Genomic DNA, 230,686 nt, shown 5'->3' with positions numbered 1-230,686 from the left:
TATTTAGCAAAAAGACTATTAGAAAAAATTGAGATTTATCCTGATAAATAATGAGCAAACAACGCATCGGATCCATCGTGGTTTTGGATAAGCTAAACGTCTTTTCCTTATCTTGATTTTATGGTTTCAGAATGTACTTTCTCCAATTGCCGCTACGCCTTATTAACCATTGACGCACCTATAAAACAAAACCTATGACACCAATAGAAAACGGTCTTTTTGAAAACAATGAAGAAATAACAAACTGGACCTATCCGGGAGCCACATTATACTATAAAGACTGCGATTTAAAACCTTCTGTCGCTGAAAAATTCACGAAAGACCAACTCATCAGAAATGGATTTTTTCTTGACGTAAGTGTCAGAGGCGGTGGAATAAAATTTAATACCCGATTTTTAATTGCTTCTGCAAAAGCAGCAAAACTCTATGAAGTAAATCCGGACAATGAAAGGTTTGGTCATTGCTGTTTAAATCTTGACAGCTATTTCAAAGTTCTTGACATCTATAAACTCGGAGATAAAACTCAGATTTTCCTGCTGCACATCCCTGCAAAAAGCTTAAAATATTTTGAGCGCGTCACCTCAAACTGGGATGAAGACTTTATCAAAAAAGCAAGAAAAAGTTTTGATGATAAAATACACATGGAGCCTATAAGTGATTTGCTGGAACCTTTTTGGTTAAAAAGAACAAACTTCCCGGTTGGAATGGATGCCTCTGAAAGATTTTATCCTCTGACCTCAGTATCCACCATTACAAAAAATGAACATCCTTTGTATAATGGAATTAAAAATCTGACAAAAGATACCGGTGACATCAATATTCCGACACCATTTTTCAGTGAACAATATAGTAAATCCAAAGAAGGAGGTTTCTGGAAAAAATTATTTGGTAAATAAATAACTTTTCCTAAAAACATCTCCCCCATTAAAAAACATAATAACCAACAATATCTATGGGATTTTTCAGCAGAAATAAAACACTTAAGATTAGAAATATAGAATTTCAATCTGATCATCACTATCATTACTCCAAAGGATTAAAATCCTCTATTCACAAAGAAATAAAAATTGCAAAAAACAATCTGTCATTAGAGGACTTACAACCAATTCTGCTATATCTTGTGGAATTTATTCAGGACGAAAAACCAGACATTAAAAACGGAGAAAAAATAACATGCTTCTCCTGGAGTATTTTATTCCATGAAGTTTCAGACTTTTTTGAAATTCTGGAAGTAATCCCGGAACAGCAAGGCTTTGGCGAAGGTCTAAACCGTACACTTCATATATTGAAACAGCAAATTTCCGTTTGCAACCAATTAAAAGTAGAACCGGATTTTCCTCACTTCGACCAAATGGTTACCGTAGATCCGCTGATAAAAACAGGATTACAGGCCAATTTATTTCGTTGGAACGGAGATGATCCAGATTCCGGATGGGTTGCCATGACAGAAAAATTTAATGAAGAAACAATGTCCTTCGAAGGAATGACAGTAGGACAACTAATGACGCTGAGACCGGAAACCGCACAATTTATGGCTCTCCCAATTGGATTTAAAGTAATTTGGCAGGGAAATAATGCAAACATAGGATTTGATAAAAATATGATAGAAAATTAAATGGCCCATCACATAATACCACGGTGATGATGCAGAGAATAGTATACAAAAGCCGCCAAACCATGAGCACCAATAAAAAATGAAAAAATGAGTGAATTTTCAGGGTATGAAAAGAGATGCCCAACACCTTAAAAAAACTAGGCCTGAGCGAGAATGATTTTTCCCAAATGGAAAAATTGAAATGGGTGGTTACAGAAAAAGTCCATGGCGCTAACTTTAGTTTCATCTATGAAAAGGGGAACTTGAAATTTGCCAAAAGGAAAGAATATCTAAAATGGACAGACGATTTTTTTGGTTTCCAATTAATTGTCAACAAGCTTGAAGACGACCTTCTGCGCCTTTTTGAAACTCTAAGCAATGAAATACCTGGGAAGAAATATATTGTTTATGGCGAATTGTTCGGAGGTAAATACCCCCATCCGGAAGTGGAGCCTGTAAAGGACCTGCATGCCATTCAAACCGGAGTATATTATACCCCTGCCATCGAATTTTGTGCTTTCGATATTGCTGTGGAGACCGATGGTTCAGACTCTAAATACTATCTGGATTATGAGACCTCACTGGCTTATTTTAAGCAGTTTGAAATATTTCATGCGCAACCCTTACTGATTGGAAAATTTAATGAGGCCATGAATTTCAATATTAGAATTAATTCAGCTATTCCTAAAGAATTTAAACTTCCGGAGCTCAAAGACAATTTAATTGAAGGGGTGGTGATAAAGCCTTTTAATCTGATCGATAAGAACAGTCTTTTTTCCAGATCCATTATTAAATTAAAAAATCCTGAATTTGACGAAGAAGAAAAATTTCATGAAGCTGAAAAATGGTCTTTCATTCCCAACATTTCTTCTAAAACAGAAGATTTATCCTTTATCGTAGATGAATTGAGAAACTATATTACTCAAAACAGATTAAAAAGTGCAATTTCCAAAATAGGAAAGCCGGATAGAAGCAACCCACTTCGAATGGCCGAAATTAAAACAGAATTTTCAGAAGATGTCATAACAGATTTCAATGAAAACAACAATAATCTTTTAAACGATCTATCTCCTGACGAAAAAGAATGGATTATGAAAAGAGTTGATTCTGAAATTAATAGAATAATGATTTTAAATTTTGAAGAGTCGTAATCAGCAATTTCCAAATCCAAATACATCAACAATCTACCAAACAATCAATTATATGAAAGAATACACACTCCCCCACTTCGGGCAATTGTCAACAGAAAATCTGGAAGAATACTACACAACCAATATGGACTTCAATGGCAATGAAGTTCAGGTAGATCTTAATTTTGAAAACAAAAATACAGATCCGTCACAATTGGAAAAGGTCAAAAACTATCTTGAAAACATCGGAAAATTTGACAAGCTGAATAAAACATACCTACACGATGACTACAACGACGAAGAGGGAGAAACCGTAAAATTTTATGTAGAACATCATCTGGAAGAAGTTGAAAAAGAGGAACTTTCAACACTGATCAACTTTGATGACTCTGCCACTGAACCGGAGCAGCAACTTTTAAAAAAACTTGAATTGGTGAGGGTAGGACTTTATCCGGACAGTGAAGATCAATTTGCTATTTTAGACTATTCAATCGGACGGGACATCACTGATTATCTGGTGGTCATCAATACAGACGAAAACGGACAATTGGATTATATGGCAATGGAAAGTTAAAATCCCTTTGATAGCGCGAGCCTTCATTGATTTTAAACACAATTTACTATATTAGCCGTTCTGTTTTCCAGAACGGTTTCTTTATTTTTACACCGTTATCATTTTAGACTTAACTCCAGTTAAAGTATAAAAATCAGGACTTATTTTTAAATTGAGATCAAAAGTTTAAATAACTCTGGCAAAAAAAACTTCTCCTATATTGAAGAACTAAAAAAGACGTTAAGATAAACAACACAAAAAACATGGATAAAAAATCATTTTCAAAGATTATTGCCGGCACCATGACTTGGGGCGTTTGGGGTAAAAACTGCAGCACGCAACAGATGATCGAACTGATGAACTGCTGCCTGGAAAATAACATCACTACTTTTGATCACGCAGATATTTACGGAGATTATACAACGGAAGCTGAGTTTGGAAAAGCTTTTAACGAAAGCAAAATAGACCGAAGTACAATACAGCTGATCTCCAAATGCGGTATTCAGATGGAATCCGATAAAAGAAATAATTTCGTAAAACATTACGATTATGCTACCTCATACATCATTGGGTCTGTAGAACAGTCATTGAGAAACCTGCAAACGGATTATTTAGACTTACTGTTACTGCATCGTCCCAGCCCCTTAATGAGAGCTGATGACATTGCAGAAGCCATCGCAAAACTCAAACAGGACGGAAAAATTCTGGACTTTGGGGTATCCAATTTTACCCCCTTACAAACGGATCTGATTGAGACCAAAATCAAAATCAATTATAACCAGATCAGTTTTTCTATTACCGATTTTGAAGCGATGACAAACGGAAGTTTAGATCATATGCAGACTCGAAATATTACGCCGATGTGCTGGTCACCCCTGGGAACTGTTTTCAGACAGGACGACGATCAGACCCGACGATTAAAAAAGATACTGGCCAATTTCTCCGACAAATATGAAGTTCCCGCAGATATTATCCTTCTCGCATGGATATTAAAACATCCTGCCGGGATTCTGCCGGTTTGCGGTACCGCAGATCCGTCAAGACTGGCCATTCTGATGAGAGCCACGACCGTTAATATGGAATTGCAGGATTGGTTTGCGCTTTGGTCGGAAAGTACGGGAGTTCCGGTTCCGTGATTTTTGTAATGTTAACTATAAAGAACTAAGCACAAAGAAATGAAATTAAACAAATTTATTTGGAATAATTATATTCAAACTGATGAAGCTAAAGAAATTATTAGAATTTTTCAGGATGGAGAAATTGATGAAATTTCATCAAGATATATAGATAATATTGATTTTAACAATGAAGAAGCTGCAAATTTCATTAATAACCTTTACGAATTAACTAGTAGCCCAGAATTAAAATCAATTGATAATTATCAGGAAGCATTTCTATTTTTAGAAGATATTTATAATAATGGCGTTGAATTAACTTTTGAAGATGGTGAGAAAGAAATCCCACTTTTAGAAGATGATTTTACTCATTTAATTTCTTTAGTATCAACATGGCTATTTTATGAGTATCCTAAAATATTCAAACCCTACTTTTTTAAAAATAATTATGATCTATTAACCAAGATAGCAGATACTTTTCATTTGGAACTTCCAAATGTTCCTTTAAAAAGGTATAAAAAAGAAAGATTTTTACATTATTTAGATTTATGCAAATGTTTCAATAAATTCCAAGAAAAAAATGAGTTAACTGATTTTGAATTTTGTGCTTTTCTAAACGATTTTGCACCGAAGTTTGTACAGGAAAATGAAGAAAAAGAATTGCCTGAACCTACACAAGTATGGTGGATTGGGGGAGACAAATATGGTCAGGATTTTGAGTTTTTAGACACCAATCTGAATTCAGATATTTCATCTTTTTGGCAAGGAAATATTGATACTAGAAAAGGAGATATTTTAGTTGTTTATTGCTTATCACCCCGAAGTTACATTCATTCTGTTTGGAGAGCAAAAAGAGATGGAATTGCAGATCCTTTTTTTCACTATTATAGCAATATCTATATTACAAATAGTCAAAAAGTTCCACCTGTTACAATTCATGAATTAAAAAATGATGAACACTTTAGTAAAAATCCATTGGTAAGAAAAAACCTTCAAGGAATTAACGGCTATCCCTTATCATCTGAAGACTATTTGCGCTTACAACAAATGTTTAATGAGAAAGGATTCGACTCTTCAATCCTTCCACAATTATATAATTACACGTATTCTCAAAACATAGAACTCAAAAATGAAAGAGAAGTTGAAATAAATTTAATAGAACCATTTCTGAAAAAAATTGGATATGTTGAAAAAGATTGGGTTCGTCAATTACCTGTTAGTATGGGACGCGGTGAAAGAAATTTTCCAGATTATGTGTTTCTAGCTGACAAAACAGTAGGTTTTGAAAAAGCATCTACACTTATAGAAAGTAAGTATCATATTAAAAACAATAAAGAGCTTGAAGAAACATTTAAGCAAATATGGTCTTACGGCCAGAGATTAAGTGCCAAAACATTAATCATTGCAGATAAAGATTCCATATGGATCTATTTACAAAATAATAATTCATTCGATAGAACAAAGTACAAAAAGTATTTTTGGAAAGAATTAGAGAATTCAGATAAGTATAACGAAATAAAAAAACTAATTGGAAAATAAATTAATCCTCGAACTAAATTGAATGAAAAAAATAATTGTAGTAAGTTGTATAATTTTAGTGTTGACTTTTCTTAACTATCCCATTTTTGACAGCGAAGGTATATCTTATCTTACTATCTTTACTTGCTTCGTTGTGATTTGTTTTTCAGGTGCAAAAATATATTTCCCCAATGATGAGGATTATGATTCCGTGGAAAAAGAAGCCAATCAATTAGAGAAATATGATGGCGATTTCCAATATACAAATGAAGGATTTTACAATAAGCAGAAGACCCCATTGGAATTTATAAAATGGGATGAAATCATTTCAGTACATTCATTTAGTATTCCAATTTCAAAACATACAAAAGAAGAAGGTCTGGAAATAATTACGGACAAAGGCAGTTATGAACTTGGCAGACACACACCTGGAATCGAAAAGTTAACCAATGAGCTGTATAATCATCTTCCAGATTGGCAATTCAATTCCCCTACTATAAGAATCAACAATTACAGACTAAAAAAAACAAAATTGTACGAACGAAATGATGACAGAATTAAAAAATTGTGAATAAGTTCTTTAACATCCTATGAATAGACCAAGACACTTTTAAGTTTAAAAATATACGCCAATTATAATACTTTTTTAGAGAACAAATAATTAAAGTTGCAAACAAATTATATTTTATTTGAGGTTTCCTGTTCAGAAAAAAACCACTGTTTCACTTCCTCATATTTTTTGTAGCTTCGTTTCTTTAAGCCTGATGAAGCATAGTATTTCATTACACCAATCTAAAAACACCATCCATGAAAAACATCCAGCGCGAAGATCTCCATATCATCAGCCGCCACAGCAATGTGACGGAACAAACCATAGAAAGGGCCCCGAAAGAAAACATTTACCACGATAAAGCGATGTGGCAGAAATTCCTGCGCCTGTTCTTCATCACCCTCGGAATCGGTTTTACCACGGCGGGCATTATTTTCTTTTTTGCCTATAATTGGGCAGATCTGAATAAATTTGCCAAACTGGGACTGACCGAAATCCTCGTTATTGCAGCCACTCTCATTGTTTTTCTTCCTAAAATAAATAACACCACCAGAAATATTGTCCTTACGGGATCGTCATTTCTTGTTGGAGTTCTGTTTGCCGTTTTCGGGCAGATTTATCAGACGGGCGCTAATTCCTATGACTTCTTTTTGGCCTGGACTCTTTTCATCACCCTTTGGGTGGTAGTTTCGAACTTTGCTCCGTTGTGGCTGCTGTATATTGTCTTACTCAACACCACATTTTTTCTATACACGGAACAGGTTGCCAAAGACTGGCCGGCATTATTGGTCATTGCATTGCTTTTTCTGTTCAACACGGTCCTGTTTCTTATCTTGCTCTTTTTGGATAAGGATAAAAAAATTGAAACTGTCCCCAAGTGGTTGACCTATATTTTAGCTTTGGGTTCCATAACCTTCGCGACTGCAGGAATGATTTATGGGATTCTTGACGGTTACCATCCTGTTTTTCCGGTTTTAGCTCCCATCGTTTTACTGGTTTTTGGACTGGGAATCTGGCACGGTATCCAAACGAAAAACGGGTTTTATCTTTCGGTGATTCCATTGAGCATCATTATCATTATTTCAGCTCTGCTCCTTAAAATATCGGAAGGTGGAAGCATGTTTTTACTAGTCAGTCTTTTTATCATTGTAAGTGTTACGCTGGTCATTATGAACCTGATCAACCTTCAAAAAAAATGGAACCATGAGAAATAGAGAAGAAATCAAAGAACTCCTGGATTATTTTCGGACCCAGGAAAATAAAGAACTGAAATTTGATGAAGAGGCTATTTTTACCGCTTATGAAAAAAGAGATGATCATCAATCTTTAGCAGTAAAAATATTGTCTGTCTTTGGGGGCATTTTAGCAAGTCTAGCTTTTTTGGGATTCCTGTTCATTACCGGAATATATGATTCTACGTCAGGGTTACTGATCTCCGGAATCCTGTTGATGACAGGAGGAATGTTCATTAATAGAATGTACAGAACCATCATCTTTGATACGGTAAGTATTTCATCATACCTCATTGGATTGGTCCTTTTCGCACTCGGTTTATTTAAGATGGAAATGACTGAAAATACGGTCAGTCTTATTTGTATTCTGATTGCAGCGGGATCGCTGGTGGTTGTCCGGAGTTATATCATTGCCTTTATTTCTGTATTAATCATCACTGGAGGCTCTATAACACTGATAGTATCCAACCACAATTATGATTTGATACACCTGTATATTTCTCTCCTGGCGATCATGGTTACGGCCGTGTTCCTGAAAGAAGCCAAAATAATTTCTCTGCATCCCGCCTTTTCAAAATTATACGATCCCGTTCGCATCGGGCTTATTTTTTCATTCCTTGCAGGATTGGTTTTTCTTGGAAATGATTTTATTGAAGTATCCCGGGATTACATTTGGGTATCCTCTGTGGTTATTATACTTAACATTATGTTTGTTCTTTCCCGTCTTTTTGAAGTTTTGAGCATTTCCCAAACCACCCAAAAGGCAGGAATTTATATTGTAACAATGGCTCTTCTCTTACCTACACTTCTATCTCCTGCAATATCCGGAGCTATTTTAATTATTCTTGTAAGCTTTTTAGTGAATTATAAAACCAGTCTGGCTATTGGCATGATGGCATTTATTTATTTTGTGTCACGATATTATTACGACCTGCATTTTACCCTGCTGACCAAATCCATTCTCTTATTTTCTTCTGGTATTTTATTCCTGGGGCTTTATTTATTAACCCGTAAAAAACTGACATCGAATGAAAAAATATAAATGGATGATTATCGCAGCCAACCTTGTTATTTTGCTGGTATACTTCAATTATACCGTTGTCAAAAAGGAAGCCCTTTTAAAAGAGGGGCAACTGGTTCTTTTGCAGCTGGCCCCGGTTGATCCCCGTTCTTTGATGCAGGGCGACTACATGAACTTGCGGTATAGCTTATCAGAAAATATAAATACAAAATACCTTCCTAAAAGAGGCTATTGCGTAGTCCGTATCGACAGCAAAGGTATCGCAGAAAGAGTGAGATTCCAACAGGAAACAACCCCTTTGAATAAAGGTGAATACCTGATTAAATATACGGCTCCCAATGAATGGAATATCAATATCGGAGCAGAATCTTTCTTCTTTCAGGAAGGACAGGCTCAGAAATATGAAAAGGCAAAATACGGCGGCGTAAAAATCGATAAAAACGGAAACAGTCTGTTGGTAGGCCTTTATAATGATCAGCTCAACAATATACAATAAGAACCTCATTGCCAGCGTATACAGACTTTAACTACTCTACAAAATGAAAAAAGCACTTGAATTCCTTAAACAACTGGAAAAAAATAACAATCGGGAATGGTTTGCCCGGCATAAACCGGAATATGACTTAATTGTCAAAGAAAACAAAGTTTTTTTTGATCAGATCTATACCGAACTTCAGGAACACGACAATTTAAAAGGAATCCATATCTATCGGATTTACAGAGACGTGCGGTTTTCGAAAGATCAGACACCTTATAAAAATAATTTCGGGGTTGGCTATTCCCGTTCAAAACCGATGTTAAGAGGAGGATATTATATACAGATAGAGCCTAATAACAGTTTTGTGGGAGGCGGATTCTGGGGTCCGGAAGCCAAAGATTTACTCCGTATCCGTAAAGAATTAGAACTTAATACAGCAGCCATAGAAAAGATTACTTCTGACAAAACTTTCTTACAATACTTTGGAAACATTGAAGGTGATGCTGTAAAAACGGCGCCAAGAGGTTTTGATAAAAATCATCCGGCCATTGATCTCATCCGAAAAAAACAATATGTCGTTATGAGGAAATTTACCGATAAGGAAGTTTTATCATCCAATTTTCAGAAAGAAGCCATACTCACCTTGTTAGCCATGCGTCCATTTTTTGATTATATGAGTGAGGTGCTGACGACGGATCTTAATGGAGAACCTTTATTTTAAAAATACTACTGGAACAACTTTTCTTATCTTTACTTTTATTAAAACCCATCCATGAAGGCAACTCTTGACACCATCATTTTGTACGTTAAAAACGTTGAATTGCTTAAAAATTTCTATGTCGAAAACTTTCGTTTAGAAGTAATGGAAGAAGATCCGGTCTGGGCTCTTCTGAATGCAGGAGCACTACAGATTGGATTGCATACAATAGGCGATCCTTATCTTGAAAATATAAAAAACGGACATCTGTTTGATAACAATACCAAACTCGTTTTTGAAATTGATACAGATATAGAATCGGCAAGGAAGGAATTTGTATCCAGAAACATTCAGATGCGAGACATTAAAACATTTGAGAATTATGATTTTTGGCTGTGTGACGGAACAGATCCTGAAGGCAATGTCTTTCAGTTAAAAAGTAAAAAAACAATCCGTTAATGATCAGTCACCAAAGATTAAGAGAAAGAAACTTCAATCATTCAAAAATACCTTAGCATTCCTTTAATCTTTGGTAACCCAAAATTCACTGAGAAAACAATTTCTTCCCTCAACCATAAATTATTGACAATGTATAGTCCCACACGAAGAAATAGAAATATAGGAACCGAAAATCAAGGCTATAGTCAAAATAATAAATTGACGATCTCTTCGCCCTATGGAAATTTAAAACCTTTTTATGAAAGGCTTACTCATTATCAAAAGGAAATAAGATTAATAAATAATCATGAATTCATATTTGTGATCGAAGAAACCCGAGAGCATTCAATGCATTCTTGTTCATTGAATGATATTCAGAAAATAATTGAACAGATTCCATCTAAAGATTATGGAGATTTAAAGTTCATTATTTTGAGACAGCCAAAAAGAAAAGAAGAAATCCTTTCGCCAGTATGGGGAAGGTTAATTTACAGTTTTGAGTTTGAAAATGAATACTTTCCTGCTGTTATTTTGGATGCCATTGATACCGATAAAAAATTATTATGGCCTAAAAAACAGACCATTGAGGATCAAAAAGAATTTGAAAGATTAAAAGCTGACGGACATATATTTACCACTTTAAAAAGAAACTTTATCGCTGAATTTAAACCTGAATTTACAAGAAATACTCAACTTTACAGAACCTTACTACATGAATTCGGACATTACGCTCATTACTTAGAAGTCATTAAAAGTCCGGGAAACGATCCAGAAGAGGAAGAGAATTATGATGAAAAAGAGAAAAGAATAGATCTCTATTTCTGCATACCCAAAAGTGAAAAAGAAAATTTTGCTCATACCTATGCTGATGCATTAAAAGCAAAACTTATTGATGAAAATAAAATACCTTTTGAACCTGCATAAAACAAACTTCTCCAATGAAACTTAAAATAGTCATCCTCCTTTTTACTTTTTCACTTATAAAAATTTTTGCTACCGGCCAGGAACCTGACAAAATCATCATCAACAACAAAGAGTATGATCTCATGAATAATCCTTTGGAGGGATATTTGGAGAAGCATCCTGATGATCATCCGGTCTATGGATCTCAACTCACCGAATTTCATCAATATAAGAACGGAGAAAGAATGCTTTCATTTTCCTCATCAAATGACCGCGAGTATATAGCAACATTTAAAATTGAAAATAATATTTTAAGTTTAATTGATATTAAAATTCAGGATCTGAATTCAGACAGTGAAGATTATATTTCCGTTTTCCAAAAACTTTTCGGAAATCGAAAAATAGTTCTTAATTATTCGGGAATACTCGTGATACCAACCGGAAAACTTATTAAAGCTGCCAGTTTCGGCTATTCATCTTTGCATGAGCGGTACAAATTAATGACCATCGACAATGATACGGTGGTCAGGGAAAAAGATCTGGACAAAGATGAGTTTATAAAATTCAAGTTTCGCCAGTTTGCCCAATACAAAAAAACGGAAGAGTATAAAACCGGGTTAAAAAAATATAGGGAAGAATGGGAATATCGCAAAAAATCGGAACTGTCTAAAGAAAATACGAAAGGCATGTCAAAAAAAGAAATCACCGCATTAAAAAAGGAATATGACCAACCTCCTACGGAAGATGATATCAATGGTTACTTTTTCGCGACCGGAAATCCGGATTTCGTCATTGTAGATTATTAATTTCAAAATAGACAAACCGTTCAGAAATCTGGAACGGTTTTTTTTATTCTCATACAGTGAAGATAAAATTTTAAAAATGTAATAATTACGGTCTTGAAGTTGTTTTTAAATAAAAACCTATCATGAAAAGTCTATCTTATACCCTTCTCTTTATTACGATCGCCATTTGCTGTCAGGCGCAGAGAAAACAGTCAAGGGAATTTATCAAAATCCAAAATGAATTAACCCATAAACTAACGGCAATCAGCAGGAATGCAAGCTTTAATGGATTTGGAGTGGCGTTGGTGAATGATCGGGATATTCTGTACCAAAACGGATTCGGCATTGCGAACACAAAGACGCTTCAAAAATATGATGAAAATACAGTTCAAAATATAGCTTCCATTTCAAAAACATTGATCGGTCTTGCGATTCTTAAAGCTCAGGAACTGGGAAAGCTCAAACTGGATGATCCTGTCAACCAATATCTACCATTCAAAGTCACGAATCCTTATCATCCTGAAGTCGCTGTAACGATCCGGCAGCTCACCACACACACCTCCTCCATCAATGACAACAACGGCTATTTATTGAATACTGTTGTGTTAAAAGATACGGTAAACCTTTCATCCAATGTAAATATTGATATCTCACCCACCCAATTCAATCCTCCTTCCTCTAAAATTTCCATTGAAGATTTTTTAACCCATGTTCTCAGCGAAAGCGGAAAATGGTATTCCAAAGATGTATTTACAGAAAACAAGCCTGGCGAAATCTTTAATTATTCCAATATTGGAGCAACGCTGGCAGCATTGGTTCTGGAAAAGGCAACAGGAATTCCTTATGATGTATTCACTACAAAATATATTCTTAAGCCATTAAAAATGAATCATTCCGGCTGGAACTTTAATGCGATCGATTTTTCAAAATATACCCATACATTCATCAACAAGCAAACGCCCTATCCTTACTATTCCCTTAATACCTATCCTGACGGAGGGCTGCTTACAACTTCAAGTGATATGAGCAAATACCTTCTGGAATTGATGAAAGGTTACTTCGGCAAAGGAACGATTCTTTCCAAAGAAAGCTACAAAGAATATTTTACGCCTCAGCTCAACGCCGGGAATTTTCAGGACAGGAGCAACAGCGAATACAGTGATGAATACAATATGGGCATCACTATGGGCTTTGGCTCTACCGGAAATTTCGGTCATACCGGCGGCGATCCTGGAATGAATTCTGTCATCTGGTTTTTTAAGGATAAAAAGATCGGCAGGTTCCTTATAGTAAATACCGACTGGGACAACAAAATTTCGGGAAAAGACCAAAAGGCTATTTATGATCTGCTGGATGAATATTGTATCAAACTGAATGCATTGAGCGGGTCTGAAAAATAACAAGAAATTACTGCTGAAAATAAGAATACAGACAGCTTCTAACCCTCAACAATGGTAATAATCTCCTGTTCCTGCTCGAAATCCTGATTTCGTCATTGTTGATTATTAGTATATTTCTCTAAAAGTACATCTCTCATTTCTATTTTTTTTAACATTACTTTTCTTCGTATGGATTAAAATATATAGATTTGCATTTATAATTAAATGAATATTCATTTAATTATATTAATCTGATAATAAGATAAATATGAGAAAAAGAGATCTCAACAAAGAAAACAGTATTAAACAGAAAGCTATTGAAATTATTGTTAAAGAAGGGCTGGACGGCTTTACGATGAGTAAACTGGCGAAGGCATGCTATATCTCTGTAGGAACTCCTTACGTATATTATAAGGACAAAGATGATCTAATTATTAAACTGGTTATTGAGGAAGGCAATACAATGGAAATCGAAATCAATAAAGGATTCGATCCCGATTCTTCTCTTGAAGAAGGCCTGCGGGTGCAATGGACCAACAGATATAATTATGCCCTCAAAAATCCTCTCCTGCTTCCATTCTTTGAACAGATCAACAATTCTCATTACAGTCATCAATTTAATGAAATGTTTAACGAGAAGCCGGGAATGTTTATGAGTGAGTTCAAAAACAATCTTTTAAACTTCATTTCCAATACAGTGCAGAGAGGAGAAATGGCTGAAATTCCCTTTGAAATTTACTGGTCCATCGCTTTCTCTCCCTTGTATACCTTATTGCGTTTTCATCAGCAGGGAAAAAGCATCAGCGGATTACCTTTTACTTTAACAGACGAAATGGTATGGATTACCTTTGAAAAGGTTTGCAGATCACTAAAAGAATAAGGAACAGAACAATACATAAACAGATACAATGACACATTCATTTCTAATGATTGGCCAGTCTAATATGGCAGGTCGTGGTTTTTTAAAGGAAGTCCCTCCTATTGATGATGAAAAGATCAAAATGTTGAGAAACGGAAGATGGCAAATGATGGCAGAGCCTGTTAATCCTGACCGTTCCACTTCCGGAGTCGGTCTGGCAGCTACTTTTGCTTCTTCATGGCGTTTATTTCATAATCAACAGGATGATATTGCATTAATTCCATGTGCTGACGGCGGTACCAGTCTGGATGACTGGTCGGTAGAAGCTCCATTGTTTCAAAATGCAGTTTTTCAGGCAAAAGCGGCACAAAAAATAAGCACCTTGCAGGGAATTCTGTGGCATCAGGGAGAAAATGACAGCAACGGAAAGAAATACAGGCTCTATGGAGAAAAATTAGCCCTGATTATGAAAACCCTGAGAGAAGAACTTAATGTTCCGGACCTTCCGCTCATTATTGGAGGACTGGGTGATTTTTTACAAGACGGTAGGTATGGTCAATATTTTAATGAATACAACGAAGTCAATAAAGCACTCATCCAATTTGCAGAAGATCATGAGCACTGTTACTTTGTATCTGCTGAAGGTTTGACAGCCAATCCTGACAATATTCATTTTAATGCCATTTCCCAGAGGAAATTCGGGATCAGATATTTTAAAGCATTCCAACAAAAAACACATATACTGGGATCATTACCGGACGAGGATCAGATTATAGAAGCTATTCATAACAGACCGCTGACTAAAAACGAAAAAATTGAACGGCTTCAATATCAATTTGCTATGGGGACTGTCACTTCTGATGAATTTCAGGAGCAATTGGTTCAACTTCAATGATCATTAGAATTTTGCCCATCGTCTGAATAACAAAATCAAATGATTATTTTATTTATTTTTATACACCATATCACAAAAACACCTCTATGAACACAACATCCACAGAAGCTCCCGTCTACTACCACGGTACCAAAGCAGATCTTAAAACCGGAGACCTCATCGAAATTGGTTTCACCTCCAACTATGGCACCAAGAGAAAAGCAAAATACATCTATCTTTCTGCGACTTTGGAAGCGGCAACATGGGGCGCCGAACTGGCTTTCGGAGAGGGGAAAGAACGAATTTATACGGTAGAACCTACAGGCCTGATTGAAGATGATCCCAATCTAACAGACAAAAAATTTCCGGGCAATCCTACAAAATCTTACCGTTCGCAGCATCCTTTTAAAGTAACGGGAGAAGTTACAGAATGGCAGGCGCATTCGCCGGAGCAGCTGAAAACGATGAGAGATCACCTTGAAAAGCTGAAACAGCAAGGCATTGAAGCTATTGAGGACTGAAAAAAAAAATATAACAAAATGATAGATTTTGAACTTTGGGAGGCAGAATTAAAAACAATATGGGATCAACTGGGACTTATTTCCAATGCTGATTTCATCGAAAAAATAAAAGTACATACAGAAACCTTATGTGCTCACCAACGCCATGCTATTGCAGATTTTGAAAGAGCATGCGTCTATGATTCTACGGGTTCTGAGAAAGATGCGGAGCCTCTTTACAGATCAGCTTTACACTTAGGTCTTACGGGATTACGCAGAAGAAGAGCAAGAATTCAACTGGCCAGTACCCTTAGAAATAATGGGAAAACAGACGAAAGTATTGAGATCCTGAGAGAAGAAAAGGAAAACTATTCTGATGAACTGGATGATGCGGTGAATGCTTTTCTGGCGTTGTCACTTTCCTCCATCAATAATGATAAGGAAGCGTTATCAGTAGTTCTTGAATCACTATCTAAACATTTACCCAGATATAATAAGTCCGTATATCATTATTCAAAGAAACTTCTTAAATAAAAAAATACTTTATTCACGCTATAAAAAAAGAATTTTGAAAGCACCCAAACTAACTATAGAAAGACTTACTACAGAAAGATTAATTCTTATTCCATTTACCACAAAAATTTGCAGGGATATTTTGAAAGATGATTTCAGTGATCTTGCAGCGATGGGACTAAAAAAGGGAAAAGGCTGGCCCTACTCCGATGTAATAGAAACGCTTCCCAGAATTATTGATAATCTCTCAAAAGTTGAAGAACCTACCGGATTTGAATCCTGGATGATTATAAAAAATGATACTTTCGAAATCATTGGGGATGCAGGATTTAAAGGATATAATGGTGAAGAAAAAAATATAGACATCGGATACGGAATTTCTAAGGAGGAAAGGCGAAAAGGTTATGCGGAAGAGGCGGTAACAGCATTAATCCAATGGGCTTTCTCAACGGGCATTGTATCTGAAATTACAGCAAGATGTCTCCCGGACAATGTCAACTCCATTAATTTTCTGCAAAAATTAAGCTTTACAAAAATAAAGCAGGATACTGAAATGATGTATTGGTCGTTAAGAAAAATCTAGTCAGACATTTATTTTATTTCGACACAAAATACACTGCTAATTTCCTTATAAATAAGCTATATAAGGGTTTCCGTAAGGCAAGCAATTTAATTCATTTTACTTTTGATCATTAATTTTTTTGATAACTAAAAATAAAACAATGAAAAAAGTATTCGTGATTTTTACACTTCTGTTCTTCGGGATTTATTATTCCCAAAATACTCCAAAATTTCAAAATGATACTCTCACTACCTCAATAGGTTTTAAAGTGTATGAAGGGCTGGATTTAAAAATTGGAACAGGCTCTATGAATGATGGTGATTTCAAATTTATCCGGACCAATGCCTCTTCTCTCTTTAATTATTATTCTACCACAGGCTATCAGGGTCTTGCCAATCAGGCTAATTCTTTTAAAAGAAATAATTCAGGACTTACTTTCAAGGTTAAGAAAATAATGCCGAGAGGAAACAAAAGAAATGGATTTGTTTATTATGCGAAAATCGGCAGCGGTATGATCAACTATGAATTAGATATAGAAAACGCCATCAAATATGGAGAGCTTGTCCTTCCTGAAGAATTTATGCCTACAGAAAAATTACAAAATAAAGGTTCAGAAACAAAGTATGATCAACTGAAAAAAATAAAAGAGCTGAAAGATTCTGGAGTTTTATCTGAGGAAGAATTCCAGAAAGAAAAGAATAAAATTATGTTGCAGGAATAATTATTTCAAATTAGCATTTACCTTTTCATTAAAAAAAGATATAATATACCATAAAATAAATCTTTTAATAAAATGAAGAATGAAAGAAATAATTAAAATTTATAATTGTGAGTATATTATGGGACTAGGAATCCCTACGGTAATACTTATTGGGCAAGAGCACGAAAACAGATTAATTTGTCAAAAATTTATTGTGATTGAAAATCCTGTCTCCGAAAATTTATCATACTATATAAGAACCACAAAAATTAAAAAAAATGATATTGAAAACTTAAGCTTGGAAAATTTTATAAACGATTATGGACTTCAATATGCTGAAAACGATCTTTATCATCGAGCAATTCAAATTAATAACTACAAAAACATAAATTCATTTCGACTGGTAGAATATTCCACAACTAATCTATTCTATACTCAAACTAAGCCTATTGGAAAAAATAAATATTGTAATAAATGAATCCATTTCCACCTACCTTTCAAAAATTGCAGAGTTATATAAAAATTCATATTCTATGGGCATATAGATAAAAAATGTTGGTAAATATACCGTTCGACAAACTCGAACGGTTTTTTTTAATATCTGTACAAATTAATACCTCATCACTAATCCCTATTCTATTTCTTTTCGTAATTTAACACAGCAGAAAATAATTCCGCCACACCAAACAATATCTTATGAAAAAAGACAGCTCTGTACTTGTGAAGCTTTCTATCTTTCTCTGCTGCCTCTATTTCCTGTTCAATTCCTGTTCAGAACCTATTCCGGCATCCAAGGTCACAGATATTTCTGATATCAAAGCGGTGGTTGATATCTACCAAACTTTAACGGATGAAAATGACAACAGTATTTCCGTAAGTTTATATGACCGAAAAGGTAAAATGTTTGGCAACGATTCGGTAAATATCACCTTGAACGGCAAAAAAATAGAGTACAAAATTATACAGGGGTTATATTATACCAAAACGTATCTATACCACACAGAGAAAATAGCACCGGAAAATAATCAGTATGAGTTTCAGATTCAATTGGCCAATGGGAAAAAGTTTTTTCTGGGCAGCGTTCCTTCTTTGAAACTAAGCAGTTCAAGAAACATTATCTATGACGAAGAAGCATCATTAAACAATGATTTTTCCATCCAATGGTCCGGCCTTCAGGATGTCAACGTACTGTATCTGTCTAAAACCGTTAAGGTAAACACCAGAGAGAAAAGCAATGTGGAGACCTTTATGGAACAGCCCGGAGATACTATAAAAATAGGTCCTGCCGGAACGTACACCTTAAAAAAAGAAAAGTTTTCCAAACCTGGCGAAACCTTAGACATCCTGGGGTTTGAATTCACAGCAGAGAAAACCGGAACCGTGAATCCACAACTGCTGAATGGAAGCAGTATTACGATCAATGGCAACCATGACGAACAGGCTAACTTCAAATAATACATTAAATTTAATTTTTCAGACAGGATGTTTCGATAAGGAATATCTCAAACTTTATGTAATCATCAATTATGCAAAACACTAAAATCCAGGAAGAATGGTTCTCAAAAGGAGAACAGTATGCTAAAGAAATTAATGAAATGGTTGATTTCGGTGAAAAGAACGGTTGGGAAAACTGGAAAGGAAAAGAACCAGAAGATACCAGATCCAATCTTGCTGAAGCGGTCTTCAATCTGCTTAAAACAGCCAACCAAAATGGCGATACGGAAACCTTCAGAGCGGAATTTCCGCCGGCTCACACGCCGATCATTCCTTTGATGGAAAACAGATCACAAAGTATTGAACAGCTGCACTTTATTTCTGATGAAAAGATCGTTTTTATGACCGGTACTTCTTATGAAAAAAGACAGGCTTATCTGCTGGATCATGATCAGGTGACCCCACTGGACGAAAATATTCAGGCCATAGGAAAATCAAAACAAGATCATGTTTTTGCGGTCGCAACTGCGGGTAAAATCTCCATGTATAAAGGCTGGGACGGAGAACTTATCAACGAATTTCTGCTCGATAAAACAATAGAATTGGGAATTACAGAACTCATCCCATTCAACGATGGAAGCAAAGTCATCTTGGTTACTTCATTCGGAATTTATCTGATTTCTACAAGTGAAGAAAAACTCATCCATCCTATCAATGAAGACAATGAGGAAGACTGGACACCGGATATCGATATGGAAAACGCTGCGCTTTCCAACGACAATTCTTATATCGTGGTGGGAGATCAAAGTTATGACCACCGAATTTTAGATCCGGAAGGCAATACCCTAGGTGCTGTAGGAGCACAATCTTCATATCCCCATTTTTGTCTGTTTGCTAAAGATGACAGCCAGATGATCACCAATTCCTGCCATTTTTACAATGGAATGACCATCGGAATCAATGCCGATCAATATGTAGGGGCTGATATCGAAGCCTACACTGAAAGCGATGATTACACCATTATTGATGAAGAAATGAGAGTGTATGCGGGTACAGCCACGGAAAATTACTATATTTTAGGGGATGCTTACGGATATATCAAAGCATTTGATAAAAAAGGAAATCGACTGTGGAGACACTTTTTAGGTTCCACCATCTCAGGAATGACCCTTTCTGACGACGGGAAAACACTTTGGGTAGGTGCCCATTCCGGTATTTTGCACCAACTTAAATTAGATCAGGACCGAAGAGACCCACAAAGTATCGGCAACGCCAATCTTTATGAAGAGTTCAGACTGCTGATCTGGAAAGAGGAACCACAGATCTGGAAGTGGTAAAATCATAAAATAATTTTCAAACGTTCTGTTTTCAGAGCGTTTTTTATTAGGTAGAAAGAAGAAAATACAAGAGTATTCACTCTAGTTTTTGTATTTTTAGTTTCACAAAAAGCACCAGTATAAACCGGAATAAAAATAACTCATGGAAAAATACGCACAATCGTCAGACGGACAGAATATTCACTACAAAGAAAGCGGAGAAGGAAATCCGTCGATCCTGTTTGTACACGGATGGCTCGGCAATGCAGAATGGTGGAACAGTCAGCAGGAATACTTCAAAGACCAATATCATATCGTACAGATGAGTCTTGCAGGCCACGGAAAATCTGACACTTCCAGAAAAACATGGTCAAGCGAATCCTATTCAGATGATATCAAAGCCGTTGCAGATCAGCTTGATTCAAAAGAGATCATTCTTGTAGGACACTCGATGTCGGGAGCCTATGTTCTTGAAGCCGCTTTAAAAATCCCTCAGGTAAAGGCTCTTATTTTAATAGATACGGTGAAAGATCTTGATGAAACCTTTACAGATGAACAGGCCGAAGATTATTTATTCGTGCATTATCGCAATGATTTTAAAAATGCGGTTGAAAATATTCTTCCCCAATATCTTTTTTCAGAAAAAACACCACCTGAAGTAAAAGAAAAACTACAGAATGAATTCCTTCACAATACATCAGAAACAGCCATTGAACTGTTGAGACCCTTATACAAAACAGATTTCAGAGAAACCGCTTCAAACGTTCAGGTGCCTGTAAGAGCTATTAATTCAGATAATTCGCCTACCAACGCAGACAATAACAGGAAATATTTAAAAGATTACGAATACGTTGAAATAGCCGGAACAGGACATTATCCGATGCTGGAAAACCCTGAGAAATTTAATCAGTTACTTGAACAGACCATCAAAGAACTTATCTAAATATTCATCTTTATTATGGCCGATATTTCCACTAAAAAAGAAGAGCGCTCGCGAAAAGAAAGAAGTGAGGAAATTCTCAAAAAAGAAGAAATAAAAATTAATGTTAACCTCCCCTATATAGAAACAGAAGACGAAACGACCCTTAGAACCCCAGAAGAAATAGCCAGAAGAGTCACCGTTCTTGCGGTTACCAATCTTGTTGCTTTTGATTCCATTGATCCGGAAGAAGCCATTGATTATCTCAAAGACTGCAATCTGTGGGACGATGTAACTCCCAAAGAAAAAGATTTCCTAAATGATCCTACAGAACAAAAAAAGGCACAGGAAAGCTGGAAATGTGAATGTATCTGGGTTTTACTATGGGCATTGAAAAAAGTAAACACCCTGCCTTTCCCTGATGAATTCTGTGATCTGAATGATATTCCGGCCGAAAACTATCCCGTTGGCGGTGACATTGATCCAATTGATTTCATTCATGCCCCTCATGAGCTCCGTTCAAAATCTGAAATACTTGATGCTGCTGATTTGTATTACAGATATGACTGGGCCTGTGTGGATGCCCGGATCCAAAATATAGAAATGGAAACAATAGATCCAGGTATCGTTTATGAAAGACACTATGCCTTAAACTGGCTCATCACGTATATGGATCAGGAGTGGGATGATGTTTCATGTGATACCTAAAATTATATTTTCACCCATCATAACTCAATCCTGAAATTCCTTTATTCAACGGATTTTTTCCCGGCATCATTATTTTTGTATTGATGACAGATCAACATCTGAATAGCTTTGTCCTATATATGATAACCCTACTATGAATAAAGAATTAATTTTTCTAAGAACGTTTGCATGGGCAGCAGCTATCGGAATTGTTTTCCTCACAGCATCGGCATTTAAGAAAAACGGCAATCAAAAGTTCACCGAAATTGATGTTGAAAGAATCAACATCGTAGAAAAAGACGGAACCGTAAAAATGATTATTACGAATGTCGCCCAATTTCCCAACGGAAAGGACAAAGTCAATAACCGCACAACCAATGAAACCCGGAAAAAGCGTTCAGGAATGCTGTTTTACAATGAAGACGGCATTGAGTGTGGCGGCTTTATCTATGACGGAGAAAAAAAGGAAAACGGACATAGCTCCGGGTTATCCTTAACCTATGATCAATATGACGGAGATCAGGTGATGCAACTTTTAACGCAGGATTATTCAAAAGATGGCAAACGGTTTGTGACCAGCAGCCTTGCTTTTAATGACAGGCCTTCAGAAGAATCACAGCTTCAAACATTTAAAATTATTAAAGAGCTAGAAGAACTCCGCAAAAAAGATCCCAAAGCCATGCAGCAAAAATATGATGAATATTTAAAAAAGAATTTAATAGGGGGCGCACCAAGAATTATGCTCGGAAAATCCAGAAATGAAAACAACGGACTGTTTTTATTTGATGATAAAGGAATGCCTAGAGCGATGTTCTATATTGATAAAGAAAACAATGCGAAACTTGATTTCTATAATGACAAAGGAGAAGTTACAGCATCATTCCCTGATCATAAGACAAAATAATCTCAATAATTTAATAGCCCTCCATCTCCTGTAGGGCTATTTTGTATTCTATGAATATGCTCTTTATGAAAAATATTTTGAATGAAGCCAGGCAAAGCAAATACTTTTTACTGTTTGTTTTTCTGTTCGGCTATGCACAATCCATACAGATCAGACTGCTGGTGAGGAAAAAACTGGACTGGTATATTTTTACGCCAGAGGCGGCCGTCATGTCTTTTGTTAGTGCCGGAATTCTGTTCTTCGTCATGTATATTTTTATCAGGCACTGGCAGAAGTCCGAAACATTTAGCACGAGAGAAGCATTAAAAATATTCAGTATTTCAATGCTGGTCTATTTAATGGTCATGAAAATATTGGGGGTATTCATTTCCCTTGTATTTGATACTTTTGAAAGAAACTTTAATCAGCAGTCACTGGCTTTATCGACCCTCTCTGAAATAATGAATACCTTTATCTATGGGAGCTTCTTCCTTGCATTTTACTATTACCAAAAAAATAAAAAAAAACAAAAGCAAATCGAAAGGTACAATCAGGCATTTTCTGAAACTAAGATCAACCAGCTCAAATCACAGCTCAATCCTCATTTTCTGTTTAATAACCTGAATGTTTTGGACCAGTTAATTGAAGAAGATCAATATAAAGCGTCTGATTTTCTTAACGAATTTGCTGATCTATATCGCTATGTGCTCCAGGTTTCCGACAAAAGTCTGATCTCCATCGATGAAGAAATCTCCTTTGCAAAAAAGTACTTTGGACTGATGCAGCACAAATATGGCCATGCTTATCTCCTTGAAATCCAGGATACCGGAATAAAGGGAACGATTGTTCCCCTCACCCTGCAGTTGCTGCTGGAAAATGCTATTCAACATAATGTAGGAACAGAAAAAAATCCTGTTGTGATAAAGATCTTTATCAATAATAACCTTGTGGTATCGAACAATATTGTTGAAAAAAGAAATACAAAAATAACTTCCGGAAGAGCGTTGCGGAATCTGAAAGAACAATACACTCTTTTAGCCAATCAGCAGTTTGAAATCCTCCATACTCAAAATGAGTTTTCAGTAACTTTACCTATAATTCCATTACAAGAAAAATGATAAAAATTCTTATCGTTGAAGATGAAATCCCGGCCAGAAAAAAGCTCAGAAGATTTCTGGATCAAGTAAAAGAAACCGTTTCTGTGGAAGCAGAAATAGATACTGTACTTGAAGCTGTAAGTTTTCTAAAAAAAACAAAATCTATTGATCTGATCCTTTCTGACATTGAACTTTTAGATGGAAATGCATTTGATATTTATCATGAAGTACAGGTTTCTTGCCCCATTATTTTTACAACGGCCTATGATCAGTTCCTGATGAATGCATTCGAGAGCAATGGAATTGAGTATCTTTTAAAACCTTTTTCATTTGAAAGATTCCGGAAGGCATGGGATAAATTCCTGTTGTTAAGAAACCATGAATCTACAGATGATGCTCTGTTTTTAAAATTGAATCAAATCATCGGAAATCGTTTGGAAAAATATAAAACGAGGTTTTCTGCTAATACCAGTCTGGGAATTTACTTTTTTGAGACCATAGACATCCTGTTTTTTGAGGCAGATGAAGGAGTTGTTTTTGCCATTGATAAAACCGGAAAAAAACATCTGTTAAACAGATCTACTTTAAAAGAACTGGAAACCCAGCTTGATCCGCTCGATTTTTTCAGGATCAACCGCAGCGAGTTGGTGAATAAAAAATTCATCGAAAGAATTGAACGCTATTCTAAAAATTCATTAGCTTTAAAGATTGCCGGGTATGAAAAACATCTGGTCACCAGTCAAAGCAATACCCCTCTCTTCCGGGAGTGGATAGAAAAATAGATTTTATCAGAATACAAAGGATATGATGCTACAGGACCTTATTGAAAAATTCATCAGCCTCACAGAAGGAAAACTCACGCCTCAGGAATGGGTGGCCTGGTTCACAGCTCATAAAGGCACCATAGAAAAAATATGTGGGAGAACGGCTTTTCTTAAAATAAAAAACAAAGAAAGTTTCAGTGAGAGCCGGAACGCCTACATCGGGCAGCTGGGCGCTTTTGAATGGTTGAATTCCATGAATGTTAACACGACTCTTTCTGATCGCTATAAAAAAGGCTGGGAAAAAGAATTTGATGATTTCTGCAAAGTTGAAAAACAAAAAGAAAAACAGCTTCAGGAAGAGGTTGAAAACAAATTCGGCTATTTAAAAGACCGCTATCCAAAATTCTTCAGACAATTAACCTACTCATATAGCATCTCTGACATCATCGAAGCGGGCGTACAACAGGAATTTATTCTAAATAAAGAAAAAGAACTTTCTATCCAATTGTCCGAAGACCTGATAACATGGTACCGAAATGTATCCATCCTAAAGCTGGAAGGTATAGAAATCGATTTTCAGGAATTAAGTACGGAAACAATTCAAAAAAAACAATACTTAGTCTTAGGTGAATTTTGGTTGTATGGTGATGGAGATCAGCTGCTGTACAGTTTGGAAAATCAAAATATTTATAGCTTTGCCCACGAACATAGCCTTCCAAAAATCATAAAAATAGCGAACTCATTATCTGATTTCATAGAGAAAAAACTCGTGACTTATTTAAAAGAATACGAATCATAAAAATCAAAGTTACAAAACACGTAAAGGCTCTACAAGATACAATAATTCTAATCTGACCTATGGATAAAATACTCCTTATCTTATTTCTAATCATTTTTGTAAATAAGAATTTATACTCCCAAAATGTAAACTTAGACGAATATGAAGTTTATCTTGGAAATACCTTGATTGCTAAGCAAGACTTCATAAAAAATGGCCAGAATTTAAATGAAAATCAAGCAAAAACAATTGAATTTAAGCCAATAACCAATGGATTTAAAAAAGTTTATTATTTAAACGGAACATTATACTCAAGCGGTAAAATTGAAAATTTAAAAGAAAATGGGGTTTGGGAATACTGGCATACAAATGGTCAAAAAGCCCGGAAAGGAGAATTTATAAATGGAAAACCTAACGGAACTCATGAATACTGGTATGAAAACGGAAATCTTCGGGGCATAGGAAATTGGAAAAATGGAGTATATAATGGAAGATGGGAAATGTACAATGAAGATGGAAAGGAAAAAACAATCCAAAACTATAAGGAGGGAAAACAAATTCTCTAGATTAATTTTTTCAAAGAAAAAGCTTATCAAAAACTTCACAAAAAAATCATTTCAGTTCAGAATGATTTTTTTTTGTAATTTATAATGGCAATCTATAAATACCATCAAAAATCTCTTCTCCAATTCAAAAAACTTTACGAAATTTGTGGTCTGTGCGTTAAATAGAATCAATGAAATAAAATTTTAAATCAGAACATACAGTAAAACTTAGTATAAGTTTTCTTCGGGGCAGGGTGCAATTCCCTACCGGCGGTTACAGTCCGCGACTCCTTTCTTTTGAAAGGACTGATTTGGTGAAATTCCAAAACCGACAGTTACAGTCTGGATGGGAGAAGAAAATGAAACGGTCAGTAAGATTCCTTACGGGCTTATTGTGCCGTATTTCATTTCCATGTACCGAAGACTATTTTAACTTTTAAAAGTAAAATAACATGGAAAAATTATTAGAACAATTTGGAGCAACCTCCACAGAACGTGTAGAAAATGCACTTCTAAAACTACAACAGGGAAAAGGTATTCTTTTAGTAGATGATGAAAACCGTGAAAACGAAGGCGACATCATCTTTCCCGCCTCCACCATTACAGAAAAAGACATGGCACTCCTGATCCGTGAATGCAGCGGCATTGTTTGTCTGTGCATTTCGGAAGAGAAAAGCAAACACTTAAATCTGCGTCCGATGGTGGAAACCAACAATTCAAAAAACCAGACCGCATTCACCATTTCTATTGAAGCTAAAGAAGGCGTAGAATCCGGTGTTTCTGCAAAAGACAGAGTTACAACCATCAAAACTGCCGTAGCCGAAAATGCTCAGGCGGCTCATATCGCAAGTCCCGGACACGTGTTCCCACTGATTGCAAATGAAGGTGGTGTTTTCGAAAGACGCGGCCATACAGAAGGCAGTGTAGATCTTGTGAAAATGGCCAATCTCGGTGATGATGCCGTACTCTGCGAACTGACGAATGAAGACGGCTCCATGGCGAGGCTTCCGGAGATTGTGAAATTTGCATCTCTCAAAGAAATGAGTGTAGTGACGATTGAAGATATTTACACCTATCGTAAAATCATGAGCAACTAAAAAAAAGAGATAACGCACAGAACTGCCACCCGATTGTACCGGGTGGTTTTTTCTTTTAAACAAGTTATTAAAAATAAGTTAATATCAAAACTATACCCTTTTGTATCCTCCTTTCAATGATTTTGCATCATCCATTCATCACTTTACTCAGCGAATGATTTTTTCACTAACACTATTTTATTTTGCCCATCACAATAACACAAATACCAACCATATCATTATTTTTAAGTTAAAAATCAATCCATATTGAAATATTATTAATTTTTTGCCTACTTTTTGCTGATACTTTTTTACACTACAAAATATAACATCATGAAAAAGCTTCTCATCTTAATACCCTGTTTTCTGATTTCAGAGGCAGGCGCGCAGGAAATTCAGACTGTCCAGACTGTTCCCGTTGATAAAATGAATATCATTAAGACCAACGTAACAGCTTACGCATTCAGAAATATCAACCTGTCCTACGAAAGAGCCATCACTCAATGGTTCTCTCTTAATGTAGGTTTTGGAGCTATGACCCAGGGAAAAGTCCCTTTTATTAATGCATTTTTGAAGGATGAAGATGAGAAAAGATTCCAGAACCTGAGAGTAAAAGCTACGAATTTCACCATTGAACCTAGATTCTACATCGGTAAAGGTTATGGAAAAGGATTTTATTTTGCCCCCTATTACCGATATTCCGATGTTTCTTCCAACAGTTTTGATTTCTATTATGACTATAATGCCATCGACGGAAATACCTATCAAATTCCTCTTAAAGGACAGGGAAGTACCAGTGGAAACAGTGGCGGTCTGATGGTTGGAGTACAGTTTTTCCTCACCAGAAGCCAAAATCTGGTCCTTGATTTCTGGATTGCAGGCGCTCATTACGGAAGCGGAAAAGGCGACTTTACCATGACCAGCGATTTTATTCTGACTCCTGAAATGCAGGCTCAGCTGAAGAAAGAAATTGAAAATCTGGATATTCCTTTTGTAGATTATACCGTAGAAACCAATGCCAATGGCGCTAAAGTAAAGGTAGACGGTCCCTGGGCCGGCTTCAGAAGCGGTCTCTCCATTGGATACAGGTTTTAAAAATATTATTAAAAAATTCCGTTCTTGATTTTCTGAACGGTTTTTTTATATCTTTAAACCGGATATTAATGTATCCGGTTTAATCCTTTCGCATGAAAATTCTCATCATAGAAGACCATAAAGATCTTGCAGCCAATATCACAGATTATCTTAAAAAGGAAGATTACGTCTGTGAAGTAGCCTGTGATGCGACGGAAGCTTTAGAAAAAATTGAGCTTTTTGAGTACGACTGTATTCTTCTGGATCTGATGCTTCCCGATGGAAACGGCCTGGATATTCTGAAGCACATTAAAAACTATACTCCCGGATCAAGTGTCATTATTGTTTCGGCAAAAAATTCTTTAGATACAAAACTAACCGGATTAGATGACGGAGCCGATGATTATATTACCAAACCATTTTCCTTACCCGAGCTTCACTCAAGAATAAAAGCTGTCCTGAGAAGAAAAACACCGGAGGCCAACCGCATTCTAAGTTTCAATGAAATCAAAATCGATCTGGAATCTAAGGAATGTAAAATCAATGATCAACTGATCAATCTTACCAAAAAAGAACTGAACCTGCTGATCTATTTTATCAACAATCAGAACAGGATGCTTTCCAAACAGGCCATTGCAAGTCATCTTTGGGGTGATTACACGTACAGCATTGACAATGTAGACTTCGTCTATCAGCATTTAAAAAATTTAAGAAAAAAATTGATTGATGCGGGTGGAAAAGATTATCTGCAGACCGTTTACGGATTAGGTTATAAATGGATTGATAAATGAATTTAAGTTTCCGTTTTGCCAGAGCATTCACGGTATTGGTATTTTTCGTGCTGATCACAGGGTTTGCCATTCTCTATTTTGCTTTTGAAAGGGCAACGATGCGTTCCGCTATTCTTAAACTTGAAGATTTAAATACCTATGTAGCCCATAGATTGGAAAAGGATTCCACCTATGATTATTTAAAGTTTCATCACCGGCAAACCCAGATCAATATTCTTCCTTTGAACTCTAAAAATATCAAGGAAAAAATTATTGAAGAAAAATACATCTGGAACAAAAGTATACAGTCCCACATGAACAGGATCACCGTGACCACCTACCCTGTCATTCACCATAAAAGATATGCCATCACCAGTGTAAGATACATTACGATTATTGAAAATAATTTTCTGATGAGCATCATCATGGTGATTGCATGGATTATGGTATTTCTTATTATTCTGACCATTATCGTGAGCATTCTGGTGTCTAAAAAAATTCTTGATCCTTTCTATCATGCGATAGATGAAATAAAAAAATTCAGTCTGAGAGATAACCGCTCGATGGATCTGATGAAAACAGAAACCGAAGAATTTAAATCACTCAATACATTTTTACTGAAAATGACTGAAAGCTCCAAAAAAGACTACAATCTCCTGGAAGAACTTTCTGAAAATACTTCTCATGAATTACAAACACCGCTAGCTTCCATTAAAGGGAAAATAGAACTGTTGATGGACAGTGAGCTTTCGGAAAATCAACTCATCACTCTTTCTTCCATGAATGATGAACTGGACAGGCTTTCATCGATCAATCAATCCCTTATTCTTCTTGCCAAGCTGGAACATTTTGAAAAGAACGATTCCCAGCTTATCAATTTTTCTGACTTACTTCAGGAAAGGCTTTATTATTTTGAAGATATTTTTGAAATTCAGAATCTTACGGTGACAAAAGATATTCATGAGGATGTTTATCTTAATTTTGATAAAAACCTGGCAACAATTGTCGTCAACAACCTCATCAATAACTCCAAAAGACACAATATAGAAAACGGAAAAATCTCTGTCCTGCTTACAGAAAAGTATTTCCAAATTTCCAATACGGGAAATCCTCCCACCATTCCTACTGCAGAATTGTTCAAAAGATTCAAGCGCGGAAATCCCAATCAGAACTCCATTGGGATCGGTTTAGCCCTCGTGAAGAAAATTTTGGAGATTTATGACGCTGAAATATTCTATCAATTTGAAAACGACCTGCATACAATAAGGATCAATTTCATAAAATAAAATACTGAAATTCAAAAACATAGCATCAAATGTTTAAATTTTATGAAAACTTCAGAATTTCTTCAGAATTTATGTATTGTTTAGGTGCAAACAAAAGCGCCAATGAAAAAATTAATTATTATTTTCAGTTTAACTGTTATGCAAAGTATGTATGGTCAGGATACCGTGAGTGTAAAAAAAACTACAGAAGAAGTTTCTTCTGAAAAAAATCCTTTAGATGTAGGAGAACTTAAAATAAATCTCAACTCCAAAGGGGATAAATGGTTAAAATTCGGTATTTCAAGCCAGATTTGGTTACGCAGTATCGATAATAACCCCGGGACATTGGTGAACGGAGTTCCTCAGGAGCAGACCTATGATGCAGGAATACGGAGAATGAGATTAACGGTTCAGAGTCAGGTTACGCCTTTTTATTCTGTGTTTTTGCAGATGGGAATCAATAATCAGAGTTTCATCTCAGGCGGTGGAACAGGTACGGGAAACAGTGGGGCCGGAAAAAAAGCGCCTTTCTTTTTTCATGATGCTTATAATGAATTCGCCATTATTCCAAGAAATGATTTTCAGACAGGAAAGCCGAATAAAAACAACCTCTATTTAGGAGCTGGACTTCATTCATGGAATGGAGTAAGCAGGCTCACCAATGCAAGTACCACGAAAATGCTTGCAGGTGATATTCCGGTTTTTAATTTCCCGACCATAGAAATTGCTGACCAGTTTTCAAGACAATTGGGTATTTTTGTTCATGGGGAGTTCGATCGGATTAATTATCGTTTCAGTGTCAACAAACCTTTTGCTACCAATTTAAAACCTGCTGTGGGAGGTGCAGCCGTAGACAATAATCAAAGCGGGAAATTGTCTTATTCCGGATATGCCTTTTATCAGTTTTTTACCAAGGAAACGACCGTAACGTCTTTTCTGCCCGGAAATAATTTAGCCACCAAAAAAATTCTGAACCTGGGAGCCGGTTTTTATACCAATAAAGAAGGAACCCAGTCTCAACCTTCAGAAAATATTTTTGAATCCCACAATGTCAATATTTTTGGAGCAGATGTTTATACTGAACTTTCCCTAGGCGACAAAAGTAAAGAAATGGGACTTACTTTGTATTCGGTTTACTATAATTATAACTATGGACCTGATTATTTAAGAGTAAGTGGTCTTTTGAATCCCGGTACTTCCAATTCAGCCTTTACAGGACAGAAAGCACTGGAAGGAGCCGGAAACAACAGAATTCTGATGGGAACAGGAAATATCTGGTTTTCACAAATAGGCTTTGTGATTCCGAAATTCAGTAAAATTCTAAAGGTGCAGCCCTTCTTCAATTATGCCCTTAAAGACATGAAAGCGCTTAACCAGAATGGAAGTTATTATGACGTGGGAGCCAGTCTTTATCTGTATGGTCAAAATGCAAGAATCGTCGCTCAATACAGCAGCAGACCACTCTATGATATCACCTCCAAAACAATTTTTGACAGAAAAGGTGAATTTCTACTGTCTTTTCAAATCGTACTTTAAAAAATTTAATATCTTACTTATATGAATACTACTCAAATTACAACTGCTCAAAGGATCAAAGCCATTGTGGGTGGCTCCGTAGGAAACCTTGTGGAATGGTACGACTGGTATGCCTACGCAGCTTTTGCCATTTACTTTTCCAATTCTTTTTTCCCGGATTCTGACCTGAATGCACAGCTGATGAATACTGCAGGAATTTTTGCCGTTGGATTTCTGATGAGACCCATTGGTGGATGGATATTCGGAAGTATTGCAGATAAGATCGGAAGAAAAAAAGCGATGACGCTTTCTGTACTTTTAATGTCTTTCGGCTCCCTTCTTATTGCCCTTACTCCTACCTATAAGACTATCGGAATCCTTGCTCCTGCATTATTATTAATTGCAAGATTACTTCAGGGACTAAGCGTTGGCGGGGAATACGGTGTTTCCGCAACCTACCTGAGCGAAATGGCATCGGAAAACCGCAGAGGTTTTTACTCAAGCTTCCAGTATGTAACCCTTATAGGCGGCCAGTTGATCGCATTAGGAATTCAGTTGATTTTACAGAAACTGCTTTTAACGGAGACTCAGCTTGAAGAATGGGGATGGAGAATTCCTTTCGTAATTGGGGCACTACTCTCTGTGATTGCTTTATATTTAAGAGCCAATCTTCATGAAACTGAAGCTTTTGAAAATAAAAAAGAGGTGAGCGACAAGAAAAAAGGAACTGTGACAGAACTCCTTAAGCATCCTAAAGCGTTGCTTACCGTGATCGGTCTGACTTTGGGAGGGACTCTGGCTTTTTACACCTACACAACGTACATGCAGAAGTTTTTGGTCAATACGGTTCATCTTACTAAAGAGCAATCAACCCTGATCTCCTTTATTTCACTGTTTATATTTGCCTGTCTGCAGCCTGTATTCGGAGCGTTGTCTGATAAGATAGGAAGAAGGCCTTTGCTTTTAGGTTTTGGAATTCTTGGCACCCTTTGTACAGTTCCGCTTTTAACGGCTTTAAGTACTACCACTTCGATGTGGACAGCATTTTTCCTGATTATGGCAGCCCTGATCATTGTGAGCGGCTACACTTCCATTAATGCTGTTGTAAAAGCAGAACTCTTTCCTTCTGAAATCCGGGCGCTGGGAGTAGGACTTCCCTATGCTCTTACGGTAGCTATTTTCGGTGGAACGGCAGAATATGTGGCTCTATGGTTCAAACAGGCAGGAACAGAGCAATATTTTTACTGGTACATCACCGGATGTATTTTATTCTCTCTCATCGTCTATGCAGGGATGAAAGATACCAAGGACAACTCATCACTGGATAAAGATTAATAAATCAAGTATAAAAACGGGCGCCGCAGATTCTCTGCGGCGCCCGTTTTATTTTTAGTGGTAAGCTTTTTTAAATTTCTCCACCATACTATCCAGATTATGGCGCTGGACATATACACTCTTCACGTCGTGGTATCTTGGTGATTTGTAAAAAACCTCATGGAAATCCATGCTTCCGTTTCCTACTTTCACTACTTTCTGTACATCGATATTCAGTTTTTTCAGTTCGTCTTTAAAGACTTCAAATTCATCTTGTATATTGCTCATTTATATTTTTGGATTTTAGTTAAAAATTTCAATTTTTCACTTTATCCCCCTTCATTTAACCGGGGCATCTTCTAAATTCGTAATAAAATTAGTGAATTTTCTAATATAATCATCATGTAAATGCTATTTTTTTATTTAATTTTCGATTTTTATACCAATTTTACATTTTTTGAAACTTTTCAGATAAAATACAGCCCATCGCCCGGAATGAAAAATCTATTTGAAAAGCCCATTAATTCAGGAAAAACTATCAGAAAAACAAATCTTCTTTTAAACGAGATAAAGCATTGGAATGTGCAGCTTTACCCCCCTGTTATATAGAAAATTCATGTAAATTTTGTGAGAACGGTACCTTCACACAGTGTTTTTTTCTTCCAAAGTATTTTAAAGCATAAAAATTTGAAAATTTTCAGCAGGAAAAAGAAAATATTGATAATGATTTTTTGATTTAAAATTGATCGTTGTGAGATCGCTGCGCTCCTCACCATGACAGCGGATGATTAACATTTTTAAATTACCCAAACCCTGATATCATTCCATTGTACCAAAAAATTTAAAATAACTTAAAACATATTGTAACATTTTAAATAAGTCTCTCTCTAAAAGACAGATTCATCTTAAAATTTTATACAATGAAAAAATACAAAGTCTTCTTCATTCTGATATTGTTTTTTGCAGCCGTATGCAATATATTCGGACAGACAAAGACCTATCCTTTTGAAGTAAAAAAAACCGGAAAAGGTAACCAGTCTATCATTTTTATTCCGGGATTTGCCTCTTCCGGAGAGGTATGGAATGAAACTGTAACTAAATTTGACAAGAACTTTTCTTGCTACGTATTGTCCATGAAAGGATTTGCCGGAGTACAACCATTGGCAGATGCCAGTTTTAAAGACTGGGAAAAAGGAATTGCTGATTATCTAAAAGATCTGAAGATTGGAAAAGTTATTATTATCGGACATAGTATGGGCGGCGGTATGGCACTGGCAATCGCCGCAGATTACCCTGAACTGGTTTCCAAAATAGTTGTTGTGGATGCTCTTCCCTGTTTAGCCGCACTATCAGATCCCCATTTTAAATCTAAAGAAAACAATGACTGTAGCGCCACCATCAATGGATTGAAAGCAATGAATGAGGAACAATTTAAACAAATGCAAACCGGCACGATCCCCCGTCTTGTAGCCGATTCTTCCATGCAGGAAACGGTAATTGGCTGGAGTATGAAATCTGACAGAACAACGTTTGCAAAGATGTACTGCGATTTTACCAATACCGATCTTCGTGAAAAAATAAAAACGATTCAGTGTCCTTCACTCATCCTGCTGGAATCTTATTTTGTAAATTTCAAACCAGCTATTGAAGCTCAATATAAAAATTTAAAGAATGCAGATATGAGATATGCTACCAAAGGACTTCATTTTATCATGTATGACGACAAAGAATGGTACTTTGAACAGTTAAATAACTTTTTATCATCTCACTAATGGTATTTGAAGAGATATATGAATTATACTGGCAGAAGATATTCCGTTTATGCATGGGGTATGTCAATGATTCTGAACTGGCACAGGATCTTGCACAGGAAACCTTCATTATTGTTTGGCAACAGCTTCCAAAATTCAGGAATGAGTCCAGTATCGGGACATGGATCTTTAGAATTGCATCGAATACGTGTTTAAAACAGATCGAAAGGGAGAAAAGATTTGCGAAAGCTGATCTTCCCATTCATCTTGAGGAAAAAAAACAGGAATCCGTTGAACCCCAGATACAGCGTCTTTATCAGTTTATTTCAGAGCTGCCGGAAACAGATCGTATTATTATTTCTCTGGAACTCGAGGAAGTAAAGCAGGCAGAAATTGCCGGCATCGTTGGACTCTCTGAATCCAATATCCGGGTAAGAATTCACAGGATAAAAGAAAAATTAACAAAAAGATTCAAAGAAAATGGCTACTAATATTGACTTTAAAAATCTGTGGAAACAACAGACCACTGAGAAACCCAGCATAGAAGAACTGCTTGGCAGACTGAAAAAATTTAAAAACGAGAATATCCGAAAACTTGCCGTTACCAACATTCTTTTAATCGTAACGAGTGTAGGGATAGGCTTGATCTGGTACCATTACCAACCTCAACTGATGACAAGCAAAATAGGGATTATTTTAATTATTCTGGCTATGGTCATTTTTCTGTCTGCCTATAATCAATTGTTTACGAATTTCTATAAACTGGACAATACCCAAACCAATACGGAATATCTGAACAGCTTGTACTCTCTGAAAAGCAAACAGAAATTTATACAGACCACCATGATGAACATCTATTTTATAATGTTGTTCATGGGGATCTGTCTGTATATGTATGAGTACACTTCGAGAATGACTGTCTTTTACGGAATAACCGTTTATGCTGTTACTTTTTTATGGATTGCTTTCAATTGGTTTTATTTGAGACCTAAGACGATAAAAAAACAGCAGGCTAAACTGAACGGACTTATTGATAAGTTTGAAGAAATTAATAATCAGTTAAAACAATAATATTGATTAGTGCTTTCAAAAATGGCAAATAAAAAATTCACACTTTTCACATAACCATGTAATAAAACAATATTTTCATCATAAATATAAAAAATTTTACTTATAATCAGAATATTTAATGAATTTTTTCGCGATTTCCGCATTTATATAATTTTTTATTATTTTTATTTAACGAAATCATGACTATAAGAATTATGAAAAAACTACTACTTTTAATTATCTCAGGAACCTTATGTTCCAACTTGTACTCCCAAAAGCAGGAATTCCAGGAATGCGGAACTGATGAATTAATGCGGAAACATTATGAAAGATATCCCGAACAGAAAGCTCAGGATGATGCCTTTAATCTGGAATTATCCAAACTGATCAAAAGCGGGAAGTTTTCCAAAACGATCAATAAAAAGCTGGTCTATGAAATCCCTGTCGTTGTTCATGTAGTAGGCGACGGAAGTGCCATCGGAACTGTGAATAACAAATCTGATGCGGATATTATCGCATGGGTAAATTATACCAATGGGGTATTTTCCGGAAGTGTTTCCAGCGGAATGTCCGGAACCAGCGCGGTACTGCCTGTAAAATTTGTTTTTGCCAAAGTAGACCCAAATTGTAATACAACCAACGGAATCAATAGAATTAATGCATCTAATTTACCTAAATATGTAAGCGGCGGAGTCAATAATGACAATACAACCAATGCTGTAACCGCTTCCGAAATTACCGCTTTGGGGATGTGGGATACGAGCAAGTATTACAATATCTATGTCGTTAAAAAACTAACCTCTAACTCAGGAGGATTAAACGGATTTGCTTATTATCCGGGCGGCAGTAATGACTATTCTTTCATGTCTACTAACGCATCTTCCGTGAATGCACAGACTTTAGCCCATGAATTCGGACACGCTCTGGGCCTGCGTCACACTCATGAAGGGTACAATGAATCTACAGGAGCCTGCCCTACGAATACAGACTGTACGCTGCAGGGAGATCTGGTGTGTGATACGGAACCTATGAAAAGTCTTTACCACTCGTCTGTTCCAAGCAGCTGCCAAACGGGACAGATCAATCCTTGTACGACCCAAATCTATGCAGGAGGTGAGAAAAACGTCATGGCCTATACCTACTGTTTCAGAAACTTATTTACAACGGGACAGGCAGACAGAGCCACCGCGCAGCTATTGCAGTACAGACAGTCTTTGATCAACTCTCCGGTTGCATCTACCACGACTCCTAACAACAGTTCTGTTTTAACCGCAGCTTGTACTCCTACTTCCATGACGAATCCAGGAAACTTCAACATTGGTGTTACTTCTGTGAAATTTGCCAACATCAATAATTATTCTGCCAACTACAAGCAGGCTTCTAATAATTTCTACGAAAACTTTACCGGAAACTATTGTGCCGGGGTTTCAAAAACGACCATTCCAGCCAATACCGCAACAACGCTTACGGTTGCACCGGGAACAAGCAATCCCCATATTATAAAGGCATATATCGATTATAATAATGACGGACAATTCAATGAGACCTCGGAACTAGTCCTTAATCAAAGCGGGATCAGCAACGGTTCTGTAGCGAGCATATCGGTAACTCCACCAGCAAATGCTGTTGCTAATACTCCTTTAAGAATGAGAGTAATCGGAGAATTTAACGGAACAGCCGTTACCGCTTGCTCTACTCCAAAATACGGACAGGTTGAAGATTATTCCGTAATCATCGAACGTCAGACTGTACTCTCTGTAGGAAATACTGTCAAGACAAGCACTGCCGACATTACAAAAGATGCGAATGCTGTGCTGATCAAAAGTGATCTGAAAATTTCATCATTACATATCTATGATGCTTCGGGAAGACTCCTTACCACCAGAACAGATATAAAATCATCCGAATTCAGATTCCCTGTCAACGAAAAGAATACGATCTTAACCGTAACTGCGGTTCTGGAAAACGGAAAAGTACTCACCAAAAAATTAAAATTCTAAGAAATTCATTCCAAATAGAAAAGAGAGCTCCAGGGCTCTCTTTTTACTTTTATACCAGTCAATGGACTATGATTGCTTCTCTTCTTCAAGTTCTACCTCATGTCTGAGCTGAGCTTTGTAAAGGGTTGAGTAGTATCCGTTCTGATCAAGTAGCTCCAAGTGTTTTCCTTCCTCTACTATTTTTCCATGTTCCATCACAATTATTTTATCTGCTTTCTCAATGGTGGAAAGCCTGTGGGCAATGATAATTGAGGTTCTGTTTTTAGTAATCTTTTCCGTGGCTCTCTGAATCAGTTTTTCACTTTCATGATCAATAGAAGAAGTGGCTTCATCCAGAATCAGAATTTTAGGATCTGATAAATAGGCTCTAAGGAAAGATAACAACTGTCTTTGCCCTAAAGAAATAGAGGAACCTCTTTCGCTGACCACAAAATCATAACCACCGGGAAGCTGTTCGATAAACTGGTCAACTTCAATTTCTTTGGCTCCAGCTTTTATTTTTTCCAAGGTAACGCTTTCATCACCAAAGGCAAGGTTTTCAAAGATACTTCCGTGGAAAAGGAATACATCCTGCAGCACCACACCGATATGACTTCTCAGGTTATAGAGTTCATAATCTTTTACCTCAACATCATCAATCACGATTCTTCCGGAATTAATATCATAAAGTCTTGTGATAAGACTGATGATCGTAGATTTACCAGCACCTGTAGCCCCCACAATAGCAACTGTTTCTCCTGGATTTACTTTAAAATCGATTCCCTTCAGCACTTCCTGTTTATCATCATAAGCAAAACGAACATTTTCAAATTCAATTTTACCATCGAAATGATCTTTTTTCACGATTCCTGTATTCGGCATGGCATAATCTTCATCCATCACACCCAATACTCTTTCAGCCCCTACAAGACCTCTCTGGATATTATTGAAGCGGTCTGCAATCTGTCTTAACGGACGGATCAGCATTGAAATATATTGAATAAATGCGATAACAACACCAGCACTGATCGTAATGTATCCTCCATAAAACAGGATAAATCCAATGAATAATGAGGATATCAATTCTACAACCGGAAAGAACAAAGAGAAGATAAAAACCGTTCTCAGTAAAGCGCTTTTCAGAGTAATATTAATATCATCAAATTTTTTGAACTCAGCATCCTGTCTGTTGAACACCTGAATAATGGACATCCCTGCCAGTCTTTCCTGAACGAAAGAGTTTTGATTGGCCGTCCACGTTCTTTCATCTCCGAAAGCTTTTTTAAGTCTCTTCTGAAAAAACCTGGTAATCATCACCATTAAGGGAAGGATCGCCAAAGTAATATAACTCAGATGAACATTGGTGCTGAACATCATCACCAAAACGAATACAATTCTCAGAATATCTCCGAAAACCATCAGAAAACCATCAGTATACACTGTAGAAATCGTCTCCACATCACCCACGGCACGGGTAACCAACTGGCCGATGGGAGTTTTATCAAAAAATGATGTCCTGAAATAAATCAATTTGGCATACAGTCTCTCGCGAATATCACGGATAACATTCTGCGAAATATAATTTGAAAAGTAAACTAAGAAAAAGTTTAAAATAGTTTCTGCAAAAACCAAACCTACCAGAATGTAGATATGCTGCATCATCAACGCTTTATCCTTCAGCTTGGTAATATCATTGTCTACCACCTGCATGGTAAGATAAGGTCGATAGGTAGAAACCACGGACAGTATGACGGAAATTATTAAAGTTAGGATGAACCATGAACGGAATTTCATTCCAATAAAGAATAGCCTCTTAACAATCCCCCAGGTATCTTGTTTTTTCATTGTACGAGTTGAAGAAAGAATTTAAAATTCTATGCAAAAATAAGACTTTATAATTTGACAGCCTTTACAAGTTGATCAAATCGTCATAGAAAATTTCAGATAAGTGTCATTTACAATATGAATATATTTTGGTGGATTTGTGTTAACAGGTAAGTTACAATGATCGTGGCGAAGGCAACCGAAGCCAGCATAAAGGTGACTTTCGAAACCTAACCTACCTAATTTTACAGATCCTGATCTCCAATTTTTTCAATTTCCAGAGAAGGTTTACTGATATTTTCCTTTAAAAATTTTCTTTCAAGAAGCTTATACACTCCATATACCGCTGCAATGGAAATGACCCAGCTGATCATATTGATTAAAGAAAATCCTGTGTAGTCTACTCCGTCAAGGGAATCGGGATCTGTGACACCTTTATAAATTCCGTAAGAGAAACCAAAGAACAGCTGAGTTCCCAGGTATACTCCAATCGCTAAAAGTCCATAGTGCCATTTTGTTTTGCCAAACCTTTCAGCAAGCTGTGCGTAATACCGGTAGGCCCCGATAAGAATAAAAATTGATAACATAATTCGTGTTTTATAGATTAAAAATTCAGGTCTGTCCTGATTTCATTATTCAGTACTTCATCTATTTCCAATAAACACCTGCATTACAAAAGAGAATCAAATAAGTTTTACATGGAAATAGTCGTTACCTGCTAAAATAACATTTTTTTTCATAATGCAAACAAACAGAAAGTGACAGGGAAAATCCTTTGAATTTCTTGTCTTATACAATTACGCCTCTGCCTGTTTTGTCTTTAAAAAACCATTAAACAAGCCAATATTCAATTATTTATCGTGCTGATATGAAGATGAGAGCGTGTTCTTATGGAAATTCATATCCCACGTCCACCAGAAACAATCCGTGACCCGGAGCTGAGGTTCCGGCAGCGTTCCGATGTTTATCTTCAATGATTTTACGAAGATCTTCAGGCTTTATTTTGCCACTTCCAATTTCTACCATGGTTCCTACGATAGCACGGACCATATTTCTGAGGAAACGGTTGGCGGAAACCGTAAACTTAAGTTCTGTTCCATCCTGCTCCCATTCTGCTTTGTACATTTTGCAGATATTGGTTTTGTTGTCCGTTTTTAATTTGGCAAAACTCGTAAAATCCTCATATTCAAACAGAATTTTACAGGCTTCATTCATTTTATTGATATCCAGCGGTCTTTTCCAGTGCTGCCATGCAGATTCCTGGGTAAAAGGATTTTTTGCCAGAGAAATATAATATTCATACGTTCTGTACGTCGCATCGAAACGGGCGTGAAAATCATCTTTTACCTGAAACATTTTTTTTATGGCAATATCAGGCGGAAGAAAACTGTTCAGTTTATAGGGAAGATTCATCACATCCAACTCTTTCTCCGTATCAAAATGGGCAAATATTTTTTTAGCATGAACACCGGTATCCGTTCTTCCGGCACCCGTAGTTTTAATTTCTTCCCTTAAAATAGTGGAAAGTGCTTTTTCCAGCTCTTCCTGTACAGAAATAGCGTCCGGCTGTATCTGATAACCGAAATAATTTTTCCCGTTGTAAGAAAATTCTATAAAGTATCTCAATGTATTAAAATAACTCCACAAAAATACTTTAATTTAATGAAAAGTCTTTCAGAATATTGCTTAAAATCCTTATGAAAATTCCTATTTTTGCAAACGTATGAAAAGATGGTACCTTTATCCTTTTTCCCTTGGTTATCATTTGGTAACGGGTATCCGAAACACAATGTATGATCTGGGAGTTTTTAAAACGACAAAGTTCAAGACTCCGATAATCAATGTCGGAAACCTTTCTGTGGGCGGAAGCGGAAAATCGCCTATGGTGATGTATCTTGCCCAATACCTGTCCAAACATTACAGGACAGGCGTGCTTTCGCGTGGATACGGAAGGTTGAGCAAAGGCTACGAAGTCACGAATTACGACAGCAATTATAAAGTAGTGGGCGATGAAGCCATGCAGCTTTTTGAGCGCTTCAAAAACCGCTTCGTCATTGCCGTGTCAGAAGAAAGGGTTCCAGGAGCCAAAAAGGTGATCGCTGATATGGATCTTGATGTTCTTGTTCTTGATGATGCTTTACAACACAGAGCCATCAAAGCTGGTTTCAACATTCTGATGACTGATTTTAATGACCCTTATTTTAAAGATCATCTTCTTCCGGCCGGAGATTTAAGAGAATCCAGAAACGGGTCAAAAAGGGCAGATATCATTATGGTCAGCAAATGTCCTGATGAACTTACCGAAGAAACCAAACGCTATTATATTTCAAGAATAAAACCGTCATACAATCAGAAGGTCTTCTTTTCATCCATCGGATATGACGAAAATGTGTACGGAAAAGACAAAATGCTTCCGGACAATAACCTGAATTATTATGATATCCTTCTTATCACAGGAATTGCCAATCCAAAACCTCTTCTTGAGCACCTTGCAAAATTCTCAAAGCGGGTGAAGCATTTAAAATTCAGAGACCATCATAATTTTACGGATGATGACATCAAAAAAATTACGGCAGAATATAAAAAATTAGGGGAATACAAACTGATCCTGACTACGGAGAAAGATTATGTACGTCTGAAAACTTTTGATTATCTTAGAGAAATTGTTTACTACTGGCCTATCAATGTCATCATTGATAAAAAGGAAGAATTCAACCAAATCATCTTAGATTATGTTAGAAAAAATTAAGCAGACCGCAGATTTCATTAAAAATATTATCAGGGAAACACCAGACTTCGCGATCATTTTAGGGTCCGGACTGGGAAAACTGCAGGATGAAGTGGAAGCCATCCATATTTTAGAATACCCTGAAATTCCTCATTTCCCCCAGACCACAGTGGTGGGACATGGCGGAAAACTGATCTACGGAATTCTGGAAGGCAAAAAAGTTCTGATGATGAGCGGACGTTTTCATTATTATGAAGGTCATTCTATGGAAACGGTAACTTTTCCCATCAGGGTTTTCCATCTTTTAGGGATAAAGAACCTCATCCTTTCCAATGCTTGCGGCGGTGTAAATCCAGCCTATAACGTTGCAGATATCGTTATTTTAAAAGATCATATCAACATGATGCCTGAACATCCGCTTCGTGGTAAAAATATAGATTCATTCGGACCCCGTTTTGTGGATATGAGCGAGCCGTATAACAAAAAAATGATCGAAATTGCTGAAAAAGCGGCGATGGAAAATAATATTAAAATTCATCAGGGTGTTTATGTGGCCTTACAGGGTCCCACTTTTGAAACGCCTGCAGAATACGGAATGATCAAAGCCATCGGTGGTGATATGGTGGGAATGAGCACTGTTCCGGAGGTCATTGTTGCAAGACATATGGGAATGGATTCTTTCTGCATCTCTGTTATTACTGATCTTGGAGGACCTGACATTGCCTTTGCTGTTTCTCACGAAGAAGTTCTGAATGCTGCCAATAAAGCCATGCCGAATGTGATTGCTGTGGTGAAAGGTCTGGTAAAAAATTATCATAATTCTTTATAGAAATTTTCGATCTCATCAATTTTTCCTAATTCATAAGAAATCAATCTCCAATTGCGTTTCATTGTTTAGCTTTGTATATGAAATTGAAAAAATGAAAAAGTTAGCCTTAATTTTTATGATCAGTGTTTTCGGGGTGAGCTATGCACAGCAGCAACCGAAAGTTCTAAAAACCAGTTTTTCTAAAGAAGCTTTGGTACAAAAGCTCGAAGATGAACAAGGTAAAAATGTGACCATTCAACAAATTCTGGATCAGCATAAGGGAAAAGTTTTAGTGATTGATTTCTGGGCCGGATGGTGCAGAGATTGTTTAAAAGCACTTCCAAAAGCAGAAGAACTTGAGAAAAACAATCCCAATATAGATTTCGTATTCCTGTCACTCGAAAGATCAAAAGAAGGTTTTGACAAAAGTCTGGACAGATTCAATATGAAAGACAAGGATAACTACTGGTTTTCTTCAGGATGGAAAAATGATTTCAATAATTACATTGATCTGAACTGGATTCCAAGATATATGGTGGTGGATCAAAAGTCTTCTATTGCAAAATATTACGCGATTTCACCGGAAGATCCGGAGATCCAGGAAACGATAAACCGTCTTTTGAAATAATGATTACAAGAGTAGCTACAGAACAGGATTTAGAAATCCTTTTAGAATTTGAGCAGGGAATTGTTACTGCAGAAAGACCCTTTAACAGTACCCTTAAAGATGGAGAGATTCACTATTACGATCTTCTTCATCTGATACAATCTGAGGATTCACTGGTACTGGTGACGGAAGATAATAACGAAGTCATCGCATCCGGGTATGCAAAAATCAAACAAACGGAAAATAATTATTCTGATTTTGAAACGTACGCTTATCTGGGTTTTATGTATGTAAAGCCTGAGCACAGAGGAAAGGGAGTTAACAAGTTGATTCTAGACGAACTGATCGGCTGGGCAAAGTCCAAAGACATTCACGAAATAAGGCTGGATGTTTACGCTCAAAACGAATCTGCCTTAAAAGCCTATGAAAAAGCAGGTTTTGAGTCATTAATTGTTACGATGAGAATGAAAACATGATCAGAATTTAATTCAAAATAAATGAATCCATATCTTTGCGGTATGGATTCTTCTTTTCCCACCCGTAAAATAATTCATGTTGATATGGATGCATTTTATGCTTCCGTGGAGCAGCATGATGATCCGTCACTCAAGGGAAAGCCTGTTGCTGTGGGAGGAGAACATCGTGGGGTAGTTTCAGCGGCAAGTTATGAAGCCAGGAAGTACGGAGTGCGCTCTGCTATGCCCAGCAAAACAGCCAAGGAAAAATGTCCGCATCTAATTTTTGTTCCTCCCCGCTTTGCCCGGTATAAAGAAATATCAAAACAGATCCGGGAAATTTTTCATGAATATACGGATCTGGTAGAACCTCTTTCTCTGGACGAGGCCTATCTGGATGTTACGGAGAATAAGAAAGCTATGGAATCTGCCAATCAGATCGCCAAAGAGATTCGTCAGAAAATATTTGAACAGACGGGTTTAACTGCATCTGCGGGAATTTCCGTGAATAAATTTCTGGCGAAAGTAGCTTCCGACATCAATAAGCCGAATGGGCAGAAGACCATTCATCCTGATAGAATTGAAGGTTTTCTTGAAGAACTTCCTGTCGAAAAATTTTATGGTGTAGGAAAAGTTACGGCTAACAAAATGTTTAGTTTAGGTATTTATAAGGGAAAAGATTTAAAGAAACGATCGATAGAAGAACTGACCCGGCTTTTTGGAAAATCGGGAGGTTATTATTACAATGTCGTTCGCGGTATTCATGCTTCCGAAGTGAAACCTCATCGCATTCAGAAAAGTGTAGCGGTAGAAAGAACTTTTTTTGAAGATCTGTTTGATGATCAGGAGATCAATGAAAAACTGGAACATCTGAGTCAGGAACTTCATCAGCGTCTGCAAAAGAATAACATTCTTGGAAGAGCCTTAACTCTGAAAATTAAATACAAAGATTTTTCTCTTTTTACGAGAAGCTTTACAAAGGAGGATTATTTCACTTCTCCTGAGCAATATTTCAACACGGGGAAAAAGCTCTGGGAGCTCAGACCCTTCGATAAACCCGTGAGATTATTGGGCCTTTCCCTCTCCCATCTCAATACAGAAGAAAAAAAACAGATTTCTATTCAACTAAAAATCCCGTTCGAAGAATTTGAAAACCAATAGGTGAAAAATTTTCACTATCTTGTAGGAAACCAACCAAATTACGACTTATGAACGCGACGATGATTCAATTTTTCCACTGGTATTCTGAAGGAAATGGCAAATTATGGAAAGAAGCAGAACAACAGGCCTCCCATCTGGCAAAATTAGGAATCACCTCAGTATGGTTTCCCCCAGCTTATAAAGGAACGAATGGAGGTTATTCAGTAGGATATGATGCCTATGATCTCTATGACCTTGGAGAATTTGATCAGAAAGGAAGTCTTCCCACCAAATACGGTACTCATGACGACTATCTTAAAGCTATTAAAGCTTTAAAAAAACAAGATATCAACATTATCGTTGACATCGTTCTCGGGCATAAGGCCGGGGGCGACGAACTGGAAAAGTTTAAAGCGGTAAAAGTAGACGAAAACAACAGGGAAAAGATTATTTCCGATGTCATGGAAATTGAATCTTATACTAAATTCACCTTTCCCGGAAGAGGAAAAAAATATTCTGATTTTGAATGGAATTTCAACTGTTTCAGCGGGGTGGATTATGCTGAAGGCATGGACTCCCATATTTTCAAAATACAGTCTGAATATGGTAACGACTGGGAAGAGATGATTGACGATGAAAAGGGAAATTATGATTACCTGATGTATAACGACATCGAACACCGGAATCCTTTTGTCCGTGAGGAACTGAACAACTGGGCGGAATGGTATTTTGAACTGACTGATTTTGATGGGGTAAGACTGGATGCCTTAAAACATATTTCTTTTGATTTTTACAAAGAATGGCTGACGATGCTGCGTTCCAATTCAGGAAAAAACATTTTTGCGGTCGGAGAATACTGGGCTCCGGGGCAGCTTAGTCTTCTTCAGAAGTATATTGATGTAACGGAAGGATGCATGAGTCTTTTTGACAGTTCTCTGCAAAATAATTTTCATACCGCTTCCAACGAAGGAAGTTCTTACGATCTCCGAAGAATTTTTGACGAAACCCTTACACAGGCAGATCCTATGCATTCCGTAAGTCTTGTGGATAACCATGACACACAGCCTCTGCAAGATCTTGAAGCTCCTGTGGAAGCGTGGTTTAAACCATTAGCTTATGCCCTGATCCTTCTTCGTGAAAGTGGCTATCCATGTGTTTTCTACCCTGATCTTTACGGTGCGCATTATACTGATAAAGGTGGAGATGGCAATGACCAGGAAATTTTCCTTGAGAAAGTAGACGGTATTGAAGAGCTTCTTACCGCAAGAAAAGACCATGCCTACGGGGCTCAGCGAGATTATTTTGAAGATGCCAATTGCTTGGGCTGGACCCGTGAAGGAGATGATGAACATTCGGGATGTGCTGTTGTCCTGAGCAATAAAGATGCTTACACCAAACCCATGGAAATGGGGAAACGCTATTCCGGAAAAGAATTCTATGATCTGCTTAACAGAAGTAATGAAAAAGTAATGATTGATGACAACGGATGGGGTAATTTCCCGGTTCCGGCAGGCAATGTAAGTGTATGGATTTCTGAGTAAGTCCTGAAATCGATATAAAAAAGCATCCCTGACTCGAAGTTTACCTTCTCTTCTGATCAGGGATGCTTTTTAGTTTTACTAATCCTGTAATTGTTAGCAGAATATATAACGGCAATTCTGTATATTAATGGCCCACTCGCAGCAATATCCATCTTCATTGGAAGTACAGCATACCTTATCGCGGTTGATATCTCCCCCTTTCAGATTCTTAAGTTCCTGACGATCAAGTTTTCGTGCGTTCAGATGTTTTTTTGTTTTCATAGTCATATATTTTAAAATTCGGTTAAAAAAATATAAATAAAATATCCATATTATTAAATAATTACTCAAAATTCAATAATTCAATGCATTTACTTCAAAAATACGAAATACTTACAGGAAATCCCATCCTCCCACTGCTCTCTTGTTTTATTCCAGGTTGATATTTAAAACTCAATTTTCCGGATTTTTAGAATTTCCGGCCTTTCAGACTTATCCGATATCTTTCCTGTTCTGGCAAACTCTGCCCAAAGTGCTCTCAATTTTTCTCCATTCTCATGCACAAATTCCCATGGAATATCTTTCAGTAGTTCTGCCAATTCCCATGCCGATTCATTTCCAAAAATCAATGGAAGATCAATACAGTGAGCAGCGCCAATATGATTATATTCCGGCTTTGAATGAATCCTGAACAGATAGACATTTCCTCCTGCCCTGGCGTAATTTTCCGCAAACTCTTCTGCAGGTTTTCCATAGATGAATTCAGTTGTTTTTCTTACTGCCTTATCCAATATTTTTAATCCGATGCCTTTTCCGAAATACTTATTTAAAGCATCGGAAGTTTTGAGATAAAATGCAGTTTCATTATCATTTAAACCCATAAGAACATCATATTTCCCTGCCTTTAATTTCCATGTATCAAGGGCCTCGTTTTCCTGACATAAAGGGGGAAAACCATACTGCGTTCCGAACGGCATAGCTGCTTTCAGCCCGTATTTGATGACAGCCGGCACATGTTTCCGATATTCTTCCGCTATTTTTAAGACATCTGGTTCACTGCTAAGAAATTCTGTTTTCTTAAGGAACTCCGCGGACATTTTTTGTCTGGTATGGCGCAATCCCAAAGGGGCACTCTGGATAATCACCCGCTGAAACAGGTCATCCACTCCTTCAGAGATCATCAGATGGGCAATGGCATCTCCTCCTGAAGACTGTCCTAAAAGGGTAATATTCTGAGCATCACCACCAAAATCTGAAATATAGGTTTTGATCCACTTTAATGCTTCAATGATATCAAATAATCCGAGATTAGGAGGTCTGTTTTCATCACCGCCCAGGAAACCGAAAATTCCAAGTCGGTAGGAAACAGTAACCACTATAATCTGCTGTTCTTTTACCCAGTCACCAGGATCAGAAGTAGGAAGATCACCACATCCGATTTCATGAGAACCCCCATGAATCCAAACGACAACGGGAAATTTCTCTTGGTCTGTAAAGATTTCAGGGCGGAAAACAGAAAGAAACTGGGTAGATTCATCAGGTTCAAAATTTTCAATTTGGGTGGGTCCAATCATCTTTTCTACCAGCGGGCTTATAGTCTGCGGACAAACCGGTGTTTTATGAGGAAATACTATTTCTGATTCCAAAGGCTTTTCCGGAACAGGTCTTTTGAACCTTTCAGAATGGGCATAACGGATGCTTTTGGCTTTAATAACACCGTTCTCTTTTAATGCGATAATTTTCCCAAAGGAGGTCTGAAAAATGTGAGTTTTTGTCTGTGGAACTATCATTTTAAAAACTTTGAAAAATTTTATCTATTAAAATTAATTTAGTTTTTTGAAATGGGAAAATTTATTGGGGAAATTGTTGGCTTCAGCTTTAATGCCTGAAACGCTAAAATTTTTATAACTGTATCGTTTGGAGCGGAAAGGCGTTAACACTCAGCAAAGGCCGATTTAAACACAAATTCCGCTAATTTTTCACACCAATGTTCACAAATGATTCTGGATAAAAAATGTGGTATTGGTGAAAATATCTGTTCTAACCGTGTTTTAAAATGATCAGTTTAAAGTTTTATATTCACTGGGTGAAACCCCGACTTTGGCTTTAAATAATCTTGTGAAATGCTGCGGATATTTAAATCCAAGATCATAAGAAATTTCACTGATGGATTTTGACGGATTTAAGATCTGTTCTTTCGCTGCATCGATCAGTTTATTATGAATAAATTCCTGAGCGGAAACTCCTAATTCTTTTTTGATCAGGTCACCGAAATAATTGGCAGAAAGGTTAAGTTTTTCGGCAAAATAATTGACCATCGGAAAACCAATGTTTTTAGGATTATCGGATTTAAAATAATCATCAACCAGATTTTCAAATTTTCCGATCACGCCCTGATTGACATGGTCTCTTGTAATGAACTGACGATCATAGAAACGCATGCAGTAATTGAGGAACAATTCAATATTGTTGACGATCAATGATTTGCTGTGTTTGTCAATGGACTGCTCAAGTTCAAGTCTTATATTTTTAAAACATTCCAAAACAATTTCTCTTTCTTTTTCTGAGAGGTGCAAAGCTTCGTGAACGTCATAGGAAAAGAAACTGTAATCATTGATATTTTTTCCCAGATTCGTTCCTTTAATCAGATCAGGATGAAACAGCAATGCATATCCGCCCGGCTGTATTGATTTTCCGTCATTATTTACTCCGCTTACCTGTCCTGGAGCAATGAAGACCAGCGTTCCTTCCTGATAATCATAGCTGTGCTTGCCGTAATGCATATCGCCGCAGATCACATCTTTCAGAAAAACCGTATAAAAGGTATACGTTCTACGGTACTGGCAAATAGGATCTGATTTTGAAAAATCGACCACACTTACCAGCGGATGCAGGGTTTCATTATTAACCATTTTATTATAATCTGAAACGCTCTTCACTTGATCAACTTCCTGATCTTCCATTGACTATGTTTTTAATCTTATTCAAAATTACCACTTTCTGACCTATCTTTTATGATGTCTGTAAAATTGGTAGGTATTTCGGTAATCTGTATAAGCTGTGTTTATTTAAAAGTATCGAATTTTGTACCGTTATGGAAACAGTGAATACCAACATTTTTTCCAAAGGAGAAAAAGCCCCCGAAGCCTATTTTTCCGGAGGAACAGCATGGGTGCAGATTTTAAAACCCAATGAAGATGATCTGAACTGCCAGATCGGAAATGTTATTTTTGAGCCCGGATGCAGAAATAACTGGCATTCTCACGGCGGCGGACAGATTTTAATCGTAACTTCAGGAACAGGATTTTATCAGGAAAAAGGAAAACCGGCTCAGGTATTGCGTGCAGGAGATGTGGTGAATATTCTTCCCGATATCATCCACTGGCACGGTGCAGCTCCAGACAGTGAGTTTACGCATATCGCGATTAATCCCAATACTCAAAACGGTATTGTGGAATGGCTGGAACCTGTAAGTGACATAGAATACAATAATTTATAACTCAACTTAATTAACTTAAATCGAATAAACCAATGAGCACATTAACAGTAAAAGCCTACGGAGCTGAGTCTACCACGGCAGACCTGAAGGAAATGAATATTGAAAGAAGAGAAACAACTCCGAAAGATGTAGAGATTGAAATTCTATATTGCGGAGTATGCCACTCTGATCTTCATACTGCCAGAAATGACTGGGGCGGATCTTTGTATCCTGTAGTTCCCGGACATGAAATCGTAGGAAGAATTACCAGGGTAGGAAGTGAAGTTTCTAAATTCAAAGTAGGTGATCTTGCAGCAGTAGGATGTATGGTGGATTCATGCGGACACTGTGACAGCTGTAAGCAGGATCTTGAACAATATTGTTTAAACGGATTTACAGGAACTTATAACGGGAAGGATAAACATTTAGGAGGTCATACTTTTGGAGGATATTCTCAGAAAGTGGTGGTTGATGAGCATTTTGTTTTAAGTGTCCCTGAAAATTTAGATCTGGCTGCAGTGGCACCCCTTTTATGTGCGGGTATTACGACATGGTCTCCATTGAGACATTGGAAAGTAGGACCGAACTCTAAAGTTGCTGTTGTAGGTTTAGGCGGATTGGGACATATGGCGATCAAACTGGCGAAAGGACTGGGCGCAGAAGTAACTCTGTTCTCAAGAACTCCGGGAAAAACGGAAGACGCCAAGCAATTGGGTGCTGATCACGTAGTGATTTCTACTGATGATTCACAAATGGATACGGTAAAGGGAAAATTTGATCTGATCATCGATACGGTTCCTTATGAGCACGATGTGAATCCTTATATGCAGACGCTTACGCTGAACGGAACTTTGGTTCTGGTAGGATTTGTAGGTGAATTCCAGGAGACGGAGGTGAGCACAAGACCGATGATCTTCCAACGCCGTTCTGTTGCAGGTTCATTAATCGGAGGTATTGCTGAGACTCAGGAATTACTTGATTTCTGTGGAAAACATAATATCGTATCAGATATAGAACTGATCAAAATGCAGGATATCAATCAGGCTTATGAAAGAATGATTAAAAGTGATGTGAAATACCGCTTTGTAATAGATATGCAATCTTTGTAATGACTCGTATATTTTAACGAAAAGACTGTCTTTGGGCAGTCTTTTTTATTTACAGCATTACATGATTTTCAGATTTGACCTAGTCATACGATCTTTGTATAATGATTAAAATTGATTCATTATACTTAAAAAACTTATTTATATTCTCCTCTCATATCCTGAAATGACCACTCGGCTAAAGCTCCGATCACAGGAACCAAACCTTCTCCTGCTTTGCTCAGTTTGTAGGTCACGTGAGGCGGAACAACAGGTTTTGCTGTTCTGATGACCAATCCGTCCGCTTCCAACTGTTTCAGATGCTGAATGAGAACTTTTTCAGTCACAGCCGGAATAGCGCGTTTAAGCTCACTGTATCTTTTGTCGCCATTGGAAAGCTGGTATAGGATAATCGGCTTCCAGTAGCCGCCTATTTTTTCCATGACATAGGTAACGGGGCACTTATCCAGTGCATATTTTTTGTTTTGCTGAATGGTAGAACTTTCTTTAATGGCTGTCATAATATCACCTACTTTAGGGTAAGTACTTGTATAAAAGTAAGTACAAATATACCTTTGTTATCAGAATAAAAAAATAATTATTATGAAAATTATCATCACAGGATCTTTAGGAAATGTAGCAAAACCTTTAACACAACAATTGGTTGCAGAAGGTCACGATATTACCGTTATCAGTAGTAACGAATCTAAGGTCAGTGAAATTGAATCCATCGGAGCTAAAGCAGCAATCGGATCTATCACAGACCTGGCTTTTTTAACTGCAACGTTTGAGGGAGCTGATGCTGTTTTTGCGATGACACCGCCTAATATGGGAGGAGTTCATATTGTTGAAAATACGGTTAATGCAGGTAAAAACTACGCAGAAGCGGCTCAAAGAAATCAGATAAAAAGACTGGTGATGCTGAGCAGTATCGGAGCTGAATCTCCGGTAGAAAATGGCCCTATCAAAGGACTTTACCATATTGAAAAATTGTACAATGATCTGGAGAACACTTCTGTAACTCTTTTGAGAGCCGGATATTTTTATTTCAATTTCTTTAATGATATTCCATTGATCAAAGGAGCCGGAATTATTGGAGGAAATTATCCTGAAAATGTAAGCATTCCACTGGTTCATCCAAATGATATTGCTAAGGCCGCTGCTGAAGAACTGGTAAAAAGTCCTGTTGGTAAAAATATCCGATATATGGTGAGTGATGTACGCAAAGCTTCTGATTTTGCAGGTACTTTCGGAGCAGCGATAGGAAAGCCGGAATTACCATGGGTAGAGTTTTCGGATGAAGATTCACTCAACGGAATGTTGCAGGCAGGTCTTCCACAGGAAATGGCTGAGCTGTATACTGAAATGGGACGAGGAATAAGAACAGGGGTTGTTCAGAAGGATTTCGCAGAGAATGGATCTGTAGTTGATGGTTCTGTAAAACTAGAGGAATTTGCGAAGGAGTTTTCTGCTCAATTTAATTCTTGATTTTTTTTGACTTTCACTTTGAATGTGATATAAAAAAGTTTCGGCGCACCTGCGGTGCGCCGAAACTTTAATTTTAAACGATTCTATCAGTTTTTTTGATATCAATCTTAGCTTCAATTTATCTTTTCTCCTTTAAAGTCTGTTTTAAAACTTTAAGTTTTCCATCGATAGGCTGCTCTATTTTCAATCCTAATATTTCGGCAACTAATGGATATACATTGACATTCGAGAATTCATCAACTACCACATTATTTTTAAATTCCGGACCCCAGGCAAAAAATGTAGCTTTCATTTCGGGTACGAGTCTGGCATTGTAGCCGTGTTTTCCAACGGATGTTTTCTTTCCTTTTTCTAAAAATATTTTTGGAGCTTTTGGAATGAGAAGAATCTGTCCTATTCTCTGGTATTGATCATCTTTGGTCCCGAAATGCAAATATCCAGGAAGTCTTTTATCTAAATAAACTTCATAATCATCTGTTTTTCCGGCTTTAAGTTCTTTATAAACGGATTTTACTTCTGCAGGATTCTTGACAACCACTCTTAATAAGGTCTGGGAATTATAAAAATCGAACCGGTCTTTATCAAAAAGTATTGCAGGTATATCTAGAGGAGCTCCTCCGTCTACTTTGATCATTCCGTGATCAGACACAAAAACAAAGTTGACGTTTTTCAATCCTAAACTATTGACTTTCTGAACCAGTTCACCAATAGCGTTATCTACTAAATGAACGGCATCTTCCGTTTCCCTGGCTTCCGGACCGAAGTGATGTCCGCTTCCGTCCACTTCGGGAAAGTACAATGAAATAAAGTGAGGTCTTTTATCCATCGGTAATTTCAGCCAGTCAATGACTTTATTGACTTTTTCGGAAGGAGTGAATTTCTCATGGTAAGGGTAATAGTAAGTCGGTCTTTTTCCTCCGGCATCACTTGCAGAACCTACCCACATCAGGGAGGCTGAAATCATTCCCTGCTTTTCGGCTAATCCCCAAAGAGGAACGCCGCCATACCAGCTTCCGTCTTCCGCATTCTTTCTATCGCTCATGGCATAGAATTCTTTTCTTTTGTAATCGTAGAAGAAATTATCAATCAATCCATGATGTGACGGATAAAGACCGGTAATCAAACTCCAGTGGTTGGGAAAAGTGATGCTTGGATAACTGGGAATCATTGCTTTAGCCTGAACACCTTCTCCGGAGAGCTTTAAAAGATTTTCAGCATTGTATTTTTTAGCATAATCATAACGGAAGCCGTCTGTAGAGATCATGATTACATAAGGTTTTGTCTGCGCATCAACACTGTTATAACGATTAGCAACCACAACCTGAGCAGTATCGACCGGTGATTTCTGCGCAAAAATTGTTAAAGAAAAAATAAGCAGTAAAAAATGCAGTCCTCGCTTCATTATAAAAATTTTTAGCAAAGTTAGGCTCTCAAAACCTCAGATGAAAGTTTAGTGGGTTAAAAAATTATTAAAACGAGTTTAGAATTTTTATAAACCAAACTCTACATTTTGTTTATTATTAGCCCTTCGTTCCTTTCCCTATCTGGTCTGATGTGTTAATATATTCGCTGGGAGTAATGCCTTCTATCTGCTTAAACACCCTGTTGAAAGTAGCCTGATTGGAAAATCCGGCTTCAGTGTAAATATACATTAAGGTTACTTTCTGCAGATTGCTTTCATCAATAAGCTTTTTCACATAGTTAATCCTGTGTACATTTAGGTAATTGCTAAAATTCAGGTACCCTTTAGAACGGATTATTTTGGAAAGATAATTATAGTTGATATCCAAAGAGGTGCTTAACATGGATATATTCAGATTGGCCTTTTTAAATAGTTTATCATTCCTCATCATCACTTCCAGCTGTTCAAACAATTTTTCCGCAGCCTCTTCATTAATCATAGGGGTTTCAACTGTTTTTTGCAGAACAGGTATTTTGACATCTTCCTCGTTGGCATTAATCAATTTTTCATCTTCAATATCAATCAGAACCTTGAGCTTATTTATTTTATTGCTGTAGATCAGTAACAATATGATGACAAGAAGATTAAAACCAAAAAGAAATACATCGGAGGCAACCACTTCCGTCCGGGAGTATCTTGGAAATTGAAGATCAAAATATTCATACACTAAAAAGCAAACAAGAATATTGAGAATTAAATAAATGGAATAAAGAATAGTCTCCCTTTTTTGAAAAAAAATATAGGCAACTAAAGGAAGCGGAAACAAAGAAACCACATTACCAATAGAATTACTCCAAAAAGTAAGCATAATATAAAAATTATACAATGGAGCCATAATCATATATCCATGAATTATGTGATCTGCTTTGTATTTTCCTCTGATCAGAATATAAGTATAAGAAAGAAGAAATAATCCTGCAGTAAGATAGATAACTATGGTAGGATTATAAATGAAAAATTGAAAAATAACAATATATAATACAAGTATACTGCACATAATAATGATGTACAGATGAATAAATTTTTTTTTTAGATTTTCGATTTCATTCAGAAAGAGATCCCTCATTTTTTAATCTATCAAGTAATTATTTTTCAATTATCACTGACATAAATATTTGGTTAACAAAAATATAAACACTTTAAGTTTATATTGAAAATCAACTCATGTACAATGATTTTGATTTGCTAAGGTATGTAATTTTGTAGAACGAAAAAACAAGTAATTCACTAATCCCTCAAACATTGAATATACCAGGTAGCTTTAGAGAAATATTAATCAGCATGGCATTGCTGATATTTCTTTTTGGTAATGCCCGGGAGAAGAATGATTCAAGGCATCATAAGAATAGACAAAAAAAAACAGAATCAATAAAAATTTTTATTTACGAAGAAACCAGCGTTTATGCAAGAAAATTTATTTACAATGCAAAATTTCCCGTTATAATAAAGAAAATCATCAAATCAAATTCTAAATTTTCAGCGCAAAAGAAAACAATTGCCACCAAGACTAAAGAAAAAACACAAACTAAAAATATAAACTATTATGATCATATAATTACTACTCATGGGTCTGATAAAAAAATACGAGTTAGTACCCATGAAAAATATCATTATATATCATTACCAAAACATCACTCACCTTATTTTACAATTCGTAAGACTGTAGTTTCCCAATTATACTTTTTAGTAAAACTACTGCCTTCCATCTATAATCATATTCTCATTGAGAACAGCAAAAATAAGGCTTTCAGTATCAGACCTCCCCCCAAAAAAAAATTCAATATATAAAGACAAGAAAAGAAGAGGGTAAAGTTGCTCTCAATAAAATAAATAAACCCTATTAAGATGAAAAATAAAACATTCTATCTGTTCTTGCTGCTATGCTTTTCTGCAAGAATTTTCAGTCAAGTTGGTATTAATACCACCTCACCTAATCCTAAATCTGCACTGGATGTTATTTCCAAAAACAATAATACGGGAGTACTAATTCCCCGTTTGACCACTGTAGAGAGAGATGCTATTGGTGCAGCATCCACAGAGGATGGTCTAACGATATACAACACCGATGAAAAATGTTACAACTATTACCAGTCAACGAATACAGCATGGTTAAGTTTATGTGGTACCTATCAGAAAGCGGTATACACAACAGACTGTACAAACATTAAGGTGTTCGGTACCTACACACAGGGAACATCTTTGAACACAAGCAATTATATAACGATGCCTATTACAGTGACAAAGGCAGGGACTTATAATATTGTTGCAAAAACCACTAACGGATATTATTTCGAGAAGTCCGGGGTCTTTCCCAACACAGGTACTTTTACCATTACTTTAGATGGTTCCGGTGCACCAAGTACAGGTCCTCAAACCAATACCCTTTCGTTTGTATATGATGGATTAACCGATACTGCATGTACCACTAAAACAGTAAGCGTTTTAGGCTCGCAGGTAAGTTATGGTATTAATTGCAACGGCGCTGTAGTCAATGGTACTTATAATAAAGGCGTGCAATTGGTATATGATGATAATACGGTTACTATTACTCTTTCTAATGTAGACACTTCAGGTACGGTAAGTATTAATTCTTCTACCAACAACGGTGTCAATTTTACGACTACAGAATCTATAAATCCAAGCAGCACCAATATTACCCTGCATGGTGTAGGAACCCCAACAAGCGCTGGTACTTATACGTATACATTTACTACCAATGGAGCTAATCCTCAGACATGTACATTTTCTGTAACTTTTGAAACCAATCTAGGTACTTTTGCCAATCCTGCCAATAGATGCCTTGAAATATATAATGATGGGAAGAGAACTGACGGCGAATATTTCATTAAAGGATCCGGAAGTGATGTCGTAAAAACTTATTGTGACATGACCAACGGTGGCTATACCTTAATACAATCCTACTCTGAAAAGGCTTTATTGACAGACAACGATAATGACTTGAGAAATAACCAAAATTTAAACTGGAATGGTAACAAAAATTATACAGCAGCAGTAGGTGCCAGCGGTATTGTTACCTACAGAAACTTTTTACTGCCCCTTGTAGTGAGACAACAGGTAAGAAGTAATACTACAGGTAACCTATACAGAGTACGTATTGTAGAAGATGCAGTCAATCTGAATACTAATGGTGATGCGTGGGCAAAAAACAACTACGCTGTATTTGATTTATCTACAGCTGGAAGCAATGATTTTATAGGTAATGTATGGACTTCAACACAGGTAAAAATAACATCAAAACTATTTGGTAAAAATTATAATACTACCGGAGTAACCAGCGGAAACTATGTGACTTTTGACGGACAATCCTGGAACTATGCAGAGACCTATAACATTGGTAACGCGAAAGTGATTAGTCATCAAAGCAATCCTCCAAATTATGCTTTCACGTATACCAATACAAACGGAAGCACTACATCAAGTAATTTAGTTGGCTTAGATGATATTTGGGGACCTTATTCTGACAGTACATTTAACCATCATATCGGTAAATGCAGACCCACTCTTAATGGAACTACAGGTATAGGGGATGATTATCAGGGTGTCGTAGAATGTAATGGAGGTTTGAATGTTATCTATAGAACACCTCACTCATTTAATGGTGGTGAAGGTCGCTATGTACAATGGTTTGTAAAATAAAATAGAATGGAAGACTGAATATCGCTTTTAAACATCATGAATCGTCTTCTAATCAAAAATTAATACTGAAGCCAGTTTATGATGTCTGGCTTCTTTAATTTGAAGCAAAACATAAATTCCTATATAAAATACCCTTCTGTCTCTTATACAATTTAAGCAATTTTCATAGACACAAAAAGATTCGGAAGGGTATTTACCTTTCATTAAAAAACTAATAATCAACTCATATATGAATTAGAGATCACAATTTTTATAACGAAGAACACAAATTATGGCCTTACTAGAAAATCTTTTCAGTTTTAGTATGATGGATATGCTTAAGTATATCCTTATATCGGGTACCTTTTATGTGATATGCTATATTCTCTACAAAAAATCACTGGCCTCCGCCAAAATACAGGAAAGAATTATTTCAAAGAAAGATATCAAAAGAGAAATTTATTATTCTTTACTATCTTCTGTCATCATGACCTTTATTATTGTATTAATTCTCAACACCCCACTTGTCAGGCATACTCTACTATATACCACCATTTCAGATTACTCTATTCTTTGGCTTATAGCAAGTATCCCTATTGGAATGTTCATTCACGACACCTATTTTTACTGGTTGCACCGCCTACTGCATCATAAAAAATTATTCAGACATATTCATCTTGTCCACCACCAGTCCAATAATCCTACTCCTTTTGCATCGTATTCCTTTCATATTCTTGAAGCGGTGGGTGAAGGCCTGATTCTCCCTCTCTTATTATTTATCATTCCGCTTCATCCTTTTGCTATTTACACATTTTTGTTATTTTCCTTTATCATTAATGTTTACGGACATCTGGGATACGAAATTGCTCCTCAATGGTTCAGAACCTCATTTTTATTTGGTATTCTGAATACTTCCGTCTATCATAATCTTCACCACAGTAAGTTCCACGGAAATTATGGATTGTATTTTAGGTTTTGGGACAGAATCATGGGTACTGAAAATCCAAAATATATTGAATGCTATGATGAAATTCAGAATAACAGATTTCCTCAATAATTATAGTTTCATTCATTTTTACAGGGTAGCATCATCAATACAATTTCACTTAACTATTAATTAATATAATCTCTATGAAGCAGAATAACAAAGAAAATTTCAAGCATATCCATATCGGAAAATACCTTCAGGCAAGAGTCGAGGATTTACAAATACCGTTAGATAGAATTAGTAATTTTTTAAATGTTACCGATGAGGAAATAGAATCTATGTACCAATCAGAAAGTATAGACAGTCATCAATTATTAAGATGGTGTAAATTATTGGAATATGATTTTTTCAGATTGTACTCCCAACACCTTATTTTGTATTCATCTCCTACAAAAAAGGATGCAACGGCTTCTGACAAAAAAACAAGTCATCATTTACCAGCCTTTAGAAAACATATCTATACCAAAGAAATTATAGATTTCATGTTGGAACTTATCAATACGGGACAAAAGACACGACAGGAAATCATTACCGAATACAGGATACCAAAGACTACTTTATATAAGTGGATTGCAAAACATACTGATACCAATTAAATATAGTAATGTAAAAAAAAGAAATGAATCCTCCTGATTATAATAGAATTTATCTTGACCTTATCAACAGAAAATTTCCAGACAGAAAAAAAGAACTCATTCCTATGCTTGACAAAGAAATCAAAAATTCTCTTGAACTTATTTCCTTTAATAATTTGATCTTTAATCATCAGGAAAAGGATATTATGGCTTTTAATCAGAAATTAAGATCTTATGATGAAGTAAGTATCAAAAAAATAATGGAATATCAGAAAATAAATAAGCTTAACAATCAACAGGTGGCCAACCAATTCAGAATCAGCAGAAATACGATTGCGAAATGGAAGAAATTATTTGCATAGCGTTGAAGAAATAGTTGATCTTCTGAAAAAATAAAGTTATTTCTCAATTTATTACAAAAAAATCTCTTACAGTGTAAGAGATTTTTCGTTTCAGATTGTTTATTATTCTTTAATCAGTTTTTCATACGTCAGACTGCCATCTTTTAAAGTAATCTCAAGATAGTAGCTTCCCGGTTTCAAATCGGAAACAGGGATCGCGTCTCCAGTGAGTTCCACAGATTTAACTTTTCTTCCCGTCGATTCATAAACATCTACAGATTTGATTTTATCTGCATTTTTAAATTGTACCCTGTCTGTAGCCGGATTGGGATATAGAATTACTTTCTTACTTTCAGCAACAGCCTCGCTTGTACCCAGTACTGCTCTTGTTAAAACGGCATATCCTCTATTGGAGGTTCCTCCCCCATGATAAGCCAAAGCTGTAGAGGATCCTTTAGCAAAGAAAATATTGATAGAGTTGGTATTATTTGTAAAAACAGTATCTCCGGTTCCTCCTGCAAGGGATCTTGTGGCCACAAGGGTTCGGATTCCTCCACTCGTCGTATTTGAGGTAATCGTCCAATCCTGTGAAGCATCTGCATTAGGCGGTTGTCCAATTCCTGCAAACGTATAATCAATATTGGTATTGGATGTCGAGTTTGAATTATAAATAAATCCGTCGACTCCTGTTACCATTCCTCCGGTTATCCCATTACCTCCAAAACCTATTCCCAAATAGGATGTATCCGGTCCGGTAAGCGTCATGGTGACTGTAGTAGGATTGGTATTCATCTTTATAGTCATACCGGCCGATAAACTGACCGTTCCCGTCGAAAACTGTGCCCATACGAGATTGGCAAGGGCTACACTAAGTACTAGTAAAACTTTTTTCATTTTAATTTTTTAAGAGGTTGATGATTTCTTTGTTATTGGTCTGTAATGCATATTCAAAAGGCGTCATTCCCATTGAATCTTTTTTGGATTGATCTGCTTTGTATTTAAGCAGCAATTCTATGAGCTCTTTGTTTCCGAACTTTACCGCCCAGAAGAGAGGCGTAGATCCGGTAGCATCCGCAATATTAGGATCGGCATTTTTACTTAATAAATAAGCAGTCAGATCCTTATTATATTTTACAGAAAGTCCTGCCAGAGCGGTTCCTTCCTGGCTTTTATAATTAATGTCTTTCACATGATCTATCAAAAATTTAGCGACTTCAGTATTTCCTCTGTAGCATGCGAGGATAAGAGGCGAAAAACCGCTTTCATTGGTTGTATTGATAATATCCGGATCCTGTTTCATAAGATTTTTCACTTCATCTACTGTTCCTGTTCTGGCAATTTCAAATATTGATTTTACTTTTTCCTGAGCTGAGATAGCAGAAAAACCAAGGAAAATACTTAGGATAATAATGATGTTTCTCATGGTTTTGCCATTACATAGTTGTACTGCACATTGACATTTTCAGCCACCTTTTTGCTTACCATTTTGGGGATCGTTACATTGTGATCTGCAGGTCTCGCCACAAATCCTCCCTGCATATAGACCTTCCCATCCTTGGCATAAATAGTTGCTGCAGAAGACACAGCTTTATCTACTCCATGAAAATTCAGAGTTCCCTGAACATTATATTTCTGTGGGGAAGCGGTAAGTTTTGTTTTATCAAAATTGACGATTTTTCCTTTAAAGGTAGTCTTAGGGTATTTTGCTGTTTCAGCATAGCTTTCATTGAAATGTTCTTCCATTAATTTGGTTTTAAAATGAAAGTTTTTCACCGCCGAAACGGATGCTATTTCTCCGTTGTCCGCATTCAGAACAACAATATTGTTATCATCCTTTGCATACACATCTTCGAATAGCGGCAGAGATGCCTCGAAGGTTACACTTCCTGTTTTTGAGCTGTATTTCTGCGCTGACACTACGCCTGTAAAAAACAGCACAGCGCTCATTACTATTAATCTTTTCATATCCAATATTTTTTAATTTTCAGTAAGACCATCGGCTTTCCACTTGATGAAAGTATTGATTTGGGTCTGAGATAAGGAACCGCCCTGTGGCATTTTGCCCGGATCTCCATTGGGCCTCTGGATTCTGTCGATAATTCCGTCTATGTTATTCTTCACGTCTGTGTAGGTAGCTAAGGGCTTAAAACTTCCGGCAGAATGACAGTTGATGCAACTGTTATCCACAATAGCTTTCACCTCAGCATTGTATCTTACAGGCGTTGTAATGGGAGTATTATCAGAAATTTCCTCATAGGTCCTGCTGTCACAAGCGGTAAATAGCGCAGCTGATGACAATATGTATAGTATCTTCTTCATTTTAAAAAACTCTGTAAAGGTTAAACCCAAAGAATATCTGTCCTTTTCCCCACTTCCCTACTGCATTGGAGAGATAGCCGATATCTGAATTGATCTGGGAATTGGAGAATAAAAGCTGAAACACATGTCCCCCGGTTTCTATATCCATCCCTAAGGACAAAGGATTTTTATAGAAACTGTGATTATCAAAATTCACAAAATATTCTGCGTTGATAGAAATTCTTTTGGAAATTTTATAGCGGCCGCCTAATCCGGCCAGAAATTGATTTTTATCTTCAAGCGCCGGATCATACAAATTTTTATGGATGAAAGAAGGACTCAGCTGTAACGAAAACTTATCATTGAATCTTCTTGAAATTAAAGCCTGGGTAAGATAGGCCAGCCGGTCACCGAATTTAAGATAAGGATAGTTGTCCTTGTCAAGATCTGTATTTAATGCCATGACATTGTAGCCCACAATGTCTGCCGGAAAATTTTCAGTTTGCTTTACCAGTTTATACTTGACCGCGCCCTCGAATGTTTTCATATTCGTTTCCCGGGAAAGGCTCACTGATACGGCATCTGTAAGGCCATAGATGACTCCCAGTTTGGTGGAAGCGTCATCAAGACCGAAAAAGTTTTTGAATCCGGTGCTTATATCTCCGAAACGGTGGGCTACCACAATATACCATTCATTTTTAGCAGAAAGCTTTGTGGACTGTCCGGTGACAATTTGCAGCGCTTTAAAGGCCGGCTGAGAAATTTCTGTCGTTGTTTTGAGTGTGTCAATATCTTTGAGCAGGTCTTCCTGTGCTGAGACAAGACCTGAAGCCAATACCGACAAAAATAAGAGAGCTTTTGTCATATACAATTTGAATTAAATTATGATATGACAAACTTATCGAGTTATGAAGTCAAAAGTATGTGATAAAAGTCACCGAATAAATTGTTTTTATCAATAATAAAGATAAAATCATTAAAACATCATATATTAGACTGATCTAACATTTTCATTTACAGGGATTTTAATCCCTTCTTTGGTCTGCAAAATTTCACCTTCATTTTCTATTTTCTTCAAAACTCTGCTTACGACTTCTCTTGAAGTCCCCAAATTACTGGCGATCTCGCGGTGTGTAATCTTCAGTGGATTGTTTCCTGTCGCTGAAATCTGTTGTTTGATGTAGTTCAGAACTCTTTTATCAAGTCTGTGGAAGACGGCATCATTGACCATATTCATGACATCTGAAAAGCGTTTGTCATATTCATGATAAAATACTTTGTTGATTTCCGGAAATCGGATCAGCCATTCATGGATAACGGAAACAGGAATCAGGATCACTTCAGACTCTTCTTCGGCAACAGCATATACTCTGCTTGTATAATCTGTAAAAATAGAGGAGAAGGTCATCAGACAGCTGTCATTAGGCTTTATATAATAATAGATCAATTCTCTTCCATCATTAAGGGTAAACACCTTGATTGAACCTTTGATCAAAAAAGGAACATACTTATTTTTCTGTCCTTCCCTGATAATTTCTGTTTTTGCTTTTATATCGGTGATAACTGCATTTGCATGCATCTCATTTAAGAAGTCCTCACCCAAGAAACTGAATTTCTCAAGAATAAATTGATTATTAATCATATCTGCCATGTCATTTTCAAAACAAATATATAAAATTGAAGTATTCAAATGTTATAAAAATAATATTCTTTCATTATCACTGTTAAAAATTCAACAATTGATTCATTCATCAGAATATTTTAAATATAAATTAATATTTTACCTTTAAAATATTCAATAAAACAAGATGATATATATTTTTGCGATGATGATTCATTTTCCCTTTCGTTTTTTTGGAATGATAGAATAGATAAGTTAAAATTGGGGATGAAATAAAAAATGCCCCGGCAAAACCGGGGCATTCTTATGTATTGTAAGAAAAATCTTATGCTTGTACGTTGTTTCCTCCTAATACGAAAGGCTCAACTTCTTTGATTTCTCCGAACTGCTGCTCATAGTTAGCAATGTTCTGTTGAAGAGCAGATAATACTCTTTTAGCGTGAAGTGGAGCAAGAATGATTCTTGATCTTACTTTAGCTTGTTGAACACCCGGCATTAACTGGATGAAATCTACTACGAACTCAGATGGAGAGTGGTTTACCAATGCTAAGTTAGCATATACCCCAGCAGCTACCATTTCGTTCAATTCGATGTTGATGTTTCCGTCTTGTGGATTTTGATTGTTGTCCATTGTTATAAAATATGTTTTTAAAATTCGAAATTTGAGATGGTGAAAATATAAAAATAAATCCAAACCTCAAATTTCAAATCATTAATTTTAGTTAAGGTCTTCGAATTCTTTCTTAGAACCTACAATTACATTCTGATACTCTTTAAGACCTGTACCTGCAGGGATTCTGTGCCCTACAATTACATTTTCTTTAAGACCACTTAAGAAGTCTACTTTACCAGCTACTGCTGCTTCGTTCAGAACTTTGGTTGTTTCCTGGAATGATGCTGCAGACATGAATGATTTAGTCTGAAGAGCTGCTCTTGTAATCCCCTGAAGTACAGGCGTTGCTGTAGCAGGTAAAGCTTCTCTTACTTCAACTAAAGCCTGATCTTCACGCTTCAATTTAGAGTTTTCGTCTCTTAATTCTCTTGCCGTAATCATCTGACCTGGCTTGAATTCTTTAGAATCACCAGCGTCAGTAACAACTTTAAGTCCGAATACTCTGTTGTTTTCTTCCAGGAAGTCGAATTTATGCTCTAATGCTCCTTCAAGGAACTGAGTATCACCTCCATCTACGATAGATACTTTTGTCATCATCTGTCTTACGATGATTTCGAAGTGCTTATCGTCGATTTTTACCCCCTGAAGACGGTAAACTTCCTGAATTTCATTAACAAGATATTCCTGAACTGCAGTTGGACCTTTAATTCTTAAGATATCGTCCGGTGTAATAGAACCGTCAGAAAGTGGAGAACCTGCTCTTACGAAGTCATTCTCCTGAACAAGAATCTGGTTGGAAAGTTTTACCAGATAAATCTTTCTTTCACCAGTTTTAGCCTCAACAATAAGTTCACGGTTACCTCTCTTGATTTTTCCGTAAGAAACTACCCCGTCGATTTCAGTAACAACCGCTGGGTTTGAAGGGTTTCTCGCTTCGAATAATTCGGTAACTCTCGGAAGACCTCCGGTGATATCCCCTGCTTTTGCAGATTTTCTTGGGATCTTGATCAAGACTTTACCAGCCTTAATTTTTTCACCATCGTTTACCATTAAGTGGGCTCCTACCGGTAAGTTGTACCCTTTCTGTTCAACTCCTTTAGAATCTACCACCTTCAAGGTAGGTACGGCTTTCTTATTTCTGGATTCAGAGATTACTTTCTCTTCAAATCCTGTTTGTTCATCTATTTCAAGCTGGAATGAAATACCCTGGATGATATCCTCGTATTCTACTTTACCAGCAGTTTCAGCAATAATTACCGCGTTGTACGGATCCCATTTTGCAATCAGATCACCTTTCTTCACTTTATCACCAGACTTCACTACCAACTGAGAACCGTAAGGTACGTTGGCAATCATCATTGGTGTTCTTTGTTCGTTATCGGTAACCAATCTAAATTCTGTTGTACGTGAAACTACTACTTCTGCAGTATTACCGTTTTCATCTTCAGAAGTAATGGTTCTTACTTCGTCCAATTCTACGATACCGTCTCTTCTTGCAACAATAGATGGATTTTCTGAAACGTTCGTGGATACCCCCCCTTGGTGGAAAGTTCTCAACGTAAGCTGAGTACCTGGTTCCCCAATTGACTGTGCTCCAATAACCCCTACTGCTTCACCCATGTGGATCATCTTACCGGTTGCCAGGTTTCTACCATAACATTTAGCACAGATTCCTTTTTTAGTTTCACAAGTAAGTGGAGAACGAACCTCAACAAACTCTAATCCTGCCGCTTCGATTCTCTTGGCTAGTACTTCATTAATTACCTGATCTGCTTCAGCGATTAACTCGTCTGATTCAGGATCATAGATGTTATGAAGAGAAACTCTACCTAAGATTCTTTCAGAGATCTTTTCAACGATCTCGTCATTTTTCTTAAGGGCAGTTACTTCAGTACCTCTTAGGGTACCACAGTCGTCCTCAGTAACGATAACGTCCTGAGCCACGTCTACCAGTCTTCTTGTAAGGTAACCAGCATCGGCTGTTTTAAGAGCGGTATCTGCAAGACCTTTACGTGCACCGTGAGTAGAGATAAAGTACTCAAGGATCGAAAGACCTTCCTTAAAGTTCGCAAGAATCGGGTTTTCGATAATTTCCGCACCGGTAGAACCAGCTTTCTGCGGTTTTGCCATCAAACCTCTCATCCCTGATAACTGACGGATCTGTTCTTTAGAACCCCTCGCACCAGAATCAAGCATCATATATACAGAGTTGAATCCACCTTGATCGGTTTTCATTCTACCCATGATCATTTCAGTTAATCCGGCGTTGGTGTTGGTCCAAACGTCGATTACCTGGTTATAACGTTCTGTATCGGTAATCAGACCCATGTTATAGTTGGCTCTAATTTCGTCTACTGTTTCAATGGACTGAGCAATCATTTTCTTCTTCTCAACAGGAACAACGATGTCACCTAGTGAGAATGAAAGACCTCCTTTGAATGCATTTGAATACCCTAAGTCTTTCATTGCATCCAGGAACTTCACTGTTGTAGGGAAATCCGTATCAGCTAAAACTCTACCAATAATGTTTCTCAGTGATTTCTTCGTCAATAGTTCATTAACGTATCCTGATTGTTTTGGTACAATTTGGTTGAATAGAATTCTACCTAAAGAAGTTTCGATCAATTTTGTTTTGATTTCACCATCTTCTTTAACAGGTAGTCTACATCTTACTTTAGCATTCAGAGAAACTCTTCCTTCTGCATAAGCGATTTCCGCTTCTTCAGGAGAATAGAATGCAAGGCCTTCCCCTTTCACTTTCATATCTTCTGTAGAGCTCAATTCTTTGGTCATGAAATAAAGACCAAGAACCATGTCCTGAGAAGGTACCGTAATTGGAGAACCGTTTGCCGGGTTCAAGATGTTTTGAGAACCAAGCATCAATAACTGAGCTTCAAGGATCGCTTCAGGACCTAATGGTAAGTGTACCGCCATCTGGTCACCATCGAAATCGGCGTTGAATGCTGTTGTTACCAACGGGTGAAGCTGAATTGCTTTTCCTTCGATCATCTTAGGCTGGAATGCCTGAATACCCAGTCTGTGAAGGGTAGGTGCTCTGTTCAGTAGAACAGGGTGACCTTTCATCACGTTTTCAAGGATATCATATACTACAGGCTCTTTTCTGTCGATGATTCTCTTTGCAGATTTCACAGTTTTTACAATTCCTCTTTCAATCAGTTTTCTGATGATAAACGGTTTGTAAAGTTCTGCTGCCATATCTTTAGGAATACCACATTCGTGAAGCTGTAAGTTTGGACCTACAACAATTACGGAACGCGCAGAGTAGTCAACCCTTTTCCCTAGTAAGTTCTGACGGAAACGACCTTGTTTACCTTTCAATGAATCAGAAAGTGATTTCAATGGTCTGTTTGATTCAGATTTTACAGCAGAAGATTTTCTTGTATTATCGAATAATGAATCTACTGATTCCTGAAGCATACGCTTCTCGTTTCTCAAGATTACTTCCGGAGCTTTGATCTCCAATAGTCTTTTCAGACGGTTGTTTCTGATAATAACTCTTCTGTAAAGGTCATTTAAGTCAGAAGTTGCGAAACGTCCTCCATCCAATGGAACCAATGGTCTTAGTTCTGGTGGTATCACAGGAAGTACACGCATAATCATCCACTCCGGTCTGTTGATCATTCTTGTATTAGCACCTCTTAATGCTTCTACAACGTTCAATCTTTTAAGAGCTTCAGTTCTTCTTTGCTTGGAACCTTCGTTGTGAGCTTTGTGTCTCAAGTCGAAAGACAATGCATCAAGATTGATCCTTTTCAGAAGATCTTCAACCGCTTCAGCCCCCATTCTGGCGATGAATTTGTTGGGATCAGAATCATCAAGATACTGGTTTTCCACAGGAAGAGTGTCCATGATGTCAAGGTACTCTTCTTCTGTAAGGAACTCCATGTTATCGAAATCAGAACCGTCTAATTTTTTAGCAATACCTTGCTGAATCACTACATATCTTTCGTAGTAGATGATCATGTCTAATTTCTTAGAAGGAATTCCTAAAAGGTAACCGATTTTGTTTGGTAAAGAACGGAAATACCAGATGTGAGCGATAGGCACAACAAGGTTGATGTGTCCGATTCTCTCTCTTCTTACTTTTTTCTCTGTAACTTCTACCCCACAACGGTCACAAACGATCCCTTTGTAACGAATTCTCTTGTATTTACCACAAGCACATTCGTAATCCTTTACAGGACCAAAGATCTTTTCACAGAACAACCCGTCTCTTTCAGGTTTGTGCGTTCTGTAGTTAATAGTTTCCGGCTTAAGTACTTCCCCTCTTGATTCCTGAAGAATCGATTCCGGTGAAGCTAAACCGATGGTTATTTTATTAAATCTACTTGATTTATTTTTATTTGACATAATTTAATTTTTGATTAAAAGATTAAAAGATTGAAAGATTTAAAATACTTTCGCTCTTATCATCTCAGAGTTAATTAATGCTTTAATTTTTTACTAATTAAATCTTTTAATTACTCCTCCAATCTTACATCAAGTCCAAGTCCTTGTAACTCGTGAAGTAATACATTGAATGATTCCGGAATACCTGGTTCAGGCATTGATTCACCTTTTGCAATGGCTTCATAAGTTTTTGCTCTACCAATCACGTCATCAGACTTCACCGTTAAGATTTCTCTCAAGATGTTAGAAGCTCCAAATGCTTCAAGAGCCCAAACCTCCATCTCTCCAAATCTCTGACCACCGAACTGAGCTTTACCTCCTAACGGCTGCTGAGTAATCAATGAGTAAGGACCGATAGAACGTGCATGCATCTTGTCATCAACCATGTGTCCCAGTTTCAGCATGTAGATAATACCTACTGTAGCCGGCTGCGTAAATCTTTCTCCGGTACCTCCATCATAAAGGTGAGTGTTACCGAATTTAGGAAGACCTGCTTTCTCTGTATACTCGGTAATCTGATCAAGAGTTGCCCCATCAAAAATTGGTGTAGCGAACGTCATTCCTAATTTCTGACCAGCCCATCCAAGAACTGTTTCATAAATCTGACCGATGTTCATACGAGAAGGTACCCCTAGTGGATTCAATACGATATCTACCGGTGTTCCGTCTTCAAGGAATGGCATATCTTCTTCACGAACGATTCTTGAAACGATACCTTTGTTACCGTGACGTCCTGCCATTTTATCTCCTACATTCAACTTACGTTTCTTAGCGATATATACTTTAGCCAACTTCATGATACCAGCCGGAAGCTCATCTCCGATAGAAATTGCGAATTTCTCACGGTTTTTAACTCCCTGAATATCATTGAACTTGATTTTATAGTTGTGAATTAATTGTTTAACCAATTCATTCTTATCGTTATCTACTGTCCAGTCTGCACCGCTTACGTTAACGTAATCTTCAACTGAAGTCAATAATTTATGAGTGAATTTCACACCTTTACCAATGATTTCCTCATCAAGGTCGTTGGTAACTCCCTGAGAAGTTTTACCACCTACCAGTGTATTTAATTTTTCAATTAAAGTGTTTCTTAACTCATCAAACTTAGCCTTGTAAGTGTTTTCAATTTCTTCAAGTTTAAGTTTTTCTTCAGTTCTCTTCTTTTTGTCTTTAATATTTCTGGAGAACAATTTTTTGTTGATCACAACACCTCTTAATGAAGAGTCTGCTTTTAATGAAGCATCCTTAACATCACCGGCTTTGTCACCAAAGATTGCTCTAAGAAGTTTTTCTTCAGGAGTTGGGTCAGATTCACCTTTTGGAGTGATCTTACCGATCATAATATCTCCAGGCTTCACTTCAGCACCAATTCTGATCATCCCGTTCTCGTCAAGATCTTTAGTCGCTTCTTCAGAAACGTTTGGAATATCTGCTGTCAGTTCTTCCATACCTAATTTGGTATCACGAACTTCAAGAGAGTACTCGTCTACGTGGATTGAAGTAAACCAGTCTTCACGTACCACTTTTTCGTTGATTACGATTGCATCCTCAAAGTTGTATCCTTTCCAAGGCATGAAGGCTACTACTAAGTTTCTACCAAGCGCTAATTCTCCGTTTTCGGTAGCATAACCATCACAAAGTACCTGTCCTTTTTCCACTGTTTCACCTACTCTTACGTTTGGTCTAAGGGTAATGGTTGTACTCTGGTTGGTTTTTCTGAACTTGGTTAATTTATATGTTTTCGTAGCGGACTCGAATTGTACTAAATCTTCGTCATCGCTTCTTTCATATTTAATGGTAATCTGATCAGCATCTACATACTCAACAGTTCCTCTCCCTTCAGCATTGATCAAGATTCTTGAATCTTTAGCCACCTGCTGTTCCAGACCTGTACCCACGATTGGAGCCTGTGGCTTCAATAGAGGAACGGCCTGACGCATCATGTTGGATCCCATCAATGCACGGTTCGCATCATCATGTTCCAGGAATGGAATCAATGAAGCTGAGATACCAGAGATCTGGTTTGGTGCAACGTCGATAAGGTTAACCTGAGAAGGCTCCACTACCGGATAGTCACCATCCAGTCTTGCAATAATTCTGTCTGTTAAGAATTCTCCGCCATCCGTCAATTCAACGTTCGCCTGAGCAATTACTTTATCTTCTTCATCTTCTGCATTCAGATAAATAGGATCAGCATTAAGGTTTACTGTGCTGTTTTCTACTTTTCTGTATGGAGTTTCGATGAAACCTAAGCTGTTAATTTTAGCATAGATCCCCAGAGATGAAATCAAACCGATGTTTGGTCCTTCCGGAGTTTCAATCGGACAAATTCTTCCGTAGTGGGTATGGTGAACGTCACGAACCTCGAAACCTGCTCTTTCTCTAGATAAACCACCAGGCCCTAGTGCAGAAAGTCTACGCTTGTGCGTGATTTCTGATAATGGGTTGGTTTGGTCCATGAACTGAGAAAGCTGGTTGGTACCAAAGAACGAGTTAATTACAGATGTTAATGTCTTAGCATTTACCAGGTCAAGTGGAGTAAATATCTCGTTATCTCTAACGTTCATTCTTTCCTTGATTGTTCTGGCAATTCTTGAAAGACCTACACCGAACTGTCCTGCCAATTGCTCTCCAACAGTCTTGATTCTTCTGTTTGATAAGTGGTCAATATCATCAACCTCTGCTTTAGAGTTTACCAATTCGATCAAGTGTCTTACGATAGCAATGATATCTTCTTTTGTAAGAACCTCAGTGGTTGTAGGGATATTTAGACCTAACTTTTTGTTTAGTCTGTAACGTCCTACTTCACCAAGTGAATATCTTTGTTCAGAGAAGAATAATTTTTCAATGATTCCTCTTGCCGTTTCCTCATCGGGTGGATCTGCATTTCTTAACTGACGGTAGATGTACTCTACTGCTTCTTTTTCAGAGTTCGTAGGGTCTTTCTGTAATGTATTCTGGATGATAGAGAATTCATTGCTGTTTTCTTTGTGAATCAGGATAGATTTCACGCCAGCATCAAGAATAAGATCTAAATGTTCTTTTTCAAGAATAGTTTCTCTGTCCAGGATGATTTCATTTCTTTCAATAGAAACTACTTCACCTGTATCTTCGTCTACGAAATCTTCGAACCAAGTGTTCAATACTCTCGCAGCCAATGTTCTTCCTTCTACTTTCTTAAGGGCAGCTTTAGAAACTTTCACTTCTTCAGCAAGGTCGAAGATCTGAAGGATATCCTTATCAGATTCATAACCGATAGCTCTTAACAGGGTAGTTAATGGTAACTTTTTCTTACGGTCGATATACGCGTACATTACGCTGTTGATATCGGTTGTAAATTCCATCCAAGATCCTTTGAAAGGAATAATTCTTGAATAGTATAGTTTAGTTCCGTTAGCGTGGTAAGTTTGTCCGAAGAATACACCAGGCGAACGGTGAAGCTGCGTAACAATAACTCTCTCAGCACCATTGATGATGAAAGATCCACTAGGCGTCATATAAGGAACCGGGCCTAAATACACATCCTGAACCACTGTTTGGAAATCCTCGTGCTCAGGGTCTGTACAATACAATTTAAGTCTTGCTTTAAGAGGAACTGAATACGTCAATCCTCTTTCCACACACTCGTTAATTGAATAACGTGGAGAATCTACCAGATAATCAAGGAATTCCAATACAAACTGATTTCTAGAATCGGTAATTGGGAAGTTTTCCTGGAAGGTTCTGTATAAACCTTCGTCTGTTCTGTCTTCTGGAAGGGTATCAAGCTGGAAAAAATCTCTGAAAGACTCTAACTGGATGTCCAGGAAGTCAGGAGTGATAATTTTTCCTTTTGCTGATGAGAAGTTAATTCTCTGATTCCCCCTTGTAGTTGCTGTTGTTTTACTCATAAAACTTTTAAGAAAGGGTTAAAAAATATTTTGATTCATTAAAAAATATCAGGAGCAGAAGAAAGAAAATCAAGAAAAAATAAAAGACTTCAAATGTTTGGCGCTATTAGAAATAGTCTTTAATCTTTTTTCTTTATTCTTAGAATCTGATTCCTAACTGCAACGCTGGTATATCTTTTCACAGCGTAATGCAAAATATTCTTATTAACTTTTGAGGCAGAATAGCCGCTATACCTATACACACGAAACCCCTTTCACTATTTGCATGAAAGAGCTGATTTACAATATTTTACAGGTTTATGTACAATTATTCGCGCCAAAAGAGGGACAAAATTACAAAAATTTCTGCATATACACAAATAAAACCTCTCATTTTGAGATCGTTAAACGAATTAAATATAAAAATGGCCGCTTTTAAGGGCGGCCATTGCTTTTATCGTATCTGAGAAATTATTTTACAACAATCTTATAAGATTTTACGGTTGTTCTGGTTTCTATTTTCACAATGTAAACACCTGCCGGCAGTGAAGCTGTACTGATTTCAGTATTGCCTGAGAATTTGTCAGATCTGATCAGCTGCCCCTGAGCAGAGAACACACTGTAAATACCGGTTTCTTCAGACTTCACATTAAGGTTTTCACCTGATTTTACAGGATTAGGATATACTTTGATATCATTAGCCTTTTCAGTAATATCAGAATCAGTAATTGCTTTTGCTGATGCCTGACCGATTTTCAACAGAGAGATATAAGGGGATAGTGGAGAATTCGGTGCTCCTCTTCTGACAAGGTCTGTATCTACTACCGCCTGAATACCATCTTTATCAAGATCATTAATTCTGGAAATAAATCCTGCCCCGAAGTCATCTAGATTATCTTTACCAATAGCATAAAGATCATAATCAGCTCCATTTGAATTTAAATCAATAAAATCAGGTTTATCATCACCATCTGTATTTTTAAGAGGATATTTCAATATTCCTGAATCCGGAGAAGTTTCCAGGATATCGGCAATACCATTATTTCCTACGGCAACATTACTATCTATAATACCGTTACGGTCTGTATCAATCTGACTGATTACAGATGCAGGAATACCCGATTCAAATAAATCTAAAATACCATCATTATCAGAATCTAAATCCAGGTAGCTGGAAATCCCGTCTCCCAATACCTGTACAGGACCAAAAACTCCTTCTGTATCATCATCTTCAAATTTCCCGTTCTGATCAAGATCTTCAAGAGCATCCGGAATTCCATCGTTATCAGAATCAAGATCACAAGCATCTTTAATACCATCTGCATCAGTATCTAATGAAGGGGATTTATCATTCACTGCTGTACATCCTTCTGCACAATCAGGAATACCGTTTCCATTCATATCGATACTGTCATTACCGTTTGAACATTGGTCAAAACAGTTTGGAATCCCATCATTATCATCATCTCTGCTGGCAAATGCATTATAGATGTAATAATTCTGAGGAATACGAATTCCTGTACCGCTGTAGAAAGTTATTTTAATACGGTTAAAAGGTTTTGTCGCCTTACCTCCGACATAAAATTTGTTTGAATCTGTTGTGAAGAAGTTTCCACTAATCAGGCTTCCTGTACTTGTGAAAACATCTGTTTGAGTATTATTGTTATAAAGAGTCACCCTAATATTTTCAAGAACACTTACCCCGATCAAATTGGCCGCTTTTTCCAATGTAAATCCGGCGTATGTATTGGCTGGAAGCATAGTATTGGTATCCACCGTTGCATAGGAAGAGAAAATACTCAGAAATGACGCTGCAGGAATCGTTGCTGTAGCATAATTAGAAGTATTGGTATCCACAATAGCAGAAGGGTTGGTCATTTTCGCCAAAATAAGACCAAGAAATCCAGGACCGGAAGTCCAGTTGGTTCCCGTTACCAGATTACCGGCAATCGCAGAACCACTTGTCTGAATTTTATCGTTACAGTCACAAGATGCAGGCTCCTCAAATGCATAATACACTTTTAAAGATCCTAAATTAATCCCTAAAGTCTGCGTCACTTTTAAACGTACTTCGTTAAAAGGCTTGGAAGAGGTAAGGGTAACCTTCTGTTTTCCTGAACCAAAACCTAATACTTTGATATTGATCAATCCTCCTCCATCTAATAACGTTCTGGAATCCTGCAGCTGGCCATATAAATAAGTTTCTACTGTGATATTTTTCAGGAATTCTGCACTTATAAGTTTTCCTTCATCATCAGGAGAGATGACAAAACCTGCTTTGTTTCCTGCAGGATATACCTGATTTTTATCTAAAACCCCCACTGAATAAGATCCAAGAAGACCTGCAGGCAATACAATAGACCCGTAGGAATTTTTATCACCATCTCCGATTCTTTCTCTATTCTGAACAAAAGAAAGCGGAGCAATAAAACTGCTGCTTCCGGATACATTACCGTCTACCCCACTTCCAGCAATAATATCATCACAGATATTATTCTGGTCAACAGGAACTTTGGCTGGATCAAACGCGAATGCATAATATACATTCATTGCACTGAACAAAGACAGTACGTTGGTCTGATAGAGTCTTACTTCATTAAATTCTTTTGTTGTTTTTAAATGCAGGAAAATTCTGTTTTTACTCCCTCCAAATGCCGGTACAGACAATAATGTACTGCTTGTCGTGGTTTCCTGAAGCACACCATTTTTGTAGGTACTGATTCGTAATGAACTTAACAGATCTACTGTAATAAAACTTGTTCCAAGGTCTACATTAAATCCCGTGATATATCCTGCCGGATAAGTGGTATTTGTATTTTTTACTGAAATACCATTTCCACTCAACAGGGAAGCAAAATTACCCATGCTTACGCTGTTATCAAGATTCGCATCCACCACCGGATTCATGCTTCCGCTATAACAAGCCAGACAGATCCCTGAGTTGTTAACAGGTTTGGCTTCCACCCCCATTCCACGGATAGGTTCATAGCCTTTTTGTGCGAATGCTGATGCTGAGATGATCAACACCAGAAATACTGACGCCCATTTTTCGAATAATTTTTTTGTCATTTTTTGTTTTATTTTTTTTGTTAAGGTTTGTGTTTATTGATTATAGATTTTGCCATCCGTACACAGCATTACCAGTCTGTCTGCAACCGATAAAAGTACCGCTGGTTACTCCCAATGTAGTAGTCACTTCATAAAGTATTGATCCTGCATTACTTGAATCACAAGCTGGTCTTGCAGCAGAAGCCTTTATCTGAAGAGCCTTACTTATTTCAAGATCCGCATAATTGGTTGAGCTAGGCGTGACATTGATCCCAACATCCGTAATCACTGTTCCTGCATTCCCTTGTCCTGAAAATACGTGAGAAGTATTGGCGTAGGTTGATTGGGCAGCCACTGAGGTACCGTTAATTCCAATGGCAACAGAACCTGTCCCACTTACCGTATTATTGCTTCCAAGAGCAAAATTATTTAAGGTCACATTATTGTTGGCCCCGAATGCGAAGCCACCATTTGAAGCATCATTTGAGTAACCTACTGCAACGGCTACAGAGTTTCCGGTTCTATTAAAACCTCCAAAAGCAAAATTGTTGGATGATATTGCCGAATTTCCTGTACCAAACACTTTCCCCCCCGCTGTAGCGGTATTTCCTGAGCCTATCGCTATTCCGGGAAAATTAGCCGCTGAAGCCGTCGCTGTATTTCCTCTTCCAAGGGCTATATTATTTGAAGTGTTATTGACCGTATTCGTACTTCCCCATGAGAGGCTGGAAGCATTTTCACCACCGCCTGAGAGTCCTCCTGCAGCATCAAGAACTGCATGAACTTTATTCGCACTGATCATAACAAGATCTGCAGATCCTTTAGGTCCCAGATAATTAGCTGAAATCGGAGCAACTCCTAAAGTTTCTGCTGATGTAGAAATTTCGCCAACGGCATTTCCTTTAACCTGCCATTCCGTTCCTGTCTGCTTCTGCCATAGTGATCCGTCAAAATAATAGTAACCGGAAGCAGTAACATTAACCGTCTGAACAGCAGGAGCAGCATCGATAGCCGTTACGTAAACCAAAGCTCCGGTTTGAGCAGTAGTATAGGTTTTAGCAGTCAACTGACTTACTGAAATCCTGGGTGCAATAATGCCATCCAATTTATTTGTGTTTAAAGGAAAACCTACCACATCAAGGCTTGCCTGGGGCTGATTAGTATTAATTCCTACTTGTGCGTATGCCCCAAAAGAGAGAGCCATGGCTGCGATCGTAAATAATCTGTTTTTCATTTTTAGTGAATTTTGTTTTTTTGTGTGTTTATTTTTTATTAATAAGTACAGAGATCCTTTCACCCGCATAAAGAGGAGAACATTGTTGTTTTTCGTTAAAGCGAATGGATTGGATACCTATTAGAGAGTCTGCCTAAGATAATTTGTCAGGAAACTTAATGATGTCGCTAAATCCTTTCGTACTTTTAGAATCTACAGACAAATGGACATTGGATTTCTGGTATTTACCAGTCCTTGTTTCTATAGATGGAGGGTTGATATGGAGTTGATCTGATGTAATAAAAGAGAGAATTCTGCTATGAGAAGAATGAATTAGAGCGAAGTAATTGAATGTACTGTAATCAGTTCCAGAATAATAGTTATTTTTTAAACGGAACACTTCTTTGTTCCATTCCCTACTAGTGCTTGTTTCTGGTAAAAAATGATTAGTACCAGGTCGATCATATTGCGGGTTTTCTGAAGAGTTCGCTGTGATGTATTCGAAACTATTTATGATATCCGTACGGTATTTTTGAACAGTGGACTTCTGTACCACTGAAGATATAATGCTGAGATTCCCAACCTGCAATGCAGCCAGCATACTGATACAATATGCTACAGCAGAGCCGTAGAAAATAAAGTAACTTTGTTTCAAATTGTGCGTTTTTTTTCGATACAAATATAGTTATTTTTCAAACATTACAATATTCTAATGCAAAATAATTAATAAAAATAAGCTATTCTATAAATAATAAATATTAAATTGTACCGATTATTAATTATTTCACAATTATAATCAAATATGAAATTACATCCATCATGCATATTTGAATACGATTAGCGAATATTTCAGTTTTAATAATTGAATCCCCACAAAAAAAGCCCGGACATTACTGTCCGGGCTTCCTATTTTATAGTAAATTGAATTATTTCAATTCTACTTCAGCACCAGCTTCTTCTAATTGCTTCTTAAGAGCTTCAGCTTCGTCTTTGGAGATTCCTTGTTTGATAGCAGCAGGAGCTCCGTCTACGATATCTTTAGCTTCTTTAAGACCAGCACCAGTTAAATCTTTTACCAATTTAACGATAGCTAATTTAGATGCACCTGCAGACTTAAGAATTACGTCGAATTCAGTCTTTTCTTCAGCAGCTTCTCCACCACCTGCAGCAACTACTACAGCAGCAGCAGCTGGCTCAATTCCGTACTCATCCTTAAGGATAGTAGCTAATTCGTTTACGTCTTTTACAGTAAGGTTTACTAGCGTTTCAGCTAAATTTTTTAAATCTGACATTGTTGTAATGTTTTTGTTGATTATTTATTTAATTTTTTGAGAGTAATTATTCAGCACTTGGAGTTTCTTCCGTGCTTTCTGCAGCAGGAGCTTCTGGAGCCGCCTCAGCAGGAGTTTCTTCCGCAGCAGGTGCAGCAGCTTCTTCAGCTTTAGCTTCTACTGTTTCAGGTTTGTTTTGAAGAGCAGAAACAACTCTTTGAATTGGAGATTGAAGTAATCCGATGATTTCTCCGATCATTTCTTCTCTAGACTTGATGTTAGCAAGTGCAGATAAGTTTTCGTCTCCAACGTAGAAAGTTTCCTGAAGGTAAGCAGACTTTAAAGCTGGCTTATCTTCTTTCTTTCTGAACCCTTGAATTAATTTTGCAGGAGCGTTTGCCGTATCAGAAATCATCAATGCTGAATTTCCTTTGAACGTTTCAAACATTTCAGAGTAATCTACTCCTTCCATTTGCTCCATTGCTTTTTGTAAAAGTGTATTTTTTACCACTTTCACTTTGATATTCTGTTTGAAAGCCTGTCTTCTGAAATCAGAAGATTTAGCAGCGTTCAAACCGTCTAGATCTGCTACGTAAACTACTTTCGCATCCTGAAGCAAGTCTTTGATCTCTTGTATTGCTACAACTTTTTGGTCTTTTGTCATTGTCTTAAGGATTATTATTAGTTAACAGATTTACTATCAATTGCAATACCTGGGCTCATTGTAGAAGACAAATAAATGCTCTTCACATAAGTACCTTTAGCAGCAGTTGGTTTCATTTTGATCAATGTCGAGATTAATTCCTGAGCATTTTCTTTGATTTTATCAGCATCGAAAGATACTTTACCAATACCTGCGTGGATGATCCCGTATTTATCTACTTTGAAATCAATTTTACCTGCTTTCACTTCAGTTACTGCTTTACCAATTTCCATGGTTACAGTTCCTGATTTAGGGTTAGGCATTAGACCTCTTGGTCCTAATACTCTACCTAATGGACCTAATTTACCCATAACAGCTGGCATAGTAACGATAACGTCAACATCTGTCCAACCTTCTTTTATTTTTTGTAAATATTCGTCAAGACCTACATAATCAGCTCCAGCTTCTTTAGCTTCAGCTTCTTTATCTGGTGTAACAAGCGCTAAAACTTTAACGTCTTTACCAGTTCCGTGAGGAAGAGATACTACACCTCTTACCATTTGGTTTGCTTTTCTTGGATCTACACCCAATCTTACAGCGATATCTACAGAAGCATCAAACTTTGTAGTGTTTACTTCTTTTACAAGAGCTGCACCTTCTTCAAGGTTATAGATTCTACCTTTTTCTACTTTGCTTAAAGCTTCTTTTTGCTTTTTAGTTAATTTTGCCATTTCAGTAAGTTTTAAGCGTTAGTTGGTTTAGTTCCTGTTACTTTTAATCCCATAGATCTAGCAGTACCAGCTACCATAGAAAGAGCAGAGTCTATTGTAAAACAGTTAAGGTCTGCCATTTTATCTTCAGCGATCTTTTTAACCTGATCCCAAGATACAGCCCCTACTTTATTTCTGTTTGGTTCACCGGAACCTCCTTTGATTTTAGCCGCATCCATCAACTGGATCGCTGCAGGTGGAGTTTTAATAACGAATTCAAAAGATTTGTCTTCGTATACTGTAATTACTACAGGTAAAACTTGCCCTGGCTTATCTTGGGTTCTTCCGTTAAATTGCTTACAAAACTCCATGATGTTCACACCTGCAGAACCCAATGCTGGACCTACCGGTGGAGAAGGGTTAGCTGCGCCACCTTTCACCTGAAGCTTTACCATTTTAAAGACTTTCTTAGCCATTTTATTTTTTTTTAGTTTGAATAATTAATGAGTTTGGAAGCATTATTTATTCAGCAGATCACCGACTCACATACAGTAAATCTACTTTTCGGACTGCAAAATTATGAAATATTTTTGAATTAGCCAATGGAATGTGTTGATTTTTAGAAAGAATTATCAATATTTTTTTATTTGTGTCTGCCGGAAACGGAAATCGACAAAGTTTACATTCTTATTTTGAAATCTATTTTTTACGGCTAACCTCTATTCTCCTGGTTACAAATAAGTTCATCATAAAATAAGACAGCTATCAGCTATCAGCTTTGTTACTTCATATAGGGCATTTGTGTAAATCAGATTTCCGGAGAGAAGTACATTTTAGAAATTGAAATTGTCTCCATAAAGAGAAAGCTCTTTGTAAAGAAATACTCAAGGAAATAATTACCCATTCATGATTCACCAAAAGAGACCCACACTTTAAAGATAACCGACTTTTCAGAAAATTTCTCATTCAAAAAATAACTCAAGAAAATATAAAAGAAGCTGCCTCCAGACAACTTCTTTTATATAAGCAATTCATTTCTCCTGCTAAAACCAGACGGCTTGTTGATCGTACTCGCTGAACCATTCGTACCTCCGAGATCAGAATTAATATCGCCGATATTCTGTTTAGTGATAAGTCTTTTATAGGCCATCAGATAGAGGTCTATTGTAAAATTATTATAGGTTCTTCCAGGGTTAGCAGATGTAAGGGCAATAAGCTTACTGTCCGTAAACCTAGCTCTGATGTGCCAAGTCCCTTTACTTTTAAATGCTGTTACATCAGGAGATCCCTGTCTGTTGTCATTGGTTCCGTTATCGCCGTAATCAAGAGCTACATTGGTAGTACCATCATTCATTTTAAATGAATAATTATGAACTACGACCAAGAACTTATCCGCATCTATTTTAGTATCATAATCTGTAATTCCCGCACCGGATATTCCCGTAAGAGAAAGCTTAAGATAATTGAACAGTCCGCTGCTTTCCAGTTTAGGATCATACAGCTGGAGCGAATTTTCAGAAGTAGCCAAAAAACTTCCTCCGGTCATCGTAGGTTCTCCGGGATTTCTAAGATATAGTGAATTGGTGTATGTATTTCCGTTAACATCCAATGTCTCTTTGGGATCAGTGGTTTTGATTCCAACTCTTCCAGACTGGGCGTTTACCAACATTCCCAGAAATAGTATCATTATAATGCAAATTCTTTTTTCCATGATCATCATTTATTGAAGCCCTAAAGGCGTATTGGTTGAAACTCCTGAATAAACCGGCGAAGCTGAAGCGGATACAGACCCGGTAAAGGTTCCCCATTCTTTCACCAGTGATTTTTCAAATACATTAAGGGTAAGAGTCCAGGTACCGTTCACTGAAGACACCGTACCAACTCCTTTAAAGCTTAAATTAATAGCGTGATACTTTTTCCCTCCGTTCGTCACCTGAGTTACTTCCGTAGAATAAGCTCCGAAGGATTTGGGTGTGGTTGAAGTATTTACCGCTGAAACAGCGCTTGTAAAAACAGCACCCGTAATGGCCACTACATATTTACTGGTTTCCAGGCCAGTATTGAGATTAACGACTTCATCCTGGCTTACATTTCTAAGAATAATATTATAGGTATTCACAGGGGCTACATTACGGAGTGAAATATCCAGCATCTTGATTTTTCCGACAGGTGAAGTATCTTTTGAGCGGGTGAGAAGAAAATAATTTCCTGTTGCGGGTGAATTGACGGTATCTACAAGGTAAGATTCAACCAATGTTTCTCCCGCTACATCTAAAGTTCCCTGAGGATTAGCAGTATTAATACCCACCTGTGCGTTTGCAGCACATAAAGCACCCGCCACAAGGAATAATGTGGTGATTTTTTTCATGATGTCAATCTTTTTTATTGAATTAATGGAGCAGCAGCTGCACCCGTAGTGGAAGCTCCCAGATCCTGAGTATTGTTCATTTCTTTTGCATAAGCTTTGTCAAAAACCAGCAGGTTGAGCGTCCATTCTCCTGTAGGAAAGGAATTATCCGGAGCAAATCCCTGGTAGTCGGCTTTCAGCTTCCATGTTCCACCGGATGAATAGGCAAAAATCTGTGGAACAGGTGTAAGCCAGTCGGCAGAATAGGTTCTTACAGGCTGTGTAAATCCGAATGAGGAAATTACCACAAGAAATTTGTTGGAGTTGATTTTGGTATCAAACTGATTGACCCAGTCCTTATCTGAAGGATCACAGGTAATTTTAAACTGAATCAGATTAATGGGTGCCGGTGAATTAGGTACAAAAGAATCATTGTAGGCCGTAATTTTATTTTCCGGTGCCGGAGATTTGATAACGAATGTATAATTTTCATCTGCGCCTAACTTTTCTAACGGACTTTTGAAAATCATTCCTGATGTTTTCATTGTTCCGTTTACTGAGAGGTCTTTTTCAGGCTTGGAGGTATTGATACCCACCTGTGCGTTCAAAGATACAGCGCTTGCGAGAAGCACCATCGAAATAATTTTAGTCATTGGACTTATGTATTGTGTTTGTATTTACTAATTCCTTAGTTCATTGTTTACCTTTCTAATTCTGTATAGCCAATGATGTTTCTCTACATCTGCTATGCGTTAAATAAATTAAATAGGATAAAGCTTTAAGGATTAATTGCTTACTTGTTTACAAGAAACATGCCATATGAAAATAAATCAAAAAATAATTCTTTATTTTCACAAAAAACGAACAAATTATCACAAATAGGTGAAAACTAAGTTAAAATAAAGTCCCTTTTTTAGGAACCTCACAATAAATTAATTCTCTGAAGTCTCCCATTAAAAAAATTTGAAACTATGACTACAGGTACCAAAAAAAGACCGCTTTAAAAAGCGGTCTTTATATATTATTTCAAAAGTATCAATTATACTTTTTCTACTTGCATATAGCTAAGCTCCATTGGAGTTTTTCTACCGAAGATCAATACAGAAACTTCGATTTTCTTTTTGTCTTCAAGAATCTTCTCAACAGTTCCGTTGAATCCGTTGAAAGGTCCGTCAATTACTTTAACGTTTTCACCTACAATGTACGGAATCTCAACGTCAGTTGCGAATTCTGATAACTCATCCATTCTTCCCAACATTCTGTTTACTTCAGACTTTCTCATTGGAACAGGATCTCCTCCTTTGGTTAAACTCAGGAAAGATATTACTCCCGGAATGTTCTTAATTGCGTGAGGAATTTCACCCATCAGATCAGCTTCGATCATTAAGTATCCAGGATAGTAAGGTTTCTCTTTAGGAACTTTTTTACCGTTTCTTATCTGAATAACCTTTTCCATAGGAATAACCACCTGAGTCACGTACTGCTCAAACCCTAGACGTTTGATTTCTGTCTCAATATAGTTTTTCACTTTATTTTCCTGTCCGCTGATTGCTTTCAGCACATACCATTTCAATTCGCTCATTATGGGAAAATACTTTTTTAGTTGAACACGTTAATTAGCATTCCAATTATGTTGCTGATTGCTTTTGAAAACAATTCATCAACTCCAAAGGTAAACAATGCCAAAATCACTGTAGCTATAGTTACTACAATAGTGGAAGACTGAAGATCAGACCACTTTGGCCATTCAACTTTATGTCTGAATTCGTTATAAGAACCTTTTAAAAAATCAACAAATGAACTCATAATTAATATTTGCACGGGCACAAGGATTCGAACCCTGATCAACGGTTTTGGAGACCGGTATCCTACCATTGGACGATGCCCGTAGATAAAAAGCTTCCGAGAGTTTCCTTCCGGAAGCTTTATTTATTTTAAGATGATTAGTCTAAGATTTCAGTTACCTGACCTGAACCAACTGTTCTACCTCCTTCTCTGATCGCAAATCTAAGACCTACGTTAAGAGCGATTGGCTGTAACAATTCTACAGTGATCTCTAAGTTATCACCAGGCATTACCATTTCTACACCTTCTGGTAAGAAGATCTCACCTGTAACGTCAGTAGTTCTTACGTAGAACTGAGGACGGTACTTGTTGTGGAATGGAGTGTGACGTCCACCTTCTTCCTTAGAAAGGATATAAACAGAAGCTTTGAATTTTTTGTGTGGCTTAACAGAATCTTTCTTAGCGATTACCATACCTCTCTTGATGTCAGTTTTTTCAATACCTCTCAACAATAGACCTACGTTATCTCCAGCTTCACCTCTGTCAAGGATTTTTCTGAACATCTCAACTCCTGTAATCGTAGAAGTTAATTTTTCTTCACCCATACCGATGATATCAACAGGATCACCTGTATTGATAATACCAGCTTCGATTCTACCCGTTGCAACAGTACCTCTACCTGTAATAGAGAATACGTCTTCGATTGGCATCAAGAATGGCTTGTCAGTATCTCTTGGTGGTTGCTCGATCCAGTTATCAACTGCATCCATTAATTCCTCAACAGACTTGAACCATTTATCTTCAGTATCAGGAGTAGCAGCAGTAGCAGCTGTAAGAGCACCTAATGCAGAACCTTGAATTACTGGAGAGTTGTCTCCGTCAAAATCGTAAGTAGATAGTAAGTCTCTAAGCTCCATTTCAACAAGCTCTAATAACTCAGCATCATCTACCATGTCAACTTTGTTCATGAAAACAACGATTCTTGGTACGTTTACCTGACGGCAAAGTAGGATATGTTCTCTAGTCTGAGGCATAGGACCGTCAGTTGCAGCACATACTACGATAGCTCCGTCCATTTGAGCAGCACCAGTTACCATGTTCTTTACATAATCCGCGTGACCTGGACAGTCAACGTGAGCATAGTGTCTTTTTTCAGTTTCGTATTCAATGTGAGCAGTATTGATAGTAATACCTCTTTCTTTTTCTTCTGGAGCAGAGTCAATTGCAGAGAAGTCTTTTTTCTCAGCAAGACCTTTGCTAGCTAATACAGCAGAAATTGCAGCTGTAAGAGTAGTTTTACCATGGTCAACGTGACCAATAGTACCAATGTTCAAGTGTGGTTTGTTACGATTAAACGTTTCCTTTGCCATGATTTAAAATTATTTATTTTATTATTTTTCAATTTTTCGGTGTGCAAATATAATGATTTTTTAAATACCAAAACCTTTTTCATGAAAAAAATTTCAATATTCAAATCAAAGAAGCACAAACCTTATATTTCAATGTATTGAGACTGCAAATTTACACAAATTTCCGGATTGAAAAAAATCATGTCTAACGTTTTTATTTGATTTTGTAAACTATATGATTAATTACTAACAGGATAGAACCCTAAAATATTTTTTTTATCATTAAAATTAAGGGTATAAAAACCGTCTTATGTGTTTTCTCGTAGATGATATAAACCATTAAAAATAATATTATGAGAACACTATTACATTTCTTTCTGGTCCTGATGACCGTAACCACTTTTTTTTCGTGCAATGATTCTGATGATCCAATGATGACCCCGGACCCCATTGTCACCGGTCCTGATCTTATGGCTTACGGCCTTACTTCAATGAACGAACTTGTTTCTTTTAATGCCAATAATCCCAAAACATTTGCTGCGAAAACAGCAGTGACCGGAATTCCTTCAGGTGAAAAATTAATGAGTATCGATTTCAGACCTGCTACAGGTGAACTGTATGCTTTATCCAATGCCAGTAAATTATACATCATCAATACATCTTCTGCCTCAGCAAGAGTTGTAAGTTCTACCGCTTTCACTCCTGCCGTTTCCGGAACGATAGCTTCTATTGATTTTAATCCAACGGTGGACAGAATCCGTTTGGTAAGTAATTCAGGGCAAAATTTAAGACTGCATCCTGAAACAGGTGCCGTTGCAGCTACTGATACCAATATAACAGGCACAGGAACACCGAGCATTACCGGAGTAGCGTACACCAACAGTAAAGCTGGAGCTTCATCTACTGTTTTATATGATATTGATCCTGTTTCAGGAAAACTTTTTAAACAAGATCCTCCCAATAACGGAACTTTGGTAGAGGTAGGAAGTCTTGGAGCAACATTCTCAGGACAGGCTGCTTTTGATATTAAATATGATAACAGTACGGCATTGGTTGCTTTAAGTGATAAGCTGCACGTTTTAGATTTAAGCAGCGGTAAAACAACTTTTATAGGATCTCTTCAACAGGCTGTTATTGATCTTGCAATTCCGACTGAAGCAGTAGCCTATGCTATTGACAATTCAAATAACCTTCAGATATTTAATCCGAACAGTCCGGTGCCTGTTTCTAAAGCAGTGGCGGGATTACAAACCGGAGAAAATATTTTAGGAATAGATTTCCGTCCTTTAAACGGGCAATTGTATGCATTGGGAAGTTCAAGCAGAATTTACACGATTAATTTAGGAACAGGGGCTGCAACAGCAGTAGGAAGTTCACCATTTGCTACTTTACTTGCAGGAACAGATTTTGGATTTGATTTTAATCCGGTTGTTGATAAAATACGTGTCGTGAGTAATACAGGACAAAATCTTCGTTTAGATCCGGTAACCGGAGGGATTACCGCTGTAGACACTACTATTAATCCTGCAGGCGCCATGATCAGCGCAGCGGCTTATACCAATAATTTTGCGGGAACAACCGCTACTACTCTATTTGTGATTGACCATAATACGGATAAACTGTATCAGCAAAATCCGCCTAACAATGGAACTTTAGTTGAAACAGGTTCTTTAGGGGTTAATATTACGAATGCCAACGGTTTTGATATCGGAAGCGTAAGCCAGAAAGCTTATTTAATGGCTACGGTAGGAACCTCAACAAAGCTGTATTCGATCAATACAACCAACGGAGCTGCTACATCAGTTGCTGATTACCCTAATGCTGTAAAAGCTTTTGCTGTAGGATTAGGATTCTAAAAAGACTCATAGTTATTATTTCAATACCAAGAAGCGCGGAAAACAATGTTTTCCGCGCTTCACTTGTTATAGATAGAAGAAATATTAAATCTGCTGGGACTTCTTCGTTCTGTTGAAGATCCAGAATATAATCGGGAAGATCAGCAGGGTTAATACAGTCGCGGTCATTAAACCTCCAATGATAACGATCGCCAAAGGTTTCTGGGATTCTGAACCGATTCCTGTAGACAGCGCTGCAGGCATTAATCCAATTGAAGCCATCAGTGCAGTCATAATAACAGGACGCGTTCTGGATTTTACTCCGTTTAATATGGCATTATCCAAACTTAATCCGTTTTTGACATTCTGGTGGAACTCTGTGATGAGGATTACTCCGTTCTGTATACAGATTCCGAGCAGGGCGATCATTCCAACTCCGGCGGAAATTCCAAAGTTCATTCTGGTGATATGAAGGGCAATAATTCCCCCGATCAATGCAAAAGGTACATTGGCCAATACCAGCAATGAATCTTTCATGTTTCCAAAAAGGATGAATAATAGGAAGAAAATACCCAAAATACTGATTGGAACCACTTGCGCCAATCGGTGTGAAGCTCTCTGCTGATTTTCAAACTGACCTGTCCAACCGATGGAGTACCCATCAGGAAGGTCCACATTGGCCACTTTTTTCTGCGCATCGGCTATGGTACTTCCTAAATCACGGTCACGGATCGAGAATTTTACGCCGATGTATCTTTTAATATCATCTCTGTAAATGAATGCTGCTCCGTTATCTTTTACAATGGTACTGATCTCTTTCAGCGGAATCTTTGCGCCGTCCTGTGTAGGTACCATCAAAGCAGCAATATCGTTTTCATCTTTTCTGTATTCCTGGGAATAGCGGAGACGGATCGGAAATTTCCTTTCGCCATCGAACATCTCTGAAGCCGTTTTTCCTCCAAAAGCCATTTCCAGTACAGATTGTGCATCATCCGGCATCACACCGTAAGCAGCCATTTTATCTCTGTCCAGCACTACGCTTACTTCCGGCTGACCGATATTTTTAATGATTCCCGGATCTTTTACCCCGTCTACATCTTTAATCTGTTTTAAAACCTCATCAGCCAGTTTATCCAGGGTTTCCAGATTATCACCATAAATTTTAATTCCGTTCTCTGCCTTAAACCCGGCTACTGCTTCTGCCACGTTATCTGAAATAGGCTGTGAATAATTAAAAGTGATTCCCTGGTAGCTTCTGAGTTTTTTATCTATCTCCTCGATCAATTCTTCATAGCTGATCTTACGTTTCCATTCATCTTTGGGTTTAAGATTGACGGCAAACTGTACGAATCCAAATCCATTCGGGTCTGTTCCGTCATTACTTCTTCCGGTTTGAGCCAAAACATCGGTCACCTCAGAAAAACTCATAATGTCTTTCTTTAAGAGGTCTGCTGTCTTTAAAGATTCTTTTAACGATGAACTCATGGGCATTTCTGCGGTGATCCAAAGTGAACCTTCATTCAGCTGCGGCAGGAATTCCGTTCCCAAGAATTTCCCTGAGAACAAAGTGATCACCATGAACGATATGGCCACAATTAAACTCGTCTTTTTATGTTTAAAAGTATAGTTGAATCCTTTTAATACTATTCTGTCCCAGAAATTAACAAATGGATTGTTTTTTTCTCTCACATTCTTATTGAGTAGAATATGGGACAAAACAGGAACTAAAGTCAGTGTAAAAATCAATGCTCCTATCAAAGCAAATCCTAATGTAAATGCCAATGGTGAGAACATCTTTCCTTCTACTTTCTGGAAAGAGAAAATAGGGATCAGCGAGGTGATAATAATTAATTTTGAAAAGAAGATGGCCTTCCCTAAGCCTGTTCCGGTCTGTTTGATCCAGCCTCCTTTTGACAGTTTATTAAACTTTTCTGTTCCGTATTTAAGGGCTTTATGGTCGAGCATTACAAAGAGTCCTTCCACCATGACGACTGCCCCGTCAATGATAATCCCGAAATCTACTGCCCCCAAAGAAAGGAGGTTCGCACTCATCCCGGCCAGTTTTAAACATAAGAATGCAAACAACAATGATAAAGGAATAATAATGGAAACAATAAAGGTCGTTCTCCAGTCAGCCATAAAAATCAAAACGATTACGGTAACGAGGATGATTCCTTCAATCAGGTTATGCATTACGGTGTGGGTCGTAAAGTCCATGAGGTTGTCTCGGTCATAGAATGTGACCATTTTGACATCTTTCGGAAGGATTTTTTCATTGAGTTCTTTAATCTTGGCTTTTACCCCAACGAGAACTTCGCGCGGGTTTTCTCCTTTTCTCATGACCACGATTCCTTCTACGGTATCTTCGTGTTTATTGAGTCCGGCCTGCCCCACTCTGGGCATGGAACTTTCATGAACGTCTGCCACATATCTTACCAGTACAGGATTTCCACTGTCATTCTGTATGGTGATATTTCCAATGTCTGCTACAGATTTCACAAGACCTATTCCTCTTACCACATAAGCCTGACCGTTTTTTTCAATGACATCCCCTCCTACATTTAAATTACTTTTGGTAACGGCATCATACACCTGAAGCGGAGTCAGATTATATTTATCCAAAGCTCTGGGATCAATACTTAACTCAAATACTTTATCCTGTCCTCCAAAAACATTGATGTCTGCTACGCCAGGAACGCCTCTCAATGCACGGTCTATCACCCAGTTTTGCAGGGTTAGCAGTTCTCTTGAATCTTTTGTTTTACTTTCCAGCGTATATCTGAAAATTTCCCCGGTAGGCCCGTAGGGTGGCTGAACTTCCGGATCCACCTCATCAGGAAGGTTTACGGTTCTTAATTGGTTATTGACCTGATTTCGGGCAAAAGTATCATCCACCCCGTCGTCGAAAAGAATTTTAACGATAGAGAGACCAAACATCGTGGTACTTCTCACACTTGTTTTCTTCTGGACCGGGCTCATGGCCAATTCGATGGGCGTCGTGACAAAACGTTCTACTTCTTCTGCACTTCGTCCATTCCATTGGGTTATAATAACAATCTGGGTATTGGTTACATCAGGGAAAGCTTCAATAGGCATATTTTTGAAGCTTATAAAACCAGCAATGGCCAAAATAGCTACCCAGATAAAGGTAAATGCTTTGTTTTTTAGCGAGAAAGCAATTATATTTTTAATGAATTTATTCATGATAGATTAAATTGGTGACCTAAAAAAGCCGTTGAAAGAAATATTGGATTTGATCATAAAAATTCCAAACACCAAAACTGAAAAACAGGATTTACAGAGGCATCTAAATGAAGCTTGCAAATGCATTTTACTCGACAAAGCCCAATACATTGAATTCATTGCAGACAACTGTTAACTGTTCAGAGAGCGGTAGATCAGCAGCTGATTGTTGGTAATCACTTCTTCACCTTCAGACAATCCACCTGCGACGTAGGTGATATCCCCTACCTGCTTTAATATTTTTATTTCTTTAATTTTTATATCTGTTCTGGATTTGAAAACTACCACAAAACTTCTGTTATCATCAAAAATCACTGCTTTTGAAGGTACGGTAAGTGCCGTACTGTTTTCAGAACTTGATACTTTAATGGTGGCTTTACTTTCCGGAATCAAAAGACCATTGGCATTATCCAATACGACTCTTGCCTGCATGGAGTTAGTTTCCGGATCGATGATTTTGAATATTTTATCAATTCTTCCGTCAAAAATTTTATCCGGATAAGACAGGGTGGAAACCTGTGCTTTCATTCCAAGGCTTATTTTTTCGATATCAGCTTCATTGACGTTCATGATCGCCCATACGTTTGTCGTGTTGGCTACATCAAAAATATTCTCACTTCTGTCACTTCTCAGCTGCATATCTTTATTAATATTTTTCTGAACAATATATCCGCTGATGGGGGCTACCACACTGTATATATTTCCTTTTTTCACATTGTAAACTGTACTTACTGCTGTGGCTCTCTGCATCTGATCCTGGGCTTTCTGCAATACGCTTTTGGCCTCAAGGACTTCCCTTTCCGTATTCAGCTTACCTTCGTACATTTCTTTGGCAACACGCAGGTTATTTTGAGCAACCACCATATCGGTCTTTGCATCACTTACATCTTTTTGAACTTCTGCCAATTCGGTACTTCTTATTGTGGCCAGTACCTGTCCTTTTTTCACGTAATCGCCAAGTTCAGCGTTTACACTTAAAACATTTCCGCCTACCAATGGGTATACATCAATATAGCTGTTCTTGTCTGCAGAAATTTTCCCATAAAAACTATATTGATCTTCTATGTTTTTTTTCTCAGCCTTGGCTAAAGAGATGGAGTTCAGCATGGTATTGCTCAATTCAAAACCTTTTTTTGCCTGTGGAGCTTTTTCTTCTTCTTTTTTTGCACATGACAACAAAGACAAGGCTATCAGTACAGGGATTATATATTTTTTCATTGCTTAATAGAAGATTTTCGTTTGTATGAGTTGATTAAGTTGTTCTGCAGATTGCATGATCTCGTTCTTCATATCGTAGATCTGGAGGGCTGTTTCGCGGTAACTATCCATGAAATCTGTAAACTCTATCAGATTGACGTTCCCTTTTCTGAAATTTTTCAACATTCCGTCGTAAACCAGTTCCATATTGCTAAGGTCTGTGGTTTTAATTTCTGCAAGCTGATCGTATTGACTTTTCCAGGTTTTATAGGCGGCCTGAACTTTCGTTTCAAGGTTCAGTTTCTGGTACTCAGCATTTTTCTGATTTTGCTGAATCGCATAATTGGCTTTTTCCACATTCCCCTGATTGGATTTCCATAATGGCAAAGGAATTCCCAACATAAGATTGACCTCATTTTTAAAGGTTCCGCCATTCTGGTCCCATCCGGCTCCAACATTCAGATCCGGAACATTAAGGGATTTCTGCCACTGGGAATACAGCTTACTGTTGTCAATTAGTTTTAGGAAATAGAGATAGTCGGAATTATTTTCCAGTGCTTTTTTCTTTAATTCATTTTCATCTCCGAAAGGTTGAGCTGCGAGGATTTCCTTGGCATCGGCATCAGAAAGCTGTGGTTCTATATCATCCGATATTCCGGTAAGTACTTTTAGGTTCTGCTCAAAGTCAAGGATATTTTTATTGATTCCAAGTTTGTCATTGTTGAGCTGAATCACTAAACTCTGTAGTCTGACTTCATCCTTCAGAGAGACGTTTCCTTTCGCAGACTGGACACGATAAGCACTGAGCAAATCATTCATGTAGCCAAGCTGCTTATTTGTATTATCAAGTTTCAGTTTCTCATAATAGAGATTGAAGTAAGCAGCATGAAGCTGAGTTCTAAGATCTACCAGAAGTTGGGAAAACTGGAGCTGGGCAAGTTCTTTATTTGATTTTGAGAAAGCAATTTCATTTTTCTTTTTTCCACCCATATAGATAAGCTGGGTAATCTGAGCTCCTTTAGCGCTTCCTATATCAAAAACTTTTTTGCCTTCAGGATTGTAGGCATTGATCTGCCCGCTCAACTGGGGGAGTTCCCAAATCTTAGCCTGCAGAATATCCGCATCAGCCATATTGATATTGTACTGCTCTGCAAGCAGCTGGAGATTGTTTTTTTGAAATGCCTCTTCACAGTCTGAAAGCGACATTTGTTGCTGCCCTGCCATGAATGAGGAAATGGCAATCAACAGCCCTGCAATTTTGTTCATTATTTTATTTTTAAAATACAAAATTGCTTTTATACGATTAAAACGAACTTAAAGAACCCTTAAAAAAAAATTAAATTTCCCATGAATACAATGATTTCCGAAAGTCTCAATTTGTTTATTACTCAGTTTTTTATCCCCGAGTGTTGATTTTTTATGTTAAATTCAATCCCAAGTTTAACTAAAAATTAACATCAAATTGGCAATTACTAACCACGGCATACTGTTATTCTTAAATCTACTTTTAAAAATAGTTTGGTATTTACGCGAGTAGTATAAATTATGACAAAGAAAACAGGCAATCAATACTATTTAGTAAAAATCACAATGAATTTATTGAGATTTTCCTCTGGGGAAGAATAGATGATCATAGCACCATGGTATTCAAGGATCCTTTTGACAATCCTCAGACCGAGACCAGACCCTGAAATATTTTGAGAATTATTTCCTCTCATAAAAGCTTCAAACAGTTTTGCCTGCTCTTCTTCCGGGATTGTATTTCCATGGGACATTACATCTACTATGAGCTGATCGCTGTTTTCCGTGATTAAAACATCCACTTCAGTATCGTCAGAATATACGGCCGCGTTTTTAAAGAGATTGATAAAGACAATTACCAAAAGAGAATGAATCCCTCCTATGGTCAAAAGTCCGTTTTCTGAGGTCTCTTCAGAAATCAGGAAATCGAGCTTAAGAGTAGGATAACTTTTTTCTACCGCTTCAAAAGCTTCAAATATCACTTCATCAATCCTTACTTCCTCATAAATGCTCTGAATATTCTCTTTGTCGAATTTGGTAAGCAGTAAAAGAGAATTGGTGAGATCAGACAACTGATACACATCACGCTGAATCTGTTTTAAAGAAGACAGGGTTTCCGGAGAATGTTCTTCGAATTTGATCAGGTTTTCAAGCTGAAACGCCATTCTTGTAATAGGTGTTCTGATTTCATGGGAGGCACTTGCTGTGAAATCTTTCTGGGACTGAAAAACATCATCCAGCCTCGCGATCATCGTATTAAAAGATTTAGCCAGGACATTGATCTCATCATTAGACTCCTGGACCGGAATCTGCTTGGTCAGCTTATGGGCTGTAACCTCTGAAATTTCAGTATTCAGATCTTCTAAAGGGCGCAGAAACTGCCCCATAAAATAGTAACTGAAAAAGCCGATCAAAAGGGTACTCATGACATAAGCAGTAATCAGAAGGTACTTAAGGTATTCCAGTTTTGATTTTCCGTTCGTATCAAAAGCGCTGGTGAGGATATAATAATTTTCGCCATTGATATTCCGAAGGGCGGCGTATATTTCAGGAACCGTTTTCTCAGTGTATATAATCTTCCTTTCATCCAGCTCTTTGAGAAGGGCACTATCCCAGGTAACATTGCGGTCTTTGATGGTGCTGTAGATTAATTCTTTATCACTGTTAAAAATCAGGATGGTTTCATTGAGAAGGATATTATCTGAGTTTTCATTAAAAAAAACAGGGGCTTCTTCTTCAAAATCTTTAGACTTTGAAATGAAGTGAGATGTAAATTCGAGACGCTGTCTAAATCTTTCTTTGAATTCATCTCTTCTAAAATCATTAAAAGACATATAGATCACCGCCATCACCATTGCAAAAAGTAGGGAAAAGGCTACGCTGATCGTTAATGCTATCTTTCTTTTTAAAGACATCTACAGTGTACTTAGGTAGTATCCGAAACCGGAACGGGTATGAATCAGTTTAAGTTTAAAATCTTTATCAATCTTCTTTCTCAAAAAATTGATGTAGACTTCTACGGTATTGGTATTGGTATTGAAATTATGTTCCCATACGTGCTCGGTGATCTGCTGTTTGGAAACGGTTCTTCCCTGTGCTTCGGCAAGATAAACCAGCAGTTGAAATTCTTTCAGGGTAAGCGCTATTTCATTGCCTGCTCTATAGACTTTCTGTTCTGTTTTATTAATAATCAGGTCATCTACCCTGATGATATCCTGATCAGCAGTGTCGGACGGTGATTTTCTTCTCAACAGTGAATTCATTCTCAGCAAAAGTTCTTCAAACTGAAAAGGTTTTACCAGATAGTCATCGGCAAGTCTCGTGAATGCGTCTTTTTTATCTGAAATATCTCCGTAAGCCGAAATAATAATGATGGGGGTATTTTTATCGAAAGAACGGATCGTCTGACAAACATCAAGTCCGTTTATTTTAGGAACATTAATATCTAACAGATACAGGTCATAGGTATTATTTTTAATTTGACGAAGAAAGGTTTCGCCATCATAGATTTTGTCACAGGTAAAGCTGTTTGACTCTAAAAACCTGCAGAGCTCTGCTGAGAGAATAAGGTCGTCTTCCAATAAAAGAATATTCATCAAAAATATATTTAATACGAATTTAACGAAAATTTTATGATTTATACTTACGGGAAAAAGGCAAAAAAAAATCCCGAAGAAAATTCGGGAAATTTGAGAGCCAACTACGGGACTTGAACCCGTGACCTCTTCCTTACCAAGGAAGCACTCTACCGCTGAGCTAAGTCGGCACTAACTAAAAAAATCACACCAATCAGCGTGATTTTTTTGAGCGGAAGACGAGGGTCGAACTCGCGACATTCAGCTTGGAAGGCTGACGCTCTACCAACTGAGCTACTTCCGCAATTTTGTTTCCAAAACTATTGGTAAACGCTTTGCAAATCTAGAAAAATTCTTTTAAATCTGCAAGACTTTTTTTAATATAAAATAGTGGGAAGAGCAGGATTCGAACCTGCGAAGCCGAAGCAACTGAGTTACAGTCAGTCCCATTTAGCCACTCTGGAATCTTCCCAAAAGTTTATATTAAAATTGAGCCTCCAGAGGGACTCGAACCCACGACCTGCTGATTACAAATCAGCTGCTCTAGCCAACTGAGCTATGGAGGCAATTTTAATTTTACGCCTGAAAGCTTTTGAGAAAATTCTACTCTGAGCTTTTCAGTTGTTTAAAAAATCATTCTTTTTGAGTCTGATTTTTGAGCGGAAGACGAGGGTCGAACTCGCGACATTCAGCTTGGAAGGCTGACGCTCTACCAACTGAGCTACTTCCGCAATTTTGTTTCCAAAATCATTGGTAACGGTTTGCAAATCTAAGAAAACTTCTTGAAACCTGCAAGACTTTTTTTTAATATAAAATAGTGGGAAGAGCAGGATTCGAACCTGCGAAGCCGAAGCAACTGAGTTACAGTCAGTCCCATTTAGCCACTCTGGAATCTTCCCAAAAGTTTATATTAAATGAGCCTCCAGAGGGATTCGAACCCACGACCCCGAGATTACAAATCACGTGCTCTGGCCAGCTGAGCTATGGAGGCATAATTAAAAAGAATTCAAAAGAACGCTGTTCCCTTTTTGCGAGTGCAAATATAGAACGGTTTTTTTGAATTCTCAAACTTTTTTATGACTTTTTTTATCTTTTTTTTCTATGCCATCTCTTTTTTCTTGATTAGTAGCTTTTTAGCTGTATCAACACAAAGGTCTAAACTTTCTTCAAAAGTTTCAGATGTCTTTTTTACTACGATATCGTCTCCCGGAACGGCCAAAATAAGTTCAGCAGTTTTGTTACTTCGATCCGAGGTATTTTCGACTTTTAAGAAAACCTTACACTCATGAATTTTATCATAGAAGGTTTCCAATTTGCTTACTTTTTTGTCAATGTGTGATTCTAATGGTTCGTGTGGTGTTAAACCAATTGATTGAACTGTGATCTTCATAATTCTTCTTTTTTAGATGCTCGCGGGTGAGCCTGATTAAACACTTTTTTCAATTGTTCAATATTGGCATTCGTATAGACTTGAGTACTGGCAAGACTGGAATGCCCTAATATTTTTTTTACTTTGGAGATCTCCGCCCCATTATCCAAAACGTGCGTAGCAAAGCTATGCCGAAGGATGTGAGGACTTTTTTTTTCTTTCGTTGTTACAAGACTAAGGTACTTATTAACTACCACATAAACAAATTTTTCTGAGAGTTTTTTACCCTTTTTATTGACCAAAAAATATGCCTGATGCCCGTTTTCAGGTTTCCTTACTTCAAGATAACTTCTAAGCAGATCCGAGAGATCTTTGGATATAGGAATAAAGCGTTCTTTATTTCCTTTTCCTATTACTCTTAGCTCGTTTCCGTATAAATTAACATACTCAAACATCAGGCCACAAAGCTCGGCTTTCCGGATACCGGTCTGATATAATACTTCAATAATGCATTTTTCAAGAAGATCATGGTTCTCTGACAGGACATCGTCACTCAGCGTCTGCATTTCTTCCTGTGAGATAGGAATCTGTTTTTCAGCATAAAACTTAAGGGAAGAGATACTTTCGGTGGGAGAAACTTTAATCTCCCCTATTTTTAAAAGAAATAAATAAAAACTTCGCAGTGATGATAGTTTTCTATTGATGCTTCTCTTCGAAATATTATTTTCGCTTAGTTCAACGATAAAATTTCTGATCACTTTTTTATCTGCCCGGGAAATATCTTCGGAAGCTTCTGTTTTGAGGTAGAAATAAGAAAAGTCCTCAAGATCTTTTTTGTAGCTTGTAACGGTATGAGGTGAATACCTCTTTTCGAACTGCAAATATTCTAAATATTTATTCAACATTACGTAAGGTGTAAAAACAAAAATTCACCTCTCAAATATAAGAATATTTAAGAAGTGAATTATTATGTGGTTAAGAAAAATTCTTAAGCCTGCTCTTCCTTGCTAAGCCCTCTTTGTTTATAAGCGGCTTTTAGTCTAGATTGTCTTAAAGTTACAGAAGGCTTAATAAACGCTTGTCTAGATCTCAATTGACGAACTGTACCCGTTTTATCAAATTTTCTTTTATATTTTTTTAATGCTCTGTCGATGGATTCACCATCTTTTACTGGAATTATTAACATACTTTACATCTCATTTTGGGTTGCAAAACTAGACATTTTTTATTAAACCTCAAAATTTAACCCCGATTTAATTAAAAAAAAGCAAATAACTTATCCACAAAAAAACTTTGCAATGTGGATAAGTCACCAATACCCCATAGGCAATATTTATTTTAAACACTGAAAATCAATTAATTAATCATTATTTCATCTAAGAAAACATTGCCCAACTTTCTTACGTCAGCATAATTCTAAAAAGCAGCCTATATTATGAACGGTATATAAACAAAAAACTTTATCTTTGCACTTACTTAATTCATGGGGTTGACTGGTTTCGACAGCAAGATCAATGGGTAAGTAAGCATGCAGAGAACCGTAGCGCGATCTCTTAAATCCCTTGCTACACAACTTTAACTGGCAACGAAGAGTTCGCTCTTGCAGCTTAATCCGAATAAAGTAAGATTCAAGCGCTTTCCCGAAGATAGTAAGGAAGCAAGATATCTCACAAATGCTCCGTTCTACGGCGTTTGATCCTGGGATATAGGAATGTAGAAATAAGGTTTCAGACGCTTCGGCTGAAACTCGAAAACCTCAGAAGATAAGCTGGATGTTGGGTGTCTGCCCTCTGCCTTCAGTCGAAAATCAATGGTAGAATAAGCATGTAGAAATCTTATGTATTGCTTGTTTGGACGAGGGTTCGAATCCCTCCAACTCCACCGAGATGAAAGGTTACGAAACCTTTTGAAACTTAAAAATCCTTTATATCAACGATATAAAGGATTTTTTATGTTTTATGTGATATCTTTACTGTTCTTTAAATATCACGTTGGTGGGTGCAACGGTGGGTGCATATTTCACTAATTAACATATTCGTAAAATACTAATTTAACAGTGGTTAGCAACGTTAGCTACTATTACCCATTTTCAATATTTGATAATGTAAGGCGATTTAAAACATAGAAAAAACAAAATGGACACGCAAATAAAATTATATATCAATGACATTAATTATTTAGAAGATCAAATTAATACTAATGGTTTAGTGAAGTTTGATGCTGACGATTTTGTAATGGATAGTTTTGAAATCAATTGTAACTTTCAACAAACACCATTACCGGAGAACTTTCCTCTGTGTTGTGAGTCTCATAAAAGAGTTCAAGATAATATTCAAGTATGGTTTGACAAATTTCCTAATTGTTGCGAACGTCATTCCAAATTAAATACTAAAGAGTGGTTTAATAAAAAGAATTATGAGCATGTGCCGTTAAAAGTTAATAAACAAGCATATTATACAAATGAATTTGTTGTAGAAAATCTATATTCTGACGATTGGTATAGCATAATTACAGATTATTTCGAATATAATTTTGACAGTTTTGGACATCCTAACATCGGTGGGTATGAGTATCAATCAGTAGTTACATCATATCTACAAGCACATCTAAAAGGCGAAGCGATTGACAATGATGAAATTGGTAAAGTAAATAGACTTATTAATTATTTCGAAAATCAGAAAAAACCAATTGTCCCAATTAAGGATAGAGATATTTTTATCTTACAGATCGCATTTCAGAAATGGATTGAAACATTACCGGACATTAAAATTTTCTCAGATTTCAAGAGTAAATTTTCAAAATCTTTACCATTAAATTTATATGTAACCGGAGAAGTTAAAGTCAACAGATATACAAAAAGGGCAAAGCTAACTGTAAAATTGTTAGAAGATTTAGTGGTTGATTTACTAAATATTACTAAACAAATAATTAAATCTATCTCTCTTGAAAATGATAATAAACATTTTCAAGATAATCTTGTCAAAATTATAAGCGAGGAGCATTTGCTTAAACAAAGAAAACTATTTGAGAATTATAGCAAGAATGAAAAAAAGTATATAAAAATTCTTGAAAAGTGGTTGTTTAATGAGAAAGAATATTCTAAAGAACTCATCAATATATACAGTTCTGAAAATTTTATCAAACAAAACGAAACGGAAAACAAAAAGAATTTAATATCGAAAATTGTTGAAAAAATATATTCTTTCGGAGTCAATCTTGAAAAGTACGAGAGTATCAATGAGTATTTAGACGAGGAGAAATTACGAGACTTATTATTACCGGGGCTGAACTCATCTTTCGATAATTTAAGTTCTACTGGTGAAACTTTTAACAAAAAAGGAAAAACTGATATTTTAATTCAGGATATTAGTGGTGATATCTTGTTTATTGCAGAATGCAAAATTTGGAAAGGGCAATCTAAAATATTGGACTCTTTGAACCAACTTTTTGATAGGTATTTAAACTGGAGAACTGATAATTGTGCTCTTATATTTTTCAATAAGAACACTAAAAATGTTACCGATATTTTAGTTAAAATAAATGCTAATATAACAATACATCCGCTTTACAAAAATAAAACTGATGATTATAAAGAAACCGTTCAAACTTATTTATTTAAGCATCCAGTGGACAATAACAGAGAAATTAGATTGAATGTATTTTTATTTAATTGCTTTTAGACTTGTATGGTACAAAATTTAAATTTAAACTCTTTTATTTCATCAAACACATATTGCTAATGTTTTAGATAATCTGTAGGATAATTACTAAAAATTTCGGATTCATAGTTATCATTCATGAAACTTTGATCTTAAACTTGATTATAAATATCATCCATCGTATGTGCAACAATCATCCTGCTACCAATTGCTTTGAAATGTTCTTTACCACATTTTATTTTTCCGGTTTCAATTGGCTTCAATCCTTCATCAAAAATTGTCCCTTTAGATTCTGTTACGAAATAAAGTTTCTCTCCATCGCCTTTATTGTATAAAATTGCCCAATCGGGATTGTAACTGCCTAATGGTGTTGGGATTTTGAACCAACCCGGTAACTTGGTGTACAAACTTACATTTTCACTACTTTCAAATTCTCTAGCGAGATTTAACTCAACATCAGAGTCACATAAAGTATAATCAAATGCTGATTTGGAGGCTTCAACCATATATTTACTCAGATAACCAATTGCATCGGTTTTTTCTAATTCTTTTTGCTCGTAATAATCGTGATCACCAATTTTTTGGTATTTAATACCGTCAACAATAAATAATCTTTTTTGAATATTAATAACATCGATACACTTTTCGATAAAAGCTTGTGGATTGGTCTTAAAATACTTTAAAACCCTTGCTTCTAATCCTTTTAGGATAAGCACAATTGTTTTTCTTGTAAGATCAGTTTCATTTTGGAGATACGTTATAATGTCCGGTAAACTTCTTACTTCAACCTCCAAATTTTCAACATAAGTTTTCAATTCACCATCTGTTTCAATTCCACCTTTTCCAACAGCAAGTTTACCTTTTACAAATTCTATTTTTGCCTGTTGGTTTAACACGTTGTTATTGATTGTCTTAATGCAGTTCTCAATTAATTTTTCAGAATCAAATTCGACCTGATATACTGTTTTGTACTTTATAGTATCCCAAAGTTTTTTGAAGTCTTCCGATAGAAAAACTTCTTTGTTGATATTAATTTCAACTTTTTTATCATTGTCTTTGATTTCTAAAGAACCTGCAACTTGTTTTAAGATGTTATAAATCTGTTTTGAGACAGTTTCACTAAATTCCTGACCTAAGTCAACGGTTTCCTCTTTTAAGTGGATTTTTAAGGTATCTTGAATCTTACCTTTTTTGTCAATATATCCTAATTCAATAAAAGTTTGATAAATTTGAGAAGATGTTTCCTGTCCCAAATAAACGGGTTCATCATTTTCGTCAACGGAGGTCACTACCGTATTAAATGATTCTATAGCAAGATGACCAAACGTTATCCCTGTATCTTCATTAAGTTCTTTTTGATATTCTTCCACAAAATCTTTAAAACTTTCATTGACAACCGTTGTTAAAATATTTACGTTTTCATCATAAACTCGATTTCCGGTTTGGTCAACAGAAATTCTCAATCCACGACCTATTTCCTGCCTTCTTCTTATTTCGGAGGCACCCATTTCTTTTAGTAAACAAATTTGAAAAACGTTCGGATTATCCCAACCTTCTCGTAATGCAGTGTGTGAGAAAATAAATCGTACCGGTGAGTCAAAACTGAGTAGTTTTTCTTTTTCTGTCATAATCAGATGATAAGTGTCTTCATCTGCTTTTACGGAACCGGAAGTATCTTTAAATGCTTCAAATTTATCTTTTGAGTTAGACTTCTTCGATCTTTTATCGGTAGAAAAATATCCTTTGTGAACATCCAAAACATTGACTTCTAAATCTTGTACTTCTTTAAAAAGAGACAGTTTATACTTAGGTGACTGAATGATTCTATTATACTCTTCTTCAAAAATTTGAGCATATTCACCATTTAATTTATTACCCTCTTCATCATATTCTCGATATCTAGCCACCTTATCAATGAAAAATAAACTCAGAACTTTTATTCCTTTTGGGTTCAGTTTTACTTCTTTGTCGAGATGTTCCTGTATGGTTTTAGCAATCAATTTTCTCTTGATATCGCTATCGTTTACACCACCTAATGTTTGACCGGATTGTAAAAACTGTCCATTAGAAAATTCAATAAACTCAGGTTCTGTACTAATTTCACTCACATTAAATCCATAATATTGATCTAACTTGGTAATTTGATATAAGTCATCACCTAACTTCACTTCTTTAGATGATCTTGTTACTTTTCCATTTTTTCCTTTAATATCAAGATTCAGTTTAACTTTAAACCCATTTTTATTGGATATGCCTAAGACCTGTATAAAAGCTCCATCGCTAACTTCATCTTTTGCAGTTACTGATGCTACCTCGATCTTCTTAACTTTTCCGTCGTTATAAGCATCAATAGCATCAAATTTATAAAGGAGGTTTATTTTCTCTTTATGAGTCGCTGAAAACCTATAAATAGCTATTGGATTCAAATTTTTGATAGACTGAATCTGTAACTTTGAACTCATCGTACTTTGAGGTTCATCTACAATTACTATTGGGTTGGTATCTTGAAGTAGACTGATTGGTTTTGCACCTAACTTGTCATTATATTCCAACATAATACGTTTAGATCCTTTTGCGGTATCTACATCCTGTGAAAATGCTTGAACATTAATGACCATTATTCTAATCTGGTCTGATGTTGCAAAGTCACGAACTTGACTTAGGTTGGAACTGTCATAAATAAAATATTTATAGGGTGTATTTTCAAATACTTTCTTGAAATGATCATCTGTTAATTCTAAAGATTTATTAATTCCTTCACGAATCGAAACAGAAGGTACAACAATAATGAATTTTTTAAAACCGTACTTACGATTCATTTCCATTATAGAACGTGTGAAAACATAGGTTTTTCCGGTACCGGTTTCCATCTCAATTGAGAATTGAAGATCATTCCTATCAATTTTATTAGGATCAGAAATTCGCAAACCATTTTTCATTTGAATGGTTTGAACGTTTTCAACGATTTGTTTCGGTAAAAGATTTATTTTGTTGGCATAACCCAAATCGGCATCGTAGTCGATGGTTTGATCTTTGGGAGCTAAAACGGTGAAGTTAGACTGTAATTTTTCCTGACCTTTAAATACATCAACAACGGCTTCTATGGCATCTTGTTGATAATTGAGATTGCCTTCAAATTGTATTTTCATCTTCTTCTCTTATCGAGTTTTATTTGTTTAAAGTTAAATAAGCTTGATCAGGATGAGTGATCATATCAGGGAATTTATATCCAAGTTCTTTTTGTTCAAGCAATGGATTAACAAAGTCTCGTAAAATATATTTTTTACTTTTGTTTAGAAGAACAGTTAATTCATTCATCTTAAATTCTTTTATTGAACATAGTTCTAAAATGATATTTTTTATTACCGCTTTATCATTTATTCGAGAGGGTAGATTATCTATTCTATCCTTAATTAGAGAAAGTTTATCTATATCATCTTTAGCTAGGGTACTAAGATTAATAGCTAGGGTACTAAGATTATTAGGTAGTGCACTAAGATCTTTAACTGGTGCACTAAGGTCTTCAACTGGTGTACTAGCCAGATCAACATTAATATCTGAATAAGTAGATTTAAGAACATTAGTAGGAATGTAATAAGTGTATCTATTTCTACCCTTAGTATCTAATAATTCTAGTTCTCTAAGCTTTCTAAGATCACTGTTTGTGGTCTTGGATTCCGATCCATTGATCTGTCTTGCCGAAGAATTGTCAACAGCACCTAATTCTCTGATGAAAATTAAAATACGTTTTTGATTATCTGTCAAATTATAAGAATCAAAGTTCTTTAACCATTCCAAGTCTTTTTCATTTAATAAATGATGTAAAAGTAATCTTACCGTAAATTTATTATTTTCCCGATCACTCTCGAATGTTGGTGGCATCATTGAAACTCCTTCCATCAAACGTCTCATCGTTCGTATTCCCGAACCTTTGGTCTCTGCTAAATTGGTCTCGTGAAAAATGGCTGAGATATACGGATTTCTGTTTACAGAACCCGGTTCACCCAATTGTTCCTCAGTTTTCAATGAAAATCCGGGATTAATTATTTCGATTCTGTTGGGGTAACGGATAATTTGGATAGGACTATTTTCTTTGTAAGATCTATGGATAAGGGCATTTACAACTGCCTCACGTAAAACTCTTAATGGAAGTCCTATATTTTTGGCTTGAATATTTTCATCGGTCAGCTCAAAACCTTTAGGTAAATCGTCACCGATGGTATGGATAATTCTCTGAACCATTTCCAGTAACGAACCTCTCATATCCAAAGTAGAAGTAAATCTGTTATTGGCATCTTCAACCCACTCATTGGTTGAAACTCTGATATAATCTACTCTAACCATTGGTAAAAGTCTTCTTAATGCAGGACGACTTCCAAAAGTTAATAAACCGGTATAAGTAACAAAAAATTCTTTGCTCTTCTTTTTGATGGCATGAATTGATCTTAGCAATTCCATATCATCATATTGTAGTTCTTCTGCGGTAGAGTTGACTTCGGCTCTGAATTTCCGATAAAGCACGACACTATCCTCAGAAATATCTTCTAATTCAGCATCTTTTACAACGGTACTGTCAAATGATTCTGTCGTACTAAAATAGATATTCATATCGTCTTCGGTACCTTTTACATCGGCAGAACCCACTCTTCGGTATGCACCTTGTGGTAAACCTTTACTTTTAATGTAAAGCGGTTTGTTTTCTGTGGCTAATTCATCTACAAATACAATGATCACATTCTTACCATCTACCTGCTCAACTTTTACAGATGGGCGAATAGGTTTATTAAAAATATCTGAACATTGTGAAGCAAGATTGGTCTGGATTTCATCTAATTTTTCGAAAGGAATTCCGGTAACAACATATTCAGGAAAAAGACTTTTTTGATTATCTTCCTTTTCTACACCCAATAATATATATCCGCCACCTAAGCTAGGTTCATTGCTGAATGAACAAACCGTTTCCATAATGGATTTACCAATATCGGAAGCTCTTTTAGCTTCGATATTGTGACATTCATCGGTAGAATTGAGTTGGGAGATTAATTCTTTTAAACTTTCCATTCTAAATAGATTTCACATTTTCGATACCCACCTGTCTCAAAGTTTGTACTGTATTGGTTTTATCGGCATCACTGGCAAAACCAGAATCTTTAAAAATTACTGACGGGTTGGAATCCGAAGATTCTTTATGCCATTCACCAATGGTTGTGGCAACATCTGCTTTGATCTGATCACTCAAACAAATATACATTGACCCAAAACCGATATTGTAGATTTTACAGTCTCCAACCACTTTTTCTTCGATAGGTAAGGTTAATTCTAAACCGTATTTTAAAAGAATCTCAAACAACACATCTTCTTCTGTTCTGTTAGATTTAATGTGGTCTCCATTATTTTCTGCAAACATATCTAATTGTCCTTCAAATTCATCAACCGATGTATCCCAAGCGAGAATATTAGAAGAATCTAATTTAAACACACGGAAACCGGTATCTAAATTTTCAATTCCCTCTTTATCTTTATTTTCTCTTGTAATGAGTTCTCCTGCTCTACGGATACGTTCTTTTGTAATTTCAGCAATGTTTTTATATCCTGCTTTGTAGGCTTCAGATTTTTCATCGGTTAATTCTGGCAATTGTACCGAAATACACTTTCTACTACCTCCGTCTTCTGCGTTTAGTTGCATGACGGCATGTGCTGTAGTCCCAGATCCTGCAAAAAAATCAAGAATAATATCACTATCATTTGTTACAATCGATGAAAAATATTTAATCAAATCAGGAGGTTTAGGAAAATCGAAATAATTATTTTCGAAAAGATTTAAAATTGAATTACTTCCTTGTTTTGTCGTGTAATCAGTGATTATAGTTTTTGGATGAATTGTTCCCTTTTCTTTTTCGTATTGTAAAACACCGTTATTTTTAAAGAAAAACCGTTTTACAATTTGCCCTTTTTGATCTATCACCGTAAGACCATTTAACCAATTCTTTATCATATCAGCCATTGACCATGCCGCTTCAATAGAAACTTCATTTGCCAGCTTTCTATTCTTTGCTTGAAAAATACCACTAACAATTTTAACAGGCTCTTTATCACCGAAAAAGTTTGGGAAAATTTTATCTTCACATTCAAAATCAATTCCAGCTGGAAAATGAATTATTGAAATAGGATTTTTTACGCTTGGTTTTTTTATAGCCCTGTCAGAAACAGAGGAAATTCCATTATATTGAAAATATGATAAGCTTGCAAGATTTTTCGAATAGCACAATACATATTCATGTTCCTTCGTAAAGTGAGCTGAGGATGTTCCTCCGCTCTTCCAAACCAACTGAGAAATAAAATTCTCTTCTCCGAAAATTTCATTACAAATTTTTTTTAAATTTCCTTGTTCATGATCATCTATTGATATAAAAATAATTCCATTATCACTCAGTAAATTTCGAGCAAGTTTTAAACGAGGATACATATTTGTCAACCATTTACTATGAAATCTTCCATCGTTATCTGTGTTAGTTGTTAGTTTTTTTCCTGTTTGATCTGTCTGTCCAGTTAACTCTAAGTAATTTTTAAGATTATCAGAAAAGTCATCCTCATAGACAAAATCTTTTCCTGTGTTGTAAGGCGGATCTATGTAGATCATCTTTATCTTACTATTATAAGTCTTCTGTAAAAGTTTTAAAACTTCCAAGTTATCACCTTCAATAAAAATATTTCCGGTAGAGTCCCAGTCTTTACTTTCATCTTTTGACGGGCGCAAAGTTCCGGTAGAAACTTTATTAGCTTCTCTTTGGGCTTCGGTTTTGCCTGCCCAAGTCATTTGGTAATATTCTTTATCTTTTTGAATGTATTCTCCAACCAATGCCTGTAATTCTTCAACCACCAATTTTCCTTCACTAAAAGCCGTAGGGAAGATTTCTTTTAATCTTTCAATATTCTGCTGAACAATATTTTCTGAGGTCAATTCATTAATCTTTTCCATGTTCTATCTTAACTTTTAGTTCGTTTATTTTTTGTTTGAGGTCGTGAATTTCGGAATTTATCCTGACTTTTTCACTCATTTGAGTGACAGATTTAAGTTGTTTTTGTTGGAGGTTAATTTTCGATTTATAGTTTTCAACAGATTCATTGATGATTAGTAATTCTTCTGTCATTTCATACGTTCTTATTTTGAACTCCTTAGTCAAATCAATAAGGTTAAAATTTTTGATTACTTGCAAATAGTACTCGTAAAATGATTTAAGATTGATGGTATTTGCATTAGCAAAGGAAAAGGCTCCAAGAAAATCTGTTTGTTCATCGTTGATCAAAACGGAAAACAATTCATCTGAAATTACTCTAAACCTGTTGTCATTTTTATTTATGGTTTTTGTAGATAAGCTAATGTGAGACATTAATTCATCTTCAGATTGTAGGATTACAAGACAGTGATGAGGAATAAGTTTGTGGATCAGTCGGGCAACCGGCTTATAATTTTTTTCATAAACATCAGATCGTAAACTGACAACAATAAAATAGACTTCAACAAACGATTGAGAGTCATCAATAGACTCAGGAATATTGGCGTTCCCTTTACTCACAATTCCAAAAATCCGGATACTTTGAATATCTGATCCATCCAAAAGTTTTGCTTCACTGATGGTTATTCCATCTTGCTCTTTTAGGGAAACTTTTGTAATGGGAATATTGAGGGTACAATTGTCGGGTAACTTAAAAATTTCTTTCCAGTTCATTAATTTGTTGTGTGTTATTAGTTTACAATAAGATAACTTATGACTTCGTATTCTGATTTTTTGCCAGATTTTCCGATTAATGAACCATTTGGATTGAAGATAGAGTTAAGTTCCATTGTTTTTTCTTCACCAGATAAATGATTTTTTACAATGTCTAAAAGTTCAACATATTGGTTCATGTGTTTACCTGATTTTGATTTAATATTAAACTGCTTCAACAATTCTTCTTTTACAGATAATTTCCCAAATGATAGTTTTTTAAATATATCTAAGGCTCGTTTTCCCATTCTCATCGGTACTTTAACTTCACCATCATAAGTAATGTAGACCAACGAATACGGATGTAATAAATTGGATTTTAGTTTATCCTCAAAATTATTTTCATCTAAATCTTTAAGACAAAACAAAACTCCGGCAGGATGATCAACCAAATTATTTTCTACCAAAGAGAAAATCCCACTGGCAAATAATTCGTACTGTTTTAAATCTTCTTCTTGTACACGATCGGCATCTATTTTAAAGTCATTAAAAGTAAGATCGGAAATGGAGATTCCTCCTTCAAGGTCTTCCAAATCAACCACCGAATCTTTCATTTTTTCTAATTGTTTTCTTCGGTATTCCAATTCTTTATTTTGCCCGTCACGGTCATCTATCACGTTATCATCTCCGGTAGCAGAAATGTCGAGAATCTGCATTCGACCTTTTACACGTTGAATCAAGTCTATGTATTGATCTAATTCTATGTCGGGATAAAAATTGACTAATTGTATTTGGTCGTTTTTAGAACCAATCCTGTCAATACGACCAAATCTCTGAATAATACGAACCGGATTCCAATGGATGTCGTAGTTAATCAGAAAATCACAGTCCTGTAAGTTTTGTCCTTCTGAAATACAATCGGTGCAAAATAACAAATCAATTTCCCCTTTCTGATCGGGAAAAATACTGTCGCGAGTTTTGGAAACTGGTGAGAAGTTAATCAGGACGTTCTGTAGATTTGTTTTGCACCCTTCTAAATTGGTTTTGTTGGTATCACTACCGGAAACCAAGGCTGATTTTAATCCATATTCAGTTTCAAATTCTTCTGCACAGTTTTCGTAAAGGTATTTTACCGTGTCGGCAAATGCAGAAAAGACGATTACTTTTTTATTGTTTGGATTGATCGGGCTTTGAATTTTCTTAGAAATAATATCTTTTAGATCTTTCAGTTTTTGGTCTCTTCTTACGGTTATAACTCTGCACTTGAAGTAAAGGTCTTGTAAGATTTCAAAATCTGATTCAAGAAACTCTCTAAATTTAACCAAATCCATATCCTGTAACAGAACTTTTACTTTACCACCAATAAAAAGATCATTGAGCTGTTCATCATCAAAATCGAAATCTCGAACGTCCATTTCCTCAACAAACTCTCTATGATTTGCAATCTTTTCGAGAAGTATTTCAATATGTTTTAAAAGTTTTTCAACTGTCAAACAGAATGAAAAGATTGATGACTCCAATCTTTTTAAAAGATTAACCCTCATTAGGGTAATAATACTTTCCTCACGGTCTAATTGACTGAAAACTGCACCTGTTTTTGTTTTCGTATCGTATTTTTCAGCATAAGCTTCTTGCAAATGTTCGAAAACGAAATACATCGGTGAATAAAACTTTAAGTTTAATGATTGTAGATAATCATTAATATCAGTAATGGAAAACTCTTTGTTATCTGTATCGAAGTCGCTGAATTGGGAAATTGGTTTTAGTCTTGTTGGAAACTTGCCAATATCCGCAACATCATAGTATTTCTCAATATGTTTTCTTGATCTTGATATGGTAAAAATATCTAAAAGTTTGAAATAGTCACCATCCAACCTGTTGATAAGGTCTTCTCTTGTAGGATTTGTTTGTTTCATCCAAGTATTAAACTTCCTTTGTGCTTGTGTCAAAGTAAGATCAATACTTGAAATTCCTTCATTAACTAATGCTTGATCATTCGTCTCCGTGATGAAAGCCAATTGGTTTCTCAGGTCGTTTAATCTCGTATTTACCGGTGTGGCAGAAAGTAATAAAACCTTGGTTCTAACACCGGATTTTATTACATCTCTCATCAATTTTTCATAACGAGAGACTGTACCCTTTGATGGATTATTGTTTCTAAAGTTATGTGACTCATCAATCACAATAAGATCGTAATTTTCCCAATGAACCGTTTCAAGATTTACATCTCCGGACATTCCCTTTTCACGACTTAAATCGGTGTGATTGAGAACATCAAAGTTGAGTCGGTCTTGTACTAAAATATTTCTTCTGTCATTAAGACGGTAAGTAACCCAGTTATCTCTCAATTTTTTGGGTGCAAGAACAAGAACCCGATCATTTCTAAGTTCGTAGTATTTGATAATTGCTAAGGCTTCAAAGGTTTTTCCTAAACCAACAGAATCAGCAATAATACATCCGTTAAATTTTTCAATTTTATCTATCGCACCTAAGACTGCATCTTTTTGAAAATTAAAAAGTTTATTCCAAACAACAGAATTTTTGAATCCGGTCTTCATTAATCTTTCCTCATTGATATCCTCCGTGGTTTTTCCTGCAAAGATTTTTGAAATTGAATATTTATAATTTACTTCCGCAGATTTTAAAACATCTGCTTGTTGGTATAAGTTAACCAGTTCTTTTTTACAATCTGTACCACCATTCCATAAATTTTCAAATGCTTTACCGAAAGAATTTGAAGAATCTTCAAGACCGAAAATCATATAAGGTTTCCCATCTTTAACGAGTCCAAGTGTAGTTTCGTTAAAATTATTTGGTGCAAATTGGAATGATTTATCATCAACAATGATAAAACTATTGCCTCCGGTGATTCCCTTTTTAACAAAAACAAACTTCTCGACAAAATCTAAAACTTGACGAAGGCGGTAGTAAGTTTGAAGTTTTGCATTGGTTTCATTTTCAGACAAATCTTTAACAAAGGATGCTTTTTGGTGATCAAAATCTGTTTTCTGAATGAGTAACTCAACAGACTTACAGTTTTGGAATGGTTCTAATAAATCAAAAATTGCATTGAAACTAAAATTGTTTACACATATTTTGACGGTAGAATTTGGTTTAATATTGTATATTAATTCGTTAAAAAATAATATATCTTGGTTGTTGATCACTTCTGATTATAGTTTTAAAGTTTTGACCTGTTTTCTAATACTAGAAATGGTGAATTTATCATTAGTACAGGACATAATTTCAAATATACGAACAGTTATTATTTTGTGATTGTTTTTTCTTGAAAAAACTCCACTTTTCAATATGTATTGCTAGGCAATGAGAATTTTCCGCTGTATCTTAGCCTAAATCAGCATATTATGAGTATAACATTATTATTAAGAAAGAAGATAGGAGAGGCAACAATCTATGTGAGATATAAACCAAGTAGAGATTTTGATTTCTTTTGGGGGAGTCCTTTTTCGATCGATGCAGAGAGGTGGGACAGCAAAAATGGAATGTATAATCAATCTTTCAAAAAGAAAAGTCCAAAAGATGAATCCCAAAAAATATTGAATAAAAATATCGATGAGTTTAATATTAAACTGAATGAGTTAAAAAATAGTCTGAACAGTTTTCTTCTCATGAACAACTACAATGTGACGAAATCACAGATTAAGAATTTTTTAGATTCGAAGTACGGTAAAAATAAAAAGAAATCCGAGAAAAAAGTTGTGAACTCAACTTTATATATGTCCCAGCTAATTGAGGAGTATATAACGGAAAGAAGCGTTTTTGCCTTGGGAAGACATAAAGAATTAACCCCATCATCCATTAAAAAGATTCGGGTAATTAAGAATAAACTACTGAAAATTAATCCAAAATTGTCTGTTTCTGATGTTAATGATGACTTTAGAAACAAATTTACAGTTTGGTGTACAAAAAATCAATATGCTCCGATATGTATAGTCAAGGATCTTAAGTATATTAAAAGCTTTATAAAATTTGCAAAGTCTAAGAAATACAAAACTAGCGATGATGTTGCTTACTGGATGTTTTATGTTGAGCAAAGAGACTTTAAACATCCTATACTAAATTTGGAAGAAATTAAAAAAATTAGAGCATTAGATTTGAAATTAGATTATCTTGATAATGCTAGAGACTGGTTGGTGATTGGATGCTACATGGGATTGAGGGTTTCAGATTTATTGAAATTAAAAAAAACTGATATTATTGAACAGCATTATATATCATTAATTCAAAAGAAGACTAATGATCCTACTACTGCAATAATACTTGATCCTGTAAAGACTATTTTAGACAAAAGATCCGGTGAGTTCCCTAGACAGATATCTGATCAAAGATTTAATGAATACATAAAACTTGTGTGTCAATTAGCAGGAATTAATGATTTAATTTTCGGTGGTAAAATGATTAATAAGAGAAAAGTATTTGACGATTATGAAAAGTGGCAACTGGTAACCTCTCATATTTGCAGAAGGTCTTATATTACCAACTTTAGACCGGTGTTAGGTGATGAAGGTATTATGGTTAATACCGGACACAAAACCACTTCTATGGTAGAGCATTATGATCAAAATACTTTGTTAGAGAAAGCGAAAAAAATCAGATCAAAACTATCTGATAGTCTTGAATTAATTAAGATATAAAAAAAAAGAACCTCAAATGAGGTTCTTTTTGGTTATAGGTAGTTCCGATTCTTTAAAATAAACTCTATTTCCGATATAGTGAGGTTTTAAGATTTCAGATTTTATCCATCGATTTAAAGTTGATATATGAATTTTAAATTGTTCGCAAACTTCTTTTCTCGTTAAAAGTCTATCATCATTCGGATGTGTCGTCTTTCCAATAATGGTTTTGATTTCAGAGAAAATACTATTTTTAATGTCATCAACTAGTTCTTCTTTGGTAAAGTTTTGTAAAAATATTTGGTTCATAAATTTATTAGATTTATAATCCGGTATAATATGGCAATATAAATCCTATTCATCTCAAGAATGAATTTGAAATTATAAGAAAATATTTGGGATAATTTACCGGATAGGTAAGAGATTAATCGGGATTTTTAAGCAACATTTCGAAGATCATTACCTTCAGATAGAAAGTCATTTTTCAAGGATCTATATTCATTTTCATCGTACTCAGAGGTTCCTCTTTCAAGGGTTTCGTATATTTTAGCAATATTTTTATCGTAAAGTTCACTGATGATAACTTTTCGATTTAACATTAGTGCTAGTTTACCTGTCGTCCCGGTTCCCCCAAAACAGTCCCAAATAACCCCATTTTCAGGAAAGAAAGACAGTATGAATGGTAACGGGAATAAAGATGGAAACGATCCAAAAAATCCATTTTGCAAACCTTCATCCTGTGACCTTTCTTTTGCTATGTTTAATTTTAAAATTTGTTCGATATCGTTATCGCAAAGAAAATTTCTCATTGTTTTATAGGGGTTAGAAATGTGATAAGATTTCTTAGTATTCACTCCTTTGTTGCCTTGCTCAGAACATCCTCTTTTTACGGTTGCTGATTTTGTAGGATCAAATATTCTTAATTGTTCGTAATAATATTCCGGTGATTTCGCAAAAATGAGAATGGATTCATAAGAATTGGTAAACCTGGAAGTTCGGTTACTTTGAGGTTTTGGATTTGATTTTTCCCAAATCATCTGATCAATGAACAAAAACCCTGCGTTTTGCATCTCTAAGATTAATAAAGCTACGACTCCAACACAAACTGAATCTTTGTAGGTATCATCAAGATTAATAATGATAACTCCATCTTCAGTCATATTTTCCGCACCAATTTTCATTACATCAACTATATTTTTCACGAAATCTTCACGCTTCTTCTCTCTGCCAATCTCAAGCTCATGTCCTAAATCTAATTGTTCAGGCACAATTCCGTTTTCCGCATAGTTAATAATATTAAAGTAAGGGATGGATGTAAAGATACCATTAATCAATGTTCCTTCTGGAAACTGAGTATCTAAACTGTTACCCGGAAGAATTAAATATCGATCTGAAGAATACTTGTGATTAAAAGTAACATTCGTTGTTCCTTTGTTTATTTTTGTTTTGTACTGACGAATCAAAGACTCTGCTTTTCTTTGATCGTAATTTTTACTCAAAAATCCTGAAATTATTTTAGCTTTCTTCTCATCTTTAAGAGTATAATTTAAGGCTTTATTTTCTAAGATCTTAATTGCTTTATTAGCTCTATCAAAAGATATTTCCTTCTTACATAATCTTTTTGAAAGTTGTAAACAATTTTTTGGATTTTTTTCATCTAAGGTTAAGGTCTTCTTTACTGTAATTACATTGTTTCTACCCCATCCTCGACCCAAAGTCTCAGTTATAAATCCATATTTACGATTACAATTTACTTCACCATCTTCCACATCAGTATTTCTTAAATAGTGCCTAAGCAACCGGATCAGATCATCAACCGTTGGAACGGATTTAATATTGTATTCAATAATCCAATCTTTCAATTCGTCACTTGATTCCGGGAATTTTTCCAGTATAATACAATCTGCTTCGTTTAAATTTAAATCTTGCAATGCCAAAAATCGTAATACACCATCAACGATAATATATTTATCTTCAAACTTTAAAACAGTCATTGGGGTACAGTACCTTGATTTTTTAATCTGTCTTTTAAGGTTTTTGATAAATTCTCGTTTTTCTTTCCTGTTGAAAAATTGATCCCATTCTTTTGGAATTTCAAGTTGGGATAATTGAAGTCTTGTAACATTGTTTGACAATGGTAAAATTACATCGGATTTTAAAACTGTGTTGTTCATAAGTATTATTTATTTGTTAATTTTAATACTTCAAAGATCCGACTAACCGATTTTTTTTTTGAAAAAGTGTCGCGCTACACTTTTATTCTATATTGTTGTAGTGAAGGATCGAGTTCAACTTGTGAAGATTCAAACTCAAGCCAATAATGGTGTCCAAACTCCTTACTTTTTTTACTCTTGTAATAAAATTTTTCGTACAAACTTTCGATAGTTAAAGAATTCTGAATATACTTCTTAATTCTCGTATGATATGTACTCATGCTATCCAAGTATCCTATCATGTGCAATTTATTTTTATATTCACCGGTAATTTTATATAATAAAGTGAACTTATCTTGAATCTCTTTTTTTTCCAAAAAATCATCATGTCCAATCTTTAAATTGTGGTTGATTAGATAAAACAAATAGATGTGGGATAATGTTTTAGCATTACCAAATTTAATCTTGTTTCTTCCAACACTAATTTGACCGTATTTATCAACGGAAATGGTTTCAGTCAAATTTAAATTTAAATCATAATTGTCTGTTATACGATTTCTAATTATTGTCAACATACTTTTGATTTGATTGAGGATTGATTCATCGTTCCCTCTGTCAACAAATCTTTCCTGACAATTTTTACAAATGTAACCGGAAAGTATTTTGGCATAAATTTCAGATCTATTTCTACCATAATCGTTTATACATCCCTTAGAATTGAGATGTATTTCTTGCATCAGTTTGGTTGATCCCAAATTTATTTGTGATAAAGATTGGAAGATGTTTTCAATAATTTGATGAGCAATTGCAAGATAGGATCTATCCTCTGTAATCTCTTCCCAGTCATTGGAATTGATTGCAATGTTTTTAAAAACGAATGCACTATACCATGATTCTTTACCTTCTAATGTTATAGCTTTCGGTTTTTCAATATTTTTTGAGGTAACTAAAACACCATAATCTTCATATACGTTATTTTCACCTTTTAACTTATTACAGATTTCTGAGATAGATTCAAGTGTCAGGGATTTGCTCCTTTTGTATAAGTTATAGTATTCGGTTGATGAATTGTAAGATAAAATCTTGAATTTTAATGAGCCCTTATTTTTGTTGAACATGTCAACAATTACGGAGATATCTTCTAAGAGGTGGTCGTCTAATGTAAACAGGTAAACGGTCATTTACTTTTTTCGGAAAAATAGCCAGAATATTAATATTATGCAAGCATAACATAGTGCTAAATAATGCTAAATTTTAATGATACTTTTGGTTTTTCAATTTTTTGCGGTTATATTTTATCTTGAGGGAGGATAATAATCCAAAGTCCTAAACTTTCCAAATAAAATTAAAATGGAAGTTAACAATTTCAAATATTCAGTCAGTCCTTTGGCATGGACTTCTAAACCGCCAAAAGAAAAGTTTGGTTATATTACCAACACGATAAAATCTACAGAATCAACAATCAAAAAGTTTTCTGAAATAGTTTCACCACCATTCTCACAATGTTGGTCTGGTGGTATCTTCGAAGGTGAGATTTGTAACAAAAATTGGAAGGAACAATCTGTTATAGGTCTTGATTTTGATACCGGCAAACAGACTCTGGAAGAAGTATATGAAATACTTGCTAAGTACAATATTAAACCAAATGTACATTATCCAACATTTTCAGACAGACCGGAACATCCTAAATTTCGGGTAGTTATTTTTCTTGAAGAGCCAATTAATAATAAGAAAACTTATAACCTAATAATGGATTCTCTAGATCTGATTTTGGAAATAGATAAAAAATGTAAGGATTTGTCTAGAAGATTTCTTGGAGGTAAAAACGCAGTTATTACGAATACCATTCCAATTAACCTAGAAAAATTTATGACAAGTATCCAAAAGATTAATCTAGATAACTATGTTGAATCTAATAATTTTTCTCCGGAATTTTCGGAATCACTATTAGATATAAATAGTGATAACGATTTTTTCTCTATTAAATCTACTTCAATAGCGGGGGAAGTCAGAATCGATTGGGATATTGACTCTGACAAAATACAGATACTAAGCGAATTTAAAAAAGGTATTTGGTTAACTCACGAACAATTATTCGGTCTCGCCCTGAATCTTAAATATATTAGTGGTGGTCTCCTCAGAATGAAAAAGATCATGATGAAATTTGATAAAGAGGGCTTAACTGAATATACTGATAACAACTACCGGATGCTTGAATATGTTAGGCGAATGAGTTATTTTCCGATGCCGGTACATAAGTTCTCACCTTTTGCAGAAGATAAACTAATTGAAGATATCCCAACCTTTTTTAAAAAGAAAGAAAAGATTAAGATCATAGATATTGAAGAGAAAATGAGTTTAAAGGATGTTGAAAAGGAATTTGAATTAGAATTTAAGAACGCAATATCGTCTCCTGATCTTGACACCGTATTCTTATTTTCGGTTCCAACTGGTATAGGAAAAACACAGTTGTTGACAAATGTTGAAAGGTCAATAATTGCCCTTCCAACCAATGATTTGAAAAATGAGGTCTACGAAAGAATGTCTGTTCCGAAAACTGTATCACCAGACACTATTATTTTTAATGATAAAACCGTCCAGTCTTTGATAGACTTATATTATAAGATAGGATTACCACAAAAGTCAGCACAACTCATTAGATCTATAGAAAAATACACCACTGATACAGATGATATTCTAAAGGCAGTAGATTATCTCGAAAAATTAGATGATTGTCATGATGATATGAAATCTGTGATCACCACTCACAAAAGATTTCTGAATTCACAGGATTTACCACAAACCACGGTAATTTTTGATGAGGATCCACTTGATAGTTTAATGGAAATAAAAGAAACTTCAATTAAAGACATTATTTATCTTGAATTTTTAATCCCATCAGTAAAAAGTTTTGTTAATTATTTGAGAGGACTTGAAAATGGAATCTATGAAACACCTGTAATGTTTGATGTAGAAGACCTGATAAAAGAATGTAATTCATTCAAGGGGTTTGATTCGAATGTTTTCGAGTTTTTTACAAGTAAATATTTCTTTATCAATAGAAAACCCGGTAAGATTAATTACGTTACAAAGAGAGATTTACCTTCTGATAAAAAGATCATTATTATGTCTGCGACAGTTCCTATTGACTTGTATAAGAAACTCTACCCCAACAAAAAGTTTAAGATTTTTGACAGAAGAAATGTCGAACAAGTTGGGAAGGTGGTACAACACACTGAAAGATCATGTTCACGACTCTCACTCGAAAAATTTAAAGATGAAGTTTCAGAAAAAGTTAGAGGTATCCCCACTATAACTTTTAAAAAATTCAAATATTCCTTTGATTCTTCCTGTGAGGATATGCATTTTTTCAATTGTTCGGGATCTGACGTATTGAACGGAAAGGATTTGGCAGTAGTAGGTACACCTCACGGTAGTGTAATTCAATATTTTCTTCTGGCAAAAGTAATGGGGATTGAATTTGAAATCAAAGATGGAATGATGAATAATAGAATTGTGAGACACCGGGGATTTGAATTCACCTTTTACTGTTTTGAAGATGAAAATTTAAGGGATATTCAATTTCATGTAATCGAATCTAATTTAGTTCAGGCAGTTGGAAGAGCGAGAACGCTAAGAAAGGATTGTACGGTTTCTCTCTATTCCAATTTTCCTTTATACATTACCACTGAATTTGATCCCGGGTCATAAAAAGTGATCCAAATTCTGGATTAAAAATTGGTAAAATTTTTTTTTCTGATTTGACCTTTTTAAATGATCTCAAAGTTTTTTTGGTTTAAACTTAAATTTTAGAAAAATTTTTAATTCGAATTTTTTGTACAAGATCATCCCCCGGGTCTAAAACCCTTAAAAATCACTTTGGCATGGACGGATTTGACCCCACCCCGGGGGACAGGAGGAGTTGAGGTTTATTTTTTAGTAAATTTAAGAAGGTGTCAATTGACACATTTCTTTATAATATAGAAAAAATGATATCTGTAGACTCTTGAAAATTGTTTTGCACTGGAACAATGCTTTGTTGTAGAGGTTTTTTCCAACTACAGATTAGCAGAAGTATTGTTTTGCACCAATCATGATTTCCTTTTAATTAAAACAAAAACTAAATCTATTTTAAACGCTAAATAGTGCTAAAAGCGTAGGCAGAACGGCGATTCCGCCGTAAATTTAATCTGAAATTAAAATTACAACAAAATGAGGGTTAAATATAATAGAGTTTCTACTTTAGGTCAGACAGGAAATCGTTTTGATGCGGATACTGATAAATATGATTTAGTATTATTAGACAAAGTTTCAGGAACAGTAAATTTTAGAGACCGTGAGAAAGGTCGGGAGTTAATTCGATTGATAGAAAACGGTCTTGTTAGAGAAATAATTTGTGAGGAAATTTCACGTCTGGGTCGTAATACAAGAAACGTATTAGAGACGATCGAGTTCTTTCACGAGCATGGGATTAATGTTGTTGTAAGAAACATGGGACTACAATCCCGACCAAATGGCGAGAATAACCCTATATGGAAAGTCATAATTACTATAATATCAAGTCTTTACGAGCAAGAATTATCCAATCTAAAGGAAAGAATCGCCGCCGGAAAATTAATCGCTCTTCAGCGAAATGTAAAATTTGGCCGTCCGCCAGGTAGTAACGAAAGTGATGCAATCTTTATAAATAAACCAAAAAATAAAAAGGCGCTAGAATATCTCAAGAAAGGAAGAACATTAAGAGAGGTTGGAAAACTTCTCGAAATGTCAACCAAAACAGTACAAAAGGTAAAAAAAGTTGCTATAAAACTTGATATGATGTAAATTTAATTAAGGGTAATACATTGGTTTTACCCTTAATTTTTAAATTTTTTAAAAAAACTACCAATTGCTTGTCAAAAGGGACGGTTTTTTTCGGTGCAAAATAATAACGTTTTTTGTAATACATGGACGAAAACCACATCTAATGTCACTAGATGAAGACTTTTGAAAATTAGGTTTAAATTTAAACCTAACTAAATTACGACAAAAACGTACTTTTAAAGTACAAAAAAGTACATGAAAACTGCTATTAAATATACAATTTGTACACATTTTACTCCCATTTTTTGGATTATGATAATAATTTGTTGGAATAAATTTTCAACTTACTGGCAGACTAATTATATTTGCTGTATATATGAATGAATAAAAATTCGTATTAATTACATTTCGAAAACAGAAAGCTTGTCTAACGACATCCTCGGATAAATCTGGTAAATTTAATTTGGAGGGAATTTGTTAGCAACTCTCATGTCATATACCTATGGCGTGGGGGTGCTACTTATTTTACTCCAACGGTTTACCAGAACCTATCCGACGAAATATGTTAGTTGCCCTCACGCTTTCTAACATAACAGTTTTTTCTTTTTGGGGCAAAAGGAAATTAAATTTACAAATTATACTAATCTTTTCGAACCTCTCACGGTATATCCATTTATGATTTGGGTTATTTTAAAATATAGTCTTGAATTTAGTTAAAACAGATACTTTTTATTTTTTCTAAAAAAATAATCGTTTTACGGTTTACCGTAATGTTTGTATTTCAAGATTTTTTTTATTTGTAGATTAAAAAATCTACAACCCATTTTTATAGATTAGGAAAAAAGCTAGAAATAAAAAAATAATAATCATGAAGAATTTTTGCACAAACTGTGGAACTAAGCTTGAAGAAAACTCTAAATTTTGTCATAATTGCGGTGGAGCAATCTATGAAGAAAGCGAACAAGATATAGATGATAATGCATACAACGATAATGTATATGAAGAAAGCGATGAAGATAGAAAAAAGGGTATGGAAGCAATGATGAAATATTTAGAGAAAAAGTGGGAAAACGAAGATGATTCAAATTTCTTTTTAGAGTCAAAGAATAGTCATAAAGTATATGATACTAATAATCTTCCAATCAAGAAAATTAGAAAGTTTATTAAGAAAAATATTAATGAAAATGAATCTGTGATTTTAGATGATTCAAGCATTGAGATACTATATTTTTATGACAGTACTGTTTTTGGTTCCGGTGATAATGGCTTTTTGATTTTAAAATGGATAATAAATTACTGGCCAATTTATACCTTAACATGTAAAGAATTGTTTCTGGATTCATACACTATATTTTTAAACGTAAATAAGGATGATCAAAATGGTAGTGAAAGTATATATCTGTCCGATCTGGAAATCAGCAAGAATAAAATATATTTTCATGTTAATCAAGATGGTCAATTCTTCAAATTACCATATGAAATTTCAGAAAAAAAAGTTGTTGAAGAATTGTTCGAATGTGTAAGTAGGATTTTCCGTGGAGGTGACATCCGCAATAATGTGTCTAATGATCCCGCAAATATTAGAGAAAACTAAATAATGATGAAAAAAGATATCAATGAATTTGCGTTCGAAATCAGAAACAAATATCCAAACACGTACAATGATCTACAGGATAATGAGTTAGTGAAATTGTGGCTGAAGAAGTTTCCCGGTGACAAATTCAAAATAATGGATTCAGAAAATTATTTACAACCGGTAACTGAGCCAATTTTTGATTTAAGCGATAGTGTACTGTATATTTCCAATTCCATTACGGACAGCTTACCTGCTATGGTTCGGAATGAACTGAAAAAATTACATTCGTCAAAACAAGAAGAATTTTTGGAAGAATACAAAAGAAGGAAAAAAAGCGTTTTTGCCGGTTATGTGTGCTGGTTATTTTTTGGATGGCAATACGCATATATTAGAAAGTGGGGTGTTCAGTTTCTTTATTGGTTTACAGGGGGAGGATTTCTAATTTGGGCATTTATTGATTTGTTTAGAATTCCCAAATTGGTATCAAATTATAACAAAGATATATCAATTGACGTTATGCGTAACTTAAAGTCAATTAGTTAATTTAAAGAAAAATAATAATTAATATGTCAAGAGGGAATTACGAAGTTAAATACAAATTGATAGGAGTTGGAAGTACATCACATTGTTCAAAAGTTATGAGACTTGAAGGTGGTACCGAAAGTGAGGCGAGATATGAGTTGGAAAGATCGGGACTAGCTAGAGTGTTAGAGCAAGATCCCCGTAAGAAGTTGGTGATAGTTTCTGTAAAGAAAAAATAGATAGTCTCTAAATAGAGAAATGGTGAATAAGACATTCACTTTTGATAAAATCAAAAACAATAAAAATAGGTTTATGAGACCTCCTTTTTATTGTTTTTTTTTTAATGAAAACTTAACTTTTCCTTAATAAATCAGAAAAATATATATTATAATTTCACAATATCAAATAGTTATGGTTATTAATTGTTTTTATTTGATTCACTCACATTCTTTCACAGTTATAATCAAAAGTATGAGCGAAAACAAAAGTATTTTGGAGTCTTTCAAGCCTTATCCAAGTAAATATGCAGACTTACATTTAATTAAAATTCAAGCAGATCACTCTCAACCCAGAAAAAATTTTGGTATAACTTCAGCAGACCATAGTAGATTACTAAAATCAATTTCCACGTATGGAATTGAAGATCCCATCAAAGTTTCTGAAATTGAAACCGATAGATATTTAATAATAGATGGACACAGACGTTTTTCATGTGCAAAAGAACTTAAACTCGTAACCGTTCCCTGTAGGATTTATCCCAAAATGGATGCTGGCGAGTTGGAAGCCCGTAGATATGAAATGCAGAATAATAGAAGGAATTGGAGACCGATAGAGAAGGCAAATGCAATACACAAAATAAATCAAGAGTACAAAAATATTAGTAAAAAGGAAATAGCTACATTAATTGGAATTACTCAAAAAAACTTATTCCATTATACTGAATTACGAGATATGAGAATGGAATATATTGAGTTAATGGTATCGCATGATATGAAAGAGTATCAGATGGTAGTATTTATGCAATTACTTCCAAAACTAAGAAAAATAAAAGGTTATGAAATTGATGATATCGTCAAAATTATTTTTGAAAAAGTAAATGATGGTCTAATGTATAGAAGAACTGATTTTATTTCCTTAGCAAAAATTTTTTCAACTGCATCACTTCATGAAGAGGAAATACATCTGTTTTTAGAAGAGGCAAATATGTCTGTTGAGGGGTTGTTAGAAAGAACACAATTATCAGGTGTTTCTGTCCAGATTAAAAATTTAATCAAAGAGTTAAGTATAAAAAAGAATTTGAATATAAAACTGACAGATAAAGAAAAATGTATTTTTGAAGATTTATATAAACTTATGGAAATTTATGTATGATTTTCGATAGATCTCTTCAAAAACGAAAGACTGCAATTGCATATTACAGACATTCTGCGGAAGACAAGCAAGAAAACTCAATTAAGATTCAGCAAGGACATATATATGACTTTGCAAACAAATTTAAAATAGATATAATTCATGAAGAGCTTGATGAAGGTAAGAGTGGATTATTAGCAAACAGACCCGGTTTTGAACGTTTATTTAGTGAGTGGATCGAAAACCCAAAAGCACCGGATTTTAATTATGTATTAGTTTATGATGTATCTCGATGGGGAAGATTTCAAGATCCCGATCAATCAGGATACTATGAATATCTTTGTACAAAACACGGAAAAGAAGTAATCTATGTATCTCGGGGTTTTACTGAACCTACCAATCAATTAATTTCAAGTCTTGAAACATCCATTCAAAGATACATGGCTGCTGAGTACAGCAGACAATTGAGTGAAAAAGTTTTTCATGGCTGTGTTAAAATCTCGCAACAAGGATATTCGTCGGGAGGAACTCCCCCTTATGGAATGACAAGACAATTATTGGATGTAAATAAGAACCCTATTCGAATTTTAAAAAAAGGAGAATATAAGCAAATAGCAAATGAAAGAGTAATATTTGTTCCTTCTTATGATAGTTCATCAGATACTGTTAAACTAATATTTCAAATGTACGTCCATGAAAAAAAATCAATTTTTCAAATAGTTGACTTGATTACTGAAAACACATTATGTACAGCCAATGGGGAGAAATGGAATCGTGCAAAAGTGATAAGAATACTTATGAACGAAATTTACATTGGAACGAGAATTTACAACAAAACTTGGGGTAGATTAAAACAACGTATTCATAAAAATCCTCGATCATTATGGATTGTAAAGCCTAACGCATTTGAGGCACTAATTAAAAGACACGATTTTGAAATTGCTCAAGAGAGGTTGTATTGGAATATACCCCATAATTGGCGGAAAGGGATAAATTGTATTAGAAGAATAAAAAATATCACCAAGAATGATATAATAAATTGGCTTGTTAATATGGGAGTAGACGATATGGATTCCTTAAAAATATTTGAAGAACTTCCAATTATTTACGGAGTTAAAAGCCGGATAAACAATACAAATAATTTATGTTTTGTAATCACCGAAAATCACCGAAAATTTGACCAGATTCTGGCAATTGGAATTGATGAAAACGGAGATTTATCGGGACAAAATTATTTTTTATTCGATGTTTCTGATTTTACGAATTCAAATTATATCACTTTTAATGATAGTAGTACCTCAATTTTAGAAAGAAAAATTGAACCGGAAAGTATTGAAAAAATAATAAAAGATTTTATTGTTAAATTCACACAGTTAGAAAGCTACATTAGAGGGAAATACTCATCATTACTTAAATCTTTATAAATTCTATTTGTGGTAGCAACAGTGGTAGCAAGGTTTAAATTTAAACGTAACACATTGATAGTATGAGATGATTTGATATCCTCCAACTCCACAACCCACACAACAAAGCCACTTCCCGCAAGTGGCTTTTTTATTGCCTTTCACTTTTCAAAACAACACTCTAAGCCTTTATCAATGAGGGTTTCATTATTGTATATTGTTGCATGATGTTTATTATTGTTGTCTTTTATTACTACAAATGATACTACAAATAAGATAAAAGTTTATTTTTGTAGTAAATAATTGCAGTATGGCATATTCATTTTTTCTACGAGGCACAAAAGATGTAAAGAAGATTTACATTTCTATTACTCACGGTAAAGATTTAAAACTTATCAAACCGACTGAATTTAAGATCTCGGAAACCAGATGGAATAAGGATAATAAAAGAATGAAATTATCTGAAGAGGAAAACAAATTGAAAAATTCTAATCCTTTGAAAATCCAGAAACAAAATGAGGTTGCAAATTTTAATCAGCGGTTTAGTGCTTTTGAGGCTTCATTTAATGAATATTTCTCAATGCTTATTGATACCGATTCTTTAACCGAAACCAAATTAGGGGAATTCTTTAATGCCTCAGCTTCAAAGAATACGGTCCCGACCGATTTTGCCGACTTTGTTGATTATTACTGCTTAATGAATATCGGAATCGCTGACAGCACAAAAAAGGTTTATAAAAGAACTCGGAATTTAGTTTCTGGCTTCAATCCAAAATTAAGGATTCAGGATATTGATGATCGATTTAAAAATGATTTTGGTGATTACCTCGATAAGAAAAAATATCAAAGATCATACATTCGTAAAAGTCTGGGAAATATAAAAGACTTTTGGAAATATGCAAAAAGGAAAAAGATAAAAGTTTCTGAAGATCCTGATTATTGGGAATTGACAAAAGATTTTCCAAACCTCAACACTACTGATCCGGATGATCCGTATTTGACATGGGAGGAACTCGAAGAAATCAGGAAAGTACAGTTTGAGACAGATTATTTAGATAATGCAAGAGATTGGCTGCTTATAAGTTGTTGGACTGCTCAGAGAGTTTCTGATTTAATGGAATTTACTTTTGAGAAGATTATCACAGACGAAAATAATAATAAGTTCCTGCCAATTACCCAGGAGAAAACCGGTTCCAAAATCACAATACCACTTTTTAAGGAAGTAGAAAAGATATTAAATAAAAGAGGCGGTAATTTCCCCAGAAAGATTAGCCATCAGAAATATAATGATTACATAAAATTGGTATGTGAAAAAGCGAAAATAAATGAAATGGTTTATGCTCCGAAATATAGGCAGCCAGTGCAAGTGAATAATAAAACCGTTTACCGAAAGATTATAGGCTATTTCCCGAAACATGATGTAATAACAAGCCATGTTGGAAGAAGAACCTTTGTGTCTCTTTTTATAAATAATGTTGATCTGGATTCAATCAGAAAGATAACCGGACATACTCGGGAAAAGATGGTTGAGGTTTATAATAAATTAAATTCACTTGAAATGGCGGAAATGACCAAAGCAAAATTTAAAAATTCAGGTTATGAGTAAAAAAAAAGATGTTTTTACGGCTTCATTTCCTACACTAACTACATAAACAAAGCGCAACTTGTTGATCTTCAGACTTCCCGCCAAATTGTAGAGAATTTGAATTTCCAAATTAAAGAATCTTATTTTGACTGAATCAAAAGATTATAACTATTGTTTTGTATTGCATGATGTAATTAAATGTGGTTTAAAAATCGTTTTTATTATAGAATAGATAATTTAATCAATAAAACTATTGCAAGAATGATTCATTGAATGTACTTTTGTCTTAGTTAAACGAATGCACTTTTATGTCAGCTTATTACAGAGCCTTACTTAAAGTAATACTTTAACACAAAAAAAGCCCGAATGGTTTCGAGCTCTCCTATTTTGATAGTAAATTCACGCTTGCAGGCATTTAGAATTTGTTTTCAAAATTAAGGAAAGTTTTCGTAACCGGTCGGATGAATTTTAATATTTAACTTAAAATCACGATCATGGTAGCAGAAAAACCATCATTTGAAACGATGCCTTCACTTCTTTTGCAAGTACAGGAAAATCAAAAAAAACTTGCTCAACAAATCTCAGACTTTCAAAAGTCATTTGAGCAAAACTCAAGACCTACGCAAAAAGAGATCCTTACAATTGAGGAAACTTGTGCACTTTTAGGTGTGAACCGTTCAACATTGTACAAATGGGAGAAGGACGGCGTTGTCTTGTCATACGGTCTTGAAAAAAGACGTTACTACAAATACTCCGAGATCATGGAGAGAATTGTCCCTTTAAATAAATAAAAAACCCGCAGCAAATTGGAGCAAGCGGGAGTATGTGTTAAGAGTAGAAGACTAACGCAAATATAACGTTTATTTCTCTTTGTTGCAAAATCTTATTGCAATGGAAAAAGAATATTTTCAAAATCAGAAAAAGCTGTTTTTTGAGTATTTGATCAAGCATACAGTTACATGCTCAATGGCATCAAAAGCACTAAATATACCTCAAAAGAACCTTACTAGATACAAAAGACAATTAGAAAACGCCGGAAAGTTGAAAGCGTGTTTTAAATCGATCTGTAGAGTAACGAATCACAGAGCTGAATATTTAACAACAAATCCGGAAATAATTAACACTTTAAGATCATGAGTTTACCTGTTTTAGATTTAATAAAGCCGGTGATCCAGGCTGCAAAAGAACTTGATCAAACCGAAGTATTAAATAATGTAAAAAAGTCGCTACAGCCAGCAGATTTCATCGCTGAGGTTCACCCGTCCGTCATTGAGTTGCGTAAACAATACAATCAAGCAGATAGCGAGGAAGAAAAAAGTAAGATATCAGAAAAACTTTCAAAATTCAAGCTTCAGCAAAAAAATTATATTGTGATCGCTACTGAAAAAATATTACAGCTAGCCGAAACTTTAAAACTAGATTTTTGCCTTCATAATAATATAGTTTACACATACAACGGAGTGTATTGGCAAAGCCTGGAAGATAACGAGCTTGAAAGGTTCCTAGGCGACTGCGCAAAGGTCCTTGGGGTTCCTAAATATGACGCTTCTTATTTTGATTTTCGTAAAAAAATGCTTCAGCAATTCTTTTCTGTGGCTTATTTACCAAAACCAGAAACAAAAACGGAATCTGTTTTAATCAATCTTCAGAATGGCACACTAGAAATTTCAGAGAAAGGCGTAAATCTTAGAGAACATCAGCCAAAGGATTTTCTAACTTATGTACTCCCCTTCTGTTACGACCCCACAGCAGTTGCACCTTTATTCAATAGTTTTCTGGATGAGGTTCTTAGTAAGCAAAAGCAAACTGTTATCAGTGAGTATTTAGGTTATATTTTCATGAGACATGGAAGCGGCTTAAAATTGGAAAAAGTATTGCTTTGCTATGGAACAGGAGCGAACGGGAAATCAGTGTTTTTTGACATTGTTACAGCGTTGCTAGGAGATCACAACGTGAGTAATTTTTCTTTATCATCATTAACGAATGAAAACGGGTACTATAGAGCTAAAATAGCAAATAAGCTCCTTAATTATTCGAGTGAAATCAATAACAATATTGAAGCGGCTATTTTCAAACAACTTGCCAGCGGGGAGCCGATCGAGGCGCGACTACCTTACGGAGATCCGATCACGGTAAAGAATTATGCAAAATTGATGTTTAATACTAATGGCTTTCTAGTTGGTGAACAGACAAACGCATTCTTCAGAAGATTTCTTATCATTCATTTTGACAAAACAATTTCAGAGGAAAATCAAGATCCTGAATTGTCTAAAAAAATAATCAACAGGGAACTTTCAGGAGTTTTGAATTGGGCTTTAAAAGGATTAACATCACTTTTGGTAAATAAAGAGTTCACACCATCGGAAGAAATAAAACAAACCCTAAACGAATACCGTACGCAATCCGATCCGGTCCAAATGTTCATACTGGAGAACTATTTAAAGCCTGGCACACGTCCGGAGCCTTTGAAAGATTTGTACAAGGCATTCAAGGAGTTTTCAGAAGAAAACGGAAACCGTGTACTGTCAGCAAAAACATTTGCTGATCGTTTGAGAATGGTGGGGTTTGAAACCGAAAGAAGATCAATCGGTAATGTTGTCTATGTAGATGATGTATCTAAATAAAAAACCTTTCTATTATGGAAACTAAATTCGCACCATCTACCCAAAGAGCCAAATTAACCCCGATGTGTTATTGTGGCCAACATAACAACAAAGACGGAAAATGTGCACCGCTTGCGGATGATCCTAATAAAGGATATTGTCATTCTTGTGATAAGTTTTTCGACAGTGCAGAGAAAAAGCCATACACTCCAAATCTTCAACCTCCGAAGCCAACTGATTACCATCCGGCAGAAATGCTGCAAAAGACTTTCAAGAATGATAAAAATAAATTTGTCTTATTCCTGAAATCAATATTTGAAAGTGCAATTGTGGACCAAAACACGAAAATGTACAACGTAGGAAGTTCTAAACATTGGGACGGCGCAACAATATTCTGGCAAGTGGATGATTTACAACGTGTACGTTACGGAAAAGTAATGCTTTACGATCATAAATCAGGAAAACGAGTAAAAGAACCCTTTAACCACTTTACAAACATTCACACAATCCTAAAACAGAAGGAATTCAATCACAAACAATGCCTTTTCGGTCTTCATTTACTACCAACCAATAAAAAGCCTATTGCAATAGTTGAGAGCGAAAAAACAGCTATTATAATGAGTTTGGTTGATAAGGAATATTTATGGCTCGCCACCGGTGGAAAAGGAAATTTCAAATATGAAGTTTTACAGCCATTAGCAGGTAAAAAAGTTGTCGCCTTTCCTGATGTTGGTGAAACATTATGGAATGAGGTTTCAAGCCGATTGAATGAGACAGGATTTAATATTACTATTTCCGATAAGCTAGAAAATCAAGGATTCCCGAAAGGTTTTGATATTGCCGATGTTGTACTGCAGCAAATTCAGGAAAAGAAAAACCCAGAAAAAGTAAACGAGCGCAAAAATGCGCCGGTTGAGGTTCCAGAATTACAGCGTATCAAATCGTCACTTTCAACCGAGACAGAAGAATTAGAAAAATTAGCAAGAAATCTTATTCCAGAATATGAAAGCAGAACCGAAAGAGAATTGCTGTTTTCGCTGAGTGAAATTAAAGGCTTGGGAGATCAGGCCGGAAAAGATTTAATCTTAACAATGCAGGTAAAACAAATCATTGACTATTCAAAGGCGGGATATTATTTCCTGTCCAATTCATCACCATTTTAAACAATAATTAAAAATGAGCATAAATCAAAACAATCCTCTTAATGATCCGGAAACAAGGAGACTGATTTTAAATCAACTTTCGATAAAAGAACTTAATGAATTAGCAAATTTAATTGACGGAAATCAAGCCCCGACTCTCGAAACATGGTTTAAATGGAACAGAGCAAAAAACAATGTATTAAACAGAAGATTAAAAGCAAAATACATTAGCCCACCGACAAACTGTCAGCTTAATTAAATAAAAAACCATTGCCATGGTTGACTATGGCAATGGTTAGTATCAAAAATAATTTCTAACCCTTAAAAAAAAATAAAAGTATGTACAGAAACCCATGCACGTGAAAACGGCATGATTAAACCAAAACAATGAACACAAGTCAGGGAGCTCTGCATTTCGGTGCATCTATAGACACTACACAATTTCGTAGAGACATCGACTCTATGCGCCGAGATATATTAGGGCTCACTCAGACAACAGTCCAGCAGACAGGGCAAATGGATTCTGCTTTTAAGAATCTTTCTATAGGAATTGCGAGCTATTTTTCCATTGGCGCGATTAAAAGCTTTGTAACTGAACTTATAAACGTCCGGGGAGAGTTCCAGAAAACAGAGATAGCATTTTCTACAATGCTAGGTAATGCAGGAGACGCAAAAGCACTGATGGGACAAATGGTTGATCTTGCGGCAAAAACACCCTTTTCGCTACAAGACGTATCATCAGGAGCAAAACAGTTGCTCGCCTTTCAGGTTCCAGCAAATGAAGTTGTTGATACTTTAACCAGAATGGGAAACATTGCTGCAGGCCTCTCTATTCCTCTTTCCAGAATTAACCTCGTTTATGGCCAAGTAAAAGCAAAAGGCAAATTGATGGGTGATGACCTTCGTCAGTTTACAGAAGCCGGGATACCAATGGTTGCGGAATTAGCTAAAAAATTCAATAAGACAACTGCTGAGATATCGGCAATGGTTTCAGCCGGGAAAATAGGATTTAAGGATGTCAAAGACGTTCTGTTTTCAATGACCAACGAAGGAGGAATGTTTTTCAATCTTATGGAAAAGCAATCACAATCGCTTTCCGGTCTCATTTCAAACCTAGGGGACACTTGGGATCAGATGTTAAATAAAATAGGACAAAGTCAAGAGGGGGCTCTAGCTGATGGAATAAAGGGTCTTGCGTACTTAATAGAGCATTATCAGGAAGTAGGAAAAGCTTTATTAACTCTAGTGGAAATTTACGGATCTTATAAGGCGGCTTTAATTTTAACAAGTGTCTTACAGACAAGAGTTGCTACACCGGCAGTCATACAAGGTTTCGCAAATTTGATCAAGATAATCCAAGGAACAACTGTTGCTCAGGAAGCGTTAAATGCAGCATCTTTGAGAAATCCCTATGTTCTTTTAGCTACAGTCATAGCGGCTTTAATCGCGGTTACATACAACTACAGAAAGGAGATAGGTATGTTGCTGGGAGTTGTAGAGGAGGCTACCACCGCACAAAAGGTGCAGGACCAGGTAATGCAGCAATACAATGAAAACTTTAGCCAGGGAGTCATTGAGACGAGAGCAGCTATTCAGCAATTAATTTATGTTATCAAAAGCGAATATTCTTCATTGCAGCAAAGGGAGCAGGCGTACAAAAAACTAATTGATTTAGACTCCACCTTTGTGGGAACCTTAGATAATCAATTTAAAGCAACAGAGCGGCTAAGCTATGCATTTGAAAATCTGATTCGGAACATGCAAAAAATGGCGATGGCTCAAGCGGAAGTGGCTGTGAGAGCTGAAAAGATGAAGAAGTTCGCTGAAGCTGAAATGAATGTTGGAATTACCGAAGTGAAATTGGATGATGCTGTTCAACAGGTTAAGGCCTTGACAAAACAATATAAGGAAGGGAAAATCACAAAAGATCAATACTTTAAAGGCTTAGACAAAACTAATGCGTCAGAATTAAACGTTTCACTCCTTGAACAAAAGAAAAGCCTTGTTGATATAAAAAAGGAAAAGGAGTTCATTCAAAAATTAGATCAAAAAGAAATATCAAACCTTTTAAAAGGGAACGAAATATTAAAAGCCCAGATAAGGGGAGGAAAGGTAAAAGGCAAAATTCTGACACCTGAAGGGAAAAAAGACCTTGAAGCCCAACTGAAGAATAATGAGAATATTTTAAAAGTCAGATTTAGTGTAGAACCAGAAATAAAAGTTGATCCTGCAGCAGTCAAAAGCTGGGCGCAAGGAATCAAGGATCAGATTTCCGCACTTGAAGAAGAATTAAATGCACCAGGGACTTCACAGGCAAGATATTACGCCATTCAAGATAAAATTGATCAACTAAACGAGTTATTAAACCCTAAAAAGGAGAAAAAAGCCAAAAAGGATAATCGCCAGCTAGCGGAAATAATTCCTCTAGGCTCACTAAAGGAGCTTGAAAGAAGAGCGAGGCTATATCAAGACGCGCTTGAATCTGTTGAAAATGGTTTGGTAAAACTTAGAAAGCTGGATAAATACGGAAATGACAAGGATAAAAAAGGGAATCCGTATTTAACAGGTGAGGTTATTTCCGTTGAAGAGCTTAAAAACAGAATGAGAGCAAATAAGGCGCAAGTCGATGCTCTCAGAAAAGAACTTTCTATTTCTTCGTTTGATGAAGAAATGCAGGAAACAGAGCGCCAATGGAAAGTCCGGTATAAAATGGCAGCTTATTATGGTGAAGAAAGCGCAAAAGCAATGTTTCCCAAGCTGAAGGGCGAAAGCTACTACTCAGACATAAATGAACGTTTTAAAGCGCTAAATGGAAAGAAAACATCCGGAGTTGACATGACCGATGAAGAGCTGGATAATTGGGGAAAACTAAAGGATATACTTTCTTCGCTCAATGGAACGAAGGATCCATTTACGTCTTTTACCGAGTCTCTGGAAAAAGATCTGATTAAATTCGACAAAGCGAGTGACAAAATCGAGTATCTGAATAAAAAATTATACAAACTTACAGACGAGGAAATATCGAAAGGTTATAAAGCGGAAATATTTACCCAGCTTAATAATATTAATAAAGATATGGAGCAGTCGTATGATGGATTATTGAAAGAACATAAATCTTACGCAGACAGAAGAGTACAAATTGAATATGACGCGACAGAAGCTATAAAGAAAATAAACTCTGATCAAAAGCTGACTCCTGAACAGCAGAAGACGTACTCTAACTCCATAAGCAAGAAATCAAAAGAGGAAATTTCCCAGAATGCAGTTGAAGAACTTACTCAATCAAAGGCATGGATGTCGCTCTATGGAAACATTGATGAATTAACCGCCTATCAAATGCAGGCTCTACTGAAAGAACTGGAAGCCAAAAAGGATAATTTATCAAAAGTTTTAATACCCATTGATTTTGGTGTTTTGCTCAGGAATTTCCGCGATGTAAAAGCAAAAATAAGTGATGAAAATCCGTTTTTAGGATTGTTTAATTCTCTTCAAGATTTATTCGCCTCTTTTGGAGCTCAGTCTCAACAAGCTGGAGAACAGGCTTTCGCAGGTTTCGAAAAGGCCACCGAAGGCATAAGAGGAACCTTAAAAGCAGCTAAGGGGGTGATTTCCACACTTACACCTGCTAGAGAATACATGAGCGATACGGCAAACGATGCTATTGATACTATTGATCAGGTGGCAACTATGGGAATGGCCATGTTACAAGCTATTGATGGAACCGTAAAAGCCGTGAAAAAAGCCCTTGATAAAGCATCTTGGTCCAATTGGATCACTGCTATTATTTCCATTATTTATACTGTTATTAAAGCCATAGTTTCCTTATTTAGTTGGATAGCGGGAAATAAGACGAAAAAGATTAACCGAGATATAAAAAATTGGCAAAGGGTAGTTGACGAATTAAAGAATTCTTATCAGGAACTTCAAAAAGTCATTGAAAAAACAGCCGGTGAAGAGCAATTAAGCAGACAGCGAGAATTGATCACGAATTTACAAGAGCAACAGCGTATACTTTCTACAATGCGCTCGAAAGAAGGACAAAAGAAAAAAGCAGATCAGGATAAAATAGCGAGATATAGTCAGGAAATAAATGAAATTAATCAGCAGATACAACAAATAGTTGATGATTTTCAACTTTCTGTTACTACAGTAGACTTTAAAGATTTGTCAAAACAACTCGCTGAGGCTTTAGTAAATGCTTTTGGACAGGGTGAAGACGCGGCTAAATCATTTGATAAAGTCTGGGATGATGTTATGCGTAATGCAGTGTCCAACGCCTTAAGAATTAAGATTCTTGAGCCTAAAATACAGGAAATGGTAGATAAACTGTATTCTTCTATGGGGTACGGTGGCGGAGGTAGTCAGGCTCAAAAAGATGCAGTAAAATCCTTCGAGGCACAAATAGCAGAAATTGACAAAAGGTTACAGTCATCAAACGGACTATCGTCCCTTACTTTAAATTCAATTAGATCCGGTCTTGTCGAAAAATTAAAGCAGATTCAAGCCCAGATATCAGCTAATTCAATGTCCGGTGCTTTCGATGGGTTAACAAAAGAAGAAAGAGAAGCAATTAAAGCAATGGGCACTAACGCTATGCAGCAGTACATGGATGCCTTAAAACAGTATGAGGAACTATTTGGTGCATCGGCAGAGAACGCACAAGGACTAAAAGGTGATATTAAAGGTATCACGGAAAAGACAGCCGGCGCCTTGGAGGGACAATTTAATGCAGTCAGGATTAATATTGCTGCAGTCCTTAAGATTATGCAGGGTAATCAGACTGTATCTAACGCGCAGACCGCTTTGCTTTCTCAGATAGAAATCAATACCCGTCGGCTACATAATATGGATAAAACATTATCCGAAATGAACTCTAAAATAAAGCCGGGATTGGCCGGAATACCATAAATAAAAATTTTCAGCACTAACAATTACTAACAAAAATTACAATGGATTATTCAAAAATTATAAATCTGAATGAATGGCCGCCAAAGCCAGAACAGAAAAAAGAAGTGGAGCCGGAAAAAACAGACACCGATGTTCCGGATTGGGCAAAACCTTTCGTTGAGGCTATAACCAAGACAGAGGAACTAATCAAAAACATCAAAGACCAACAGGAAGCAAAAACAATGTTCAAAGAGCCGCTTTTAGGAAAACCGGAAACAGAAAATGGGATTTCCCCTGCAGTTCAAGACTATTTAAACAAAAAATAAAGCAATGGATTCAAAAAGAATAAAAATCGCTGCTAATGAAATGCTTATTTCGGAACAGCAAGATAATATTACCAGAACAATCAAAATGATGAATGAAATTCTGGAAATATGGAAAGAACAAGGTGTAAAATTAACTGATGAAGAAATAAATTCCTTGATCAGATCTACTTTCGGAGGTGCAACTATTGAAAAAATAGCCTCAGCCCGAAGCTCTAAACTACGACCGAGGCAACAGCTTGAAGAATTCACTTCATGGGTTGATGATATTAAACTTGCATTTAGAATTTATCCAGGTTTAGAATTATCGCCCTTCTCATATTATGCCTACTATGAGAAGGGGAAAATGCACATAAAGGAGGGCGCATTTGAGGAAATTGCAGACCATTACACGTATTATATCACAGAACAAAAAGACATTGAACTGTACAATCGACATCAAAAGTTAATCGAGGAATCAAATAAACTCTCTGAAGAAATCCGGCTAAATACCGGAGTGAACCGGATAACTTCTGCGTGGCTTTTCGGTTTTGGTTCAGATGGAACCGCCTTTGCTCCAAACACTTTTATGTACGGCAAATAGAAAAAGGAGCCTCTCAGAAATGAGAGGCTTCAATTTTGTAAATAATTGTCGGAATATTTACTCTCTACAAATTTATGGAGGGTTAATAATCCTACTTACCATGACACTAACATGGTATATTAGAAGTTTATTCTTTCGATAATTCGCCCTAAATGCGTTTCAAATTGCTGCTTATGCTGAATATCTACAATTTCGACTAACATACGTCTCGCATCGTCATGATAGCCCTCTTGAAGTAATAATACTTTGTGATTTCGTAGTTCACCTTTTTTATTTAAAAACCTTGAACGATAATGCGGCGTATCGTCTCGATATTCAATTTTCTTTATGCCAGATTCTATTTGGTCAAAATAGACCTTCTGTATAGGCAGGTAAAGAGGTTTAATTTCAATTGCTGAACTTTTAACAATCGTCTTTGCTGGTCTTGATACTTTTGTTCGGTGACGTTGAGCGGTATTTTTCATGAGTTTGAATTTGTTTTGAGGTTGTAATATAAAAAACCTTTTTCAGCCAAGAAAAAGGTTTGCTGTAAATGCCCTTCTTACTTCTAATTCTCAACGCCTGCAAGCTGTTTTTTAAGTATTTATTATTTGTATTGCATCGGGCAAAAAAGATGTAATATGATTAATTTTCATTGTCAATATTCTGCATGCTTGCTCGTAATGAATGGACGTCAAGCTTGTTTACAGCCCTTATTTTAGGTTCAGTAATTGACATTGCTTTCTCTTGAAATTTGAAGTAGATAATTCTAATGTTTTTTAAATACTCTTCTTTGGTAATTAGACCATTATCAAAAACATTTTGATTTTTGCTCATTAGCATTTCGATATTATTTAAGTCTCGTATTTGGGACTCTGTCAAGCATTGATAAGTACAATACATATTTATCAGTCTCACGGACGGTCTTTCACCAATAAGAAATTCATCACCAGAAATTGCCCCGCTATCGTATGTATAAACAAGAATTTGAAGGGCATTTTTATTTAATTTTTTAGATGTACCTATCATGACTTAAGTGTTAATTTTCGTTATTAATATTTTGTAAACTCGCCCTTAGAGAGTAAACGTCAATCTTTGAGGCTTTTTTTATCTTTGGCTTTGTTATGTATTTGATTTTTTCAACTATTTTAACCCATAGTACATATCCATTTTCGTTATATTCTTTATTCGTAATTAGACAATTTGCATAAACAGAGTAGTTTTTCTCAATCAAACTACATAGGTGTTTTATTGATTTTGATTGCTGCTCTGAAATATTAAATTCTCTGTCAAGCATTTTCTCGAAAACTCGCGATAAAGACAGGTAGGTCCATGATTTATGATTATTTTCAAGTAATTCAATTTTTAAAACAGTGTCTACTGCACTTTCTAAAGCTTTACATAAAGCAAATGTATCTGTCATGATATTAATTTTCGTTTTGAAGGGTTGCTATTTTGGCACGTAAACTCATAAGACTGCTTTTGCCTAATCTTTTTTCGATCACCTTATTTTTTAAATGAGCCTTTTTAATCGCTTCAAATTTCTGAAGTAGGATCTGCTTAACCTGATAGAACATTTGCATAAATTCAGCAAGAGAAAGAATCTCAGTCTCACGAAGTTCTACGGCTTCACAAAATGTTTTAGTAATAGTTTTAAGGCGAGAAATTTGATACGGTGATACCGCATTGTCTTCTAATAGCTTGTAGGTGTATTTCCATGAAATTCTCCAACTATTCCAATCGTCTTCATAACACAAGAACCGACCTATTTTCATGCAGAACTCAGCTAAACCCGTGTATAGGTATTCTTCTTTCCAATTATTTAACGGTTCTAAACCTATCAGTTCGTTGAAGTTATATTGTGATAAAACTTGTTTAAGGGTCTTAGTTTTGGTGTTTATATCCTTTTTCATGATGTGTATTATTTATTAAAGGTTTTCGAAATTGTCTAATTTTTCTATGAGGTCGTTTATTTTCTTGATATCTGCTTTGCTTAACGCTGGTAACTTGTAAACCGAATTAGTCTGAGCATTTGTCAGCTCAATCCAAAATAAAGGGTCTTTCTTGCCAAATACTATTCTCTCTATCTTAATAGATCTAGTTTGATCTAAAACTGCATTCTGTTCTATTCTACTGTTCTTATTCATAATTAGAATATTTCGATTGTTGAAAGATCGGCTGATTTTAAACCTGGCCAGTGATTGGGTAATGTACCAGCTTGTTTTTTTGCCTTATTTCGTCTAATTCTGATAAGCTTCGCGGGGCTTTTACAGATAGTTGCCACCGCCTTTTTCTCTGGGGTTCTCGGCTGCTCTACCATCATAAAGTTTTCAATCTTAAAACTTCTGAAAGAATTTGCTTCTACATCGAAATAGGTAAATGTTGTTACTTTCGGCTGATTTTCTGATTTGAATTGATAATCAATCTTATCCATTTTCAAAGTGCCTACTGCTTTTCTCAGGCTACCATCTTTTTTCTCAAAGTAGAAAGTCATTTCGCCATTGTGCATTTCTTTTTTAAGTCTGAAAAGCAACCAGGCTTTTTTAAGACACACAGACCATTCTTTGCCGGTAGCCGCCATTATGTGATAAGCTCTTAGCATTACTGTTTTTCTAAATGATGTAGTTGAAGTTTTCATATCGTTGATTTTTGTTTGTTCTACTTGTACTGTTTTTTCTTCTTTTTTAAGACCGAAGTATTTTGCCTGATCTGCCTCGCATAATTCAGCGACAATCATTTTGTCATCATTTGATAGAGTAGAAAGAATCTGATTCAATTTTTTCTCTAGGTTTGAAAAGAATCTAACATTTCTCATGTCATCACTGTACTGATATACAGTATCAAAAGCGTTTATGTTTCTTGCGATGTTTTCGGCTCTTTGGTTTGATATTGTATTCATGATTTCAGGTGTTTGAGTTATACCATTTGTTTAATTACCTATTACAAATATACAGATAGTTTAATTTGAAACAATAGTCTAAATGTTAAATTTTTGTTAATTTTTATACAATTAGTATATTTACAACTTTCACTTATACCAATTGTATAGAAACTTGTATATTTGCACTTATAGAAATAGTATAACTATGAAATTAAGAATCAAAGAAATATGCGATGAAAAGGGAATCATGCAGCGAGAATTAGCAGAAATGATAAATATTACTGAAGTTGGTTTGTCAAAATCCCTAAACGGAAACCCAACACTTCAAAGACTCGTAGAAGTTGCAGAAGCTTTAAAAGTTCCTTTTTTAGAATTGTTTGAGAAAAATCCAAATAGCTGCGGAGAGCCTATTTATAAGAAAGATTCTAAAGGTAATGAGGTTGTTATTGGCTATCTGAAAAAATAACAATGTATGTAATGTAGAAAATGTAGCTCTAAAAACAACTTTTTTTTACTCAAAAAGCTGAAGGAAATTATTCCCTGAGCATGTCAAATTATTAGAATGAATTAAACCGTAATTCAAATAATTTGAAAAGTAATATTTTAGAGGAAAATTTATAACATGAAAAAATTAATACTGCTGTCTTTATTTGCATTTAATATGGTCATAGGTCAGGAATTTATTTTAACCCCGAATAATTTCGTAAATAAAGATGATGAAACAAAGAATTTCATTGTTTTATCATATCCGGAACTAAATCAAAAGCAGCTTTATGATAAAACAAAAACATTTATACAATCAAAATTTAAAAATCTAAAAGGAGATGGTTTAAACGAGGTTGAATATTCTTTCATAAAGTTAAGAGCGAGTTCACCAGGAACGACCGTAAAAGTATTCGGTTCTGAGAGTTTAATGTCATACATGGTGACTACTTATGAAATTAATTTTAAAGACGGGAAATTGATGGTTAAACCAACCTTAGAGCGATTTGAATCAAACAGCCCAGGAGTTGACAATACCTACATAAATGGAGGTAATTCATTTGCTGGAAAATCAATCTTTAAAAAAGATGGAAAAGTATGGCTTAAAAATTATTACGAGGTCGCAAATGTGAGTGTAAATCAATTTATTGATGGCTTGAAAGCCTATTTGTCAAATAAAGAAGATTGGTAAAAATATAAAGTTCCTTAATAATTTAGGTTTAAGCAATCCGACTATGCCCAAAATGAAACAATATTTAGATAATGTAGAAGATCTGAGAAGCTTATCAATCAAAGACATTAAGAGATATTTAAAACCAAATACTTTCTCTGACAATGTTGTGTTAAACTTTTACAGGGATGGAGAAAGAACCGGGTCAATTGGAATAGAATCTCAGATATTTGACACTGAAGGCGCTATTACTCTATCTTACAAATACAGACAGGAATTTAGTATCAGTTATGAAATAGGGCTTGTTTCTAAGCCTTCGAACCTTGGAAAAGGTATTGTTTGGTATTTTGTATGTCCGAAAACGGAAAAGATCTGCAGAACCTTACATTTGAAAGATGGGTATTATTATCACAGATCTGCATTTCCTGAGCTTTATTATGAGAATCAGATTTTATCTAAGAACTGGCGAAAAGTTCAAAAGGCATTGGAAATAGAATTGTCTGGAAAGGTTTATGATGAATACTTCAGAAAGCATCGTAAGAAAACTTATCGAGGAATTCCAACGAAAGAAGAATCTAAACTCAAACGAATGCTAAAAATAAAGGAAGAGTATAAACCTGATCTAAGTATTTTAAATTTCATAAAATAGGTACTAAAGGAAAATTTTCCCTCAGTGAAAATCAAGATTACGAGGGGTTCACCCTCATGGTGAACGGTAATGAAACTTAGGATTTTACTTGCCATTTTGGGCAACCAAAGCAAATTTGCTTCCGTTATTTACCGAATTTTGCGAGTCCATAAAAAAGGAGATCCATTCTGATTATTTAATATTATTTAATACGGTTCTATAGTTGGACTTTTTATAACTTTTGATATTGGTCGGTGATCGGCTGAGATTTCAGCCAATCTCATTTTGATGTCGATTTTCTTCAATTTTAATTATTTGAATATTCTAAGATTCATAGAACAAAAGTTTGCTTTCCCATTTGGGAAACCGAACGAAACGAACGAACTAAAAAAGAGAGCGGCATTTTCCGCCGTCCTACTTTTACATACCCGGAATTCCGGGTATTTAGTTTTCCACAATATTATGGAAAACCTTGAAATCAGCAAGAGAAAGAATCAGTAAAATACCTAATTGATACTGTAATTTAATTTTTAAATGCAACCATGGATTGCTTCGAAATGTATGTAATGTAGGAAATGCACGCTCAAAAACAACTTTTTTTTACTCAAAATAGTATATTTACAACTCGGAAATTAAAGGTTCTGTTTTACCGCAAAAACAATTAAAGCACTACAAAAACTACTACAAAAACCATGTAACTACCTGATTACTAATAACTATAAGTAGTCCCTCCAACTCCACAAAAAAGAGAGCCTGTGTTTTACAGACTCTCTTTTTTTATTAAAATCGTTATTAAATTAATGCCCTATTTCAGTACACTTTCATTTACCTTTATCTTATTATCTACATTATACGGAAAGCATGCTCGGCGGCAAACCATATTGTTTCTTGAAAGCAAATGAAAAATGAGAAAGATTTTCAAAACCAAGATCCAGATAGATATCACTCGCTCTTCTGCCTGTTTTCAAAAGATAATGCGCTTCCTTAAGTCGCTTTTCGAGCAGCCACTTTCTCGGGGCAGTACCGAATATTTTTTCAAAATCGCGTTTAAAGGTGGCCAGACTTCTTCCCGTTAGATAAGCAAAGCGGTCCAGCTTCACATTAAAATGATAATTTTTCTGCATAAAACTTTCAAGATCTATTTTATAGGGATCTGAGATATCAAACAGAATATTTTTCAATGAGTGATCATGTCCGAATAAAAGAATTAAGGCTTCTTTCTGTTTTAATAAAGCCAGTTCAGGAGATTTATTTTCCAGCAAATCCTTGTATTGCAGTAAAGATTCCATGAAATATTTCAGATGCTTTACTTCAGAGACCTCAATAAAGGCAGGCATCTTTAATCTTTCAGGAAGAATAAATTGCTCTTCCGAAATCATTTCATTGAGCATTTCATCATCAAATCTGATGGATAATGATTTAAATTCTGCTTCTTCCCCAGGTTTTTTCAAAAATTTCAATAATTGATTTTTCCTGACCAGATAAATATCTCCACTACGAAACATTTGCCGGTGAACCCCATCATTAAGCTCCATTTCACCGGAAATTACCATTGACAAAGCATTGTACGAGACAAACTGTTCCCCTTCGCGAAAAACAGTAAAGTAGCAGGAATAATTAATGTAATCTATATTTTCAGACATTTCTTGACATTAAAGTCAAGCCAAAACTTTTTGACTTGACTGTTCAATATACTATTTTTAAGGCTTAATTACACCAAAATTGATTTCGGTTCTAAATATTCTTCCAGACCGAATGCTCCGAATTCTCTTCCGATTCCGGACTGCTTGAATCCCCCAAACGGAGCCAAAGGATCATGTTTAAAACCATTAATACAAACTCTCCCTGCTTCAATCTGAGAAGCAACTCTTACAGCACGGTTTTCATCGAAAGAGGTAACATAAGCAGCCAATCCATATGAAGTATCATTTGCAATAGAAATCGCTTCTTCTTCATTTTCATAAGGAATAATGGACAATACCGGGCCAAAAATTTCTTCCTGAGCAATACGCATATTGTTCCGGACATTCGTAAAAATGGTAGCTTTTGCAAAATTGCCTTTGTCAAGACCTCCTGGTTTTCCCAAACCACCTGTTAAAAGATCTGCTCCCTCTTCAATACCCAACCTAATATAGCTTTGTACGCGTTCATATTGTTTTTCAGAAACCATTGGACCAACATTGGTATTTTCGTTCGCCGGATCTCCAACCACAACGTGACGGACAGTCTCTTTGGCCAATTCATTAACCTCCTGCAACCTTGAATAAGGCACCAATAAACGGGTTGGCGCAATACAAGCCTGCCCGCTATTCATATATGCTCCATAAATAGCTTGAGGAACAGCCTGTTTAAAATCAGCATCGTCCAATATAATGTTCGGTGATTTTCCTCCCAGCTCCAAGGTCAGTCTCTTCATCGTTTCCACAGCTCCTTTGGCAATCATTTTTCCTGTCTGAGTAGATCCGGTAAAAGATATTTTGGCGATATCCGGATGATTCACGATTTCATTACCTGCAACACTTCCCAGTCCATTCACTAGGTTGAATAATCCTTTTGGCAGGCCAGCTTCGTGAAAGCACTCTATAATCAGTTGGGTCTGAAGTGCACTCATTTCACTGGGCTTTACCACTACGGTACAACCTGCTGCAACCGCCGTTGCCAATTTACTGCATATAAAACTGTTGCTGGAATTCCACGGGGTAATAATACCTACCACTCCTATAGGTGTCATCTGTACAAGGGTCTTACCCGCTTTTCTTTCGAATTCAAAATGACGAAGCGTTTCTATCATCTGCTCAAATGCGCCCACCATATTTTGAAAACTGGCCGTACAGAACTGTCGGGTTCCTCCATATTCCAGAATCATCGTTTCAATGAGTTCACTTTCCCGTTTTTCAACTGCCTTCTTTAGATTTTCAAGGATTTCAATACGTTCTTCTACACTAGTTTTAGAAAAAGTTTTAAAAGCTTTTTTCGCTGCTGCAATTGCTTTTCTGATATCTCTTTGATCTCCCAAAACAACTTCTCCTATTTTTTCATGATTTGTTGGGTTAATCAGATCAAATATTTCTGTTCCCTCTATTGATGTCAATTCACCATTGATGTAAGCCTCAGTGATACGTTTCATATTAATTGTTTTAATTTAATATGGCAAAGTTCTTACAATTTCAAAAGCTTCACTTTGCTACATGGCTCAATTCAACTTTGCTAAATAGTTCATAATGCAAATAAAAGTTAGGCTCCATTGCATGGATTAAAATAAAAAAAGCTTCATCATCATTGAATTTAACAGAAATAAAACGCGAGCTCTATATTATTACAGATTCAATTTCTAAGCTGAAATATCTTTGATTTGCCATTGACTACAAAGGATTTTAACATCATTTCTGCCCTGAATAACAATTTATTTTACTTATGATTTGCATAGCAAACATAAATAGCTGAAAACTAAAACACTAAAACTTCTCACTATAAAATAAGTATAGTCTACCCACAAAAAAGACTAAAAAAATGTTTTATCGTGAAGAATTTTATATATTTGCACCATCTAACAATTAAAAAAATAATTTACTATGTCAGACATTGCATCAAGAGTAAAAGCTATCATCGCTGATAAGCTTGACGTTGAAGAAACAGAAGTAACTCCTGAAGCTAGCTTCACAAACGATTTAGGAGCTGATTCATTGGATACAGTTGAGTTAATCATGGAATTTGAAAAAGAATTCAATATTCAAATCCCTGATGATCAGGCTGAAAAAATTACTACTGTAGGGCACGCTATCGCTTACATCGAAGAAGTAGTAAATAAATAATATTCTTCAACAAAAAAGAAAATTTTAAAAGTTTATGGAATTAAAAAGAGTAGTTGTAACCGGTTTTGGCGCAATAACACCGATTGGAAATAATGCAAAAGAATACTGGGAAAATCTTCTTAAAGGTGAGAGCGGTGCTGCTCCGATTACTCTTTTTGATGCCAAAAACTTTAAAACCAAATTCGCTTGCGAAGTAAAAGATTTCGATCCGTTGCAGCATTTCGATAAGAAAGAAGCAAAGAAAATGGACCGAAATACTCAACTTGGGCTTGTAGCCGCAAGAGAAGCGGTAGCACACTCCAGAATTATGGAAGACAATGTTGATAAAAACAGAGTCGGGGTAATCTGGGGGTCTGGAATCGGAGGTTTAGAAACTTTTGAAACTGAGGTTTTAGGATGGGCGAATACGGAAATTCCAAGATTCAACCCATTCTTTATTCCTAAAATGATTGCGGATATCACTCCTGGTCATATCTCCATTGAATATGGTTTTCACGGGCCGAATTATACTACGGTATCTGCCTGTGCATCCTCTGCCAATGCGCTGATTGATTCCAAGATGATCATCCAGTTAGGAAAAGCTGACGTTATTGTATGCGGAGGCTCCGAAGCTGCCGTTACTGCAAGTGGTGTCGGTGGATTTAATGCGATGATGGCACTTTCTACAAGAAATGATGACCCTACCACCGCTTCAAGACCCTTTGATAAAGACAGAGATGGTTTTGTACTGGGCGAAGGTGCGGGATCTATTATCCTTGAAGAATATGAGCACGCGGTAAAACGTGGTGCTACCATTTATGCAGAATTATTAGGTGGCGGTATGAGTGCAGATGCACACCATATGACAGCGCCTCATCCTGAAGGCCTAGGCGCTTATCTTGTAATGAAAAACTGCCTGGAAGATGCAGGCTTAACTGCTGATGAAGTAGACCATATCAACATGCATGGTACCTCTACTCCATTAGGAGATATTGCAGAATCCAACGCAATTTCGAGATTATTGGGCGAGCACGCTTTTGACATTCAGATTAATTCTACAAAATCAATGACCGGTCACCTTTTGGGTGCTGCCGGAGTTATTGAGGCTATCGCTGCATTAGGAACAATTATTCATGGTATCGTTCCACCTACCATCAACCATTTTACTGATGATGAAAATATTGACAAAAGATTGAATTTCACATTCAATACAGCTGTTAAAAAAGATGTAAAAGTAGCCATGAGCAATACTTTTGGATTTGGTGGGCACAATGCTTGCGTTCTATTTAAGAAAATCTAAATTCAATGAATGGAGTTACAGAAATACTTTTCTAAATTCCTTCTCAAAAAAAGAAAAAGAAAATTAACGGAGAGAGACTACTTTCTCAGTACCGAGATGAAAAAAATGCTGGGTGCCGAGGTTCAGAATGTCGCTCTTTACCGTGAGGCTTTCTCTTTAAAAAGTTCTTCTAAAAATCAAGACAGTAATTACGAAAGACTTGAATTTTTGGGAGATTCTGTTTTGGGTACAATTATTTCCTGTCATCTGTTCCAGACGTATCCTCAGGCCAACGAAGGATATCTGACCCAGATGAAATCTAAAATTGTTAATAGGAAGAATCTTAATAAATTAGGTGAAGACCTGAAGTTGATCGATCTTTTGCAAAAGCAGGGATCCGCAGCGTTAGGCGAAAATATTTCCGGAAATTTATTTGAAGCACTGATCGGTGCGGTGTATCTTGACTTCCATTATGAAGCCTGTAAAAGGATCATTCTGGAGAGATTGCTGACGCCTACCGAAATGAACAAGCTTGAAAATAAGATAGTCAGCTATAAAGGTCTTTTGCTCGAATGGAGTCAGAAGAAAAAAGTAAATATAAAGTACGAAACCTGCGAAGAAATCCAGGCTAATAAAGCAGTGGTATTCAGGTGTCATGTCTGGCTGGGAGAAGAAAAAATCGCCAATGCGACAGAAACTTCCAAAAAGAAGGCAGAGGAAAAAGCAGCACAGAGAGCATTTTATATTTTAAACAAAAAAGAAAACATACTTGGAAATCCAAAAACTTTATGATCTAGACGATATAGAATTTGAAGATATTGCCATAGGATTGGTAAGATTAGCAAAAGATGTACCTGCTCATGAGTTTTTCTATAAAATAAATCAAATCAACGGCCTTACCTTTTCCAGAAAAAAAGATGTGATCATTCACGGGGCTTATTATGATTATCATTTTCCAAGATTTGAAGCTTATCACAAGTTTACCAAGACGTGTTTTACATTCATTTCAAACCGTTCTTCGGAAAGTAAGCAAAAAAAACTGCAGACTGAGCTCTTTACAGAAGAAGAAAACATTAAATTTTTATTAAATAATCAGGTAGATGTAGAATATATTCTGCATACTTCGGAACAAATTCCTGATTTTTCCGTAATTTTGCTCCCGGAAAATCTTGTGTTTCCGATACAAGATTACACACTAGGTTCTGAAGAGGAACTTTATCAAATTATCCAGTATTATGAATAAGTATTTAAAGAAGACAAAAATTATTGCAACACTAGGACCTGCTTCATCATCGAAGGAGGTAATGTTAGGACTAATGAAAGCGGGTGTTGATATTTTCAGAATAAATTTTTCACATGCAGACTACGACTTAGTTCGAAATAATATTGAAATTATCAGAGAGCTTAATAAGGAATATGGCTATTCTATAGGAATCCTAGGAGACCTTCAGGGACCAAAACTTAGAGTAGGCGTTGTAAAAGAAGGTTCTTATCTTAACCCGGGAGACATCCTGACCTTTACCAATGAGAAAATAGAAGGTGATTCTACGAAGGTATATATGACTTACCAGCAGTTTCCTCAGGACGTAAAAGTGGGGGAAAAAATTCTTATTGATGACGGGAAACTGATGTTGGAGGTTATTGAAACCAATGAGATCGATACCGTAAAAGCAAAAACTATCCAGGGGGGACCATTAAGCTCTAAAAAAGGAGTTAATTTACCTAATACGAACGTTTCTCTTCCAGCTCTTACGGAAAAGGATATTCAGGATGCTAATTTCATGCTTGACATGGAGGTTGACTGGATTGCATTGTCATTCGTTCGTCATGCCCAGGATATTATCGACTTAAAAGAACTGATCAAGGCGCATCCAAACGGTAAATTCAAAACACCGATCATTGCCAAGATTGAAAAGCCTGAGGGCGTTAAAAATATTGACGAAATTTTATTGGAATGTGACGGACTGATGGTTGCCCGTGGTGACCTTGGGGTGGAAGTTCCAATGGAAGAAGTTCCTGCTATCCAGAAAAACCTGGTAGAAAAAGCAAGATTCTATTCTAAGCCGGTAATTATCGCTACGCAGATGATGGAAACGATGATCAACAGCCTTACGCCTACCAGAGCAGAGGTCAATGACGTTGCCAACTCTGTATTGGACGGTGCAGATGCAGTAATGCTTTCAGGAGAAACTTCTGTAGGAAGATATCCTATTCAGGTGGTTGAAAATATGACGAAGATTGTAAAGAATATCGAGACTACCCATTTTTACCAGCATAAAAATGAGCCTATCGAGAAAGATTACAACTGCATCGACGAAAGATTCATTACCAACAGAGTATGTCTTGCAGCGGTTAGAATTGCTAAAACAACCAATGTTTCAGCGATCGTTACTTTGACCCACTCAGGATACACCGCATTCCAGCTTGCTGCTCACAGACCGAATTCACAGATCATTGTATACAGTGGAAACAAAAGAGTGATCACCATGCTGAATCTTCTTTGGGGAGTTCACGCGTATTACTATGACATGAAGAAGTCTACGGATGAGACGATTATTCAGGTCAATATGCTGACGCATAACCACGGTTATATCGAAAGTGGAGATTTTGTAATCAATATCAATGCAACTCCATCTTATGAAGGTGGAAAAACAAATACGTTGAGACTGACGACAGTTTAGGCGACAAGCGAAATTACTTTTCGATTACCATACAAAAAACTCCCGGAAATAGAGATCTCCGGGAGTTTTTTGTATTTAATAACTGTAAATTACATTATTACTTTTTACAATTATACTTTTTACATTGTACAACTAGTTTCCCACGATCGTTCTTGCCACGACAAACTCTTTCAAAGCTAATAAAGACAACTCTGTTCCATAACCCGAATCCTTGCTGCCACCGAATGGAAAACGCGGATCAGAGCTCGTCATTCTGTTAATATTTACAGTCCCTGATTCCAGGTTTTCGATAAAAAATAACTGACGGTCTGCTTTTTTTGTCCAAACGGAATTTGAAAGTCCGAAAGGAATATCGTTAGCCATTTGTAAAGCTTCTTCATCACTTTTAGCAATCATCACCATTCCCAGAGGTCCGAAAAGTTCCTCTTTCAAAATAGGATTTCCTACCTGAACGCGAATTAAACCAGGTCTAAATTCATTTTCAGAAATTCTTTCCAAAGGCATAATAATTTCAGCACCATTTTCCAATGCCCTGTTGAATTGAGCTTCCAACTCATCGGCCAGGTCTGGTCTTGCCATTCCCGCTAATTTGGTTTCCTTATTGAAAGGATCTCCGACTTCGTACGTTTTATATTCTTCAATGAATTTCGGCAAAAATTCATCTTCAATTTTTTCGTCAATAATAAATCTTTTAGCAGCAGTACAGGTTTGTCCGCAATTTTGAAGTCTGGATTTCGCTCCTGCTTTTGCCGCTGCATCTAAATCTGCATCATCAAAAATAATGAAAGCGTCACTTCCTCCTAATTCCAATAAAGATTTTTTGATATTTAAACCAGCGATTGAAGCTACTTCACCCCCCGCTTTTCCACTGCCTGTAAGACTCACTCCTCTTACTGCATCGTGCTCAAGAATTTCTTTCACAGCGGTATGTCCTACTTCCAGGTTCTGGAAAACACCTTCCGGAAAACCGGCCTCCAGAAGAACCTCTGCAATTGCATTCCCGCTTCCGAAACAAATTGAAGCATGCTTCAGAACGACTGTATTTCCGGCTAAAATGGCTGGTACAGCAAATCTCAACACCTGCCAGAAAGGAAAATTCCATGGCATTACTCCTAAAATTACCCCTTTTGGAACATAATGAACTTCAGAATAAGAAAATTCAGATTCAATTTTTTCGGGTTTTAAAATATTTTCAGCCTCCGCATAATAGTTCATCATCAAAGCACATTTTTCCACCTCAGCAATCGATTCTGCAATAGGTTTATTCATTTCAGTGGTGATGATCCTGCCGAATTTTTCCGAATTATTCTTTAAAATTTCCGCCGCCTTTCTGATCAGCTTTTGCTTATCTTCAAACGGTACTTTTCTCCATTCTGAAAATGTCTTATTTGCTTGAATAAGCTTATTTTCAATTAACTGTTCCATAATATAATTTCTGTTTTAAATTCAAAAATGAATTTATTAATGCTTTTATTCTAAAAAGCATCGTGAAAGTAACAAATTTTGTTCCTTAAGGGTTAAAAAAAGAAATGATTTTCTCTATTAAAATAATATAATTTTACCTTTAGATCATAAACCATTCATTCATAAGACATGCGGCAAGTCTTGCGGTTCTGTCTTCAATATCAAGTGATGGATTAACTTCTGCTGCATCCAACGCTATCAGTTTTTTACTTTTTAAAATGTGGCGGTATAAATGCATAAAGGGTGTATCTGCAAAAATGCCATTGTAAGCGGAAGCAGAAACTCCCGGCGCAATAGAAGCATTAAAGACATCCATGCAAATGGTAAGATAGAGAACGTCTACACTTTCAACAAGCTCATTAATGCGTTCATAGATGGAAGGTAGATTTTCAAAAAAAAGTTCATCGGCAAGGATGTACTTCATTCCATACTGATGGGCTGTATCAAAAAGTTTCAGGGTATTTGAATTTCTCTGAATCCCGATATGCAGTGAATTGATCTGTCCTTCCTGTGCGATCTGCCAGAATCCGGTTCCTGAACTTGCTCCTACTCCATTTTCCGGTTGTCTGTTATCAAAATGAGAATCGATATTGATGATCCCGATCTTTTGTTCAGGAAAGGCCGTTTTCACGCCTAAATAGTGAGCATAAGTCACTTCATGACCTCCACCCAAAACAATTGATTTCCCGCCTTTCAAAAGTACTTTTGACACATTTTTAGCAAGACTGTTTTGGGAACTTTCCAAGTCACCGTCTTCACACGTTACATTTCCAAAGTCCAGAAGGGAAAAATCCGGGCGGATGACGGGAAAATTAGACATATTTTTTCGGATCACATCCGGAGCATCTTTTGCGCCCTGCCTTCCTTTATTTCTTCTCACTCCTTCATCTACGGCAAAACCGTGCAGCACAAAATCATCTGCTGCAATATTGTCATAGTTACGTTCTTCCTTAACCCGTTGAAATATTCTGTGAAAAAGAAGTTCTTCTCCGTCTAATCTGCCTTGCCAAGTGTCCTGAAACATAGATTTTAAATTAAATTTTAATTACATCGTTTTATCCTGTAAATCTAAATAATATTGTTTAGATAGTAAAACACTCCTGTGTTCAATTTCAAAAACGTTCTATGACATCCGTCATTCACGTCATAAGCCCATTGTAAGCTATTCTTTGTTCTGATTGGCATTACTGCTGATGAACATTTCATTGCGCTCTTCCGAAACTATTTCCAGGAATCGTTCATAATGCTTGAGCACATCAGAAATCAGTTCGTTCTTTGTGAAGTACTGCACATCATATCCTTCTCTTCCATCCCCAAAATAGGATCTTGGATAGTGGGTTTTACTGTTGTCCAGATCCGGAAGGTTTTCTTCATTAATCATGTATTCAGAAACGGTTTTCACCTTATTTTCAACGCCATATATAAAATTATTGACAACTCCCTGATGAATCTCTATTTCTATTCTTACGGGACTTTCATATTGATTTATTTTGGCTTCGATTCCATTGGATGCAAATTCCTGCTGCAGCTCTGTAAAAGCTTCTTTCGTCTTAACTTTAATAAAATGATCGACTGAAGAATTATCTTTAAAGGAAACGATATTTTTTAAGCGTTCTTTCCAAAATTCCCCTGACCACGGAACGGTAGAGGCAGAAAAGTTGGTATCATAATATTTCTGATCAATAATAAGTGCCTTCATTAAGCTTACGATGAATAAAAGTACGATGATTGAAAAGGGCAAAGCTGTAATTAAGGTCATACTCTGAAGCGCTTTCAATCCGCCTGCATTTAATAATAACAGGGAAAGTACGGCCAGTAGAATACCCCAGAATATAATTTGCCATTTGGGAGACTTTTTGGCATTTTTAGTAGCGATGCTGTTCATGACGAATATGCCCGAATCGGCAGAGGTTACAAAGAAAATAATAATGATGGCGATAACAAAAAATCCGGTTACTGTTGAGAGTGGCATATATTCTAAAAACCTGAACATCAAAGCATCAGGATCGGACGCCAGAGCACTTAAATTTCCGTTGGCCACATTCAGATCGAACCAGATAGCACTGTTTCCGAATACAGACATCCAGATAAAATTGAATAAGGTAGGAAGTACCAAAACTGCCAGAATAAACTCCCTGATGGTTCTTCCTTTAGATATTCTTGCGATAAATAAACCTACGTAGGGCGACCATGAAATCCACCAGGCCCAGTATAAAATAGTCCAGTCATAGAACCATGGCAATGCATTTTTTTCATAAACATGGGTATTGAAAGTAAGATTGAAAAAATTATTGATGTAGTTTCCCAATCCATCGGTAAAACTTCCTATCAAATATACCGTTGGACCCAATATCAGAACGAAGAGTAAGAGTACAATGACACTCATTATATTAATATTGCTTAAAATCTTTACGCCTTTATCTACTCCGCTGATGGCTGAAAAAACAGAAAGAGAAATAAGGCTGATAACAATAATCACCTGATTGGTAAAACTGTTTTCTGCGGTGATATGGAGTATATTTAATCCTGAGCTGATCTGTACCACTCCAAATCCTAAAGTCGTGGTCAATCCAAAGAAGGTACAGCATAATGCAAAAACATCAATGGCGTTTCCCCATTTCCCATTAATCTTATCTTTCAGCAATGGATAAAAGCAGCTTCGTAATGAAAGCGGTAATCTGTATCGGTAAGCAAAGTAAGATAAGGAAAGTCCTACCACTCCATAAATGGCCCATGCATGGATTCCCCAATGAAAAAAAGTATATAACTGTGCCTGTTTTGCCCGGCTCACATAATGATTATCGGCAAAAACTTCGGAAGAATAATGCTGCATAGGTTCTGCCACACTAAAATAGATCAATCCGATTCCCATTCCGGCAGCAAACAGCATTGAAATCCATGAAAAGAAGGAATACTCCGGTTTACTGTCATTAGCGCCCAGTTTTATGTTTGCATATTTACTAAACAGCAGGTAAACTAAAAAGATAACAAACAGAGTGACGGCCCAGACATATACCCAATTCAGATTGACAAATATAAACTGTTTAATCTGATTGAGAATATTTTCCGTCGGCTTTGGAAACAGAGCTGAAAGAAAACATGTTCCAATAATAAAAATCAGACTTGGGATCGTCACCCCTTTATTGAAAGTAGATTGTACATTTTTAAATTTCATCACATTTATTTTTCGTATTAATATTGACAGACACCTGGCATAGCCCTGGCAGAAGTACTCAAAGAATAATATGACTGCGTTATTTTCCTTATCAGGGATGTACTTAAGAACTATAGAAAATTACTGTTTTATACAATGAATTAACAGTAATGGGGTCACAATATAAGAAAACTTATATAAAAAAATAAAAATCAAAGGCTGTAATTTTATCTACTCTGCCCTTCCAAAAAATGAATTTGTTTTAATTAACGGTGTATTGTTCAAAACTTTGCCAGTATTTATCTTTATAAATTTCGAGTGAAATTTTATATTCAGGATTTTCTTTGATGATCTGATCAAAAACTTTTGAAGGCTGTCTAAAATCTTTGCTTGCAAAATAAATGCTTTTGGAATTGTCTGCCGTTTCTCTCCCGATATACAAATGTCCGTCTTTTGGCGTCAGAGTTTCTACCGCATAATCTTCAAGTGCATTCATTTTATTGTAATCCTTTTCTTCAGGAAAACCACTATTATTGCTTCCATCATAAAAAATCTTCAGGACAGAGATCCATGGATAGGAAGCTTTTGCATCGTATTTTAACAGAGAAGCATTCACTGTAGCCATGAGTGGCATCCCGTTTTCTAAAGTGGCTTCAAGAACTGAAAACTGATCTTCACTTTCTACAATCTGTGAATCTTTATACTTTTCAGTAAATTCTCTTTCTCTCCACAGAAGAAAATCTCTTAATTTTTCTATTGGAATAAGTTCCTGCTCTGCTTCATGTTTACCGATAATGCTAAAGGTATCAATCTGAGTGGCAAAATTCAGCTCCCCAAGGAAGTTATCCAGAAAGATACAGATTCCTGTCGTGGCAGATTCTCTGTTTTCTTCGTTCAGATTTTCATAAACAAAAGCCAGATCGATCTCATCCGGATACCCTTCTATGTCATTTGAATAAAAGTAAATATTATTTTTTGTCAACTCACAGTCATTGATTCTAACCCCTACATTTTCAATATCTGTTTCGGGTTTTAGAGCGGTAAACTTCCAGTGATCAGTCTTTGGAGCAGCGGCAATCAATTCTTCGGCAAAAATTATTTTTTTCACATCACCTTCTACTGTAATGATGAGCTCTGCGGTGTGTTCATCACACATTCCAGAAAGGAAATAATAGCCATCGTTTACCTTACTAAGTTCAGGAGACATGATATCAAAGAATTGCTCTTCAATATGTTCTCTGCCTTTTACCACTTCAAAAAAAGTTTTTTCTTTTGTCAAAAACCAGTCCCAAAACTCTTTATAGGTTCTGGTTTCCTTTTCCGGCAGCTTTTTGCCGAGCATCTTGTCAAATAATCCCATCATTAATGAACCTGATTTCCGTTGATATAAACCTTCTCAGCACTCAGGCTTCCCTGATTGTACAGTACATTCTGGAAATTATCTGTTTTAAAAGTTACAAAATCAGCTTTCTTTCCGTCTTCCAGCTTTCCGATGTCTTCAATTCCCAAGGCATACGCGGCACGGAAGGTCATTCCTGCCAATACCTCAGCAGTTGTTAATTTTTCAAATGTGGCCAAAATGGAAGCTTGAGTAATTAAATTTCCCATGGGCGCAGATCCCGGATTCCAATCACTGGCAATCGCCACGATTGCTCCCGCATCTAATAGTTTTCTGGCTGGTGTAAATTTTTCGCCTAATCCTAAACTTGCTCCCGGAAGTGCTGTTGCTACCGTATCTGATTTGGCCAAAAACTCAATATCTTCATCAATAGTCGCTTCCAGATGGTCTGCCGATTTCGCTCCTACTTCTACGGCAATTCTTGAACTTCCCGGTGTAAACTGGTCTGCATGAACGGTTATATCAAAACCTAAATCTTTAGTTTTAAGAAGGAAATCTTTACTTTCTTCCGGCTGAAACGCCGATTTTTCAATAAATATGTCTACACGCGTTGCAAGCGCCTCTTCTTTTACTTTAGGTAAGATTTCGGTGATGATATAGTTTAAATATTCTTCATTACTTCCTTCAAAATCTCTTGGTTTCAGGTGGGCAGAAAGACAAGTAGGAACCAGCGTAGCTTGGGTATGGCTTTGTGCTTTTTTAATAATTCTGAGCATTTTCAACTCGTTTTCGACATCTAGCCCGTAGCCGCTTTTCACTTCAATAGTTGTGATTCCCAATGAGATCAGAAAGTTGATTCTTTCGAGTAATGTCTTTAGTAATTCGTCTTCCGAAGCACTTCTTGTATGCTGTACAGAACTCCAGATTCCACCACCGCTTTCAGCTATTTCCAGGTATGTCTTTCCGGCATTACGCATCGCAAAATCATTGGCCCGGTTTCCTCCGAAACAGATATGAGTATGAGAATCCACCAATCCTGGAAGAACAACCTGCTCTCCTTCAATGGTTTCTATGTTTATATTTTGATTTTCAGATTTCAGTGTTTCGAAATTTCCAATTTTCTGGATGGTACCGTCATTCACCACAATTCCTCCGTCTACAATAATATCGATCTGCTCATCGGAAAGTTTTCCTCTTAAAGGAAGATTGGCCAATGTTACAATTTGCTTGAAAGGTCCTATTAATTTCATTGATCAAAGATTAAGCTATAGCTTGTTTATAATTAATTTTTCCTCTCAAAAATACTTAAAATATATCAATATCCTCCATCTAAATTAGCCTTATTCTTTACCTCAGTCTCTATCTCAGCCTCCGTATTCCCCTTTTTCCAATCTCTGAAATTTCTCAGTCCACACCTCAACCTTAGTCTAAATTTGTTATCTTTGAGGTAAATGAAATGAATTAATGCCAGACTTTTTACATCCAGATAAGGAAAACTACTCGCATGAAGAGCTTATGCAGGAGGAGCAGATCCGTCCGCAGAGTTTTAAGGACTTTGCCGGGCAGAGAAAAACTTTGGAAAACCTTGAAGTTTTCGTAAGTGCTGCCAAAAGACGGGGTGGAGCTCTCGATCATGTTCTTTTGCACGGTCCGCCGGGTCTGGGTAAAACCACTTTAGCCAATATCATCGCTAATGAACTTGGTGTAGGCTGTAAAATCACTTCTGGTCCTGTTTTGGATAAACCTGGGAGTTTAGCAGGATTACTTACCAATCTGGAAGAAAATGACGTTCTTTTTATTGATGAGATTCACCGTCTGTCTCCTATCGTGGAGGAATATCTGTATTCTGCGATGGAGGATTATAAGATCGATATCATGCTGGAAACCGGTCCTAATGCAAGAAGTGTCCAGATCGGCCTGAATCCTTTTACTTTAGTAGGAGCGACTACCCGAAGCGGAATGCTGACGAAGCCGATGCTGGCAAGATTCGGGATTCAGAGCAGACTGGAATATTATTCAGTAGAGCTTTTATCGATGATTATCCAGAGAAGTTCACGGGTTTTAGGAAGTAAGATTTATGAAGATGCAGCGATAGAAATAGCGAGAAGAAGTCGTGGAACTCCCAGAATTGCCAATGCTTTGCTAAGAAGAGTACGTGATTTTGCTGAGATCAAAGGAAATGGTGAAATTGAAATCAATATTACGAAATACGCACTGAATTCTTTGAATGTAGATGAGTTCGGTTTAGATGAAATGGATAACAAGATCATGCGGGTCATGATAGAAAACTTCAAAGGAAAACCGGTAGGAATTTCTGCCTTGGCGACTTCTATTGCAGAAAACCCTGAAACTTTGGAAGAGGTTTATGAACCCTTTTTGATTCAGGAAGGATTTATTATCAGAACACCCAGAGGAAGAGAAGTAACGGATAAGGCTTATAAACATTTAAATATAGCCATACCGAGAAGTCCCGGAGAATTATTTTAACGATCTATGTTTATTCCAAAATTATACAGAAGCGAAGATTACAATCTGATGAGAGAAATCATCAGGGAAAATGCTTTTGCCTTACTCATTTCTTCCGGGGAAAGAATAAGGGCAACTCATTCTATGATGATGCTTAATGAAGATGACCCTGAGAACATTTATGTGGAAACTCATATTTCAAGAGCTAACCCTCAGGCAAAAACATTAAGAGACGGAGATGAAGTACTCTGTGATTTCCTGGGTGCTCATGCTTATATTTCAAGCAGCTGGTATGATCATATGAATGTATCAACCTGGAATTATGAAGCGGTACAGATCCAAGGAAAGGTAGAACTGATGAATCATGATGAATTGTATCGGCATCTGGATAAATTAACTTCTAAATATGAAAGTTTTCAGAAGTGTCCGGTGATGGTGAAAGATATGGGAAGGGAATTGGTAGAAAAGGAAATGAAAGGTGCTTTCGGACTGAAAATAATTCCTACGGAAATATTTATCAAGCAGAAACTTTCCCAGAACAGAAAGGAACATGATTTTCAAAATATCATTTCAGAGCTTGAAAATTCAGATGAGAATGGTAAAAAGATTGCTGAAAAGATGAAATTAATAAAGAAATAATAATCAAAATATATATGAAATTATATCCAATACAATGTGGAAAATTTAAACTGGATGGCGGTGCCATGTTTGGAGTCGTCCCAAAGAGTTTGTGGGAAAAAACCAATCCTGCAGACGAAAAAAACCTGATCGAACTGGGAACAAGATCCCTGCTTATAGAAGACGGCAAGAAACTGATTCTTGTAGACTGCGGTCTCGGCAATAAACAAGATGATAAATTCTTCGGCCATTATTCTCTTTGGGGAGATGACAGTCTTGATAAAAATTTAAAGAAATTCGGTTTTGTAAAAGAGGACATCACCGATGTTTTCCTTACTCACCTTCACTTTGACCATTGTGGAGGCGCTATCGAATGGAATGACGACAAAACAGGATACAGGCCGGCTTTTAAAAATGCACAGTTCTGGACGAACGATAACCATTGGAAATGGGCTACAGAGCCTAATCCCAGAGAAAAAGCAAGTTTCCTGAAGGAGAACATCCTTCCGATACAGGAAAGTGGACAACTTAACTTTTTACCTCTTCCTGCAACAGGAAATTATGGTTTTGCCCCTGATTTGAAGATGGATGTCATCTTTGTAGACGGGCATACGGAAAAGCAAATGCTTCCGGTAATTCAGTACCAGGAAAAGACAATTGTTTTCGCCGCAGACCTTATTCCTACAGCAGGACATATCAACCAGGTATATGTGATGGGCTATGATACCAGACCTCTTTTGACGATGGAAGAAAAAGGAAAGTTCCTGAAACAGTGCGTCGATAATGAATATTTACTGTTCTTTGAACATGATGCCCACAATGAATTAGCAAGCCTTAAAATGACAGAAAAAGGAGTAAGATTAGACGAGATCCACAGTTTTAATGACGTTTTTGGATATTAATTTTTGATTATGGAAGAATTACATTCAGAGACACAGAAAGCAGAACCGGAACCGTCACCCAAGATCATTGGGCTTACCGGTGGTATAGGCTCAGGAAAGACTACTGTAGCCCATTTTATTGAGGAGTTTGGATTCCCGGTTTATTATTCCGACGACAGGGCTAAAACCATTGTGAATGATAGTGAAGACCTCAAAATAAAGATCAAAGAATTACTGGGCGAACAAGCTTATGATTCAAACGGCCTTTATGATAGAAAATATGTAGCAGAAAAGGTTTTTAATAATAAAGATCTGCTTCACGAATTAAACGAAATCATTCATCCTGCTGTAAAGATTGATTTTGAAGAATGGCTGAAAAAACAGACCAAATATTTAGTTTTCAAAGAAACAGCATTATTGTTTGAATTAAAACTGAACAGACAATGCTACAAATCTCTTCTGGTCACTGCAGAAGATAATATCAGAACCAAAAGGGTAATGGACAGAGACGGAAAGACCTACCGTGAAGTAGAATCCGTCATGGAAAAGCAGATGCCCGAAAAGGATAAGATCAAGCTGGCAGACTGTATTATTTACAACAATACCAACCTGGAGGATCTTAAGGAACAAACCGAACGGATCGTTTTCAGTATAGAATAAAAAAAAACTCGTTAGATTTTTCTGACGAGTTTTTTTAATGATAAAAAAGCCCTCATTTCTGAGGGCTCCTATATTTGAAATTTAAATATTATTCTTTAATAAATTTCTTTTGAACGGTTGTACCATTGTCTTCGATATCTAAAACATAAACTCCGTTGATCAGCTTGCCTACATTGATCTGGTTGTTCAATAAAATACCCTGAGCAATGATCTGTGCTGCTGAATTGTAGATCTTATATTTCGCTTTTTTGCTGATATTTTTCACATACAATACTGAGCTTACAGGATTGGGATAAATCATAATATCAGTCTGATTCACCGGATTAGCCGTTGCGGGTTTAGAGATTCTTACGGAATAATCTTCTACTTCGCCATTGGCAAATCTTGTACAATTTACCGGAACTCCATCTCTCATCAGTGCAATTCTCATGACAACATATTTGTAAGTTGTCATGCTTACAAAGGCATCAGCAGGTACACTGAAGGTCCCCGTCACCGGACTTGTTGTATTCGGAGGCGATGTAAATACTCTTTCATCAAGATCGAAATATCCGTTTCTGTTGAAATCGATCCATACTGCAATACCTTCGTCATGATTGGTTCCATTCCATTTTTTCTCAATCGTGATCTGATTACCTGTAGATCCCTGAACCATTTCGATGAAGGTATCAGGTACTCCTGTATAATCTGTATAGCTTGAAGGTCCTGAAGAATTTTCCATCTTAGGTCTGCCGCTTGGCGTTACTGTAACTTTAGCAATATGCTCGTTCACTGAACTTCCTGAAGACATTTGACAGTAGATTACTGTAGGGGTCGTGAAATAATACGGAGGCGTATAAGTTCCCGGTGTCCCGTTACAGATATTCACCACCTGCATTTCATATTTCGTATCTTCTAATAATCCTGTTATGGTATAAGCATTATTCGCTACCGGAACATTGGTCCAGCTCGGAATACCTACTTTTCTGTATCTCAGGATATACGTTGCTCCAGAAAAACCTTCCCATATCACTTCAGCTGATGTCGGCGTAAGCTGGGTAATCATTAATCCCGGAGGAGGAAGTTCACATGTTCTTAATGTCGTAAATACAATAGGGTTTGAATATGGATTAGGAGTCGTTTCTCCTGTACACTGATTGGCTACCTGCACTTCATATTTTGTATACGGATCTAAACCGGATAAAGGATAAGTATTGGCAGGCGGAGCCGGCAGATTAACAAGATTCCAGGTTGTTGCTCCAACTTTTCGCCATCTCATAATATAGGTAGAACCTGTTACTAAAGGCGTCCATGTTACTACTGCTGAATTTGTAGTGATTCCCGTAACTGATACTCCCGGAGGGGTAGGATCACATTTTGTAGTGAATGATCTGATAGGTGTAAAAGCACCTGTAGAAGTTCCGCAGTTGGCAGCAATCTGTACTTCATACGTCGTAAAAGGAATCAGGTTATTTAATGTGTGAGGTACTGCGGTAACATACACCGAAGTCCATGTTGTAGTTCCCTGTACTCTGTATTGCAACAGATAGGTAAGATTATTTGTCGCGGCTGTCCAGTTGACAACAGCTGAATTATAAGTTATCGCTGTAATCGTAGGATTTGTTGGGGTAACTGTACTGCAAGGTTTTAACTTTACGACATAGTCTTCAACTTCACCATTGACTGCATTCTGGCACATAACAGGGGCACTTAAACGTCTCAGCACAACTCTCATCGTTGTTGTCAGCGGTCCGTTATATGCTCCTGCCGGAACTGCAAAATTCGCAGTAACAGGAGTGGTTGTACTTGATGCTGAAGTAAGGATCTGCTCTGTGGTTTCAAAAACTCCGTTTCTGTTGAAATCGATCCAGGCAGTAACTGCATCACTGCTGGTTGTTCCAGTCCATCCTTTTGCCACAGAGATTTGATTTCCTGTAGAACCGATCTCCAGTGTAATAAGCGTAGGCGCTGTATTATAACTGGTATAGTTATTCTGTACAGTGGTATTATTCATTACAGGAAGCGCAGGATTCACAGAGGTAACGGTCACATTTGAAATATGATCATTCGTTCCTGTACCTGTCATAGGACAGTAAGTAACCGGAGGTGTTGTAAACTGTGCAGAAGGAGAGAATGTACTTTGGCTGCCGTTACATTTTGTAGCTACCTGTACTTCATATTGTGTCTGCTCTGTTAAGTTTGGAATTGTATAGTTATTTCCGGGAGCTGGCACTGGATCTACTGTAGTCCAGGTGGTAGTTCCTACTTTTCTGTATCTTAATATATAGGTGGCCCCGGTTGCTGCTGACCAAGAAACATTAGCCGTTGAAGGGGTAAGATTCGTTACCGTAATATTGGCAGGTGGTGCATTCGTACATACCGGCTGATCGATCAGCTTCACTGCATAATCCTCTACCTCACCATTGGTAAAGGTACCACAAGCGGCAGGATTGGCAGAATCTCTCAGTACCACACGCATACGGGTTGTAAGTGGGCCTGCATAAGCTGTAGCAGGTACTGTAAACGCGGCAGTTACAGGAGTCGTTGTATTATTTGCCGCATTTAAAACACGTTCAATAGTCTCAAAGGTTCCGTTTTTATTAAAATCGATCCATACACTTACGGCTTTACTTGATACAGCAGCCGGCCAGGATTTGGAAATAGAAACGTTATTATTGGTTGATCCCCGTACCAGTGTTATCAATTTTGTGATCTCTGCAGAGTAGTCTGTATAGTTTGCTGCAGCCGAATTATTACTCATGGTGTATGAGTTTGTGGCTGCTACGGTTACATTGGAAATATATCCATTATCTGTACTCGTAGATGTTGCAGCACAATATAAGGTTACAAACGTTGAAATCGGTGAAAAAGCTCCGGCTGTTCCCGCACACACATTAGCGATTTGAAATTCATAATGTGTTCCGGCTGCCAGCCCGCTTAGGGTAACTGTATTGGTTATTGGAGCAGGTGTTACTGTTGTCCATGCTGTAGTTCCTGCAATACGGTATTGAAAGATATACGTTGCATTGAATGATGCATTCCAGGTTACTGTTGCCTGTGCCTGCGTAATGGCTGAAACCACAATGCCTCCAGGTGCAGTGGTCGTACAGATCGGAAGTGTTTCTATTGAAGCTGTACCGATCGCATAGAATACATTATTAACAGCACTCACTCTTATTTTAGCAGTTCCTCCCACTGTTAAAGGAAAAGCCGTAAAATCTACCGCCTGGTTTCCATCATTAGGGGTGGATGCAGCTACGACATTCCAGGTGGTTCCGTTATCTGTTGTAAAATCTATTTTCACATTAGCTGCATTATATGGTGCTGCATTGGTATTTACCACATTCCAGGTTACGTTGGTAGGACCGTTATTATAGATTGTCGCCGGGTTTACTATAAAAGGGCCGTTGTTTCCTACAATAATGGTTTGTGTTGCAGATTGGGTCTGCTGTTGATTCGCAACAGGATTGTTATCTCTTGCTGTCACCGTAAATTTGGTAGTTCGTGCCACTGTAGATACAGCTTCCCAAAGGTTGTTGGCATTATTTAACACCCCTGCAAGCACAGAAGAGAGTCTGGGGAAATATCGGACAGGACTGGTTGAGGGAGCAACAGATCTGAAAGAAGGACCTGTGGTTGTATTTCCTAAGTTCGCATTATTGATTACTTCATTGGCAATATCAACTTCCTCCCAGTTAAAAGTCATAGGATCATTCTCAGCATCTGTAGCAGATGCAGTCAGCACGAAAGCGGTTCCTTTTGGAATATTATAGGTCGTAAGTGGTGTAATTACCGGAGGAGTATTGGTAATAACTGTTTCTGCATCACATGTTTTGGTGATGAGGTTTGCCTGAATCTGGGTAATATTAGTCACATTAAAATAAGGATCTGAATGTGGCTGTACATCAGTAGTTGGTCCTGTAACACCCGCATATCCCATAATACTTGATCCTGAACCAGGCTCCACACTCGTGGAAGAGCCTAACTGAGGAGCAGAGTACGAAAAGCTGTGAACTCCTCCCAGCTGATGCCCTACCTCATGGGCTACATAGTCTATATCAAAATTATCTCCCACAGGAGGATTTCCGCCCGGAGATGTCCATCCTGAACCTTTATCATTGGCTGTAGGCACCATATTATCCCTGCATATACAACCAACACATCCGGCATTTCCCCCCGCACCCGGTGGAGAAAAAAGGTGTCCTATATCATAATTTGCATTACCTACGGTTGCTGTAATCACATTCTGCACCTGAGAATTCCAGCCGGTAATACCGTTCTCTGTTCCATTTTCGGTTGCAGAATAAGGATCTGTATTTGAATTGGTGTAAATTAAACTTGGGTAATTTTGGAGATTCAGATGGAGTGCAAAATCTTTTTCGTAAACTCCATTGATTCTTGTTAAAGTTGCATTCATAGCAGCCAGAGCTCCGGCTACTGTACCTCCATGGTACTGGGTATATTCCCCGCAGACTGACAATGCTAATCTTAAAGTTCTGAATTTCTTATCTGAATTTTTTGCAAAATCGGTAGCCTGGTTAAAAAAGGCTTTTCCATTTTTATGAAGGATCTCGATATCATGTTTTGCATCTTCACTTTCCTCAGTGGAACATATAAAACCTTTTTTATCTTTTCCTGTTTTAGGATGGACTTTATAGATTGTCTTAGCCGCATTGGCAGGTTCTATAAATTCATAGCCTCCGTCCTGAATAATCATGGACTGGAAATCATTTGGTGATAAACTGAATCTTAAGTATTTTGAAGGATCGTCCATCCCTACTCCAACATAAGAACCCAGTTGGTACTGATCTGCCAGCTCTTTTACCACAACAGGAAAGCTGTATACTGCAAATTTTTCAATTTTTCCTTCCATCGTGGGAAGAGATATAATTACAGGTTTTGCATTTTTACCTGTTTCTTCTGCTTGGGCTAATTGCAATTTCAGTTGTGAAATGTCCAAAGAGTAATACTTGTGAGATTTTGAATCTTCAGTAGCTCCTTTTCCATTGTACACAGCAGGGGTCCATTGGGCATGGATCATTGCAAATAAACACAGGAAGAAGAAAGAAAGAGAGGTTTTCTTCATAATTAAAAATATTTTGTAATGATTTCACAAATCTACTATATTTTTTAATAATAAAAACCCTATCTATCCATATTATTAAAAATAAAGCAATGGAATAGTTGAAAATTAAAAAAACAAATAATTTTTTAAATTTTTAGCGAAAAATTCAACAAATATTGAATTATTTATTAAAAATATACTAAAAATATGAGAAGACACTTTTTATGACGCCAAAAAAAAGCCCTCATTTCTGAGGGCTTCCTGTATTTGAAATTTAAATATTATTCTTTAATAAATTTCTTTTGAACTGTTGTACCATTGTCTTCGATATCAATTACATAAATTCCGTTGATCAGTTTGCTTACATTGATCTGGTTGTTTAGAAGGATACCATCCCCTATTACCTGGCCTGCAGAATTGTAGATCTTATACTTCGCTCTTTTGCTGATATTTTTCACATACAATACTGAGCTTACCGGGTTAGGATAAATCAGAATGTCAGTTTGGTTAACAGAATTTGGCACTCCCGGTTTGGCGATTCTTACTGAGTAATCTTCTACTTCACCGTTTGCAAAATTCGTACAGTTCACTGGAACTCCATCTCTCATCAATGCAATTCTCATCACCACATACTTGTAGTTAGTCATACTTACATAAGCATCTACCGGTACACTGAACGTTCCTGTAACAGGACTTGTTGTATTCGGAGGTGATGTAAATACTCTTTCATCAAGATCGAAATATCCGTTTCTGTTGAAATCAATCCATACTGCAATACCTTCGTCATGATTGGTTCCATTCCATTTTTTCTCAATCGTGATCTGATTACCTGTTGATCCCTGAACCATTTCGATGAAGGTATCAGGTACTCCTGTATAATCTGTATAGCTTGAAGGTCCTGAAGCATTTTCCATCTTAGGCCTGCCGCTTGGCGTTACTGTAACTTTAGCGATATGCTCGTTTACTGAGTTCTGAGAACCCATCTGGCAATAGACTACCGTAGGTGTTGTGAAATAATATGGAGGCGTGTAGGTACCTGGTGTACCGTTACAAACATTCACTACCTGCATTTCATATTTCGTTTCTTCCAATAATCCTGTAATAGTATAAGTATTTGTAGTCAGAGGAACATTCGTCCAGCTAGGAATACCTACTTTTCTATATCTCAGGATATACGTGGCACCAGGGAAACCTTCCCATGTAACTTCAGCCCATGTAGGGAAAAGTTGAAGAATCGTTAATCCCGGAGGAGGAAGTTCACAAGTTCTTTCCGTTGTAAATACTTTCGGATTTGAATATGGGTTAAGAGTCGTTTCTCCAACACATTTGTTAGCTACTCTTACCTCATATTTTGTATAAGGATCCAAGCCTGTCAACAGGTACGTATTGGTAGGAGGAGCAATATTGCTAACCGGAGTCCAAACTGCAGCTCCCACTTTTCTCCATTCCAATGTATACGTTGAGCTTGCAGCAAGCGGTGCCCACGTAATCAGTGCAGAATTTGTAGTAATAGCACTTACCGTAACATTTGGAGGCGTAGGATCACATCTTGTTACAAAAGGCTTAAGTGCTGTAAATGCACCTGGAACGTCTCCACAAACAGCGGCAACCTGAACTTCATAGTTAGTAGCCGGAGTTAAACCTGTCAAGACAAGTGGAATGTTGTTAAGTAACGCAGAAGCATATACTTGAGTCCATGGTCCCGGAGGAGGTCCTACAAGTCTGTATCTCACAAGATAAGTCACTGTATTGGCAACTCCTGAGAAAGTAAGGGTAGCAGAATTATAAGTCGTCGTGATTCCAGGCTGGTTTGGAGTTCCATTACTACATGGTCTTATTCTTACAGCATAATCTTCCACTTCTCCATTGACTGCGTTCTGGCATAATACCGGAGCACTGGTACGTTTAAGTACCACTCTCATGGTCGTTGTAAGCGGACCTGTATAAGCAGTTGCCGGAACCGTGAAACTATTATTAGTAACAGGAGTGGCAGTACTTGCTGGTGAGCTTAAGATCTGTTCTGATGCTTCAAAAACTCCGTTTCTGTTATAATCTATCCAAGCTGAAACTGCAACATTACTTGTAGATCCTGTCCATCCTTTTGATACGGAAAGCTTATTATTGGCAGAACCAGCATCAAGGGTGATCAGTGTTTGAGGTGTTGTATAGCTTGTATAATTCGTCTGTACTGTTGTGTTATTCATTACCGGTACTCCAGGATTAGAAGACGTAACAGTTACATTAGAAATGTGGTCGTTAGTTCCTGTACCTGTCATAGGACAGTAAGAAAGTGGTGGTGTTGTAAACTGTACAGTTGCAGAATATGCTCCCGTAGAAGTTCCACATGTTGTAGATACCTGTACATCATACTTAGTCTGTTCTGTAAGGCCCGGGATTGTGTAGTTGTTTACTCCCGCAGCCAAAACCTGAGTAGTCCATGCTCCACTAGGAGATACTCTCCATCTGATGGTGTAGGTGGCATTGGCAGCACTCATCCAATATACGGTAGCTGTAGTAGCCGTAAGGTTGGTAACTGTAATGGTTGTAGGTGGAGCTGTAGTACAAGCGGGCTGATCTACAAGCTTCACTGCATAATCCTCTACTTCACCCCAAGTGAAAGTTCCACAAGCAGCTGCAGTAGCACTTTCTCTTATCGCTACACGCATACGGGTCGTAAGATTCCCCATATACACTCCCCCCGCAGCATTAGGAACTGCAAAAATAGCAGTTACAGGAGAGGTAGTATTACTTGGTGAATTCAATACTTGTTCAATAGATTCAAAAATTCCATTTCTGTTAAAGTCAATCCATACTCCCGTTCCGAACGACCATTGCGTTCCCGGCCAGCTTTTTTCAACAGTAACCGTATTGGCTCCTAAACCTCTTACTAAGGTAACGAGTCTAGCAGGATCTGTACTGTAATCAGTATAATTGCTGAAATCTGAAGTACTGGTCATTGGTATTCCAGCATTCGGAGTTACAGAAACCTTGCTGATGAAACCATCAATGGTAGTACTTGTAGAAGCAGAAGTACAATAAGATATTGCTGGTGTTGTAAAGGTCGTACTTGGAGAGAATGCTCCAGTGGTACCTCCACAGATTGTAGCAATCTGAACTTCATACTGAGTCTGTTCAGTAAGTCCTGGTATCGGATAGTTGCTTGAAAGTGGTGCCGTAATATTTACCGTAGTCCATGCTCCTGAAGGGGCAACTCTGTATCTCAATACATAAGTAGCTCCAGTTGAAGGCAACCATGTTACAAGCGCTGAAGTTGGTGTAATATTTGAAACTGCTATATTTCCCGGAGGGGCAGTACTACAAGGCTGTAAAGCAATAACATTCAAGGTAAAGTCTACATAATTACCGTAAGGTGCCGGACCACATGCAGTGTTGGCTCCAATAAATGATGAAGAAGTTCTTACCCTATAATTTCCCGGTGGCTGAGATCCTGGTATGGTGATGGTTGCTGTTCCATTGGTAGCATAGGTAGTTGTTGCAAGAACAGTTTCTCCCGGATCGTTAAAATTCATATTATTATTCCAGTCCACCCAAACATAATAATAGTAAGTACTGGTTCCAGAGTTCAAATTCATGGTTATCGTATTGGTTGGTAACCCTGAAAAAACGGTGGCTGTGTTATTAACATACGCTGTGTAGGAATTAGCAGTATAATTTAAATTTGTAATTCCTCCAGTTGTCGTAATCGTTTTCAGATAATATGAAGTTGAACTTCCGCCCCCTGTTGGTGTACAGTATCCTGTAAGTACCGTTAGCGGCCCTGTCCATGAACTTTGGTCTGTAGCAGTACATCTTGATCTTACCCATACATAGTAAGTACCATTGGCAGCTAGTGGAGATAGAGTTGCAGTGGTTCCTGTAACGGTTTGTGAAGGTACCGTTGCACCCGTTGGCGCAGTTGCAGATGTACTGTAATAGACATCATACCCTCCTGCAGGAGCAGGTGAAGGCGCTGTCCAGCTGATAGTGGCACTCGTTGGTACCACCGTTCCTAAAGTCAATGCTGTAGGCGCTATACATGACGGTGGTGTCGTCAAAGTTAATTGTCCTACCCATGTACTCTGGTCAGTCGCACTACATCTTGATCTTATCCACACATAATACGTTGTATTAGGGACTAATGGAGAAAGGGTTACTCCTGTTCCTGTAGTCACTGTTTGTGTAGGTGGAGTTGCAGCTGTTGGGGCTGTAGCTGTTGTACTGTAATATACATCATATCCTCCTGCTGGCACAGCAGAAGGTGCAGTCCAGCTGATCGGAGCTGTTGTTGCCGTTAAAGTTCCTGAAGTTAATCCTAAAGGAGGTAAACAAGAAGGTGGCGGACCAAAGGTTAGCTGAACATTGGGTCTGTTGCCATCGACTGTTCCATTGCCTGCAGGTGCTGTAGTATCTGCCTCGATATACATATGTTTCGACGCATTGCTGGAATAGGTAAAGGAATTTCCTGTTGAAGTTCCATTTCCGCCTCCACCATAACTTGTTTCAACCAATACCATCAGGTTTTCTGTTCCATTATAATAATAAGGATTTTGAAGCGTGATTGTATTCCATCCTGTAGGGATGCTGTTGATCGTTCCGTTGTAGACTAAGGTAGCACCGGTGGTTGCAGTAGCCCAGTTTTGGGCTGTAATCGTAGTGGTTGCAGCCGGAACAGATTTTAAATAAATCTTTACCGGAGTAGCAATACTGGTGGCTACTGTTGCATTCCATGCTATAGACAGGACACTTCCACCCGCAGGAATACTCGCTTCCGCAGCTGTATAAAGTGACACATCTCTTTGGAATCCATAGTAAGTACTCAAAGGATACCTCTGTGTACTTGTTCCTGTACCAATTGTAACTGTTTGTGCTTGCGTGAAGAGTCCGAAGACCATACACAGCAATGTTATGAGCACCCTAAAGGGCCTGCTCATTTTACAGAGTAAAAATCCACTCATATTTTTTAAAATTTAATGATAACAATAGTATAAAGTAATTGTAGGGTTTTCCATTTTGGTGCTCAAATGTCAATTTGAAACATCCATTTTACATATAATCTGTATTGAAAAGAATAGTTTTTTAATTCATACGCTAATATTTTAATAATTACACAAATCTAATAATTTTTTCACTACTAATATATCCATTCAAATATTTTTTTGTAAAAATTTCATAATAATAATACATTTTATACATTAAAACGTAAAATCTTCAGTAGAGCCTGAGGATTTTATATTATTTGAATTCGGGTAGTTTTTTCATCTGAATTCGGGATAATATATTTTCATTTTTACAAAAAAAAGAAAACTTTATAAAGAAATAAACCTGCTATTTTTTCATAAATAACGATAAAATAATAAGATTTATTATTCTTTGACAGCAGTTCATCAAATTATTAATAAAACTTAAAAATTAATGACAAAAAAAATCCTCAGATAAAAATCTGAGGATCTATTATTTTTAATAAAGACTGCCTGATTCAATATGAAGAATCATTTTTGAATTAAAATTTGTAAGCTATGTTCCATGCAAAACCCATATTGAATTTAGCTGAGCTTTTCCCAAATCCCGGCACAATCATTGGCGTGATATCATCCTGTTTGGAAGTGTATACAAGATATCTTGGCTGCATATTGACATCAATATAAAAATTGGATTCAAACAGCTGAACTCTTCCACCCAAGGTACCTTCCACCCAGGCAGAAGTTTGTGAAGATGATGGAAATGATACAGATGAACCGCTTCCTCCAAAACCACGCACAGGGACTGCCCTATATTCCTGGTTGTAGAATGCTCCTCCAATCTTACCTCCGGCGTAAAAACCATTGAATTCATTCTCAAGATCTTTTGCAAGCATATAAAATGCCCCTACCTTAACAAAAGGACCGCTTGCTTTGCCATCATAGCCATTCTTCTGATATACATTTTTCTCAAAACCTGCTTCTGCAATGGCATGAATATCTCCTCTCACTTTTGAGGAAATAAATCCCTGGTAAAGCATTCTGTCTGAAAAAAAGGAAACGCCAGTATTAAGAACATCAAGACCCACCATAAAATTAGGCTTGTATTTCTCCTGAACTTTTTTGGCTTCTTTGGTTTCTTTTTTTTCCTGGGCCAACCCCAGTATTCCTATTATGCTAAAAAAGAAGGAAAAGATTAGTCTTGTCTTCATTCTCTATTTGATTTTGTCCTGCTTCCAATTTGAGGACAGGATTTGATTGTAGTAATTCTGAACTTAAATTCTCATAGCTTTTTTTAATTCCACATCCCGGAGAAACATATTGGGCTTTTGTTGTATAACTAACCCGGACGTGAGATTCGGTCCCTTTATCTGCAAGCCTGAAGTAAACATCTGTATAAGGTGAGTCATCTACCCTTAATGGAATCAGCCTTGAATCGATATTGGTAAGTTTTCCTAATTGCACCTTTCCTGAACCATAGTCCACTGCTACATACAGTGAATCTAAGGTTCTTACTTTATCAGTCTCCAGAGATTTAAATGCCACCTTCATTCTGGGGGTTCCTTCCCCACTCTCACAGATATCGTCTTCTCCTCCACAGGAGAAAAGTATTCCTATGAAGCAGATCATGACGAGAAATTTAAAGTATTTCATCTGTATATTTTTATTTTTTATTGAGTCAGATGGAACTGACGTTTCATATTAAGATTTGACATTCAAATTTAAATAAAATTATTTTTTAATCAGCAACGCGATATTTTCAACGTGATGGGTTTGCGGGAACATATCCACAGGTAATATTTTAACCAAAGTATAATGTTCTTTCATTAAAGCCAAATCTCTGGCCTGTGTTGCAGAATTACAGCTTACATACACTACTTTTTCCGGAGCAAGTTTCAGGATCTGTTCCACCACTTTCTGGTGCATCCCGTCTCTTGGCGGATCGGTAATTAAAACATCTGCTTTGGGATGGTTTTCCATGAATTCATCATTAAAGACATTTTTCATATCTCCACAATAGAATGTTGTATTGGTAAGACCATTTAATTCGGCATGCTCAATGGCAGCATCAATGGCTTCCTGAACTGATTCTATGCCAATAACGTGTTTTGCATTTCTTGCCACATATTGTGCAATAGTTCCTGTTCCGGTATACAAATCATACACTACTTCATCTCCTTTTAAATCAGCAAACTCTAATGTCTTTCTGTAAAGTTCCAATGCCTGTTTGTAATTGGTCTGAAAGAATGATTTTGGCCCAATTTTAAACTTCAGCCCGTCCATTTCTTCCATTAAAAATCCTTCTCCGAAATAAACATTAACGTTTAAATCGTAAATAGAGTCATTTTGTTTTGGATTAATAGCATACACCAATGTTTTGATTTGTGGAAACTTCTCTAATAAATACTGGAAAAGCTGTTCTCTGTTGTTCTTCTCTTCTCTGTAAAGCTGGAATAAGACCATCCATTCTCCTTTAGAGTTCTGTCTCATCATCAGGGTTCTCAAAAAGCCTTCCTGATTTTTCACATCGAAGAAATCCAATCCATTATCTACTGCGAACTTTTTCACAGCCAGACGGATGGCATTGGATGGATCTTCCTGAAGGAAACATTCTTTAAGATCTAAAATCTTACTCCACATTCCAGGAATATGGAAACCAAGAGCATCTTTGCTTCCAAAGTTTTCTTCAGAACTTATTTCATATTGAGTAAGCCATCTCGCGTTAGAGAAAGAAAACTCCATTTTATTTCTATAAAAATACTGTTCTTCAGCCCCTAAAATAGGAACGGTTTCAAAGTCTTCAATTCCGCCAATCCTTTTAATATTATTGTATACTTCTTCCTGTTTGAAATCCAGCTGTTTTTCGTAGCTCATATTCTGCCACTTGCATCCGCCGCATGTTCCAAAATGAATACATTTAGGTTTTACTCTGAACGGTGAAGGCTCTACCACCTCTACGGTTTCTGCCTCATAGTATTTGGACTTGGATTTTTTCACTCTTGCATTCACAACATCTCCCGGAACAGCGCCTGAGATCAGTACTGTTTTTCCTTCTTCCGTTTTTCCTATGGCCACGCCTTTTGCCCCTGCACCGAACAACTTAATATTTTCAAGAATAATATCTTTCTTCTTTCTCATCCGTAAACTCAATTTCTTTTAATGGTCGGAAGACCCCCTCTGGTTTCCTCCTCAATCTCTATTTCTATTTTTTCTAACACAACCAGAAAATCTTCCGGTTTGATTCCGCAAAAATACAATAAAAAAAACCTTATCCGAAGATAAGGTTTCCATCTATATTAAAGTTTATTATTTTGTAGGGGCAGGCTGTGGATTTACAGGCTGTGCTGAAGGATCCATTTGCATTCCCGGCTGCATTTGCATATTCGGTTCTACTCTTGGGGCAGAAAGACCTGTAAGTTTATCAAGAATTGTCACAACCTCCTGCTCACCTAAGTTTACAAAAGATCTGCTGGCAATCTTACCGTCTTTATCCACAACGATAAAACAAGGCAGTTTGAATCCGTACACTCCATATTTTTTAGCGATATCTGATTCCAAACCTTTTTCTCCATAAACATTGGTTCCAGGAATTCCTTTTAATAAGGCACTGCTGGTTTTTACAAACTGATCTTTTGTATCATCAACGTTTACAAAAACGAAGTTCATTTTTGATTTGTAGAAATTCACAACTTCTTTCAATACAGGAACTGTCGCTTCACTGATGTAAGGGTTCCAAGATGCGTAGAAGAACAACATATACGGTTTTCCTTTATTTTCAGAAAGCTGGTAAGATTTACCGTCTGCTTTCACTAATGACGCTTCAGGCGCAGCTTCACCTACTTTAAGACCGTTGATAGCTACCTGCATTTTTACAAGATCAGCTTTTATAGAAGCGTCTGTAATATCTGTATCAATAATTTTTTTAATCTTCTCTGTATTTTTTGCAGGTGCACCCGGATGAATATCCTGTGCTACTACAAATGCCAAAAGATAATCTTTAGCCGTCTTGGAAATTTCTTTTCTGTCTTTCAGGAATTGTGCGAACACTTCAGAAGTGGTAACGTCTGTTTTCCCTTTCGTTTTAGCTTCCGCGAACTTTTGAAAATCCGGACTTAATTTTACAAGTAAATATTGTCTGTATAATGGAATAGTTTTTACCATTACATCTTTGTTTTCTTCCAGTTTGGTTTCATAATCCTGGAAAGCTTTAGACACTTTAAATGAAGGATTTCCCGACATCTGACGCTTTGCCATTTCATAGTTGGCAAGAAGGTTCAGAATCGTTACTTTCACATCATTCTTTTTCCACTCAAGAATCCCTTTACCCGGATTATTTTTTTGAGCAAGATCATCTACATTTTTGTTGATATCAGCTTCGATTTTCTGCGCTCCTTTTAAGAACGTTTTTTCATCTCCTGCCATTAGCTGCTGAATATTGATCTTACTTCCGTACTCCCCCAAAAATTTTTGGCTTGCCTGAAGGAAATCATTGTTTTTCTTAGCATCTCCTGTTACTACGAATTCGTTTGGAAAGGTCATTGCGTTTCCGGAAATATTCAATTTCTGTCCGCCTTCAAGATAAATAAGATTTTGTCTTCCGGCGTAGTTGATGACATACATGCCGTCTTTAGGAGCATCGAAACTTCCTGTAAAGTTTCCGTTTTTATCTAAACCTATATTAACAAGCGGAAGTGTTGCTACACCAGAAGCTTCAACAAATTCAATTCTTTCGAGTGGTGAACTTCCAGCAATTTTTCCTTTGACTTCAACTTTTTTTGAACAAGACATCACAAAAGCTGTGATGATAAACAATAAAAGATATTTTTTCATTTCAATTTTAATATTACACAAAAATACCGTTTTTTACGGCTTGTTGATTAAGACTATTTCTTTTTTTTGAAAATTTTATGAAAACCTATGAAAAGGGACGTTGAGTGGTTTTTTCTCAGCATAAATTTTAATAGACAAAAAGAATTCGGTACATGAGTATTCTTTCTTCTTTTCATAAAAAGTGTTCACCAAATATAGACTTATTAAATAAAGAATATCTTATTCAATCAACAACTTAACAAATTTTAACAGACAAATGCATAGCATAAAAAAATCGTCTCCATAATGAAGACGATTTTTTATATATTTTGAATAGGTTCTATCCGTTATCTACCATAGCAGCCATATATTCTCTGTTCATTCTGGCGATGTTTTCAAGAGAAATTCCTTTCGGACACTCAATTTCACAAGCTCCAGTATTTGAACAGTTTCCGAATCCTTCTTCATCCATTGCTTTCACCATGTTCAGAACTCTTCTCTTAGCTTCTACTCTACCCTGAGGAAGTAGGGCGAACTGAGAAACTTTAGCTCCAACGAATAGCATAGCAGATCCGTTTTTACACGTAGCCACACAAGCACCACATCCGATACATGCCGCAGCATCCATCGCTTTGTCTGCATCTTCTTTAGGAACCGGAATTGCATTGGCATCCAAAGTATTACCAGAAGTGTTCACCGAAATGAAACCTCCGGCAGCCATTACTCTGTCGAATGCGCTTCTGTCTACCATTAAATCTTTAATAACAGGGAAAGCAGCACTTCTCCAAGGTTCAATAACGATGGTTTCACCGTCTTTGAACATTCTCATGTGAAGCTGACAAGTGGTAATACCAGTATCGGGACCATGAGCTCTACCGTTGATATAAAGAGAACACATACCGCAGATTCCTTCACGACAATCGTGGTCGAAAGCGATAGGTTCTTTTCCCTCGTTAATAATATTTTCATTCAAAATATCCAACATTTCCAGGAAAGAAGAATCTGTAGAAACATCCGATATTTTGTAGGTCTCAAACTGACCTTTAGTTTTGCTATTTTTTTGTCTCCAAATTTTTAGGGTAAGATGAAGGCCTTTTTTTGCACTCATAATTATTTATTTATAGGTTGGAGATTATTTGTAACTTCTTGCTTTAACTTCAATGTTTTCGTAGATCAGATCTTCTTTGTGCAGAACTTCAGTTGTGATATCATCTGTCTGATATTCCCAAGCGCCTACATATTTGAAGTTAACATCATCTCTTTCAGCTTCACCTTCCGGAGTAGCATGATCTTCTCTGAAATGACCACCACAAGATTCGTTTCTATGGAGAGCATCAATTGCCATCAATTGCCCCAATTCGATAAAGTCTGCAACTCTGAAAGCTTTTTCAAGCTCAGTATTCATTCCTTCTGCATCACCAGGAACTTTCACATCGCTCCAGAAATCTTTTTTCACCTGTGCGATTTCAGCGATAGCTTCTTTTAATCCTTCAGGAGTTCTTCCCATTCCTACCTTATTCCACATGATGTGTCCTAATTTTTTGTGGAAATAATCTACTGAATGAGTTCCTTTATTATTTAAGAAGAAATTGACTTTGTCTTTAATATCTTTTTCAGCCTGATCAAACTCACCAGAAGTCGTAGGAATTGCTCCTGTTCTGATGTCTGCAGAAAGATAATCTGCAATTGTATAAGGAAGTACGAAGTATCCGTCTGCCAAACCTTGCATCAATGCAGAAGCTCCCAATCTGTTAGCTCCGTGATCTGAAAAGTTAGCTTCACCAATTACAAAACATCCAGGGATTGTAGATTGTAGATTATAATCCACCCAAACACCACCCATTGTGTAGTGTACTGCAGGATAGATCTTCATAGGCGTTTTGTAAGGATCATCGGCTGTAATTTTTTCGTACATTACGAATAAGTTACCGTATTTCTCCTCAATCCAGGCTTTTCCTAAATCATAGATTTGCTGATCGGTAGGATTGTGAATATGTTTTTCGATAGCGGCTTCTTTACCTTTTTTGATGATCTCTGTAGAAAAATCAAGGTAAACACCTTCTTTAGTATCATTATTCTCGATTCCGAAACCTGCATCACATCTTTCTTTACCAGCTCTAGAAGCAACGTCTCTAGGTACTAAGTTTCCGAATGCAGGATATCTTCTTTCCAGATAATAATCTCTATCTTCTTCTTTAATATTTTCAGGTCTTAATTTACCTTCTCTGATGGCTACAGAATCTTCAATTTTCTTAGGAACCCAGATTCTTCCTGAGTTTCTGAGAGATTCCGACATCAAAGTCAGTTTAGACTGTTGTGTTCCGTGAACCGGAATACAAGTCGGGTGAATCTGTACATAACAAGGGTTTGCGAAGTACGCTCCTTTTTTGTGGATCTTCCAAGCCGCAGAAACGTTTGATCCCATTGCATTGGTAGAAAGGAAATAGACGTTTCCGTAACCTCCGGATGCAATAACAACCGCGTGAGCAGAATGTCTTTCAATCTCTCCCGTTACAAGGTTTCTTGCGATAATTCCTCTTGCTTTTCCGTCTACAATTACCAACTCCATCATTTCATGACGGTTGTACATCTTGATTCTTCCTTTACCGATCTGACGGCTCATTGAAGAATAGGCACCCAGCAATAACTGCTGTCCTGTCTGTCCTTTTGCGTAGAATGTTCTTTTTACCTGAACTCCACCAAATGAACGGTTATCTAACTGACCGCCGTAATCTCTTCCGAAAGGAACTCCTTGTGAAACACACTGGTCGATAATATTGGCAGAAACCTCAGCAAGTCTGTAAACGTTGGCCTCTCTCGCTCTATAGTCACCTCCTTTGATGGTGTCATAGAATAACCTGTAGGTAGAGTCACCGTCTCCCTGATAGTTTTTAGCAGCATTGATACCTCCCTGCGCTGCAATGGAGTGTGCTCTTCTTGGAGAATCCTGGTAACAGAATGCTTTTACATTATATCCCTGTTCAGCCAGTGTAGCGGCAGCAGAACCACCTGCCAAACCTGTACCTACAACAATAATATCAATCTTATCTCTGTTGTTGGGTGCAACAAGGTTCATATGGTCTTTATGATGCTTCCATTTATCCTTTAAAGGACCAGCCGGAATTTTTGAATCTAATTTACTCATATTGGTATATTGATATTATTGAGTTACGAAGTGAAAAATTGCAATAAAAATAAAACCTGCAGGAATAAGGATTGAATACCATTTTCCAAAAGCTTTAATTACCGGAGTATATTTCGGATGTCTGGCACCAATCGACTGGAAAGAAGATTGAAAACCGTGAGCCAAATGTAGTCCAAGCAAAACAAAAGAGATCACATATAAAGCGACTCTCCAAAGGTCTGCAAACTTCTCATGTAACTCCGGCCAGAAACGTTCTGCGTCAGGAGCAAGTCCTTCCACATACTTGTAGTTGATTTCATGTAGCCAGAAATCATATAAGTGAAGCGCAAGAAAAGCTAAAACAACAGCACCGGAAATAATCATATTTCTGGACATCCATGAAGAATTCACAGAAGGGTTGTTTGAAGCGTACTTTATCGGACGCGCTTTATTGTTCTTAATTTCCAGTACAAATCCCATAATGAAATGGAAAAGAACTGCAAAACCAAGAACAGGCTGCATTAAGAACTGCACAAAAGGATTATAGCCCATAAAATCTGATGCGGTATTGAATGCATCACGATTCAGGACTGATAACAAATTGGTCGTCAAATGCAGTATAAGAAAGATCAGCAAAAATAAAGCTGATAATGCCATCGCATATTTTCTACCTATCGTAGAACTCGTTAAACCTGCCATATAAGTTTAAATTTGAATTTCCCACAAAATTAAGAAATGTTAACAATATCGGGAAGTGAGAAATCTCACAATTAGCCAGTTTGTAATCTTTCTAAATAAGAATCTGCCGCATTGTATAAGGAAAAAATGAAAAATACCAGTTATTATTTCAAATCATACATCTTACCGTTGTATACCACTTTTTGTACCGTATGATGAAATGTCTTTATTTCCAGACTCCGAATTCGTCTTGATGCACAATATGGGCTGGCAATAAATGTGATTATTTTTTGTTTATCAGCGTTTTCAGATATCCAAAAACAGGCGCTGTCACCTTTCTTCAAAGATAATACTTTGGTTTTATTAAAATCATGAAGTAAGATCTCCTCTTTTTGATTTTCAAAAATACCAAATCCTGTTCTCATGACTAAAAACACTAAAACCGCGGTAACCAGCCGCACTGAATTTTTAAAATCAACCTTTAAAAGCAATGGCCTCAACAGATACACAATAAAAGATAAAACCAATACTTCTGCTATATTCATAGGGATTTCAGAAAAAAACAGGATATCTGATTCTGCAAACCAATGAATAAGTTTTAGCAAAACCTGAATTGACAGATCATATATAAAATTGATCCAAGTAAAATCTACCTGCAACGCTATAAGAATGGTCATCAAAAAAGAAAATATAATGATCAGCTCTGAAAAAGGAACAATCAAAATATTGGCAGGAAAAGAAACCAGAGAGAACTGGTGAAAGTAATAAAGAACCACCGGAAGCGTCGCAAGTTGTGCGGATAAGGAGATGGTAATGGTGTTGAATATTAATTTTTTAAAATAGCCATCCTGTCGAGGGAAATATCTCAAAAGGGGCTGGTTTAACCAAAAAATACCTAAAACAGCCAGAAAGCTTAACTGAAATCCTACATCAAAAATCTGCTGCGTATCCAACACTAAAATAATCATCGCTGATAGTGAAAGTGAATGGAGTAAATCCGGTTTCCGCTGAAGAATTACATAAATGAAATAGACCGTAAGCATAATGCAGGATCTGGTGACTGAATTCCCAAAACCTATAAGTGCGGCGAAAAGCCAGATCAATGCTATACTTGCAACAACGGCGTATTTTCTGAACCGGAGAGGAGTAAAGCGGGTCAGCAAAAAGTAAAACATTCCAAAAATAACGACGATATGTGTCCCGGAAATAGCTAAAAAATGAACCAGCCCTGACCTGTTAAAGTCCCGTACGGTTTCAGCATCCATTTCTGTTCTGTCTGCCAGAATTATTCCTTTCAAGAACTCACGGGTCTTTGCAGATATTGAAACTGAATCAATCTTCTTCAGGATTTCAAATCTCTGCTGCTGAATCCGTTCAGTCAGGTTTAAATCATTCCTTACTTTGGAAGAAATCTCTTTCGATACATAGCATTGATATTCAATATTTTTCCTTTTTAAATAATGGGAGTAATCAAACTGAAAATCATGCTCTGGAGCTCTTGGTTTTGATAGATATGCCTCTGCTTTATAATAGTGTTTAAAATCAAGTTCTTCATGTGCTTTAGGAATATAAAGAACTGCATTGAAATTTTCTTTTTCACTACGGACAACGGCTTCGTATTTTTTATTTTTTACAGTAGAGTTTAATTTCTTTGAAATTTTAAAGACAATGACTCCCTTTTTGGGAACAGAATATTCACGGGAAGAATAGGTATTAAAAAAATGAAGAATTATTCCCGCTCCAAAAAACAGTAATCCCAGCAATACTGTTTTCATTTTATGCAGAAAATAAGAATAGAAGAAAGTCGACAGAAAAAACAACAGACAACATGCGGATACAGGATAGACGAAGTTTTTATTCATCTTCAGCTGATCCTGAAAAAAAATTCCCAGAATAAAACAGGTGGCAAGAATAAGAATAGGTTGTCTGCTCAATGAATGCGATTATTTATAATCACAAATTATTGATTTATTTGATTGCTAAATAGCACGTATTTTGCAGGAATTCATCATTATTCATGATAAGAGCGAATAATATCGGGCTTGATTATTTACGCTGAAATTGCACTTTATAAAAAAAATAAAAGCCGACTCTATCAGACGACTTTGTACTTGAAAACTGTCAGTAACAGCAGTTTTATTTTATTAATGAAAATTAGTAATTTAATTTCTTTTTCTATGAATGAAACTTAATTATCAACTGTAATTTTTAGAATTATTTACCTTTTAACAATTGATCTGTCAACCTCTTTGTTTCCTTAATATAAAACCAGGAATCTTTCCCGTAATCTTCATATTTGAAATTTCCCGTTTTTTTAGGAATTGCAGGTTCTATTTGTGTTCCTTCATGCCATTCGTTAAAAGAAGTGATCCCAATATAGTCAGGATTTACTTTTGCAGCAGCCTTAAACATCGTTTCGTAATATCTTCCGTTTTCACGGCTTTTGAAATTGGCTTCATTCCAGGGCCTTATCCTTGTATCTGAATAACCCGGGCCTACACACGGGATAAAAATAAGATTATGGTCTTTTGCGTATTGAGAAAGGTAGCTCCAGTTGGAAGTAGTGCTCCCGAAGACAAAACCTTCACTGGCAAAGTAGGTATAGAAACCATCAAAACCTGACTTCTCAAAAAAGTCTGAATGTTCTTTTTCAACCCAAAGCCCAATGTAATGTCCGTCCAATTCTGTATTCCGAACTGTTTTTTCTCCGTTTACAGAGAGAAGCTTTGACCATTCTGCCGGAGAAATCTTATAGCTATCGTATATATAATAAAGCGGTTTCCCGTCCTTTTTATAAAAAGCATGATGATGGGAATAGGTTTTGACAAGATAGGAAAGCTGATCTCTGAGTTCCGTACTGTTTTTATAGAAAGGTTCTATGTGAAAAGCAATTTTAAGGTCAAACTGATCTGCAATATCAAGATATTTGATGATGCTTTTATCTACGAAAGGATCTTTGCCAAGCCAGCTTAAGACAACCACTCCCACACCGGATTCTTTGATCATTTTCATATGTTTCCTGATGATCTCAGGATCGTTGGAACTATAATTTCCCAGTTCAGGATAAAAATTAGCACCTATGTCGTCTCCTCCTTTATGATGTCCGAGATTATTCCATTTTGGGTTATTCCAATGGGGTAAAATATCATGATTCCAGTGAGCATATTTCCCATCAACGGTTGGATTTCCGTACCAGCCGTAGTAGAATATCTGCATCTGATCTCTGGATTGGGTGTTTTGGGCAAAACTTTTCGGAGAAAAACAGATCAGTACAATTAATACTATAAAGCTTTTAAAATTCATTTTTATAAAATTTAAATCTACAAAACCATTCAGCAAATCATCAGTAAAGTTTTTTAAACATTTAAAATCACCTCAGCCGCTTTTTCACTGGCTCCTTTGCCTCCCAGTTTTTCTCTTAAAAGGCTGTAATCAGCCAGAACCTGGTTTCTCTTCTCCCCTGCTATCATTTTGTTGAGTTCTTCAACCAGATTTTTGGTATTCAGATCGGTCTGGATCAGTTCTTTCACTACTTCCCTATCCATAATCAGATTGACGAGTGAAATATATTTAATGTTTTTCACCAACCTTTTGGCGATGGCATAAGAAACTTTGCTTCCCCGGTAACATACTACCTCCGGAATATTGAGTAAAGCAGTTTCTAATGTGGCGGTTCCTGAAGTTACCAGCGCAGCTTTTGAACATCTCAGTAAATCGTAGGTTTTGTTGGAAACAAAATGAACGTTGTCATCTACATATTTTTGATAAAATTCTTTCGGAAGACTTGGTGCACCGGCAATGACAAACTGGTAATTTTTGAAGTGAGGCCTTACGGAAAGCATTATTTCAAGCATTTTCTCCACTTCCTGCTTTCTGGAACCCGGAAGAAGCGCTATGATTTCCTTTTCGTTCAGCCCGTTTTCTTTTTTAAATTCTTCTGTACTGATATCTTTCAGACTGGAAATAGCATCCAGCAGCGGATGTCCTACAAAATGGGAATGAACCCCATGTTTCTTATAAAAATCTTCTTCAAAAGGAAGAATGACCATCATTTCGTCTACATACTTTTTAATGATCTCTACTCTTCCTTCTTTCCAGGCCCAGAGTTGTGGTGAAATGTAATAGACTACCTTAATTCCCAGTTCTTTTGCAAATTTTGCGATCCTCAGATTAAACCCAGGATAATCGATCAGAATAAGAATATCCGGTTTATTTTTTTTGATATCTTCTTTACAGAATTTGATGTTATTCAAAATCGTTCTCAAGTTCATAGCCACTTCTAAAAACCCCATAAAAGCGAGATCACGGTAATGTTTCACCAATGTTCCGCCCTGAGCTTTCATAAGATCGCCACCCCAGAATCTGATGTCCGCCTGCGGATCTTTCTGTAGAAGAGCTTTCATTAAATTGCTCCCATGAAGATCACCGGAAGCTTCTCCTGCTATAATATAATATTTCATTTCTTCCGAAATCTTTATTTGTTGTTATGGCTCCCTTAATCTCCCTTTATTTTATGAGATAATTTTAAATTATGGGAGGCTTCTATGGTAAGGATAGAGAACAAATTAAGGTTTTCATAATCTTAATTTGTAAATTTGTCCAAAGATAATGATAAAAAATGTCAGAAGAATTTGAAATCCGAAATAAAGTTGCTGAAAGCGGTCTTGTTAATTTTGATCTAGCGACTCTGGTTCCTAAGGGGATAAGAAAAGGTATTGACCTTAAAGATTTTCTTTTCCAGGAAATGATCCTGAAGGAAAAAGATTTCAGGGAAAAGGTAGATGCGATAGATACAAAGGCATATGAAGATACTTATGTATACATTTACAATTCTGTAGATACCATTATTCCATTGTGGGCTTATTTTGTATTGACCGCCAAACTTACGGATGTAGCTAAAAAGGTGGTCTTCGGAAATAAGGAAGATCTGGAAGTTATATTGATGCATAATGCCATCCAGACGTATGATTTCGAAGATATGAGAGGCAAAAGAGTTTTGGTAAAGGGCTGTTCTGATAAAGAAATTCCTGAAAACGCTTATATAGAACTTGTTGAACAACTAAAACCTCTGGTAAAATCATTGATGTTCGGCGAAGCATGCTCTAATGTTCCCATTGTTAAGAATTAGTAGATGTTCAGAAGTTTATACGCTGTATTTATATTTTTCATTTTTATCGCTATTTATGATGCCGGAAGTTTTTCAAAAATCCCTTTTGTAGATTCTATCGGTTTTGTACTTGATGTAGAAAAAGGCCAATGGATTATCACTTCTGAAGCAACAACCCACGCTCTTTATATCAATACGGCTATCGTTCTTAAAAACCTTACAGGCCTCAATGCCATTGAAGCATGCCGACTTCTGGTTATTTTTTCGGGGGCTGCCACTGTTTCAATTATTTATCTTACAGCTAAAAGCATTACCAAGACGGAATGGGCGTCCATTACAGCAGCCTTTGTCTTTGGATTTAGTTTTTCATTTTGGAAAAATGCAGAAATTGTAGAAGTCTATACCTACAATTGCCTATGGCTGAGCCTTTTTTTCTTTTCACTGATCAAAACTTTTACAGAATATAAAAAAGTATATATTCTTTTAAGCGGATTATTTTTAGGAATCAGTTTGTGGGTTCATATCGAGAATATCCTGCTGATTCCTGCATTTTTAATTTTTCTTTTTTATTTCAGAAATGACAGGAAATATGTCTATAGTTCACTGCTTATTTTCGGACTGTTTCTTTCATGTCTGTTCCTTCTGAATATGTCACAGGGATTACCTTTTAATTCTGTTTATAGTTCTGAATACGGGAACTGGGTGGAAGATTCTTTCAAAAAAACTTTCGTGCAATATGTAAAAGATTTCTTCAAATCAATTGCCTACCTCATTTACAACTTTAATCTGTTTACTTTTTTTGGAATAGCGGGTGCTATTCTGCTATATGGCACTTACAGGAAAATATTTTTTGTATTTATATCAGGAGCTGTCTGTGTGTATGGCTTTTCTACGTTTTATGCCGTTTCGGATAATTATGTTTTCTTTTTGCCTTTTAATCTTATTTTTGCACTTTCTGTAGGCTATGGGCTTTCCTCTCCAAAATATGCTGCAGTGAAAAAGTTTTCATGGATATGCCTTCTTATTCCCCTTGGATATCTGGCTGTTTATAAAACCGCATTTTTAACGGAAAAAGGAAAGGCTTTCCACACGTTCAAAAAACATAAAGGCGGCCTGAATTATTACATTCTTCCGTGGATGAACAACAATACTGGAATTCTTGAATTCACTATTGATAAAAAAACAGCTCCGGAGCCTGTAGAATGGATGACAACGATTGCCCGTGAATATATCGAACTGATGAAAACCAAAGGATATACGGAAGATGAACTTCGAAAACTTTAACTATACAGCAAGACTAAAACAATTATAAAGAATTAATTTATGTTTAAAAACTTATACGCAATATTTATATTTTTCATCTTCATAGCGATCTATTATGCAGGTAGTTTTACAAGAATTCCATTTGCTGATTGTGTAGGATTTGTACATAGTGTAGAGCTTGGAGAATACAAAACAGTAGCGACAGCTATTACCCATATTCTCTACGTAAACACCGCTATTTTCATAAAAAATATTACAGGACTTGATGCTATTGCCACCAGCAGACTCCTGATAATTGGATCTGCCGCTGCTACGGTATCTGTGATCTACCTTACAGTAAAAAGTATTACAAAAATAGAATGGGTATCCATTACAACCGCTTTTGTTTTCGGTTTCAGTTTTTCCTTTTGGAGAAATGCTGAGATCGTAGAGGTATACACTTATAATTCGCTATGGATCAGTCTTTTCTTTTTCTCAATGGTCAAAACATTTACAGAGCATAAGAAAAACTACATCATTTTAAGTGGATTATTTTTAGGAATAAGTCTTTGGCTGCATATCCAGAATATACTCATGATTCCAGGTCTTTTTCTTTTTCTATATTATTTTAGAGCAGAGAAAAAATATGCTTACACTTCACTGATTATTTTTCTTATTCTATTCTTATCACTAACTGTTTTAAATGTAGCTCAGGGACTGCCACTTAATTCTCCTTATACTTCAGAGGGAGCGCATTGGATTCAGGACACATTTAAGAAAACGCCAAAACAATATTTACTGGATTTTGTACAGTCTATAGGCTATTTGATTTACAATTTCAACCTGTTTATATTTTTTGGAATCATAGGAATGATAGCCTTATACAGGATAAACAAGAAAATGTTTTTTGTATTCTTCACTGCTGCCGTTTGTGTGTATGGATTTTCTACATTCTATGCCGTTTCGGACAATTATGTATTTTTCATCCCGTTTAATATGATTTTTGCTCTTTCAATTGGATATGGACTTGCATTACCCAAATACGCTCCTCTAAAAAAATTCTCCTGGATATGTCTTCTCATTCCTTTAGGTTATTACGCTTCCTATAAGATGGCTTTTTTAACAGAAAAAGGAAGAAGCTTTCATGAGGCTAAAAAATATAAGGGTGGCCTGGATTATTATCTGGTTCCATGGATGAATAATAACGTAGGAATTCTTGATTTTATTATTGAAAAAAAGAAATCTCCGGATCCAATGCACTGGATGCTCAACGGAGCCCACGAATATATAGAGTTGATGAAGAGCAAGGGATATACAGAGGAAGATCTGAAAAAACTTTAACAATAATTGTGAAGTGAAAAGATTTCGTGAATCACATTTTTTGATAACTTTGATTTACTTAATACTTTAAAATAAACACAAACATGAGTTTAATTGACCTACTTACAGGTAGTACCAGCAATCAGGTTGCTGAACAGGCTGAAAACAAATTTGGAATCAGCAGAAACCAGATCATCGCTTTATTGGCGGTAGCTGCACCATTGGTAATTTCTTACCTTAGAAATAAATCTCAGGATGCTAAAGAAGCAGAAGCTTTGAATAACGCTTTAGATAAAGATCACGACGGAAGTATTCTTGATGATGCAGCACAGGCAGAGTCGAGACAGGCTGAAGGAGGATCAATTCTTGACCACGTTTTTGGCGGGCAAAAAAGTACCGTTGAAAACCAATTGTCTCAGAATACAGGAATTTCAATCGATAAGATAGGTCCTATTTTAGCGATGCTTGCTCCGGTAATTATGGGATATATCGGTAAAGAGAAACAACAGAATAATGTAGGAGCAGGAGGCCTGGGAGATCTCTTAGGAGGAATTCTTGGAAATGCATCCAGCCAGGCTCAAACACAGCAATCCAATCCTTTGAATGACATTTTAGGTAGTGTCTTAGGAAGCGGTCAATCGCAGTCCGGAGGAAATCCACTTAACGATATCCTGGGAAGTGTACTTGGCGGAGGACAGCAGCAACAGGGCGGCGGCTTAGGAAGTATCCTGGGTAACATTTTAGGAGGAAAATAATTTAATTTTGTATATCAAAAAAGGCTGAAGATGAATCTTCAGCCTTTTTTATTTTTAGCTTTTTGCTTTAGTTTCAGAAGGACCAATTGACTTAGAAGCCTTTCTTGGTCTTCTCTTACCATAACTTCCTGAATTGATTTTTCCTCTTCTTGATTTTCTGTCTCCTTTTCCCATAATGATAACTGTTTTGTTGGTTTAGCACTAAATTAGGCAATATGACTTACAACCAAAAATTAAGGTTGTTAAAATTTTTATAAATCTACACTTTCACCGTTTTCCATCTTCCTTTTTTAAACAAGACGAAAGCTACAATGGTAATTAAAGTCTCCGCAGCCGGAATAGAAATAAATACACCTTTAGGTCCCATTCCAAAATGTTTGGAAAGAAAATACGCCAATGGAATCTGAAACAGCCAGAATCCAAAGAAATTCACCCACGTTGGCGTCCATGTATCTCCTGCTCCGTTAAAAGCATTGATAAGTACCATTCCTATTCCATAGAAAATAAACCCCACACTCATAATGTGCAATGCATTTTTAGCAACCACTTTAATTTCGTTTTCCTGTGTGAAAAAACCTACCAGAAAATCTCCGAGCAGAAAAAAAAGCAAACTTACTCCCAGCATGAAGATCACATTGTATTTTACTGTTTTCATGACAGCCTGTTCCGCCCTTAACATTTCATTGGCCCCCATATTCTGTCCAACCAGCGTTGAAGCTGCATTGCTCAAACCCCAGGCAGGAAGAATAAAAAACATCATCAGCCTTAAAGCGGTCTGGTAGCCTGCAGAAGCATTTTCTCCTCCGGTAGTCGCCACCAGTTGGGCAAGAAAGATCCAGCTGCATGAAGCAATCACAAATTGAAAAATTCCGGGTGTTGCAATTTTCACGATGCCTTTTATTTGTTTGAAATCAGGAGTAAAATAAGGGAGCGCAATACGAATCTGAGTATCTGCTACCAAAAGATGGTACAGCTGATACATCACACCGATACTTCTTCCTATGGTAGTAGCTAAGGCTGCTCCGGTAAGCCCCATCGCAGGAATGGGGCCTAAACCTTTAATCAAAATGGGGCAGAGTATAATGTTGGCAATATTGGCGATCCACAGAGACTTCATCGCAATGGCTGCGTTTCCCGCTCCCCTGAAAATCCCGTTGATCAGGAATAAAAGCATAATGATCACACTGCTTCCCATCATGATCCTTGTGAAATCTTTCCCATAAGCTGCTGCTTCAGGCTTTGAGCCCATCAGAATCAAGATTTCTTCGGCATAAATAACTCCAAATAAGCTAAGGATAAAAGTAATGATAAATGACACCAACAAAACCTGCGCAGCGCTTCTGGAAGCCTGTTCCGGATTTTTCTCACCAATCCTTCTTGCGACCAAAGCTGTAGCAGCCATACTCATCCCTATTGCAATGGAATACATTACCGAAAGTACAGATTCTGTTAATCCAACCGTCTGAATCGCATACCCGCTTTCTTTCAAATGTCCTACAAAATACAGATCAACCAATGCAAACACTGATTCCATAGCCATCTCCAGCATCATAGGAACCGCCAGAAGGAGTACAGCACTTCTTATCGTTATTTTGGTGTAATCTACCTCTTCACCACTAAATGCTCTTTTCAAAAACGCTATATATTTTGTCATTTTCTAATCAATAATTATCTGATTTTCAAAAATACAAATTCAATTCTTATAAAAATTTAGTTACTCATATCAAAAAAATAATTTAGATTTGTATATTCTTAAAATGAATCTTATGAAAAAAATAATCTCTACCGTTTTTATACTTGTAATCTCAGTATCTGCCAATATGCTTTCTGCTCAGACACTGAGTAAAGCTCAGATGCAAGCCATTCAGTCTGACAATGTTGCTTCATTTAAAAAGAATTTTCAAAAAGCAGATTATGATAAGTGTTTTCCGCTTAAAGATGAAACTTTCAGTGCTTTAGGCTTTAGTTCGCTTTATGGAAGAAATAATATTGTTCAGTTTCTTATTGAAAACAAAGCAGATGTTAATAAGGCCTGTAACGGTAAAACACCTCTTGCCTTAGCTAAATTAGGAAAGAAAGAGCAAACCGTACAACTATTGCTACAAAAAGGAGCTGCTAATAACTAAAAAGCTCTCAAATAATATACAAGACTTCCGAAAGGAAGTTTTTTTTTGTTTAAAAACCTTCAAAAATCTTATCTTTGCATCCGGAATTTATGGTTGAAAACTTCATCATCAGAAAGCTAGACCCTATATCTTAAACATTGAACCTTAAACAAATAATTATGTTTCGATCACACACGAACGGAGAATTATCTCTGAAAAATCTTAATGAAGAAGTTACACTTTCCGGATGGGTACAGACTATCCGTGATAAAGGATTTATGATTTGGATAGATCTTCGGGATCGTTACGGAATTACCCAGTTGGTTTTCGATCAGGACCGTTCTTCTGCACAATTGATGGAAGACGCAAAAAAGTTGGGACGTGAATTCGTTATTCAGGTTACAGGAAAAGTAATTGAAAGAGTAAGTAAAAATCCTAATATTCCAACAGGCGAAATTGAAATTTTAGTTGAAAAATTAACGGTTCTTAATGAATCTCAACTCCCTCCTTTCACTATTGAAGATGAAACGGATGGTGGTGAAGAATTAAGAATGAAATACCGTTATCTGGATATCAGAAGAGCGCCGGTAAGAGATAAACTGATCTTCCGTCACAAAATGGCGCAGAAAGTAAGAAATTATCTTTCAGATGAAGGATTTATCGAAGTGGAAACTCCGGTTTTAATCAAATCAACTCCGGAAGGTGCAAGAGACTTCGTTGTTCCAAGCAGAATGAATCCGGGACAATTCTACGCTTTACCACAATCACCCCAAACTTTCAAACAATTGTTGATGGTAGGGGGAATGGATAAATATTTCCAGATTGTAAAATGTTTCCGTGATGAAGACCTAAGAGCTGACAGACAGCCGGAATTTACACAAATCGATTGTGAAATGGCTTTTGTAGAGCAGGAAGACATCATGAATGTTTTTGAAGGAATGACAAAGACACTGATCAAAGATATTACAGGTCAGGAATTTGGAGATTTCCCTAGAATGACATTTGCAGAAGCCATGCAAAAATACGGAAACGACAAACCGGACATCCGTTTCGGAATGAAATTCGTAGAACTGAATGACTTGGTCAAAGGAAAAGATTTTAAAATATTTGATGACGCCGAATTAGTAGTAGGAATCAATGTAGAAGGATGTGCTGATTATACAAGAAAGCAGATCGATGAACTTGTGGATTGGGTAAAACGTCCACAGATCGGGGCTTCAGGAATGGTTTGGGCTAAGTTTCAGAATGACGGCGTAAAGACTTCTTCTGTCAACAAGTTCTATAATGAAGAAGATTTAACAAAGATCATTGAAAAGTTCGGAGCTAAAGAAGGCGATTTAATGCTGATCTTATCCGGAAATGAAAATAAAGTAAGAGCTCAGCTTTCTGCGTTAAGAATGGAACTTGGAAACCGTTTGGGACTGAGAAAAGGAAATGTGTTTGCCCCGCTTTGGGTGGTAGACTTCCCGTTATTGGAGTTCGACGAAGAAAGTGGACGTTACCATGCCATGCACCACCCTTTCACCTCTCCTAAGACTGAAGATATTCATTTACTGGAAACAGATCCGGGCAAAGCAAGAGCCAATGCTTACGATATGGTTCTTAACGGAAACGAAATCGGTGGAGGTTCTATCAGAATATTTGATAAAGATTTGCAGTCTAAAATGTTTGACCTTTTAGGATTTACAAAAGAGGAAGCGGAAGCTCAGTTCGGATTCCTGATGAATGCCTTCAAATACGGAGCTCCTCCTCACGGTGGTTTAGCTTTCGGATTTGACCGTTTGGTAGCTATTCTTGATGGAAACGAAGTGATCAGAGATTATATTGCATTCCCTAAGAATAACTCAGGACGGGATGTAATGATCGACGCTCCTGCATCTATTGCTGATGCACAGCTGGACGAACTGGAAATACAATTGAATTTAAAAGCATAAATCGAAAGCGGGGTTAGTTTCCCCGCTTTTTTAATGACCTAAAAATGAAAATTGCAGCAGCACAAATTAAACCCGTAAAAGGAGATATTCTGAAAAACATTGAGAATCATACAAGATTAATCAGAGCCGCAGTTAGTAAAAATGTTGATTTAATCATCTTCCCTGAACTTTCAATTACCGGCTACGAACCTGATTTAGCGGAAAAGCTGTCAATTCATTATGAAAATGAAACTTTAGAGGTATTCCAGAAATTGGCAGACGAAAACAGCATCAGCATCACTGTTGGCATGCCTACAAAATCTGAGGGTCAATTATTAATCAGCAGTATTATATTTCAACCGGAAAAGAGAAGAAAAGTGTATTCAAAACATCATCTCTTTCCAACCGAAACCTCTGTTTTTTCAAGAGGAAATACTTTCTGCCAGCTGGAAGTATTGCAGAATAAAATTTCATTAGCCATCTGTTATGATTTATCTGATCCGAACCATTCACAGGAAGCTTATCAGGCGGGTTCTACTGTTTATACTGCAAGCGTTCTTAATTCCGTCAATGGCATTGATGAAGACCTTATTAAACTCTCCACCATCGCAGAAAAATATCATATGCATGTTGTAATGGCTAATTTCATTGGAGAGTCCGGAGGTTATGAATGCGCCGGAAAGTCTTCTGTTTGGAATAATGATGGAAGTTTACTCGGACAGCTCAATAGTAAAGATGAAGGCATCCTGACTTTAGACACAGATAATGACCGTATCGAAAAATTTTATATGAATGAGTCATCCTAAAATAGGTTGATCATAAATTAAACAATATTACGATCCGGATGAATCATTTTTTCTCCGGATTTTTTATGCAAAATTAGGAATGTCAAGTTTAGATCTATATACATTCATAATATGGGGATTACTCTAAGTATCATATCAAACACTTGTGAATAATTAAAAGTTCAATTCTACAGGAAAAAATAACGAAAAATAAATTTATTAACGAAATAAATACACTATTCAATACGATAAGTAGTAAAACAACTATTATATTATGTTATATTCCAATATTGGTTTTTTTCAATATATTTATAAACAGAATACGAATATAATTGAAATATCAATATTCATATTTGGATAAAATTACAAATACACCAACATTTAAATAATATGAAAAGCAAACTATTACTCTTATCAGTATGCCTTCTTCTGGCACTGAATTCTTGTAGGTCGGATATTGAAAGCACACAGGCTAACTCAATGGACCATACAACGGCGAAACTGGACAATACCACGATTCACAAATTATTAATTAACGGGACTTATACTTATGTTAACGAAGTAAATGGTGAATATTTTTATGCAGATGATATTACGATTACACCTGAACAGTTTAACAAATTAAAGACGCAGGCCAATTCGGAGCTGTCAACAGCAGAAAAAAGCACCATTGTGAGTTCCTTTATTAAGACATGGCCCAATGCAACGGTATATTATACCCTACCTAGCCAGGGCACGCTGAGCACTCAGAACTATAATACTTTTCTTACTAACATTAACAAAGCGTTTGATATGATTTCTTCTCAAACCAGTGTTCAGTTTGTTCAACGTACCAACCAAACAGAATATATCACCTTTACCTATTCTACAGGTAACAGTTCTCCGCTTGGATGGCAGCAAAACAGAGTCAATGGTATCAAAATTTATAATATTACCTATCCGGCAATTATTGCCCACGAAGTCATGCACTCTATGGGAATCATGCATGAGCAGTGCCGTCCGGACAGAGATCAGTATATTATTGTAGATATTAACAGAGCGGTAGAAGGCAGCCGTCACAACTTCAATATTTATAATGATTATGCAGGATACGGTGCCTTTGATTTTGGTTCAGTGATGATGTATCAGTCTACTGACTTTGCTATAAACTCAAGCCAACCTGTAATGACTAAACTGGACGGTTCTACTTTCACCAAGCAAAGAACAGGATTGTCTGCCGGTGACTATGCGGGAATTAATCATTTGTACGGGCCTGTGAATGCTACTTCTGCAATCAACGGAACCTACACCATGACAACATCTTTAGCGAATGATAAAAATGTAGATATTTCCGGAAGCTCCACTACAGATGGCACCAGTGTGATCCTGTATTCAGCTTCTACAGGGAATAACCAGAGATTTACTTTTACTAAATCAGATCATGGTTATTATATCATCAAATCTACATTGGATGCTACAAAGGTGCTAACCGTAAAAAGTAATGGAACTGCGAATGGCACTGCCGTAGAGTTAAGAACTAATTCCAATACAGATTCTCAGAAATGGTTATTATTTAACCTTGGAAATAATGGTTTCGGATTCGCTCCTAAAAATGCACCATCCCTGAGATTAGAAGTAAAGAATGGCCTGACAACTAATCTTACGCCTATCGTAATCGGTAGTACAGATCAAACGGTTCAGCCTTCTACAAAGCAACGCTTTAAACTTACAAAAGTTAATTAAATTCAACTTTTTCATTAAACAAAGAGGTTAGGGAATAAATTCCCTGACCTCTCTTGTTTGTCAGATCAGTAGACCTTTCCTGTTTTATAATTATTTACTGTTTAATTTCAATATCTCATTTCTTCCCGGACCCGTAGAAAGATAGGTAATAGGAACACCCAGCTCATCATTCAGAAAAGAAAGAAAAGTTTTTAATTCTTCAGGTAAGTTGGAGGCATCATCAATAGTGGTAATATCTCCTTCCCAGCCCTTCATCTGTTTTAAAACCGGAAGGCCATTTTCAGGAAGTGTTCCGGAAATCGTTGCCATACTGCCATCTTCAAGTTCATAATGGGTACAGACTGCTACAGATTTCATTCCACTTAAAATATCAGCTTTGGTAAGGATCACCTGCGTAACTCCGTTGATCATAATGGCATATCGCAAAGCCGGAAGATCCAGCCAGCCAATTCTTCTTGGACGTCCCGTATTGGAACCAAACTCATCGCCTTTATTTCTGATCTCTTCTCCAAGCTCATCAAAAATCTCCGTCGGAAACATACCGTTCCCCACCCTGGTACAGTATGCTTTTGCAATCCCGAATATCTCACCGACTTTTTTAGGCGAAATACCCAATCCACTGCAAGCTCCTGAAGCGGTGGTGGAAGAAGATGTTACATAGGGATAAGTTCCATGATCTATATCCAGCATTGCAGCCTGAGATCCCTCAGCAAGAATCTTCTTCCCCGTTAACAAAGCGGTATTTAAAAACAGTTCTGTTTCTGTACGAGTGAACTTTTTCAAAAATTCTATAGCCTCAAAAAACTCCCTGCTGATTTCTTCCCATGGAGGAAGTACCGTATCACCACCTGCGAGCACGCTGTAATCTCTTTTTAAAATACGCTCTATCCTGCTCTTAAAATCCGGAGCATCTATATCACCAACCCTTAGATTCTGTCTCATTATTTTATTGGAATACGCCTGGGCAATTCCGTTTCTTGTTGTGCCGATGGGGGTGTAATCGGGATTATCTTCCATGAATATATCCAGAAGTTTATGGGTCGGAAGGACAAGGTGTGCTTTTGCAGATATGATGAGATTATTTTCCGGCTCAATCGTTCCGTCAAATTCCTTAAGATTTAAAATTTCTCTTCTCAGACTTACCGGATCCAACACCGTCCCTGTTCCGATAACATTCTGAACTCCTTTCATGAAAATCCCGGAAGGTAGAGATTTCAGGGTAATTCTTTTTCCGTGACGTTCTATACTGTGTCCGGCATTCGCACCACCATTAAAACGGGCGGTAATATCATAGTCTTCGCTGATGAGATCAATAAATTTACCCTTACCTTCATCTCCCCACTGCAATCCTAATACAATATCCATATTCATACTTTACATTTTTTATACTGCAAAGCTATAACAGGCAGAACGCGAAGCCATTGTGATTTGACAAAAAAGTATTTACACAATATTTCTTCTGATCCTGCTTAATGACGAAGGGGTAATTCCCAGGTAAGAAGCCAGCATAGATTGCGGCACTCTGTTGGCAAGTCCCCGATAATGATCTAAAAAATGAGTATACCTTGATTTAGCATCCAGATTCAGCATAGTACTGGCCACCTTAAGTTTATTCTCTGCCACAAAAGCATGAAGCCTGGCGAATAATACCGGCCAAACGGCAATTTCCTTTTCCAACTTTTTGAAATAATCAAGATCAATGGTCAGCAAAACACCATCGGTTACCGCTTCAATATATTCAAGCGCAGGGATCTGATCGGCAAATCCGTAGAAATCACCTATAAACCTTCCTTCATATATAAAATAACGTGTAAAATCATCACCCTGCTTATTGTAGTACAAGGATCTGAAAACGCCCTCTTTTACAAAAGCTATCTTTCGGCTTACCTTTCCGGCCTCTATAAAAGCTTCTCCTTTAAGAATAGTAATTTCCTGCAAACCCTGAGCGATCAGCAGCTCCTCTTCTGTATTCAGTATTCCGAATTTTCTTATGTATTTAAAAAGTTCTTCCATATGTATTGACGCCCTGATATCGGGAAAATATAAATGTATAAAAATAGTAGGAACAACCCATTGTCATTTGACAACAAGACGATAAAATGTACCACATAATCTTTTCACGGCATGTTAATTGATTGATTTTTAAAAACGTAAGACAATGAAAGCAATCTGGAACGGCGCCATTGGCTTCGGTTTAGTCAATATCCCGGTTAAAATCTATTCAGCTACAGAAACCACGAAACTGGACCTCGATATGCTCGATAAATCTGATTTTTCCAATATCAAATTTAAAAGAGTGAACGAGAGCACCGGAAAAGAAGTTAAATGGGAAAACATTGTAAAGGGTTATCTCATGGATGATCAATACATCGTTCTTGATGAGGAAGATTATGAAGCCGCAAGTCCTGAAAAAACAAAAATACTTTCCATTGATCAGTTTGTCAGGGAATCAGAAGTAGACAGTGTTTATTTTGAAAACCCCTATTATCTGGAGCCTCAGAAAAACGGTGAAAATGCCTACAGGCTTTTGCTAAAAGCATTACAGGAAACTGAAATGGCTGGTATCGGAACATTTGTCCTCCGGGACAGCGAGGCTATTGGCATGATCAGGCCTTACAACGAAGAAATACTGGTTCTGAACCGTCTTAGGTTTAATCAGGAAATAAGAGATTATAAGGATCTTAAAATTCCGGCTCAAAAAGCACCTAAACCCGCTGAGCTTAAAATGGCGGTAAGCCTTATCAAACAGCTTTCCCAGGAATTTGACCCTGTGATGTATAAAGATAATTATTCTGATGAATTGATGAAAATCATCAAAAAGAAAGCAAAAGGCAAAAATATAAAAGCTAAAAAAGCTGAACCTGCTAAAGAAGGAAAAGTAATTGATCTTATGGCTCAGCTGAAAGCCAGCCTGCAAACTCCTAAATCCAAATCTGCATCGTAATGGCTCTAAAAGATTACCAGAATAAACGAAAGTTCGACGAGACCAGCGAACCTAAAGGAGAGACCAAAAAAAGCAAAGACCAACTCGTTTTTGTGGTTCAAAGACACGCAGCTTCCCGGCTTCACTATGATTTCCGTCTGGAAATGGAAGGAGTCCTGAAAAGCTGGGCGATTCCCAAAGGCCCGTCATTGGATTCAAAAGATAAACGTCTTGCCATGATGGTGGAAGACCACCCTTATGACTATAAAGATTTTGAAGGAAATATCCCGGAAGGAAACTATGGAGCCGGACAGGTAGAAGTATGGGATAGCGGAACGTATGAACCTTTAGATGATACAAGCCAACTTTCTGACGAGAAAGAATTATTAAAAGAATTAAAAGCAGGTTCCATAAAATTCATTTTACACGGTAAAAAACTGAAAGGTGAATTTGCACTGGTTAAAATGAAAAACGCTGAAAATAATGCATGGCTTTTAATTAAACATCAAGATGATTTCGCAGAGGAAAAATATGATGCAGAGAAAAACACCTCTCCAAAATCTCTGGTAACGAAATTTTTAGAGGAAAAAAAAAGCCTGAAAATAAACATAACCTCTGAGAAAAGGTTTAAAAACTTCAATTCTTTATCCAACGAAAAAAAACTTACCTCATTCATCAAACCGATGCTGACCAAATCTTTTGAGAAAGCATTCGATGATGAAGACTGGCTTTTTGAAATTAAATGGGATGGCTACAGAGCTGTTGCCGATCTACGTCATACCAATCCCCTATTCTACTCACGCAACGGAATTTCCTTTTTATCAAAGTTTGAAAAAGTTACTAAAGATTTTAGCCACCAGAAGCACAAAATGGTCCTGGATGGAGAAATTGTCGCTTATGATGCGCATGGTAAACCCAATTTTCAGCTTTTACAGCAGATCGGGGATCATCCTGACATGGCATTAACCTATCAGGTTTTTGATCTTCTCTGGCTGAATGGGCATTCAACAGAAGAACTTCCTCTTGTGCAACGGAAGGAACTTTTAAAAGAGGCTTTAACGGAAACGGATGTTATCAAATACTGTGATCATATTCGGGAAAAGGGAATCGCTTTTTTTAATCAGATGAATACAATGAAACTGGAAGGAATGATTGCCAAGAAAGCTGACAGCTTGTATATTGAAAATCAAAGGAGCAGTGACTGGCTGAAAATAAAATTCACAAATACGGATGAAGCTATTATTTGCGGATTGACAGAACCCCGTGGTTCACGTGAAAGTTTCGGAGCTCTGATTTTGGGAAAATATACAGATGGAAGACTGACTTACTGTGGTCATACGGGAACAGGTTTTAACAATGAATCTTTAAAACAACTTTATGACAGACTTCAAAAGATGGTTATAAAAACATCACCATTTGAAACGGTTCCTACAACGAATATGCCTGTAACATGGACGAAACCTGAGTTGGTATGTGAGATTAAATATTCTGAAATTACTAAAGACGGTATGTATCGTCATCCTGTTTTCTTGGCTATCCGTGAAGATAAAGAGCCTGAAGAAATTCAATTGAATCCAAAGAACGAAAAGTCTAAAGAAATGAAAGCTAAAGCCCCATTAAAAAAGTCAGCGAATCCTGAAAAAGAAAAGGAAATTACATTGGACAAACATCAAGTCCACCTCACGAACCAGGATAAGATTTATTTTCCTAAAGACGGCATTACAAAAGGAGATGTGATAGAATATTATCAGTCGGTTGCTTCTTATATTCTTCCTTTTCTGAAAAACCGTCCACTCTCTCTCAACCGCTTTCCCGGTGGCATTGAAGAACAGGGTTTTTATCAGAAAGATGCAGGAGATAACATGCCGGACTGGATCAAAACAACAAAGGTCTATTCGGAATCCAATGACAAATATATTGACTACGTTTATTGCAATGATAAAGCAACCTTAGCCTATCTGAATAATTTAGGCTGTATTGATATGAATCCCTGGAACAGTTCACTTCCTGATCTGGAACATCCGGATTATCTGGTGCTGGATCTGGATCCATCCAAGAAAAATACATTCGATGATGTGGTTGAAACAGCACTTCAGGTGAATGAAGTTTTAAATTCAGTTAAAGTTAAAGGATATTGTAAAACTTCCGGCAGCACAGGAATTCATATTTATATTCCGATGGGAGGAAAATATGATTTTGACCAGGTCAAAGATTTCGCCCATATTCTGATGAAACAGGTCAATGAAAAGCTTCCCAAACTGACGACTCTGGAACGAAGTTTACAGAAAAGGGATGATAAGAAAATTTATATGGATTATCTACAAAACAGGACTGGTCAGACCTTAGCGAGTGTCTACAGTGTACGTCCAAAAGAGGGAGCCGCCGTTTCTATGCCCCTGGAATGGAATGAAGTGAAACCTGGTTTGAAGCCTACCGATTTTACGATTTATAATGCCCTGGAAAGGATTAAGGGCAAGGGAGATTTGTTTAAACCGGTTTTGGGTAAGGGAATTGATATGATGAAGGTGTTGGAATTGTTGCAGAACAATGTGTAATTTTAATAATTTTGAGGAGAATCAAAAATAAAATGACAATATTACACTTTATTTTCCTTCTTGAATACCCTAAATAAATTTGCACCAATTTCTATCGTTTTTTACCTTTAGTATATAAATATTTTTATGATGAAAAGTATCAGATATTGTTTTTTGCTAATGCTTATCACAATATCGTGTACATCAGAAAAGGAAAACAAAAAAAATATTGTAGGGGAATGGATTTTTACAGAGATAAAAATTGAAAACAGTATTGAAGAACCTCCTGTTCCTTTTCTGCTGGATCCGCCTAATATTATTTTTTGTGCAGACGGAACATATATTAATAAGAACGGCTTTTTCAAAATCCCAGAGAATGATGATCGGTGGGAAAATAAAACATTATATCTTGGTGAAAAGACAAAATATAAAATATTAGAAGACTCTTTGTCCTTTCTAAATCCTTTTACTAATAAATACGAAGCGGCTAAAGTGGTAAAGCTTACTCCTGATACTCTTATTTTAAAACAAAAAGACAAGTCTTTATTTACTTACGTCCGCCATATATCGAAACAATATAAAAATATAAATATTGACAAAATCGTCGTATCAAAAGCATCATGTTATGGAACCTGTCCTGTAAACTCCACGGTTATTGACAATCAAGGTAAGTTGATATTTTATGGTCAGCGCTTTAACACACAGGAAGGATTTTTTCAAGCTCATTTATCAAAACAGATTACTGAAGATATTTTTAAAGAACTAAACACAATTGGTATTGAAGGTTTAGAAAAGCACTATAGTATAAATGCCAGTGATATGGCTTCAACAACTATAACCTTCATTTCTAATGGAAAAATCGTAAAAACGATATCTGATTATGGCTCCCGATCGCCCTTCGAGCTCAGAAGATTAATTCGAAACATCAGCTATCTTTACCAGCATTCAGATCTTAAAGAAATGATCATACAGGATCCCATACTGGTAGGCATTTTGCAGTCAAAGACACAGAAGGTAGGACTGATTAACGATTCTGAGAGTTTCTATTTATACAGCGAACTTTTAAACGCTCAATCTACTGGTAACAATGCTGAAAAACTTCCTTTTACAGGCAACTATCAGCTTGACCTTCCTGAAAATATAGATTATAAAAAAATGGATTTCTATGAAAGGTTAATTTACACGGACGGAAGAATATTCAAAATACAACTTAGAGATAAAACATTTAAAACTCTTGATCTTGGCTACAATTTCTTTAAAAAAAATAACCTGATAGAGCCAAGAAACTATCCTAAGGAAGTTTTGCCACCAAACTCTCCGGCAAGATTTTCAAAATAACATAAATGATCTTCCACTTAAAATTCGGAACAATAGTAAAAGAATTTCCGGCATTGACAATATGTTTTGCTACATAATCCGGTTCCATAATCAAGGATTCATTGAGCTGTAAACCTTCATTGATCTTTGTTCTGATATAACCAATCACCAGAGCATTCACTTTTATTTCCCTTGAAGCCAATTCCTGTCTTAAACCCGCTAAATATTGAGTAAACGCTGCCTTGGTACTTCCATACACAAAATTACTTTTCCGTCCTCTTACTCCCGAAAGTGAAGACAGTCCGATCATTCTTTCCAGATGGGAATTGCTATGATCCATTGCGATAATATTCAGAATGGAAACAGCTCCCATATAATTGACCTGCATCATCTGGTGAGTGCCTTTAAAGTCTTTCATCGCTTTTTCATTATCAACCAGAAAACCGGCCGTGTACACTGCAATATGAGGTTTTACAGGAAGTTCATCATAAAATTTCTGATGGGAATCAAAATCTACCGCGTCAAAATAAAGAATGATGACCTTTGAAGCATCCAAACGGTTGTCTGCGACGAATTTTTCAAGCGAGTCAGTATCCCTTGAAGCTGCGATTACAGAAAATCCTTTATGAATGTATTGTATGATACACTGCTTGGCTACGTCTGAATTAGCGCCCAGAATGAGAACGGTTTTGCCTGTATTTTGATTCATGATGCAAAGATATTTTATTTGAATTCACGGTCATCTTTTTTAAACACAAATTTCACGAATGATTTTCACGGATAGCACTGATTTGACTAAGCTTATAATTTATAATATGCAAGATCTGCAGAAGATTTTTGACGTAAAGTTTTGGGATGATATGGGATACGGAGTTCACATTTCACTTGTAAACTAAAATTCACTATTGCAGTTTCTCGATCTCAGTCTTACCCTAAGAAAAGTCTTGTGTCTGATGTCTGAAATCTTGATTCTTAAGCTATATAAAAAAGCCCGGCGCGGTGAACAAAGTTCACCGCGCCGGGCTGATATCTTCAAACTAAAAGATTATTTCTTTTCAGTATCGATTTCTTTTTTCTCTGCTGTTTTTTCAGCAGCTGCTTTTGCTTTTTCTCCAAAACGCGTTTCAGTAAATTCTCTTGAAACAGCCGCTTTTTCGAATTTCAGTTTTCCTGATAAAGTTTCGATCACGAAACCATCATCCTGAACCTGAGCAATTCTTCCGTGAAGACCTGAAGTAAGGACTACTCTGGTTCCTACTTTTAAAGTTTCCTGAAAGTTTTTCTCTTGCTTCTGTTTTCTCATCTGTGGTCTTATCATCAGAAAATAAAACCCCACAAACATTACCCCCATCATGATCAGCATCATTGATGAAGACCCCTGCTGTGCCTGTAAAAAGATTGTCAACATATATTTATATTATGGTTGGATGTTCGCTGTGAACGTTAATTTAATAGGAGCCTTATCTACATTAGCAAATACATCTGCATACTTCTGAACGTTTCCGTCGAAGCTTGAAGAGTCAAAATGCAAAGTGATATTTCCTTTTTTACCCGGAAGGATCGGTTCTTTTGTAAAATCCGGAGCTGTACATCCGCATCCAGGTTTTACTTCAGAGATCACTAAAGGATTTTTTCCTGTATTGGTAATCTCATAAATGTGCTGTACTTTGTCTCCTTTTTTGATTTTTCCAAAATCGAAGTTATTTTCTGAAAGCGCAACTGATGTTAGGGGCTGGTTAGAAACCGGAGCCGCTGCTGCATTGGCAACTGCCGGAGATGCTGCTGAATCAGTAGGAGCTGTTTGTTGTATTGCTGTAGAATCTGCGGTTGCAGTTTCAGTACCTTGCACCTCTTTGTTTTCTTTTTTACAAGAAACCAAACCAAAGCCTATGATAGACAAAGCGATAATTGATAATGTCTTTTTCATGTTAAATTCTATTTTGATCTTTACAATATTTATCCAAAATTCCGTTAATGAAGATATTGGAACGGTCTGTTGCAAATACTTTTGCAATTTCAATATATTCATTGATAATAACTCTTGAAGGCGTCAGAGCAAAATTATCCAGTTCTGAAATAGCAGTAGACAAAATTACTTTATCCATTAAAGAAACTCTTTCCAGATCCCAGTTTTCCAGTCTTTCGCTAAGTTTTTTCTCATTAGCTTCCCAGTTATTCAGGGTATCTCTGAGAAGTTTTCCCGCAAAAACTTTATCCTCTTCATCTTTAATCATCTTAATTAAAGTTCTGCTTTCTTCATCTTCTTTCAGGAAACCTATTGTTTTCTGTACCATGGAGTTGGCGATGTGAATATCATCATACCATGAAAGTTCTTTATCACTAAGATATTCCTGGAAATCTTCATTTTCAGCAATATATCTTAAGAATAGCTTCCCGATAAATTTCTGATCTGCTTCAAAAGAATATCCTTCTTCTTTCATGAAATCCTGATAACGCTTTCCTGCAGTAATTCTTTGGAAAGTTTTTACCAATACATCATCATGCATATCCCATTTCAACTGCTTGTGCTGACCTGTGAAAAATAATCTTTCAGGATTTTCTTCCAGCTTGATCAGTACCTGGTTATTGATGAATTTTTGGTTAGGATTAATTTCAGCATCAGTTTTAAGGTATTTGTTTTTACCAATCTCGATCTGGGTTTCTGCCAATTCTTTCAGAGCGACCAAAAAATTGATCTGATAGATGTAGAGATTATAGATTTTCTCTATTCCAGAGAACATATTTTTCTCTAAAACATCAAATTTTAAAGGGTTCTGGTAGTATGAATACACTGTCTGTACTACTTTTTCACGGATTTGTCGTCTTCCTAACATTCAAAGAGCTTTTTATGGGTGCAAAGATACAAAAATTAAAATTGATGAAATTCGTAGTCTGCCTACATTTTCGTAAATTTGTAAAACTTTATGAAAGCTCTAAAAACTTTAAACCCTTACTTTTGGAAGCACAAAACATTGCTGTTTTGGGGGTCATTATTCATCATTGCCAGTAATTTCTTCAATATATATAAGGTCCAGTTTGTAGGAAAGTCTGTAGACGAACTTACCAAGGGCGGACATCTGGGTTTCAACCAACAAGTTCTGGTGTACGTTGCTATTATTGTTGGCTGTTCACTTTTAACCGGATTTTTTACCTTTATGATGCGTCAGACTATCATTGTGGCATCAAGAAGAATTGAATATGAACTGAAAAATAAAATTTACAGACATTACCAGGAGCTATCTCTTACGGATTACAAGCAGACGACTATCGGTGACCTGATGAACAGGTTGAGTGAAGATGTTGTGGCCGTAAGAATGTATTTGGGTCCGGGTGTCATGTATGTGGTGAATTTAGTAATCCTTCTATTGATCACCAGTATCTATATGATAAAAACGGATGCCTCTATGACCTTATGGACTTTGTTGCCGCTTCCCGTTTTATCGTATATTATCTTTAAAGTGAGTTCTATTATCAATAAGAAATCGAAGATCATGCAGAAAAGCCAGTCTGCGATCTCCACTTTTGTACAGGACAGCTTTTCCGGGATCAGAGTGGTTAAGTTTTTTGCTAAAGAAAATTACATCAAGAAGAACTATGGGATCAAGGTAACTGATTATCAGAACAAAGCTTTGGATTTAGCGAAAACGGAAGCGTATTTCTTTACTATTATTCTATTTGTAATCGGACTCCTTAATGTTGCTGTTATTCTTGTAGGCGGACAGAAATATATTGCCGGGGAACTGAGTGTCGGTAAAATTGCTGATTTCTTTATGTACATCAACATCCTGATCTGGCCCTTCTCAATGGTAGGTTGGGTAACTTCTGTAAACCAAAGAGCTGAAGCTTCCATGCAGAGAATTAATGAATTTCTGGATAAAAAATCAGAGGTCATTAATACCAACTTTGAGACCTATCCTATTCAGGGAGATATTGAATTCAGAAACGTTTCTTACGTGTATCCCAATACAGGAATCAAAGCATTAGAAAACCTTAGCTTTAAGATTAAAGCCGGCGAATCCCTGGCTATCATGGGTAAAACGGGAAGTGGAAAATCTACCATTGCTCTTTTGCTCTGCAGACTTATTGATCCAACTGAAGGAGAGATTTTAGTGGATGGTAAAAACCTGAAAGACCATAATCTGGCGAATTACAGAAATTTCATCGGCTATATTCCTCAGGAAAGTTATCTGTTCTCTGATTCTATTGAAAACAATATCGGTTTTGCTGTTGACCATCCTTCCCACGAAAAGGTAGTGGAGTATGCAAAGATAGCAGACGTTGATAAAAATATTGTGGAATTTAAAGAACAGTATAAAACACTTGTAGGTGAACGCGGAGTGATGCTTTCGGGAGGACAGAAGCAAAGAATATGTATTGCAAGGGCACTAATAAAGGATCCAAATATCATTATTTTTGATGATTCCCTGTCGGCTTTAGATACCGAAACCGAGCAGAATATTCTTGAAAATATTGACCGGAAAATCAACAATGCCACGTCCATAATTATCACACACAGAGAGTCTAGCGCTCAGAGAGCTGATAAAATCATCAACCTCACCGAAATTACCAATTCTTTAACCGCTTAGCCGTTTCGTTCTCAATTGTTAAATAAATCATAAAAAAAATTTTGTGATTAAAAGAATTCTTTTATATTTGTTCTTAACAAGATTAAAAAATATCTAACAATGAGTGAATACAAGGAACGCCATGAAAATGAAATTTTCACGAAGGTGTTAAAAGCGGGGAGAAGAACTTATTTCTTTGATGTGCGCGAGACGAAAGCAGGAGATTATTATCTTACGATTACCGAAAGTAAAAAGAACTTCGGGGAGAATGGGGAAGCTACATTCGAGAAGCACAAAATTTATCTTTACAAAGAGGATTTTAAAAGTTTTCAGGAGATGTTCAATGAATCCACAGATTTCATCATTAATGAGAAGGGGGAGGATGTAATATCAGAAAAACACGACAAGGACTTCAAAAGCAAATCATTCACTATTGATTCTGACGACGAAGTATAAAAAAAGAATATCTAAAAACACAAGCATCTGAAAAAGATGCTTTTTTTATGCCATTTTCTCTCAAAGTACAATATATTATTAATAATGTGACATGTCTAACAAATATAGATCATCACAAAAAAGAGTATACCAAAAGGCATACTCTTTCTGTAATCTTTACTACAGGTTACACAAACTCTCTTTTGATCTGCGAAAGTATGGTGGGATCCTGTATTTCATGGTCTTTAGCCAATAATAGTACTTTAGACATCACTTCAGCAGATTTCGGATCATCATCTGCAAAAGGCAGAAACAATCTTCCTCTGTGCTGGGAATGAACCGGAAGAATCGAAAGATATTTTCCCGGAACCTGATGGACTACCGCACTGCCTAAATGCACACTGTATGCGGCCATTGTACCTTTCACCAATACATGTGAACCTTCAATGCTTACATTATCCAGTTTAAATAAACGGGCCGTTTCTTTCATCAGTACCGCTCTCATTTCTATAGAAGAATGACTGGCCTCCGGATCTACTCCTCCCACGTGAGCTACTGATACCACCAGATCTATATCACGCATTACTTCTGAAAATAATCTTGGATTGATGTCTTCAAAAGGAATGTTCCTGTAGTCTTTTAATGAATGAAATTCTATGGTTTCCAACGTTGGATGTTCTACTTCAGCAGGAGAAAACCAATTGGCTGCAGCATACATTTTTACCTGGAAGCCTTCTTTATGATATACTTTTTGTAAACCTTCCTCATAATCTACTTTCCAGCCTCTTGTTTTAAGCAAAGCTAAGGTCTGTTTCGGCTGAACCTGATGTCCCGCATAACGGCGTGATACAGATTTCTCCTTCAGTTCATCAGGGGTCGGCACATACAATTCCCTGAATATCTGTTTGAATGGCTGAATGAGTTTTTCCGTAAAACAATAGTGTTGATAATCACTCCAAACGGAATGCTGATGCAAATCTACACAATGAGCAATGCGTAAAGTATCGGTTTTACTTACTTCATGAATTTCCCCATGAGCATCAACCAGATTGCCTTCATGATAGAATCCTATTTTGTTATCGCTGGAAATAAATACCAGCTTTTCGAGGTGTTTTACTATAACAGGGTGTTCGAAAAGGTTTTTAATTTCTGCAAAAAGAAACTCGTCCCCTCTGATCATAGCTTCTTCCAGTCCTTTTCGGGAACGGGTCCACTGTTCACGCATTATTTTACGATAGTTTCCTAATTCTACAATGGCTTTGTCCTTTTTGATTTTTGGCGGAATAGATTTGAGCTGCTTATCATCTCTGAATACTACGATTTCAGCTTTTCCATCCGTTTCTATAATTAAACCTACGGTGACTCCATCAATAGTCACCTGTGTTTCTTTTGACAGAATGGTCTGAATCTGCTTCGTTTCCATAGCCCACGTTAGTCTTATCGGATCCGGATACCCTGCGTTCCGGGCAAGATTTTCCAGGGCAACACGAATCGCCAGAGCTTCACTCGCCTGTTTCATAGAACCAAACTCCTTACTTTCCTTTTTAAATTGTTGAATATATTCATACCGGCTCAACACATCTTTCTCCGGATTGGCTTTACTCAGCGGCACAAGTCCATACACGCGAAGATAATCCTGATCTCGCTTGTCTTTTACTTTTGCGGTGACCTCTTTTATTTTTAAATCGCCTGTAAGCGTATCGGAGTAAAGTCGTGCCCGGCGATGTCCGTTTCCATCGGAGATATATTTAGCCGATTCATACAGCATTTCCCAACGGGCTTTACCCAGTTCTTTATACGCTTTTATGAACCAATTCTTATCGACTGCCCCATCCTGAAATTCCTGTACGTCTACGGATGAGTATTTGGCTACTTCACTTTCGAGTTCTGAATTCTGAGCCTGATACGCACTGGTTTTGGTATGGGCATGCATCCACCAGATCGCTGAATCCAGACCTTTCCAGCCTAAATACGTACTGATCAGCTTCTGCCATTGCGGCGCATAGATCGCAGCCTGTATCAGGCGAAGTTCTGCCATCTTCTCTTTCTTCATCATTTCATTGAATGATTCCTGAGTATCCCTTTCCAAAGGATAAGAATTTTTGATCAGATAAGAGAACAGCTTCTGCTTGGTCATGCTTTCGTCGCCATAGCTGTAAATATAATTGGCATACAATCCTGATTTCCCGAGTCCTTTCAACAGCTGTACAAGACGATGGGCTCCGAACAGGGTCTGAAACTCCTGCACAAATTGAGAAACGGCAGTATTGGCGTCCCCCCGAATGAGCTCCACATCCAGGAATGTATTTTGAATTTCTTCTATGATTGGTTTCAGAAAAGGAAATGTATCCACATATCTTTCCTGCTGATGGTAGGTAGTATAATTCTTAGCTCTTGTAAGATCCCTTATCACGGATTCTGCGGTAAAAATCCCCTCATAGAGTTCATCTTTTGTAATAACATTAAGTTCATATGCTTTGCAGAATAAGTAGAAATTCGGAACAGAATATTTTTTATTTTCTTCCAGACCATTAAATTGCATCCAGCGGTAAAGATTCCACTGTTTAATATATTGTTCATCGGTAAGATCTTTAAATGGAACTGCCTGTAAAAACACATTGAAAAAGCCGGTCTGCTGCCAACCGGTTCCTCCGCCATAATAATACTCTCTTTCCTTTGTCTTGTAGTTGATCACCTCGTCCGGAAGGTGAGCAAACAGCGTACTGCAGGCATCGATCAGGAAATCTGTTTTCTCCTCAAATACGAACTTATATTGTAAAATTTCCAGAATTCTTTTAACAGGATTATCCCAGTAATAGTCGGTTTTCAGAGGATTAGGGATAATATCTTTATGATAGAATACATAATTGTCAAGGAAATCTCTGAACTTTTTACGGTCGCAGTTTTCAGCGAAAGTCAGCAGGAATAAATCACGTGGCTGAAGCCCCGACTCTTTATACCATTGTGCCCATATTTCATGCAAAGGATAGTTTTCAGCGACCTGTTCAGAGGTGAAATTTTCCGTATTATTTATGATGTGTCGGAAAGTATTTCCCATCAATACGGTTATTTTAGAGCCATTCCAGTCGTCTGCCTCGTATTCATAGTCTTTGTTTTTCAGGAATAAATCATTGAGCTTTCTTAATTCTTCTTTAATATGATTTATAGATTGTGTGAAACCATAGGGATCCTTTTTGGTCGCCTTTGCATATAAAGAACTTTCTTTGACTTCGGGCAGTTCAAATTTTGATACTACTGAAGGATCGTAGAATCCAAATCCATTTTCTGCTGAAAGTACCTTTTTATCATCAGAAGGATTAAGCTGATCAAGCAAACTCTGTTCTCTCTCTGAAACTTTGGATTTTTCAGCATATTGTGCAGTCCATTTTCCTATTTGAGCAGATATTCGCTTATCTTTCTGAAGCTGTAGCATGATGTCTAATGAAGCCGTTCGCTGCTCAATATCGCCTTTACCCATTAGTTCATCCACTAATGGAACCACTACTCCATCTTCCTGCTGGATCACCAGCTCGATCAGTTTCTTTCGAAGCGCACCTCCTTTTCTTTTAAACATATCAAAGAAAGCCATTACTTCCTCCTGATGTAAAGGATTCTGCTGCAACACATTAATTCCTGAGGCTATCAAAGATTCTCCCCTGTCTTTGATTATTTTAAAGGCAAATTCTTTTTGAAAGGGAGTAACAGTCTTTTTCTTTTTTCCGAAGTTATAGGAGTAAGAATAACAGTAGAAATCCCCTAAGACAGATCGTGAAATCTGCTCGCGCAATGAAAGGTCAAACTGATCGAAATAAGAAAGGACAAGATTCATCTTTTCTGTATCCTCACCCACCAGATAAAACATAGAAGCGTAGAAATTGCTTTTACTGAAAGTCGCATTGAGCCATGAGAATATTTTACCTTCGAATTTCTTTTCTTTAAGCGCTATCTTTTGGGTAAGTTCATGAAGTTTTTCAAAGAAATCAGGGTAATCTCCATTATTGATAAAGAATTTTGAAGTTACATTAGTACTTAATAATGTTGATAAAGGTTCTCCTGCAAACGCCAGCACCTGTAAATCACCTTCCAGCACTGCTTTATAATACAGAGGCATTTGAATGTAAGGATCCTGGGTTTCACCGGCAAACTTTATCGCAAGACATTTCTTTTCTATGCTCCCTTTATCGTACAGCTGATGCAGATAGGGAACAGCTTTTTCTACATCCCATACCGACTGTACCCAAAGGGCCATATACACTTCATTATTATTACTGCTTTTTATAGCATCAGGAATCTGGTCCGGATTATTAAAATAGGTATGGGCCAGCGATACAATAGTTCTTACGACTGATTCTTTTTCGGTATCCCAGCCTAGGCCTGTCCAGGTATCTATGGAACGGACAACCGATGAAAAACGAGTCAGTTGATGCTCTGCAATCACATTCGTCATATATTCCAAAGCGCCGATACTCGTTTCATCCAAAGCTTCCAGTACCGTCTGTCTCAGGCCTTCCTGTCGCTGAGCTGCCAGCAGGAGTTTTTCCACCAGTTCCCAACAATGCTGCTGTTCACTGTTGAGGAGTGCTTTTATAATGTTCCGGGATACTTTTCCTTCTGGATGTTTATTGAAAATGATATCTTCAATCAGTGGGTAAATACCGGCATTTCCTGTATCAATAGCTGCTGACCAAATATAAAACTGGTTTGAACTGTTTGATATGTTACTGTCATAGATAATCTGCTCTTCCAGTGTAAGGTCATAAAACTGTTCTCCTCCATTGGTGTAAGAGTAGCTACTTGGCAGCTGCAACAGCCCTCCAATTAGATTAATCTGGTTGAGAAGGATGTAGTTTTCATTATGCGGAGCTCGGAAAGAACGTCTGTAGTAGCCTGTCTGATACATTTTATAAGGCATTGTATTCAAGGCATGCTTTACCAGGTCTGCATTAGGGCCAAAAAAATAAACCAGAAGTTGATAATAGTCTTTATCATCCCACATATTGGGTTTGATATATTTTTTGATGTTTTCCATGCGTTCGGAACCCAGGCTTACATCCTCAAAATAGTTGGTCTTACCCACTATTAATATTCCCAGCTCCGCTACCTCTTTCTTAAGTTGAGGTTTTGAAAAGATTTGTGACAACAAGCCTTTTTCTGTTTGCTCTTTTAATTCTTTCCTAAAATTCCGATAATGATTGACGGTCTTTTTCGATTCTAATTTTTCTATAATTTCCATGTATTTTGAGATTCAGTGTTCGTAATTACCAATAACTTCCTGCAAGAAATGTAAGTCTGATGAAAGCAAATGAATGCTTCAGACTGAGGTCTATTGTTTCAGAAAGGTTTTCCAGCTGCTCATCATTATAAAATACCGCAAACATGCCGTCTTCGAAAGCTTGTATTGCATTCTCCTGTGCTTTCTGAAGATTGGCTTTCTTCTCATTATAAATACTTCCGAACCCTATTTTACCTGTGTCTGTAAGAATATTAAGATAGTTTTCCGAAGGAATTTTAGCATAATCTTCATCTTCCAGCTCAAATGATTTGGAGTTGAATGTCTCCACTTGTTGCTGCACAATTAATTGTAATAAGTGTTTTAAAGAGATTTTCGGATCATTGCAGGCAATGTCTAGTTTTTGCTCTGAAAGAATGGGATGCTTTCTGCCTAGCTGCTTTACTGTAACCTTAATTTCCATTGGTGAAGTTGATATCAATAAATATAGGGAAATTTTTAACGGAGACTGTTTTAAAAATTCAAGAAGTGGTGATGAAATAAGTCATAAAAATTACGCAAAAAACAGCATGTTCTTTTTAAAGTAAAGTTCTATTGTAACACCGCATATTTAAAAAAAAGACAAAGATGAAAATCAATTTTTGATTGATTCGATGAATCATACTTGTATAGAAAGATGTGGGGGAAACCATAAAAAAGGCCGTTTTCACTAATTGTGATACGGCCTCTTTCTTTATGAATTATAGTTAAACCTCAGACTGCATGACTCTGAAATTCAATGATTTAATTTTTGATATCTTTTATTTTTTAATGACTTTCAATGTCTTACTATCATCATTTGAAATGACTTTAACCATATAAACTCCTGATGCTAAGCCGGAAAAATCTAATGCACCTTCATTAGCATTGATTGTTTTACTCAACACTTCCTGACCTAGTAGATTATAAACCAATACCAGAGATATTTTCTGATCGAAAGAAATAATGAGCTTGTCATTAACCGGGTTCGGATATGCTTTTAGAGAATTCTTTAACATTGTAAAGTCATCAACACCTAAAGTTGGGCAAGCAATACCTGTTGGAACATTTTTATCAACAGTAGAACCGTCCCCTAATTGACCATACAGGTTTAGCCCCCATGTGCTGACAGTTCCATCGTTCTTTAAGGCAAAAGTATGTGATATTCCAGCAGCAATAGCTTTCCAGTTCGTAAGATTTCCTAATTGTACAGGAACGCTACTGTTGGTCGTAAGTCCGTTTCCTAATTGGCCATATTGATTTCTTCCCCAGGTCCACAGTGTTCCGTTAGATTTTATGGCAAGGGTATGATTTCCTCCTGGAGCAACGGTCTGCCAGTTGGTGGCTGTTCCGATTTGTGTTGGAACATTTTTATTAGCCGTTGTTCCATCTCCCAGTTGTCCATTAGCATTATATCCCCAGGCCCAAAGGGTTCCATCTGTTTTCAGTGCTGCGACATGGAGCGTTCCAACACCAAGACTTTTCCAGTTGTTGGCGGTACCAACTTGAGTAGGTACCAACCTATTGGTATTGGTAGCATCACCGATCGTTCCATAAGTATTGCTACCCCAGGCCCAAAGGGTTCCGTCTGTTTTTAATGCAATAGTAAAATCCTGTCCGCATTGAACAGCTAACCAATTAGTGGCAGTTCCTATTTGAATCGGCACTAAACTAGTCGTCGTGTTTCCAGTACCTAACTGTCCGTAAGGATTGAGTCCCCAGGCCCATAGGGTTCCGTTATTTTTTATAGCTACCGTATGATACATTCCGCTGTCAAAAGTTTTCCAGTCAGTAGCAGTTCCCACTTGTACCGGTGTGTGTTGTTGTGTATTTGTTCCATTACCCAATTGACCTGAATTTGCTCCCCAGGCCCAAAGCGTTCCGTCTGTTTTTTGGGCAATTGTATGGCTGCTTCCGCCAGCAATTTCTTTCCAGTTATTACCAGTTCCTATCTGTTTTGGGGTTAATGCATTAGTGGTGGTACCATTTCCTAATTCTCCTGAATAATTATTCCCCCAGGTCCATAATGTTCCGTCTGTTTTTATAGCTATACTATGCAAACTACCTGCATTGATTTTTTGAAAACAGCCTGCCTGAACAGTGCTTGGCGACATTTTCACCAAACCAAGCTGTAACGTTCCCAGCCAGATAGTCCCTGAAGATTGTGTACTGACTGCACTGAAATAGTCATCGGGCAAACCGAAATTTGTATTTGTTGCGGTGTAAGTTGCGCAATCCGTAAAGTTTTGTAAACCTGATCCATTAAATCCAATCCATACTTTACTGTTATTATCAACATCCAAGGCGCTAAGATTGTATCCTGTAAGACAAGACGTGCTTTGATAAGTAAATGTGAGGTTAGTTCCGCTCGTCGTTAATGTAATTAAACTATCAGAACCTTTTACATAGACCGTATTGTTGGCAATTTTCAATATTTTTTGAGTTCCCTGGGCTATAAAATTAAAATCAGTTCCATTAAATTTATACAATACACCACCATTGGTAACCCATACTCCATTATTACTATCTGTTGCCACAGAATTCAGATTCGGTACAGAGGAATAATTAGACCACGTTGTACCATTGAATTTTGTAAGACCTGAGTCTGTAGCAATCCAAAGGTTATTTTGTCCGTCAATAGCTATATCATTGATTGCATTAGTCGGTAAACCTGAATTGGAAGTTGTATAATTAGTCCATGTCGTTCCGTTATACATAATAATTCCATTAAGTTGCGATGCAATCCATTTTCTGCCCAAGCCATCAATTTGAATTTTAATAATTGAATTGGATGCAATACCGGAATTGGAAGTATTGTAATTGGTAAAAGTAGTTCCGTTAAAAGTTGAAACTCCAGTATAGGTTGCAAGCCATAACAATCCATTAGCATCAGCTTTAATATCAGCAATATAATTGCTCCCTATTTCTGAATTCGAAGTATTGTATTTTGTATAACTGTACGTTTGTGCAAATCCGGAAATTGAGCTGAGAATTAAGAATAAAAAGTAGAGTTTTTTCATGATTTTTAATAAAATAAATTTCTTCATGTTTAGTTTTATAATGTTTCCCTACTCGTTTAGCTTTTCGGTTCCGCTCCGTTTGAATGGTTTCTGATCTCCATCTGAAATGAAAAATTTTCAAAATCAAATCAATTCATAAAAAAACGACCTATGATTTTAAAAGGTATCGGGTTGATTAAATAATACTGAATCATTACCAATAGAAGATTCAAAGTTTCTCCAGTATGAATAAAGAATCATCTCTCGTTACGAAAAATAATCTAATAAAGTGTGTTGATTACCCCCATTGCATTGTTAAAGAAATTTTGAGGATTTACTTTGGTTCTGAGTTTCGGGAAACAATCAGTATCGTTGAATTAACAGAATAAATTCAGAATAGTTTTTCTCATTTTCATGGTTTAATGGTCTTTAAATTGAGTTTATAGTTTTTGCAGCAACATATATCATCATGAAGATTTTTTATGTTGTGAACTGCAAAAATATACTTTTCTTATGGAGTATCAAATAGTCAGTGAGAATTTACACACCAAATAGTGTTTATTAATTTGGCTTTTGGCATTGATCAATGCTATAGAAATAAAAAAAAGTACACTTTAAAAAGTGTACTTTTCTTGGGTGAATGAGGGGTCTCGAACCCCCGACCTTCGGAACCACAATCCGACGCTCTAACCAACTGAGCTACAATCACCGTTTTGTGAGTGCAAATATAGGAAAGATTTTTTAATTACCAAACAATTCCATCAAAATTTTTCATCGCAATAAGCTTCTCAGACGTAAATCCCTCAGCATAAGTCACTCCCGATAATCTTCCTAAATCCTGAGCACGATAGGTTAAGCTTTCTAAAAAGTCTTTCGTTGCAATTGGAGTAACCGGTTCATTGGATGTTGGATCGTAAAACTGTGTTTTGAAGGCCATGCACGCTTCAATCTTCTTGTCTAAATGATCGGAAATGTCAATCACAAATTCAGGTTTGATATCTTTCCACTGGATATAATGAAAAATGTGCTTGGGTCTCCATACTTCCTGATTTTCGCCATTTACTACCGTTTCAATTTTTCTTAGTCCGGCCAGGAAGCATGCATCAGACACTAATTTCGCTCCTTTTGCATGATCCGGATGTCTGTCATCAATCGCATTGGCTAAGACGATTTCCGGGCGGTATTTACGGATCATTTTTACAATCTCCATCTGATATTCTTCAGAATTGACCAAAAACCCATCTTTCATTCCCAAATTTTCTCTTGCCGAAACTCCGAGAATTTTTGCAGATTCACCGGCTTCTACTCTTCTTGTTTCATCTGTTCCTCTGGTTCCCAGCTCTCCTTTGGTAAGGTCAACAATAGCACATGTTTTACCTTCCGAAATCATTTTAGCTATTGTTCCGCCACATCCCAGCTCTACATCATCAGGATGTGCTCCGAAAGCAAGTATATCTGTTTTCATCAATTCTTTCTATTTTTTAATTGGTAAGATGAAACGCCCAATAATTTTTCTACGATCTTCGAATTTTTAACCCCGGGCATTTCATATTTTCAAAGATAAGACTTAAAATAAAAACTTCCCAAACATTGAGAATGGGAAGTTTTAATATCTATAATTTAAATTTTAAATTACTTATTGATTTCTGCATTTAATTTTACAGCATCCTGGTAAGTAGGATCAAGCTGTAAAGATTTAGCAACATAATCCTTAGCTTTTGCAGCATCAGAATCTTTATTCATATAAGCTACTGCAAAGTAAGCATAAGCTAAAGTCTGCTTGTTAGCTTCTTTATCTGCAGGTTTTACCGTGCTGATAAATTTCTCGTAGGCTAATTTTGCAGCATCATTATTTCCTGCCTGTTGGTAAGAATACCCCTGACTGTAGTAAGCTGGTGCCCAATCCGGTAGAAGAGCACTCATTTTCTGCCAAGTCAGTACTGCCCCATTCCAGTTTTTAGCATCCTGGTAAGCGGTAGCTAATTTAAACAAAGCATCAGAATCCTCCTTATTAGCTGCTACTTTCTTTTTCAATGCCTCAATTTCCGGAGTAGTTGGTCCTTTTTCCGCTTCAGCCTGAGAAGCACCTCCTCCTGCGATATTAGCAAGTTCTATATCCCACTTCATTGTCTCATCCTTCGCCGCTTTAGCAATTGCAATTTTCTGCTGAGACTCGGTCATTAAAGCTGATTTCTTAGCTGCATCCGTTTCAGTTTTTGCCAATCCGGCTGCAATAAGTCCCTGAAGCCCTTGATCTGCTGGCTGTAATCTTGTTTTCTCAGCCTGAGATATGAAAGTATCCATATTCTGTTTTGCATCAGCATAATTTCCGTCAGCATAAGACTGATAAGCTCTCAGTTTAAACTTGATAGGGTCATCAATTTTATCAAAGATCTTGTCTAATACAATTTTAGAATTTGCATAATCTTCGTTCGTGAAATATAATTTAGAAATTTCTAACTGTGTATACGGATCCTCATCAGCATATTTGGTATAGTTGATAAGGTCTTGTGTTGCTTTTGCATTCTCCTGGTATCTGATATCGTAAGAAGCCAAAGCTTTATAAGCAGGTGCATAAGTTGCATCTACACCTATCGCTTTATCAAGGCTTTGTTTAGCTTGCTGCCATTGCTGTGCGGCCATCCACAAAGTAGCCATTCTTGTATAAACAGATGCTCTGTTTTTAGCTAAAGGTAATGCTTTGTCATAAGCAGACATTGCTTCCCCCGGTGCTCTTTTGATTCTATAAGCATCTCCAAGAGTATAATAATAATGAGCAGGAACTCCTTTCTTCTCAGCTTTCTCAATAGCTTTTGTCAGGAATTGAATGGCTGCATCAGGAGCATTGTTTTTCTCGAATAATGTTAAAGCCTCAGCTGCTCTGAACAATACTTCAGCATCCTTTTCTCTGGAATCAGTAACAATTTTCTGAATCTCAGCAACTGCGCTTTTATCGCCTTTACCTAGTTTTACAGTAGCCAAACCGATTTTGTTAAGGTAGCTTTTGCTATCAACAGCTAAACCTTTGTTAAAGCTCTCTATTGCTTTAGCATAGTCAGGCTCGCCCTGTTTAAGGTAAGTATTTCCTAAATAGAAGTAATTTTCTGCTGTAGGTGCTTTGGCAACCATTTCCGTAAAATTGATTTTAGCCTGTGCATACTTATCACTATCAATACTGTTAATACCATCCTGCAACGTCTGTGCAGAGGCTAAACCGGCAAAAAATACCACGGCTGCTCCTAAAGCAATTTTCTTTACATTCATAATCATTATATCTTTCATTTTATATTTTTCTTTATTAGAGTTATATGCTCCACAATTTTTAGACCAAAACAATGTTTTTACAAGAGGCAAAACATTATTTTAATACTTTTTAACGCATTTGTACCTCTCTTTTATATATATTATAGGGCTGTAAACCTTCTTTCTCCACGATCATTTGTCCCAGCTGTGTACATGAATATCTGATGAATCCATTAGCAATATTGAAGTTTCCTTCATTGGTTAAAAAATACAGAACGCGGGTAAAAGGATAAGTCATTTCACGAAGGCTGGCATTATCCACCGTATAAAGTTTTCCATTATTTTCTACCGGAAGTACTTTTACCATTCCTCTAAGCTTTTCGGACGTTTTATCGTAAGGACGACTGAACGTGTTCAAGCCGATAACTCCAATTTTATCAGTATGTTTCTCCAATTCTTCAATAATATTCTGGTTTCCCGGAATGATAGAAAATTTAAGGTCTTTGGGTTGCTTCTTTAGCTTTTGGGCAACGAAATTCAGATTACTTGAATTGGTTCCGTCAAAAATAAAATTCTTGGCATCAGATTCAAGTCCGCTCCTGATTTCATCCATAGAGATACTCTGTTTTGGAGAATCTTTTGGAACAACAAATACTACCGCATCTGCAGCGAATTTAGCAGGAAGAAACTTCAGATCAACCTGTTCTTCATACGCTTTCTTCTCTTCAGGAGTAAGGTCTCTGGACATGACGGCTATTCTTGCTTTATCATTCAGCAAATCAAGAAAACCTAAATCTTCTTTCTTTGTTTCGATTTTGATGTGCGTTTCAGGATAGTTGATCATATATCCTTCTGCCAATGCTTCGGTAACGCTTTTAAAAGATTCGTCGGTAAGTATGGTAAGATCTCCTTTGTGATAGGATGGAGATTGATCTTCTTTTTTGCAGCTTACAGCAGCGATGCTCATCACAGAAAGCAACGCAATTTTTAAACTATTTCTCATTTCCTGAATCTTTAATTCTTGAAACTGCTCTATAGATTCTAAACACTCCATAAAGAATAAGCACTGCACCCATTGCGTAAGCTATGGCAGGCTCTAAAATCGTAAAGAAAAATTTGTAGACAATAACTACAATTCCCAAGACGATATAAAATAATCCGGTAACTAAGGATAACCAATTGAACATCATATAACAAAAATACCAAAAAAAATAAAAAAGAGAAGCATATGCTTCTCTTTTTATTTATAATTTGAATAAATAAGTCTTATTCAAAGTTCATGGTAAACGGTACGCTATAGTAAGATCTAACGCTCTCCCCGTTTCTTTTCGCAGGAGTCCATTTTTTAAGTTTCTTAACTACACGAACAGCTTCACTGTTGAAGTCGCCATTTGGAGATTTCTCTTCAATAGTAACTCCAGAAACGGTTCCGTCTCTTTCTACTACGAACTTAAGTTTTGCCTTAAGGGTACCTTCACCTCCTTCCATTAGAGAAGTATCAAAATTCTCCCCAAGGAACTTTCTTAATGAAGCCATTCCTCCAGGATATTCTGCAGACTGGTCTACATCTTTGTAGATCTCATTAGGGTTATTTGTTTTTACTTCCGCAGTACTGGCTTTGTTACCAGTAGATGGCGGTGGTGGCGGTGGTGTATAAGCCGGAGCTTTAACCCCTTCCTGATTATTTAAACCAGTCGTCGTTTCTAACTGCTTAGAAATTGGTGGCGGTGGTGTTTCAATCTTCGGAGCTTTTACAGGCTCAGGAACTACGTTCTGAATCACCTCGATTTTTTCCTCTTCTTTTGGAGGAGGTGGTGGAGGTGGTTCTTCTTCTTTTGGTTGCTCAATGATCGGGTCTTCTTCAATAATGTTTACCAAATCTGCCTTTACTTCTTGCTTAGGCGGTTCAGTAAGTCTCTTAATGGTAAGATAAATAAAAGGAGACAAAGCCGCAACCAGGAATAATGCCGTTCCAACAATAAAAGATTTTGTCAGAAGTCTAGGATACTGATGTCTCAGATCATAGGCACCATATTCCTTGTTTCTATTTTCAAATACAATCTCATCTAAAGTAAGATTCTGATTGTATACATTTTCATCTGCCATAGATATACAATTTTATGGTTAAATTACTTTGTAGCTGGTGCAGCCGCAGCTCCATTATTCCCAACTTTTCTATCATAGATAGCTTTCTCCCAAGGCTTCACATCGGTTACCCCGTACTGCTCGCTTTTGGTAATGGCCATTTCGTCAAGAATATCTACAAAGTTCTTATATACAGCATCGTCAGTCGGCTTGATAATAACAGTAAATTTTGTTTGATCTGCTGCGCCTGCTTTTGCTTTCTCAATTATTTTTCTAATTCCCTCTCTATCGTAAGTCGTCTCATTAAGATTCTGATCAGTTAAAGATGTAGGATCCTGTTGATGCCAGAAAATCTTATTGTCTTTCCCTAATAATAAAGAAATTGAGTTAGAAAGTTTAATTTCTGTTGGAGGTGGTTTCGGCTGATCCTCTTTTGGTTTTGCCGGAAGACCTAAATCCATTACATTCGGTTTGCTAAATGTGGTTGTGAACATAAAGAAGGTAATCAATAGAAAACCCAAGTCCACCATTGGAGTCATATCTACTCTGGTATTCTGCTTCTTGGAACGTACCTTGCCGCCTTTGCCGCCTTTTTCCTGTACTTGTACTTCTGCCATTTCTAAATGATATTATTATGGTTTACCTTCTTGTGATGTAATCAACCAGAATTTAAGAAAATCAATATCTCTTAAACCTTCAAATAGGCTTTTAACTTTAGGATACTCAGTAGTAACGTCTCCCTTGATTGCTAATTTGTAATCAGGATTTACGCTCAAACTTTGTTGTACCCAGTCAACTAACTGCTTATTTGTACTATCCATAGGAATCCCGGTAGGACTCTTAAAGCTTTTCTGCTCCTCATCTGACAAATCGAGATAGCCTTTCAGTTGGTTCATAGGAACCCCAATTGCTTGTACTTTTTGAAATGCAGCTTTTTGCTTGTTGTCGAAAGTCATATTATACTTTTGACCCATTTTTTCTAAAAGCTGTAATCTCTCTGATGCATTCTCCACCGGCTGGAAATAAAATTTCCCGTCCGGAGTAGCGTTGATGGTCATCAAACTTGCATCAGGAAGTAACTTCTCTGATATTGAAGATGGCGGTTTAATCTGCTCCACGTCAGGTTTTTTAAACTGAGTGGTCAATATAAAGAATGTAAGTAGTAGGAATGCAACGTCACACATTGCCGTCATATCCGTCACTACTCCATGTCTTTTTGGTTTGACTCTCGCCATTGTTTTGAATTATTTTTAATTAAACTTCTTTTATTGGAATGCAAATTCCTTGCTACAAATTCAATTCTTAGTTGAATTCAGCGAAAGACTGCTGGATGCTCATAGCGATCTCGTCGATCTTATAAGTTAATCCGTCAATTTTAGAGGTAAAGAAGTTATAAAGGATAATCGCAATTGCTGAAGTACCAATACCTAAAGCCGTGTTGATCAATGCTTCGGAGATACCAGTAGAAAGTGCAGCAGCATCTGGAGTACCACCACCTGAACCTAATGCAAAGAATGCTTTAATCATCCCGATTACAGTTCCTAAAAGTGCGATCAAAGTTGCAACAGTACCTAAAGTAGAAAGAATCATCATGTTCTTTTCTAACATTGGCATTTCAAGAGTAGTAGCCTCTTCGATAGCTTTGTTAAGAGCTACCATTTTTTGCTCCTTATTTAAAGTAGTGTCATGAGAAAGAGCTTTGTAAGTAGTAAGACCTTCTTTCACTACGTTACCTACAGATCCCTGTTGTCTGTCACACTCTTCTAGAGCCTCATCAACTTTGTTTTGGTTCAATAAGCTTCTTACCTGAACTACAAAGTTGTCTAGGTTTCCTTTACCAGCAGCTTTACCTAGTACGAAATATCTTTCAAAAGAGAAAACGATTACAGTAATCATGAAAGTAATCAAGATTGGTACGATAACCCCTCCTTTGTAGATAATCCCTAAAAACGATTCCGGGTGAATGTCTTTTCCTTCAACACTAGAGAAAGCTACAGATCCACCACCTAGTTTTTCTGCGTCTTTAAAGTTCCCTGGGTTCCCAAGAACAAATAAATAAATACAAACTCCTATAACGAATAAAATAGGAATAATAACAGCCGGGTTTAAACCTCCTGCTTTTCTAGCAACTACTTGCTCATCATTTTTTGAAACATTCATTTCCATATTTAACTAAATTATATTGTTTTTAAAATTTTACAGGGTGTAAATTAAAGGCAAAATTAATTAAAATGCAAGAGTCTTAAATAAACATTTTGCATTTTTCTGATAAAGAAATTTTAATACGATTTCGATATAATAATTATTTTTAATTATTTTATTTATTTTTCTCAATTTTAACATTTAAGTTAAAAATTTAAAAAAATAAGACCCCCATTTTTTTTAATTTGCCAATGTTAAGTTTTTTTTAAATTACGATATTCACAATACGGTGATGCACCACGATGATTTTTTTAGGTGTTTTACCTTCCAAAATAGGTTGCATCTTTTCATCTGAAATCACCAAATCTTCCACTTCCTTCGCCGATAGCTGAGCAGAAAGTGAAATTTTGAACTTCATTTTACCGTTTACGCTAACAGGATACTCTATTTCATCTTCTACAAGGTAATCTTCATTCAATACCGGGAATTTTTCAAACTCAACAGATTCTGTATTCCCCAGCATACTCCAAAGTTCTTCACAGATATGGGGCGCATACGGAGAGATGATAACGGCTAAAGGCTCTAAAATATTGCGCTTGTTGCATTTTATTTTTTGAAGCTCGTTGACAGCAATCATAAATGAAGATACGGAAGTATTGAATGAGAAATTTTCAATATCATAAACCACCTTCTTTATTAAGGTATGTAAAACTTTGTATTCAGCTTTTGTAGGTTCTTCATCAGACACATCAAAAACATCGCCATTAAAATAAAGATTCCAGAATTTTTTAAGGAAACCATAGACTCCACTTAGTCCCTGTGTATTCCAAGGTTTGGATTGTTCCAATGGACCCAGGAACATTTCATACAGTCTTAAACCATCTGCTCCGTATTCTTCACAGATATCATCAGGATTTACAACGTTGTATTTAGACTTGGACATCTTTTCTACTTCACGGTCTGTGATGTATTTTCCGTCTTCCAGGATAAATTCCGCATTGGCATAGTCTGGTCTCCAGGCTTTGAAAGCTTCGGTATCCAGTTCGTCTGATGTTCCTTTTAATAAAGATACGTCAACGTGGATTTTCTGTGTCTGATGATCACCAGCCAGGTTTTTAGAAACATACTGGTTTGTCCCATCAATTCTATATACAAAAGCACTCATTCCCAAAATCATTCCCTGATTGATCAGTTTCTGGAAAGGTTCATTATTCTTAATATATCCTCTGTCTTTTAAGAACATATTCCAGAAACGGGAATACAATAAATGCCCGGTGGCATGCTCGCTTCCTCCGATGTATAAGTCTACCTGCCCCCAATAATCACTTAAGTCTTTATTTGTAAAAACCTCATCATTGGAAGGGTCCATATATCTAAGGAAATACCATGAGCTTCCCGCCCAACCCGGCATCGTAGATAATTCTAACGGGAATACTGTTTTATTATCAATCAGATCTGTAGCCACAACTTTCTGATTGGCTTCATCCCATGCAAATTCTTTTGCATTTCCTAATGGCGGATCACCGTCTTCAGTAGGAAGATATTTTTCAACTTCCGGAAGTTCCAGCGGTAAAGCAGAAACCGGAAGTGTATAAGGCATTTCTTGTTTATAATAGATAGGAACCGGTTCTCCCCAATACCGCTGTCTGGAGAAAATAGCATCACGCTGTCTGTAGTTCGTTGTTCCGTGGCCAATTCCTTTATTTTCTATTTCAGAAATTATTTTTGACTTGGCCTCATTATAATTCAACCCGTTTAAGAAATCAGAGTTCACACACACTGAATCTTTAGAGTCGAAAGATTTCTCCTGAACATCTTCATCGGTATCTACTACCTTTTTTATATCCAGGTTAAATTTCTTTGCAAACCTATGATCACGTTCATCGTGTGCAGGAACAGCCATTACAGCACCTGTTCCGTAACCCATTAATACGTAATCTGAAATATAGATCGGCATTTTCTCTCCGCTGAAAGGATTGATTGCATAACTTCCCGTAAAAGCACCGCTCACGTTTTTCACGTCAGACATCCTGTCTCTTTCCGTTTTTTTCGAAGTTTCTTCTATATAAGTATCTACTTCTGCTTTCTGAGCTTCTGTAGTAATGGTATCCACCAAAGGATTTTCAGGAGCCAACACCATAAATGTAGCGCCAAAAATAGTGTCAGGTCTTGTTGTAAAAACCTCAACAATCTCTTCATGACCTTCTACCTGAAACTGAACCTGCGCTCCCTGGGATTTTCCAATCCAGTATTCCTGAGCATCTTTAAGTGGTTGTGGCCAATCCAGTGTCTGAAGTCCTTGTAATAATCTTTCAGAGTAGGCAGATATTCTCATGCTCCACTGCATCATTTTCTTTTGGAATACAGGAAATCCTCCTCTTTCGGATTTTCCGTCTTTCACCTCATCATTCGCCAATACTGTTCCCAAAGCCGGACACCAGTTTACAGTGGTCTCTGCTCTAAACGCCAGACGGTAGTTTAAAAGGATATCTTCTTTATCAAGGTCTGAAGAATCTTTCCATTCTTCTGCCGTGAAGTTGAGTTCGTCGTTTTGATTGGCATTTAATCCTTCCGTTCCTTTTTCTGCAAAATGCTGAATCAGGGTATCGATGGATTCTGCCTTATTGGTATCTTTATTATACCATGAATGATACAGCTCGATAAAGATCCACTGTGTCCATTTATAATATGATGCATCTGAAGTTCTCAGTTCTCTGCTCCAGTCGAATGAAAAACCGATTTTCTTTAGCTGCTCTTCATATCTGTTGATATTCTCTTCCGTAGTGATCGCCGGATGCTGTCCTGTCTGGATCGCATATTGTTCAGCAGGAAGCCCGAAGCTGTCATAACCTACCGGGTGAAGGACATTAAACCCCTGGTGTCTTTTATATCTCGCATAAATATCTGATGCAATATATCCCAGCGGGTGCCCCACGTGAAGCCCTGCTCCGGATGGATACGGAAACATATCGAGAACATAAAATTTTGGTTTGTCCGTATTATTGGAGGTTTTGTAGGTCTGGTTTTCTTCCCAGTACTTCTGCCACTTTTTTTCTATCTGCTGATGATCGTAAAACACTTTTTATAATAGATGTTAGATGTTAGACTTTAGATATTAGAGTTAATTTTGACCATTAATTCCAAATCAAGATTCACAAAAATAATGATTTTAAAAGAAATGGAAATTTTAATTTTAATTAATTCAGGAATTCGCTTCAACAAAAAAATCTCATCCTAAGATGAGATCTATGCTAAGTCTATGAAATGTATGTTTATTGAGGAATTCTTCTCATTGTATACGTTCTTGTTTTATATACTGTCGGATCCTGAGTTTCCTCTCTTATTGACAGGTTCAAAGTGGTATCATTAAGGGTAACTATTTTCCCATTAGATGGTTCTACGATCCCCTGATATTTTATGACTACTGTTTTTGCACTCCTATCGTACGTGTACGTAAAGTTCTGATCTGAAATAATGGTACACTGAGGTGTTGTTGTGCCGATGTCTCCATTTCTGGTTCTTTTCCCACTTGCTTCAGTATTGAATCTCCATCTTGATTCTTTTTCACAATCTGTGTATGTAATAAGATCCGAAACAGGTTCTTCTCCTACTTCTACGGTGGTCACTACTTCTTTCAGCGGTTGCCAAACTCCAACCAGAGGATATTCCATCGTATTGTCGCCATCATCATTACATCCTGTAGCTACAAATAATGATAAACCTGCAAATAGTAATGCTAATTTCTTCATATATAAAATTTTCAAGGGCTAAAATTATAATTTTTTTGATTTATAACACCATTTTTTGTGAAAAATTATTTTTATAATCCTTATTTCTGAAAATTTTAGAACATTAATCCTCATAATAGCCGTTATTTAACAAATATTGAATGTAAGGTTCTCTCTCTATTTTATTAAAAAAACTATTTTTGCAGAAAGAAAACAAAATGCAGGATATAACGAAAAATAATTTTGACTTCATCCGTGTTCTTCTGGCTTTCATTGTCTTTGTAGGACACCTGGGAGCTTTAAGTGACTCAAGCCAGCTAGAATTTTTAACCAATAGCCCCGTAGAAGTTGCCGTTTTTTCGTTTTTTATTGTCAGCGGATTTCTTATCGCAAGGAGCTATGAAAGGTCTTCAAGCCTGAAAAGTTATATCAAGAAAAGAATCAACAGAATTGTTCCTGCCTATTTACTTGTCGTTTTTCTGTGCACTGTATTCCTCAGCACAGTAAGCACGCTTTCTTTTTCTGATTACTTTGGTAATACACAGGTTTATAAATATTTTTTGTGGAACTCTGCCTTCATGAATTTCATGGCCCCTTCCCTACCCGGAGTATTTGGTAATGAAGCGGTCAATGGTGCTCTATGGACACTTAAGATTGAAATGTGCTTTTATTTTGCTGTCCCACTCATTTTTTTATTATTTGGAAAAAACAATAAATACAGAAATATCAGCCTGATCATTCTGTACTTTCTTTCTCTGGTATTTCTTAATTATTTTGAAATGGCCGGAAAAATTTCCATTTCCAAACAACTGCCTGGCTCCTTATGTTATTTTATTGGAGGAATGCTTGGCTATTTTTATTTTGACCAATTTATCAAACATAAAAATGTTCTTTTCATCATAGCGATCATTACGGTTTGGATCGATCTTATACTTCATATCAAATTGTTCTCGCCTATCATGATCAGTATTATTGTTTTATATATCGCCTATTCACTGAAATTCCTGAATAATTTTGGGAAATACGGAGATTTCACCTATGGTATTTATATCTTCCACTTCCCTATTATCAGAGTATTTGCAACGCTGGGATTATTTGCCAACTACAATCCTTTTTTGATGAGTGTTGTATGCATGTTTGTGGTGATAGGAGTAGGAATTGCGTCGTGGCATCTCTATGAGAAAAAATTTTTATAATTTTACACCCAGTAAAAACATAAATGAAAGACCTGGTCTCCATCATCACTCCCTGCTACAATTCTGCTGAATTCATTGAAGAAACGATACAATCTGTTCTCAACCAAACCTATGAAAACTGGGAATGGCTGATCACTGATGATCTTTCCAAAGACAATACAGTGGATATCATAAGGAAATACAACGACCCCAGAATAAAGCTGAACGTTCTTGAAAAAAACGGCGGTGCCGGAAATGCAAGGAACAATAGCCTTGAAAGAGCAACGGGACGATACATTGCATTTCTTGATTCTGATGATTTCTGGTATCCTGAATATCTCGAAACCATGACGGATTATATGGAGGAAAACCATGCAGAGCTGGTCTATTGTAATTATTCAAGATGTAATGAGCAGTTGCAGCCTGTTTTAAAGGATTTCCTGGCAGACAAGGTGGTTACCTTCTCCAATCTTCTGAAGACCTGCAGACTGGCCCCGGTTTCTACGATGTATGACACTAAAAGGGTAGGGAAATTTTTATTCCCCGTAAAAAGCAAGCGTGAAGACCATGTCATGTGGCTGAACCTCTTAAAAGTAGTTCCGGAAGGAATGCCTATCAAAAAGACAATGGCCAAGTACAGGATGCGGGAAAACAGTGTTTCACGAAAGAAAAAAAACATCATTAAAGACCAATACCTGGTGTATAAAGATTTTATGGGATTTTCTACTTTAAAATCTCTTTATTATACTGGCAATTGGGCTCTCAACGGATTTCTAAAATATTCTAAAATATTCAATTAATGGAGTACTCTAAAGAGTTTAAAGCAGCATTGAGTGCATTTTCCAATGTAGAAAAAGACCGTCTTATTTTCAGGCTCCTGAAAAAGGATAAGCTTTTGTCTAAAAAACTGTATTTTGAACTGATCGATCAGGAGACGACCGATGATAAACGAAATGCAATGGAAGAGAATGTTGCTGAACAGGTTGTTCTGGCTTCAAAATATGTGGGAAATGCAAAATATTTCCTTACTATAATCCGAAAGTTGAGTGCAGAAATTACAGAGCATATCAAAATAACAACAGATAAATTCGGAGAGGTTTCGCTGAATCTTTTGCTGGTGAACAGAATTTTAGATTCCAACAGCGATTTCAGCAAACAGCGATTCGACAATGTTTATAAACTCTATATCTATATCATTAATAAAATATTCAGAGCACTGGTATTAACAAAAAAGCTTGACGAGGATTACTGGATGGAAATTGATGAACTTTTAAGAGAAACTCAAACCAAAATTTCTGAAAATCACTATCTGCAAAAACTGTGCATCAATAATGGTCTGGATATGAACTGGCTTGACTCTGAAAACATTCCGGATGACATAGACCAAATCATTAAAGATATCAAAAGTCAGGGATTTTTAAGATAAAATTTTCTGAAGAATCAGATGGGCAGCATCAGGTTTTTCATTAACAAATTTCCCGGCATTATGAGACATTTCTTTTAACTCTTCCTGATGATCAAGAAGAAACGAAACGAAATCTGCTGCTGCATATTCTTCGGTAAAGGATTTACCTCCATTGGCTGCAATCAGGTCGTCTGCCTCAGGATTTTTTCTGTAATGATTTCCAAAGATCACCGGTACACTGAATGTTGCCGCCTCCAGGATATTGTGTAATCCTGCATCGTGAAAACCTCCGCCTACAACGGCTATATCTGCATAAGAATAAAGCTTTGAAAGTAAACCTATGCTGTCGATGATCAAAAATTGAGCACTCAGATTCTGAGACTTACTATTTTTAATTTCACTGTATAATAAAGCATCAGGAAAAATCTGTTTCAGGTGTACTACTCTTTTCAGATCATGAGGAGCCATAATGATCTTTACTGCTCTGCTCTTCTGTGCAATAGCTGTTGCCATTTTCTCCTCTGCCTGCCAGGAACTGCCGAAAACTATCGTTTGATGATCTTTCTTAAACTCTGAAATATATTCAACTTGATTATCAAGGGATCTCAGCTGTTTTACCCTGTCAAATCTTGTATCTCCTGTGACTGAAGAATGACTCAGTCCCACACTTTTAGCCAAGGCAAAAGAAAATTCTGTCTGGTGAAAAAACCAGTCTACATTTTTTTTAAGCTGCTTTACAAACCATTTTCCATAAGAGGTAAAAAAGGCTTGCCTTTCATAAAACAAGGCAGAAATCACATAGATTTTAGCACCACGAATTTTAAGCTCAGCCAGAAGATGATACCAGTAATCGTACTTAACAGTAAAAAATAATTCGGTATTAAACTGAGAAATAAATTCTTTTACCGTACTTTTTTTATCGAAAGGAAGATAACAGATCACATCAGCAATATGCTTTTTCTTGATAACATTTTCATAGCCTGATGGAGAAAAGAAAGTCACCAGAATCTTATGATCCGGATATTTTTCTTTAAGTTTTTCTAAAACCGGAAGTCCCTGCTCATATTCTCCAAGGCTGGCAGCGTGCATCCAGATCACCTTATCAGATGGCGAAAACGCAGCTTTTACTTGATCTAAAGATTGTTTCCTTCCTTCAACTCCTTTTTTAGTTTTATCATTAAACAAGGAAAATGCTTTCATTCCGAAAATGAGAAGGCGGATAAATAGGTTGTATAGAAAGGACATCTTAATTATTTTTCAATTTCAATTCGATCATTATGGGTAGAAGGGCTGGAAATGACAAGAAATTCCACTTCATCAGGAGATTCGTTGGCTACAAAATGTATTGATTGAGGCTTAACGGAAATACTTTCTCCTGCCTTTACTGAAAACTTTTCATCGTTAATATCAAATCTAGCTTCTCCTTTTAAAATATAGAATACCTGTTCTGCTGTTTCATGGAAGTGTAGTTTCTCAGCCGCTCCTGCAGGCATTCTTTCCTGTTTCACAGAAAGACTGGTGGAATCATTCAAGATCCAACTGTCACAGCCGTCTCCCCAGCTATAATGCTTTGAATTATCTTTGGAATGTATCATTTGAATATCGCTACAAAAATAAGAACAACGATCAGGCTTACAATCACTGATAAAATAGCCGTCGGTAAAGGAATTTTAGGTTTAACACTTTCATCAGAGGAATATCTGAACGCATAATCCTGGCCATTCATAAAAATAAGGATAATCAGTGTAAATAACCATCTCAGAAATGTATTCATGATCAAGAACTGGATATCTCTGTTTTGGTCTGTGATCTCTACAGGAAAATTAGCTGTTTCAGGATGTTTTAATGAGTAGATGAACATACAATACAAAGCGGTTCCAAGAATCGGGGTCAAAAAAGAATATCTCTTGCTCCCAAAATTATCGGCCTTTCCATCAAAATCAAAATGTACGGGAATTCTTTCAGGAAGGGTTTTGTAATGCTTCAGCGTAAACCACCAGAAAAAAACCAATAATCCGAAATTAAAAATATCAAAAATTGTAAAAATAATATTCTCCATTCCGACTGTATTTTAGACTAGAGTAAGTTTTTGATCACTCTCAGTTTATGGGTATGCTTGTTCATTTCTTTGTTAAAAATCCCTGTAGAATCCAGGATATCTATTCTTACTTTTCCTGAAGCATGAATGATTCTTTGGTTATCCAGCATAATTCCTACATGAATAATTTTTCCCTCAGGATTTTCAAAGAATGCTAAATCTCCGGGCTGGCTCTCTTCAACAAACGTCAGGGGAACGCCAATTTCTGCCTGCTGGTAGGTATCTCTGGGTAATTTTATATCATGAATTTTGTAGACCAGCTGGGTGAAACCTGAGCAATCTATAGCAAAAAAGCTTTTACCACCCCACAGATAAGGCACATTAAGAAATTCTTTCGCTGCTAAAGCAATGCTTTCACGGAGATCATGACTTCTTCTCGAAGCCACTACCGGAAATTCCACTTCAGAACCCATTGAAAGAAGGGTTTTTCCGTCTTTCATCAATACTGAAGAAAAATCTTCAGTAACTACGGTAACTTTTCTTCTGGCCAGATCCTCTTCTGTTACAAGTCTTAGCTGTTTGGTATCTATCCAACCCTCATATCCATCATAATGCATTTTTATTTTGGTCCAGTTTTTATTCACTTCCAAAATATCTGCACTTTCGCCAAACAACATTTCCGTAACAATTTCCGCCTTGTCAGAATTCTCTGCGCGGACCGGTGCTACTGTAACGTTACAAATTCCTTTATTCATAATTTTTTAGATGATAGATTTCAGACCACAGATATCAGATTTACCTGCAAACGGTGTCTCTTATCTGTTGTCTCCTGTCTTATTTCCTTCTCAGAAAATTCACTCCATCACGCAAAGGTAAAATAAGATTTTCAAAATCATCGTCTTTTGCGATCAAATCATTCAGTTCCTGAATCACCTGTGTAGATTTCTGTTTTGGATTTTCTTCCAGTATTTTCCCGTACCATAAAACATTATCAAAAAGAACTACTGAACCTGATTGCGTTCTGGGCTTGATCAGTCTGAAATATTCAGCATAATTTTCTTTGTCGGCATCGATAAAAACAAGATCAAAAATCTGATCAGTTTCTTTTAAAAATTCCTTGGCATCCTGAAGCTTAAAATCAATCTGTGTGGCATATTCACTTTCTTCAAAATATTTTTTCGGCAGATAAGCAAGATCTTCATTGACATCCAATGTTGTTATTTTACCGTCTTTAGCAAGTCCCGATGTTAGGCAAAGTGTGGCATAGCCTGTAAAAGTTCCTATCTCCAGCACATTTTTAGGCTGCAACATTTGCGAAACAATGGTGAGAAGCCTGCCTTGCTGATATCCGGATATCATGTGTGGCTGTGTAGTCTTCTGGTAGGTTTCTCTTCTCAGTTTTTTTAGAATTTCAGGTTCTGAGGAAGCATGGGTTTCCAGATACCTGTCCATTTCAGGATTTTTTTCTTCAAAAAAGCTCATAAAATTTTAATTTAAACAAATTTAATAATTTTAAAATTCCTTTTTGAATCCATTATTTCTATCCGGCATCTCATAAAAAAGGAGAGAAATCAATTTCCCTCCTTTTTTCCAGCTTGTTCTTCTTGTCCATTATAAGGCGATACAGTACTCACCTGGTGTACCACATACCCAACCCGGACAACAGTCTTTAGTCACACGACAAATAATCTGTGGGTTGCAATAGCCCACAGCACCCTGTACATTTTTCATTTGTCCTCTTGAAAGTTTTTTTAAATTTTTCATATTTTTAGTTTAGTATTAATTTCCTACTCTTTAAGATTTTCGGAGATCTCTGTATTTTATATCTCTTTACAGAGATTTAAATATAAACATTCTTTTAAAATAAATAATAGAATTCATAAAAAAACTATTAACACTCATTAAATTTAACAGAAGTGTATTGAACTCTCATGCTATACTTTAGGTAGTGTTTTTTGATTTGAAGATGAAGAAATTCCCAGTATTATTTGGGTAAAATCATGCATGAACAGCTATATTTTGCCTTAAAGTTGAAATATTAAGTATCTATTGACTCATCACTCCGGGAAAACCACGATATAAAATACCGTGAAAATACGGATATGTTTGTGTTGAGCATAGTTATACATTTGCAGAGAACAAGGGGTAAAAACACTAAGAAAAAAAGAAAATGAATGCAGGGGGAAAACTAATTAACACAGAGAATCAGAAGACCGCAGGGCCGAAAGGCAAGGCGGATTCTTCGTCTAAGAAAACTAAGACCGAAATATCCAACTCATTTTTTCAACGAATTATTTCATTATTGAAAAAAGAAGAATTAATTTGATTAAAAAAATAAATCCCGAATGACTTCGGGATTTATTTTTTATCGTTGTTATGCTCTGATTATTTTTTAGGAGCAATATCCATCAGTTTCATGAACTCATCAAGCTTAGGCATAATGATGATCTCCGTTCTTCTGTTTTCCGCTCTTCCTGAAACACTCATGTTGGTTGCCTTAGGATTGTATTCTGAGCGTCCTCCAGCTGTAATTCTTGCCGGATCTACCCCAAATTGAGTTTGCAAAACTTTAGCAATGGAAGTTCCTCTCAATGCAGAAAGATCCCAGTTGTCTCTTGGCAGATTTGGAGAACTTAAAGGTGCATTATCCGTATTCCCTTCAATCAGTACAGAATATTTATCGTAATCATTGATTACTTTAGCTACTTTTCCTAATACTTCCTGAGCAGCAGGTAGAACATTGTAATCTCCTGTCTTATATAGCATTTTATCTGAAAGTGAAATCATAACCACTCCTTTCAGTACTTTTACCTGTACATCATCATCTGTAACGTTATCCAACGATCTTTTCAGCTTATTAGATAATGCCATGTTCAGACTGTCATTTTTAGCATTGTTTGAAATCAGCTGCTTGATATATGAATTGGAAGCATTGATCTCTCCCACCAATTTGTCAATATTCGCTGAACTTTTACCTGTATTGGAAAGACAGGCATCCAAAGATGATTTCAAAGCATCATGCTGGCTTTTTAAAAGATTATTCTCCCCTGACAAGGCAGAATTCTGAGATTTTAAATCCTGGATCTCTCTTTGTCTTTCTCCAATATTTTCAATACACTGCTTATAGTTTGAGCTTAAAGCGTCATATTGCTTTTTGCTGACACAAGAGGTCAGTCCCAACGCCATTGCAGAAACTCCTAAAATTTTA

At 36.5% G+C, this 230,686-nt stretch carries 201 protein-coding genes, 9 tRNA genes, 1 other RNA gene and 1 riboswitch (2 of these 212 only partly in view); of the genes, 102 read left to right on the top strand and 109 right to left on the bottom strand.

The features are described from left to right. The 38 genes from BUC06_RS03765 to BUC06_RS03580 all read left to right on the top strand — a co-directional run. Positions 1-51, top strand: the end of a protein-coding gene (locus tag BUC06_RS03765; protein WP_073329920.1) for an HD domain-containing protein. Its footprint begins 501 nt before the window's first position; the window shows 51 of its 552 coding nt (coding positions 502-552); its start codon lies beyond the left edge, outside the window; its stop codon occupies positions 49-51. A 143-nt stretch (positions 52-194) separates the two neighbouring features. Beyond that, positions 195-896: a hypothetical protein gene (locus BUC06_RS03760; RefSeq protein ID WP_073329917.1), complete on the top strand. Its 702-nt coding sequence runs from the start codon at positions 195-197 to the stop codon at positions 894-896. 56 nt (positions 897-952) lie between these two features. Beyond that, the gene (locus BUC06_RS03755) at positions 953-1,615 is read left to right on the top strand and encodes an immunity protein Imm33 domain-containing protein (RefSeq protein WP_073329913.1); all 663 of its coding nucleotides are present in this window, start codon (positions 953-955) and stop codon (positions 1,613-1,615) included. A 116-nt stretch (positions 1,616-1,731) separates the two neighbouring features. After that, entirely contained in the window at positions 1,732-2,745 is a 1,014-nt protein-coding gene (locus BUC06_RS03750) for an RNA ligase family protein (protein ID WP_228423610.1), read from the top strand. Between the two features lie 52 nt (positions 2,746-2,797). Further along, complete coding sequence (locus BUC06_RS03745; RefSeq protein ID WP_073329910.1) at positions 2,798-3,298, top strand: DUF2004 domain-containing protein; 501 nt, start codon at positions 2,798-2,800, stop codon at positions 3,296-3,298. A gap of 242 nt (positions 3,299-3,540) precedes the next feature. Further along, positions 3,541-4,413 carry an aldo/keto reductase gene (locus BUC06_RS03740; RefSeq protein WP_073329907.1) on the top strand — a complete coding sequence of 291 codons (873 nt, stop codon included), beginning with the start codon at positions 3,541-3,543 and terminating at the stop codon, positions 4,411-4,413. Positions 4,414-4,452: 39 nt separating this feature from the next. Continuing rightward, entirely contained in the window at positions 4,453-5,931 is a 1,479-nt protein-coding gene (locus BUC06_RS03735) for a hypothetical protein (RefSeq protein WP_073329905.1), read from the top strand. Between the two features lie 22 nt (positions 5,932-5,953). Further along, a complete protein-coding gene (locus BUC06_RS03730; protein WP_073329902.1) occupies positions 5,954-6,481 on the top strand; it encodes a hypothetical protein in 528 nt (175 codons plus the stop codon). Positions 6,482-6,717: 236 nt separating this feature from the next. After that, positions 6,718-7,674, top strand: a complete 957-nt coding sequence (locus tag BUC06_RS03725; protein ID WP_073329899.1) for a DUF2157 domain-containing protein — start codon at positions 6,718-6,720, stop codon at positions 7,672-7,674. Next, positions 7,664-8,734, top strand: coding sequence for a DUF4401 domain-containing protein (locus BUC06_RS03720; RefSeq protein ID WP_073329896.1), 1,071 nt, complete (start codon positions 7,664-7,666; stop codon positions 8,732-8,734). Before BUC06_RS03725 ends, BUC06_RS03720 begins: the two co-directional genes overlap by 11 nt. Continuing rightward, positions 8,721-9,209, top strand: coding sequence for a GDYXXLXY domain-containing protein (locus BUC06_RS03715; protein ID WP_073329893.1), 489 nt, complete (start codon positions 8,721-8,723; stop codon positions 9,207-9,209). Before BUC06_RS03720 ends, BUC06_RS03715 begins: the two co-directional genes overlap by 14 nt. Positions 9,210-9,252: 43 nt before the next feature. Further along, positions 9,253-9,912 (top strand): DUF2461 domain-containing protein, encoded by a 660-nt coding sequence (locus BUC06_RS03710; protein WP_073329890.1) that lies wholly within the window; start codon positions 9,253-9,255, stop codon positions 9,910-9,912. Between the two features lie 51 nt (positions 9,913-9,963). Further along, positions 9,964-10,347 carry a VOC family protein gene (locus tag BUC06_RS03705; protein WP_073329887.1) on the top strand — a complete coding sequence of 128 codons (384 nt, stop codon included), beginning with the start codon at positions 9,964-9,966 and terminating at the stop codon, positions 10,345-10,347. 129 nt (positions 10,348-10,476) lie between these two features. After that, a complete protein-coding gene (locus BUC06_RS03700; protein ID WP_073329884.1) occupies positions 10,477-11,250 on the top strand; it encodes a hypothetical protein in 774 nt (257 codons plus the stop codon). A 14-nt stretch (positions 11,251-11,264) separates the two neighbouring features. Beyond that, positions 11,265-12,035: a hypothetical protein gene (locus BUC06_RS03695; protein WP_073329881.1), complete on the top strand. Its 771-nt coding sequence runs from the start codon at positions 11,265-11,267 to the stop codon at positions 12,033-12,035. A 122-nt stretch (positions 12,036-12,157) separates the two neighbouring features. Beyond that, complete coding sequence (locus BUC06_RS03690; RefSeq protein WP_073329878.1) at positions 12,158-13,414, top strand: serine hydrolase domain-containing protein; 1,257 nt, start codon at positions 12,158-12,160, stop codon at positions 13,412-13,414. A gap of 247 nt (positions 13,415-13,661) precedes the next feature. Then, complete coding sequence (locus BUC06_RS03685) at positions 13,662-14,273, top strand: TetR/AcrR family transcriptional regulator (RefSeq protein WP_073329875.1); 612 nt, start codon at positions 13,662-13,664, stop codon at positions 14,271-14,273. 28 nt (positions 14,274-14,301) lie between these two features. Continuing rightward, positions 14,302-15,147, top strand: a complete 846-nt coding sequence (locus tag BUC06_RS03680) for a sialate O-acetylesterase (RefSeq protein ID WP_073329872.1) — start codon at positions 14,302-14,304, stop codon at positions 15,145-15,147. An 86-nt stretch (positions 15,148-15,233) separates the two neighbouring features. Then, positions 15,234-15,647, top strand: a complete 414-nt coding sequence (gene arr / locus BUC06_RS03675) for an NAD(+)--rifampin ADP-ribosyltransferase (RefSeq protein ID WP_073329869.1) — start codon at positions 15,234-15,236, stop codon at positions 15,645-15,647. An 18-nt stretch (positions 15,648-15,665) separates the two neighbouring features. After that, positions 15,666-16,160 (top strand): tetratricopeptide repeat protein, encoded by a 495-nt coding sequence (locus tag BUC06_RS03670; protein ID WP_073329866.1) that lies wholly within the window; start codon positions 15,666-15,668, stop codon positions 16,158-16,160. A 34-nt stretch (positions 16,161-16,194) separates the two neighbouring features. Continuing rightward, positions 16,195-16,722 carry a GNAT family N-acetyltransferase gene (locus BUC06_RS03665; RefSeq protein WP_073329863.1) on the top strand — a complete coding sequence of 176 codons (528 nt, stop codon included), beginning with the start codon at positions 16,195-16,197 and terminating at the stop codon, positions 16,720-16,722. 139 nt (positions 16,723-16,861) lie between these two features. Beyond that, on the top strand, positions 16,862-17,422 hold the full coding sequence (locus BUC06_RS03660; protein ID WP_073329860.1) for an SHOCT domain-containing protein: 561 nt from the start codon (positions 16,862-16,864) through the stop codon (positions 17,420-17,422). A 79-nt stretch (positions 17,423-17,501) separates the two neighbouring features. After that, complete coding sequence (locus tag BUC06_RS03655) at positions 17,502-17,879, top strand: hypothetical protein (protein WP_073329858.1); 378 nt, start codon at positions 17,502-17,504, stop codon at positions 17,877-17,879. 218 nt (positions 17,880-18,097) lie between these two features. After that, on the top strand, positions 18,098-18,856 hold the full coding sequence (locus BUC06_RS03650; protein WP_073329855.1) for a hypothetical protein: 759 nt from the start codon (positions 18,098-18,100) through the stop codon (positions 18,854-18,856). A 71-nt stretch (positions 18,857-18,927) separates the two neighbouring features. After that, positions 18,928-20,172, top strand: coding sequence for a hypothetical protein (locus tag BUC06_RS03645; protein ID WP_073329852.1), 1,245 nt, complete (start codon positions 18,928-18,930; stop codon positions 20,170-20,172). A gap of 142 nt (positions 20,173-20,314) precedes the next feature. Continuing rightward, the gene (locus BUC06_RS03640; protein ID WP_073329848.1) at positions 20,315-21,094 is read left to right on the top strand and encodes an alpha/beta fold hydrolase; all 780 of its coding nucleotides are present in this window, start codon (positions 20,315-20,317) and stop codon (positions 21,092-21,094) included. 15 nt (positions 21,095-21,109) lie between these two features. Then, entirely contained in the window at positions 21,110-21,778 is a 669-nt protein-coding gene (locus tag BUC06_RS03635; protein WP_073329845.1) for a DUF4272 domain-containing protein, read from the top strand. A gap of 133 nt (positions 21,779-21,911) precedes the next feature. Further along, complete coding sequence (locus BUC06_RS03630; RefSeq protein WP_073329842.1) at positions 21,912-22,661, top strand: hypothetical protein; 750 nt, start codon at positions 21,912-21,914, stop codon at positions 22,659-22,661. 65 nt (positions 22,662-22,726) lie between these two features. Further along, positions 22,727-23,758 (top strand): sensor histidine kinase, encoded by a 1,032-nt coding sequence (locus BUC06_RS03625; RefSeq protein ID WP_073329839.1) that lies wholly within the window; start codon positions 22,727-22,729, stop codon positions 23,756-23,758. Beyond that, on the top strand, positions 23,755-24,519 hold the full coding sequence (locus tag BUC06_RS03620; protein ID WP_073329836.1) for a LytR/AlgR family response regulator transcription factor: 765 nt from the start codon (positions 23,755-23,757) through the stop codon (positions 24,517-24,519). The genes BUC06_RS03625 and BUC06_RS03620 overlap by 4 nt, the downstream gene beginning before the upstream one ends. Before the next feature lie 22 nt (positions 24,520-24,541). Next, positions 24,542-25,300 carry an SMI1/KNR4 family protein gene (locus BUC06_RS03615; protein ID WP_073329834.1) on the top strand — a complete coding sequence of 253 codons (759 nt, stop codon included), beginning with the start codon at positions 24,542-24,544 and terminating at the stop codon, positions 25,298-25,300. A gap of 59 nt (positions 25,301-25,359) precedes the next feature. Next, positions 25,360-25,845 carry a toxin-antitoxin system YwqK family antitoxin gene (locus tag BUC06_RS03610; protein ID WP_073329831.1) on the top strand — a complete coding sequence of 162 codons (486 nt, stop codon included), beginning with the start codon at positions 25,360-25,362 and terminating at the stop codon, positions 25,843-25,845. 215 nt (positions 25,846-26,060) lie between these two features. Continuing rightward, positions 26,061-26,186, top strand: a riboswitch (FMN riboswitch). A gap of 90 nt (positions 26,187-26,276) precedes the next feature. Continuing rightward, positions 26,277-26,921: a 3,4-dihydroxy-2-butanone-4-phosphate synthase gene (gene ribB, locus BUC06_RS03605; protein ID WP_073329828.1), complete on the top strand. Its 645-nt coding sequence runs from the start codon at positions 26,277-26,279 to the stop codon at positions 26,919-26,921. A gap of 312 nt (positions 26,922-27,233) precedes the next feature. Beyond that, positions 27,234-27,995, top strand: coding sequence for a DUF3575 domain-containing protein (locus tag BUC06_RS03600; protein ID WP_073329825.1), 762 nt, complete (start codon positions 27,234-27,236; stop codon positions 27,993-27,995). Positions 27,996-28,087: 92 nt separating this feature from the next. After that, entirely contained in the window at positions 28,088-28,765 is a 678-nt protein-coding gene (locus BUC06_RS03595) for a response regulator transcription factor (protein WP_073329822.1), read from the top strand. Then, on the top strand, positions 28,762-30,030 hold the full coding sequence (locus BUC06_RS03590) for a sensor histidine kinase (RefSeq protein WP_073329819.1): 1,269 nt from the start codon (positions 28,762-28,764) through the stop codon (positions 30,028-30,030). The genes BUC06_RS03595 and BUC06_RS03590 overlap by 4 nt, the downstream gene beginning before the upstream one ends. Before the next feature lie 102 nt (positions 30,031-30,132). Beyond that, a complete protein-coding gene (locus BUC06_RS03585; RefSeq protein ID WP_139263278.1) occupies positions 30,133-31,545 on the top strand; it encodes a porin in 1,413 nt (470 codons plus the stop codon). A gap of 21 nt (positions 31,546-31,566) precedes the next feature. After that, a complete protein-coding gene (locus tag BUC06_RS03580) occupies positions 31,567-32,859 on the top strand; it encodes an MFS transporter (RefSeq protein WP_073329816.1) in 1,293 nt (430 codons plus the stop codon). Positions 32,860-32,913: 54 nt separating this feature from the next. Here the strand turns inward: BUC06_RS03580 and BUC06_RS03575 are convergent, their stop codons facing one another. Beyond that, positions 32,914-33,126, bottom strand: a complete 213-nt coding sequence (locus tag BUC06_RS03575) for a hypothetical protein (RefSeq protein WP_073329813.1) — start codon at positions 33,124-33,126, stop codon at positions 32,914-32,916. 632 nt (positions 33,127-33,758) lie between these two features. On the opposite strand from BUC06_RS03575, the gene BUC06_RS03565 reads away from it, so the two are divergent. From BUC06_RS03565 to BUC06_RS03550, 4 genes are all read left to right on the top strand, one after another. After that, positions 33,759-34,610, top strand: a complete 852-nt coding sequence (locus tag BUC06_RS03565) for an alpha/beta fold hydrolase (protein WP_073329807.1) — start codon at positions 33,759-33,761, stop codon at positions 34,608-34,610. Next, complete coding sequence (locus BUC06_RS03560; protein ID WP_073329804.1) at positions 34,610-35,080, top strand: RNA polymerase sigma factor; 471 nt, start codon at positions 34,610-34,612, stop codon at positions 35,078-35,080. The genes BUC06_RS03565 and BUC06_RS03560 overlap by 1 nt, the downstream gene beginning before the upstream one ends. After that, positions 35,070-35,660, top strand: coding sequence for a hypothetical protein (locus BUC06_RS03555; protein WP_073329801.1), 591 nt, complete (start codon positions 35,070-35,072; stop codon positions 35,658-35,660). The genes BUC06_RS03560 and BUC06_RS03555 overlap by 11 nt, the downstream gene beginning before the upstream one ends. A gap of 194 nt (positions 35,661-35,854) precedes the next feature. Then, on the top strand, positions 35,855-37,639 hold the full coding sequence (locus BUC06_RS03550) for a GEVED domain-containing protein (protein WP_073329798.1): 1,785 nt from the start codon (positions 35,855-35,857) through the stop codon (positions 37,637-37,639). Positions 37,640-37,705: 66 nt separating this feature from the next. On the opposite strand, the gene BUC06_RS03545 is transcribed toward BUC06_RS03550, so the two are convergent. The 3 genes from BUC06_RS03545 to truA all read right to left on the bottom strand — a co-directional run bounded on the left by BUC06_RS03545 (position 37,706) and on the right by truA (position 41,068). Continuing rightward, positions 37,706-39,463 carry an ABC transporter ATP-binding protein gene (locus tag BUC06_RS03545; RefSeq protein ID WP_073329795.1) on the bottom strand — a complete coding sequence of 586 codons (1,758 nt, stop codon included), beginning with the start codon at positions 39,461-39,463 and terminating at the stop codon, positions 37,706-37,708. Positions 39,464-39,687: 224 nt separating this feature from the next. Next, the gene (locus BUC06_RS03540) at positions 39,688-40,029 is read right to left on the bottom strand and encodes a hypothetical protein (RefSeq protein ID WP_073329792.1); all 342 of its coding nucleotides are present in this window, start codon (positions 40,027-40,029) and stop codon (positions 39,688-39,690) included. Positions 40,030-40,330: 301 nt separating this feature from the next. Continuing rightward, positions 40,331-41,068: a tRNA pseudouridine(38-40) synthase TruA gene (truA, locus tag BUC06_RS03535; protein WP_073329789.1), complete on the bottom strand. Its 738-nt coding sequence runs from the start codon at positions 41,066-41,068 to the stop codon at positions 40,331-40,333. A 97-nt stretch (positions 41,069-41,165) separates the two neighbouring features. Here truA and lpxK point away from each other — a divergent pair, with 97 nt between their 5' ends. The 6 genes from lpxK to BUC06_RS03505 all read left to right on the top strand — a co-directional run bounded on the left by lpxK (position 41,166) and on the right by BUC06_RS03505 (position 46,721). After that, a complete protein-coding gene (gene lpxK / locus BUC06_RS03530) occupies positions 41,166-42,191 on the top strand; it encodes a tetraacyldisaccharide 4'-kinase (RefSeq protein ID WP_073329786.1) in 1,026 nt (341 codons plus the stop codon). Continuing rightward, positions 42,175-42,999, top strand: a complete 825-nt coding sequence (locus BUC06_RS03525) for a purine-nucleoside phosphorylase (protein WP_073329783.1) — start codon at positions 42,175-42,177, stop codon at positions 42,997-42,999. Before lpxK ends, BUC06_RS03525 begins: the two co-directional genes overlap by 17 nt. Before the next feature lie 91 nt (positions 43,000-43,090). Continuing rightward, positions 43,091-43,606, top strand: coding sequence for a TlpA family protein disulfide reductase (locus BUC06_RS03520; RefSeq protein WP_073329780.1), 516 nt, complete (start codon positions 43,091-43,093; stop codon positions 43,604-43,606). Continuing rightward, positions 43,606-44,061, top strand: a complete 456-nt coding sequence (locus BUC06_RS03515) for a GNAT family N-acetyltransferase (protein WP_073329777.1) — start codon at positions 43,606-43,608, stop codon at positions 44,059-44,061. The genes BUC06_RS03520 and BUC06_RS03515 overlap by 1 nt, the downstream gene beginning before the upstream one ends. A 42-nt stretch (positions 44,062-44,103) precedes the next feature. After that, a complete protein-coding gene (gene dinB, locus BUC06_RS03510) occupies positions 44,104-45,201 on the top strand; it encodes a DNA polymerase IV (protein WP_073329774.1) in 1,098 nt (365 codons plus the stop codon). Positions 45,202-45,248: 47 nt separating this feature from the next. After that, positions 45,249-46,721, top strand: coding sequence for an alpha-amylase (locus tag BUC06_RS03505; RefSeq protein ID WP_073329771.1), 1,473 nt, complete (start codon positions 45,249-45,251; stop codon positions 46,719-46,721). A 93-nt stretch (positions 46,722-46,814) separates the two neighbouring features. Here BUC06_RS03505 and BUC06_RS23725 read toward each other — a convergent pair whose 3' ends face one another. The 3 genes from BUC06_RS23725 to BUC06_RS03495 all read right to left on the bottom strand — a co-directional run bounded on the left by BUC06_RS23725 (position 46,815) and on the right by BUC06_RS03495 (position 49,663). Further along, complete coding sequence (locus BUC06_RS23725) at positions 46,815-46,982, bottom strand: hypothetical protein (protein WP_164466085.1); 168 nt, start codon at positions 46,980-46,982, stop codon at positions 46,815-46,817. Between the two features lie 164 nt (positions 46,983-47,146). Beyond that, positions 47,147-48,490, bottom strand: a complete 1,344-nt coding sequence (locus tag BUC06_RS03500) for a carboxylesterase family protein (protein ID WP_073329768.1) — start codon at positions 48,488-48,490, stop codon at positions 47,147-47,149. Positions 48,491-48,760: 270 nt separating this feature from the next. Then, complete coding sequence (locus BUC06_RS03495; RefSeq protein ID WP_073329764.1) at positions 48,761-49,663, bottom strand: helix-turn-helix domain-containing protein; 903 nt, start codon at positions 49,661-49,663, stop codon at positions 48,761-48,763. Positions 49,664-49,794: 131 nt separating this feature from the next. Here BUC06_RS03495 and BUC06_RS03490 point away from each other — a divergent pair, with 131 nt between their 5' ends. Continuing rightward, on the top strand, positions 49,795-50,199 hold the full coding sequence (locus BUC06_RS03490) for a cupin domain-containing protein (protein WP_073329761.1): 405 nt from the start codon (positions 49,795-49,797) through the stop codon (positions 50,197-50,199). 32 nt (positions 50,200-50,231) lie between these two features. Beyond that, positions 50,232-51,287 (top strand): NAD(P)-dependent alcohol dehydrogenase, encoded by a 1,056-nt coding sequence (locus BUC06_RS03485; protein ID WP_083563928.1) that lies wholly within the window; start codon positions 50,232-50,234, stop codon positions 51,285-51,287. A gap of 134 nt (positions 51,288-51,421) precedes the next feature. On the opposite strand, the gene BUC06_RS03480 is transcribed toward BUC06_RS03485, so the two are convergent. Then, entirely contained in the window at positions 51,422-51,784 is a 363-nt protein-coding gene (locus BUC06_RS03480; RefSeq protein WP_073329759.1) for a winged helix-turn-helix transcriptional regulator, read from the bottom strand. 82 nt (positions 51,785-51,866) lie between these two features. On the opposite strand from BUC06_RS03480, the gene BUC06_RS03475 reads away from it, so the two are divergent. After that, on the top strand, positions 51,867-52,751 hold the full coding sequence (locus BUC06_RS03475) for an NAD(P)H-binding protein (protein WP_073329756.1): 885 nt from the start codon (positions 51,867-51,869) through the stop codon (positions 52,749-52,751). Between the two features lie 118 nt (positions 52,752-52,869). Here BUC06_RS03475 and BUC06_RS03470 read toward each other — a convergent pair whose 3' ends face one another. Both BUC06_RS03470 and BUC06_RS03465 read right to left on the bottom strand, forming a co-directional pair. Then, entirely contained in the window at positions 52,870-54,153 is a 1,284-nt protein-coding gene (locus BUC06_RS03470; RefSeq protein ID WP_073329753.1) for an alkaline phosphatase family protein, read from the bottom strand. A 118-nt stretch (positions 54,154-54,271) separates the two neighbouring features. Further along, complete coding sequence (locus BUC06_RS03465) at positions 54,272-55,210, bottom strand: helix-turn-helix domain-containing protein (protein WP_167367398.1); 939 nt, start codon at positions 55,208-55,210, stop codon at positions 54,272-54,274. Between the two features lie 284 nt (positions 55,211-55,494). On the opposite strand from BUC06_RS03465, the gene BUC06_RS03460 reads away from it, so the two are divergent. The 5 genes from BUC06_RS03460 (at position 55,495) to BUC06_RS03440 (ending at position 59,774) form a co-directional block, all read left to right on the top strand. After that, positions 55,495-56,001, top strand: coding sequence for a hypothetical protein (locus BUC06_RS03460; RefSeq protein WP_073329747.1), 507 nt, complete (start codon positions 55,495-55,497; stop codon positions 55,999-56,001). A gap of 57 nt (positions 56,002-56,058) precedes the next feature. Further along, complete coding sequence (locus BUC06_RS03455) at positions 56,059-57,870, top strand: hypothetical protein (RefSeq protein ID WP_073329743.1); 1,812 nt, start codon at positions 56,059-56,061, stop codon at positions 57,868-57,870. A gap of 271 nt (positions 57,871-58,141) precedes the next feature. After that, positions 58,142-58,906, top strand: a complete 765-nt coding sequence (locus BUC06_RS03450) for a sterol desaturase family protein (RefSeq protein ID WP_073329740.1) — start codon at positions 58,142-58,144, stop codon at positions 58,904-58,906. 74 nt (positions 58,907-58,980) lie between these two features. Beyond that, on the top strand, positions 58,981-59,433 hold the full coding sequence (locus tag BUC06_RS03445) for a transposase (protein WP_073329737.1): 453 nt from the start codon (positions 58,981-58,983) through the stop codon (positions 59,431-59,433). Between the two features lie 23 nt (positions 59,434-59,456). Next, on the top strand, positions 59,457-59,774 hold the full coding sequence (locus tag BUC06_RS03440) for a hypothetical protein (RefSeq protein ID WP_073329734.1): 318 nt from the start codon (positions 59,457-59,459) through the stop codon (positions 59,772-59,774). 102 nt (positions 59,775-59,876) lie between these two features. On the opposite strand, the gene BUC06_RS03435 is transcribed toward BUC06_RS03440, so the two are convergent. The 23 genes from BUC06_RS03435 to tuf all read right to left on the bottom strand — a co-directional run bounded on the left by BUC06_RS03435 (position 59,877) and on the right by tuf (position 84,954). Beyond that, the gene (locus BUC06_RS03435) at positions 59,877-60,647 is read right to left on the bottom strand and encodes a T9SS type A sorting domain-containing protein (protein ID WP_073329731.1); all 771 of its coding nucleotides are present in this window, start codon (positions 60,645-60,647) and stop codon (positions 59,877-59,879) included. A 1-nt stretch (position 60,648) separates the two neighbouring features. Beyond that, entirely contained in the window at positions 60,649-61,176 is a 528-nt protein-coding gene (locus BUC06_RS03430) for an ankyrin repeat domain-containing protein (protein ID WP_073329729.1), read from the bottom strand. Further along, positions 61,173-61,718 (bottom strand): YceI family protein, encoded by a 546-nt coding sequence (locus tag BUC06_RS03425; RefSeq protein WP_073329727.1) that lies wholly within the window; start codon positions 61,716-61,718, stop codon positions 61,173-61,175. Before BUC06_RS03425 ends, BUC06_RS03430 begins: the two co-directional genes overlap by 4 nt. Before the next feature lie 12 nt (positions 61,719-61,730). Continuing rightward, on the bottom strand, positions 61,731-62,072 hold the full coding sequence (locus BUC06_RS03420) for a c-type cytochrome (protein ID WP_073329725.1): 342 nt from the start codon (positions 62,070-62,072) through the stop codon (positions 61,731-61,733). 1 nt (position 62,073) lies between these two features. After that, positions 62,074-62,916 (bottom strand): DUF5777 family beta-barrel protein, encoded by an 843-nt coding sequence (locus tag BUC06_RS03415; RefSeq protein WP_073329722.1) that lies wholly within the window; start codon positions 62,914-62,916, stop codon positions 62,074-62,076. Between the two features lie 126 nt (positions 62,917-63,042). Further along, positions 63,043-63,702: a Crp/Fnr family transcriptional regulator gene (locus tag BUC06_RS03410; RefSeq protein WP_228423609.1), complete on the bottom strand. Its 660-nt coding sequence runs from the start codon at positions 63,700-63,702 to the stop codon at positions 63,043-63,045. Positions 63,703-63,997: 295 nt separating this feature from the next. Beyond that, the gene (locus BUC06_RS03405) at positions 63,998-64,303 is read right to left on the bottom strand and encodes a DUF3467 domain-containing protein (RefSeq protein ID WP_034723398.1); all 306 of its coding nucleotides are present in this window, start codon (positions 64,301-64,303) and stop codon (positions 63,998-64,000) included. 87 nt (positions 64,304-64,390) lie between these two features. Then, a complete protein-coding gene (rpoC, locus tag BUC06_RS03400) occupies positions 64,391-68,656 on the bottom strand; it encodes a DNA-directed RNA polymerase subunit beta' (protein ID WP_073329719.1) in 4,266 nt (1,421 codons plus the stop codon). 110 nt (positions 68,657-68,766) lie between these two features. Next, positions 68,767-72,588, bottom strand: a complete 3,822-nt coding sequence (rpoB, locus tag BUC06_RS03395; RefSeq protein ID WP_073329716.1) for a DNA-directed RNA polymerase subunit beta — start codon at positions 72,586-72,588, stop codon at positions 68,767-68,769. 450 nt (positions 72,589-73,038) lie between these two features. Then, positions 73,039-75,636 carry a T9SS type A sorting domain-containing protein gene (locus BUC06_RS03390; RefSeq protein WP_073329713.1) on the bottom strand — a complete coding sequence of 866 codons (2,598 nt, stop codon included), beginning with the start codon at positions 75,634-75,636 and terminating at the stop codon, positions 73,039-73,041. Between the two features lie 40 nt (positions 75,637-75,676). Beyond that, on the bottom strand, positions 75,677-76,849 hold the full coding sequence (locus tag BUC06_RS03385; protein ID WP_139263274.1) for a hypothetical protein: 1,173 nt from the start codon (positions 76,847-76,849) through the stop codon (positions 75,677-75,679). 133 nt (positions 76,850-76,982) lie between these two features. Further along, on the bottom strand, positions 76,983-77,483 hold the full coding sequence (locus BUC06_RS03380) for a hypothetical protein (RefSeq protein WP_139263272.1): 501 nt from the start codon (positions 77,481-77,483) through the stop codon (positions 76,983-76,985). Between the two features lie 271 nt (positions 77,484-77,754). After that, positions 77,755-78,120, bottom strand: coding sequence for a 50S ribosomal protein L7/L12 (rplL, locus tag BUC06_RS03375; protein ID WP_034749652.1), 366 nt, complete (start codon positions 78,118-78,120; stop codon positions 77,755-77,757). Between the two features lie 46 nt (positions 78,121-78,166). After that, complete coding sequence (gene rplJ / locus BUC06_RS03370) at positions 78,167-78,763, bottom strand: 50S ribosomal protein L10 (protein WP_073329704.1); 597 nt, start codon at positions 78,761-78,763, stop codon at positions 78,167-78,169. Between the two features lie 17 nt (positions 78,764-78,780). Beyond that, the gene (rplA, locus tag BUC06_RS03365) at positions 78,781-79,473 is read right to left on the bottom strand and encodes a 50S ribosomal protein L1 (RefSeq protein WP_073329701.1); all 693 of its coding nucleotides are present in this window, start codon (positions 79,471-79,473) and stop codon (positions 78,781-78,783) included. A gap of 11 nt (positions 79,474-79,484) precedes the next feature. Continuing rightward, positions 79,485-79,928 (bottom strand): 50S ribosomal protein L11, encoded by a 444-nt coding sequence (rplK, locus tag BUC06_RS03360; protein ID WP_073329698.1) that lies wholly within the window; start codon positions 79,926-79,928, stop codon positions 79,485-79,487. 542 nt (positions 79,929-80,470) lie between these two features. Next, entirely contained in the window at positions 80,471-81,163 is a 693-nt protein-coding gene (locus BUC06_RS03355; protein ID WP_073329971.1) for a hypothetical protein, read from the bottom strand. A gap of 9 nt (positions 81,164-81,172) precedes the next feature. Further along, positions 81,173-81,820: a hypothetical protein gene (locus BUC06_RS03350; RefSeq protein ID WP_073329695.1), complete on the bottom strand. Its 648-nt coding sequence runs from the start codon at positions 81,818-81,820 to the stop codon at positions 81,173-81,175. Positions 81,821-81,834: 14 nt separating this feature from the next. Then, the gene (locus tag BUC06_RS03345) at positions 81,835-82,452 is read right to left on the bottom strand and encodes a hypothetical protein (RefSeq protein ID WP_073329692.1); all 618 of its coding nucleotides are present in this window, start codon (positions 82,450-82,452) and stop codon (positions 81,835-81,837) included. Between the two features lie 386 nt (positions 82,453-82,838). Then, entirely contained in the window at positions 82,839-83,381 is a 543-nt protein-coding gene (nusG, locus tag BUC06_RS03340) for a transcription termination/antitermination protein NusG (protein ID WP_073329689.1), read from the bottom strand. Between the two features lie 17 nt (positions 83,382-83,398). Further along, a complete protein-coding gene (gene secE, locus BUC06_RS03335; RefSeq protein WP_034723808.1) occupies positions 83,399-83,605 on the bottom strand; it encodes a preprotein translocase subunit SecE in 207 nt (68 codons plus the stop codon). A gap of 12 nt (positions 83,606-83,617) precedes the next feature. Further along, positions 83,618-83,688, bottom strand: a tRNA-Trp gene (locus BUC06_RS03330). A 54-nt stretch (positions 83,689-83,742) separates the two neighbouring features. Beyond that, on the bottom strand, positions 83,743-84,954 hold the full coding sequence (gene tuf / locus BUC06_RS03325) for an elongation factor Tu (protein ID WP_034749673.1): 1,212 nt from the start codon (positions 84,952-84,954) through the stop codon (positions 83,743-83,745). 332 nt (positions 84,955-85,286) lie between these two features. Here tuf and BUC06_RS03320 point away from each other — a divergent pair, with 332 nt between their 5' ends. Then, on the top strand, positions 85,287-86,789 hold the full coding sequence (locus tag BUC06_RS03320; RefSeq protein WP_073329686.1) for a DUF4394 domain-containing protein: 1,503 nt from the start codon (positions 85,287-85,289) through the stop codon (positions 86,787-86,789). An 84-nt stretch (positions 86,790-86,873) separates the two neighbouring features. On the opposite strand, the gene BUC06_RS03315 is transcribed toward BUC06_RS03320, so the two are convergent. The 15 genes from BUC06_RS03315 to rpsU form a co-directional block, all read right to left on the bottom strand. Beyond that, the gene (locus tag BUC06_RS03315) at positions 86,874-89,972 is read right to left on the bottom strand and encodes an efflux RND transporter permease subunit (RefSeq protein WP_073329684.1); all 3,099 of its coding nucleotides are present in this window, start codon (positions 89,970-89,972) and stop codon (positions 86,874-86,876) included. A gap of 171 nt (positions 89,973-90,143) precedes the next feature. Beyond that, positions 90,144-91,229: an efflux RND transporter periplasmic adaptor subunit gene (locus tag BUC06_RS03310; RefSeq protein WP_073329681.1), complete on the bottom strand. Its 1,086-nt coding sequence runs from the start codon at positions 91,227-91,229 to the stop codon at positions 90,144-90,146. Positions 91,230-91,232: 3 nt separating this feature from the next. Beyond that, the gene (locus BUC06_RS03305) at positions 91,233-92,474 is read right to left on the bottom strand and encodes a TolC family protein (RefSeq protein ID WP_083563923.1); all 1,242 of its coding nucleotides are present in this window, start codon (positions 92,472-92,474) and stop codon (positions 91,233-91,235) included. A gap of 305 nt (positions 92,475-92,779) precedes the next feature. Then, positions 92,780-94,144 carry an ATP-binding protein gene (locus BUC06_RS03300; protein WP_073329678.1) on the bottom strand — a complete coding sequence of 455 codons (1,365 nt, stop codon included), beginning with the start codon at positions 94,142-94,144 and terminating at the stop codon, positions 92,780-92,782. After that, positions 94,145-94,825 carry a response regulator transcription factor gene (locus BUC06_RS03295; protein WP_073329675.1) on the bottom strand — a complete coding sequence of 227 codons (681 nt, stop codon included), beginning with the start codon at positions 94,823-94,825 and terminating at the stop codon, positions 94,145-94,147. Positions 94,826-94,923: 98 nt separating this feature from the next. Further along, positions 94,924-94,995, bottom strand: a tRNA-Thr gene (locus tag BUC06_RS03290). A gap of 40 nt (positions 94,996-95,035) precedes the next feature. Next, a tRNA-Gly gene (locus BUC06_RS03285) sits at positions 95,036-95,108 on the bottom strand. Positions 95,109-95,195: 87 nt separating this feature from the next. Further along, positions 95,196-95,276: transfer RNA gene (locus BUC06_RS03280), tRNA-Tyr, on the bottom strand. Positions 95,277-95,296: 20 nt separating this feature from the next. Continuing rightward, a tRNA-Thr gene (locus tag BUC06_RS03275) sits at positions 95,297-95,370 on the bottom strand. Between the two features lie 92 nt (positions 95,371-95,462). Then, a tRNA-Gly gene (locus BUC06_RS03270) sits at positions 95,463-95,535 on the bottom strand. An 87-nt stretch (positions 95,536-95,622) separates the two neighbouring features. Continuing rightward, positions 95,623-95,703, bottom strand: a tRNA-Tyr gene (locus BUC06_RS03265). An 18-nt stretch (positions 95,704-95,721) separates the two neighbouring features. Then, positions 95,722-95,795 (bottom strand) — tRNA-Thr (locus BUC06_RS03260). A 108-nt stretch (positions 95,796-95,903) separates the two neighbouring features. Beyond that, on the bottom strand, positions 95,904-96,194 hold the full coding sequence (locus BUC06_RS03255; RefSeq protein WP_073329672.1) for an HPF/RaiA family ribosome-associated protein: 291 nt from the start codon (positions 96,192-96,194) through the stop codon (positions 95,904-95,906). Further along, positions 96,191-97,078 carry a tyrosine-type recombinase/integrase gene (locus BUC06_RS03250; protein WP_073329669.1) on the bottom strand — a complete coding sequence of 296 codons (888 nt, stop codon included), beginning with the start codon at positions 97,076-97,078 and terminating at the stop codon, positions 96,191-96,193. The genes BUC06_RS03255 and BUC06_RS03250 overlap by 4 nt, the downstream gene beginning before the upstream one ends. Positions 97,079-97,161: 83 nt before the next feature. Beyond that, entirely contained in the window at positions 97,162-97,359 is a 198-nt protein-coding gene (gene rpsU / locus BUC06_RS03245; RefSeq protein WP_034723363.1) for a 30S ribosomal protein S21, read from the bottom strand. Positions 97,360-97,658: 299 nt separating this feature from the next. Between rpsU and ssrA the strand changes: the two genes are divergently transcribed. Continuing rightward, positions 97,659-98,057: a transfer-messenger RNA gene (gene ssrA / locus BUC06_RS03240) on the top strand. Between the two features lie 251 nt (positions 98,058-98,308). After that, positions 98,309-99,853, top strand: a complete 1,545-nt coding sequence (locus BUC06_RS03235) for a hypothetical protein (protein WP_050377436.1) — start codon at positions 98,309-98,311, stop codon at positions 99,851-99,853. A gap of 131 nt (positions 99,854-99,984) precedes the next feature. Here BUC06_RS03235 and BUC06_RS03230 read toward each other — a convergent pair whose 3' ends face one another. Genes BUC06_RS03230 through BUC06_RS03210 form a run of 5 tightly spaced genes read right to left on the bottom strand, consistent with a single transcriptional unit; the run spans position 99,985 to position 110,708 of the window. Beyond that, complete coding sequence (locus tag BUC06_RS03230) at positions 99,985-102,981, bottom strand: restriction endonuclease (protein ID WP_073329666.1); 2,997 nt, start codon at positions 102,979-102,981, stop codon at positions 99,985-99,987. Between the two features lie 19 nt (positions 102,982-103,000). Further along, entirely contained in the window at positions 103,001-104,893 is a 1,893-nt protein-coding gene (locus BUC06_RS03225; protein ID WP_050377438.1) for an ATP-binding protein, read from the bottom strand. Between the two features lies 1 nt (position 104,894). Beyond that, complete coding sequence (locus BUC06_RS03220) at positions 104,895-106,811, bottom strand: site-specific DNA-methyltransferase (RefSeq protein WP_073329663.1); 1,917 nt, start codon at positions 106,809-106,811, stop codon at positions 104,895-104,897. Continuing rightward, positions 106,798-107,562, bottom strand: a complete 765-nt coding sequence (locus BUC06_RS03215; protein WP_050377440.1) for a DUF4391 domain-containing protein — start codon at positions 107,560-107,562, stop codon at positions 106,798-106,800. Before BUC06_RS03215 ends, BUC06_RS03220 begins: the two co-directional genes overlap by 14 nt. A gap of 17 nt (positions 107,563-107,579) precedes the next feature. Next, positions 107,580-110,708: a DEAD/DEAH box helicase gene (locus tag BUC06_RS03210; RefSeq protein ID WP_050377441.1), complete on the bottom strand. Its 3,129-nt coding sequence runs from the start codon at positions 110,706-110,708 to the stop codon at positions 107,580-107,582. Between the two features lie 198 nt (positions 110,709-110,906). On the opposite strand from BUC06_RS03210, the gene BUC06_RS03205 reads away from it, so the two are divergent. After that, complete coding sequence (locus tag BUC06_RS03205) at positions 110,907-112,196, top strand: site-specific integrase (RefSeq protein WP_073329660.1); 1,290 nt, start codon at positions 110,907-110,909, stop codon at positions 112,194-112,196. Positions 112,197-112,208: 12 nt separating this feature from the next. Here the strand turns inward: BUC06_RS03205 and BUC06_RS03200 are convergent, their stop codons facing one another. From BUC06_RS03200 to BUC06_RS03190, 3 genes are all read right to left on the bottom strand, one after another. Continuing rightward, the gene (locus tag BUC06_RS03200; RefSeq protein WP_050377443.1) at positions 112,209-112,484 is read right to left on the bottom strand and encodes a helix-turn-helix transcriptional regulator; all 276 of its coding nucleotides are present in this window, start codon (positions 112,482-112,484) and stop codon (positions 112,209-112,211) included. A 128-nt stretch (positions 112,485-112,612) separates the two neighbouring features. Next, a complete protein-coding gene (locus BUC06_RS03195) occupies positions 112,613-114,349 on the bottom strand; it encodes a DNA methyltransferase (protein ID WP_073329657.1) in 1,737 nt (578 codons plus the stop codon). 74 nt (positions 114,350-114,423) lie between these two features. Next, a complete protein-coding gene (locus BUC06_RS03190) occupies positions 114,424-115,509 on the bottom strand; it encodes a hypothetical protein (protein ID WP_050377445.1) in 1,086 nt (361 codons plus the stop codon). A gap of 169 nt (positions 115,510-115,678) precedes the next feature. Here BUC06_RS03190 and BUC06_RS03185 point away from each other — a divergent pair, with 169 nt between their 5' ends. From BUC06_RS03185 to BUC06_RS03110, 14 genes are all read left to right on the top strand, one after another. Further along, complete coding sequence (locus BUC06_RS03185; RefSeq protein ID WP_073329653.1) at positions 115,679-118,039, top strand: hypothetical protein; 2,361 nt, start codon at positions 115,679-115,681, stop codon at positions 118,037-118,039. 501 nt (positions 118,040-118,540) lie between these two features. Next, on the top strand, positions 118,541-119,152 hold the full coding sequence (locus tag BUC06_RS03180) for a recombinase family protein (protein WP_073329650.1): 612 nt from the start codon (positions 118,541-118,543) through the stop codon (positions 119,150-119,152). 847 nt (positions 119,153-119,999) lie between these two features. Next, the gene (locus BUC06_RS03175; protein ID WP_073329647.1) at positions 120,000-120,725 is read left to right on the top strand and encodes a zinc ribbon domain-containing protein; all 726 of its coding nucleotides are present in this window, start codon (positions 120,000-120,002) and stop codon (positions 120,723-120,725) included. Positions 120,726-120,728: 3 nt separating this feature from the next. Further along, positions 120,729-121,250, top strand: a complete 522-nt coding sequence (locus tag BUC06_RS24050) for a TM2 domain-containing protein (protein ID WP_228423608.1) — start codon at positions 120,729-120,731, stop codon at positions 121,248-121,250. 450 nt (positions 121,251-121,700) lie between these two features. After that, positions 121,701-122,600, top strand: coding sequence for a ParB/RepB/Spo0J family partition protein (locus BUC06_RS03160; protein WP_073329641.1), 900 nt, complete (start codon positions 121,701-121,703; stop codon positions 122,598-122,600). After that, positions 122,597-124,003 carry a recombinase family protein gene (locus BUC06_RS03155; RefSeq protein WP_073329638.1) on the top strand — a complete coding sequence of 469 codons (1,407 nt, stop codon included), beginning with the start codon at positions 122,597-122,599 and terminating at the stop codon, positions 124,001-124,003. Before BUC06_RS03160 ends, BUC06_RS03155 begins: the two co-directional genes overlap by 4 nt. A 289-nt stretch (positions 124,004-124,292) precedes the next feature. Next, a complete protein-coding gene (locus tag BUC06_RS03150; RefSeq protein ID WP_073329636.1) occupies positions 124,293-125,588 on the top strand; it encodes a tyrosine-type recombinase/integrase in 1,296 nt (431 codons plus the stop codon). Between the two features lie 473 nt (positions 125,589-126,061). Next, complete coding sequence (locus tag BUC06_RS03145) at positions 126,062-126,358, top strand: helix-turn-helix domain-containing protein (protein ID WP_073329634.1); 297 nt, start codon at positions 126,062-126,064, stop codon at positions 126,356-126,358. Between the two features lie 342 nt (positions 126,359-126,700). After that, complete coding sequence (locus BUC06_RS03135; protein ID WP_073329630.1) at positions 126,701-128,191, top strand: DNA primase family protein; 1,491 nt, start codon at positions 126,701-126,703, stop codon at positions 128,189-128,191. 14 nt (positions 128,192-128,205) lie between these two features. Then, complete coding sequence (locus BUC06_RS03130; protein ID WP_073329628.1) at positions 128,206-129,333, top strand: DUF6371 domain-containing protein; 1,128 nt, start codon at positions 128,206-128,208, stop codon at positions 129,331-129,333. Between the two features lie 13 nt (positions 129,334-129,346). After that, positions 129,347-129,571 carry a hypothetical protein gene (locus tag BUC06_RS03125; protein WP_073329626.1) on the top strand — a complete coding sequence of 75 codons (225 nt, stop codon included), beginning with the start codon at positions 129,347-129,349 and terminating at the stop codon, positions 129,569-129,571. Positions 129,572-129,699: 128 nt separating this feature from the next. Then, on the top strand, positions 129,700-134,220 hold the full coding sequence (locus tag BUC06_RS03120; RefSeq protein WP_073329624.1) for a tape measure protein: 4,521 nt from the start codon (positions 129,700-129,702) through the stop codon (positions 134,218-134,220). A gap of 41 nt (positions 134,221-134,261) precedes the next feature. Further along, positions 134,262-134,525, top strand: a complete 264-nt coding sequence (locus BUC06_RS03115) for a hypothetical protein (RefSeq protein WP_073329622.1) — start codon at positions 134,262-134,264, stop codon at positions 134,523-134,525. Positions 134,526-134,529: 4 nt separating this feature from the next. Then, positions 134,530-135,105, top strand: a complete 576-nt coding sequence (locus BUC06_RS03110) for a hypothetical protein (RefSeq protein WP_073329620.1) — start codon at positions 134,530-134,532, stop codon at positions 135,103-135,105. Between the two features lie 119 nt (positions 135,106-135,224). On the opposite strand, the gene BUC06_RS03105 is transcribed toward BUC06_RS03110, so the two are convergent. The 5 genes from BUC06_RS03105 to BUC06_RS03080 all read right to left on the bottom strand — a co-directional run bounded on the left by BUC06_RS03105 (position 135,225) and on the right by BUC06_RS03080 (position 137,983). Beyond that, positions 135,225-135,569 (bottom strand): hypothetical protein, encoded by a 345-nt coding sequence (locus BUC06_RS03105; protein WP_073329618.1) that lies wholly within the window; start codon positions 135,567-135,569, stop codon positions 135,225-135,227. A gap of 160 nt (positions 135,570-135,729) precedes the next feature. Then, on the bottom strand, positions 135,730-136,113 hold the full coding sequence (locus BUC06_RS03100; RefSeq protein ID WP_073329616.1) for a hypothetical protein: 384 nt from the start codon (positions 136,111-136,113) through the stop codon (positions 135,730-135,732). Positions 136,114-136,123: 10 nt separating this feature from the next. Beyond that, positions 136,124-136,507 (bottom strand): hypothetical protein, encoded by a 384-nt coding sequence (locus BUC06_RS03095; RefSeq protein ID WP_073329614.1) that lies wholly within the window; start codon positions 136,505-136,507, stop codon positions 136,124-136,126. Positions 136,508-136,511: 4 nt separating this feature from the next. Then, positions 136,512-136,997, bottom strand: a complete 486-nt coding sequence (locus BUC06_RS03090; RefSeq protein WP_073329612.1) for a hypothetical protein — start codon at positions 136,995-136,997, stop codon at positions 136,512-136,514. 236 nt (positions 136,998-137,233) lie between these two features. After that, the gene (locus BUC06_RS03080; protein ID WP_073329608.1) at positions 137,234-137,983 is read right to left on the bottom strand and encodes an SH3 beta-barrel fold-containing protein; all 750 of its coding nucleotides are present in this window, start codon (positions 137,981-137,983) and stop codon (positions 137,234-137,236) included. A 187-nt stretch (positions 137,984-138,170) separates the two neighbouring features. Here BUC06_RS03080 and BUC06_RS03075 point away from each other — a divergent pair, with 187 nt between their 5' ends. From BUC06_RS03075 to BUC06_RS03065, 3 genes are all read left to right on the top strand, one after another. After that, a complete protein-coding gene (locus tag BUC06_RS03075; protein ID WP_073329606.1) occupies positions 138,171-138,431 on the top strand; it encodes a helix-turn-helix domain-containing protein in 261 nt (86 codons plus the stop codon). A 156-nt stretch (positions 138,432-138,587) separates the two neighbouring features. Further along, a complete protein-coding gene (locus BUC06_RS03070; RefSeq protein ID WP_073329604.1) occupies positions 138,588-139,139 on the top strand; it encodes a hypothetical protein in 552 nt (183 codons plus the stop codon). Positions 139,140-139,191: 52 nt separating this feature from the next. Beyond that, entirely contained in the window at positions 139,192-139,767 is a 576-nt protein-coding gene (locus tag BUC06_RS03065) for a hypothetical protein (protein WP_139263270.1), read from the top strand. A gap of 827 nt (positions 139,768-140,594) precedes the next feature. On the opposite strand, the gene BUC06_RS03055 is transcribed toward BUC06_RS03065, so the two are convergent. Further along, entirely contained in the window at positions 140,595-141,389 is a 795-nt protein-coding gene (locus BUC06_RS03055) for an AraC family transcriptional regulator (protein WP_073329598.1), read from the bottom strand. Between the two features lie 68 nt (positions 141,390-141,457). Next, positions 141,458-142,873, bottom strand: a complete 1,416-nt coding sequence (locus tag BUC06_RS03050; RefSeq protein WP_073329596.1) for an aldehyde dehydrogenase family protein — start codon at positions 142,871-142,873, stop codon at positions 141,458-141,460. A 445-nt stretch (positions 142,874-143,318) separates the two neighbouring features. On the opposite strand from BUC06_RS03050, the gene BUC06_RS03045 reads away from it, so the two are divergent. The 5 genes from BUC06_RS03045 to pyk are packed head-to-tail and all read left to right on the top strand — an operon-like array spanning position 143,319 to position 147,497. After that, positions 143,319-143,558 carry an acyl carrier protein gene (locus BUC06_RS03045; protein WP_002976354.1) on the top strand — a complete coding sequence of 80 codons (240 nt, stop codon included), beginning with the start codon at positions 143,319-143,321 and terminating at the stop codon, positions 143,556-143,558. Between the two features lie 34 nt (positions 143,559-143,592). After that, positions 143,593-144,837, top strand: coding sequence for a beta-ketoacyl-ACP synthase II (gene fabF / locus BUC06_RS03040; protein WP_073329594.1), 1,245 nt, complete (start codon positions 143,593-143,595; stop codon positions 144,835-144,837). 9 nt (positions 144,838-144,846) lie between these two features. After that, positions 144,847-145,608, top strand: coding sequence for a ribonuclease III (gene rnc, locus BUC06_RS03035; RefSeq protein ID WP_073329592.1), 762 nt, complete (start codon positions 144,847-144,849; stop codon positions 145,606-145,608). After that, positions 145,586-146,059, top strand: coding sequence for an IPExxxVDY family protein (locus BUC06_RS03030; RefSeq protein WP_073329590.1), 474 nt, complete (start codon positions 145,586-145,588; stop codon positions 146,057-146,059). Before rnc ends, BUC06_RS03030 begins: the two co-directional genes overlap by 23 nt. Beyond that, on the top strand, positions 146,052-147,497 hold the full coding sequence (gene pyk / locus BUC06_RS03025) for a pyruvate kinase (RefSeq protein WP_073329588.1): 1,446 nt from the start codon (positions 146,052-146,054) through the stop codon (positions 147,495-147,497). Before BUC06_RS03030 ends, pyk begins: the two co-directional genes overlap by 8 nt. A gap of 132 nt (positions 147,498-147,629) precedes the next feature. Here pyk and BUC06_RS03020 read toward each other — a convergent pair whose 3' ends face one another. The 5 genes from BUC06_RS03020 to hutI form a co-directional block, all read right to left on the bottom strand. Then, positions 147,630-148,922: an aldehyde dehydrogenase family protein gene (locus tag BUC06_RS03020; RefSeq protein ID WP_073329586.1), complete on the bottom strand. Its 1,293-nt coding sequence runs from the start codon at positions 148,920-148,922 to the stop codon at positions 147,630-147,632. Positions 148,923-149,061: 139 nt separating this feature from the next. Beyond that, entirely contained in the window at positions 149,062-149,985 is a 924-nt protein-coding gene (gene hutG, locus BUC06_RS03015) for a formimidoylglutamase (protein ID WP_073329584.1), read from the bottom strand. 138 nt (positions 149,986-150,123) lie between these two features. Next, positions 150,124-152,136, bottom strand: coding sequence for a BCCT family transporter (locus tag BUC06_RS03010; RefSeq protein ID WP_164466081.1), 2,013 nt, complete (start codon positions 152,134-152,136; stop codon positions 150,124-150,126). A 241-nt stretch (positions 152,137-152,377) separates the two neighbouring features. Next, positions 152,378-153,478, bottom strand: a complete 1,101-nt coding sequence (locus BUC06_RS03005; protein WP_228423607.1) for a DUF695 domain-containing protein — start codon at positions 153,476-153,478, stop codon at positions 152,378-152,380. Beyond that, positions 153,478-154,704 carry an imidazolonepropionase gene (gene hutI / locus BUC06_RS03000; RefSeq protein ID WP_073329580.1) on the bottom strand — a complete coding sequence of 409 codons (1,227 nt, stop codon included), beginning with the start codon at positions 154,702-154,704 and terminating at the stop codon, positions 153,478-153,480. The genes BUC06_RS03005 and hutI overlap by 1 nt, the downstream gene beginning before the upstream one ends. Before the next feature lie 214 nt (positions 154,705-154,918). Between hutI and ruvB the strand changes: the two genes are divergently transcribed. The 4 genes from ruvB to coaE are packed head-to-tail and all read left to right on the top strand — an operon-like array spanning position 154,919 to position 158,079. Then, positions 154,919-155,941, top strand: a complete 1,023-nt coding sequence (ruvB, locus tag BUC06_RS02995; protein WP_073329578.1) for a Holliday junction branch migration DNA helicase RuvB — start codon at positions 154,919-154,921, stop codon at positions 155,939-155,941. 6 nt (positions 155,942-155,947) lie between these two features. Next, on the top strand, positions 155,948-156,559 hold the full coding sequence (locus BUC06_RS02990; RefSeq protein ID WP_073329576.1) for an FMN-binding negative transcriptional regulator: 612 nt from the start codon (positions 155,948-155,950) through the stop codon (positions 156,557-156,559). Between the two features lie 14 nt (positions 156,560-156,573). Next, complete coding sequence (locus BUC06_RS02985) at positions 156,574-157,440, top strand: MBL fold metallo-hydrolase (protein WP_073329574.1); 867 nt, start codon at positions 156,574-156,576, stop codon at positions 157,438-157,440. A gap of 9 nt (positions 157,441-157,449) precedes the next feature. Beyond that, positions 157,450-158,079, top strand: a complete 630-nt coding sequence (coaE, locus tag BUC06_RS02980; protein ID WP_073329572.1) for a dephospho-CoA kinase — start codon at positions 157,450-157,452, stop codon at positions 158,077-158,079. A gap of 88 nt (positions 158,080-158,167) precedes the next feature. Here coaE and BUC06_RS02975 read toward each other — a convergent pair whose 3' ends face one another. The 12 genes from BUC06_RS02975 to lpxB all read right to left on the bottom strand — a co-directional run bounded on the left by BUC06_RS02975 (position 158,168) and on the right by lpxB (position 181,152). Continuing rightward, positions 158,168-163,144, bottom strand: a complete 4,977-nt coding sequence (locus BUC06_RS02975; protein ID WP_073329569.1) for a GEVED domain-containing protein — start codon at positions 163,142-163,144, stop codon at positions 158,168-158,170. A gap of 260 nt (positions 163,145-163,404) precedes the next feature. Beyond that, the gene (locus tag BUC06_RS02970; protein WP_073329566.1) at positions 163,405-168,015 is read right to left on the bottom strand and encodes a GEVED domain-containing protein; all 4,611 of its coding nucleotides are present in this window, start codon (positions 168,013-168,015) and stop codon (positions 163,405-163,407) included. A gap of 608 nt (positions 168,016-168,623) precedes the next feature. Beyond that, the gene (locus BUC06_RS02965) at positions 168,624-169,292 is read right to left on the bottom strand and encodes a DUF6048 family protein (protein WP_073329563.1); all 669 of its coding nucleotides are present in this window, start codon (positions 169,290-169,292) and stop codon (positions 168,624-168,626) included. Further along, positions 169,258-169,734, bottom strand: coding sequence for a DUF6452 family protein (locus tag BUC06_RS02960; protein WP_073329560.1), 477 nt, complete (start codon positions 169,732-169,734; stop codon positions 169,258-169,260). Before BUC06_RS02960 ends, BUC06_RS02965 begins: the two co-directional genes overlap by 35 nt. A gap of 78 nt (positions 169,735-169,812) precedes the next feature. Then, positions 169,813-171,219, bottom strand: a complete 1,407-nt coding sequence (gene rlmD / locus BUC06_RS02955) for a 23S rRNA (uracil(1939)-C(5))-methyltransferase RlmD (RefSeq protein ID WP_073329557.1) — start codon at positions 171,217-171,219, stop codon at positions 169,813-169,815. Positions 171,220-171,387: 168 nt separating this feature from the next. After that, on the bottom strand, positions 171,388-172,911 hold the full coding sequence (locus BUC06_RS02950) for a TlpA family protein disulfide reductase (protein WP_073329554.1): 1,524 nt from the start codon (positions 172,909-172,911) through the stop codon (positions 171,388-171,390). A gap of 319 nt (positions 172,912-173,230) precedes the next feature. Continuing rightward, on the bottom strand, positions 173,231-173,998 hold the full coding sequence (locus BUC06_RS02945) for a succinate dehydrogenase/fumarate reductase iron-sulfur subunit (RefSeq protein ID WP_034746785.1): 768 nt from the start codon (positions 173,996-173,998) through the stop codon (positions 173,231-173,233). A gap of 24 nt (positions 173,999-174,022) precedes the next feature. Beyond that, on the bottom strand, positions 174,023-176,035 hold the full coding sequence (locus tag BUC06_RS02940; protein WP_073329551.1) for a fumarate reductase/succinate dehydrogenase flavoprotein subunit: 2,013 nt from the start codon (positions 176,033-176,035) through the stop codon (positions 174,023-174,025). A 15-nt stretch (positions 176,036-176,050) separates the two neighbouring features. Next, positions 176,051-176,713 carry a succinate dehydrogenase cytochrome b subunit gene (locus BUC06_RS02935; protein WP_034701962.1) on the bottom strand — a complete coding sequence of 221 codons (663 nt, stop codon included), beginning with the start codon at positions 176,711-176,713 and terminating at the stop codon, positions 176,051-176,053. Positions 176,714-176,856: 143 nt separating this feature from the next. After that, a complete protein-coding gene (locus tag BUC06_RS02930) occupies positions 176,857-178,626 on the bottom strand; it encodes a ComEC/Rec2 family competence protein (protein WP_073329547.1) in 1,770 nt (589 codons plus the stop codon). A gap of 280 nt (positions 178,627-178,906) precedes the next feature. Next, the gene (locus tag BUC06_RS02925; protein ID WP_073329544.1) at positions 178,907-179,995 is read right to left on the bottom strand and encodes a glycoside hydrolase family 99 protein; all 1,089 of its coding nucleotides are present in this window, start codon (positions 179,993-179,995) and stop codon (positions 178,907-178,909) included. Positions 179,996-180,048: 53 nt separating this feature from the next. Continuing rightward, positions 180,049-181,152, bottom strand: a complete 1,104-nt coding sequence (lpxB, locus tag BUC06_RS02920; protein WP_073329541.1) for a lipid-A-disaccharide synthase — start codon at positions 181,150-181,152, stop codon at positions 180,049-180,051. A gap of 158 nt (positions 181,153-181,310) precedes the next feature. Here lpxB and BUC06_RS02915 point away from each other — a divergent pair, with 158 nt between their 5' ends. The 4 genes from BUC06_RS02915 (at position 181,311) to BUC06_RS02900 (ending at position 185,116) form a co-directional block, all read left to right on the top strand. Then, a complete protein-coding gene (locus BUC06_RS02915) occupies positions 181,311-181,820 on the top strand; it encodes a DUF2480 family protein (protein ID WP_073329538.1) in 510 nt (169 codons plus the stop codon). Positions 181,821-181,823: 3 nt separating this feature from the next. After that, the gene (locus BUC06_RS02910) at positions 181,824-183,083 is read left to right on the top strand and encodes a protein O-mannosyl-transferase family (RefSeq protein WP_073329535.1); all 1,260 of its coding nucleotides are present in this window, start codon (positions 181,824-181,826) and stop codon (positions 183,081-183,083) included. A 39-nt stretch (positions 183,084-183,122) separates the two neighbouring features. Next, complete coding sequence (locus BUC06_RS02905; RefSeq protein ID WP_073329532.1) at positions 183,123-184,382, top strand: protein O-mannosyl-transferase family; 1,260 nt, start codon at positions 183,123-183,125, stop codon at positions 184,380-184,382. Positions 184,383-184,465: 83 nt separating this feature from the next. Then, positions 184,466-185,116: a DUF937 domain-containing protein gene (locus BUC06_RS02900; protein ID WP_073329529.1), complete on the top strand. Its 651-nt coding sequence runs from the start codon at positions 184,466-184,468 to the stop codon at positions 185,114-185,116. 54 nt (positions 185,117-185,170) lie between these two features. On the opposite strand, the gene BUC06_RS02895 is transcribed toward BUC06_RS02900, so the two are convergent. Next, positions 185,171-185,290, bottom strand: coding sequence for a 30S ribosomal protein THX (locus tag BUC06_RS02895; RefSeq protein WP_073329526.1), 120 nt, complete (start codon positions 185,288-185,290; stop codon positions 185,171-185,173). An 85-nt stretch (positions 185,291-185,375) separates the two neighbouring features. Next, positions 185,376-186,770 (bottom strand): MATE family efflux transporter, encoded by a 1,395-nt coding sequence (locus BUC06_RS02890; RefSeq protein WP_073329523.1) that lies wholly within the window; start codon positions 186,768-186,770, stop codon positions 185,376-185,378. A 112-nt stretch (positions 186,771-186,882) separates the two neighbouring features. On the opposite strand from BUC06_RS02890, the gene BUC06_RS02885 reads away from it, so the two are divergent. From BUC06_RS02885 to BUC06_RS02870, 4 genes are all read left to right on the top strand, one after another. Further along, positions 186,883-187,242: an ankyrin repeat domain-containing protein gene (locus BUC06_RS02885; RefSeq protein ID WP_164466075.1), complete on the top strand. Its 360-nt coding sequence runs from the start codon at positions 186,883-186,885 to the stop codon at positions 187,240-187,242. Positions 187,243-187,400: 158 nt separating this feature from the next. Then, positions 187,401-189,155: an aspartate--tRNA ligase gene (gene aspS / locus BUC06_RS02880; RefSeq protein ID WP_073329518.1), complete on the top strand. Its 1,755-nt coding sequence runs from the start codon at positions 187,401-187,403 to the stop codon at positions 189,153-189,155. A 44-nt stretch (positions 189,156-189,199) separates the two neighbouring features. Continuing rightward, a complete protein-coding gene (locus BUC06_RS02875) occupies positions 189,200-189,940 on the top strand; it encodes a carbon-nitrogen hydrolase family protein (protein ID WP_073329516.1) in 741 nt (246 codons plus the stop codon). A gap of 369 nt (positions 189,941-190,309) precedes the next feature. Then, positions 190,310-191,641 (top strand): M12 family metallopeptidase, encoded by a 1,332-nt coding sequence (locus BUC06_RS02870; RefSeq protein ID WP_073329515.1) that lies wholly within the window; start codon positions 190,310-190,312, stop codon positions 191,639-191,641. A 90-nt stretch (positions 191,642-191,731) separates the two neighbouring features. Here BUC06_RS02870 and BUC06_RS02865 read toward each other — a convergent pair whose 3' ends face one another. Next, entirely contained in the window at positions 191,732-193,012 is a 1,281-nt protein-coding gene (locus BUC06_RS02865; RefSeq protein WP_073329513.1) for an adenylosuccinate synthase, read from the bottom strand. A 72-nt stretch (positions 193,013-193,084) separates the two neighbouring features. After that, entirely contained in the window at positions 193,085-193,654 is a 570-nt protein-coding gene (locus BUC06_RS02860; RefSeq protein WP_073329510.1) for a Crp/Fnr family transcriptional regulator, read from the bottom strand. A 145-nt stretch (positions 193,655-193,799) separates the two neighbouring features. On the opposite strand from BUC06_RS02860, the gene ku reads away from it, so the two are divergent. The 3 genes from ku (at position 193,800) to BUC06_RS02845 (ending at position 198,436) form a co-directional block, all read left to right on the top strand. Next, entirely contained in the window at positions 193,800-194,585 is a 786-nt protein-coding gene (ku, locus tag BUC06_RS02855) for a non-homologous end joining protein Ku (RefSeq protein ID WP_073329507.1), read from the top strand. Continuing rightward, the gene (ligD, locus tag BUC06_RS02850) at positions 194,585-197,119 is read left to right on the top strand and encodes a DNA ligase D (protein ID WP_073329504.1); all 2,535 of its coding nucleotides are present in this window, start codon (positions 194,585-194,587) and stop codon (positions 197,117-197,119) included. Before ku ends, ligD begins: the two co-directional genes overlap by 1 nt. Positions 197,120-197,278: 159 nt before the next feature. Next, positions 197,279-198,436, top strand: coding sequence for a DUF6438 domain-containing protein (locus BUC06_RS02845; RefSeq protein WP_073329501.1), 1,158 nt, complete (start codon positions 197,279-197,281; stop codon positions 198,434-198,436). On the opposite strand, the gene BUC06_RS02840 is transcribed toward BUC06_RS02845, so the two are convergent. The 4 genes from BUC06_RS02840 to BUC06_RS02825 all read right to left on the bottom strand — a co-directional run bounded on the left by BUC06_RS02840 (position 198,390) and on the right by BUC06_RS02825 (position 201,249). Further along, positions 198,390-199,124: an SDR family NAD(P)-dependent oxidoreductase gene (locus tag BUC06_RS02840; protein WP_073329498.1), complete on the bottom strand. Its 735-nt coding sequence runs from the start codon at positions 199,122-199,124 to the stop codon at positions 198,390-198,392. The genes BUC06_RS02845 and BUC06_RS02840 overlap by 47 nt on opposite strands. 336 nt (positions 199,125-199,460) lie before the next feature. Then, positions 199,461-199,823: a preprotein translocase subunit YajC gene (yajC, locus tag BUC06_RS02835; RefSeq protein ID WP_073329495.1), complete on the bottom strand. Its 363-nt coding sequence runs from the start codon at positions 199,821-199,823 to the stop codon at positions 199,461-199,463. 9 nt (positions 199,824-199,832) lie between these two features. Then, the gene (locus tag BUC06_RS02830) at positions 199,833-200,342 is read right to left on the bottom strand and encodes a DUF1573 domain-containing protein (RefSeq protein WP_073329492.1); all 510 of its coding nucleotides are present in this window, start codon (positions 200,340-200,342) and stop codon (positions 199,833-199,835) included. Position 200,343: 1 nt separating this feature from the next. After that, on the bottom strand, positions 200,344-201,249 hold the full coding sequence (locus BUC06_RS02825) for a transcription antitermination protein NusB (RefSeq protein WP_073329488.1): 906 nt from the start codon (positions 201,247-201,249) through the stop codon (positions 200,344-200,346). Between the two features lie 90 nt (positions 201,250-201,339). Between BUC06_RS02825 and BUC06_RS02820 the strand changes: the two genes are divergently transcribed. Together BUC06_RS02820 and BUC06_RS02815 are read left to right on the top strand one after the other, a co-directional pair. After that, a complete protein-coding gene (locus BUC06_RS02820) occupies positions 201,340-203,001 on the top strand; it encodes an ABC transporter ATP-binding protein (RefSeq protein WP_073329485.1) in 1,662 nt (553 codons plus the stop codon). Between the two features lie 99 nt (positions 203,002-203,100). Continuing rightward, complete coding sequence (locus BUC06_RS02815) at positions 203,101-203,436, top strand: DUF3276 family protein (protein ID WP_034701927.1); 336 nt, start codon at positions 203,101-203,103, stop codon at positions 203,434-203,436. Between the two features lie 166 nt (positions 203,437-203,602). Here BUC06_RS02815 and BUC06_RS02810 read toward each other — a convergent pair whose 3' ends face one another. The 14 genes from BUC06_RS02810 to BUC06_RS02745 all read right to left on the bottom strand — a co-directional run bounded on the left by BUC06_RS02810 (position 203,603) and on the right by BUC06_RS02745 (position 222,881). Next, entirely contained in the window at positions 203,603-208,648 is a 5,046-nt protein-coding gene (locus BUC06_RS02810; protein ID WP_073329482.1) for a DUF4132 domain-containing protein, read from the bottom strand. 25 nt (positions 208,649-208,673) lie between these two features. Next, positions 208,674-209,108 (bottom strand): hypothetical protein, encoded by a 435-nt coding sequence (locus tag BUC06_RS02805; RefSeq protein ID WP_073329479.1) that lies wholly within the window; start codon positions 209,106-209,108, stop codon positions 208,674-208,676. Positions 209,109-209,445: 337 nt separating this feature from the next. Further along, positions 209,446-211,683, bottom strand: a complete 2,238-nt coding sequence (locus tag BUC06_RS02800; RefSeq protein WP_167367396.1) for a T9SS type A sorting domain-containing protein — start codon at positions 211,681-211,683, stop codon at positions 209,446-209,448. Between the two features lie 613 nt (positions 211,684-212,296). Continuing rightward, a tRNA-His gene (locus BUC06_RS02795) sits at positions 212,297-212,372 on the bottom strand. 35 nt (positions 212,373-212,407) lie between these two features. After that, a complete protein-coding gene (bshB1, locus tag BUC06_RS02790; protein ID WP_073329474.1) occupies positions 212,408-213,127 on the bottom strand; it encodes a bacillithiol biosynthesis deacetylase BshB1 in 720 nt (239 codons plus the stop codon). 167 nt (positions 213,128-213,294) lie between these two features. Beyond that, the gene (locus tag BUC06_RS02785) at positions 213,295-214,944 is read right to left on the bottom strand and encodes a tetratricopeptide repeat protein (RefSeq protein WP_073329964.1); all 1,650 of its coding nucleotides are present in this window, start codon (positions 214,942-214,944) and stop codon (positions 213,295-213,297) included. A 91-nt stretch (positions 214,945-215,035) separates the two neighbouring features. Further along, positions 215,036-215,908: a PstS family phosphate ABC transporter substrate-binding protein gene (locus tag BUC06_RS02780; RefSeq protein ID WP_073329472.1), complete on the bottom strand. Its 873-nt coding sequence runs from the start codon at positions 215,906-215,908 to the stop codon at positions 215,036-215,038. Then, entirely contained in the window at positions 215,898-216,092 is a 195-nt protein-coding gene (locus tag BUC06_RS02775) for a DUF308 domain-containing protein (protein WP_073329470.1), read from the bottom strand. Before BUC06_RS02775 ends, BUC06_RS02780 begins: the two co-directional genes overlap by 11 nt. Positions 216,093-216,171: 79 nt before the next feature. After that, positions 216,172-217,011: an energy transducer TonB gene (locus BUC06_RS02770; RefSeq protein WP_073329467.1), complete on the bottom strand. Its 840-nt coding sequence runs from the start codon at positions 217,009-217,011 to the stop codon at positions 216,172-216,174. 23 nt (positions 217,012-217,034) lie between these two features. After that, positions 217,035-217,607: an ExbD/TolR family protein gene (locus BUC06_RS02765; RefSeq protein ID WP_073329465.1), complete on the bottom strand. Its 573-nt coding sequence runs from the start codon at positions 217,605-217,607 to the stop codon at positions 217,035-217,037. Between the two features lie 15 nt (positions 217,608-217,622). After that, on the bottom strand, positions 217,623-218,225 hold the full coding sequence (locus tag BUC06_RS02760) for an ExbD/TolR family protein (RefSeq protein ID WP_073329462.1): 603 nt from the start codon (positions 218,223-218,225) through the stop codon (positions 217,623-217,625). Between the two features lie 67 nt (positions 218,226-218,292). Next, complete coding sequence (locus tag BUC06_RS02755) at positions 218,293-219,156, bottom strand: MotA/TolQ/ExbB proton channel family protein (RefSeq protein ID WP_073329460.1); 864 nt, start codon at positions 219,154-219,156, stop codon at positions 218,293-218,295. A gap of 241 nt (positions 219,157-219,397) precedes the next feature. Then, positions 219,398-222,211 carry a leucine--tRNA ligase gene (gene leuS, locus BUC06_RS02750; RefSeq protein WP_073329458.1) on the bottom strand — a complete coding sequence of 938 codons (2,814 nt, stop codon included), beginning with the start codon at positions 222,209-222,211 and terminating at the stop codon, positions 219,398-219,400. A 193-nt stretch (positions 222,212-222,404) separates the two neighbouring features. After that, positions 222,405-222,881, bottom strand: coding sequence for a lipocalin-like domain-containing protein (locus tag BUC06_RS02745; protein ID WP_073329455.1), 477 nt, complete (start codon positions 222,879-222,881; stop codon positions 222,405-222,407). Positions 222,882-223,060: 179 nt separating this feature from the next. Between BUC06_RS02745 and BUC06_RS02740 the strand changes: the two genes are divergently transcribed. From BUC06_RS02740 to BUC06_RS02730, 3 genes are read left to right on the top strand one after another with little or no spacing between them, the layout of a single operon-like run. After that, a complete protein-coding gene (locus BUC06_RS02740; protein WP_073329453.1) occupies positions 223,061-224,056 on the top strand; it encodes an acyltransferase family protein in 996 nt (331 codons plus the stop codon). A gap of 23 nt (positions 224,057-224,079) precedes the next feature. After that, on the top strand, positions 224,080-224,835 hold the full coding sequence (locus BUC06_RS02735) for a glycosyltransferase family 2 protein (protein ID WP_073329450.1): 756 nt from the start codon (positions 224,080-224,082) through the stop codon (positions 224,833-224,835). Beyond that, entirely contained in the window at positions 224,835-225,461 is a 627-nt protein-coding gene (locus tag BUC06_RS02730) for a deoxyuridine 5'-triphosphate nucleotidohydrolase (protein ID WP_073329448.1), read from the top strand. The genes BUC06_RS02735 and BUC06_RS02730 overlap by 1 nt, the downstream gene beginning before the upstream one ends. Here the strand turns inward: BUC06_RS02730 and BUC06_RS02725 are convergent. The 7 genes from BUC06_RS02725 to BUC06_RS02700 form a co-directional block, all read right to left on the bottom strand. Next, on the bottom strand, positions 225,453-226,685 hold the full coding sequence (locus BUC06_RS02725) for a 3-deoxy-D-manno-octulosonic acid transferase (RefSeq protein WP_073329445.1): 1,233 nt from the start codon (positions 226,683-226,685) through the stop codon (positions 225,453-225,455). The two genes, BUC06_RS02730 and BUC06_RS02725, sit on opposite strands and share 9 nt — an antisense overlap. A 5-nt stretch (positions 226,686-226,690) precedes the next feature. After that, on the bottom strand, positions 226,691-227,035 hold the full coding sequence (locus tag BUC06_RS02720) for a cupin domain-containing protein (RefSeq protein WP_073329442.1): 345 nt from the start codon (positions 227,033-227,035) through the stop codon (positions 226,691-226,693). Further along, positions 227,032-227,499 (bottom strand): DUF1648 domain-containing protein, encoded by a 468-nt coding sequence (locus BUC06_RS02715; protein WP_073329441.1) that lies wholly within the window; start codon positions 227,497-227,499, stop codon positions 227,032-227,034. The genes BUC06_RS02720 and BUC06_RS02715 overlap by 4 nt, the downstream gene beginning before the upstream one ends. 17 nt (positions 227,500-227,516) lie before the next feature. After that, complete coding sequence (locus tag BUC06_RS02710; RefSeq protein WP_073329438.1) at positions 227,517-228,233, bottom strand: C40 family peptidase; 717 nt, start codon at positions 228,231-228,233, stop codon at positions 227,517-227,519. A gap of 79 nt (positions 228,234-228,312) precedes the next feature. Then, on the bottom strand, positions 228,313-228,960 hold the full coding sequence (locus tag BUC06_RS02705; protein ID WP_073329436.1) for an O-methyltransferase: 648 nt from the start codon (positions 228,958-228,960) through the stop codon (positions 228,313-228,315). Between the two features lie 129 nt (positions 228,961-229,089). Continuing rightward, positions 229,090-229,242 carry a CCPGW family putative bacteriocin gene (locus tag BUC06_RS24420; protein ID WP_123878107.1) on the bottom strand — a complete coding sequence of 51 codons (153 nt, stop codon included), beginning with the start codon at positions 229,240-229,242 and terminating at the stop codon, positions 229,090-229,092. Between the two features lie 621 nt (positions 229,243-229,863). Next, on the bottom strand, positions 229,864-230,686 hold the 3' portion of the coding sequence (locus BUC06_RS02700; RefSeq protein WP_073329434.1) for an OmpA family protein. It continues 11 nt past the right edge of the window; 823 of the gene's 834 nt are visible here — the last part of the coding sequence; the start codon falls outside the window, past its right edge; its stop codon occupies positions 229,864-229,866.

It is taken from the genome of Chryseobacterium carnipullorum (assembly GCF_900142785.1).
In the GTDB taxonomy this organism is placed as follows: domain Bacteria; phylum Bacteroidota; class Bacteroidia; order Flavobacteriales; family Weeksellaceae; genus Chryseobacterium; species Chryseobacterium carnipullorum.
The sequence above is the reverse complement of the archived record's forward strand: the minus strand, read 5'-3'. Positions and strand labels throughout refer to the sequence as shown.

Excerpts from the sequence above, each read along its gene's own strand:
- BUC06_RS03760 (WP_073329917.1), top strand. The coding sequence starts at position 195 with ATGACACCAATAGAAAACGGTCTTTTTGAAAACAATGAAGAAATAACA.
- BUC06_RS03755 (WP_073329913.1), top strand. The coding sequence starts at position 953 with ATGGGATTTTTCAGCAGAAATAAAACACTTAAGATTAGAAATATAGAA.
- BUC06_RS03750 (WP_228423610.1), top strand. The coding sequence starts at position 1,732 with ATGCCCAACACCTTAAAAAAACTAGGCCTGAGCGAGAATGATTTTTCC.
- BUC06_RS03745 (WP_073329910.1), top strand. The coding sequence starts at position 2,798 with ATGAAAGAATACACACTCCCCCACTTCGGGCAATTGTCAACAGAAAAT.
- BUC06_RS03740 (WP_073329907.1), top strand. The coding sequence starts at position 3,541 with ATGGATAAAAAATCATTTTCAAAGATTATTGCCGGCACCATGACTTGG.
- BUC06_RS03735 (WP_073329905.1), top strand. The coding sequence starts at position 4,453 with ATGAAATTAAACAAATTTATTTGGAATAATTATATTCAAACTGATGAA.
- BUC06_RS03730 (WP_073329902.1), top strand. The coding sequence starts at position 5,954 with ATGAAAAAAATAATTGTAGTAAGTTGTATAATTTTAGTGTTGACTTTT.
- BUC06_RS03725 (WP_073329899.1), top strand. The coding sequence starts at position 6,718 with ATGAAAAACATCCAGCGCGAAGATCTCCATATCATCAGCCGCCACAGC.
- BUC06_RS03720 (WP_073329896.1), top strand. The coding sequence starts at position 7,664 with ATGAGAAATAGAGAAGAAATCAAAGAACTCCTGGATTATTTTCGGACC.
- BUC06_RS03715 (WP_073329893.1), top strand. The coding sequence starts at position 8,721 with ATGAAAAAATATAAATGGATGATTATCGCAGCCAACCTTGTTATTTTG.
- BUC06_RS03710 (WP_073329890.1), top strand. The coding sequence starts at position 9,253 with ATGAAAAAAGCACTTGAATTCCTTAAACAACTGGAAAAAAATAACAAT.
- BUC06_RS03705 (WP_073329887.1), top strand. The coding sequence starts at position 9,964 with ATGAAGGCAACTCTTGACACCATCATTTTGTACGTTAAAAACGTTGAA.
- BUC06_RS03700 (WP_073329884.1), top strand. The coding sequence starts at position 10,477 with ATGTATAGTCCCACACGAAGAAATAGAAATATAGGAACCGAAAATCAA.
- BUC06_RS03695 (WP_073329881.1), top strand. The coding sequence starts at position 11,265 with ATGAAACTTAAAATAGTCATCCTCCTTTTTACTTTTTCACTTATAAAA.
- BUC06_RS03690 (WP_073329878.1), top strand. The coding sequence starts at position 12,158 with ATGAAAAGTCTATCTTATACCCTTCTCTTTATTACGATCGCCATTTGC.
- BUC06_RS03685 (WP_073329875.1), top strand. The coding sequence starts at position 13,662 with ATGAGAAAAAGAGATCTCAACAAAGAAAACAGTATTAAACAGAAAGCT.
- BUC06_RS03680 (WP_073329872.1), top strand. The coding sequence starts at position 14,302 with ATGACACATTCATTTCTAATGATTGGCCAGTCTAATATGGCAGGTCGT.
- arr (WP_073329869.1), top strand. The coding sequence starts at position 15,234 with ATGAACACAACATCCACAGAAGCTCCCGTCTACTACCACGGTACCAAA.
- BUC06_RS03670 (WP_073329866.1), top strand. The coding sequence starts at position 15,666 with ATGATAGATTTTGAACTTTGGGAGGCAGAATTAAAAACAATATGGGAT.
- BUC06_RS03660 (WP_073329860.1), top strand. The coding sequence starts at position 16,862 with ATGAAAAAAGTATTCGTGATTTTTACACTTCTGTTCTTCGGGATTTAT.
- BUC06_RS03655 (WP_073329858.1), top strand. The coding sequence starts at position 17,502 with ATGAAAGAAATAATTAAAATTTATAATTGTGAGTATATTATGGGACTA.
- BUC06_RS03650 (WP_073329855.1), top strand. The coding sequence starts at position 18,098 with ATGAAAAAAGACAGCTCTGTACTTGTGAAGCTTTCTATCTTTCTCTGC.
- BUC06_RS03645 (WP_073329852.1), top strand. The coding sequence starts at position 18,928 with ATGCAAAACACTAAAATCCAGGAAGAATGGTTCTCAAAAGGAGAACAG.
- BUC06_RS03640 (WP_073329848.1), top strand. The coding sequence starts at position 20,315 with ATGGAAAAATACGCACAATCGTCAGACGGACAGAATATTCACTACAAA.
- BUC06_RS03635 (WP_073329845.1), top strand. The coding sequence starts at position 21,110 with ATGGCCGATATTTCCACTAAAAAAGAAGAGCGCTCGCGAAAAGAAAGA.
- BUC06_RS03630 (WP_073329842.1), top strand. The coding sequence starts at position 21,912 with ATGAATAAAGAATTAATTTTTCTAAGAACGTTTGCATGGGCAGCAGCT.
- BUC06_RS03625 (WP_073329839.1), top strand. The coding sequence starts at position 22,727 with ATGAAAAATATTTTGAATGAAGCCAGGCAAAGCAAATACTTTTTACTG.
- BUC06_RS03620 (WP_073329836.1), top strand. The coding sequence starts at position 23,755 with ATGATAAAAATTCTTATCGTTGAAGATGAAATCCCGGCCAGAAAAAAG.
- BUC06_RS03615 (WP_073329834.1), top strand. The coding sequence starts at position 24,542 with ATGATGCTACAGGACCTTATTGAAAAATTCATCAGCCTCACAGAAGGA.
- BUC06_RS03610 (WP_073329831.1), top strand. The coding sequence starts at position 25,360 with ATGGATAAAATACTCCTTATCTTATTTCTAATCATTTTTGTAAATAAG.
- ribB (WP_073329828.1), top strand. The coding sequence starts at position 26,277 with ATGGAAAAATTATTAGAACAATTTGGAGCAACCTCCACAGAACGTGTA.
- BUC06_RS03600 (WP_073329825.1), top strand. The coding sequence starts at position 27,234 with ATGAAAAAGCTTCTCATCTTAATACCCTGTTTTCTGATTTCAGAGGCA.
- BUC06_RS03595 (WP_073329822.1), top strand. The coding sequence starts at position 28,088 with ATGAAAATTCTCATCATAGAAGACCATAAAGATCTTGCAGCCAATATC.
- BUC06_RS03590 (WP_073329819.1), top strand. The coding sequence starts at position 28,762 with ATGAATTTAAGTTTCCGTTTTGCCAGAGCATTCACGGTATTGGTATTT.
- BUC06_RS03585 (WP_139263278.1), top strand. The coding sequence starts at position 30,133 with ATGAAAAAATTAATTATTATTTTCAGTTTAACTGTTATGCAAAGTATG.
- BUC06_RS03580 (WP_073329816.1), top strand. The coding sequence starts at position 31,567 with ATGAATACTACTCAAATTACAACTGCTCAAAGGATCAAAGCCATTGTG.
- BUC06_RS03575 (WP_073329813.1), bottom strand. The coding sequence starts at position 33,126 with ATGAGCAATATACAAGATGAATTTGAAGTCTTTAAAGACGAACTGAAA.
- BUC06_RS03565 (WP_073329807.1), top strand. The coding sequence starts at position 33,759 with ATGAAAAAATACAAAGTCTTCTTCATTCTGATATTGTTTTTTGCAGCC.
- BUC06_RS03560 (WP_073329804.1), top strand. The coding sequence starts at position 34,610 with ATGGTATTTGAAGAGATATATGAATTATACTGGCAGAAGATATTCCGT.
- BUC06_RS03555 (WP_073329801.1), top strand. The coding sequence starts at position 35,070 with ATGGCTACTAATATTGACTTTAAAAATCTGTGGAAACAACAGACCACT.
- BUC06_RS03550 (WP_073329798.1), top strand. The coding sequence starts at position 35,855 with ATGAAAAAACTACTACTTTTAATTATCTCAGGAACCTTATGTTCCAAC.
- BUC06_RS03545 (WP_073329795.1), bottom strand. The coding sequence starts at position 39,463 with ATGAAAAAACAAGATACCTGGGGGATTGTTAAGAGGCTATTCTTTATT.
- BUC06_RS03540 (WP_073329792.1), bottom strand. The coding sequence starts at position 40,029 with ATGTTATCAATTTTTATTCTTATCGGGGCCTACCGGTATTACGCACAG.
- lpxK (WP_073329786.1), top strand. The coding sequence starts at position 41,166 with ATGAAAAGATGGTACCTTTATCCTTTTTCCCTTGGTTATCATTTGGTA.
- BUC06_RS03525 (WP_073329783.1), top strand. The coding sequence starts at position 42,175 with ATGTTAGAAAAAATTAAGCAGACCGCAGATTTCATTAAAAATATTATC.
- BUC06_RS03520 (WP_073329780.1), top strand. The coding sequence starts at position 43,091 with ATGAAAAAGTTAGCCTTAATTTTTATGATCAGTGTTTTCGGGGTGAGC.
- BUC06_RS03515 (WP_073329777.1), top strand. The coding sequence starts at position 43,606 with ATGATTACAAGAGTAGCTACAGAACAGGATTTAGAAATCCTTTTAGAA.
- dinB (WP_073329774.1), top strand. The coding sequence starts at position 44,104 with ATGGATTCTTCTTTTCCCACCCGTAAAATAATTCATGTTGATATGGAT.
- BUC06_RS03505 (WP_073329771.1), top strand. The coding sequence starts at position 45,249 with ATGAACGCGACGATGATTCAATTTTTCCACTGGTATTCTGAAGGAAAT.
- BUC06_RS23725 (WP_164466085.1), bottom strand. The coding sequence starts at position 46,982 with ATGAAAACAAAAAAACATCTGAACGCACGAAAACTTGATCGTCAGGAA.
- BUC06_RS03500 (WP_073329768.1), bottom strand. The coding sequence starts at position 48,490 with ATGATAGTTCCACAGACAAAAACTCACATTTTTCAGACCTCCTTTGGG.
- BUC06_RS03495 (WP_073329764.1), bottom strand. The coding sequence starts at position 49,663 with ATGGAAGATCAGGAAGTTGATCAAGTGAAGAGCGTTTCAGATTATAAT.
- BUC06_RS03490 (WP_073329761.1), top strand. The coding sequence starts at position 49,795 with ATGGAAACAGTGAATACCAACATTTTTTCCAAAGGAGAAAAAGCCCCC.
- BUC06_RS03485 (WP_083563928.1), top strand. The coding sequence starts at position 50,232 with ATGAGCACATTAACAGTAAAAGCCTACGGAGCTGAGTCTACCACGGCA.
- BUC06_RS03480 (WP_073329759.1), bottom strand. The coding sequence starts at position 51,784 with ATGACAGCCATTAAAGAAAGTTCTACCATTCAGCAAAACAAAAAATAT.
- BUC06_RS03475 (WP_073329756.1), top strand. The coding sequence starts at position 51,867 with ATGAAAATTATCATCACAGGATCTTTAGGAAATGTAGCAAAACCTTTA.
- BUC06_RS03470 (WP_073329753.1), bottom strand. The coding sequence starts at position 54,153 with ATGAAGCGAGGACTGCATTTTTTACTGCTTATTTTTTCTTTAACAATT.
- BUC06_RS03465 (WP_167367398.1), bottom strand. The coding sequence starts at position 55,210 with ATGTGCAGTATACTTGTATTATATATTGTTATTTTTCAATTTTTCATT.
- BUC06_RS03460 (WP_073329747.1), top strand. The coding sequence starts at position 55,495 with ATGGCATTGCTGATATTTCTTTTTGGTAATGCCCGGGAGAAGAATGAT.
- BUC06_RS03455 (WP_073329743.1), top strand. The coding sequence starts at position 56,059 with ATGAAAAATAAAACATTCTATCTGTTCTTGCTGCTATGCTTTTCTGCA.
- BUC06_RS03450 (WP_073329740.1), top strand. The coding sequence starts at position 58,142 with ATGGCCTTACTAGAAAATCTTTTCAGTTTTAGTATGATGGATATGCTT.
- BUC06_RS03445 (WP_073329737.1), top strand. The coding sequence starts at position 58,981 with ATGAAGCAGAATAACAAAGAAAATTTCAAGCATATCCATATCGGAAAA.
- BUC06_RS03440 (WP_073329734.1), top strand. The coding sequence starts at position 59,457 with ATGAATCCTCCTGATTATAATAGAATTTATCTTGACCTTATCAACAGA.
- BUC06_RS03435 (WP_073329731.1), bottom strand. The coding sequence starts at position 60,647 with ATGAAAAAAGTTTTACTAGTACTTAGTGTAGCCCTTGCCAATCTCGTA.
- BUC06_RS03430 (WP_073329729.1), bottom strand. The coding sequence starts at position 61,176 with ATGAGAAACATCATTATTATCCTAAGTATTTTCCTTGGTTTTTCTGCT.
- BUC06_RS03425 (WP_073329727.1), bottom strand. The coding sequence starts at position 61,718 with ATGAAAAGATTAATAGTAATGAGCGCTGTGCTGTTTTTTACAGGCGTA.
- BUC06_RS03420 (WP_073329725.1), bottom strand. The coding sequence starts at position 62,072 with ATGAAGAAGATACTATACATATTGTCATCAGCTGCGCTATTTACCGCT.
- BUC06_RS03415 (WP_073329722.1), bottom strand. The coding sequence starts at position 62,916 with ATGACAAAAGCTCTCTTATTTTTGTCGGTATTGGCTTCAGGTCTTGTC.
- BUC06_RS03410 (WP_228423609.1), bottom strand. The coding sequence starts at position 63,702 with ATGGCAGATATGATTAATAATCAATTTATTCTTGAGAAATTCAGTTTC.
- BUC06_RS03405 (WP_034723398.1), bottom strand. The coding sequence starts at position 64,303 with ATGGACAACAATCAAAATCCACAAGACGGAAACATCAACATCGAATTG.
- rpoC (WP_073329719.1), bottom strand. The coding sequence starts at position 68,656 with ATGTCAAATAAAAATAAATCAAGTAGATTTAATAAAATAACCATCGGT.
- rpoB (WP_073329716.1), bottom strand. The coding sequence starts at position 72,588 with ATGAGTAAAACAACAGCAACTACAAGGGGGAATCAGAGAATTAACTTC.
- BUC06_RS03390 (WP_073329713.1), bottom strand. The coding sequence starts at position 75,636 with ATGACAAAAAAATTATTCGAAAAATGGGCGTCAGTATTTCTGGTGTTG.
- BUC06_RS03385 (WP_139263274.1), bottom strand. The coding sequence starts at position 76,849 with ATGAAAAACAGATTATTTACGATCGCAGCCATGGCTCTCTCTTTTGGG.
- rplL (WP_034749652.1), bottom strand. The coding sequence starts at position 78,120 with ATGTCAGATTTAAAAAATTTAGCTGAAACGCTAGTAAACCTTACTGTA.
- rplJ (WP_073329704.1), bottom strand. The coding sequence starts at position 78,763 with ATGACAAAAGACCAAAAAGTTGTAGCAATACAAGAGATCAAAGACTTG.
- rplA (WP_073329701.1), bottom strand. The coding sequence starts at position 79,473 with ATGGCAAAATTAACTAAAAAGCAAAAAGAAGCTTTAAGCAAAGTAGAA.
- rplK (WP_073329698.1), bottom strand. The coding sequence starts at position 79,928 with ATGGCTAAGAAAGTCTTTAAAATGGTAAAGCTTCAGGTGAAAGGTGGC.
- BUC06_RS03355 (WP_073329971.1), bottom strand. The coding sequence starts at position 81,163 with ATGGAAAAAAGAATTTGCATTATAATGATACTATTTCTGGGAATGTTG.
- BUC06_RS03350 (WP_073329695.1), bottom strand. The coding sequence starts at position 81,820 with ATGAAAAAAATCACCACATTATTCCTTGTGGCGGGTGCTTTATGTGCT.
- BUC06_RS03345 (WP_073329692.1), bottom strand. The coding sequence starts at position 82,452 with ATGACTAAAATTATTTCGATGGTGCTTCTCGCAAGCGCTGTATCTTTG.
- nusG (WP_073329689.1), bottom strand. The coding sequence starts at position 83,381 with ATGAGCGAATTGAAATGGTATGTGCTGAAAGCAATCAGCGGACAGGAA.
- secE (WP_034723808.1), bottom strand. The coding sequence starts at position 83,605 with ATGAGTTCATTTGTTGATTTTTTAAAAGGTTCTTATAACGAATTCAGA.
- tuf (WP_034749673.1), bottom strand. The coding sequence starts at position 84,954 with ATGGCAAAGGAAACGTTTAATCGTAACAAACCACACTTGAACATTGGT.
- BUC06_RS03320 (WP_073329686.1), top strand. The coding sequence starts at position 85,287 with ATGAGAACACTATTACATTTCTTTCTGGTCCTGATGACCGTAACCACT.
- BUC06_RS03315 (WP_073329684.1), bottom strand. The coding sequence starts at position 89,972 with ATGAATAAATTCATTAAAAATATAATTGCTTTCTCGCTAAAAAACAAA.
- BUC06_RS03310 (WP_073329681.1), bottom strand. The coding sequence starts at position 91,229 with ATGAAAAAATATATAATCCCTGTACTGATAGCCTTGTCTTTGTTGTCA.
- BUC06_RS03305 (WP_083563923.1), bottom strand. The coding sequence starts at position 92,474 with ATGAACAAAATTGCAGGGCTGTTGATTGCCATTTCCTCATTCATGGCA.
- BUC06_RS03300 (WP_073329678.1), bottom strand. The coding sequence starts at position 94,144 with ATGTCTTTAAAAAGAAAGATAGCATTAACGATCAGCGTAGCCTTTTCC.
- BUC06_RS03295 (WP_073329675.1), bottom strand. The coding sequence starts at position 94,825 with ATGAATATTCTTTTATTGGAAGACGACCTTATTCTCTCAGCAGAGCTC.
- BUC06_RS03255 (WP_073329672.1), bottom strand. The coding sequence starts at position 96,194 with ATGAAGATCACAGTTCAATCAATTGGTTTAACACCACACGAACCATTA.
- BUC06_RS03250 (WP_073329669.1), bottom strand. The coding sequence starts at position 97,078 with ATGTTGAATAAATATTTAGAATATTTGCAGTTCGAAAAGAGGTATTCA.
- rpsU (WP_034723363.1), bottom strand. The coding sequence starts at position 97,359 with ATGTTAATAATTCCAGTAAAAGATGGTGAATCCATCGACAGAGCATTA.
- BUC06_RS03235 (WP_050377436.1), top strand. The coding sequence starts at position 98,309 with ATGGACACGCAAATAAAATTATATATCAATGACATTAATTATTTAGAA.
- BUC06_RS03230 (WP_073329666.1), bottom strand. The coding sequence starts at position 102,981 with ATGAAAATACAATTTGAAGGCAATCTCAATTATCAACAAGATGCCATA.
- BUC06_RS03225 (WP_050377438.1), bottom strand. The coding sequence starts at position 104,893 with ATGGAAAGTTTAAAAGAATTAATCTCCCAACTCAATTCTACCGATGAA.
- BUC06_RS03220 (WP_073329663.1), bottom strand. The coding sequence starts at position 106,811 with ATGGAAAAGATTAATGAATTGACCTCAGAAAATATTGTTCAGCAGAAT.
- BUC06_RS03215 (WP_050377440.1), bottom strand. The coding sequence starts at position 107,562 with ATGAACTGGAAAGAAATTTTTAAGTTACCCGACAATTGTACCCTCAAT.
- BUC06_RS03205 (WP_073329660.1), top strand. The coding sequence starts at position 110,907 with ATGAGTATAACATTATTATTAAGAAAGAAGATAGGAGAGGCAACAATC.
- BUC06_RS03200 (WP_050377443.1), bottom strand. The coding sequence starts at position 112,484 with ATGAACCAAATATTTTTACAAAACTTTACCAAAGAAGAACTAGTTGAT.
- BUC06_RS03195 (WP_073329657.1), bottom strand. The coding sequence starts at position 114,349 with ATGAACAACACAGTTTTAAAATCCGATGTAATTTTACCATTGTCAAAC.
- BUC06_RS03190 (WP_050377445.1), bottom strand. The coding sequence starts at position 115,509 with ATGACCGTTTACCTGTTTACATTAGACGACCACCTCTTAGAAGATATC.
- BUC06_RS03185 (WP_073329653.1), top strand. The coding sequence starts at position 115,679 with ATGGAAGTTAACAATTTCAAATATTCAGTCAGTCCTTTGGCATGGACT.
- BUC06_RS03180 (WP_073329650.1), top strand. The coding sequence starts at position 118,541 with ATGAGGGTTAAATATAATAGAGTTTCTACTTTAGGTCAGACAGGAAAT.
- BUC06_RS03175 (WP_073329647.1), top strand. The coding sequence starts at position 120,000 with ATGAAGAATTTTTGCACAAACTGTGGAACTAAGCTTGAAGAAAACTCT.
- BUC06_RS24050 (WP_228423608.1), top strand. The coding sequence starts at position 120,729 with ATGATGAAAAAAGATATCAATGAATTTGCGTTCGAAATCAGAAACAAA.
- BUC06_RS03160 (WP_073329641.1), top strand. The coding sequence starts at position 121,701 with ATGAGCGAAAACAAAAGTATTTTGGAGTCTTTCAAGCCTTATCCAAGT.
- BUC06_RS03155 (WP_073329638.1), top strand. The coding sequence starts at position 122,597 with ATGATTTTCGATAGATCTCTTCAAAAACGAAAGACTGCAATTGCATAT.
- BUC06_RS03150 (WP_073329636.1), top strand. The coding sequence starts at position 124,293 with ATGGCATATTCATTTTTTCTACGAGGCACAAAAGATGTAAAGAAGATT.
- BUC06_RS03145 (WP_073329634.1), top strand. The coding sequence starts at position 126,062 with ATGGTAGCAGAAAAACCATCATTTGAAACGATGCCTTCACTTCTTTTG.
- BUC06_RS03135 (WP_073329630.1), top strand. The coding sequence starts at position 126,701 with ATGAGTTTACCTGTTTTAGATTTAATAAAGCCGGTGATCCAGGCTGCA.
- BUC06_RS03130 (WP_073329628.1), top strand. The coding sequence starts at position 128,206 with ATGGAAACTAAATTCGCACCATCTACCCAAAGAGCCAAATTAACCCCG.
- BUC06_RS03125 (WP_073329626.1), top strand. The coding sequence starts at position 129,347 with ATGAGCATAAATCAAAACAATCCTCTTAATGATCCGGAAACAAGGAGA.
- BUC06_RS03120 (WP_073329624.1), top strand. The coding sequence starts at position 129,700 with ATGAACACAAGTCAGGGAGCTCTGCATTTCGGTGCATCTATAGACACT.
- BUC06_RS03115 (WP_073329622.1), top strand. The coding sequence starts at position 134,262 with ATGGATTATTCAAAAATTATAAATCTGAATGAATGGCCGCCAAAGCCA.
- BUC06_RS03110 (WP_073329620.1), top strand. The coding sequence starts at position 134,530 with ATGGATTCAAAAAGAATAAAAATCGCTGCTAATGAAATGCTTATTTCG.
- BUC06_RS03105 (WP_073329618.1), bottom strand. The coding sequence starts at position 135,569 with ATGAAAAATACCGCTCAACGTCACCGAACAAAAGTATCAAGACCAGCA.
- BUC06_RS03100 (WP_073329616.1), bottom strand. The coding sequence starts at position 136,113 with ATGATAGGTACATCTAAAAAATTAAATAAAAATGCCCTTCAAATTCTT.
- BUC06_RS03095 (WP_073329614.1), bottom strand. The coding sequence starts at position 136,507 with ATGACAGATACATTTGCTTTATGTAAAGCTTTAGAAAGTGCAGTAGAC.
- BUC06_RS03090 (WP_073329612.1), bottom strand. The coding sequence starts at position 136,997 with ATGAAAAAGGATATAAACACCAAAACTAAGACCCTTAAACAAGTTTTA.
- BUC06_RS03080 (WP_073329608.1), bottom strand. The coding sequence starts at position 137,983 with ATGAATACAATATCAAACCAAAGAGCCGAAAACATCGCAAGAAACATA.
- BUC06_RS03075 (WP_073329606.1), top strand. The coding sequence starts at position 138,171 with ATGAAATTAAGAATCAAAGAAATATGCGATGAAAAGGGAATCATGCAG.
- BUC06_RS03070 (WP_073329604.1), top strand. The coding sequence starts at position 138,588 with ATGAAAAAATTAATACTGCTGTCTTTATTTGCATTTAATATGGTCATA.
- BUC06_RS03065 (WP_139263270.1), top strand. The coding sequence starts at position 139,192 with ATGAAACAATATTTAGATAATGTAGAAGATCTGAGAAGCTTATCAATC.
- BUC06_RS03055 (WP_073329598.1), bottom strand. The coding sequence starts at position 141,389 with ATGTCTGAAAATATAGATTACATTAATTATTCCTGCTACTTTACTGTT.
- BUC06_RS03050 (WP_073329596.1), bottom strand. The coding sequence starts at position 142,873 with ATGAAACGTATCACTGAGGCTTACATCAATGGTGAATTGACATCAATA.
- BUC06_RS03045 (WP_002976354.1), top strand. The coding sequence starts at position 143,319 with ATGTCAGACATTGCATCAAGAGTAAAAGCTATCATCGCTGATAAGCTT.
- fabF (WP_073329594.1), top strand. The coding sequence starts at position 143,593 with ATGGAATTAAAAAGAGTAGTTGTAACCGGTTTTGGCGCAATAACACCG.
- rnc (WP_073329592.1), top strand. The coding sequence starts at position 144,847 with ATGGAGTTACAGAAATACTTTTCTAAATTCCTTCTCAAAAAAAGAAAA.
- pyk (WP_073329588.1), top strand. The coding sequence starts at position 146,052 with ATGAATAAGTATTTAAAGAAGACAAAAATTATTGCAACACTAGGACCT.
- BUC06_RS03020 (WP_073329586.1), bottom strand. The coding sequence starts at position 148,922 with ATGGAACAGTTAATTGAAAATAAGCTTATTCAAGCAAATAAGACATTT.
- hutG (WP_073329584.1), bottom strand. The coding sequence starts at position 149,985 with ATGTTTCAGGACACTTGGCAAGGCAGATTAGACGGAGAAGAACTTCTT.
- BUC06_RS03010 (WP_164466081.1), bottom strand. The coding sequence starts at position 152,136 with ATGAAATTTAAAAATGTACAATCTACTTTCAATAAAGGGGTGACGATC.
- BUC06_RS03005 (WP_228423607.1), bottom strand. The coding sequence starts at position 153,478 with ATGATGGGATTATTTGACAAGATGCTCGGCAAAAAGCTGCCGGAAAAG.
- hutI (WP_073329580.1), bottom strand. The coding sequence starts at position 154,704 with ATGAAATTAATAGGACCTTTCAAGCAAATTGTAACATTGGCCAATCTT.
- ruvB (WP_073329578.1), top strand. The coding sequence starts at position 154,919 with ATGCCAGACTTTTTACATCCAGATAAGGAAAACTACTCGCATGAAGAG.
- BUC06_RS02990 (WP_073329576.1), top strand. The coding sequence starts at position 155,948 with ATGTTTATTCCAAAATTATACAGAAGCGAAGATTACAATCTGATGAGA.
- BUC06_RS02985 (WP_073329574.1), top strand. The coding sequence starts at position 156,574 with ATGAAATTATATCCAATACAATGTGGAAAATTTAAACTGGATGGCGGT.
- coaE (WP_073329572.1), top strand. The coding sequence starts at position 157,450 with ATGGAAGAATTACATTCAGAGACACAGAAAGCAGAACCGGAACCGTCA.
- BUC06_RS02975 (WP_073329569.1), bottom strand. The coding sequence starts at position 163,144 with ATGAAGAAAACCTCTCTTTCTTTCTTCTTCCTGTGTTTATTTGCAATG.
- BUC06_RS02970 (WP_073329566.1), bottom strand. The coding sequence starts at position 168,015 with ATGGTCTTCGGACTCTTCACGCAAGCACAAACAGTTACAATTGGTACA.
- BUC06_RS02965 (WP_073329563.1), bottom strand. The coding sequence starts at position 169,292 with ATGAAGACAAGACTAATCTTTTCCTTCTTTTTTAGCATAATAGGAATA.
- BUC06_RS02960 (WP_073329560.1), bottom strand. The coding sequence starts at position 169,734 with ATGAAATACTTTAAATTTCTCGTCATGATCTGCTTCATAGGAATACTT.
- rlmD (WP_073329557.1), bottom strand. The coding sequence starts at position 171,219 with ATGAGAAAGAAGAAAGATATTATTCTTGAAAATATTAAGTTGTTCGGT.
- BUC06_RS02950 (WP_073329554.1), bottom strand. The coding sequence starts at position 172,911 with ATGAAAAAATATCTTTTATTGTTTATCATCACAGCTTTTGTGATGTCT.
- BUC06_RS02945 (WP_034746785.1), bottom strand. The coding sequence starts at position 173,998 with ATGAGTGCAAAAAAAGGCCTTCATCTTACCCTAAAAATTTGGAGACAA.
- BUC06_RS02940 (WP_073329551.1), bottom strand. The coding sequence starts at position 176,035 with ATGAGTAAATTAGATTCAAAAATTCCGGCTGGTCCTTTAAAGGATAAA.
- BUC06_RS02935 (WP_034701962.1), bottom strand. The coding sequence starts at position 176,713 with ATGGCAGGTTTAACGAGTTCTACGATAGGTAGAAAATATGCGATGGCA.
- BUC06_RS02925 (WP_073329544.1), bottom strand. The coding sequence starts at position 179,995 with ATGAATTTTAAAAGCTTTATAGTATTAATTGTACTGATCTGTTTTTCT.
- lpxB (WP_073329541.1), bottom strand. The coding sequence starts at position 181,152 with ATGAAATATTATATTATAGCAGGAGAAGCTTCCGGTGATCTTCATGGG.
- BUC06_RS02915 (WP_073329538.1), top strand. The coding sequence starts at position 181,311 with ATGTCAGAAGAATTTGAAATCCGAAATAAAGTTGCTGAAAGCGGTCTT.
- BUC06_RS02910 (WP_073329535.1), top strand. The coding sequence starts at position 181,824 with ATGTTCAGAAGTTTATACGCTGTATTTATATTTTTCATTTTTATCGCT.
- BUC06_RS02905 (WP_073329532.1), top strand. The coding sequence starts at position 183,123 with ATGTTTAAAAACTTATACGCAATATTTATATTTTTCATCTTCATAGCG.
- BUC06_RS02900 (WP_073329529.1), top strand. The coding sequence starts at position 184,466 with ATGAGTTTAATTGACCTACTTACAGGTAGTACCAGCAATCAGGTTGCT.
- BUC06_RS02895 (WP_073329526.1), bottom strand. The coding sequence starts at position 185,290 with ATGGGAAAAGGAGACAGAAAATCAAGAAGAGGAAAAATCAATTCAGGA.
- BUC06_RS02890 (WP_073329523.1), bottom strand. The coding sequence starts at position 186,770 with ATGACAAAATATATAGCGTTTTTGAAAAGAGCATTTAGTGGTGAAGAG.
- BUC06_RS02885 (WP_164466075.1), top strand. The coding sequence starts at position 186,883 with ATGAAAAAAATAATCTCTACCGTTTTTATACTTGTAATCTCAGTATCT.
- aspS (WP_073329518.1), top strand. The coding sequence starts at position 187,401 with ATGTTTCGATCACACACGAACGGAGAATTATCTCTGAAAAATCTTAAT.
- BUC06_RS02875 (WP_073329516.1), top strand. The coding sequence starts at position 189,200 with ATGAAAATTGCAGCAGCACAAATTAAACCCGTAAAAGGAGATATTCTG.
- BUC06_RS02870 (WP_073329515.1), top strand. The coding sequence starts at position 190,310 with ATGAAAAGCAAACTATTACTCTTATCAGTATGCCTTCTTCTGGCACTG.
- BUC06_RS02865 (WP_073329513.1), bottom strand. The coding sequence starts at position 193,012 with ATGAATATGGATATTGTATTAGGATTGCAGTGGGGAGATGAAGGTAAG.
- BUC06_RS02860 (WP_073329510.1), bottom strand. The coding sequence starts at position 193,654 with ATGGAAGAACTTTTTAAATACATAAGAAAATTCGGAATACTGAATACA.
- ku (WP_073329507.1), top strand. The coding sequence starts at position 193,800 with ATGAAAGCAATCTGGAACGGCGCCATTGGCTTCGGTTTAGTCAATATC.
- ligD (WP_073329504.1), top strand. The coding sequence starts at position 194,585 with ATGGCTCTAAAAGATTACCAGAATAAACGAAAGTTCGACGAGACCAGC.
- BUC06_RS02845 (WP_073329501.1), top strand. The coding sequence starts at position 197,279 with ATGCTTATCACAATATCGTGTACATCAGAAAAGGAAAACAAAAAAAAT.
- BUC06_RS02840 (WP_073329498.1), bottom strand. The coding sequence starts at position 199,124 with ATGAATCAAAATACAGGCAAAACCGTTCTCATTCTGGGCGCTAATTCA.
- yajC (WP_073329495.1), bottom strand. The coding sequence starts at position 199,823 with ATGTTGACAATCTTTTTACAGGCACAGCAGGGGTCTTCATCAATGATG.
- BUC06_RS02830 (WP_073329492.1), bottom strand. The coding sequence starts at position 200,342 with ATGAAAAAGACATTATCAATTATCGCTTTGTCTATCATAGGCTTTGGT.
- BUC06_RS02825 (WP_073329488.1), bottom strand. The coding sequence starts at position 201,249 with ATGTTAGGAAGACGACAAATCCGTGAAAAAGTAGTACAGACAGTGTAT.
- BUC06_RS02820 (WP_073329485.1), top strand. The coding sequence starts at position 201,340 with ATGAAAGCTCTAAAAACTTTAAACCCTTACTTTTGGAAGCACAAAACA.
- BUC06_RS02815 (WP_034701927.1), top strand. The coding sequence starts at position 203,101 with ATGAGTGAATACAAGGAACGCCATGAAAATGAAATTTTCACGAAGGTG.
- BUC06_RS02810 (WP_073329482.1), bottom strand. The coding sequence starts at position 208,648 with ATGGAAATTATAGAAAAATTAGAATCGAAAAAGACCGTCAATCATTAT.
- BUC06_RS02805 (WP_073329479.1), bottom strand. The coding sequence starts at position 209,108 with ATGGAAATTAAGGTTACAGTAAAGCAGCTAGGCAGAAAGCATCCCATT.
- BUC06_RS02800 (WP_167367396.1), bottom strand. The coding sequence starts at position 211,683 with ATGAAAAAACTCTACTTTTTATTCTTAATTCTCAGCTCAATTTCCGGA.
- bshB1 (WP_073329474.1), bottom strand. The coding sequence starts at position 213,127 with ATGAAAACAGATATACTTGCTTTCGGAGCACATCCTGATGATGTAGAG.
- BUC06_RS02785 (WP_073329964.1), bottom strand. The coding sequence starts at position 214,944 with ATGAAAGATATAATGATTATGAATGTAAAGAAAATTGCTTTAGGAGCA.
- BUC06_RS02780 (WP_073329472.1), bottom strand. The coding sequence starts at position 215,908 with ATGAGAAATAGTTTAAAAATTGCGTTGCTTTCTGTGATGAGCATCGCT.
- BUC06_RS02775 (WP_073329470.1), bottom strand. The coding sequence starts at position 216,092 with ATGTTCAATTGGTTATCCTTAGTTACCGGATTATTTTATATCGTCTTG.
- BUC06_RS02770 (WP_073329467.1), bottom strand. The coding sequence starts at position 217,011 with ATGGCAGATGAAAATGTATACAATCAGAATCTTACTTTAGATGAGATT.
- BUC06_RS02765 (WP_073329465.1), bottom strand. The coding sequence starts at position 217,607 with ATGGCAGAAGTACAAGTACAGGAAAAAGGCGGCAAAGGCGGCAAGGTA.
- BUC06_RS02760 (WP_073329462.1), bottom strand. The coding sequence starts at position 218,225 with ATGGCGAGAGTCAAACCAAAAAGACATGGAGTAGTGACGGATATGACG.
- BUC06_RS02755 (WP_073329460.1), bottom strand. The coding sequence starts at position 219,156 with ATGGAAATGAATGTTTCAAAAAATGATGAGCAAGTAGTTGCTAGAAAA.
- BUC06_RS02745 (WP_073329455.1), bottom strand. The coding sequence starts at position 222,881 with ATGAAGAAATTAGCATTACTATTTGCAGGTTTATCATTATTTGTAGCT.
- BUC06_RS02735 (WP_073329450.1), top strand. The coding sequence starts at position 224,080 with ATGAAAGACCTGGTCTCCATCATCACTCCCTGCTACAATTCTGCTGAA.
- BUC06_RS02730 (WP_073329448.1), top strand. The coding sequence starts at position 224,835 with ATGGAGTACTCTAAAGAGTTTAAAGCAGCATTGAGTGCATTTTCCAAT.
- BUC06_RS02725 (WP_073329445.1), bottom strand. The coding sequence starts at position 226,685 with ATGTCCTTTCTATACAACCTATTTATCCGCCTTCTCATTTTCGGAATG.
- BUC06_RS02720 (WP_073329442.1), bottom strand. The coding sequence starts at position 227,035 with ATGATACATTCCAAAGATAATTCAAAGCATTATAGCTGGGGAGACGGC.
- BUC06_RS02715 (WP_073329441.1), bottom strand. The coding sequence starts at position 227,499 with ATGGAGAATATTATTTTTACAATTTTTGATATTTTTAATTTCGGATTA.
- BUC06_RS02710 (WP_073329438.1), bottom strand. The coding sequence starts at position 228,233 with ATGAATAAAGGAATTTGTAACGTTACAGTAGCACCGGTCCGCGCAGAG.
- BUC06_RS02705 (WP_073329436.1), bottom strand. The coding sequence starts at position 228,960 with ATGAGCTTTTTTGAAGAAAAAAATCCTGAAATGGACAGGTATCTGGAA.
- BUC06_RS24420 (WP_123878107.1), bottom strand. The coding sequence starts at position 229,242 with ATGAAAAATTTAAAAAAACTTTCAAGAGGACAAATGAAAAATGTACAG.